This is a genomic window from Actinoplanes sp. NPDC051346 (assembly GCF_040682215.1).
Taxonomy (GTDB): domain Bacteria; phylum Actinomycetota; class Actinomycetes; order Mycobacteriales; family Micromonosporaceae; genus Actinoplanes.
The window spans coordinates 115344-302951 of the sequence record NZ_JBFBAJ010000002.1; the positions used below are offsets into that span (position 1 = coordinate 115344).

At 71.3% G+C, this 187608-nt stretch carries 171 protein-coding genes, 1 tRNA gene and 1 pseudogene; 76 read left to right on the forward strand and 97 right to left on the reverse strand.

Annotated features, from left to right (window positions below; genetic code table 11):
* Positions 1 to 48 precede the first annotated feature (48 nt).
* The 5 genes from pdhA to AB0M36_RS04960 all read left to right on the forward strand — a co-directional run bounded on the left by pdhA (position 49) and on the right by AB0M36_RS04960 (position 7752).
* Complete coding sequence (pdhA, locus tag AB0M36_RS04940) at positions 49 to 1134, forward strand: pyruvate dehydrogenase (acetyl-transferring) E1 component subunit alpha (RefSeq protein ID WP_364152560.1); 1086 nt, start codon at positions 49 to 51, stop codon at positions 1132 to 1134.
* A 1-nt stretch (position 1135) separates the two neighbouring features.
* On the forward strand, positions 1136 to 2155 hold the full coding sequence (locus AB0M36_RS04945; RefSeq protein ID WP_364152563.1) for an alpha-ketoacid dehydrogenase subunit beta: 1020 nt from the start codon (positions 1136 to 1138) through the stop codon (positions 2153 to 2155).
* Complete coding sequence (locus AB0M36_RS04950) at positions 2152 to 3459, forward strand: dihydrolipoamide acetyltransferase family protein (protein ID WP_364152566.1); 1308 nt, start codon at positions 2152 to 2154, stop codon at positions 3457 to 3459. The genes AB0M36_RS04945 and AB0M36_RS04950 overlap by 4 nt, the downstream gene beginning before the upstream one ends.
* Before the next feature lie 16 nt (positions 3460 to 3475).
* On the forward strand, positions 3476 to 5809 hold the full coding sequence (locus AB0M36_RS04955) for a pyruvate dehydrogenase (RefSeq protein WP_364152569.1): 2334 nt from the start codon (positions 3476 to 3478) through the stop codon (positions 5807 to 5809).
* A gap of 386 nt (positions 5810 to 6195) precedes the next feature.
* On the forward strand, positions 6196 to 7752 hold the full coding sequence (locus AB0M36_RS04960; protein WP_364152572.1) for an alpha/beta fold hydrolase: 1557 nt from the start codon (positions 6196 to 6198) through the stop codon (positions 7750 to 7752).
* A 10-nt stretch (positions 7753 to 7762) separates the two neighbouring features.
* Here AB0M36_RS04960 and AB0M36_RS04965 read toward each other — a convergent pair whose 3' ends face one another.
* Positions 7763 to 8557, reverse strand: a complete 795-nt coding sequence (locus AB0M36_RS04965) for an isocitrate lyase/phosphoenolpyruvate mutase family protein (protein WP_364152575.1) — start codon at positions 8555 to 8557, stop codon at positions 7763 to 7765.
* Positions 8558 to 8658: 101 nt separating this feature from the next.
* Between AB0M36_RS04965 and AB0M36_RS04970 the strand changes: the two genes are divergently transcribed.
* Complete coding sequence (locus AB0M36_RS04970; protein WP_364152578.1) at positions 8659 to 8970, forward strand: ribosomal protein L7/L12; 312 nt, start codon at positions 8659 to 8661, stop codon at positions 8968 to 8970.
* Between the two features lie 16 nt (positions 8971 to 8986).
* Here AB0M36_RS04970 and AB0M36_RS04975 read toward each other — a convergent pair whose 3' ends face one another.
* From AB0M36_RS04975 to AB0M36_RS04985, 3 genes are read right to left on the reverse strand one after another with little or no spacing between them, the layout of a single operon-like run.
* Positions 8987 to 9979 carry a DUF1152 domain-containing protein gene (locus tag AB0M36_RS04975; RefSeq protein ID WP_364152581.1) on the reverse strand — a complete coding sequence of 331 codons (993 nt, stop codon included), beginning with the start codon at positions 9977 to 9979 and terminating at the stop codon, positions 8987 to 8989.
* 38 nt (positions 9980 to 10017) lie between these two features.
* Positions 10018 to 10458 carry a hypothetical protein gene (locus AB0M36_RS04980; RefSeq protein WP_364152584.1) on the reverse strand — a complete coding sequence of 147 codons (441 nt, stop codon included), beginning with the start codon at positions 10456 to 10458 and terminating at the stop codon, positions 10018 to 10020.
* A 45-nt stretch (positions 10459 to 10503) separates the two neighbouring features.
* Positions 10504 to 11088 (reverse strand): helix-turn-helix domain-containing protein, encoded by a 585-nt coding sequence (locus AB0M36_RS04985; RefSeq protein WP_364152587.1) that lies wholly within the window; start codon positions 11086 to 11088, stop codon positions 10504 to 10506.
* Between the two features lie 79 nt (positions 11089 to 11167).
* Here AB0M36_RS04985 and AB0M36_RS04990 point away from each other — a divergent pair, with 79 nt between their 5' ends.
* Entirely contained in the window at positions 11168 to 12109 is a 942-nt protein-coding gene (locus AB0M36_RS04990; protein WP_364152590.1) for an LLM class F420-dependent oxidoreductase, read from the forward strand.
* Positions 12110 to 12310: 201 nt separating this feature from the next.
* Here the strand turns inward: AB0M36_RS04990 and AB0M36_RS04995 are convergent, their stop codons facing one another.
* Positions 12311 to 13189: a hypothetical protein gene (locus AB0M36_RS04995; protein WP_364152593.1), complete on the reverse strand. Its 879-nt coding sequence runs from the start codon at positions 13187 to 13189 to the stop codon at positions 12311 to 12313.
* A 90-nt stretch (positions 13190 to 13279) separates the two neighbouring features.
* On the opposite strand from AB0M36_RS04995, the gene AB0M36_RS05000 reads away from it, so the two are divergent.
* The 7 genes from AB0M36_RS05000 to AB0M36_RS05030 all read left to right on the forward strand — a co-directional run bounded on the left by AB0M36_RS05000 (position 13280) and on the right by AB0M36_RS05030 (position 20235).
* On the forward strand, positions 13280 to 15013 hold the full coding sequence (locus AB0M36_RS05000; RefSeq protein ID WP_364152596.1) for an ATP-binding cassette domain-containing protein: 1734 nt from the start codon (positions 13280 to 13282) through the stop codon (positions 15011 to 15013).
* Entirely contained in the window at positions 15010 to 15759 is a 750-nt protein-coding gene (locus AB0M36_RS05005) for an energy-coupling factor transporter transmembrane component T (protein ID WP_364152599.1), read from the forward strand. Before AB0M36_RS05000 ends, AB0M36_RS05005 begins: the two co-directional genes overlap by 4 nt.
* On the forward strand, positions 15756 to 16313 hold the full coding sequence (locus AB0M36_RS05010; protein ID WP_364152602.1) for an ECF transporter S component: 558 nt from the start codon (positions 15756 to 15758) through the stop codon (positions 16311 to 16313). The genes AB0M36_RS05005 and AB0M36_RS05010 overlap by 4 nt, the downstream gene beginning before the upstream one ends.
* Positions 16314 to 16315: 2 nt before the next feature.
* Positions 16316 to 17116 (forward strand): siderophore-interacting protein, encoded by an 801-nt coding sequence (locus AB0M36_RS05015; protein WP_364152605.1) that lies wholly within the window; start codon positions 16316 to 16318, stop codon positions 17114 to 17116.
* Between the two features lie 61 nt (positions 17117 to 17177).
* Entirely contained in the window at positions 17178 to 17528 is a 351-nt protein-coding gene (locus AB0M36_RS05020; protein WP_364152608.1) for a PadR family transcriptional regulator, read from the forward strand.
* Positions 17525 to 18259 (forward strand): signal peptidase I, encoded by a 735-nt coding sequence (gene lepB, locus AB0M36_RS05025; RefSeq protein ID WP_364152611.1) that lies wholly within the window; start codon positions 17525 to 17527, stop codon positions 18257 to 18259. Before AB0M36_RS05020 ends, lepB begins: the two co-directional genes overlap by 4 nt.
* A gap of 299 nt (positions 18260 to 18558) precedes the next feature.
* Positions 18559 to 20235, forward strand: a complete 1677-nt coding sequence (locus AB0M36_RS05030) for a hypothetical protein (RefSeq protein ID WP_364152614.1) — start codon at positions 18559 to 18561, stop codon at positions 20233 to 20235.
* Positions 20236 to 20286: 51 nt separating this feature from the next.
* Here AB0M36_RS05030 and AB0M36_RS05035 read toward each other — a convergent pair whose 3' ends face one another.
* The 5 genes from AB0M36_RS05035 to AB0M36_RS05055 form a co-directional block, all read right to left on the reverse strand.
* On the reverse strand, positions 20287 to 21480 hold the full coding sequence (locus AB0M36_RS05035) for an RNA polymerase sigma factor (protein ID WP_364152617.1): 1194 nt from the start codon (positions 21478 to 21480) through the stop codon (positions 20287 to 20289).
* A 17-nt stretch (positions 21481 to 21497) separates the two neighbouring features.
* Positions 21498 to 21854, reverse strand: a complete 357-nt coding sequence (locus AB0M36_RS05040; protein WP_364152620.1) for a YciI family protein — start codon at positions 21852 to 21854, stop codon at positions 21498 to 21500.
* Positions 21855 to 21919: 65 nt separating this feature from the next.
* Complete coding sequence (locus AB0M36_RS05045; protein WP_364152623.1) at positions 21920 to 22336, reverse strand: DUF6069 family protein; 417 nt, start codon at positions 22334 to 22336, stop codon at positions 21920 to 21922.
* A 193-nt stretch (positions 22337 to 22529) separates the two neighbouring features.
* Complete coding sequence (locus tag AB0M36_RS05050; protein WP_364152626.1) at positions 22530 to 23099, reverse strand: TetR family transcriptional regulator C-terminal domain-containing protein; 570 nt, start codon at positions 23097 to 23099, stop codon at positions 22530 to 22532.
* On the reverse strand, positions 23083 to 23733 hold the full coding sequence (locus AB0M36_RS05055; RefSeq protein WP_364152629.1) for a hypothetical protein: 651 nt from the start codon (positions 23731 to 23733) through the stop codon (positions 23083 to 23085). The genes AB0M36_RS05050 and AB0M36_RS05055 overlap by 17 nt, the downstream gene beginning before the upstream one ends.
* Before the next feature lie 274 nt (positions 23734 to 24007).
* Between AB0M36_RS05055 and AB0M36_RS05060 the strand changes: the two genes are divergently transcribed.
* A complete protein-coding gene (locus tag AB0M36_RS05060) occupies positions 24008 to 25201 on the forward strand; it encodes an EAL domain-containing protein (protein ID WP_364152632.1) in 1194 nt (397 codons plus the stop codon).
* Between the two features lie 24 nt (positions 25202 to 25225).
* On the opposite strand, the gene AB0M36_RS05065 is transcribed toward AB0M36_RS05060, so the two are convergent.
* A complete protein-coding gene (locus AB0M36_RS05065) occupies positions 25226 to 26158 on the reverse strand; it encodes an NADP-dependent oxidoreductase (protein WP_364152635.1) in 933 nt (310 codons plus the stop codon).
* Between the two features lie 79 nt (positions 26159 to 26237).
* Between AB0M36_RS05065 and AB0M36_RS05070 the strand changes: the two genes are divergently transcribed.
* Entirely contained in the window at positions 26238 to 26633 is a 396-nt protein-coding gene (locus AB0M36_RS05070) for a helix-turn-helix domain-containing protein (RefSeq protein WP_364152638.1), read from the forward strand.
* A gap of 286 nt (positions 26634 to 26919) precedes the next feature.
* Here AB0M36_RS05070 and AB0M36_RS05075 read toward each other — a convergent pair.
* Both AB0M36_RS05075 and AB0M36_RS05080 read right to left on the reverse strand, forming a co-directional pair.
* Positions 26920 to 27016: transfer RNA gene (locus AB0M36_RS05075), tRNA-OTHER, on the reverse strand.
* A 25-nt stretch (positions 27017 to 27041) separates the two neighbouring features.
* On the reverse strand, positions 27042 to 27773 hold the full coding sequence (locus AB0M36_RS05080; protein ID WP_364152641.1) for a hypothetical protein: 732 nt from the start codon (positions 27771 to 27773) through the stop codon (positions 27042 to 27044).
* Positions 27774 to 27950: 177 nt separating this feature from the next.
* On the opposite strand from AB0M36_RS05080, the gene AB0M36_RS05085 reads away from it, so the two are divergent.
* From AB0M36_RS05085 to AB0M36_RS05095, 3 genes are read left to right on the forward strand one after another with little or no spacing between them, the layout of a single operon-like run.
* Complete coding sequence (locus AB0M36_RS05085) at positions 27951 to 28289, forward strand: Lsr2 family protein (protein ID WP_364152643.1); 339 nt, start codon at positions 27951 to 27953, stop codon at positions 28287 to 28289.
* Between the two features lie 50 nt (positions 28290 to 28339).
* Complete coding sequence (locus AB0M36_RS05090) at positions 28340 to 28762, forward strand: type II toxin-antitoxin system Phd/YefM family antitoxin (RefSeq protein ID WP_364152646.1); 423 nt, start codon at positions 28340 to 28342, stop codon at positions 28760 to 28762.
* Positions 28763 to 28772: 10 nt separating this feature from the next.
* Complete coding sequence (locus tag AB0M36_RS05095; RefSeq protein WP_364152648.1) at positions 28773 to 29399, forward strand: maleylpyruvate isomerase N-terminal domain-containing protein; 627 nt, start codon at positions 28773 to 28775, stop codon at positions 29397 to 29399.
* Positions 29400 to 29466: 67 nt separating this feature from the next.
* Here AB0M36_RS05095 and katG read toward each other — a convergent pair whose 3' ends face one another.
* The 3 genes from katG to AB0M36_RS05110 form a co-directional block, all read right to left on the reverse strand.
* Positions 29467 to 31743, reverse strand: coding sequence for a catalase/peroxidase HPI (katG, locus tag AB0M36_RS05100; protein ID WP_364152651.1), 2277 nt, complete (start codon positions 31741 to 31743; stop codon positions 29467 to 29469).
* On the reverse strand, positions 31740 to 32195 hold the full coding sequence (locus AB0M36_RS05105) for a Fur family transcriptional regulator (protein WP_364152654.1): 456 nt from the start codon (positions 32193 to 32195) through the stop codon (positions 31740 to 31742). The genes katG and AB0M36_RS05105 overlap by 4 nt, the downstream gene beginning before the upstream one ends.
* 104 nt (positions 32196 to 32299) lie before the next feature.
* Complete coding sequence (locus AB0M36_RS05110; RefSeq protein ID WP_364152657.1) at positions 32300 to 32878, reverse strand: CGNR zinc finger domain-containing protein; 579 nt, start codon at positions 32876 to 32878, stop codon at positions 32300 to 32302.
* A 100-nt stretch (positions 32879 to 32978) separates the two neighbouring features.
* On the opposite strand from AB0M36_RS05110, the gene AB0M36_RS05115 reads away from it, so the two are divergent.
* Positions 32979 to 33809: an SDR family NAD(P)-dependent oxidoreductase gene (locus AB0M36_RS05115; RefSeq protein WP_364152660.1), complete on the forward strand. Its 831-nt coding sequence runs from the start codon at positions 32979 to 32981 to the stop codon at positions 33807 to 33809.
* A gap of 302 nt (positions 33810 to 34111) precedes the next feature.
* A pseudogene (locus AB0M36_RS05120) lies at positions 34112 to 35287 on the forward strand (helix-turn-helix transcriptional regulator); the annotation flags it as partial.
* On the opposite strand, the gene AB0M36_RS05125 reads toward AB0M36_RS05120, so the two are convergent.
* The 6 genes from AB0M36_RS05125 to AB0M36_RS05150 form a co-directional block, all read right to left on the reverse strand.
* A complete protein-coding gene (locus tag AB0M36_RS05125; RefSeq protein WP_364152663.1) occupies positions 35285 to 35926 on the reverse strand; it encodes a LysE family translocator in 642 nt (213 codons plus the stop codon). The pseudogene AB0M36_RS05120 and the gene AB0M36_RS05125 sit on opposite strands and share 3 nt — an antisense overlap.
* A gap of 71 nt (positions 35927 to 35997) precedes the next feature.
* A complete protein-coding gene (locus AB0M36_RS05130) occupies positions 35998 to 37200 on the reverse strand; it encodes a helix-turn-helix transcriptional regulator (RefSeq protein WP_364152666.1) in 1203 nt (400 codons plus the stop codon).
* Between the two features lie 67 nt (positions 37201 to 37267).
* Positions 37268 to 38878, reverse strand: coding sequence for an urease subunit alpha (locus AB0M36_RS05135; protein ID WP_364152669.1), 1611 nt, complete (start codon positions 38876 to 38878; stop codon positions 37268 to 37270).
* On the reverse strand, positions 38875 to 39327 hold the full coding sequence (locus AB0M36_RS05140) for an urease subunit beta (RefSeq protein WP_364152672.1): 453 nt from the start codon (positions 39325 to 39327) through the stop codon (positions 38875 to 38877). Before AB0M36_RS05140 ends, AB0M36_RS05135 begins: the two co-directional genes overlap by 4 nt.
* A complete protein-coding gene (locus tag AB0M36_RS05145) occupies positions 39324 to 39626 on the reverse strand; it encodes an urease subunit gamma (RefSeq protein ID WP_364152675.1) in 303 nt (100 codons plus the stop codon). The genes AB0M36_RS05140 and AB0M36_RS05145 overlap by 4 nt, the downstream gene beginning before the upstream one ends.
* A 109-nt stretch (positions 39627 to 39735) precedes the next feature.
* The gene (locus AB0M36_RS05150; protein WP_364152678.1) at positions 39736 to 40407 is read right to left on the reverse strand and encodes a hypothetical protein; all 672 of its coding nucleotides are present in this window, start codon (positions 40405 to 40407) and stop codon (positions 39736 to 39738) included.
* A 120-nt stretch (positions 40408 to 40527) separates the two neighbouring features.
* Here AB0M36_RS05150 and AB0M36_RS05155 point away from each other — a divergent pair, with 120 nt between their 5' ends.
* Positions 40528 to 41154 carry a hypothetical protein gene (locus tag AB0M36_RS05155; protein WP_364152681.1) on the forward strand — a complete coding sequence of 209 codons (627 nt, stop codon included), beginning with the start codon at positions 40528 to 40530 and terminating at the stop codon, positions 41152 to 41154.
* 18 nt (positions 41155 to 41172) lie between these two features.
* Here AB0M36_RS05155 and AB0M36_RS05160 read toward each other — a convergent pair whose 3' ends face one another.
* Positions 41173 to 41571: a helix-turn-helix domain-containing protein gene (locus AB0M36_RS05160; protein WP_364152684.1), complete on the reverse strand. Its 399-nt coding sequence runs from the start codon at positions 41569 to 41571 to the stop codon at positions 41173 to 41175.
* Positions 41572 to 41654: 83 nt separating this feature from the next.
* Between AB0M36_RS05160 and AB0M36_RS05165 the strand changes: the two genes are divergently transcribed.
* From AB0M36_RS05165 to AB0M36_RS05175, 3 genes are read left to right on the forward strand one after another with little or no spacing between them, the layout of a single operon-like run.
* On the forward strand, positions 41655 to 42464 hold the full coding sequence (locus tag AB0M36_RS05165; protein ID WP_364152687.1) for an NAD(P)H-binding protein: 810 nt from the start codon (positions 41655 to 41657) through the stop codon (positions 42462 to 42464).
* Positions 42465 to 42507: 43 nt separating this feature from the next.
* The gene (locus AB0M36_RS05170; RefSeq protein WP_364152690.1) at positions 42508 to 42870 is read left to right on the forward strand and encodes a GntR family transcriptional regulator; all 363 of its coding nucleotides are present in this window, start codon (positions 42508 to 42510) and stop codon (positions 42868 to 42870) included.
* A 47-nt stretch (positions 42871 to 42917) separates the two neighbouring features.
* Positions 42918 to 43352: a hypothetical protein gene (locus AB0M36_RS05175; RefSeq protein ID WP_364152693.1), complete on the forward strand. Its 435-nt coding sequence runs from the start codon at positions 42918 to 42920 to the stop codon at positions 43350 to 43352.
* Positions 43353 to 43377: 25 nt separating this feature from the next.
* On the opposite strand, the gene AB0M36_RS05180 is transcribed toward AB0M36_RS05175, so the two are convergent.
* The 4 genes from AB0M36_RS05180 to AB0M36_RS05195 are packed head-to-tail and all read right to left on the reverse strand — an operon-like array spanning position 43378 to position 46880.
* The gene (locus tag AB0M36_RS05180) at positions 43378 to 44604 is read right to left on the reverse strand and encodes a GAF domain-containing SpoIIE family protein phosphatase (RefSeq protein ID WP_364152696.1); all 1227 of its coding nucleotides are present in this window, start codon (positions 44602 to 44604) and stop codon (positions 43378 to 43380) included.
* A 9-nt stretch (positions 44605 to 44613) separates the two neighbouring features.
* The gene (locus tag AB0M36_RS05185) at positions 44614 to 45369 is read right to left on the reverse strand and encodes an alpha/beta hydrolase (protein WP_364152699.1); all 756 of its coding nucleotides are present in this window, start codon (positions 45367 to 45369) and stop codon (positions 44614 to 44616) included.
* Positions 45370 to 45381: 12 nt separating this feature from the next.
* Positions 45382 to 45792: a hypothetical protein gene (locus AB0M36_RS05190; protein ID WP_364152702.1), complete on the reverse strand. Its 411-nt coding sequence runs from the start codon at positions 45790 to 45792 to the stop codon at positions 45382 to 45384.
* A 5-nt stretch (positions 45793 to 45797) separates the two neighbouring features.
* Positions 45798 to 46880: a YbdK family carboxylate-amine ligase gene (locus AB0M36_RS05195; RefSeq protein ID WP_364152704.1), complete on the reverse strand. Its 1083-nt coding sequence runs from the start codon at positions 46878 to 46880 to the stop codon at positions 45798 to 45800.
* 233 nt (positions 46881 to 47113) lie between these two features.
* Here AB0M36_RS05195 and AB0M36_RS05200 point away from each other — a divergent pair, with 233 nt between their 5' ends.
* Positions 47114 to 49837 (forward strand): LuxR C-terminal-related transcriptional regulator, encoded by a 2724-nt coding sequence (locus AB0M36_RS05200; protein WP_364152706.1) that lies wholly within the window; start codon positions 47114 to 47116, stop codon positions 49835 to 49837.
* Positions 49838 to 49855: 18 nt separating this feature from the next.
* Here AB0M36_RS05200 and AB0M36_RS05205 read toward each other — a convergent pair whose 3' ends face one another.
* The 4 genes from AB0M36_RS05205 to AB0M36_RS05220 are packed head-to-tail and all read right to left on the reverse strand — an operon-like array spanning position 49856 to position 52670.
* Positions 49856 to 50329 carry a hypothetical protein gene (locus tag AB0M36_RS05205; protein WP_364152709.1) on the reverse strand — a complete coding sequence of 158 codons (474 nt, stop codon included), beginning with the start codon at positions 50327 to 50329 and terminating at the stop codon, positions 49856 to 49858.
* A 12-nt stretch (positions 50330 to 50341) separates the two neighbouring features.
* Positions 50342 to 51724 carry a hypothetical protein gene (locus AB0M36_RS05210; protein ID WP_364152711.1) on the reverse strand — a complete coding sequence of 461 codons (1383 nt, stop codon included), beginning with the start codon at positions 51722 to 51724 and terminating at the stop codon, positions 50342 to 50344.
* Positions 51721 to 52152, reverse strand: a complete 432-nt coding sequence (locus AB0M36_RS05215) for a hypothetical protein (RefSeq protein ID WP_364152713.1) — start codon at positions 52150 to 52152, stop codon at positions 51721 to 51723. The genes AB0M36_RS05210 and AB0M36_RS05215 overlap by 4 nt, the downstream gene beginning before the upstream one ends.
* A 38-nt stretch (positions 52153 to 52190) precedes the next feature.
* Complete coding sequence (locus AB0M36_RS05220) at positions 52191 to 52670, reverse strand: DUF6069 family protein (RefSeq protein ID WP_364152715.1); 480 nt, start codon at positions 52668 to 52670, stop codon at positions 52191 to 52193.
* A 155-nt stretch (positions 52671 to 52825) separates the two neighbouring features.
* On the opposite strand from AB0M36_RS05220, the gene AB0M36_RS05225 reads away from it, so the two are divergent.
* Entirely contained in the window at positions 52826 to 53314 is a 489-nt protein-coding gene (locus AB0M36_RS05225; RefSeq protein WP_364152718.1) for a DUF1269 domain-containing protein, read from the forward strand.
* Between the two features lie 9 nt (positions 53315 to 53323).
* On the opposite strand, the gene ppk2 (AB0M36_RS05230) is transcribed toward AB0M36_RS05225, so the two are convergent.
* From ppk2 (AB0M36_RS05230) to AB0M36_RS05255, 6 genes are all read right to left on the reverse strand, one after another.
* Entirely contained in the window at positions 53324 to 54124 is an 801-nt protein-coding gene (gene ppk2, locus AB0M36_RS05230) for a polyphosphate kinase 2 (protein WP_364152721.1), read from the reverse strand.
* Between the two features lie 35 nt (positions 54125 to 54159).
* Positions 54160 to 56958, reverse strand: coding sequence for a cation-translocating P-type ATPase (locus AB0M36_RS05235; RefSeq protein ID WP_364152724.1), 2799 nt, complete (start codon positions 56956 to 56958; stop codon positions 54160 to 54162).
* A gap of 71 nt (positions 56959 to 57029) precedes the next feature.
* Positions 57030 to 57602: a DUF308 domain-containing protein gene (locus AB0M36_RS05240; protein ID WP_364152727.1), complete on the reverse strand. Its 573-nt coding sequence runs from the start codon at positions 57600 to 57602 to the stop codon at positions 57030 to 57032.
* 64 nt (positions 57603 to 57666) lie between these two features.
* Complete coding sequence (locus tag AB0M36_RS05245; protein WP_364152729.1) at positions 57667 to 58788, reverse strand: AI-2E family transporter; 1122 nt, start codon at positions 58786 to 58788, stop codon at positions 57667 to 57669.
* A 40-nt stretch (positions 58789 to 58828) separates the two neighbouring features.
* Positions 58829 to 59278, reverse strand: coding sequence for a hypothetical protein (locus tag AB0M36_RS05250; RefSeq protein WP_364152731.1), 450 nt, complete (start codon positions 59276 to 59278; stop codon positions 58829 to 58831).
* Positions 59279 to 59332: 54 nt separating this feature from the next.
* Positions 59333 to 59794 (reverse strand): hypothetical protein, encoded by a 462-nt coding sequence (locus tag AB0M36_RS05255; protein ID WP_364152733.1) that lies wholly within the window; start codon positions 59792 to 59794, stop codon positions 59333 to 59335.
* A gap of 151 nt (positions 59795 to 59945) precedes the next feature.
* On the opposite strand from AB0M36_RS05255, the gene AB0M36_RS05260 reads away from it, so the two are divergent.
* Positions 59946 to 61238 (forward strand): cation:proton antiporter, encoded by a 1293-nt coding sequence (locus tag AB0M36_RS05260; protein ID WP_364152736.1) that lies wholly within the window; start codon positions 59946 to 59948, stop codon positions 61236 to 61238.
* Here the strand turns inward: AB0M36_RS05260 and AB0M36_RS05265 are convergent.
* Genes AB0M36_RS05265 through AB0M36_RS05275 form a run of 3 tightly spaced genes read right to left on the reverse strand, consistent with a single transcriptional unit; the run spans position 61233 to position 65072 of the window.
* The gene (locus AB0M36_RS05265; RefSeq protein WP_364152739.1) at positions 61233 to 61466 is read right to left on the reverse strand and encodes a hypothetical protein; all 234 of its coding nucleotides are present in this window, start codon (positions 61464 to 61466) and stop codon (positions 61233 to 61235) included. The two genes, AB0M36_RS05260 and AB0M36_RS05265, sit on opposite strands and share 6 nt — an antisense overlap.
* Positions 61467 to 61501: 35 nt before the next feature.
* Complete coding sequence (ppk2, locus tag AB0M36_RS05270; protein WP_364152742.1) at positions 61502 to 62305, reverse strand: polyphosphate kinase 2; 804 nt, start codon at positions 62303 to 62305, stop codon at positions 61502 to 61504.
* Between the two features lie 58 nt (positions 62306 to 62363).
* Entirely contained in the window at positions 62364 to 65072 is a 2709-nt protein-coding gene (locus AB0M36_RS05275) for a LuxR C-terminal-related transcriptional regulator (RefSeq protein ID WP_364152745.1), read from the reverse strand.
* Positions 65073 to 65255: 183 nt separating this feature from the next.
* Here AB0M36_RS05275 and AB0M36_RS05280 point away from each other — a divergent pair, with 183 nt between their 5' ends.
* Positions 65256 to 66680, forward strand: a complete 1425-nt coding sequence (locus AB0M36_RS05280) for a DUF2252 domain-containing protein (RefSeq protein WP_364152747.1) — start codon at positions 65256 to 65258, stop codon at positions 66678 to 66680.
* 9 nt (positions 66681 to 66689) lie between these two features.
* Here the strand turns inward: AB0M36_RS05280 and AB0M36_RS05285 are convergent, their stop codons facing one another.
* On the reverse strand, positions 66690 to 67526 hold the full coding sequence (locus tag AB0M36_RS05285; RefSeq protein WP_364152750.1) for a M48 family metallopeptidase: 837 nt from the start codon (positions 67524 to 67526) through the stop codon (positions 66690 to 66692).
* A 160-nt stretch (positions 67527 to 67686) separates the two neighbouring features.
* On the opposite strand from AB0M36_RS05285, the gene AB0M36_RS05290 reads away from it, so the two are divergent.
* Entirely contained in the window at positions 67687 to 68994 is a 1308-nt protein-coding gene (locus AB0M36_RS05290) for a diacylglycerol kinase family protein (protein WP_364152752.1), read from the forward strand.
* Positions 68991 to 69776, forward strand: coding sequence for a metallophosphoesterase (locus AB0M36_RS05295; protein WP_364152754.1), 786 nt, complete (start codon positions 68991 to 68993; stop codon positions 69774 to 69776). Before AB0M36_RS05290 ends, AB0M36_RS05295 begins: the two co-directional genes overlap by 4 nt.
* Here the strand turns inward: AB0M36_RS05295 and AB0M36_RS05300 are convergent.
* The 4 genes from AB0M36_RS05300 to AB0M36_RS05315 form a co-directional block, all read right to left on the reverse strand.
* Positions 69679 to 70185, reverse strand: a complete 507-nt coding sequence (locus AB0M36_RS05300; protein WP_364152756.1) for an RDD family protein — start codon at positions 70183 to 70185, stop codon at positions 69679 to 69681. The genes AB0M36_RS05295 and AB0M36_RS05300 overlap by 98 nt on opposite strands.
* A 7-nt stretch (positions 70186 to 70192) precedes the next feature.
* Positions 70193 to 70783 (reverse strand): hypothetical protein, encoded by a 591-nt coding sequence (locus tag AB0M36_RS05305; RefSeq protein WP_364152757.1) that lies wholly within the window; start codon positions 70781 to 70783, stop codon positions 70193 to 70195.
* Positions 70784 to 71003: 220 nt separating this feature from the next.
* Positions 71004 to 71546: a hypothetical protein gene (locus AB0M36_RS05310; RefSeq protein ID WP_364152760.1), complete on the reverse strand. Its 543-nt coding sequence runs from the start codon at positions 71544 to 71546 to the stop codon at positions 71004 to 71006.
* Positions 71547 to 71628: 82 nt separating this feature from the next.
* Positions 71629 to 71865, reverse strand: a complete 237-nt coding sequence (locus AB0M36_RS05315) for a hypothetical protein (RefSeq protein ID WP_364152763.1) — start codon at positions 71863 to 71865, stop codon at positions 71629 to 71631.
* Between the two features lie 153 nt (positions 71866 to 72018).
* Here AB0M36_RS05315 and AB0M36_RS05320 point away from each other — a divergent pair, with 153 nt between their 5' ends.
* The 7 genes from AB0M36_RS05320 (at position 72019) to AB0M36_RS05350 (ending at position 80523) form a co-directional block, all read left to right on the forward strand.
* Positions 72019 to 72546, forward strand: a complete 528-nt coding sequence (locus AB0M36_RS05320) for a DUF1269 domain-containing protein (RefSeq protein WP_364152766.1) — start codon at positions 72019 to 72021, stop codon at positions 72544 to 72546.
* 129 nt (positions 72547 to 72675) lie between these two features.
* Positions 72676 to 73077 (forward strand): hypothetical protein, encoded by a 402-nt coding sequence (locus tag AB0M36_RS05325; protein ID WP_364152769.1) that lies wholly within the window; start codon positions 72676 to 72678, stop codon positions 73075 to 73077.
* On the forward strand, positions 73077 to 73511 hold the full coding sequence (locus AB0M36_RS05330; protein ID WP_364152772.1) for a hypothetical protein: 435 nt from the start codon (positions 73077 to 73079) through the stop codon (positions 73509 to 73511). The genes AB0M36_RS05325 and AB0M36_RS05330 overlap by 1 nt, the downstream gene beginning before the upstream one ends.
* 2 nt (positions 73512 to 73513) lie before the next feature.
* Entirely contained in the window at positions 73514 to 75259 is a 1746-nt protein-coding gene (gene sulP / locus AB0M36_RS05335; RefSeq protein WP_364152775.1) for a sulfate permease, read from the forward strand.
* Between the two features lie 55 nt (positions 75260 to 75314).
* Positions 75315 to 78050: a glucosidase gene (locus tag AB0M36_RS05340; protein WP_364152778.1), complete on the forward strand. Its 2736-nt coding sequence runs from the start codon at positions 75315 to 75317 to the stop codon at positions 78048 to 78050.
* Positions 78047 to 79513 carry an alpha-amylase family glycosyl hydrolase gene (locus tag AB0M36_RS05345; protein WP_364152781.1) on the forward strand — a complete coding sequence of 489 codons (1467 nt, stop codon included), beginning with the start codon at positions 78047 to 78049 and terminating at the stop codon, positions 79511 to 79513. The genes AB0M36_RS05340 and AB0M36_RS05345 overlap by 4 nt, the downstream gene beginning before the upstream one ends.
* Positions 79477 to 80523: a YhjD/YihY/BrkB family envelope integrity protein gene (locus AB0M36_RS05350; protein WP_364152784.1), complete on the forward strand. Its 1047-nt coding sequence runs from the start codon at positions 79477 to 79479 to the stop codon at positions 80521 to 80523. Before AB0M36_RS05345 ends, AB0M36_RS05350 begins: the two co-directional genes overlap by 37 nt.
* On the opposite strand, the gene AB0M36_RS05355 is transcribed toward AB0M36_RS05350, so the two are convergent.
* Complete coding sequence (locus AB0M36_RS05355) at positions 80465 to 81862, reverse strand: MFS transporter (protein WP_364152786.1); 1398 nt, start codon at positions 81860 to 81862, stop codon at positions 80465 to 80467. The two genes, AB0M36_RS05350 and AB0M36_RS05355, sit on opposite strands and share 59 nt — an antisense overlap.
* A gap of 244 nt (positions 81863 to 82106) precedes the next feature.
* Here AB0M36_RS05355 and AB0M36_RS05360 point away from each other — a divergent pair, with 244 nt between their 5' ends.
* Positions 82107 to 82757 (forward strand): cyclodehydratase, encoded by a 651-nt coding sequence (locus tag AB0M36_RS05360; protein ID WP_364152789.1) that lies wholly within the window; start codon positions 82107 to 82109, stop codon positions 82755 to 82757.
* A gap of 442 nt (positions 82758 to 83199) precedes the next feature.
* Here the strand turns inward: AB0M36_RS05360 and AB0M36_RS05365 are convergent, their stop codons facing one another.
* A complete protein-coding gene (locus AB0M36_RS05365) occupies positions 83200 to 83574 on the reverse strand; it encodes a cupin domain-containing protein (protein WP_364152792.1) in 375 nt (124 codons plus the stop codon).
* Between the two features lie 55 nt (positions 83575 to 83629).
* Here AB0M36_RS05365 and AB0M36_RS05370 point away from each other — a divergent pair, with 55 nt between their 5' ends.
* The 3 genes from AB0M36_RS05370 (at position 83630) to AB0M36_RS05380 (ending at position 87640) form a co-directional block, all read left to right on the forward strand.
* Positions 83630 to 84100 carry a MarR family transcriptional regulator gene (locus AB0M36_RS05370; protein WP_364152795.1) on the forward strand — a complete coding sequence of 157 codons (471 nt, stop codon included), beginning with the start codon at positions 83630 to 83632 and terminating at the stop codon, positions 84098 to 84100.
* Between the two features lie 211 nt (positions 84101 to 84311).
* The gene (locus AB0M36_RS05375; RefSeq protein WP_364152798.1) at positions 84312 to 86432 is read left to right on the forward strand and encodes an ATP-binding protein; all 2121 of its coding nucleotides are present in this window, start codon (positions 84312 to 84314) and stop codon (positions 86430 to 86432) included.
* On the forward strand, positions 86429 to 87640 hold the full coding sequence (locus AB0M36_RS05380; protein ID WP_364152801.1) for a response regulator: 1212 nt from the start codon (positions 86429 to 86431) through the stop codon (positions 87638 to 87640). The genes AB0M36_RS05375 and AB0M36_RS05380 overlap by 4 nt, the downstream gene beginning before the upstream one ends.
* Here AB0M36_RS05380 and AB0M36_RS05385 read toward each other — a convergent pair.
* The 11 genes from AB0M36_RS05385 to AB0M36_RS05435 all read right to left on the reverse strand — a co-directional run bounded on the left by AB0M36_RS05385 (position 87637) and on the right by AB0M36_RS05435 (position 102961).
* Entirely contained in the window at positions 87637 to 88806 is a 1170-nt protein-coding gene (locus tag AB0M36_RS05385) for an HD domain-containing phosphohydrolase (protein ID WP_364152804.1), read from the reverse strand. The genes AB0M36_RS05380 and AB0M36_RS05385 overlap by 4 nt on opposite strands.
* A gap of 85 nt (positions 88807 to 88891) precedes the next feature.
* Positions 88892 to 91147, reverse strand: a complete 2256-nt coding sequence (locus AB0M36_RS05390; protein ID WP_364152806.1) for an ATP-binding protein — start codon at positions 91145 to 91147, stop codon at positions 88892 to 88894.
* Complete coding sequence (locus AB0M36_RS05395) at positions 91144 to 92826, reverse strand: S8 family serine peptidase (RefSeq protein WP_364152809.1); 1683 nt, start codon at positions 92824 to 92826, stop codon at positions 91144 to 91146. The genes AB0M36_RS05390 and AB0M36_RS05395 overlap by 4 nt, the downstream gene beginning before the upstream one ends.
* Before the next feature lie 174 nt (positions 92827 to 93000).
* On the reverse strand, positions 93001 to 93384 hold the full coding sequence (locus tag AB0M36_RS05400) for a response regulator (protein WP_364152812.1): 384 nt from the start codon (positions 93382 to 93384) through the stop codon (positions 93001 to 93003).
* Positions 93385 to 93418: 34 nt separating this feature from the next.
* On the reverse strand, positions 93419 to 94612 hold the full coding sequence (locus AB0M36_RS05405; RefSeq protein ID WP_364152815.1) for a response regulator: 1194 nt from the start codon (positions 94610 to 94612) through the stop codon (positions 93419 to 93421).
* Positions 94609 to 96249 carry an ATP-binding protein gene (locus AB0M36_RS05410; RefSeq protein WP_364152818.1) on the reverse strand — a complete coding sequence of 547 codons (1641 nt, stop codon included), beginning with the start codon at positions 96247 to 96249 and terminating at the stop codon, positions 94609 to 94611. The genes AB0M36_RS05405 and AB0M36_RS05410 overlap by 4 nt, the downstream gene beginning before the upstream one ends.
* A 278-nt stretch (positions 96250 to 96527) precedes the next feature.
* Complete coding sequence (locus AB0M36_RS05415; protein ID WP_364152821.1) at positions 96528 to 97964, reverse strand: MFS transporter; 1437 nt, start codon at positions 97962 to 97964, stop codon at positions 96528 to 96530.
* Positions 97961 to 99700, reverse strand: coding sequence for an IucA/IucC family siderophore biosynthesis protein (locus AB0M36_RS05420; RefSeq protein WP_364152824.1), 1740 nt, complete (start codon positions 99698 to 99700; stop codon positions 97961 to 97963). Before AB0M36_RS05420 ends, AB0M36_RS05415 begins: the two co-directional genes overlap by 4 nt.
* Positions 99697 to 100227: a GNAT family N-acetyltransferase gene (locus AB0M36_RS05425; RefSeq protein ID WP_364152827.1), complete on the reverse strand. Its 531-nt coding sequence runs from the start codon at positions 100225 to 100227 to the stop codon at positions 99697 to 99699. The genes AB0M36_RS05420 and AB0M36_RS05425 overlap by 4 nt, the downstream gene beginning before the upstream one ends.
* On the reverse strand, positions 100224 to 101495 hold the full coding sequence (locus tag AB0M36_RS05430) for a SidA/IucD/PvdA family monooxygenase (protein ID WP_364152829.1): 1272 nt from the start codon (positions 101493 to 101495) through the stop codon (positions 100224 to 100226). The genes AB0M36_RS05425 and AB0M36_RS05430 overlap by 4 nt, the downstream gene beginning before the upstream one ends.
* A complete protein-coding gene (locus AB0M36_RS05435) occupies positions 101492 to 102961 on the reverse strand; it encodes an aspartate aminotransferase family protein (protein WP_364154260.1) in 1470 nt (489 codons plus the stop codon). Before AB0M36_RS05435 ends, AB0M36_RS05430 begins: the two co-directional genes overlap by 4 nt.
* A 23-nt stretch (positions 102962 to 102984) precedes the next feature.
* On the opposite strand from AB0M36_RS05435, the gene AB0M36_RS05440 reads away from it, so the two are divergent.
* Entirely contained in the window at positions 102985 to 105354 is a 2370-nt protein-coding gene (locus AB0M36_RS05440; protein WP_364152832.1) for a GNAT family N-acetyltransferase, read from the forward strand.
* A gap of 18 nt (positions 105355 to 105372) precedes the next feature.
* Here AB0M36_RS05440 and AB0M36_RS05445 read toward each other — a convergent pair whose 3' ends face one another.
* Positions 105373 to 106074: a VIT family protein gene (locus tag AB0M36_RS05445; RefSeq protein WP_364154262.1), complete on the reverse strand. Its 702-nt coding sequence runs from the start codon at positions 106072 to 106074 to the stop codon at positions 105373 to 105375.
* A gap of 351 nt (positions 106075 to 106425) precedes the next feature.
* On the opposite strand from AB0M36_RS05445, the gene AB0M36_RS05450 reads away from it, so the two are divergent.
* Positions 106426 to 107445 (forward strand): LuxR C-terminal-related transcriptional regulator, encoded by a 1020-nt coding sequence (locus tag AB0M36_RS05450; protein ID WP_364152835.1) that lies wholly within the window; start codon positions 106426 to 106428, stop codon positions 107443 to 107445.
* Here AB0M36_RS05450 and AB0M36_RS05455 read toward each other — a convergent pair whose 3' ends face one another.
* The 3 genes from AB0M36_RS05455 to AB0M36_RS05465 are packed head-to-tail and all read right to left on the reverse strand — an operon-like array spanning position 107446 to position 111381.
* A complete protein-coding gene (locus AB0M36_RS05455; RefSeq protein WP_364152838.1) occupies positions 107446 to 109587 on the reverse strand; it encodes a (Fe-S)-binding protein in 2142 nt (713 codons plus the stop codon).
* Positions 109584 to 110585: an electron transfer flavoprotein subunit alpha/FixB family protein gene (locus tag AB0M36_RS05460; protein ID WP_364152840.1), complete on the reverse strand. Its 1002-nt coding sequence runs from the start codon at positions 110583 to 110585 to the stop codon at positions 109584 to 109586. Before AB0M36_RS05460 ends, AB0M36_RS05455 begins: the two co-directional genes overlap by 4 nt.
* Positions 110586 to 110613: 28 nt before the next feature.
* A complete protein-coding gene (locus AB0M36_RS05465; protein WP_364152842.1) occupies positions 110614 to 111381 on the reverse strand; it encodes an electron transfer flavoprotein subunit beta/FixA family protein in 768 nt (255 codons plus the stop codon).
* Positions 111382 to 111579: 198 nt separating this feature from the next.
* Here AB0M36_RS05465 and AB0M36_RS05470 point away from each other — a divergent pair, with 198 nt between their 5' ends.
* Positions 111580 to 113103, forward strand: coding sequence for a Re/Si-specific NAD(P)(+) transhydrogenase subunit alpha (locus tag AB0M36_RS05470; RefSeq protein WP_364152845.1), 1524 nt, complete (start codon positions 111580 to 111582; stop codon positions 113101 to 113103).
* 4 nt (positions 113104 to 113107) lie between these two features.
* Entirely contained in the window at positions 113108 to 114556 is a 1449-nt protein-coding gene (gene pntB, locus AB0M36_RS05475) for a Re/Si-specific NAD(P)(+) transhydrogenase subunit beta (RefSeq protein WP_364152848.1), read from the forward strand.
* Positions 114557 to 114686: 130 nt separating this feature from the next.
* On the opposite strand, the gene AB0M36_RS05480 is transcribed toward pntB, so the two are convergent.
* From AB0M36_RS05480 to AB0M36_RS05500, 5 genes are all read right to left on the reverse strand, one after another.
* Entirely contained in the window at positions 114687 to 115103 is a 417-nt protein-coding gene (locus tag AB0M36_RS05480; protein ID WP_364152851.1) for an ATP-binding protein, read from the reverse strand.
* Positions 115096 to 117000 carry a SpoIIE family protein phosphatase gene (locus tag AB0M36_RS05485; protein ID WP_364152853.1) on the reverse strand — a complete coding sequence of 635 codons (1905 nt, stop codon included), beginning with the start codon at positions 116998 to 117000 and terminating at the stop codon, positions 115096 to 115098. Before AB0M36_RS05485 ends, AB0M36_RS05480 begins: the two co-directional genes overlap by 8 nt.
* Positions 116997 to 117326 (reverse strand): STAS domain-containing protein, encoded by a 330-nt coding sequence (locus AB0M36_RS05490; RefSeq protein ID WP_364152855.1) that lies wholly within the window; start codon positions 117324 to 117326, stop codon positions 116997 to 116999. The genes AB0M36_RS05485 and AB0M36_RS05490 overlap by 4 nt, the downstream gene beginning before the upstream one ends.
* A gap of 147 nt (positions 117327 to 117473) precedes the next feature.
* Complete coding sequence (locus AB0M36_RS05495) at positions 117474 to 119699, reverse strand: M4 family metallopeptidase (RefSeq protein ID WP_364152858.1); 2226 nt, start codon at positions 119697 to 119699, stop codon at positions 117474 to 117476.
* 90 nt (positions 119700 to 119789) lie between these two features.
* Entirely contained in the window at positions 119790 to 122567 is a 2778-nt protein-coding gene (locus tag AB0M36_RS05500) for a LuxR family transcriptional regulator (RefSeq protein WP_364152861.1), read from the reverse strand.
* 507 nt (positions 122568 to 123074) lie between these two features.
* Between AB0M36_RS05500 and AB0M36_RS05505 the strand changes: the two genes are divergently transcribed.
* The 6 genes from AB0M36_RS05505 to AB0M36_RS05530 are packed head-to-tail and all read left to right on the forward strand — an operon-like array spanning position 123075 to position 128256.
* Positions 123075 to 124100 carry an ABC transporter substrate-binding protein gene (locus AB0M36_RS05505; protein WP_364152863.1) on the forward strand — a complete coding sequence of 342 codons (1026 nt, stop codon included), beginning with the start codon at positions 123075 to 123077 and terminating at the stop codon, positions 124098 to 124100.
* The gene (locus AB0M36_RS05510) at positions 124097 to 124915 is read left to right on the forward strand and encodes an ABC transporter ATP-binding protein (protein WP_364152866.1); all 819 of its coding nucleotides are present in this window, start codon (positions 124097 to 124099) and stop codon (positions 124913 to 124915) included. Before AB0M36_RS05505 ends, AB0M36_RS05510 begins: the two co-directional genes overlap by 4 nt.
* Entirely contained in the window at positions 124908 to 125768 is an 861-nt protein-coding gene (locus AB0M36_RS05515) for an ABC transporter permease (RefSeq protein ID WP_364152868.1), read from the forward strand. Before AB0M36_RS05510 ends, AB0M36_RS05515 begins: the two co-directional genes overlap by 8 nt.
* A gap of 14 nt (positions 125769 to 125782) precedes the next feature.
* On the forward strand, positions 125783 to 127114 hold the full coding sequence (locus AB0M36_RS05520) for an LLM class flavin-dependent oxidoreductase (protein WP_364152870.1): 1332 nt from the start codon (positions 125783 to 125785) through the stop codon (positions 127112 to 127114).
* Positions 127115 to 127129: 15 nt separating this feature from the next.
* A complete protein-coding gene (locus AB0M36_RS05525) occupies positions 127130 to 127642 on the forward strand; it encodes a flavin reductase family protein (protein WP_364152873.1) in 513 nt (170 codons plus the stop codon).
* On the forward strand, positions 127639 to 128256 hold the full coding sequence (locus AB0M36_RS05530; RefSeq protein ID WP_364152876.1) for a malonic semialdehyde reductase: 618 nt from the start codon (positions 127639 to 127641) through the stop codon (positions 128254 to 128256). The genes AB0M36_RS05525 and AB0M36_RS05530 overlap by 4 nt, the downstream gene beginning before the upstream one ends.
* A gap of 2 nt (positions 128257 to 128258) precedes the next feature.
* Here AB0M36_RS05530 and AB0M36_RS05535 read toward each other — a convergent pair whose 3' ends face one another.
* Complete coding sequence (locus tag AB0M36_RS05535) at positions 128259 to 128819, reverse strand: DUF3455 domain-containing protein (RefSeq protein WP_364152879.1); 561 nt, start codon at positions 128817 to 128819, stop codon at positions 128259 to 128261.
* 295 nt (positions 128820 to 129114) lie between these two features.
* On the opposite strand from AB0M36_RS05535, the gene lanKC reads away from it, so the two are divergent.
* The 4 genes from lanKC to AB0M36_RS05555 all read left to right on the forward strand — a co-directional run bounded on the left by lanKC (position 129115) and on the right by AB0M36_RS05555 (position 135502).
* Positions 129115 to 131820 carry a class III lanthionine synthetase LanKC gene (gene lanKC / locus AB0M36_RS05540; RefSeq protein WP_364152881.1) on the forward strand — a complete coding sequence of 902 codons (2706 nt, stop codon included), beginning with the start codon at positions 129115 to 129117 and terminating at the stop codon, positions 131818 to 131820.
* 5 nt (positions 131821 to 131825) lie between these two features.
* Positions 131826 to 131948, forward strand: a complete 123-nt coding sequence (locus AB0M36_RS05545; protein WP_364152884.1) for a SapB/AmfS family lanthipeptide — start codon at positions 131826 to 131828, stop codon at positions 131946 to 131948.
* Between the two features lie 99 nt (positions 131949 to 132047).
* Positions 132048 to 133748: an ABC transporter ATP-binding protein gene (locus tag AB0M36_RS05550; RefSeq protein WP_364152886.1), complete on the forward strand. Its 1701-nt coding sequence runs from the start codon at positions 132048 to 132050 to the stop codon at positions 133746 to 133748.
* Positions 133745 to 135502, forward strand: a complete 1758-nt coding sequence (locus AB0M36_RS05555; RefSeq protein ID WP_364152889.1) for an ABC transporter ATP-binding protein — start codon at positions 133745 to 133747, stop codon at positions 135500 to 135502. The genes AB0M36_RS05550 and AB0M36_RS05555 overlap by 4 nt, the downstream gene beginning before the upstream one ends.
* Here AB0M36_RS05555 and AB0M36_RS05560 read toward each other — a convergent pair.
* From AB0M36_RS05560 to AB0M36_RS05585, 6 genes are all read right to left on the reverse strand, one after another.
* The gene (locus AB0M36_RS05560) at positions 135422 to 136030 is read right to left on the reverse strand and encodes a response regulator transcription factor (protein ID WP_364152892.1); all 609 of its coding nucleotides are present in this window, start codon (positions 136028 to 136030) and stop codon (positions 135422 to 135424) included. The two genes, AB0M36_RS05555 and AB0M36_RS05560, sit on opposite strands and share 81 nt — an antisense overlap.
* Before the next feature lie 152 nt (positions 136031 to 136182).
* A complete protein-coding gene (locus AB0M36_RS05565; RefSeq protein WP_364152895.1) occupies positions 136183 to 136986 on the reverse strand; it encodes a hypothetical protein in 804 nt (267 codons plus the stop codon).
* Positions 136987 to 137640: 654 nt separating this feature from the next.
* A complete protein-coding gene (locus AB0M36_RS05570) occupies positions 137641 to 138018 on the reverse strand; it encodes a DoxX family protein (RefSeq protein WP_364152898.1) in 378 nt (125 codons plus the stop codon).
* A gap of 53 nt (positions 138019 to 138071) precedes the next feature.
* On the reverse strand, positions 138072 to 139670 hold the full coding sequence (locus AB0M36_RS05575; RefSeq protein ID WP_364152901.1) for a GGDEF domain-containing protein: 1599 nt from the start codon (positions 139668 to 139670) through the stop codon (positions 138072 to 138074).
* A gap of 128 nt (positions 139671 to 139798) precedes the next feature.
* Positions 139799 to 140953, reverse strand: a complete 1155-nt coding sequence (locus tag AB0M36_RS05580; RefSeq protein ID WP_364152904.1) for an epoxide hydrolase family protein — start codon at positions 140951 to 140953, stop codon at positions 139799 to 139801.
* Positions 140954 to 141007: 54 nt separating this feature from the next.
* Positions 141008 to 141559 carry a GNAT family N-acetyltransferase gene (locus AB0M36_RS05585; protein ID WP_364152907.1) on the reverse strand — a complete coding sequence of 184 codons (552 nt, stop codon included), beginning with the start codon at positions 141557 to 141559 and terminating at the stop codon, positions 141008 to 141010.
* 149 nt (positions 141560 to 141708) lie between these two features.
* On the opposite strand from AB0M36_RS05585, the gene AB0M36_RS05590 reads away from it, so the two are divergent.
* Entirely contained in the window at positions 141709 to 143136 is a 1428-nt protein-coding gene (locus tag AB0M36_RS05590; RefSeq protein ID WP_364152910.1) for a hypothetical protein, read from the forward strand.
* A 259-nt stretch (positions 143137 to 143395) separates the two neighbouring features.
* On the forward strand, positions 143396 to 144421 hold the full coding sequence (locus AB0M36_RS05595; RefSeq protein ID WP_364152912.1) for an alpha/beta hydrolase-fold protein: 1026 nt from the start codon (positions 143396 to 143398) through the stop codon (positions 144419 to 144421).
* 41 nt (positions 144422 to 144462) lie between these two features.
* Here the strand turns inward: AB0M36_RS05595 and AB0M36_RS05600 are convergent, their stop codons facing one another.
* From AB0M36_RS05600 to AB0M36_RS05615, 4 genes are all read right to left on the reverse strand, one after another.
* Complete coding sequence (locus AB0M36_RS05600) at positions 144463 to 146331, reverse strand: multicopper oxidase domain-containing protein (protein WP_364152915.1); 1869 nt, start codon at positions 146329 to 146331, stop codon at positions 144463 to 144465.
* Between the two features lie 93 nt (positions 146332 to 146424).
* The gene (locus tag AB0M36_RS05605; RefSeq protein WP_364152917.1) at positions 146425 to 148479 is read right to left on the reverse strand and encodes an AAA family ATPase; all 2055 of its coding nucleotides are present in this window, start codon (positions 148477 to 148479) and stop codon (positions 146425 to 146427) included.
* Positions 148480 to 148671: 192 nt separating this feature from the next.
* Positions 148672 to 149118, reverse strand: coding sequence for an SRPBCC family protein (locus tag AB0M36_RS05610; RefSeq protein WP_364152920.1), 447 nt, complete (start codon positions 149116 to 149118; stop codon positions 148672 to 148674).
* Between the two features lie 125 nt (positions 149119 to 149243).
* Positions 149244 to 149720, reverse strand: a complete 477-nt coding sequence (locus tag AB0M36_RS05615) for a MarR family transcriptional regulator (protein WP_364152923.1) — start codon at positions 149718 to 149720, stop codon at positions 149244 to 149246.
* Between the two features lie 108 nt (positions 149721 to 149828).
* Between AB0M36_RS05615 and AB0M36_RS05620 the strand changes: the two genes are divergently transcribed.
* The 3 genes from AB0M36_RS05620 to AB0M36_RS05630 all read left to right on the forward strand — a co-directional run bounded on the left by AB0M36_RS05620 (position 149829) and on the right by AB0M36_RS05630 (position 153559).
* On the forward strand, positions 149829 to 150590 hold the full coding sequence (locus AB0M36_RS05620; RefSeq protein ID WP_364152926.1) for a pirin family protein: 762 nt from the start codon (positions 149829 to 149831) through the stop codon (positions 150588 to 150590).
* Positions 150591 to 150624: 34 nt separating this feature from the next.
* The gene (locus tag AB0M36_RS05625) at positions 150625 to 151224 is read left to right on the forward strand and encodes a nitroreductase family protein (RefSeq protein WP_364152929.1); all 600 of its coding nucleotides are present in this window, start codon (positions 150625 to 150627) and stop codon (positions 151222 to 151224) included.
* Positions 151225 to 151390: 166 nt separating this feature from the next.
* Positions 151391 to 153559: a hypothetical protein gene (locus AB0M36_RS05630; protein ID WP_364152932.1), complete on the forward strand. Its 2169-nt coding sequence runs from the start codon at positions 151391 to 151393 to the stop codon at positions 153557 to 153559.
* A 66-nt stretch (positions 153560 to 153625) separates the two neighbouring features.
* Here the strand turns inward: AB0M36_RS05630 and AB0M36_RS05635 are convergent, their stop codons facing one another.
* From AB0M36_RS05635 to AB0M36_RS05650, 4 genes are all read right to left on the reverse strand, one after another.
* A complete protein-coding gene (locus AB0M36_RS05635; RefSeq protein ID WP_364152935.1) occupies positions 153626 to 154618 on the reverse strand; it encodes a hypothetical protein in 993 nt (330 codons plus the stop codon).
* The gene (locus tag AB0M36_RS05640) at positions 154615 to 155103 is read right to left on the reverse strand and encodes a SigE family RNA polymerase sigma factor (protein WP_364152938.1); all 489 of its coding nucleotides are present in this window, start codon (positions 155101 to 155103) and stop codon (positions 154615 to 154617) included. Before AB0M36_RS05640 ends, AB0M36_RS05635 begins: the two co-directional genes overlap by 4 nt.
* 110 nt (positions 155104 to 155213) lie before the next feature.
* Complete coding sequence (locus AB0M36_RS05645; protein WP_364152941.1) at positions 155214 to 158132, reverse strand: AAA family ATPase; 2919 nt, start codon at positions 158130 to 158132, stop codon at positions 155214 to 155216.
* Positions 158133 to 158345: 213 nt separating this feature from the next.
* Positions 158346 to 159464 carry a hypothetical protein gene (locus AB0M36_RS05650; protein WP_364152944.1) on the reverse strand — a complete coding sequence of 373 codons (1119 nt, stop codon included), beginning with the start codon at positions 159462 to 159464 and terminating at the stop codon, positions 158346 to 158348.
* A gap of 170 nt (positions 159465 to 159634) precedes the next feature.
* Here AB0M36_RS05650 and AB0M36_RS05655 point away from each other — a divergent pair, with 170 nt between their 5' ends.
* A complete protein-coding gene (locus AB0M36_RS05655; RefSeq protein ID WP_364152947.1) occupies positions 159635 to 161650 on the forward strand; it encodes a M6 family metalloprotease domain-containing protein in 2016 nt (671 codons plus the stop codon).
* Positions 161651 to 161686: 36 nt separating this feature from the next.
* Here the strand turns inward: AB0M36_RS05655 and AB0M36_RS05660 are convergent, their stop codons facing one another.
* Entirely contained in the window at positions 161687 to 162052 is a 366-nt protein-coding gene (locus AB0M36_RS05660; protein WP_364152949.1) for a hypothetical protein, read from the reverse strand.
* Positions 162053 to 162161: 109 nt separating this feature from the next.
* On the opposite strand from AB0M36_RS05660, the gene AB0M36_RS05665 reads away from it, so the two are divergent.
* On the forward strand, positions 162162 to 162341 hold the full coding sequence (locus AB0M36_RS05665) for an antitoxin (protein ID WP_364152952.1): 180 nt from the start codon (positions 162162 to 162164) through the stop codon (positions 162339 to 162341).
* A 167-nt stretch (positions 162342 to 162508) separates the two neighbouring features.
* A complete protein-coding gene (locus tag AB0M36_RS05670; protein WP_364152954.1) occupies positions 162509 to 162712 on the forward strand; it encodes a cold-shock protein in 204 nt (67 codons plus the stop codon).
* A 62-nt stretch (positions 162713 to 162774) separates the two neighbouring features.
* On the opposite strand, the gene AB0M36_RS05675 is transcribed toward AB0M36_RS05670, so the two are convergent.
* On the reverse strand, positions 162775 to 163083 hold the full coding sequence (locus AB0M36_RS05675; RefSeq protein WP_364152957.1) for a hypothetical protein: 309 nt from the start codon (positions 163081 to 163083) through the stop codon (positions 162775 to 162777).
* A 2-nt stretch (positions 163084 to 163085) separates the two neighbouring features.
* Here AB0M36_RS05675 and AB0M36_RS05680 point away from each other — a divergent pair, with 2 nt between their 5' ends.
* Positions 163086 to 163250 carry a hypothetical protein gene (locus AB0M36_RS05680; protein WP_364152959.1) on the forward strand — a complete coding sequence of 55 codons (165 nt, stop codon included), beginning with the start codon at positions 163086 to 163088 and terminating at the stop codon, positions 163248 to 163250.
* 15 nt (positions 163251 to 163265) lie between these two features.
* Here AB0M36_RS05680 and AB0M36_RS05685 read toward each other — a convergent pair whose 3' ends face one another.
* From AB0M36_RS05685 to AB0M36_RS05695, 3 genes are read right to left on the reverse strand one after another with little or no spacing between them, the layout of a single operon-like run.
* Complete coding sequence (locus tag AB0M36_RS05685; RefSeq protein ID WP_364152961.1) at positions 163266 to 164207, reverse strand: phosphotransferase; 942 nt, start codon at positions 164205 to 164207, stop codon at positions 163266 to 163268.
* A 4-nt stretch (positions 164208 to 164211) separates the two neighbouring features.
* Positions 164212 to 164862, reverse strand: coding sequence for a methyltransferase domain-containing protein (locus AB0M36_RS05690; protein ID WP_364152964.1), 651 nt, complete (start codon positions 164860 to 164862; stop codon positions 164212 to 164214).
* Between the two features lie 17 nt (positions 164863 to 164879).
* Positions 164880 to 165836 carry a hypothetical protein gene (locus AB0M36_RS05695; protein WP_364152966.1) on the reverse strand — a complete coding sequence of 319 codons (957 nt, stop codon included), beginning with the start codon at positions 165834 to 165836 and terminating at the stop codon, positions 164880 to 164882.
* Between the two features lie 485 nt (positions 165837 to 166321).
* Between AB0M36_RS05695 and AB0M36_RS05700 the strand changes: the two genes are divergently transcribed.
* Positions 166322 to 168760, forward strand: coding sequence for a bifunctional diguanylate cyclase/phosphodiesterase (locus AB0M36_RS05700; RefSeq protein ID WP_364152969.1), 2439 nt, complete (start codon positions 166322 to 166324; stop codon positions 168758 to 168760).
* Positions 168761 to 168776: 16 nt separating this feature from the next.
* Here AB0M36_RS05700 and AB0M36_RS05705 read toward each other — a convergent pair whose 3' ends face one another.
* Positions 168777 to 169340, reverse strand: a complete 564-nt coding sequence (locus AB0M36_RS05705; RefSeq protein ID WP_364152972.1) for a TetR/AcrR family transcriptional regulator — start codon at positions 169338 to 169340, stop codon at positions 168777 to 168779.
* A gap of 18 nt (positions 169341 to 169358) precedes the next feature.
* Between AB0M36_RS05705 and AB0M36_RS05710 the strand changes: the two genes are divergently transcribed.
* The gene (locus AB0M36_RS05710; RefSeq protein ID WP_364152975.1) at positions 169359 to 170195 is read left to right on the forward strand and encodes an alpha/beta fold hydrolase; all 837 of its coding nucleotides are present in this window, start codon (positions 169359 to 169361) and stop codon (positions 170193 to 170195) included.
* Here AB0M36_RS05710 and AB0M36_RS05715 read toward each other — a convergent pair.
* On the reverse strand, positions 170182 to 170574 hold the full coding sequence (locus tag AB0M36_RS05715; RefSeq protein ID WP_364152977.1) for a YccF domain-containing protein: 393 nt from the start codon (positions 170572 to 170574) through the stop codon (positions 170182 to 170184). The genes AB0M36_RS05710 and AB0M36_RS05715 overlap by 14 nt on opposite strands.
* A 61-nt stretch (positions 170575 to 170635) precedes the next feature.
* Between AB0M36_RS05715 and AB0M36_RS05720 the strand changes: the two genes are divergently transcribed.
* Both AB0M36_RS05720 and AB0M36_RS05725 read left to right on the forward strand, forming a co-directional pair.
* Positions 170636 to 170977, forward strand: a complete 342-nt coding sequence (locus AB0M36_RS05720) for a hypothetical protein (RefSeq protein ID WP_364152980.1) — start codon at positions 170636 to 170638, stop codon at positions 170975 to 170977.
* Between the two features lie 440 nt (positions 170978 to 171417).
* On the forward strand, positions 171418 to 171993 hold the full coding sequence (locus AB0M36_RS05725) for a DUF1062 domain-containing protein (protein ID WP_364152982.1): 576 nt from the start codon (positions 171418 to 171420) through the stop codon (positions 171991 to 171993).
* Positions 171994 to 172035: 42 nt separating this feature from the next.
* Here AB0M36_RS05725 and AB0M36_RS05730 read toward each other — a convergent pair whose 3' ends face one another.
* Together AB0M36_RS05730 and AB0M36_RS05735 are read right to left on the reverse strand one after the other, a co-directional pair.
* Positions 172036 to 172710, reverse strand: coding sequence for a TOPRIM nucleotidyl transferase/hydrolase domain-containing protein (locus AB0M36_RS05730; protein WP_364152985.1), 675 nt, complete (start codon positions 172708 to 172710; stop codon positions 172036 to 172038).
* A gap of 71 nt (positions 172711 to 172781) precedes the next feature.
* The gene (locus AB0M36_RS05735; RefSeq protein ID WP_364152988.1) at positions 172782 to 172967 is read right to left on the reverse strand and encodes a hypothetical protein; all 186 of its coding nucleotides are present in this window, start codon (positions 172965 to 172967) and stop codon (positions 172782 to 172784) included.
* 142 nt (positions 172968 to 173109) lie between these two features.
* On the opposite strand from AB0M36_RS05735, the gene AB0M36_RS05740 reads away from it, so the two are divergent.
* Positions 173110 to 174276: a hypothetical protein gene (locus AB0M36_RS05740; RefSeq protein ID WP_364152990.1), complete on the forward strand. Its 1167-nt coding sequence runs from the start codon at positions 173110 to 173112 to the stop codon at positions 174274 to 174276.
* A 71-nt stretch (positions 174277 to 174347) separates the two neighbouring features.
* On the opposite strand, the gene AB0M36_RS05745 is transcribed toward AB0M36_RS05740, so the two are convergent.
* From AB0M36_RS05745 to AB0M36_RS05755, 3 genes are all read right to left on the reverse strand, one after another.
* Positions 174348 to 175157 carry a hypothetical protein gene (locus AB0M36_RS05745; RefSeq protein WP_364152992.1) on the reverse strand — a complete coding sequence of 270 codons (810 nt, stop codon included), beginning with the start codon at positions 175155 to 175157 and terminating at the stop codon, positions 174348 to 174350.
* 74 nt (positions 175158 to 175231) lie between these two features.
* Positions 175232 to 176536: a choice-of-anchor B family protein gene (locus AB0M36_RS05750; RefSeq protein ID WP_364152995.1), complete on the reverse strand. Its 1305-nt coding sequence runs from the start codon at positions 176534 to 176536 to the stop codon at positions 175232 to 175234.
* Between the two features lie 118 nt (positions 176537 to 176654).
* On the reverse strand, positions 176655 to 178277 hold the full coding sequence (locus AB0M36_RS05755; RefSeq protein ID WP_364152998.1) for a glycoside hydrolase domain-containing protein: 1623 nt from the start codon (positions 178275 to 178277) through the stop codon (positions 176655 to 176657).
* Between the two features lie 190 nt (positions 178278 to 178467).
* Here AB0M36_RS05755 and AB0M36_RS05760 point away from each other — a divergent pair, with 190 nt between their 5' ends.
* The gene (locus AB0M36_RS05760) at positions 178468 to 178746 is read left to right on the forward strand and encodes a GAF domain-containing protein (protein WP_364153001.1); all 279 of its coding nucleotides are present in this window, start codon (positions 178468 to 178470) and stop codon (positions 178744 to 178746) included.
* Here the strand turns inward: AB0M36_RS05760 and AB0M36_RS05765 are convergent.
* Positions 178733 to 179410 carry an alpha/beta fold hydrolase gene (locus AB0M36_RS05765; protein WP_364153004.1) on the reverse strand — a complete coding sequence of 226 codons (678 nt, stop codon included), beginning with the start codon at positions 179408 to 179410 and terminating at the stop codon, positions 178733 to 178735. The two genes, AB0M36_RS05760 and AB0M36_RS05765, sit on opposite strands and share 14 nt — an antisense overlap.
* 153 nt (positions 179411 to 179563) lie before the next feature.
* Between AB0M36_RS05765 and AB0M36_RS05770 the strand changes: the two genes are divergently transcribed.
* Entirely contained in the window at positions 179564 to 181534 is a 1971-nt protein-coding gene (locus AB0M36_RS05770; protein ID WP_364153007.1) for a metallophosphoesterase family protein, read from the forward strand.
* On the opposite strand, the gene AB0M36_RS05775 is transcribed toward AB0M36_RS05770, so the two are convergent.
* Both AB0M36_RS05775 and AB0M36_RS05780 read right to left on the reverse strand, forming a co-directional pair.
* Positions 181527 to 181754 carry a hypothetical protein gene (locus AB0M36_RS05775; RefSeq protein WP_364153009.1) on the reverse strand — a complete coding sequence of 76 codons (228 nt, stop codon included), beginning with the start codon at positions 181752 to 181754 and terminating at the stop codon, positions 181527 to 181529. The two genes, AB0M36_RS05770 and AB0M36_RS05775, sit on opposite strands and share 8 nt — an antisense overlap.
* Positions 181751 to 181912 carry a hypothetical protein gene (locus AB0M36_RS05780; RefSeq protein WP_364153012.1) on the reverse strand — a complete coding sequence of 54 codons (162 nt, stop codon included), beginning with the start codon at positions 181910 to 181912 and terminating at the stop codon, positions 181751 to 181753. Before AB0M36_RS05780 ends, AB0M36_RS05775 begins: the two co-directional genes overlap by 4 nt.
* On the opposite strand from AB0M36_RS05780, the gene AB0M36_RS05785 reads away from it, so the two are divergent.
* The 4 genes from AB0M36_RS05785 to AB0M36_RS05800 form a co-directional block, all read left to right on the forward strand.
* Positions 181911 to 182126 carry a hypothetical protein gene (locus AB0M36_RS05785; RefSeq protein WP_364153014.1) on the forward strand — a complete coding sequence of 72 codons (216 nt, stop codon included), beginning with the start codon at positions 181911 to 181913 and terminating at the stop codon, positions 182124 to 182126. The two genes, AB0M36_RS05780 and AB0M36_RS05785, sit on opposite strands and share 2 nt — an antisense overlap.
* A complete protein-coding gene (locus AB0M36_RS05790; protein WP_364153017.1) occupies positions 182123 to 183544 on the forward strand; it encodes a PrsW family glutamic-type intramembrane protease in 1422 nt (473 codons plus the stop codon). Before AB0M36_RS05785 ends, AB0M36_RS05790 begins: the two co-directional genes overlap by 4 nt.
* Positions 183541 to 184887 carry a hypothetical protein gene (locus tag AB0M36_RS05795; protein WP_364153020.1) on the forward strand — a complete coding sequence of 449 codons (1347 nt, stop codon included), beginning with the start codon at positions 183541 to 183543 and terminating at the stop codon, positions 184885 to 184887. The genes AB0M36_RS05790 and AB0M36_RS05795 overlap by 4 nt, the downstream gene beginning before the upstream one ends.
* A 314-nt stretch (positions 184888 to 185201) precedes the next feature.
* A partial coding sequence (locus AB0M36_RS05800) for a fibronectin type III domain-containing protein (protein WP_364153022.1) occupies positions 185202 to 187608 on the forward strand: 2407 nt, incomplete at its 3' end.

Below are 187608 nucleotides of genomic sequence, written 5' to 3' on the forward strand. Positions count from 1 at the left end.
GAATCCACGCTGATGCGATCAGACGTCCTTTAGAGAGCGAGCGTCGCCATGCGGCTTGAGGATCTGCTGCCTTCGAAGGAACCGGTGCGTTTCGTCGCCGAGGACGGCACCGAGACCGCCGCGCCCGAGGGGTACGCCCGGCCCTCGGACGAGCTGCTCGTCGAGGCGCATCGGCGGATGGTGCTCGGCCGGCGCTTCGACACCCAGGCCACCGCGCTGACCCGACAGGGCAGGCTCGCGGTGTACCCGTCGAGCCGGGGTCAGGAGGCGTGCCAGATCGCCGCCGTCCTCGCGCTGCGCGACGACGACTGGCTGTTCCCCACCTACCGCGACAGCGTCGCCCTCGTCGCCCGCGGCCTCGACCCGGCCGAGGTGCTGACGCTGCTGCGCGGCGACTGGCACTGCGGCTACGACCCGACGGCCGTCCGGGTGGCGCCGCAGTGCACGCCGCTGGCCACCCAGACCATCCACGCGGTCGGCCTGGCCGAGGCGATGCGCCGCAAGGGCGAGGACAACGTGGTGCTGGCGCTGATCGGCGACGGCGGCACCAGCGAGGGCGACTTCCACGAGGCGCTCAACTTCGCCGCCGTGCGGCGCGCGCCTGTCGTCTTCTTCATCCAGAACAACGGGTACGCGATCTCGGTGCCCCTGGCCCAGCAGTCGGCGGCTCCCGCCCTGGCCTACAAGGGCGTCGGGTACGGCGTCGCCTCCGAGCAGGTCGACGGCAACGACCTGCTCGCCGTGCTCTCCGTGCTGTCCACCGCCGTGGAGCACGCCCGCTCCGGCCGCGGCCCCTACCTCGTCGAGGCGCACACCTATCGGATCGAGGCGCACACCAACGCCGACGACGCGACCCGGTACCGCGACGAGGCCGAGGTGACCCGGTGGGCCGCCGCTGACCCGCTCGCCCGGCTCACGACGTACCTGAAGGGTCGGGGCCTGATCGACGACGAGGCCGTGCGGACCGCCGAGGCCGAGGCCGAGACCTTCGCCGCCGAGGTGCGCACCAAGCTGAACGCGGACGTGACGGTCGACCCGCGCACGCTGTTCGACCACGTCTTCGCCGAGCCGACCGCGCAGCTCGAGGAACAGCGCGCGCAGCTCGTCGCCGAGCTCGACGCCGGGGAGGCATGAGATGACCGAGACCACCGAGCTGACCATGGCGCAGGCGTTGAACGCCGCCCTGGGCGACGCGTTGGCCGACGACCCCAGCGTGCTGATCTTCGGCGAGGACGTCGGCGCACTGGGCGGCGTCTTCCGGATCACCGACGGCCTCACCAGCAAGTTCGGCGAGGACCGCTGCTTCGACACGCCACTGGCCGAGTCCGGCATCGTCGGGTTCGCGGTCGGCCTGGCCATGGGCGGCATGCGGCCCGTCGTCGAGATGCAGTTCGACGCGTTCGCCTACCCGGCGTTCGAGCAGATCGCCTCGCACGTCGCGAAGATGCGCAACCGGACCCGGGGCGCCCTGACGATGCCGATGGTGATCCGGGTGCCGTTCGCCGGCGGCATCGGCGGCGTCGAGCACCACTGCGACTCCAGCGAGGCGTACTACGCGCACACGCCGGGCCTCAAGGTCGTCACGCCGGCCACGGTCGAGGACGCGTACTGGCTGCTGCGCGACGCGATCGCCGACCCGGACCCGGTCGTCTTCATGGAACCCAAGCGCCTGTACTGGAGCAAGGCGAAGGTCGACCTCGGCGCCCGGACGGTCGGCCCGATGGGCGAGGCCGCGATCCGCCGCTCCGGCACCGACGCGACCCTCGTGGCCTACGGCCCCACCGTGCCGCTCGCCCTGCAGGCGGCGGAGGCCGCCGCGGCCGACGGCATCAGCCTGGAGGTCGTCGACCTGCGCACGCTCGTGCCCTTCGACGACGAGACCCTGGTCCGATCGGTACGCCGGACCGGCCGCTGCGTCGTCGTCCAGGAGGCGCAGGGCTTCGCGGGCGTCGGCGCGGAGATCGCCGCCCGGGTGCAGGAGCGGTGCTTCCACTCGCTGGCGGCGCCGGTGCTGCGCGTGACCGGGTACGACATTCCCTATCCGCCGCCGAAGGTGGAGCACGCCCACCTGCCCACCGTCGACCGGATCCTCGACGCGGTCGACCGGCTCCAGTTCGACGACGAGCCGGACCTGCGCTTCGGGACCACGGCATGAGCGCCGACCAGGTCTTCCTCCTGCCCGACCTCGGCGAGGGCCTGACCGAGGCGGAAGTCATCCAGTGGCGGGTCGCCGTCGGCGACACGGTGACCGTGGACCAGGTCGTCGTCGAGGTGGAGACGGCCAAGGCGGCGGTCGAGGTGCCGGTCCCGTACGCGGGCACGGTGTCGATCCTGCACGCCGAGGCCGGCACGGTCGTCGACGTCGGCGCACCGCTGATCTCCGTCACCGCGGTTCCGGACTCCGCCGCGGCCGAGCAGTACCGCACCGAGGAGCGGGCGGGATCGGGCAACGTCCTGATCGGGTACGGCACCGGCCACGCCCCGGTCTCGCGGCGCCGCGGCCGCCGGGGTAAAGCGGCGGTTTCGGCGCAGCCGGCCGCGCCCGCCTCCTCGCAGCCGGCCGCGCCGGCGTCCCCTCAGCCGGCCGCGCCGGCCACCCGCGAGCTGGTCGCCGCGCGGGTCATCTCGCCGTTGGTCCGCAAGCTCGCCCGCGAGCACGGGGTCGATCTCGCCACGGTCGCACCCGCGGCCGGGCACGGCGTCATCCGGCGCTGCGATGTCGAACAGGCCATCGCCGCCGCCAGCCGGCCGGCCGCCGCGACCACCCCGGCCGATCCGGGCATCGAACGCATTCCGTTGCGGGGTGTGCGGCGGATGGTCGCCGACAAGCTGTCCCGCAGCCGCAGCGAGATCCCCGACGCGACCACCTGGGTCGACGTCGACGCCACGGGCCTCATCGAGGCGAAGAACGTGCTCGCGGGTCGCGGCGTCGGCCTGCTGGCGTTGCTCGCCCGGATCTGCGTGGCGGGCCTGCGCCGGTTCCCGGCGCTGAACTCCACCGTGGACGTCGAGGCGGGTGAGATCCTGCGTCTTCCGTACGTCAATCTCGGCTTCGCCGCGCAGACCGACCGTGGTCTGGTGGTGCCCGTGGTGCACGGCGCGCACCTGATGAGCACTGCCCAGCTCGGTGCCGAGGTGAGCCGGCTCGCCGGGCTGGCCCGCGCGGGCACCCTGCCGCCCGCCGCGATGACCGGCGGCACGTTCACGCTCAACAACTACGGCGTCTTCGGCGTCGACGGCTCGAACGCGATCATCAACCACCCGGAGGCCGGTATTCTCGGCGTCGGCCGTATCGTCGACAAGCCGTGGGTGGTCGACGGGCAGCTTGCCGTCCGTAAGGTCACCCAATTGTCGCTGAGCTTCGACCACCGGGTGTGCGACGGTGGCGCGGCGGGCGGCTTCCTGCGCTACGTCGCGGACTGCGTGGAGCAGCCCGCGACCATGCTCGCAGATCTCTGAGCCTATGGAGGTTGACGTGACCACGGTCGATCCCGCCGCATTGCGGCGCCCAGCCGACGAGGACCGCTGGGCCGTGCTGCGCGAGGTGGAGCAGCGGGTGCTCTGGCTCGCCACCGCGATGATCGACCACGCCAACCGGGTCCGGCCCAACCCCGACGGGCTGAAGGTCGGGGGGCACCAGGCGTCCAGCGCGTCGATGGCGACGATCATGACGGCGCTGTGGTTCGACCACCTCACCGCCGACGACCGGGTCTCGGTGAAGCCGCACGCCTCACCGGTGCTGCACGCGATCAACTACCTGCTCGGCAGCCTCGACGAGCGCTACCTGACCACCCTGCGCTCCTTCGGCGGCCTGCAGAGTTACCCGAGCCGGTCCAAGGACCCGGACCCGGTCGACTATTCGACCGGGTCGGTCGGCATCGGCGCCACCGCCCCGATCTGGGGCGCGCTGGCCCGCCGCTATGTCAACAGCACCGGCGTCCCCGCCGGCACCGGCCGGCAGTACTCCCTGGTCGGCGACGCCGAGCTGGACGAGGGGGCGTGCTGGGAGGCGATCCTCGACCCGATGGTGGGCGACCTCGGCGAGGTCTGCTGGATCGTCGACCTCAACCGCCAGTCCCTGGACAGGGTCGTGCCGCACGTCGCGGCGACCCGGCTCCAGGCCATGTTCGAGGCCGCCGGCTGGCAGGTGCTGACCGCCAAGTACGGACGGCTGCTCACCGCGATCTTCGACCGGCCCGGCGGTGACGCGCTGCGCCGGCGGGTCGACGACATGTCGAACGCGGAGTTCCAGCGGCTGCTGCGCTGCTCGCCCGAGCAACTGCGGCAGCGGCTGCCCGGCGACGGCGCCGACGCGCAGGCGCTGCGCGAGCTCGTCGACGGCCTCGACGACAGCACCCTCGTGGCGGCGCTGCGCAACCTGGGCGGCCACGACCTGCGGACCCTGGGCGACACCCTGGCCGCGATCGACGACAGCCGGCCGACCGTCATCTTCGCCTACACCGTGAAGGGCTACGGCCTGGCCACCGAGGGCCACCCGCAGAACCACTCCTCGCTGCTGACCGAGGCGCAGCTGCGCGAGCTCGGCGTCCGCGTGGGCATGTCGGTGGAGGCGCCGTGGGCCCGCTTCGCGCCGCACTCGCCGGCCGGCCGGCTCTGCGAGCAGGTCACCGCCCGCCTGCGGCGTACGCCCGTGACCGCGCAGCCGGCCGCGGACGTGCCCGCCGACCTGGGCCGGACCCCGTCCGGAACCTCGTCGACCCAGGCGGGACTCGGCCGGGCCCTGCTCGACCTGACCCGCCAGGCACCCGCCGTCGCCCGCCGTGTGGTGACCGCGGCGCCCGACGTGGCGTCCTCGACCAACCTCGGCGGCTGGATCAACAAGGTCGGCGTCTGGTCGACCGACGACCGCCGCAACTGGTTCGACGACGACCCCGAGACCATCCTGCACTGGCGGGAACGCCCCACCGGCCAGCACATCGAGCTGGGCATCGCCGAGGGCAACCTGGTCGGTCTGCTCGGCGAGCTGGGCGCCACCTGGAGCCGCTGGGGCCAGCCGCTGCTGCCCATCGGCGTGGTCTACGACCCCTTCGTCGAGCGCGCCCTCGAACCCTGGTCGTTCGGCATGTACGCCGGTGGCCAGTCGATCCTCGTCGGCACCCCGGCCGGCGTCACCCTCGCCGCCGAGGGCGGCGCGCACCAGTCCATCAAGACCCCGTCGATCGGGCTCGAGCAGCCCGGATGCGTCAGCTACGAGCCCGCGTTCACCGTCGACCTGGAATGGACCCTGCTCGCCGCGCTCGGCCGCCTCGGCAAGCCCGGCGGCAGCTCCGCCTACCTGCGGCTGTCCTCGCGGCCGGTCGACCAGGCGCTCGCCGACGTCCCCGCCGACCCGGCCGCCCGCGAACGCCGCCGCCGCCAGGTCGTCGCCGGCGCCTACCTGCTGCGCCGTGCCCCGCAGCCGCCGGCCGTGACCATCGCCGCGATGGGCGCCCTGCTCCCGGAGGCCCTCGCGGCCGCCGACCGGCTCACCGCGTTGGGCACGCCCGCCGACGTGGTCTGCGTGACCAGCCCCGGCCTGCTCTTCGCCGCCATGCAGGCCGGCACCGGTCAGGGCAGCGCCGACACCTGGATCCTCGACGCGGCGTTCCCCGCCGAACGGGCCGCGCCACTGCTCACGGTGCTGGACGGCCATCCGCACACGCTGGCCTTCCTGGCCGGAGTGCACCGCCGGCCGTCCCGGCACCTCGGCGTGAGCACCTTCGGCCAGTCCGGAGCGCTCGGCGCGGTGTACCAGCACCACGGCATCGACACCGACAGCATCGTCCGCGCCGGCCTGGATCTCGTCTGACGGTGGGCCGGCCGGGCGGCGGACGCACACACACCCAGCCGCGACGGGACCCGGCGCCAGCCTGAGATCTCTCCGCCGGAGCCGCCCGGCGCGGCGTTTCTGGCCGCGACCGTGCTCCGCGAGGCGATGCTGCTGATCCGTTCGGTGCGCTACGCGAAGATGGTCGGCCGGGTTCCGCTGCCGGAGTTGTGCCACGCCTTCGCGCTTCGTGCTGAACACCACCGCGTTCACCGCGCCCCATGACGTCTCGCGTGTCGTCGGCGGACCGCTGTCGCTCGGCGACGATGCCTTCGCCGTCACTCCGGTCGAGGTCGAGCAGCCGTAGCTTGTCCGAATGGCGAACTTAAGTTACCTTGCGGTAACCGTCTCGGAATCGAGGTTCGTCAATGCGACGCGTCGTCGCCGTCATGGCCGTACTCCTCATGGCGCTCACCGCCGGCCCCGTCACCCGCGCGGAGGCAGCCGCCTCCACCACCGGTTTCCACTGGAACGACATCACCGCCGCCGACGGCGTGACGCTGAAGTCCAACGTCATCGCCCCGACGGCACCCGGCCGCCACCCCGGAGTGGTCTTCGTCGCGAGTTGGGGGCTCAACGACTTCCAGTACCTGGCGCAGGCCAAGAAGCTCGCCAAGAGCGGATACGTCGTCCTGTCCTACACCGCGCGGGGGTTCTGGTTCTCCGGCGGGAAGATCGAGGTCGCCGGACCGCCGGACATCGCGGACGCCTCGACCGCCGTCGACTGGATGATCGCGCACACCGCCGTCGACCCGGAACGGATCGGCATCGCCGGGCTCTCCTACGGCGGCGGCATCAGCTTGCTGGCCGCCGCCCACGACAAGCGCATCCGGGCGGTCGCCTCGATGAGCGGCTGGGCCGACATGGCCGAGTCGATGTCCGGCGAGGAGACGCGCCGGCCGCAGGCGGCCTTCTTTCTGCAATCCGTCGCCAACATCGTCGGGCACCCGTCGGACGAGATGAACCGGATTCTCGACGACTACTGGGCCGACCGCAACGACGACTACCGGGAGCAGTGGGCCAGGGGCCGGTCCGTCCGCTACAGCGTCGACGAACTGAACGCCAACCACCCGGCCGTCCTGATCGCGCACGCCTACGGCGACAGCATCTTTCCGGTCAACCAGATGGTGGACCTCTTCGACAATCTGAAGACACCCCGGCGGCTCGAACTGGCCCCCGGCGACCACGCCACGGTCGAGATCTCCGGCCTGCTCGGCGTGCCCAACCACGTCTGGACCAGCCTGCACCGATGGCTGGACCGCTACCTTCGCGACGTGGACAACGGCGTCGACCGTGAACCGCCGGTGGTGCTGCGTCCCCACGGGTCCGGCGCCGCGGAGTCCTACCCCGGCCCGGTCGCCGGCCAGGTGAAGCGGCAGGAACTCGGCAAGCCCGACGGATGGGACAAGACCGGAACCCTGGGCCGGGCAACCGGCTCCGAGTGGTCCTACCGGATGGAGTCCGGCGTCGGCACCACCGCGAACGGCGGCATCGCCCTGGTCAGCAACGGCCTGGAGCAACTGACCGGGATTCCGCCGCTGGTGTGGCTGCCCAGCGTCAACCGCCGGCACGCCGGCGTGTGGGTGTCCGGGCGGCAGACCACGGCGACCCCGGTGCGTGGCATCGCCCGCGTTCACCTCGGCGTCGTCCCGAAACGACCGGACGGCACCGTCATCGCGTACCTCTACGATCTCGACGCGCTGGGGGTCGGCCGGCTGATCACCCATGCGCCGACCAGCTGGCACGGTGCCACGCGACCGTTCACGGTGGATCTGGCGTTGCCCATGACGGCGTACGACGTGAAGGCCGGACACAAGGTGGCCCTCGTGGTTGACACCAAGGATCCGCTCTACTTCGACGACAACACCCGCGGTGCGCCGCTCACGCTCGCCGGCCCCGCCTGGCTGGACCTGCCCCTGCGGTGACGCCGCCGCCTCAGTCGAGGGCCGCGTCGCGGAGGGGACGGGGCAGCGCCCGGTCGAGATAGGTGCTGGTCCCGCTGTCGCGCAGTTCCGCGGCGGCGTCGACCAGTGCCCCGTAGGCAGCCCAGGCCAGGCTGCCGCCGGTGGACACCCGGCGCACGCCGACGTCCGCGAGCTGGGGCACGGTGGGGCCGTTCCGCAGCGCCAGGACGTTGACCGCGACGCCGACCTCGCCGACCACCCGGGCGATGTCGGCGAGGTCGGTCAGCCCGGGCGCGTACACGCATGAAGCGCCGGCGTCCCGGTACGCGGTCAGGCGCGCGATCGTGTCGCCCAGGTCGCCGATCCCGTAGAGCGGGTTCTCCGCCCGGCCGGTGAGCACGATGCCGTAGCTGTCGCACACGCTGGCCGCGGCGGCGATCCGCTCGGCGGCGACCTCGACGGGTGCGATGCCACCGCTGCCCGGGTCGTAGTCCTCGATCGACACGCCGCTGGCCCCGGCGTCGGCGAGCATCCGTACGGTCTCGGCGACGCCAGCGGGGTCCTCGGCATATCCGCGTTCGGCGTCGACCGACACCGGCACCCGCACGGCCGCGGTCAGGGCGGCGACGTGGGCGACCAACTCGTCACGGGTGACGTGCTGGTCCGCGCGGCCGAGCGTGGCGGCGAACCCGGAACTCGTCGTCGCCAGGGCCGGAAAGCCGAGGTGCTCGAGCAGCCGCGCCGACGGCACGTCCCACGGGTTCGGCAGCACGAACGTGCCGGCCGTGTGCAGCTGACAAAAGGCACCACGAACGTCCTCGATCACGGGGCCCGATCCTACTCAGACAGTGGCGGCCAAGGGCGGATCTCAGCACGGTGATGGTCCCGAGCGAAGCGGGCCGGGGGCGGCGGTGTTGAATGGCGGGCATGGAGTGGATCTTGCCGTTCGCCTTGGTGGTGCCGTTACTGCTGGTGGCCGCGGTCGCCGCGAGCGGCCGCCGTGCCAGCGCCGACCATCAGGCGCGCCGGCTCGCGGCGGTCGAGCGCAAGCTCGACCTGGTCATGGGCCACCTGGGGATCCGCGAGCCCGAGCCGGACGCTCCCGGTGCAGTCCTGCGGGAGCTGCTCGCCGGTCGCAAGATCCAGGCCATCAAGTTGTACCGCGAGGCGACGGGTGTCGGCCTCAAGGAGGCCAAGGACGCCGTCGAACTCCTCGCGAGGCAGCGCGGCCTGGGATGACGGCCGCCGCGGGCGGTCAGTGGGGATACGCGCGGGGGATGCGGGTGGAAGTCTCGTTGCGGAATTCCTCGATGCGCCGTGTCACCGTGGGCCTGCCGATGGTGTTCTCGATGCGGTCGAGGTAGAGGCATCGGGCGGCGAGCTTGTCGAGGTCGACGGTGAAGTAGACCGCCATCAGCGGATTGACGAACAACGCGCTGCCGCTGGTGCGCTGGGTGAACTGGACATCGCCGAAGGCGCCCCTGGTCGCGGCCGCGATCTGGCCGTTGACGATGCTCGGCCGTGCCGGGGTGGCGGCCTGGGCGTCGGCGACGGCGTCGCGGTAGAGCGTGGCCTCCCGGCTGGCGTTCGGTATGGACAGGGCGCCGAGGTAGCCGCCGTCGCGGTCGAGCGCGGCGAGGTTCTCCAGCACCTGGACATGGTTGACGCCGTCGTGGGCGTCGATGCCGAAGCCGAGACAGGTGACCAGCTTCACCGGCAGGTCGATCCCCGCCACGGCGGCAAGGCTGGTGATGTCCTCCACCGGCGTACCGAGGGTGCTTTCGTCGCCGCGCAGCAGGATGTCGGTGCCGCCGTCGACCAGCACCACCGCGTCGATGCTCAGCCGGTCGATCAGGTAGCGGTAGGAGTCCCGCAACGGCTGGACGCCGAGCGGCGGTAAGGCGTAAACCGTCGAGGGCAGGTCATGAGCTTCCAGCCAGGTGGCGAGGGTTCCCTCGGGGAAATACCAGTCGGGGCTGGTCGTTTCCGGCGTGACCGCCACGACGTACTCCGCCACCCACGATTGACGGTCGATCAGTTCGAGTTCGGAGAAGGACAGGTTGGCCAGGTGCACCTGGACGCCGCCGCGCCACAACGCCATGGCCAGCGGCAGCCCGGCGTACACGTCGAAACCGCCGCCCGCGCCGGCGATCAGGACGCTCCGGGCCGGAGCCAGGGCGGCGAACAGCGGCGGGGTGGCCAAGGAGAACGTCGTCGAATCCACCGGCGGGATGGCAGGGCTCAGCACCGCACAATGATCAACCATCGACGCAACAGTGTTGCCGGTCAGCGGCGGCCGGTGGACAGGGCGACGAGGAACTGTCCGCCGCCCGCCTCGACGCTCGCGGTCACCGGCAGTCCGGGCACCAGCCGGGAGAACCGGTCGACCAGCCAGTCCGCCGCCTCCCGGGCGTCCTTCTCGCGGGGGCAGCGGGCGACCAGCTCGCGTCCGCCTTTGCGCTCGAGGCGCTCGGCGACGGTGATCAGCGGTGCGGGCTCGATCACGTGCAGCCGGTCGGGCCAGGCGATCACCACTTTGACCGCGCCCTTGCGGGTGTTGCAGGCGCGGTGGGCGAGCCGCTCGGCGACCTTGGCCTTCTTGTCGGCGGTGCGGCTGTCGACGCTGGGGCCACGCGGGTCGTTCACCGACATGTCGGCGTCGACCGGCTCATCGCACACCCAGCATCGCCAGCCGTCACGTTTCGCCACATCATCAAGGAGACTCATCCGAGCAAACTAGCCTGCGGCGACCGCCGAGCCCGTCGGCCGGGTTCACATCAGGGCCCGGGTCGCCCTGGTGGCCCGGTCGGCGACGGCGTCGACGGAGTGGGCCTTGCGGGCGAAGAAGCCGTCGGCGAGCAGTGACGTGTAGCCGTGTGCCACGGCGATCGTCGCCTCGACGAGCTGGACCGCCTCCTGGTACGAGGCGGTGCCGGTCGCCGTGGCCAGGTCGAGGAGGGCGGTCATCAGGGCCCGGGTCTGTTCGCGGCGGGCGTCGTCCGCGAGGTCGTGCAGCTCGGCGGCGTAGATGATGTGGATGCCGGCGCCGGTGCGGGCGACGTACCGGACGTAGGCGCCCGCGGCCTCCGCCAGGCGGTCGGCCGGTGCGGGGCCAGCCGCGTCGGCGGCGGCGGTGATCTCGGCGCGCAGGTCGCGGGCGGCGATCGCGGAGACCGCGCCGAGCAGGTGGGAGCGGTCCGGGAAGTGCCGGTACGGCGCCGCCGAGCTCACGCCCAGCCGGCGCGCGACGGCGGCGACGGAGAAGCGCTGGAGGCCACCCTCGGCGAGCAGCTCGAAGCTGGCCTGGACCAGCGCCGCGCGGAGATCGCCGTGGTGATAACCGCGTTCCGGCGACACGCTGGCCTCCCCGCTTGCCGGCAAGTGAATGGGCTCTTACATTAGCAGGTGATAGCCCTCTTACATTGGCGGAGGCACTGTGAGCATCCGGCTCGGGTACCAGATTCCGAACTTCACCTATCCCGGCGTCGCCGTCGAGAACCTCTTCGACACCGTTGCCGCCCAGGCCCGCGAGGCCGAGGCGGCGGGTTTCGACACCGTCCTGGTGATGGACCACTTCTATCAACTGCCCGGCATCGGTGCGCCGGAGAACGCGATGCTCGAGGCGTACACGACGCTGGGTGCGCTCGCACCGGTCACCTCGACGATCCAGTTGTCCACGCTGGTCACCGGGAACACGTACCGTAATCCGGCCCTGTTGGCGAAGACCGTGACCACCCTGGACGTGGTCTCGAAGGGTCGGGCCCTGCTCGGCGTCGGCGCCGGCTGGTTCGAGCGGGAGCACCACGACTACGGCTTCGAGTTCGGGTCGTTCGGGCAGCGCTTCGAGCGGCTCGAGGAGGCGCTGACCATCATCGCGCCGATGCTCAAGGGGGAGCGGGCGACCCTCGACGGCAAGTGGTACACGGCGCGCGGCGCCATGAACAATCCACGACTGCGGCCGACGATTCCGATCATGCTGGGCGGCAGCGGCGAGCAGAAGACGTTCCGGCTGGCCGCGCGCTTCGCCGACCACATGAACATCATCTGCGACGTCGCGGAGCTGCCGCACAAGGTCGCCGTCCTGCGCCAGCGGTGCGAGGAGATCGGCCGTGACCCGGCGACGCTCGCGACGAGCTACCTGGTCATGGGCCTGGTGGGCGAGACGGAACAGGAGGTGAGGGAACTCGGCGAGACCGTGCCCGAGGACCGTCGCAACCGGGTCTTTCTCGGTACGACCGAGCAGGTCGCCGAGCAGTTGCACGAGAAGGTGATCGGCGCCGGCATCGACGGCATCACCATCAACCTGATCCGCAACGGTCATCGGCCGGGCTTCGTGACCCAGGTCGGCACCGCGCTCAAGCCGCTCGTCGCGGCCTAACCGGGTGCCCGCGACCGGCCGACACACACCGGCCGGTCGCATCGCCGCGGGCCGGACCTGGGCGGCGACGTCGAGCGGGTCGTTCTCGCCGCGCGGTCCGCCCGGCGGGGGCGGCGGGGGCGCGCCGGTGCCGCTCGCGATCTTCTCGGCGAGGGCGTCGGCGTCCACCCCGGTGGTGGCGTCGGCCGGCATCCCCGCCTCTCAGGAACCCTGGGCCGCCCGTTCGAGGATGGCCTCTGCCAGTCGTGGGGCCGCGCCGCTCGCGGAGCGCAGGAACAGCGACGGCTCGGTGAGTTCGAGCTCGAGCAGCAGGGGAGTGCCATCCGGGCCCGGCACCAGATCGACCCGGGCGTAGAGCAGCCGGTCGGCGCCGCCCGGAACGTGCCGCAGCACCCGGTCGGCGAGTTCCCGCTCCAGATCCGTGGGGGTGCGGGCGTCGATCTCCTCGATGTACTCGCCGGTGCGCTCGCCGCGGCCGTTCAGCAGGGGACCCTTGCGGATCGCGTGGCTGTAGGTCAGGGCGCCGGACGCGTCCGGCAGGCACAGGATCGCCGTCTCGCCCGCGGTGTCGACCGCGGCGAGATAGGGCTGGATCATCGCCGTGCGTCCCGCGGCGCAGAGCCGCTCCACGTGTGCCCGGGCGAGGGGGAGGTCCTCGGGCAGCAGATACCGGCCGGTGTCCCTGCTGCCCGCGCTGATGGTCGGCTTGATCACCCATTCCCCGCGCTCCGGCGGCGTCCAGGCCTCGCCCGGCTCGACGAAGGCCGTCGCCGTGACTGGCAGGCCGGCGGCGGCGAGGTCGTTCAGGTAGTGCTTGTCGGTGTTCCATTCCACGACGTCGGCGGGGTTGACCAGGCGCGGCACCGAACGGGCCCAGGCGACGAACTCGTCCCGCCGGGGCGCGTAGTCCCAGGGGGAGCGCAGTACGACAAGGTCATAGCCGTCCCAGCCGGCGGCCGGGTCGTCCCAGCGGACCGCGTCGACGGTCGCACCGAGCGCCAGCAGCGCGTCGCGCAACGGGTGGTCGTCGTCGTACAGGTCGGGGAACATCTCGGCCGTGACAAGAGCGATCCGGATCATAAGGATCTTGTACGCGATTCCGCGACCTCCTGCCATCGGTTATGCGGAGGCGGTGACACCCATCAACTTAGGTTCGCCTATCCTCACCACGTGCCCGTCGATGAAGGTCCGCCGCCGCTGCTCGCACTGCGCGAGGTCAGCGTCGTGCACCGCGACGAGGACGAGCCCTCGGCCGTGGGCCGGGCGACGCCGTCCGGGGTGACCTTCCCGGTCCGGGCGGGCGAGGCCGTGCTGTTGCTCGGCCCGTCCGGGTGCGGCAAGTCGACCCTCGCCCTGACCACCAACGGCCTGGTCCCGCACGTCGTCGGCGCCGAGCTCACCGGCACCGTCGAGGTCGGCGGCCGGGACACCCGCGCACACCGGGTGCCCGAGCTGGCCCGCGACGTGGCCATGGTGTTCCAGGATCCCGACGCCCAGGTCGTCACCGCCACCGTCCTCGACGAGGTGTGCTTCGGCCCGGAGAACCTGCGCCTGCCGGCGGCCGAGGTGCTGGCCCGCGCCGAGGAGGCGTTGCGCCGGGTCGGTCTGTGGGACCGCCGCGACGACGACCCGGACGGGCTCTCCGGGGGCGGCCGGCAGCGGCTCGCGATCGCCTGCGCGCTGGCGATGCGCGCCCCGCTGCTGGTGCTCGACGAGCCCACGGCGAACCTCGACCCGGCCGGCGTCGAGGAGGTCTACGCCGTGCTGCGCGAGATCGTGGCCGCCGGGGACCGGGGCATCCTGCTCGTCGAGCACAGCCTGGACACGGCGATCGAGCTGGTCGACCGCGTCGTGGTGCTCGACCGGTCCGGCCGTGTGGTCCTCGACGGTCCGGCGCGGGAGACGCTCGGTCGGCACTGCGACCTGCTCCTCGAGCTCGGCGTCTGGCTTCCCGTCAGCGCCCTCGCCGCCCTGCGGCTGCGTGCCGCGGGCGTACCGATGGAACCGCTGCCGTTGACCCCCGCCGAGCTGGCCGTGGCGCTGGACGCCCGGCCCGAGCTTCCCGCGCCCGCGGTCCGCGCGTTGCGGCCCCCGCCCGGCGATCCCGTGCTCGTCGTGGATCGGCTCACCGTCGAGCGCGGCGGCCGGACGGTGCTGCACGACGTCAGCCTGCGCGTCGGACGCGGCGAACTGATCGCCGTGGTGGGCGCGAACGGCGCCGGGAAGACCACCCTCGTTCAGGCCGCGGCCGGAGTGGTGCGGCCGCCGCGCGGCACGGTCACGGTCATGGGGCTCGACCCGGCGCGCGCCGGCGCCCGCGAGCTGGCCAGCCGGATCGGATTCGTCTTCCAGAATCCCGAGCACCAGTTCGTGGCCGGCCGCGTCGACGACGAGTTGGCCCTGGGGCTGCGGCTGCGCGGCGTGCCGGAGGACGAGGTGGCGGCCCGCGTCGAGGAGGTGCTCGCCCGGTTCGGTCTTGGCGAGTCGCGGGGTCTGCACCCGTTCCTGCTGTCGGGCGGGCAGAAGCGGCGGCTGTCGGTCGGCACCGCCGTCATCGTCCGGCCCGAGGTGCTGGTCCTCGACGAGCCGACCTTCGGCCAGGACCGCGAGCGCGCCACCGAACTGCTCGATCTGCTCACCGGCCTGCACGCCGAGGGCACCACGGTCATCGTCGTCAGCCACGACATGCAGCTCGTGGCCGAGCACGCGACCCGGGTCGTGGCGCTCGCCGACGGCCGGATCGCCGCCGACGGCCCACCCGCCGAGGTGTTCGCCGCCGACCTGCCGGGGCTGCGGCCGCCGCCGGTCGCCCGGGCCACCCGCGCGCTCGCCCGGCACCCGGGATGGCGCGCGGTGACCCGCCTCGCCGATCTGCCGGCCGCCGCACCGGTGTGCGCCTCATGAGCCTGCTCGACCTGCGGACGTACAACCCGCTGTCCAAGTTGTTCGGGACGCTCCCGCTGATGGTCCTGGTGATCGGCACCCGTGACCTGCGGACCCCGGCGGTCGTCGGCGGCGCGGCGCTGCTGCTGATCCTCACCGGCGCCCGCCCGACCGGCCGCACGGTGGCCTGGCTGCTGCTCGGCGTGCCGGCGGCCCTCGCCGTCATGACCGTGTCGTTCGGCGTCTGGACCGACCCGGCCCGGGTGTCCGGCACCCGGCTGCTCGTGAGCGTCGGAGGCTTCGAGCTGTGGTCGCGGGCGCTGGAGACCGGGCTGGCGACGGGTCTGCGGCTGGTCGCCGTGATGCTGCTGGCGCTGGTCGGCGGGCTCACCACGACCGGTCCGGATCTCGTGCGGTCGATGATCCGCCAGCTGCGGGTGCCGTACCGCATCGGCTATTCCGCCCTCGCCGCGTTCCGATTCGTTCCGCGTTTCCGCCACGAGCTCGACGTCATCCGCAGCGCCCACCGGGTGCGCGGGCTGGCCGGCGGCGGCGGCCCGATCAGCGGCCTACGCCGGTACGGCGGCTACGCGGTGCCGCTGCTCGCCGGAGGGATCCGGCACGCCGAACGGGTCTCGCTGGCCATGGAGTCCCGGGCGTTCGGCGCTCACCCCACCCGTACAGAGCGTTACGTCGTGCCGTTCCGCGTCCGCGACGCCATTCTCGTGTCCGCCCTCTGGTGCTTCACCCTCGGAGTATTCGCATGAAATCCCTCACCACCCGGTTCCTCATGACCTGCGCGGCGATCGGTGCCGCCAGCGGCGTGCTGCTCGTGCCGGTCAACCACGCCAGCGCGATCCTCGCGCCGACCGTCCCGATCGTGTACGCCGGCCTGGTCGGCTTCTGGATCCTCGGGCCGGTCCTCGGCCTGGCGGTGCTGCGCCGCCCGGGCGCCGCCCTGCTGACCACACTCATCGCCGGCCTGGTCAACGTGCCGCTCACGCCGTTCGGGCCGAGCGCGGTCGTCACCACCCTCATGGTCGGCGTGGCGGTCGAGTCCGGATTCGCCGTCACCCGGTACCGGGTCTGGAAACCCTGGCTGTTCTACGTGACGACGGTGCTCTTCACCGCGGTCTACGCGGTCGTGGCGTACGCCAGCTTCGACATGGGGTCCACGGTGGTCGCCGTGCGGGTTCTGTTCTTCGTCCTCATGCTGGCCAGCGCGACCCTGGCGACGTGGGCCGGCCTGGCACTCGCCAAGCGGGTCGCGAAGACCGGCGTCACCCGCGGCCTCGTCCGCCCGACGTCGACGGGAGCCTGACCATGGCCAGCCAGCGCAAGGCGGTCGATCCGCGCGTCCTGCTCGTCGACGTGATCCGCACCGAGCGGATCTCCCCGAACATCATCCGCGTGACGGTCGGCGCCGAAGGCTTCACGCCGCAGGGCTACGACCAGTGGTTCCGGCTCTTCCTGCCGAAGCGGGGCCAGGATCACCTCAGGCTGCCCACCCGCACGTCGAACCTCTGGTACGCCCAGTACCTCGCCACGCCCAAGGCCCAACGTCCGTGGGTGCGCAACTACACGGTCCGGGCCACCCGCCCCGAGGCGAACGAGCTCGACATCGACTTCGTCGTCCACGTCGAGCCGGACGGCACCTCGGGCCCGGCCGCGACCTTCGCGCAGACCGCCGCTCCCGGCGCCAAGGTGGGCCTGCTCGACCAGGGCCTGAGCTACAACCCGCGGCACCCGCACGACTGGACGCTGCTGGTGACCGACGAGACCGGCATGCCCGCGGTGGCCGGCATCTGCGGCTCGCTGCCGGACGACGCCAAGGGCGTGGCCATCGTCGAGGTTCCGTCGGAGGCCGACCAGCAGAAATTCCGGGTGCCGGCCGGCGTCGACCTGCGCTGGGTGGTGCGAAGCCCGCAGGAGCGCGTGCCCGGCCGCGCGGCGCTGGCCGCGCTCAAGGCGGCCACCCTGCCCTCGACGCCGGTGTACGGCTACCTCGCCGGCGAGTCCTCACTCGCCACCGGCGCCCGCCGGCACCTGGTCGAGGACCGCCAGGTGCCCAAGCAGAACCTGGACTTCATCGGCTACTGGCGCCACGGCCACGCCCAGCACTGACCGCGATCACTCGGCCGAAAGGACCATGGGGCAGGTAAGCCGAGTTATGTAGAGTTTCGGCATGCCGAGGACCCCGCACACCTCTCCCCAGACCCTTCGCCTGTTCGAGGCCCTGCTCGCGGACCCGGCCCGATGGCGCTACGGCTACGACCTGAGCAAGCAGACGTCACTGGCCTCGGGGACCCTGTATCCGATCCTGATGCGGCTGGCCGACCAGCGGCTGCTCGAGACCGGCTGGGAGCCGTCGGACGAGCCCGGCCGCCCACCCCGGCACATCTACCGCCTGAGTAGCGACGGAGTGACGCTGGCGCGGCAACGGCTGGCCGCTCGTGCCAGCGTCGCCGCCGACACGGCCACCGCCCGGCGTCCCCGACCGGCCGTGCGGGCACGCACCGCCGGGGGTGCGGCATGAGCGCCCCCGCCCTGACCGACCGGCAACAGCGGGAGGAAAGCCCCACCCGCCGGCTGGCGTACACCCTGCTGGCCGCGGCGGTGCGAGGGCGTCGCGGCAGGCCGGGCGGCACGTGGGGCGAGGCGATCCTCGCCGAGTTCTCGGAAACCCGCGGCGACTGGGAGGCCGTGCGATGGGCCGCGGGCGGGCTGCGGGCCGTCTGGCAGGAGCGCCGCGCCCGGGCCCGGCACCTTCCCCGCCACATCCGGATCAGCCGCCGGGTCGCCGCCGTGGTGGTGGTCGGCACCCTCGCCGGCCTTCTGGTCAACCAATTCGCCCTGACCGTCGGCTACCACCCGAGCGGAGACATGGAGCCGACCGTGTGGGTCGGTGACCGGTACCTGCTCGACAAGGTCAGCCACCGGTTCACCGGCGTCGCTCATGGCGACGTCGTCGCCGTTGCCCTGCCCGAGGGGACCGTCCTCAAGCGGGTCGTCGGGCTGCCCGGCGACACCATCGAATGCCGCGACGGCGGGGTGTTCCGCAACGGCGCGCGACTGGATGAGCCGTACCTGCCCGCCGACCCCGAGTCCGCGCGGACCGACTGCCGCACCGTCACCGTGCCGCCCGGCGACCTCTACCTGCTCGGCGACTTCCGTCTGGTGTCCCTCGACTCCCGCCACGACGTCACCTACCGCCAGGACGCCGTGCAAGGCCGGATGCTCACCCGGGTGTGGCGGCAGGTTGGCTGATCGGACAATCCGGTCCGATTCCACTTTCTGGGATGGCGGCAGAATGCTCCCGACGGCCGCGGCGCAGTCCATGGGCCATCGTGACCTGCGAATATCCTTCGATCGAGTCCACAGTGATCGATCTGGTGTGAGATGTGACATCTGGGCCCGATCTGTACAGGTGATCTTCCATGCGGTACTTGTCATCGGGCAAGGCCGCATCGATGACGGCCCACCCTCTCCGCCGCACGCGGTGAGGGCGTAGCGCATCCGAAGACATCTGGAGGACGAGGTTGAAGCGAACCTCGAGGCGTTGGCCGTTGACCCTGGCGGTCGCCACCGCGGTGACCGGCGCGGCCAGCATCACGGTGGGCCTGGTGATCGCGCCGGCCGACCAGCCGGCCACGGTGGCCGTGGCCGCCGCCCCGGCGGGCCGCCCGGCCGCGGCCGCCACCGTCGACGACACCTCCGGCACCGTGACGATCGCCCGGCCCGGTGCGAACGGCAAGGTCGAACGGGTGGAAGGTGAGCCGCTGAAGCTCGCCTCCTACGACCCGCGCGCCGGCAAGGCCCGCCTCGTCGGCGCGGCCGAGCAGGGCCGCAAGCCCAGGGCCGGTCAGCCCGCCGTCCGCAAGGGCGACGTGATCGCCAGCGGGCGCTCGTCGGCGCTGCCCCAGGGCGCGCTGGTGAAGGTCACCGACGCCCGCACGGACGCCGCCGGTCGGGTCTCCGTCGCTCCGGCGACGCTGCCCGATCTCCTGGGCGACCAGAAGATCGCCACCAGCACGCCGGTTCCCACCACCGACGTGACCGTCAAGCCGCTGTCCAAGGGCGTCACCACCCGGATCGAGCAGATCGCCGGTGGGGCCCCGCGCCCGGCCGAGCCGGCCCTGTCACCGACGACCCCGTCGTCGCCGGCAACCACGCCGGTCAGCCCGTCGTCGCCGTCCGGGCCGCCGGTCACCCCGTCGTCGCCGTCGGACGAGCCGCCGGTCGGTTCGCCGGCCATTCCCGACGAGAGCCCGTCGTCGGCAACGCCGCCGCCCACCGCCCCGCCGACCCGTCCCTCGAGCTCGGCACCGGCTCCCACCACCTCGTCCGAGACCGCCGCGCTGGACGGCGCCACCCTGCTGCCGCCGGCCGCCATCGCGCCGGCCCCGCTGGCCGCGGCCGGAGGCAAGGAACGGCACAACGTCGGCAGCGAGATCAAGCTCGATCTCGAGGTGCCCGTCGGTGAGCTCGGCTTCACCGGCACCGAGCAGGGCGGTCCCACGCTCTCCGGCTGGGTGCACCTCCAGCCCCAGGTGATCTTCAACTACGAGCGGGCGCACTGGTACAGCATCGCGCCGTCCGCGGCGGCGATCGGCATCGGCGGCGCGTACGACTACGGCTGGAAGGTGCACGCCGGCCTGGCCGGCACGGTCGACACCGGACGTAAGCCGCTGCGGCTGCCGTTCGCCGAGGTGCACGTGCACACCACCCTGCTGGTGGCCGGCTTCCCGGTGGTGGTCGACGCCGACCTGACCTACTTCTACCAGGTCTCGGCATCCGGCAAGATCACGGTCGACGCCGAGCAGAAGACCGCCGGCGAGCTGTCCCTCGGCGTCCGGTACCGCAAGGGTGAGGGCTGGTCGCGGCTTCCGCTGGCCACCTCCACGGTGACCCCCGGCGCCAAGCCGGCGATCAATGGTACGGCCGAGGCCAAGGCCACCATCGGCGCCCAGTTCGACGTCGCCCTGTACGGCTCGGTCGGCGCCGGCCTGGAATGGGCGCCCTACCTGCGGGCCGACGCCGCGGCGGGCACCAGCACCGATCCCCGGTGGGGCCTGTACGCGGGATTCGAGGCCAAGGGACAACTCTTCGCCCAGCTGAAGATCCTCGGCATCAAACTGCTCGACAAGCGGCTCGACCTGCCACCGCTGCGCAAGGAATGGCAGATCGCCGGCAGCAAGTCCACGGCCCCGGAGCCCGCACGCGGCACGGACGTCACGGGCTGACCGCCCAACGAGGAACAAGGGCCGGATCCCCGAGGGATCCGGCCCTTGTCGTCAGCGGGGGCGGGGTTCGAGCTCGGCTCGCCGGGTCCTGAGGAAGGCCTGCTCGGTCTCGGTGCCGGCCAGCGCGATCGCCTGGTCGTAGGCGGCGGCGGCCTCGTGCGCGCGGCCGAGCCGGACCAGCAGATCGGCTCGGGTGGCGGGAAGCAGGTGGTAGCCCGGCAGCTCCACACCCTCCAGCGCGGCGAGCGCCACCGCCGGCCCGTGCACCTCGGCGACCGCGACCGCGCGGTTCAGCCTGACGATCGGGCTCGGCGCCAGGGAGAGGAGCTGGTCGTAGAGCGCCAGAACCTGCGACCAGTCGGTGGCGGCCCCGTCGGTGTGCACGGCGTTGATCGCCGCCTGGATCTGGTACGGCCCCGGCCGGTTGCGCCGCAGGCAGCGGCGGACCAGGTCGTGGCCCTCGGCGATGAGCGTACGGTTCCACAGCGACCGGTCCTGATCGCTCAGCCGCACCAGTTCGCCGGCCGGGCCGAGCCGGGCCGGCCGGCGCGCCTCGGTGAGCAGCAGCAGGGCGAGCAGGCCGAGGGCCTCGGGCTCGTCGGGCATCAGCGCGGCGAGCTCGCGGGCGAGCCGGATCGCCTCGGCGCACAGATCGGTCCTGATCAGCGGTCCGCGGGTGGCCGCGTAGCCCTCGTTGAACATCAGGTAGAGCACGGTCAGGACCGGAGGCAGCCGGTCCGGCAGTTCCTCGGCGGCGGGCACCCGGTAGGGGATGCCCGCGTCGCGGATCTTCTTCTTGGCGCGCACGATGCGCTGGGCGATGGTCGCCTCCGGCACCAGGTACGCCCGGGCGATCTCCGGGACCTCGAGCCCGCCGAGCAGGCGCAGCGTGAGGGCGGTGCGGGAGTCGGGGGCGAGAGCCGGGTGGCAGCAGGTGAAAACGAGACGGAGCTGGTCGTCCTTCACCGGTCCCACCTCCTCTGGCTCGGCCGGCTGGTGCAACAGCAACGCTTGGGCGTGTCGTGCCTCGCGGGTCGACTCGCGACGGAGCCGGTCGACGGCGCGGTTGCGGGCGGTGGTCACGATCCAGGCGCCCGGGTTGGGAGGCAGCTCCTCCCACTTCTCCAGGGCCACCGCGAACGCGTCCTGGACGGCCTCCTCGGCGAGGTTGATGTCGCCGAGGAGGCGTACGAGGGTGGCCACGCAGCGGCCGTACTCCGCCCGGTAGACGCCGTCGATGTCCATGGGGGTCGGTTTTCCGTTCAGCTTTCCGGCTCGTCCTGGAAGGGCCGCACCTCGACCGGGCCCATGCAGGCCTCGGAACACTTGGCCGCCCAGCTCAGCGCCTGGTCGAGATCCTCGCACCGCAGGACCCAGAACCCGCCGATCTGTTCCTTCGACTCGGCGAACGGTCCGTCGGTCATGGTGGTCTGGCCGCTCTCGGTCCGCACGACGGTAGCGCTGTCCGGCGGCAGGAGACCCCCGCCGAACACCCACGCTCCGGCCGCCCGCAACTCGTTGTTGACCCGGTCGACCTGGGCGTAGGCCTTCTGCATTTCCTCGTCCGAGGGGAGCGGCGCGCCCTCGACCATGTGTACGGCGAGCAGGTACTGCTTCATGACGTTCCTCCGATGTGACTAGACGGGTGAATGGTGGCAGAAACTCGGTGACAGCGGCAGACGCGTCAGGCCGACAGGCGACGCGCGACGGCGGGGATCACGATGGCGGCGGCGACCAGGTGGGTGAGCATCAGCAGCGCCTTGGTGGCCGACGTGGCCTCCGCGATCACGTCCGGGACCAGCGAGAGAACGGTCAGCACCACCGTCGTACGGACGAAGGCACGCCGCGGGTGGCGAACGGTGCGCGACAGCACGGCGGCGAGGATCAGGCCGACCAGCGAGCACAACGCCGTCATGACCGCGAATCCCGGGATGGGGATGGGAGCACCGCTCACGTCGAGGCTGACGCCGGCCGCCCGGCCGACAGCGGCCACCGCCATGGTCGCGGCGCCGGCGGCCGCCGTGGCGGCGACTCCGGTCCCGATCAGCGCGAGCATGCCGGAGCCGGTGGCGCGGGTCGTGGTCTTCGCGGTGATGGTCATCATGGCCTCCGGTGGATCCGCGAGCCGGCTCGGTGCCGGTCTCTCACCAGGGCTACGAACGGGACCGGCGCCAATCGACAGGTCCGCCGAAGATTTCGAGTTTCTTTTTTCGTACGCATACTGATCGCATGATCGGCAAGGTGGCTCTGCGCGACAGGGACGTCGAGTATGTCCTGTGGAGATTTTCCTGAGGCTACCCGGGGAACTGGAGGTCGAGGTGGGCGTCCAGGGCGGCCAGGGCCTGGTCGGGGGAGTAGTGGCCACAGAGCAGGTAGACGCCCAGCCCCTCCATCAGCGCCAGCAGGTTCGCCGCGGCGGCGGCCGGGGCCGGGCCGGGAAGCAGGCCCGCGATGAAGCGGAGCATCGCCGTGGTGTCGCGGCGCAGGCTGGACGCGGCCTCCGGGCGCACCGCCGTGTACGCCAGGAAGGCGAGCGCCACCCGGCCGTTCTCGCGGCTCTGCTCGCCCAACGGCAGCAGGGCGACGATCAGCGTACGCAGCAGCAGCCGCGCCGGTGGGTCGTCGCCCAGCCGGCCGATCGCCTCGGTGAGCCGGGTCCGGCTCCGCTCCCGCACGACCGACAGGGCGAACGTCATCATCTCGTCCTTGGTGCGGAAGTAGTGCTGCACCAAGCCGGTCGAGACGCCGGCAGCGGCGGCAACGTGCCGCAGGCTCACCGCTTCCAGGCCCTGATCCGCGGCCACCCGCATCAGCGCGTCGGCGATGAGCCGGCGACGTTCCTGATGATCAACCTTCTTCGGCATGGGTCGCGGCCTTCACGTGACCGAGCGCCTTCCGGACGAGGGCCTCGGGGTCGTCGGCGTACAGTCTCAGCTCCTCGACCGGCTCGGATTCGCCCTGCGGCAGCAGGACGGTGGTGGGGCGGCGCAGCCGGACGTCGACGCTGGTCTGGCTCCCCGCCACGATGTGCAGGACCCGGCGGCCGTGGTCGTCCTCGTACTGCACCGACTTGCTGGACGGCATCGAGCGGTAGCTCTTGCTCACCGACTCGATCTGCTCCCAGGCCACGGTGAAGTCGGGGCCGGCGCCCATCCGCACCCGGATGCCGGCGTCGCCGACCACGTGCGGGTGGATCTTGAGGCTGGCGAGGAGGCCGAGCATCCAGAGCAGGCCCCAGATGCTGAGCACCAGCATGATGAGGCGGGCCGGTTGCCAGGGCACCACGTTCTTGATGATGATGTCGAGGATCGGGATCTCCACGACCGACAGGGCGATGAGAACCCCGAGGATCGGCTTGACCACACCGAGGTACGAGAAGGTTTCGTCGCCCGGGGCGAGCTCCAGCGGCTTGCGGCGTGCCCAGACGTACATGCTGCGCCACATTGCGGCTTCCATCTCGGCGGCCCGGCGCAGGAGCGGGCCCGTCTTGCCGGCCATCCTGGTTCACCCCTTCCCTTTGCGGTGCAGTCGTATTGCAACCGAGGATAGCCGACGTTCCAATACAACTGCAATGCCAACGGGTGGGGCGGCCGGCGGCAGCGGGCTTGCGGTGACCCTGAGGCCGGTGCTGCGGATGGGGTCGGTACGGCGATCAGCCGGACCTCGCCGGCGGCCGCCGGCTCGGTACCGGGCCTCAAGCGAGCCTCAAGATGGCGGCGCGCCCGCCGATTGACCTTTGGTGGCGGCGCGGGTGCCGCGGAGGGGAGGCAACGTGCTCGGCACGCGTACGGAAGCAGCGGAGCAGCTCGCCGACCTGCTGCGGACGGCCCGGCAGTCGCTGGGTCTGGGGTCCGCCTTCCTCACTCGGATGGACGGCACGACCCAGCACCTGGAGGCCGTCGACTCCACAATCCCGGACATGTTCTCCGTCGGGATGGCCCAGCCCCAGGAATCCTCGTTCTGCCAGGCGATCATGGACGGCCGGCTGCCGCCGGTGATGGCGGACGTCACCGACTACCCCGAGGCCATGGCGTTGCCGGGCGGCAAGGTGCCCTGGCTGCGCAGCTTCGTCTCGGTGCCGGTGGTCCTCAGCGACGGCACGGTCTATGGCACCTTCTGCGCGGCCGGCTTCCCCACGGACCCCGCGCTCGCCTCCCGCGACCGGGCACTGATGGACGTGCTGTCGCACGCCGCGTCGGTGATCATCGAGCCCGGCCTGCGGGAGTTGGCCCGGCACGCAGAGATCTCCGACCGCCTCACCCCGGTCCTCAACGCCGGCGGGCCGGTCGTCCTGCTCCAGCCGATCGTCGACCTGGCGAGCCGGCGGCGGGTGGGCGCGGAGGCACTGAGCCGCTTCCCTCGGGAATGGAACCTGCCCCCGGACCGCTGCTTCGCCGAAGCCCACGCCATCGGCGAGGGACACCGGCTCGAGATGCTGGCCTTGCGGCGGGCCGCGGCCCACCTGGACCGCGTGCCGCACTACGTGACGATGAACGTCTCGCCCGCGACCCTGCTGACCAAGGCCTGCACCCGGTTGCTCCAGGGCTTCCCCCTGGACCGGGTGGTGCTGGAGCTCTCCGAGCACGAACCGGTCGAGGACTACGACGCCCTCAAGGCCGTGCTGGCCCCGCTGCGGGCCCGCGGCATGCGGCTGGCCATCGACGACGTCGGGGCGGGATTCTCGTCGCTTCGGCACATCGTGGTCACCGCGCCGGACGTCATCAAGCTGGACCGCAGCATCGTCACGGGCATCGGCGCCGACTCGGTCCTGAGCGTGGTGACGCATTCCCTGGTCGACCTCGCCCGAGCCACGGGCGCCACAGTGGTCGCCGAGGGCGTCGAGACCGAAGCCGACGCCGCGGCACTGGCCGCCGTCGGCGTCGACCTCGGTCAGGGTTGGCACTTCGGCCGGGCTACCAGCCCGGAGGAATTGCGCGAGGACTACGCGGTCGCTCTCTCGGTGTAAGGCCGCGTAAAGCTGGCCCGTGGCTCACGGCACGAGTACGAGTCGGCCGCGCAGTCCACCGGCGGCCATCCGCTCGTGGGCTTCGGCCACGCGCGCCAACGGCAGCGTTTCCGCGACCCGCAAGGTGAGCTGGCCGGCCTCGGCCAGTTCCGCCAGTTCCGCCAGCCGAGCGCCGTCGGCGAACACCTCCTGTACCACGACCCGGGTGCCGCGCAACGGCGGCGGGGCGAACGGTGCGACCAGCGCGACGAAGACGCCACCACCGCGCAGCGCCTCGTGCGCCCCGATCCCGACGACGGCGGCGTCGATGACCGCGTCGACCCCACCGGGAACCAGGTCCCGCACCGCCGCGCCGAGCCGATCCGTACGTGGCACCACGTGATCCGCGCCCAGGCGCCGCAACAGCGGCTCGTCCGCGGCGTCGGCGGCCGCTACCGTCCGGATGCCGCGGAGCGCCGCGAGCTGAAGCGCGATGCCACCCACCATGCCGGCGGCGCCGGTAACCAGAAGGGTCTGCCCCCGTTGCAGCCCGGCCAGTTCCAGCGATCGGTCCGCCGTCAGCCCCGCCAGCGGCAGGGTGGCGGCCTCGGCGTCGTCGATGCCCGCCGGGGCGCGAGCGACGGCACTCTCGTCGAGCACCACCTGTTCGGCCTGGGTGCCGGCGGCGGAGAGCAGGTCACGGAGCCCGATCACCCGGTCTCCGGTGGTGAAGCGGGTGACGCCCGGACCGGTCGCGGCCACCTCACCCGCCACGTCCCAGCCGAGGGCGACGGTCGGGGCCGGGGCGAGGAGGCCGGCCTCGGTGATCCGGCCCGCCCGGGTGGAGAGGTCGATGCGGTTGACCGCGGCGGCGGCGACCCGGATCAGCACCTGTCCCGGGCCGGGCCGGGGCGGCGGGACGTCGGCGATTTCGAGAACTTCGGGGCCGCCGAAGCGGCGGACGATGACTGCTTGCATGCCGTCGACGCTAGAAAGAATAGGGTGCATCGGTAAGAAGGCACCTCGAAGTGCCTGGGGTACCCGGAGGTTTCTGACCATGGCCACCGCTTCCGCCGCCGAGCGCCGCGACCTGGCGCGTCGGGCATACAACGCCAACCTGGCCGAGTGCCCGGGACACGAACTGCTGTCCACGTTGAGCGACAAGTGGCTGACCCTGGTGGTCAGCGCGCTGGCCGACGGGCCGCTGCGGCACGCCGACCTTGCCCGTACCGTTGCGGGGGCCACCCAGAAGATGCTCACCCAGACCTTGCGCAAACTCGAGCGTGACGGTCTGGTCAGCCGGACCGTCACGGCATCGGTGCCGGCCCGCGTGGATTACGCGCTGACCCCGCTGGGCGAGGCGCTGCTGCCGTTGCAACGCGCCGTCAAGGAGTGGGCGGAGACCCACATCCCGCAGGTCCACGCCGCCCGGGCGCGATATGACGCCCAGTGACCCTTCCCGACATGGTGAAGCCCGGGGATATGGCCAATCCCCGGGCCTCTCGGTACCACCGAATTGCACACACCAGCACGTTTAAGAGCGTGGATCATTCGTCACGACAACGGGTTTTGCCTTTAAACTACCGCCGCTCGAAGCGCGGCGGACCGGACTTGAACCGGCATCCGCTGTCCTCGTCCGACGCTCGGTCGACCTGGTGATCGGTGGTGAATGCTGACATTGGAGCGAGAATCTGAGTTTCATACCGGCTGCCTCTGCCAGTTGGGCTACCCCCGCGCGGTGGTGCGGGGGGCGGGACTCGAACCCGCACTGACACCGGTTTCTTCAGTTTCAGCCTCAGCTGTCAGCTTCGCGCCGGGTTTCCGGCGCACCCCCGCGCTCCCACGGGGGAATCGGTGACGACTACCCGAACAGGTAGTCGAAGACGGCCGCGCCGACCCGCTGGTCGGCGGCCTCGGTGTTGTTGGCCTCCTCGCGCGCGAACTTCACCGCGGTCTGCAATGCCAGCACCCGGTCGAGGATCTCGTTGACCCGCTTGGCCGGCAGCGCTCCCGAGAACTTCACGGTCGTCCAGTATCCAACGGTGACGTCCTCGTAGTACACCTCCACCTGTGCGGGGTGCTTGTCGGTCGCCTCGGCCTTGACGTGGTTGCGCGGCACCTTCTTGGTGCGGTTGGTGCGCACCGGCTCCGTACGCCAGCTGTCCGTGGAATCGTCGCGCAGCCAGGACTCGGCGGCGTCGAGCACCGGGAGCTTCTTGACGAACGTGTGGAGGTCGACGAGCTGCTTCTCCAGGAACAGCAGGTAGGTCACCGGAACCTGGGCGGCGATGGTGCGTCCGTCGACCACCACATCCGCGCGTGCCACGCAGTTCGTCCAGTCCTTCGTCGCCGTGACGTCGAACATCCGGGTCAGCGTGCCCGCGACCCCGCGCAGGATGTCCTCCGCCTTGATCTGCACCCGCGTCGACTCGGCGGGCAGCTGCTCGCCCTCCTCGTCCTTCGGCTGGTACGTCCGGGAGATGCCGGCGAGCGGGCCGGTCTTCTGCACGGCGTGGTGGGCCTCGCTCAGCTCGGCGAAGGCCTTGCTCTTGACGCCCTTCTCCACGGCGATGATCTGGTTCAGCTTCGGCACGATGTCCCCTTTCAGCGCAGCGAACGGTACACCGGTCGATCAAGGAATCCGAATTATTTTCCGTCCGCGCTGCCCGCCAATGCGCTGCGGAAAAGGCGGAAATATCGCATAGAGTGACTATGAGCCACCGCGCGGCGGTGGACCGCCACTAGAGGGCTGGCACGAGCGGGAGCGCACATGGCAAAGCAGATTCTGACGCTACTCACCGACGACCTGGATGGAAAGGAGGCCGACTACACCATCGAATTCGGCCTCGACGGCGTCAATTACACGATCGACCTGCACGAAAAGAACGCCGGTAAGCTGCGCAAGGCGCTCGGCCCGTACGTCGCCGCCGCCACCCGAATCGGCCGCCCCACCTCGGGCCTGACCCGCCGCGGCGCCGCGACCGGGACGGGGCGTACGTCGCGGGACGAGAACCAGGCCATCCGGGAATGGGCCACGAACAACGGTTGGGCGGTCAACGAACGGGGCCGCATTCCTACCGCGGTGGTCGAGGCGTACCGCAGCCGCTGACGCGTCGCCGGGCACCGAAAAGTGTCATAGGTGCCCGCCATTATGGCGTCATGGCTCAGCCCTCACCGACGCGTCAGCCGTCGACGGAACTGCCCATCAACGACGTCCGCACCCGGCTCACCGCCCTGGCCCGCATGACCAACCTGACCGGCGCGGTCACCGTCATCACCGAGGGCGGCCACCCCATCGCCGCCCTCGTCCCCGCCGACACCGCCCGAAGTCGAAGCGAGGCTCAGGCGGCCCAGGCCCGCCAGCAGGCGGCCGCCCGGGGGTGGCAGCAGCGCCTCGACACCATGCGCCAGGAGCTTCGCCTGCAACATCAGCAAAGGGCGGACGACCTGCAACGCGCGCTCCAGGAGGCGTGGGCGCTGATCGACCAGCTATGCCCCGCGGACCGTCACCGCCGGCTGGATCAGCTACGCGTCCTGCATCGAGCGTTGTGGGCGGAGGGCGAGCAGTCGGGATCGGCCTAGCATGGCAACGATGATCCGACATGCGTTCCTGGAGTCGGCAGAGGTCGCCGCGGCCCTGCTGCGCGAGCCGGTGCTGGCCGAACGATGGCCCCGGCCCAGCGCTCTGCCCGACTTCTCCACCGGAGGCCTTGCCCGTCACCTGGCCAACCAGGTGATCCACAGCGTGACCCTCCTCGGCGCCGAGCCGGGGGCATCCGCCATCGCGGTCCTGGAGCATTTCACCGGCAACGGGTGGGTGACCTCGGGCGTCGACAGCGCCGACAACGTCGACATCCGGCATCGCAGCGAGCGGGCCGCCGCCGCGACGACTCCCGAAAGGCTCGCCGGGGACGTCGACGCCGCGCTGAGCGAGCTGCGGGTCCTGGTGCCGGCGCAGCCCGCGGATCGCATCGTCGACCTCGGGGAGTGGGGGCTGACCGTCGACGACTTCCTGCTGACCCGCGTCCTGGAGTTGGTCGTCCACGCCGATGATCTGGCGGTCACTCTGGGCCTGCCGACGCCGCCCCTGCCCGACACCGCGACCGAGGCGACGATTCAGCTACTCAGCCGGATAGCGGCGTGGCGACACGGGCCGTTGACCGTGGTCCGGGCTCTCGCCCGGCGGGAACGGGCGCCCGCGTCGATCGCGGCTCTCTGACATTGCGGCAATGCACGACAAGCCCGGTCGACCCGAGGGCCGGCCGGGCTCGTCGGTGCGAGCGGGATCAGGCCAGGTCGAACCGGTCGAGTTCCATGACCTTGGTCCAGGCCGCGACGAAGTCGGCCACGAACTTCCCGCGGGCGTCCTCGCTGGCGTAGACCTCCGCGAGGGCCCGCAGCTGGGAGTTGGAGCCGAAGATCAGATCGACCGCGGTGGCGGTCCACTTCAGCTGATCGGTGGCCGAGTCGCGGATCTCGTAGACGTGCTCCTCGGACTCCGACGCCTTCCACCGGGTCCCCGGGGAGAGCAGATTGGCGAAGAAGTCGTTGGTGAGCACGCCGGGCCGGTCGGTGAGCACGCCGTGCTGGGCGCCGCCGACGTTGGCGCCGAGGGAGCGCAGACCGCCGATGAGGACGGTCATCTCGGGCGCCGTCAGGTCCAGCATGTAGGCGCGGTCGACGAGCAGCACCTCCGGCTGAGTCTTCTCGCCGGCCCGCAGGTAGTTGCGGAAGCCGTCGGCACGCGGCTCGAGGACCCGGAAGGACTCGGCGTCGGTCTGTTCCTGGCTGGCGTCGGTGCGGCCCGCGCGGAACGGCACGGTCACCTCGACGCCGGCGTCGCGCGCCGCCTTCTCGACGGCGGCCGAGCCGGCCAGCACGATCAGGTCGGCGAGCGAGATCTGCGCGCCGCCGGCCCCGTTGAACTCCCGCTGGATGCCCTCGAGGGCGGTCAACACCGTCGCGAGCTGCTCGGGCTGGTTGACCTCCCAGCCGCGCTGCGGCTCGAGGCGGATCCGGGCGCCGTTGGCGCCGCCGCGCTTGTCGGTGGACCGGAAGCTCGCGGCGGAGGCCCAGGCGGTGGAGACCAACTGGGCGGTCGTGAGGCCGGACTCCAGCACCTTCGCCTTGAGGGCGGCGACGTCGGCGTCGTTCACGAGCTGCTGGCCGGCGGCCGGCACCGGGTCCTGCCACAGCTGGGCCTCGGGGACCCACGGTCCGAGGAAGCGGCTGACCGGGCCCATGTCGCGGTGCAGCAGCTTGTACCAGGCCTTGGCGAAGGCCAGCGCGAACTCGTCGGGATTCTCCAGGAAACGGCGGGAGATTTTTTCGTACGTCGGGTCGAAACGCAGCGACAGGTCGGTCGTGAGCATCGTCGGCTTGTGCTTGCGGGACGGATCGTGAGCGTCCGGGATGATCTCCTCGGCGTCCTTGGCGACCCACTGCTTGGCGCCGCCGGGGCTCGTCGTGAGCTCCCATTCGTAGCCGAAGAGGATCTCGAAGAAGCGGTTGCTCCACTGCGTCGGCCGGTCGGTCCACGTCACCTCGAGACCGCTGGTGATGGTGTCACCGCCCTTGCCGCTGCCGTGGCTGCTCAGCCAGCCCAGGCCCTGCGCCTCCAGCGGCGCACCCTCGGGCTCGGGCCCGACGTGGTTGTCGGCGGGGCCGGCGCCGTGGGTCTTGCCGAAGGTGTGACCGCCGGCGATGAGGGCGACGGTCTCCTCGTCGTTCATCGCCATCCGGCCGAAGGTCTCCCGGATGAAGAACGCCGCGGCCTGCGGGTCCGCGTTGCCGTTCGGCCCCTCGGGGTTGACGTAGATGAGACCCATCTCGGTGGCACCGAACTCGTCCGCCAGCTTGGCGTCGCCCAGGTAGCGCGCGTCGCCGAGCCAGGTGTCCTCCGGGCCCCAGAAGATCTCCTCCGGCTCCCACACGTCCGCCCGGCCGAAGGCGAAACCGAAGGTCTTGAAGCCCATCGACTCCAGCGCCACGTTGCCGGCGAGCACCAGCAGGTCGGCCCACGAGATCTTCTGCCCGTACTTCTGCTTGACCGGCCAGAGCAGCCGCCGGGCCTTGTCGAGGTTGGCGTTGTCGGGCCAGCTGTTCAGCGGGGCGAACCGCTGGTTGCCGTCGCCGGCGCCGCCGCGGCCGTCGTGGATGCGGTAGGTGCCCGCGGCGTGCCAGCTCAGCCGGATCATCAGCCCGCCGTAGTGGCCGAAGTCGGCAGGCCACCACTCCTGCGAGGTGGTGAGCACCTCGACGATGTCACGCTTGAGGGCCTCGACGTCGAGCTTGGCGAACTCCTTGGCGTACTCGAAGTCGTCCCCCAGCGGGTTGCCCTTCGACGAGTGGGAGTGCAGCACCGCGAGGTCGAGCTGGTTGGGCCACCAGTCCCGGTTGGTCCGCGGCCGACCGCCGGTCTTCGGCGTCGGCGAGTCGATCGCCGGGTTCTCGCTCTCGCTGCCGTGCGCGGTCACGGAGTCGTGCGCGACCGGACATCCGGCCGCCGCCTTCTGGTCCACCCCCTGCGCGTTGGAGGAGGCGTTGTCCTGAGTGTCGCTCATCTGTTTCCTTCCGAACTGCTCGGATCACTGGGGAGTGTGTCGGTCGCGCAGTCGGGGCAGGTGCCCCAATAGACGACCTCCGCCTCGTCGACCACGAAGCCGTGGTCGTCGTCGGCGGTCAGACAGGGGGCATGGCCGACGGCGCAGTCGACATCGGCGATCGCACCGCAGGAGCGGCACACGACGTGATGGTGGTTGTCCGCCACCCGCGACTCGTAGCGGGCGGTCGCGCCGGCGGGCTGGATGCGCCGCACCAGACCGGTGTCGGTGAGCGCACGCAGCACGTCGTACACGGTCTGGTGAGAGACCGAGGGGTAGTCGGAGCGCACCAGCGCGATCACCGTGTCGGTGTCGACGTGCGGATGGTCGCGCAGCGCGGCGAGCACCGCCAACCGGGGCCGGGTCACGCGCAACGAGACCGCCCGCAGCTGAGCCTCGAAGTCGGACGTCACCGGATGACCTTAGGACTCTTGTCTGGAATAAATCAAGTTTACCGACCGGCGTCGGCGCTCCTCACCCTATGGCGCCGTTGGCTGACGACGCCGGGATTCGACGGTCAGGGGCTCTTGCGCCGCTGGCGCAGGGCGCGCATCGACACCTGCGAGCCGCAGGTGGAACTGCAGTAGGCGCCGGAGGCGTTGCGGGTGCGATCGAAGAACCCGAAGTGGCACGGGGGATTGCGGCAGGCCTTCAGTCGGCCCCATTTGTCGGTGGCCGCGGCATCCGCGACCGCGGCCAGGATCGCCCCGAGGGCGCCCGCCACCCCCGACTGCTCGGACGCGAGCGCGGCGCCCTCGGCCGTAATGATGGGCACCAGCGGGTGCAGCGACGCCGTCCGGCGCAGCTGGCTTTCCGCGGCGGCGAGCGCCTCGTCGTTGCCGTCCTCGGCGCCGGAATGGGCCAGCAGCACCGTGACCAGGGCATCGCGCAGCTCGCGCGCGCTGGCCGCATCCGCCGTCGTGACCACGACGTCGGGCCCGATCAACCCGGCCGTCGACAGCCACTCCGCCAGGGACCCGGCGTCGCCGAGCCGATCGGTGCCGACGCCGCCGTGGACCTTGGTGTTGATGAAGTCGAGCACCAGAACCGTTCCCGCCGGGGGAGCGAGGGGGCTACGCGCCGTGCCGTCGACCATGCGGCAAGCATATCGAACAGCGGTGGTCAACCTGAGTGGCCCACAACACTTCCGCGGATGGGGTCTTTGATGTTGCGAGCTAACCGGTTACGGTCGCAACATGACAACTTCGGCTCCCGCTCAGACCTGGTTCATCACCGGCGCCACCTCCGGCATCGGACGTCAGCTCACCCTCGCCGCGCTCCAGCGAGGGGACAACGTCGCGGCCCTCGCCCGCACCACCAGCGGCCTCGACGACCTCGCCCAGCAGTTCGACACCACCCTGCTCACCCTGACCGCCGACGTCCGCGACGAGGCCGCCGTCCAGAACGCGGTCCAGCGCACCGTCGCCGCCTTCGACCGCATCGACGTCGTGGCCAACAACGCCGGCTACGGCCTCTTCGGAGCAGTCGAGGAGGCCAGCGACGCCCAGGCGCGGGCCGTCTTCGACACCAACGTCTTCGGCGTCCTCAATGTCCTCCGCGCGACCCTGCCGGTGCTGCGGGCCCAACGATCGGGCCACATCCTGCAAGGCTCGTCCGTCTACGGGCAGTCCGCCCACCCCGGAGTGGGTCTGCTGGCCGCCACCAAGTACGCCGTCGAGGGGCTCTCCGACGCCCTGGTCGCCGAACTCGCCCCGCTCGGCATCAAGGTGACGATCGTCCAGCCGCAGTTCACCGCCACCGGATTCCTGTCCAACCTGGCCGTCGCCGACCCCACGCCCGACTACGACCCCACCGTCCGCGCGGTGCGGCAGGGAATTGGCGAACTCCCGTCCTCGGCGTTCGCCGACGCGGCGGGCATCGCGGCGGCCATCCTCGCGACGGTCGACGCCGACACCGCACCCCTGCGACTGGCCCTGGGCGAGGCGAGCGCCGAAGGCATGCGCACCGCACTGCGGGCCCGGCTGCGCGACCTGGACGGATGGACCAAAATCGTCGCCGCCGCCTGACCCGGAGCCCGACCCGGGCAACTCCACGCTGGAGCTGCCCGGGTCGGAACGCGTCACGACTGGCCTCGGCCGCCCAGCACGTCCACACCGGAGGGACAGGTACGTGCATCGACTTTGCGGCGGCATCCCCTCGGCTGGTGGGCTAGGGTAGGGAAGGCCGGTGTGCACCGCAGGCTGCCAAGAACACGGATCGACGACGGGTTCTGTGCCACCGCGACCGGCCTTCCCCGGATCGGCGCCAACCGGTCCGGTACTTGAGTCGCGTTCCGGCTGGGCCTGCGTCCAGCATCGGCGTTCAAGGGATGCGTATGGAAGACAATCACCGTCTGCCACCGTCTCCACCCTGCGGCGACCTCGCCGCCCGGCTCCGCGCCGCCCGCGAAGCGGCCGGGCACAGCCTCGCGACCATGGCGGCCTTGACCCATTTCAGCAAGCCCTACCTCGGCCACGTCGAGACCGGCCACCGCCAACCCACCCCGGACGTCGTCGACCGCTACGAACAGGTCCTCGGCGTCCCTATCGGCATCCCCCACGACCCGGTTCGCGCCGCCCATGAATGGCTCTGTGGCGGTCAGTCGCCCGCCGAGCCACGGCCAAAGGCCGGCCGCCGCCTCGGGGCTGGGCAGATGTCCCGGTGGGAAGCCCGAGTGGTGGCGTTGCGGCACCGCGACGACGTGGTCGGCAGCCGGGAATTGCTGCCCGAGGTCCGTGCCGAACTCGACCGGGTCACCCGGCTGGCCGCCGAGGCGGTCTACACCGACCGGCTTGCCGTCCGTCTGCACACGGTGATCGCCGAGCTTGCGCAACTCGTCGGCTGGATCGCCTCCGATGCCGGGTTCTACCGCTACGCCGAGCAGGCCTACCTCACCGGCGTCGCGGCGGCCGACATCGCCGGCGACCGGGCCCTCGGGGCGCAGCTGCTGTCCAGCCTCGCCTACCAGATCACCACCGTCGGCAAACGCGAAGACGGCCTACTCATCGCCAGAACCGCTGTCGCCGGCGCCGCCGACGCGACCCCGACTGTGCGCGCGCTGCTTCTGGAACGCCTCGCCTGGGCCGCCGCCCGCTGTCACGATCGGAATGCTTGTCAGCGCGCCCTGGACGCGGTCGATGACGCCTTCGACCGACGCACCCCCGAGGTCGGCGAGCCGGAATGGGTGTACTGGCTTGACCGGAACGAGATCGACGTCATGGCCGCCCGCTGCCACATTCAACTCGGCCAACCGGCGGAGGCCGAACCGTTGCTGATCCACGCTCTGGCCGGCTACCACCCGGACCACCTTCGTGAAGTCGGCCTCTACCGGACCTGGCTCGCCGAGGGCTACGCCCGCACCGGCAACCTCGACGCGGCCCGCACCCAGCTCGCCCAGATCGACACCAGCGCCGTCTCCGCCGGGTCTGTACGCCTCCAGCGCCGCATCGACGCTGTCACCCGTCTGATCGGCGCCGAGAGCCACCGGGGGCGGCCGGCCTCGTCACGCGGTTGCCGGTGCGCGATCGGTTGCCAGCTTCACCGCTATGAGACCCAGAGCGGTACCGGTCACCTGCCGCTGCACGCGCAGCCAGCCGGGATGCTGCGCCAGGAAGACCGCGATTCCGCCGGCCATCAGCACCAGCAGGCCGTTGACCAGAAGGCTCACGACAATCTGCATGCCGCCGAGCAGGAATCCTTGAAGGACCAGGTGCCCCGCCCGTACGTCGATGAACTGGGGGATGAGTGAGGCGTACATGATGGCGGCCTTGGGGTTGAGGAGGTTTGTCAGCAGGCCCATGGCGAAGAGCCGGCGGTTGGAGTCCGGGGGCAGGTCGACCGGCGCGAACACGGACGCGCCGCCCGGACGCAGCGTCTTCCATGCCAGCCAGCCGAGGTAGGCGGCGCCGGCGAGTTTGACCGCCGTGTAGAGCTCGGGTACGGCGGTGAAGACGACCGACAGGCCGAATGCCGTGGCGGCGACGTAGCAGAGGAAGCCGGCGCCTACGCCGATGAGGGAGACGAGTCCGGCGCGGCGGCCCTGGGTGATGCTGCGGGACACGACGTACATCATGTTGGGCCCGGGGGTCAGCACCATTCCGAGCGCGACCATGGTGACGCCTAGGGCTGCTCCAGCAGTGATCATGATCCGACGCTGTCATGCCCGGCCGGGCCGGTCCACGGCCAATCGCCGCCGGGTGGCTCCGCGCTCCTCGTTCAGCTGGTCCGCATGCGTTCGTAGAGTCCGCGTAGCGCGGTGCCGCCGGCCTGCCGGCGGGACCGGTCGAGCAGGACCAGGACGGTCTCCGCGAGCTCGGCCGACGTGCGCACGTGCTGCGGCGCGATCCGTTCCGCGGTGAGCAGGAAGCGGATCGCCTCGCGGTCGCGTCCGCCGAGGAGGGCCAACGCCCGGGCGGTGTCGGCGTAGTAGAAGACCTGCCGGACGCCGACCGGGATCGCCGGGTCGGTGTGCCGGGCGATCTGCACCACCTGGGCCGGGTCGCCGTGGTCGACCTCGATGCTCATCCGCCAGATGTTCACGTTGGTGGGGCCGAAGAACATGCTCATCGTGTTGGTCTCGCCGGTCCGACGGGCCAGGCCGGCCGCCTCGGTCAGCCAGTCCCGGCTGTCGTCGAGTCGCCGCCGGCACTGGCTGGCCAGCGCGGCGACCAGGTGCAGGAAACCGAGCACCTCCGGGCCGCCGGGCCGGCCGAGGTGTCGGCCCAGGTCGTCCACGGCCCGCTCGGCGAGCGTCTGTCCCCGTTGGTACGACCCGCAGGCGGTGGCCGCCCTGGCCAGCGCGTACGCCGCGTGTCCCCGCAGCACCGGGTCGCCGGACGCGTCCGCCGCGTCGCGGCATCGCTCCGCGCCCAGCCAGGCGTCCGCGGGATGCCCGAGGTTGCGCAGCACCGAGGAGGCGATGGAGGTCGCGTCGCAGAGCAGTCGCAGTGCCTCGCTGTGGTCGGGGCCGGCCGTCTCGGTGTGCAGGTCGCGCAGCAGGTCCGGGAGTAGGCGGGCGGCGCCGGCGTAGTCGCAGGCCTGGTGCAGGGCATCGGCCAGGGCGACGCTGCGGGCCAGTTCGGCGATCGGCGGCGCGGGCCCGGCCGGTGGCTCGCTCAGGTCGATGTCGATGAGGGCCCGGCGCAGGCCGAGCACGCTGGCCCGGGCCGCGGCGGTCGCCCGGTCGGGTGCCGGCACTTCGGTGCCGGCCAGGTCGGCCGGCGCGCACTGCAACGCGCCGGCGATGGCCGCCAGCGTGAACCGGTTGTCGGCCGCTTGGAGTCCCCGTTCGATCCGGCTCCAGGTGGCGTGCGAGATGCCGGCCCTGCTGGCGGCGTGCCGGATGCTCCACCCGCGCAGGAGGCGGCGCGCGCGGATCCGTTCGCTGACCGCGGGGTCCGCGCTCCGTCGTGGGGTCATACGAGCGACGGTAGCGCCGCCGCTCCCAAGTGGTGGTTCATCCCTGTACCACCGCGGTCGGGGCTCGTCAGAACAGGTGGTAGCGCTGGGTCATGGGCAGCTCGGGGACCGGATCCGGCTCGACGACCTCGCCGTCGACGCGGACCGTGAACGTGTGCGGGTCCACCTCGATGCGCGGCGTCACGTCGTTGAGGGGTAGGTCCGCCTTGCTCACCGAGCGGGTGTCCGCCACCGGCGCGAGGGCCCGCTTGAGCCCGATCCGGTCGCCGAGCAGCGCGTCGATCGCCGCCGGGGCGACGAAGGCCACCGACGTCACCGCCGGCACGATACCGTAGGAGCCGAACATGGGGCGGGGCAGCATCGGCTGGGTCGTCGGGATCGAGGCGTTGGTGTCGCCCGTCTGCGCGTACGCGATCATGCCGCCCTTGATGACGAGCGCCGGCCGTACGCCGAAGAACGCGGGGTCCCACAGCACGAGGTCGGCGAGCTTGCCGGGTTCGACCGAGCCGACCCGCTCCGCCATGCCGTGCGCGACGGCGGGGTTGATCGTGTACTTGGCGACGTAGCGCCGGGCGCGCAGGTTGTCCGCGGCGCCGTCGCCGGGCAGGGCGCCCCTGCGGGCCTTCATCACGTGGGCGGTCTGCCAGGTGTGCGTGACGACCCCGCCGACGCGGCCCGTCGCCTGCGAACCCGAGCCGATCATGGAGATCGCGCCGAGGTCGTGCAGCAGGTCCTCGGCGGCCATCGTGGACGGCCGGGTCGGGTTGGTCGAGGACGGCAGCACGTTCGGGTGGGCGGCGACGGTGATGATGTCCGGCGCGTGCCCGCCTCCCGTCCCCCCGGTGTGGCACGCGTGGATCGACCGCCCGGCGATGGCCCGCATCGTCTCCTCGACGAATCCGGCCTCGTTGAGGGTGTCGGTGTGGATCGCGACCTGGACGCCGGACGCGTCGGCCACCTTCAGTGCCGCGTCGATGACGGCCGGGGTGGTGCCCCAGTCCTCGTGCAGCTGGAAACCGCCCGCGCCGCCGCGCAGCTGCTCCCAGAGCGAATCCTCGCTCATGGTGTTGCCCTTGCCGAGCAGCAGCACGTTGACCGGCCAGGTGTCGAGGGCTTCGAGCATCCGGGCCAGGTGCCAGGGGTTGGGGGTGACCGTGGTCGCCCTGGTGCCCTCGGCCGGCCCGGTGCCGCCGCCGATGATCGTGGTGGTGCCGCTCGCCAGGGCGGTGTCCAGGATGGTGGGACTGACCAGGTGCACCTGGCTGTCGATCGCGCCGGCCGTCAGGATCTTCCCGTTGCCCGCGATGATCTCGGTGCCCGGTCCGATCACCAGATCGGGGTGGACGCCGTCCATGGTGTCGGGGTTGCCGGCCTTGCCGAGAGCGGCGATCCGGCCGTCGCGGATGCCGATGTCGGCCTTGACGACGCCCCAGTGGTCGAGCACGACCGCGCCGGTGATCACCGTGTCCGGGGTGCCTTGCGCGCGGGTGGCCCGAGACTGACCCATCGACTCGCGGATCACCTTGCCGCCGCCGAAGACCACCTCGTCGCCCGGGGCCGGGCCGGCGCTGCGGTCCTGTTCGACCTCGATGAGCAGGTTGGTGTCGGCGAGCCGGATCCGGTCGCCGGCGGTGGGACCGTAGAGGGCGGCGTACCGGCCGCGGTCGAGCGTGCTCACCGGCCGCTGCCGTTCTCGGGCAGGTCCTCGTCGAGCCGGCCGCTGCCGTTCTCGGGCAGGTCCTCGTCGAGCCGGCCGCTGCCGTTCTCGGGCAGGTCCTCGTCGAGAGCCCCGGCGGGCTCGATGTCCTCGCGCGGCGACGGGTCCAGCGGGCCGGCGGCCAGGCCGCGCAGGCCGGGCACGATCCGGTTGCCGGTCAACGGCACCAGCGGGACATCGCGTGGCGTGCCGGGCTCGAAGCGCACCGACGTGCCGGCGGGCACGGCGAGCCGGTGTCCCCAGGCGGCGTCCCGGTCGAAGTCGAGCGCCGCGTTGGACTCGGCGAAGTGGTAGTGGGAGCCGACCCGCACCGGCCGGTCTCCGGTGTTGCGCACGGTGAGGTGCCGCACCGGCCGGCCCGGGTTGATCGTGATGTCGCCGTCGCCGGGGATGATCTCGCCGGGGATCACGGGATCGGTCCGCGCACGGTGACCAGCTTCGCGCCGTCCGGGAAGGTGGCCTCGACCCGCACCTCGGCGAGCATCTCGGGCACGCCCTCCATGACGTCGGCGCGGGTCAGCACCCGCCGCCCGGCGTCCACGAGCTCGGACACGGTGCGCCCGTCGCGCGCCCCCTCCAGCAGGTGAGCGGTGATGATCGCCGTCGCCTCCGGGTGGTTCAGGCGTAGTCCGCGCTCCCGCCGGCGCTGGGCGACCTCGGCCGCCACGTGGATGAGCAGGCGCTCCTGCTCGTGCTGGCTGAGGAACAAGCGAGCCTCCCCCTGAGCGTCAGGTCATCCAGAGATCAAAGCACGGGTACGGGCGGAGCGCCGGACGGCCACGCCGTCGTCCCGATCCGAGGTGGACGGACGGTGCGCGTCAGTCCGGCACGTTCCACGCGGTCATCACGACGGCGATGGTGCCGTCGTCGTCGAAGCCCTTGACTTCCAGGAGGGCGATCCGCTGGGGGAGGCCCAGCCCGATCGCCGTCTCCCGATTGGTCAGGATGCAGAGGGCGTCGCCGACGTGCAGCGAGGGGATGGGTAGTTGCGCACCCTCGCGCATGGGCGCCAGGTCGAGCTTCTCCATGCATTCGGCGGGGCCGATCTTGGGTGTCGCGTCCTGGCTCACCGAGACCTCGCCGAACTCGAACTCGTCGGGGCCCGCGCACCGGACGCGGGTGAAGTCGGCCGATCCGGAGTCGATCGCCGGCCCGTCGATGTCGATGTCGACGGAGCCGCTGCACCACCTCGACGCTGGAATCTTGAGAGAGACCTTCTCGTACGACAGCTCGAAGTCGGGCACGGGCTGCACCGGCGAGGGTTCCTCGGTGGGACCGTCCACCGGAGGCGGTGCCGCCGAGGAAGCGCCGTCGACGCCACCTCCCGTCGCCGCCGGCTGGGGGGCGGCGTTCGACGGCGTCTCGACGCGCGACAGGGCCATAAAGGCGGCCACCACGGCGCCGGCGGCGACGAGCACCGCGACGATGGCGACCGCGACCGCGACGATGGCGACGCGGGTGGTCGGCGATTTGAGGTCGATTGTGGGCATGGAACCTCCCGAGCGAGGCCGCTTCATCCTTCAACGTGCCTTTTGCACTGTCACGGTAGAGTCCCTCCCCAGGAAGGGGATCCCCCCGAAAGGCTTCCTCCGGATAGGTGGTCGCCCGCTGTGAACACCGCGCGCCCGAGGCTGACGAGGGCCGGCGAGCTGGCCGGCGTCGTGAGCGCCGTCGTCGGACTGACCGCGTTGGCGGTCGCGATCTTCGCCTGGCTGGATCCCCGCGCGCCGACCGGCGAAGCCTCGCCGGCCGCCGCATCTCTCGCACCCTCCCCGGTCGCCGTGTCCCTCGCACCCTCGCCGCGACCGTCGCCGTCCCTCGTGGAGGCGCCGCCGTTCGTCCCCGTCGACAGCCGGGGCCTGGCGGATCTCGAGATCTCCTCGGGACGAGCGAACACAGCGCCGGTGCCCAAGAAGTTCACAGGAGCCCGCTACCGCGACGCGGTGGCCATTCCCTGCGGCACCGGCGAGGCGAAGGACCAGTTCAGGGAGATCAGGTACGAGACGGGCGGCGGGTACGACACCTTCCACGCGGTGCTCGCGCCGACCGGAGACGTACGGACGTCCGTACAGGTGGAGGTATTCGTCGGTGGCGTGGTGCGCGGCAACGACGTCATCGGGGTCGGCCGCGAAAAGGCCGTAGACCTTGAGATCTCCGGGGCGGCGACCCTGGGTGTACGGGTCACGTGCAGCACCCGGAACGCCATGCTCCTGATTCTGCGATCGGCCCTGGTCTGACGCGAATCCGGTCCGGCGTCAGAGGTGGTCGGCGTCCCACCCGCGCCGCGACTCCGCGATGGCGTCCCGATGGGCCAGCGACCATTGCGCCAGCTGCCCGACCAGGTCGGTGAGACTCCGGCCCCGCGCGGTCAGCTCGTAGGTCACGGTCACCGGGACGGTCGGGTAGGCGGTGCGCAGCACGAGGCCGTCGCGTTCGAGCCGGCGCAGCGTGAGGGTCAGCATCCGCTGAGAGACGCCGGCGATCCCGCGCCGCAACTCGCCGAAGCGCCGCGTACCGGCGGAGAGCTCGACGATGGCCAGCACCGACCACCGATCGCCGAGGCGGTCCAGCACGTCGCGGATGCCGCAGTCCTGGTGCTCGGGTAGCCCGCAGGGCTGGACCAGGTCGGTTACCGCCGTGTGCCCTGCTGACACGAGAGTGCCTCCTTGTCCATGATCGCGGAGTTCCCGACCATGAGGCTATCCCGATCGGACCGCCGCGAAAGGACCTCGTTCGCATGCTGCTCGTTACTGGTGCCTCCGGACACCTCGGCTCCCTCGTGCACGCCGGGCTGGTCGCCCGGGGACTGTCCCCGTTGGCCGCGAGTCGGACCCCGGGCCGCTTCGGCGAGCTCGGCCGGCGGCTGGACTTCGACGAGTCGAAACAGGACGACCTGGCCGGCGTCCGTACCCTCGTGATGATCTCCGCCGGGTTCGGCGAGGACGACGCGGTGATCTCCCGCCACGACCGGGTGATCACCGCCGCGGAGCGCGCGGGTGTCGCGCACGTGGTCTACACCAGCCTCACCGCGGCCGGCGACCACCTGGCGTTCGCCCTGGCGCATCGCTGGACCGAGCGTCGCCTGCGCGCCGGCCGCGCGCACTGGACGATCTTGCGCAACGGTCTCTACGCCGAGCTCTTCGGACAGCTGGCGGCGCCGGTCGGCGGCGTGGTGACCGCTCCCTTCGGTGACGGGGCGCTGGCCGCGGTTGCCCGCCAGGACCTGGCCGACGTCGCGGTGCGCGTGGCGGCGGAGCCGGCGGCGCACCGGAACCGCGTCTACGAGTTGGTCGGGCCCCGGGCCGTCACCGGGGCCGACCTCGCCGCCGCGCTCGACGTGCCCTACCGACCCGAATCGCTGGCGGCGCGGCGCGCGGCGCTGGCCGGCGCCGACCTGCGGCCGTTCCAGCCCGGGATGCTGATGTCGATCTACTCGGCGACCGCCGCCGGGTTCCTCGGCGGCACCGACAGCGACCTCGCGGCCCTGCTGCCCGGCCCGCCGCGCGATCCCGTCCGCGTCGCCGCCGTGGCGGCGGTTGGCCCTTGACGGCGGCCTGAATGGTGCTAATAATGCTAGCACTATGAGATGGGTGATCGATCATTCGTCGCGGGAGCTGTTGCAGCACCAGGTCGCCGCGTGTGTCCGTCAGGGCGTGCGCTCCGGGGAACTGGAGGTCGGCGAACAGCTCCCTCCGGCGGCCGAGCTCGCGGCGGCCCTGTCGGTGGACCGCAACACCGTGCTGGCCGCCTACCGGCAGCTTCGGGACGAGGGCCTGCTGGAGTTTCGCCGGGGCCGTGGGGCGCGGGTGGCGTCGGGCGTGACACCGCCGGTCCTGGTCGCCGAGGCGGCTCGGGCGCTGGTGGCGGTGGCGCGTGAGCACGGGATCGGCCGCAGTGAACTGATCCACCTCATCGAGCAACTGACGGGATCCACCGAAAGGACAAGCCCGTGACGACATCGACAGCCGGCCGGGGCAGGCACTCGGTCTATACCGGACGCGTGACGAACTGGCCCATCGTGGTGCTGAGCGTCGCGCTGCTGGTGCCTCTGCTAGTCCTGGGGAAACCGCCGGGCGGCAGCTGGCGTGACCTCACGGTTCCCCTGCTGATGGCCGCCGCAGGTGTGCTGCTCATGGTCCTGACCGCCACCAGTGTGCGAACGGCGGCGGGGCCCAACGGGGTCTCGGTCCGGTTCGGGATGCTGGGCTGGCCGCGGTGGACCTACCGGATCGCGCGTATCGAGCACGCCGAAGTCATCGACCTGCCGCTCTGGTCTGTCGCGGGCGGGTTCTGGTGGACCCCTCGCCGCACCTGCTACACGGTCCGCTCGGGGCCGACTCTGCGCCTGATCCTGCACAGCGGTCGGATCGTGACCATCACCGTGCCGGACCCCTACTCGGCCGTTGCCGCCATCCGCGAGGCCGGGTCGGCCTGACGGTGGCGCTGTCCGCGCCGGGTATTCACTCGGCCGTGGTCGCCGCGGTGCGGCGCAGGGCCAGGACGGCGACGTCGTCGGTCGGCCGCTCGAGGCCGAGGAAGCTCATGATCCGGCGGCAGACGGTCTCCGGGTCGTCGGGTTCGACGACGCCGGCGAGGGCCTGGATGCCGACGTCGATCACCTCGTCCCGGCGCTCGACGAGACCGTCGGTGTAGAACAGCAGCAGTGCCCCTTCGGGGAGGTCGACGGCCGTGGTGCGGCGCGGGCCGTCGGGTCGGCCCGCCCCCAGCGGAGCGTCGATCGGCATCTCGATGGAGGCGGTGGCCCGGCCGGGCGCGGCGATCATCGGTGTCAGGTGCCCGGCGCAGGACAGGTGGATCGTGGACCGGGTCGGGGAGACCATCGCGTACAGGGCGGTGGTCAGGTTGCCGGCCTCGAAATGCCGCACCTTGCGGTCGAGCATGGTCAGCACCTGCCCGGGGTCGTCGGCGATGAGGGCGTACGCCCGCAGGGCGCTGCGGATGCGGCCCATGATCACCGCCGAGGCGAGGCCGTGGCCGGAGACGTCGCCGATGACGACGCCGGTCCAGCCGGACGGCAGGGTGAACACGTCGTACCAGTCGCCGCCGATGCCGAACTCGTGGCCCGGCACGTAGCGGGCGGCGGTGGACAGGCCGGGCAGCTCGGGAAGCTGGGCGGGGAGCAAGCTGCGTTGCAGCGCCAGAGCCGCCGACTGCTCGAGTTTGCGGGAGCGGATCTGCCCCGCCACGCCCGCGCGGTCGGCGGCCAGTTGCAGCAGCTGGATGTCGTCGGTGGTGAATTCGCGCGGGGTGAGCGTGCCGACGTGCAGCACGCCGATGACCTCGCCGGCGACGAAGATCGGCACGCCGAGCAGGGAGCGGATGCCCCGCTGCAACAGCAGCGGGTTGATCACCTGGGCCGGGGTCACGTCGGGCAGAACCACCGGCTGGCGGGTCTGTGCGACCCGACCGGCGAATCCCTCGCCGACCGCGATGCGCACGCCGTGCCGCACCTCCTCCTCGAGCCCCTTCGCGGCGGTGGCGACCAGCTGACGGGCGTGCGGGTCGAGCATCAGGATGGCCGCGGTGTCGGTGTCTAGCAGGTCACGCACGCGTTCCAGCAGCTCATCGAGCAGATCGGAGACGTCGAGGCGGGACAGCGTCGCGTCCGTCACGGCCTGGAGCCGGCGTAGCCGATCGTTGTCGTGCACCTGAGCCGAGGAGTCCACGACGGAAGCCTAGTGCGCGCCACCCAGGCGGGAGACGGTCCCGGTCAGGCACTGCTCCGGGCTCTCGACGTGGGCGTTATGTCCCAGGCCGGGCAGGGTGACGGTCGGTACGCCGTACCGCTCGAGCTGCTCAGCGGTGTTCATCGGATCGTGCTCGCCGCGGGCCAGGGTCACGTCCGCCGGGCAACGCGCCACGAGCCCCGCCATGTCGGGGGCGCCGACCCCGAAGGCCCGGCCGTCCAGCGCGAGACGCCAGCGGCCGTCGTCGTGGACCAGGCCCGCGTCGACCGCCGGATCGTCCGGGCCGAGCAGGCCGGTGAGCCCGGCCACGCGCAGGTATCGCGCGGCGGCTTCCTCCCGCGACCCGAACCACGCCACCGGGCGCTGGGCCAGCGCCCGCGCACGCTCCAGCTCCTCGTCGCTCCACGCGACCTTGATGCCGAGCCCGACGACGCCCGCCACCGGTGACTCGGCGGCCAACGCCAGCGCGACCACTCCGCCCAGGGAGTGACCCAGCACGTACGTCCGCTCACCGGACTCCACGAGCGGCCGCACCGCCGTGGCGAGGGCATCGAACGTGTACGCCTCCAGCGGCGCCGAGCCGCCGTGGCCGGGAAGGTCGGGGGCCACCCAGCGGCCGGGCCACCGGCGCGTCAGCACCGGCCACCAGCCCGCCCACACGTCGGCGGTCGCACCCAGTCCGTGCAGCAGGACCAGCAAGGGGCCGCCGCTGCCACCGCTTCTCACCCGGAGATCACCGTCCACCCCGCGATTCTGTCATCCTGGCCGCCGCCTGGCCGGTCTCCCACCGGCGTCGCACCAGGCGCTGGCTCCGGCGATGCCCAGCCCCAGGAGTTCGACGAGCAGAACACCCAGCAGGGCCGTGCGGTCGGGCGTACGCATCCGCAGCAACACGATCACGGTGAAGATGACCAGCACGGCGAGGTCGAGCAGCAACTGCGGCGTCTCGGCCCGGTGAGCCATCGTGTCGATCCACACCGCGGCGGCGGCCAGCGCGCCTCCCAGGAGCCCGGCGACGATGGTGCAGTAAGCGAGCGTGCCCAGCAGCCGCGGAGCGCCCAGAGCGTGGAAGACGTCCAGGATGACCGCCACGACCAGGAGACCGAACGGGAACATCAGCAGCAGGGGCTGTACCGCGTTGCCCCGTACGGTAAGTCGGGTCCGCATCGGTGTCAGACAGACCTGGCGCGGGGAACGGTGGCCTCGGCGAGTGCCGTGACGAACGCGGCGGGACACTCGGCGCGCGCCCACAGACTCCGCTGCCGATCCGCCCCGGTGCCGGCCCGCAGCTGGCGGCGGACCCAGGCGTGGACCTCCTCGTGGTCTCCGGCCAGCGCGGGCGTGACCTTCGCCAGCATCCGGGCGACGACGCCCGTCGGGAAGCCCGCCGGCGGGGTGTGTGTCGACGTCGTCCGGGTGCCGCGTCGTGCGGCGGTGAGTAGGGCGGCGTCGACCGACGCTCCGGGCACACCGGTTTCCGGCCGGCGCCACCGCTCGTCCTCGATCACCGTGGCGACCAGGGCGCGCACCAGGCCCGCGTACATGACCGCGTCCTCGGCGGTCAGGCAGGTGTCGGCGACGCGGACCTCCACTGTCGGGTAACGCGCGGAGGGCCGCGCCAGGAAGTACACGCTGGCCTCGTCCAGCGCCGCGTGGCAGGTCACCAGGGCATGCACGACCTCGTCGTAGCGTCTGGCGTTCGGCCAGAACTCCGGCGGGCGGAAGGTCGGCCAGCGCCGTTGAGCCACATAGCGGTAGCTGGCCCAGCCGGTGTCCGCGTCGGCGGTGTAGGGCGAATTGACGGTGAGGGCGAGCAGCGCCGGCAGCCACGGGCGGAGCCGGACGGTCGCGGCGACGGCGAGATCACGGCTCGACACACCGACGTGGACGTGGCAGGCGCAGGTGCCGCCCGCCGCCGTGGCGGAGGGGAACTGGCGGGCCAGTGCCCGGTATCGGGAGTAATCGCTGAGTGCGTCGAGGGGACCGGCTCTGAATGGCGGTATTCCGCTCGCGAGCAGCCAGGCCCCGGACTGCCGGGCGCCCGTGGCCGCCCGCTGTCTGAGCGCGACCAGATCGTCGCGCAGCTCGTCCAGCCGTTGGCACACCCGGCTTGCCGTCTCCAGTTGATAGCTCATGTATTCGGGCGTGACCCGCCCGTCGACGCCGGCGTGGCGCGCCACCTCCGATGCCGCGGGCACCACGGCACCGTCCCGGTTGACCAGCAGGAACTCTTCTTCCACGCCCACGGTCAACATCGGTTCTGCCTTTCATCGGCGGCGGGCGGCAATAATCGTCGGGTCCATTTCTGGTATTACGGTGATGCGGTGCGCTTTCTTACACCTCCTCCTTCGCGGATGAGATGAGAGGCCGCGGTGGTGTGACAGCGTTTGACTGAAGCCATTGCACAGAGAGGAAAGCCGACCGCCGCGTCCCCGCCGGCTCGGCGACGTCCGACGACTTCCGGTTGCCGACCGAAGGGAAGGGCGGCATGGAAGTCGACAATGTGGCCGGACGCTCGACCGGATCGGTGCAGGGACGGCCGACCCGCCGACCGCGTCGGTGCCACGGACCGCCGGTGCCCAACCCCGGCGACGCGGCGAAGGTGTCGCGGCCTCAACTGCTCAGGGCGCGGATTCCCCGCCAGCGGCTCAGCGACATGCTCGACGCCGCGCTGCGCGTACCCGTGACACTCGTCTGTGCCGGCGCCGGCTGGGGAAAGACGGTGCTGGTCTCGACCTGGCTGGAGGGCCAACCGTTTCCCGTCGCCTGGCTCACCGTCGATCGCGCCGACAACGACGTGCGGTCATTCTGGTCCTGGGTGGTGCTGGCGCTACGGGCGGCGGGGGCGGTGCCGCAGGACGATCCGCTCGAGGAGCTGTCCTGCGTTCCCTCGAACGTCGAGGAACGCATGCGCGTCCTCACCGGCCGTGTCGAGCGGCTGCCATCGCCGACGGTCATGGTGATCGACGACTTCCACGAAATCGATGATCCCGAGGTCCTCGGCGAACTCGGCGCGCTGATCGACCGTCCGCCGCCGAACCTCCACCTTGTGCTGATCAGCCGCGCGGAGCCCGCACTGCCCCTGCACCGGTTGCGGCTCGCGGGCGGCCTCGTCGAGATCCGCGGGGACGACCTCGCCTTCACCGCGGAGGAGGCGTCGCTGCTGCTCGCCAGCCCGGTTCTCCACCTGGACAGTGGTGAGGTTGCCGCGTTGCGTGAGCGCACCGAGGGCTGGCCGGCCGGCCTTCAGCTGGCGGCCGCCTTCCTGGCCGCGCCCGGTGGGCCGGCGGTCAGCGACTTCACCGGCGACGTGCGTGCGGTCGACGAGTATCTGAGTACCGAGGTTCTCGCCGCGCAACCGCCGCGGCTGCTGCGTTTCCTGCTGTTGACCAGCATCTGTGAGCAGATCTGCGGCGGCCTTGCCGACGCGATCATCCGGGACGGCGACGGTCAACGGACCCTCGAGGAGCTGGAGCTGGTCAACGACTTCGTCGTCCGGATCGGTACGAAACCCCGATGGTTCCGCTACCACCCTCTCCTGCGCGACGTGTTGCGGCACCGCCTGTCCCTGGAGTACGCGCTCGCGGTGCCGGAGTTGCACGGACGGGCGGCACGCTGGCATCTCACTCATGGCTCGATCGTCGCGGCGCTCGATCACGCGACCGCGTGCGGCGACTGGCGGTTCGTCGGTCACGTGGTGGTCTCGCGGGCGGCCCCGCTGATGCTGTCGACCGATCAGCCGGCGCTGCTCAACGCACTACGGGAAATACCCGCCGCGGTGCTGACGACGACCGCGGAGCTGATGGTGTGCGGCGCCCTGCGGCTGTTCGAGGCGGGAGATTGGGACGCGATCCCGGAGCGGCTGGCGGGGGCGCGCGAGCTGCTCCAGGACCGGCCCGAGGGGGAACGGCTGCCGGTCGAGACGACGATCCGCGCGCTGGAGCTCGGCATGCACCGGGTGGCCGGCGACATGCCGGCCGTCGTCGCGGAGACGACCCGGCTGCTCGCCACCCTGAGCGGATCCGGTCCGGCCGAGATACCGGCGGCCGCGCAGTATCGAGCGGTCGCCTTGAACAACAAGGGCGTCGGACTTCTCTGGCAGGGCCGGGTCGACCTCGCGCAGCGCTACCTCTGGAACGCGTCGACCGCCGCGCAGGCCGCCGGCACGGAACTGGCCGAGATCAGTGCGGTGGGACACCTGGCACTGCTCGAGATCATGTACGGATCCGCCCAGGAAGCGGCCCGCCTGGCCGAGACGGCACGGGAGCTGGCGGAGCGGCGTGGCTGGACGTACGCGGTGCAGACCGTCGCCGCGCACCTGGCCATGACGCTGGTGCACGTGCGACGTCGGGAGCTGGCGCCGGCGGACCGGGCCCTCCGGCAGGGCCGGCGCGCCCATCGCGGTGAACCGGACGCCGCCCAGCGGCTGGCCGTGCTCGGCTGCCAGGCCGAGCTGGCATTGGTGAAGGGCGACCCGAGCGTGGCACGGGCGGTGCTCGCGCAGGCACACCGGCAGCGGGACCCACGGATCCGAGCGCCCGCCCTCGACAGGTGGCTGCTGCTGATCGAGTCTCAGGTGGATCTGCGGACGGGCGGATACGAGGCGGTCGAGAAGCGATACACCCGGTTCACCCGCGACGTCACACCCACGTTCGCCGAACGGGTGTGCCGGGCCCGGGCGGCATTCGCGATGGGTGACGTGCACGGCGCGGAGGCGCTGCTGACCGGCCCGCCCGTCCCGCTGTCCGAGACGGTGGCCACCGTCGAGGCTCACATTCTGACCGCGCTGATCGCCGACGCGCGACGGCAGGGACTGCGTGCCGTCGAAGCGCTCGCCGACGCCTTCGCCCTGGCCGAATACGAGGGCTTGATCCAACCGTTCATCGCCATGGCCGGCGACCGTCTGGAAAGGCTCGTCCGGCGGCAGAGTCTGCTGACGCACCGGAACGCGGAATTCGTCGCCGACGTGCTGAAGGCGATGACGGTGACCGGTCGCGGCGGCATCGCGCCCGCCCGGCCGGGCGGGCTCAGCGAGCGGGAGCGGGAGGTGCTGAGCTACCTGCCGACCATGTTGACGGCCGGCGACATCGCCGCCGAGCTCGGCGTGTCGATCAACACCGTCAAGGCGCACCTCAGGTCGATCTACCGCAAGCTGAACGTGGTCCGTCGCCGTGAGGCGGTGACCTCCGCCAGGGAGCACGGGCTGATCTGAGCGGCAAGGGCCCCCGGGTCAGTGCAGCATCGTCTTCAGCAGGATCATGGTGACGCCGAACAGGCCCGCCACCGTGGTGGAGACGAGCTGTTCGAGCGGGGAGAGCCGCCCCCGCCGGCCGACGCGCCAGCCCGCCGCGCAGAGCAGCACGGTGCTGCACACCAGCGCCGACACCACGGCCGTGCGCAGGTCATGCCGCACCAACCAGGCCGCGACCAGGACGCCGAGCGGCACGAACGAGGCGGTGATCATCTCCCATCCGCTGGTCAGCTGCGCGTGGACGACGTCCCACCGGGGGCGGTGTCCCTCGTGGATGCGCTCGGCCACGATCCGGGCGTAGCGTTCGGCGGCCCAGTAGACCGACAGCGTGACGATCACCGTCACCACGGTGGCCGCCACCGTCGGGGCATGCGATGCGGCCATGACGGCGGCGCTCACGATGATCCCGTGCAGTCCGGCCGCCGTGGCCTCAACGTCGTTCGTCGACCGCACCGCGGTTCCCGGTCAGCCCGCGGGCAGGGAGGACGAGGCGTGCGACCGGGCCACCACCGTGACGGCCACCTCGTACGCCGCCAGCGCGAGCACGACCACGAGCAGGGCCGTCCAGGACGACATCAGCAACGCGAGCACGACGGCCACGACGACACCGCCGACGCGCAGCTCGTCCAGATGGGTGCCCGCCCAGCCGGGACCACGCGCGGCGAGGACGCGAGCGCCCTCGCGGGTCGCCCGGGCGCTCGCGCGCAGCCCGGCGGCGAGGTGACCGCGGAGCCACGTCGGTCCCCGACCCGGACCGACCAGGTACATCACCGTCGCGAGCACGACGCCCACCAGGATGATCTGCGTGCCCCGCGTGCGCAGCGGCCCGAAGACACTCGTGAAGACCGCCGCGGCCCCATCATGGTAAATGCCGGCCGGGACCCGCTCGAGCAGTTCGGAGCGTACTGCGCGCAGCACCGCGGTCACCGCGACGGCCGCGACGACCAGCCAGAGCCCCAACTGCAGCAGCGTGCGCCGGCGTCGGGGCGAGACGAGAAGGGCGACGACGAGCAGGACGACCGCACCGATCACGCCGAGGAGCAGATCGCGCTTGGCCCTCGCGACGGCCTGCTGGGCGGCCCACAACTGTCCGGAGTCATAAATGGTGAACTGCGCGAAGTTCTGTGGCAGCGTCAGTCCCAGCGATTCCTGCACCCGGGCCCGCAGGTTGTCGGGGATGGCACCGCCGCTGAGATCCGGCAGGGAGATCTGCTTGCCGAACAGCGTCGGCATCTCGGCGCTCAGCTGCCTGAGCACCTGGTTGATCAGCGGCAGCAGATCGATGTCGACCCGGTCCTGTCGACCGATGACGACCGTGCTGCTTCCCTCGATGATGGCGAGAGCACGCTGGTGCGCCCGGCGGTTGAGCTCGGCCCAGATGCCGGCGAAGCGCTCGCTCCGTAGGATGTCGTCGACGGTCGAGCGCACGACGCCGCGAAGCTGGGCCGTCACCGGCACGGCGAGGAACCCCGCCTCCGGGGGCAGCACCGTGCGGATCCTCTGCTCCACGTCGACGGCTTCGAACACCTGGGTCGTGGTGTACTCCGCGACCGCCGCCGCGACCTGTGGATCCCGTGGCAGGGGTGCCACGGTCGCGACCCATCGGTCGGTGTTGAGCACCGTGGTGGCGGCCCATACCCCCACCACGCTCGCGACCAGCGCGAACGCCGTGAGGGCGATGAGCAGGGCGGCGCTGACCCGGCGCAGCGCGTGGACGGCGGCGGCACGTCGGCGCCGGGTGTCGAGCCGGGCCTGCAGGGTGGCGTTCTCGGCGCGCAGCCGCGAGAGCTCGTCGGAGGCGGTGGAGCCGTCGACTCGCGGGGGGCCGGGATGCGCGGTGTTCGTCATCTCCGGCTGATCCTCAGCGCCTTCGCCTCGCCTCCATGGACGGTCAAGGCGTAGATTGCCGACACGTCGAAGGACACCGCGAGGATCGTCCACGCCGGGTAGGCGCTCGCGAACCCGAGGTTCACCAGCGCGTTGATCGAAGCCACCACCACGCCGACGACGCGGGCCCACCGGTAGCCCAACACGACCCCCGCGCCGGTGAGCAGGAGCAGGACGCCGAAGATCAGCAGCGCCCAGCCCCAGGCGGCGTAGTCGAGGTCGACGACCAGGCGGGTGGTCGACGCCTGGTAGAAGTCGTCGTCGAACACGGCGACGAGGCCCTGCACGGCGTTGATCATTCCCGCGGCGCAGAGGAGGATGCCGATGAACACCACCCAGCCGAGCCAGGCGGTCGTCGGTTCGGCCTGGAGCGGTTCACTGTCTGTCATGACGCATCCGTTCTTGTCGGTGGCGCCCGGCGCTTGACTCAGCGATAGGGGCGCGGCGTGGGCGACTGGGTTCGTACGGCCGTGTGCGCGGAGCCCGCCACGAGCGAGCCGATGGCGACACCGAGGACGAAGTTGAGGCTCGCGGTGAACACCCGGGAGCCCAGGTCCTTCTCGGTGACGAAGGGCGCCAGCATCGCCACCACCGTCGCCAGCGTCATGACCCAGCCGAAGAACAGCATGGGACGCGGGGTGAACAGCAGCAGCAGGTGCATCAGGCCGGTCGCCACGAGGCTGAGCAGCGCGGCGCCGAAGGCGTACCAGAAGGTGCTGGCGTCGCCCCACAGGCCCGCACCCTTGGGCGCGAGGACGTCGACGTGGAACAGGCCGCGCCCGACCAGGATGCCGACGATCGCGATGAGTGCCGCCACGACGGAGGTCGCCGCGCCGCCGGCCCACAGCCGGCCGGCGTTGACGACTGCTCGCGGCTGGGGGCTCGCGGACTGGTACATCGCCGTCATGGTGTCCCTCCTCGCCCATGGCGGCACGCGTGGCCGCCCGTGGCTCGACAGTCCCGGGAGACCGCCGGGAGTGCCTCATCCGGCGGGGATGAGGGTGGCTGGTGGGTTCGTTGACACGATTGCCGAGATGTCCCACCGACCCGAGGGAGCCGGCGATGACAACCTTCACCGTGTGGAAGTTCGACGACGTGGACGGCGCGGACCGCGCGGCACGGATCCTGCGGAACGCCGAGGCGGACGGCCTGGTCAAGGTGGAGGACCACGCGATCGTCCGGTGGCCGTCGGGTGCCGACCAGCCCACCACCGCCCACGGGCACCAGGGCGCCTGGCGGGCGGCGGGCTGGGGCGCGGTCTTCGGCCTGCTGATCGGCACCGTGTTCTTCGTGCCGCTCGTCGGCGGCCTGGCCGGGGCCGCGCTCGGTGCCCTCGGCAACGTGACCGAGGACGTGGGCATCACCAGGGCGCAGTTGGAGAAGATCCGGGCCGAGGTGACGCCCGGAACGTCGGCGCTCTTCGCCGTCACGGAGCAGGGCGATCTCGATCGGCTGGGGGAGCGGTTCCATGGCATGCGGAGCACCCTGATCGCCACCAACCTCACCGAGGCCGAGCGGGACGTTCTGCTCGAGGCGTTCGGCGGTGCGTGAGCCGCGCCGTCAGAACGGTGTCGGAATGTGCCGCACAGACAGCTCAGGCTCCCGGTACCCGTCGGCCTTCTGCCCCTTCGGCAGCGTCACGTCGCTCGGCGGCAGCGGCCGGTACGGGACGCAGCTCAGCAGATGGCTGATGATGTTGAGCCGGCCGCGCTTCTTGTCATCGGTGTCCGCCACGTACCAGGGTGCCCAGGCGGTGTCCGTAGCGCGGAACATCGCGTCACGCGCCCGGGAGTAGTCGTACCACCGGCTGTACGACCGAAGGTCGAGGTCGGACAGTTTCCACACCTTGCGGGGGTCGTTGATGCGGCTCTCGAGCCGCCGCGTCTGTTCCGCCCGGCTGACCTCCAGCCAGTATTTGAGCAGGATGACGCCGGAGTCCACGATGGCCCGCTCCACTCCCGGCGTGGCCAGCAGGAAGTCGTGGACCTGCTGCTCGGTGCAGAAGTTCATGACCCGCTCGACGCCCGCGCGGTTGTACCAGCTCCGATCGAAGATCACCACGTCGCCGGCGCCCGGCAGGTGCGGCAGATACCGCTGGAGGTAGAGCTGGGACCGCTCCCGGTCGGTCGGCGCCGGCAGCGCGACGACCCGGAAGACCCGCGGGCTGACCCGCTCCGTGATCGCCTTGATCGTGCCGCCCTTGCCGGCGGTGTCGCGACCCTCGAAGATGACGCAGACCTTCGCGCCGGTGGACTTCACCCACTCCTGCATGGCGACCAGTTCGCCGTGCAGGGGACGCAGCTTGCGCTGATAGACCTTGTTCTTCATCCGGTCGTTCAGGGCGGACGCGTGCTTGGTCATGGCGTTCCTCCGTGCCGTCTCGGCGGATGGTGAGGTCAGGCCGGGCCGGCGCCGGCACGGGCCCGTGCCGGCGTGACCGCGCGTCGGGCGTCGAGGGCGACCCGCGGTGCGCGGCCCCGCCGGATCCACTTCGCGACCTCGACGACCAGCGGCAGCGCCAGGGCCAACAGGAAGCACGCCAGCCACTGCCCGCCCGTGAGTGCCTGGGTGAGCAGGCTGTGTCGCAGGAAGTCGACCCGCGTCGCCAGCACGATCAGGCCGATCGGGATCAGCGCGATCGCCGCCGCCCGGAGCACCGGCGGCAGCAGCCCACTGGCCGGATCGCGGCGGTTGACCAGCGCGTTGGCGACGGTACCCAGTCCCATGACCACGAACGTCATGGTCATGGCGGCGCTCGGTGCGTCGGTGCGCGGCTCGTCCGGGCCGACGACCAGCGGCACGAGCGCCGCGAGGAAGAGCGTGGCCGCGTAGAGGAGCCAGAACAACACGGCGGCGCGATTGGTGATCGGGACCGCGGGGTCCCGCGGCGGCCGGTGCATCACCTCCGGGTCTCCCGGATCGACGGCGATGATGACGACCCCGATCGCGGTGGCGCAGAAGAACAGGTAGAGCACCATCGACGGGGTCAGCGCCACGCCTTGGTTGACGTTGAAGGCGGTTGCCGCCACGAAGAGCATCACCAACGCCAGGAGTTGGGTCATCTGGTAGCGCACGTACGCGACGATCTTCTCGTAGACGCGGCGGCCGATCTCGACGGCGCGTACCAGGGTGCCGAAGTTGTCATCGGTGAGGATCATCCGCGCGGCCTGCTTGGTGACCTCGCTGCCGCTGCCCATCGCCACGCCGATGTCGGCCTGCTTCAGCGCCGCGGCGTCGTTGACCGCGTCGCCGGTCATCGCGACGATCAGGCCCCGCGCCTGCATCGCCCGGACGATGCGGAGCTTGTCCTGGGGCGAGACCCGGCCGAAGACGTGCGACTGCGGCAGGCGCCGCGCCAGCTCGTCCTCGGACAGTTCGCGCAGCTCGCTGCCGCTGATCGCGCCCGGACCGAGCCCCAGCGTGGCGCCGATGGCCTGGGCCGTGACGGCGTGGTCGCCGGTGATCATCCGGACGTCGATGCCGGCCGACAGGGCGGTGCGGACGGCGTCGCCGGCCTCCGCGCGGAGCGGGTCGATCATGCCCACCATGCCGACGAAACCCAGGTCCCGCGTCAGCGACATCGGGTCCGCGGCGAGTGCCGGAACCTCGTCGGCGTCGAGGAACCGGGCCGCGAACGCCAGCACCCGCAGCCCCTGCTCGCCCATGCGCCGGTTCGTGGCCGCGATGTCGGCGCGGGCCCGCTCGATCGGCACCTGGGCACCGCTCAACGGGCCGCCCGCCGTGCCGCAGCGGGCCAGCACCACGTCGGGCGCGCCCTTGACCAGGGCGACGACCCGTTCGGAGCCCGTCACCGGATACCGGTGGAAGGTCGCCATGAACTTGTAGTCCGAGTCGAACGGCACCTCGGCCACGCGTGGGTAGGCGCGCCGCGTCTCCCCGGCGTCCACACCGAGTTTGGCGGCCAACACCACCAGCGCGGCCTCGGTCGGATCGCCGACCACGCTCCCGTCGTCGCCCACGGTCGCGTCGCTGTCCAGGGCGAGTCCCAGGGCCAGCCTGGTGAAGTCGGGCACCGGGGAGCCCGCCGCGGAGGTGATCGCCCCGGACTTGCGGTAGCCCTCGCCCTCGACGGTGAACCAGGCGCCGTTCGCATAGAGGACCGAGACCATCATCTGGTTCATCGTCAGCGTGCCGGTCTTGTCGGTGTTGATGGCGCTGGTGGCGCCGAGAGTCTCGACGTCGGTGAGGTTCTTGACGATGGCCTTCGCCTCCGCGAGGCTCTTGGCGCCGTAGGAGAGCAGGCCGGCCACGAACGCCGGCAGGCCGGTAGGGATCGCCGAGATGGCCATGGCGGTGCCCAGCAGCAGAAGCTGGTCGAACGGCATGCCGCGGAGCCAGCCCACGACCACGATGAAGGCGACCGCGGTCCAGGCGACGATGCCGAGGATCTTCGTCAACGAGTCGAGCTCCCGTTGCAGCGGTGACCGGGCCCGGTGCACGGTGCTCAGCATGGTCGCGATCCGGCCCATCTCGGTCCGCATCCCGGTCGCCGTGACGACCATGGTCGCCGTACCCCGGGTCACCGAGGTGCCCTGGAACAGCATGTTGGACCGGTCGCCGAGCGCGACGTCGTCGCCGGGCAGCGTGCGGGCGTCCTTGGCGACGGGTGCGCTCTCCCCGGTGAGTGCCGCCTCCTGCGTCTCCAGCGTCGCCGAAACCAGGACGCGCCCGTCGGCGGGAACCAGGTCACCGGCCTGGAGGCGGACGATGTCGCCGGGAACGACCTCGACGGCGGGCACAAGCGCGAGCTCGCCGTCGCGGATCACTCCAGCCTCCGGCACCTGCATGCGGGAGAGCGCGTCCACGCTGGCCCGCGCCTTGAGTTCCTGCCGGGCGCCGAGGACCACGTTGAGCAGGATCAGCAGCCCCACGATGATCGAGGTGGAGATCTCGCCGATGAGAACGCTGACGGCGACCACGGCCACCAGCATGATGTTCATCGGATCCCGTAGTTGTCGCAGGGCGACGACCCACGCGGACGGAGGTTTCTCGGCGGCGATGCGGTTCGGCCCGTACCGACTCAGCCGGTTCGCTGCCTCGCCGCGGCTGAGCCCGCGGTCGGCGTCGCTCCCGCACGCCGCGACCGTGGCGTTCGCCGCCCGGGCGAACCACGGCTCGTGCCCGTCCGGGGTGTCGGCGCGCGGCTGCGCGATGGTGCTTGCTCCGTCGCTCATGGCGTGACCCCTCATGCCGACCTGGACCGCTCGGACCGGCTCCACCGTCGCGGCCGCCGGCGGACGTGCCCTCACCCGGCGGGGATGGTTTCGCCGTGCGGCCGGTCGGTGGTCCGGAGCCCGGCGAGCGCACCGAGCACCTGGACGATGCCGACGAACACCAGGACCGTCGCCCCGATGGCGATGAACGCGGCGAGTCCGAGTTTCGGCCAGACCAGGACGGCGATCGCGCCGAGGACCATCAGCAGGCCACCCCCGATCCGCCAGCCCGAGCCGCGCTCCGCCGGGGTGCCGACGGCCGTGAAGATCTCCACCAGCCCGTCCAGCAGCCAGCCGATGGCCACCACGACCAGCAGCAGCACCACCGATCCCGCGATGTTGCGCAGGCACAGGATCCCGACGATCCCGGTGAGGACACCGAAGACGATGCCGACGACGCGGTAGAGCAGCGGGTATTCTCCGGCGAACAACAACAGGCCCGCCCGGATGAAGCCCGTCACGACCAGATTGAATCCGAAGAGGAAGCCGATGACCTGGACGGTGGCGGAGGGCCAGGCGAAGACGGCGACACCGACGGCGATGGTGAGCAGGCCGACGATCAGCCGCAGCACCTCGCGGTGCTCGGAAACGGCGGGAAGGCGCATGGTCTTCTCCCTCGAGGGTGGTGACCGATGGCGAGATGCTGCCGGGAGACCCCTCGGCCGCGTATCACCCCGGGCGGTTGAGCGTGGCGGCCGGCGCGTCAGCGCTGTCGTCCTCCGACCCGCCGGCGGAGATCAACGGGTCGATCCAGCGCGTCGCCGGGTCGATGTCCACCAGCAGGCCCTTGGCGAGCAGGCTCAGCGGGATCGCCAGCAGGGCGCCGAGGGGACCCAGCACCCAGGTCCAGAACACCAGGGACAGGAACGACATGGTGGCGGACAGCCCGACCGCGGCTCCGACGACCTTCGGCTGAATCACCGACTGGATGACGAAATTGACCACGCAGTACAGCACGATGACCGTGGTCATCCGCTGCGGACCACCCTCCAGGAGCGCGAGGAGCGCCGGCGGCACCAGGCCCACCACGAACCCGACGTTGGGAATGTAGTTCGTGATGAAGGAGAGCAGTCCCCACAGCAGCGGCAGCGGGATGTCCAGCGCCCAGAGGACCACCGTGTCGATCACCGCGACGATCAGTCCGAAGACCGTCGACACCAGCAGGTAGCGACGGGTCCCCTGGGCGAACGAGCGCAACACCCCGACCACCTCGGGGCGCTCGGCCGCGGCCGCCCCGAGTCGGGCCGGGAACCGGACGGCGTCGAGACACAGGAACAGCAGGACCGCGATCAGAAAGACGCCGTTGGACAGCACGCCGAGCACGCCGCCGAGCGTGGCCCGCACCAGGTCGGCGACGCCACTCGGATCGATCATCGCCGCCACGTCGCGCAGGTGTGGTGCGTCGACTCCCAGAGCCCCGAGCGAGTTGGTCACCTCGGCCCGCAACTGCGCGAACTGGCTCTGGTACTCCGGCATGAGGTCCATCAGGCGGGCGACCGAGAACACCACCGCGCCGCCCAGCCCGAACAACACCAGGTACACCGTCGTCATGAGTGCCGCGCCGGCCACCCACGCCGGCGCGCCGAGCCTGCGCAACCCGGTGGCCAGCGGGCTCGCGGTGACCGTGAGCATCAGGGCGAGGGCGACCGGAGCCAGGATGTCGGAGACCGACCGCAGCCCGGCGACCGTGACCACGGCGCCCGCCAGGCCGAGCAGCACGACGACTCCGCGAGGAATGACCGGCACGTCACTGTCCCACTCGGCGCTGCCCGACCCGGCACTGCGTTTCACCGTGTCCCCTCCCGCTCGGCGAGCGTCTGGTCCGCGGGTCTCAGCGCGACTTGATCTCGCGACCGTGCACCGCCAGGGCATAGATGATCAGGATGTCCGTCGCGATGATGATGGTGCACCAGACCGGGTACGCCGGCAGGAACGCGACGTTGGCCAGGGCGCTCAGGACGGCGATCATGATGCCGAGTACCCGGGCCCACATCTGGCCGAAGAGGATGCCGATCCCGACGCCGACGGCGATGAGGCCGATGAGCAGCTGGGTCCAGCCCCACGCCGTGTAGTCCATGGTGAGCACCAGGCCGTTGTTGGTCACCGGGTAGTAGTCCTCCCTGAAGAGCGCGACGAACCCCTGGATGGCCTGGAAGCCGCCCATCATCAGCAGCATGATGGCGCCGAACAGGACGAAGCCCACCCACGCGGTGGGTTCGCGGCCAGGGGTCTCGTACGGTTCGTCAGGGGTGTAGCTGGGCCTCTGCTGGGTGTCGGACATGGTGATGCCACCTTTCGTCGTTTGGTCCAAGTCGTCCGGCCGCTCGGCCGGACGTCACATCTGACGCCGGCGGATCGGCGCTCGTGGAAGGTCGTTGACCGCCGCCGCTATGTACGGCCCGACAAGCGCCAGCCGCTCCGCGCTGTCCGTGGCGATCTCCAGCTGGCCGCCGTCGCCCATCAGCAGACGAACGGCGATCGGATGGGTCCCGCACCGTCTCGGAGCGCCGGGCGCGAGGGTGTATACGCCGTCCGACACCCGCGCCCGGAGCTCGACCATGCGGGCGAACACCGGTCCACGACGGACCATCAGCGCGTCGTCGACCCAGGTCGCCCACATCGGCCGGGACCACCACCGGCGCAGCCGGGGCCAGATCGCGGACCTGCACCCGCCGGCGCGGATGCGGCATCGGAAGGCCTCGTTGGCGGCGACGAAGCGTCGCCGGCCGCGGCACGCCGCGATGTCCACGCCGATCGCGGCGACGAGGAGGGCCACGATCACCAGTGAGATCAGCACGGGACCTCCTCTGCTCGGCTGTCGCCCGTATGCTCGCCCGGCGTCCGATCCCCTCGCGCCATCCGCCGCGAGTGAGATGGGGCGGTGGCGGCGGACACCACCATTCGCGGCGGACGATCCTCGCGGGCTGTCTCCCGCGCTGAGATGGGGCGTGACCTCGAGCGCTCTCGCACTCATCGCCGCTGCCGTGTTCGCCTGGGGTGCCTTCTCCGCGAGACTGGAGCGCGCCGATCTGACCGCGCCGATCGCGTTCGTGGGCGTCGGCGTCCTGCTGGCGGCGGTGTCGGGCGTCGGTGTCGACGGTGCCGCCGGCGTCGCGGTCCTCACCGAGGTGACGCTCGCCTGGGTGCTCTTCTCCGACGCGGCCCGCGTCGGGGTCCGGGAACTGCGCGCGGACTCCGGTGTGTACGCCCGGCTCCTCGGCGTGGCCCTTCCGCTGACGGTCTCGGCGGGTGCCCTCGCCGCCTGGGGGCTGCTCGGTGTCGAGACGCCCTGGCTCGCGTTGCTGATCGGCGCCGCGCTCGCCCCGACGGACGCCGCGCTCGGCGCTGTCGTGATCACCCATCCGGCGGTCCCGGTCCGGATCCGGCGGATCATGAACGTGGAGAGCGGCCTCAACGACGGCATCGTCACGCCGATCGTGATGGTCGCCCTCGCCGGAGCGGCGTCAGCTCCCGAACACGCCGGCGGAAACGCACTCGCGGCCGTGCTTCAGTTGGCCGGGGGAGCTCTGATCGGCGCGGTCGTCGGGGTCGCCGGAGGATCGTTGCTGCGGGTGGCGGGTCGGCGCGGCTGGACGGCGGACGGCTTCGCCGGTCCCGCGGTTCTCGCCCTGGCCCTGGTGGCGTACACCGCCGCCCTGGCCGGCCACGGCAACGGGTTCGTCGCGGCTTTCGCCGGGGGCATCGCGTTCGGACGCGTCGCCGGTTCTGGCGGGCCGCGTGAGGTGTCCTATGTCGAGCAAACGGCGGGCCTGGCGTCGCTGGTGGTCTGGCTGCTGTTCGGCGCGGTCGCGGTCCCGCTGCTGTACGGGCGGATCGACGGCACCCTGATCCTCTACGCCGTGCTGAGCCTGACCGCGGTGCGGATGGTTCCGGTGGCTCTGAGCCTCGTCGGCGCCCGGTTCGGGGCGCGTGCGGTCCTCTTCGTGGGCTGGTTCGGCCCCCGCGGGCTGGCCTCCGTCGTCTTCGCGCTGCTCGCCGTGGAGCACCTGGGTGAGCGCGCCGATCCCGCGGTCGCGATCATCGTCTTGACCGTGCTCCTGAGCGTCGTGGCCCACGGCCTCACCGCCGGTCCGTGTGCCACCCGGTTCGGCGCGCGGGTCACGCCGAGCGGCGGGCGGGTCTCGCCGAGCGACGAGCCCGCCGCCGGGGAACCGGCCGCTGCCGAGCGGCTGCGGTCCTCGTCGAAGGACGCCATTCGCCGCCGTGGTGCCCGGTCATGACCCCTGGTGGGCCGGATCCTCGTCCGTGGGAAGCCGGCGTACCTCGACAAGGCGCAACCCGAGACCGTGGAGGCGGGAGATCAAGCCGACGACCGCGGACTGGTCCGGCAGGCAGCCGTGCAGAACGGTTTCCGGCGGTTCGACGCTGACGGTCAGGTCGTGCAGCTCCGACAGCAATTCCGCGGGGATCACCCCGGAGACCCTGACCTGGTATGACGCCTCGGGCATGAGCCTTTCCCTCCGTCGTCGGGTTCGCCGATCCGTCATCCGGTGAATCGGCCGCTGCGTCTGCGCTGGGCGCGCATCAGGGCGACTTCGTCCGCGCCCGAGACGACGATCCGCGGGTCCGGGACGAAGTCGAGGTCCGCGTTCCGCTCCTTGTAGTCGACCGCGTCGAGGATGACCTTGATGGTGTTCAGCCGGGCCTGTCGCTTGTCGTTGGAGCGCACGATCAGCCAGGGCGCCGCCTTGGTGTCGGTACGCACCAGCATGTCGTACTTGTGGTTGGTGAAGTCGTCCCACCGGTTCTGGGCTTGCAGGTCGATCTCGCTGAGCTTCCATTGGCGCAGGGGATCGGTCAGGCGTCGCTCGAAGCGGCGGGCCTGCTCCTCCTTGGTGACGCTGAAGTACAGCTTGACGAGGATGGTGCCCTGGCGGACCAGGTCCTTCTCGAACCCGGTGACGCCACGCAGGAAGTTCTGGTATTCCTTGTGGCTGCAGAATCCGAAGACCCGTTCCACCATCGCGCGGTTGTACCAGCTCCGGTCGAACAACACGATCTCTCCGCCGGTGGGGAACTGCGCCACGTAGCGCTGGAAGTACCACTGTGAGCGCTGCTCCTCGGTGGGCCGGCCGAGGGCGACGACGCGGTAGTGCTTCTCGTTCATGAACCGGGTGACCCGACGGATCGCGCCGCCCTTGCCCGCCGCGTCCCGGCCCTCGAACAGCACGACCATCCGGAGGTCCTCGGCCTCGAGATGGCGCTGCAACTTGAGGAGCTCTATCTGCCAGGGTCGCAGGCATTTGTCCTTCTTCGACCCGCGGGCCGACGGGGGTGACGCGGTCATGGTGGTCCTCCTTCGACCGGCCGGCTATCAGCCTGGACTCCCGCATCGTCGCGACAGGTCATCCCGGGCGGGTGACGTCTCCGATCAGGCCCAGCGAGCGGGCCCGGCGCACCGCCTCGTTGCGTCGCGACGCGGAGAGTTTCCGCAGGATGCTGCGTACGTGGGTCTTCACCGTGTTGACCGAGACGTACAGCGTGGCGGCGATCTCCTCGGTCGGCAGCATGGCCGCCATGCCCTGCAGAACCTCCATCTCCCGCCGGCTCAGCGCCTCGACGATCACCAGGCTGTCGGGGTTCGCCGCCCGGGCGCCCGGGCGCTGGCCCGCGGGTGCGTCGCCCTGCAGGGCCCGGTACTGACTCGCGAGCTCGTCGTCGTCGCGCAGCACCCGGCGCAACCGTGCCCAGACCTGTTGGACGGCGCGGCGCTGCAGCTCCGGGGCGGCTCCGCGCAGCGCGTGCCGCAGGGAGCTGCGCGCGTGCTCGACGTCGCCGAGCTGCTCGGCGATCGTGGCCATGACGAGCCAGGCCTCCACGCCGGTCGGCGGGGTCAACGCGCCCGAGGCGAGCACCGGCAGGAGAATCTCGGCCGCCGGTTGCGGTTCACCGCGGGCCGCGAGGGCTGCGGCATGGAGCACGACGACTTCCGGCACGTGCGGCTGGGCGAATCGGCCGACGGTCTCGAACGCCTCCTGGGGCCGGCCGGTGACGATCAGCAGATGACCGTGGGACACGGCCAGCTCCCGCGCGAGCCACTGGGGAGGTGGCGGGCCGGGCGAGGTCAGAGCCTCCTCGAGCAGAGCCATGGCACCTCGCAGTTCGCCGCGTGCCTGCAACCGGCGCGACTTCACGAGGCCGTAGGCGGCCGCGGCGACTCCGTCTGCCCGGGGGTGATGTCTGGGATCCGAGGCGCGCAGGTGACGGCCGGCCGCGTCGACGTGATAGCGCTCCATCGCCACCCAGGCCAGGGCCAGGTGCGCCAGGACGGGTCGGTGTGCCGGCTCCAGCCCGCACCGGTCGGCGGCCTCGAGCGCCTCGGTGGCCAGCTTGCCGGCGTGATCGAGTCGTCCCCGGTACGCCTCGAGGAGCGCCAGGTGCTCCAGGCAGTTTATCGCCAGATACCGGCAGCCGGGCACCGTCGAGGCGGCCACCTGCGCCAGGCATGGTACGGCCGCGTCGAGGGCGCCGAGGTGGCTGTGCGCGAAGCCCCGGGCGGCCGTCGTCAGCAGGCGCAGCTCGGGACGCTTCGTCAGGACCCCGGCCGGTGTCCCGGCGAGGGCCTGCTCGGTGGCCGGGCTGAGCTGTAACACCTGGTGGTGCTCGCCGCGCGCCGCCGCGAGCAGGAGGCCCAGGATCGAGTCGGCCAGCGCGAGGGCCTCGCTGTATTCCCAGCCGCGGCGGATGACCAGATCCTCGGCTCTGGCCAGCTGCCGTGCGCAGCGGTCGAGGGAGGCGTCGGCCAGGGCCAGCGCGGCGGCCACGACGGCGGCCTCGGCGTCGTCGCAGTCGTCGGGAAGCTGTCCCAGGAGCGTGCCCAGCCGACCGGTGTCGCCCTCGAGGACGAGCCGGCCGATCATGTAGTGGTCGACGGCGATCGTGGCGGCCGTGTGCCAGTCCCGTGCCTTGACGGCGTGACTGACCGCCTCGACGGTCTGGCCGTGTGCCGCCAACCAGACCGCGGCGTGGCCGTGGAGATCCGCGGTGCGTTCCGGGGCCTCGCACATGAGCTGGGCACGCAGCAGTTCGGCGAACAGACGGTGGAACCGGTACGTCGCGGAGTACTCGGCGGCCGGCTGGACGAAGGCGTTCCGTCGCTCGAGCTCCGCGAGCAGCCGACGGGCGTCGGCGCGTCCGGTGACGGCCGCGGCCAGCTCGGGCGTGAACGTGTCCAGAATGCTGGCCTCCAGGAGGAATGCCCGAACATGCGGCGGCTGGACCCGCAACACCTCGTCGACGAAATACTCCGCGATGGTGGCCTCGTTGCCGGTGATGGTGTCGACCAGGTGCTCGGCGTCGCGGTGATCCTGGAGGGCCATGGCGAACAACCGCAGGCCGGCCGCCCATCCCTCGGTGTGTTCCAGCAGCGATGCCAGCCCCGGCGGACTCAGGTGGACGCTGTGCAGTTCGAGGAGTTCGGCCGCCTCCTCGGTGGTGAAGGCGAGATTCTCACTGCGGATCTCGGTCAACCGCCCGGCGAGCCGGTAGCGGTGCAGCGGCAGGGGCGGATCCCAGCGACCGATCAGCGCCAGCCGCAGCGCCGGACTCGTGTGCCGCAGGACGAACTCCAGGTCCGCGGCCCACTGGTCGCCGGCGATGCTCGACGCGCCGTCGAGGACGAGCAGCGTCGGCAGTTCCTGCTCCGACAGCTCTGCTGCCAGCCGTACCAGGAAAGACCTGTCGACGCCCGCCCGCGAGGGCGGGGCCGTCAACGACGCGGAGACGGAGACGCCGGCGCGGCGCAGTGCCGCCACCACGTACGTCCAGAACCCCGACACCTGGTCGTCCTCGTCTTCGAGGGTGATCCAAGCGACGGCGGTGTGCGCGGCCTCACCGCGGACCCACGAGGCCGCCAGTTGCGTCTTGCCGCTGCCGGCGGGCCCCACCACCAACGTGACCGGGGTGTCCCGGCGGGCGATGAGCGTGTCGAGCAGGCGGGGTCGTGCCACCATGAAGTGTGGTCGTTCGGGGATCTCGAACTTGGACTCGAGCAGGGGATCGCCATCCGTGTCCGGACCGATCACTGGCGTGGTGACAGCGAGATCAGCACGCACGAGTCCTCCCTCCTGTACGGCATTCACGGAGCTGCGCCTCCAGCCTTGTCGCCGATCCGACCCTCCACATCGTCCGGATCGGATAGTTTCGCGGAGATCCTCCCCGGCGGATGGTGCATTGCGCGGTGCGTGGATGTTTGCTCGCTTGACGCGAGCGGAGCCTCGCCGTTACGGAGGTGCGCCATGGCAGATCAGAGTGCGGAAGCGGTGACGAGGCACCTGACACCGGAGGCGAGGCTGGCGGCGGGACGGTCGGCCCGCCTTCGGACGTCCGTCGACGCGCACGCGATCGTGCCGCACGACGATGACCGCCCCGATCCGGTCGACCTGCTGGCCCGCCAGGAGGCGGCCCGGGTGCCCGAGCTCGTCCCGATCCGGTACGGCCGGATGCTCGCCTCCCCGTTCGCGTTCTTCCGTGGTGCCGCCGTTGTCATGGCGGCGGACCTGGCGCGGACCCCGGTCTCGGGACTGATGTGCCAGCTCTGCGGGGACGCGCATCTGAGCAACTTCGGAATGTTCGCGTCGGCGGAGCGGCGGCTGGTGTTCGACGTCAACGATTTCGACGAGACGTACCCGGGCTTCTGGGAGTGGGACGTCAAGCGCCTGGCGGCGAGCCTGGTCGTCGCGGCCCGGCACAACGGCTTCCGCCGCGGCGTCCGCGCGGCCGTCGTGCTCGAGTCCGTGGGCCGGTACCGGCGGGCCATGCACCGCTTCGCCGCGCAGCGCGAGGTCGACGTCTGGTACGCGCGCGCCGATCTCGAGGAGCTGAACGGACTGCTGCGGAGCCAGATCAGCAAGGCCGGGCGCAAGCGCCTGGCCACCGCCACGGCGAAGGCGCGCACCCGCGACAGCATGCACGCGTTCCGCAAGATGACGGCGCTGGTGGACGGACGTCGCCGCCTCGTGGCCGACCCGCCGCTGATCGTGCCGCTGTCGGATCTGCTGCCGACCACCGGACAAGCGGAGCTGGAGACCCAGCTGCGGGGCCTGTTGGCCGGTTACGCCGACACCCTGGCGGCCGAACGGCGCCATCTGTTCCACCAGTTCCGGCTGGTGGACGTCGCCCGCAAGGTCGTCGGGGTCGGCAGCGTCGGCACCCGCTGCTGGGTCGTGCTGCTGAGCGGGCGCGACGAGAACGATCCGCTGCTGTTGCAGGTGAAGGAGGCGATGCCCTCGGTCCTGGCCCCCTATGTGGAGCCCGGTGCGGTCGGATGGCGCAGCGAGGGGGAGCGGGTCGTGTCCGGGCAGCGGTTGATGCAGGCCACCGGCGACATCTTTCTCGGCTGGCAGACCTTCGCGGGCATCGACGGCCGCACGCGCGACTTCTGCGTGCGGCAGTTGCGCGACTGGAAGGGTTCGGCGCTCATCGACACAATGGACCCGGAAGCGATGCGGGTGTATGGCGCGATCTGTGGCTGGACCCTCGCCCGAGCGCACGCCCGCACCGGCGACCGGATCGCGCTGGCCGGCTATCTCGGCGACGACGCCGCCTTCGACCGCGCATTGGTGGAGTTCGCCGAGAGCTACGCCGACCGCAACGAACGCGACTACGAGGGCCTGGTGGCGGCGGCGCGCTCGGGCCGGATCCAGGTACGCGAGGGCGTCTGACGGATGCGCTCAGCCGGCGTGGAAAAGCCCGAGTCGGTAGAGACGCTCCAGCCGGCGGACGGTGAACGGGTGCGAGCGTGGCAGCTGGGAGAGCCCGACCCAGAACCCCCGCAGCGCCTTGCCCTGGCGGACCAGCTCGTCCACGTCGACGACGGTCTCGGTGTGCCGGCCCGAGGCGAGCACCACCAGGCCGGTCGCCCCCAGGGGCGACAGCCGGGCGCCGTGACGGTCGCAGGAATACTCCCGCAGCCGGGACAGCGCCGGTCCCAGCAGCGGAATCCGTTCCGAGTACGCCACGGCGAGCTGGTACCACAGTGAGACGTGGTGCAACCGGATGTGGCCGAGCTCGTGGCCCAGGATGAACCGCAGGCCGTCCCGGTTGTGGTGTTGCAGGTTCACGAACAGCTCGTTGGACAACACCACGTAGTCGTGGCCGGTGGCCTGCGCCGCGAAGGCGTTCAGGGCGCCGTTGCCGTTGCCGAGGTAGATCTGCGGACGGCGGCGCAGCCCCAGCTGATGCGCGAAGTCGTCCGCCGTGCGATACAGGTCGCCGTACTGGCGCGGCGACAGCTCCACCGCGGTGCCGCGCACCGAGGCCCGCTGCGTCTCACGGATCACGACGAGCGCCGGGATGAGGAGCAACAGGCCGATCAGCGCGGTGCGGATGGTCGTCGCCCAGGCGGTCCCCTCGAGGCTCTCCGGCAGATACGGCAGCATCACGGCGGCTTGCACGATCGCCACGATGATGAGCACGTTGAGCACCGCCATGAAGATGAAGAACGGCAGCTCGGCGGGGTGTCGCAACGAGGTGCGGGCTTTGGCGTGCTGGCGCGTCGACGTCGACACAGTGATCCTCCTTGAGGCACAGACGCTGGTGCACGAGCCTTGCTCGCGCTGAGCGTCCGACACGCGAGGTGCGGCCGCCTCACCCCGCTGAGATGAGGTCGCGGTGCCGGTCGGGCGCGAGGATCCTCCGAGAGGTTCACGAGCCGGATCGGAGGACGTCATGGTCGACCCCACCGGCGCCGGGTCGGCGCGGCGCTGGCTGGCCCGACTCGCCTTCGCCGCCGCGGCCGCCGCCACGATCCTCGTGCTCGCCGTGGCCGGTCTGCGCGCGAGTGTCGCCCTGGTGGTCGTCGCCCTGGCGGGCATGGCGACCGCCCTCGCCGCGGCGTGGTGGTTCCTGACCCACCGGGGGCTGCTGCGCGCCCTGGCCGCCGCCGTCGTGGTCCTCGCGCCGTTGACCGTCGCCGTCCTCTACGCCCGCGCCCATCTCGTCGGGGTCGTCGTCGTGTTCGCTCTGCTCTGGTCGGCGGCGCTGGCCGCGGGACGGCGGGCCCTCTCGGTGTCGGCTTCCCGGCCCCGGGAGTACGACACGCCACCGCCGCTCCGGCCGTACCTGATCATGAATCCGCGCTCCGGCGGCGGCAAGGTCGTGCGATTCGCCCTGGCGGAGCGGGCCCGGGCGCTCGGCGCCGAGGTCGTGCTGATCGGCGCCGACACGGATGTTGCCGAGCTGGCCCGGCGGGCCGTGCGCGACGGGGCCGACCTGCTGGGCGTCGCCGGTGGCGACGGCACCCAGGCTCTCGTCGCCGGCATCGCCGTGGAGAGCGGGCTGCCGTTCCTGGTCGTCTCCGCGGGCACCCGCAACCACTTCGCCCTCGACCTCGGCCTCGACCGGGAGGACCCGGCGAGGTGCCTCGAGGCTCTCACCGACGGCGTGGAGCTGCGGGTGGACCTCGGCATGGTGGGCTCGCGGGCATTCGTCAACAACGCTTCGTTCGGTGCGTACGCGGCCGTGGTGCAGAGCCCGGCCTACCGCGATCACAAGACCCGGACCACCCTCGACCTGCTGCCCGGTCTGCTGACCGGCCACCGGGGACCCGGACTGCGGCTGTCGGCGGGCGACACGGTCGTGTCCGGCCCTCAGGCCGTACTGGTCAGCAACAATCCGTACGCCACCGACGACATCGCCGGCCTCGGACACCGCCCCCGGCTCGACGCCGGCGTGCTCGGCGTCCTGGCCGTCACGGTGCGCGGCGCGCTCGACGCGGCCGGGCTGGTTCGCGGACGACGACGGTCGCGGTCGCTGACCGTGGTCACCACGGGCGAGGCGGTGATCGACGCCGACGCGCCGTCGGTCTCCGTGGGCATCGACGGTGAGGCTGTGACCATGCCCACGCCGGTGCGGTGCACGATCCGGCCGGGCGCCCTGCGGGTCAGGGTGCCGCGCCACCGGAGGGTCGCCTCGCCGAGGCCCGAGCTGGACTGGGCCCGGCTGCGCCGGCTGGCCCTGTCCACCGGCCGCCCATGACGCCGGGCCGCCCGGGCGGACTCGTCATCGCGCACCTGTCGGACCTGCATCTGGGCGCCCACGATCCGGACGCCGTGGAGTCGGTGATCGCCGATGTCGCGGCCGTACGCCCGACGCTCACCGTGGTCACCGGCGACTGCACCATGCGCGCCCGGGTCCACCAGTTCCGCCAGGCGCGGGACCTGCTCGACCGCCTTCCCGCCCCCCTGCTCGTGGTCCTCGGCAATCACGACGTGCCGCTGGTCAGCGGCGCGCGGTTCGTGGCGCCGTACCGGCGTTATCGGCGGCTGGTCCACCGCGACCTCGACCCGGTGCTGAGGTTGCCCGGGCTGACCGCGCTCGGGCTGCACTCCGCGCCACGCTGGCGCTGGAAGAGCGGCCGGGTGACGCGGCGTCAGGGCGACGCCGTCGTGACGGTCCTCGGCGCCGCGCCCGCCGGGAGCGTTCGTCTGCTGGCGCTGCACCATCCGCCCCGGGCGCCCGGCCTGGCCCGGGTCGCCGGCCGCGACCGCCTGTTGCGGGCCCTCGCGGCCGGGCGGGTGGACCTGCTCCTGGCCGGGCACACCCATGTGCCGGCATCGGGGCTCGTGCGGGTGGCGGGGACCGCGCACCGGCTGGTCGAGGTCGTGGCGGGCACCGCGACGAGCGGGCGCACCCGCGGGGTCGGCCGCTCGTGGACCGTGATCAGAGTGGACGAGAGGGCGATCGTCGTCGAGGAACGCCATCAGGCGGGGTCCGGCTGGGCTCCGGGCCGAACGCGGTGCTTCCCGCGGCGGCTCTGAGGCGGATCACGGCGGTCCGAGCAACCTTGTCATGGATCGCCTGACGCCGGCGGTCCACCAGCGCCCACACCGCGCCTATCGGGAAATATGCCAGGACCACCGCGCGGACGGCGGCCGACAGCCAGGACAGGCGGTGGGCGCGGACGGCGACGACCCGCAGGCCGAGCAGGGCCATGGCGGGAGTCCGGCCGGCCAGGGCCCAGAAGAGCGCGTTGTAGCTCGCCAGCAGGGCGGGCAGCACCAGCAGGTAGGCCGAGGCGACGGCGCGGGGGATCCCTGGGTGCAGGCCCATCACCGACGTGATCATGCCGGCCAGCGCGGTGGCGCTGGTGAAGAGGACGGCGACGATGACGGTGTCCAGCACGTATGCGATCGACCGGCTGACCGGCCCGGCATACTTCCGCGACACCGCGGGCTCACAGGTCGCCCGATGGTGCCGGCTTCGGCCGGAGAGCGTGGAACATGCGCAGGGTCAGTCTGTCCACCGCGGTGTCGCCGGCCTCCGCGCCGGCCCGCAGACGGCCGACCAACTCGTCGACCATGCTCTCGCGTTGTCCTTGAATGAGCGCCCGGATCCGTTCAGGTTCCTCCTCCAGCAGCAGAAGGACGTCGTCGAGCACCGCACGCACGACGGGACGCAGCACACGCTGGAGCTGGTTGTCCACGATGTGGTCGATCAGCGAGGAGGTCGCGACGGCCGCGACGGCCGACTCGGCCGCTTCCGCCGTCCGCTGCCGGTAGCGGGCCCGCTCGACCGCACCTCGGGCGGCCAACTCGGCCATGCGCTGCCGTCGGTCCTCCGCGACCCGGCGGAGGTCGCGGATCAGGCGGACCGCGGCCGCCTCCACCTCGAACGCCGCGCCCACCGCCGCGTCGCTCCACCGGGTGGATCCTCGCTGCGGAGCCGGAGCCGGAGCCGGAGCCGGAGCCGGAGCCGCAGCCGCAGCCGCAGCGGCCAGAACCGGGCTGATGGGTACGGAATGGGGCGTCGAGTCCGTGGCGGTCATGCCACCACGGTGTCGCGCCGCGCCCTCGATCGGGCCACCCGTGGCGGATGAACCGCGTCCACGAACGCGGATGCAGCCGGACCCCTGTCCGGCTGCATCCGTGCTGGTGTGCGGTCAGCGGCGGCGACGGGCCACCCGTCGCGCTGTGCGGCGACCCGTGCGCCGGGCCACCCGACGAGATCCGAACATGTCCGTACCTCCTGTTCTCGGGCGGCGGCCGTCAGCGGGCCGCCGCGGTCTCGAGGTCGTGCAGTACCTTGGCCTCCTGCGCGGTCGCCAGGCCGATCTCGACGAGGTCGAGGGGACTGATGAAGGCGTCGCCGATCCGGTAGCCGCCGGCCCGGAACACGGCGTCGCGCAACGGCACGGCCCAGTGGTGCTCGATCAGCAGCAGTGCCGCGGCGCTGTCGTCGGGAATCTCGGCGAGGATGTCCCAGGCGTCCGCGTCGCTGAAGGCATGCAGGCCCTGCGTCACGGCGGTCTCGGCGCCTTCGGCGGCGCCGGCCTCCATGCCGGCCTCGCCGTCGATGCCGAGCCCGACCAGCGCGCCGATCTTGCTTCCCAGCTCGACCGCTTCCTCGGTGGACAGGTTGCTCAAATGCTCGACTTCAATCTCGCCGTTGGCGTCCTTGTAGACGGCGAGCGCGTCGATGACGCGAACGGTGTCGCTCTTGCGGAGCCTCTCCAACTCCGCGATGACTTCACCCTGGAAGTTCGGATGGGAAAAACCCAGCACGATCATCTGGACCGGACCGATGGACATCCGCTGTCACTCCCTTCCCGACCGGACAGCAGGGTGAGGATCACCCCGCTTCGATCGTCGTGGGCTCCGGCTAGCTGGCGCCTCATCCATCGAGGGTGACCGTGTGCCCGTCGCCGGGTTCGCCGTCCTGGCAGCGGACGCGGATCAACTCGACGCCGGAGCGGTCCAACTCGGCCAGCAGCCGGCGCAGCCCCTCGGCCGACAGGCGCGCGTGGATCGTCGACTGTCGGACGACGGCCCGGCAATGGACGTCGGAGAAGGCGGAACGGAGTACCGGGCCGAGAAAACCTTCTACACAGATCTCGTAGTGCACGGCCATGGCGGATTGAGCCTCCGTCGGGTGGTGAAGCGTCGGATCTCCTACCGTGCCCGCACCCGGCCGCCCGTGCTTCATTCGTACGGAATGAGGCTCGCGACCGCCGCACCTGGCTGACTGGGTGGGACCAAGTCAGCGAAGGGATGTGGACGAATCATGGCAACACTCGTCGCCATCGGTTACCCCGACGAGACCACCGCGACCGCCGCGTCGCTGGAGGCGCAGCGGCTCGCCAAGGACCTCATCATCCAGCCCGACGCCATCGCGGCGATCATTCGCGACCGCGAGGGCAAGTTCCACGTCACCACCAATCATCACGCGGTGAAGGGCGGTACCACCTGGGGAATGTTCTGGGGTCTGCTGTTCGGCATGCTGTTCTTCATCCCGTTCCTCGGCATGGCCGTCGGCGCGGGGTTGGGGGCCCTGATGGGCAAGATGACCAAGGGCGCGATCAACAAGGAATTCCAGTCCCAGGTACGCGACATGCTCCAGCCCGGCACGTCGGCGTTGTTCCTCGTGGTCGAGCAGGCCACGCCCGACAAGGCCGTCGAGGGGCTGGCTCGCTTCGGCGGCACGGTGCTCAAGTCGTCGCTGCCCAAGGAGACCGAGGCCGAGTTGCAGGAAGCGCTGCACGGCGGGGACGAGGGCCGGCAGGCCGACAGTTCCTCCACCACATCCGGCTGACCATCGCCGCGGTCACTCACCCGAGGAGAAGATGCCGACCCGTGGACGCGGGTCGGCATCGCTGTTTCCGGTTCCGTTCACCCCGACGAGATGACGTGCGGACGCCTGCGCGGACGCGATGCTCGGGCCATGAGACGAATGCCGGTTTCGATCACTGTCGCGACGACGTTCGTGCTGCTGGGCATCGGTGGATGTAGCTCGGAAGAGCCGCCGGTGTGTGACAGCATCGACGCCGCGCAGGCCACGATGGGCCAGATCCGCAACGCGAACGTGTCGGAGAACGGTCTGAACGAGCTCAAGGCGGATCTGCGGCAGTTCAGCGTTGACCTTCAGCAGGTGGCCACCGACGCCGCCGCGCGGTTCGGATCGGAGATCGACGCGGTGAAGCTGGCCGCGAGCCAGTTCTCGACCAGTGTCGCCGCGGCTCAGGCCGCGCCGGACGCGACCAGCCTGGCCAGCGTCCGCGCGTCGCGGGTGCTCCTGGAGGACAGCGTGCAACGGCTCGACGACGCCGTATCGGAGACCTGCTGATGCCACCGCGGGATCCTCCGGCGGATGCCCCGTACGCCGGGGTGGAGCACAGCGAGGCGACGGGGTGGGTCGGGTTCGTCCTGCTCGGCGCGCTCATGCTCGTTCTGCTCGGTGCTTTGCACGTCGGCATAGGGCTCGTCGCCCTGCTGCACCCCGAGGTGCTGGCCGGCGGCCGCGCGGACCGGTTGGTGTCCGTGGGACTGACGGCACTGGCCTGGTTCCACCTGGTGATCGGCTCTGTCGCCGTGGCGGTGGGGGTGGGGCTGGTCCGCGGGCATCGTTGGGCGCGCATCACCGCGGTCGTGCTGGCGGGCGCCGCCGCGCTGGTGAACTTCGCCTTCGTGGACGTCCATCCGGTGTGGTCCGTCACGGCCCTCGCCATGATCGCCATCGTCATCTACGCCGTCGCCGCGCACGGTGCCGAGGTGACCTGAACGTGCCCGCCGATTCACTGGGTCGCTGGGTTCCCGGGGTGCGGACCGTGGCGACCTACCGCCGTGGCTGGCTGACCAAGGATCTCGTCGCCGGCCTGGTCCTGTCGACCCTGCTGGTGCCCCAGGGCATGGCGTACGCGGAGCTCGCCGGCCTGCCGCCGATCACCGGTCTCTACACGACGGTGTTCGGCCTGCTCGGCTACGCCCTGTTCGGCGCCTCCCGGATCCTCGTGGTCGGACCCGACTCGTCGCTCGGGCCGATGATCGCCGCCGTGCTCATCCCGATCGTCGGCTCGGGGGGCGATCCGGTCGTGGCCATGGGCCTCGCGTCGATGCTCGCGCTACTGGTCGGCCTGACCATGACCGTGGCCGGCATCGCGAAATTGGGCTTCGTCGCGGACCTGCTGTCGAAGCCGACACAGATCGGATATATGAACGGTCTCGCGCTGACCATCCTCGTGGGACAGCTGCCCAAGCTGTGCGGGTTCTCCGTCGACGGGTCCGGCCTGCTCAGCGAGGTGGCCGGCTTCTTTCGCGGTGTCGCGGCGGGCGAGGTCGTGCCGGCCGCCCTCGGGGTGGGCCTGTTCACGCTGACGGTCATCGTGGCCGTGCAGCGCTGGCTTCCCAAGGTGCCGGCGGTCCTGATCGCCGTCGTCGGTGCGATCGCCGCGACGTGGCTGCTGGACCTCGGCGAGCGGGGAGTGCAGCTTGTTGGGCCGCTGCCGGAAGGCTTTCCGCCGCTGACCCTGCCCCACGCGTCGTGGTCGCAACTCGCGCTGCTCATGGTCGGTGCGATCGGCATCACGATCGTGTCCCTGACCGACACCATCTCGACGGCGTCGTCCTTCGCGGCCCGGACCGGCCAGGAGATCCGGGCCGACCAGGAGATGAAGGGTGTCGGCGCCGCCAACATCGCGGCCTGCTTCTTCCAGGGCTTCCCGGTCAGCACCAGCGGTTCCCGCACCGCCGTCGCCGAGCAGGCCGGGGCCCGTACCCAGGTGACCGGGGCCGTGGGTGCGGCCGTCATCCTCGTCATGCTCGTCCTGACCCCGGGGTTGTTGCGGGATCTGCCACAGCCCGCGCTCGGCGCCGTGGTGATCGCCGCGTCCCTGTCGCTGGCCGACATCCCCGGCACCCTCGGGCTGTGGCGCCGGCGCCGCACCGAGTTCCTCGTGGCGATCACGGCGTTCCTCGGCGTGGCACTGCTCGGCGTCCTGCCCGGCATCGGCGTCGCCGTCGCCCTGTCGGTGCTCAACGTCTTCCGCCGGGTGTGGTGGCCCTACCAGACGGAGCTGGGGCGGGCCAGGGGAGTGCAGGGCTACCACGACGTGCGCTCGTACCCGGATGCCGAGCTCCTGCCGGGGCTGGTGATGTTCCGCTTCGACGCGCCGCTCATCTTCGCCAACGCCCGGGTGTTCCGCGATCAGGTCCGGCGGCTGGCCCGCCACCAACCGGCGCCTCGCTGGATCGTGCTGGCCGCGGAGCCGGTGACGGACGTCGACACCACCGCCGCCGACATGCTCGAGGCGCTCGACACCGAACTCGACGCCCGTGGGGTGTCGCTCGTCCTGGCGGAGTTGAAGGACCCGGTCCGGCGCAAGATCGATCGGTACGGTCTGACCGGCGCCCTCGACCCGGCGCACTTCTTCCCCACACTGGACGACGCGGTGGCGGCGTACCGGGCCCGGACCGGCGCCGAATGGGCGGCGCCCGTGCCGACGCCGCCGCGGGACGACGGCCCAGGGTGAGTGCTCACCCCTGTGGGGTGACGTGCTCCTCGCTGTGAGTGACGACCATGACGGCATGACGACCGCAGGTTACTCCGGGCACGAGCAGCGACGGCTGCACGAGGCCGGCACGACGGGCGCCGGCTGGCGCCGGTGGGGTCCCTACCTGAGCGAACGGCAATGGGGCACGGTCCGCGAGGACTACAGCGCCGGCGGGGACGCGTGGGGATATCTCACTCACGACCAGGCGCGCAGTCGCGCGTACCGATGGGGCGAAGACGGCATCGCCGGCTTCAGCGACGACGAGCAGCGGCTGTGCCTGTCCGTCGCGATGTGGAACGGGCGCGATCCCATCCTCAAGGAGCGGTTCTTCGGGGTGACCAACGCCGAGGGCAACCACGGCGAGGACGTCAAGGAGTACTACTTCTACCTCGACGCCACACCCACGCACTCCTACCAGCGGATGCTCTACAAGTACCCGCAACGCGAGTATCCGTACGGCGACCTGGTCGCGACCAGCCGGTCGCGCGGCCGCGCCGAGTTCGAATACGAGCTGCTCGACACCGGCGTGTTCGCCGACAGCCGCTACTTCGACGTCGTCGTGGAGTATGCCAAGGCCGCGCCCGAGGACGTGCTGCTGCGGGTGACCGTACACAATCGGGGTCCGGAGCCGGCTGAGCTGCGCGTGCTGCCGACCCTGTGGTTCCGCAACACCTGGTCCTGGGGCGGCTCGGACGGCACCCGGCCGACGCTGCGCGAGGTGCCGGGCGTGCCCGAGGCGTCGGTCGTCGCGGCCCGGCACGCCGAGCTGGGCGACCGGTGGCTGATCTGCCAGGGCCCGCATCGCCTGCTGTTCACCAACAACGACACCAACACCGAGCGGTTGTTCGGTACGCCCAACCCCTCGCCGTACGTGAAGGACGGCATCGACCGGTGCGTCGTCGGCGGCGACACCACCGCGGTGAACCCCACGGCGACCGGGACCAAGGTCGCGGTCGACGTCCCACTGACCCTGGCGCCCGGCGGCTCGGCGACGATCCGGTTGCGGCTCACCGACGAGGCCGTCCACCCGGGAGCCGAGGACTCCCGCACCGCGGCGCTGAGCTTCGACGAGATCGTGCGGCGGCGCCGGGCCGAGGCCGACGACTTCTACGCCGAGGTGCTCGCGCCTCGGCTCGGCGACGCCGAACGGCAGGTGGCCCGGCAGGCGCTCGCCGGCATGCTGTGGAGCAAGCAGTACTTCGGCTACGACGTGGAGCAGTGGCTCAGCGAGCACGGCCTGGATCCGCTGGACGCCCGGGGAACCCGCAACGGCGACTGGTTCCACCTGCTCGCCCACGACATCATCTCGATGCCGGACAAGTGGGAGTACCCCTGGTTCGCCGCGTGGGATCTGGCCTTCCAGGCGGTCACCCTCGGCCTGGTCGACGTCGCCTTCGCCAAGGGGCAGCTGGACCTTCTGCTGAGCCGGCGCTATCTGCACCCCAACGGCCAGGTTCCCGCGTACGAGTGGAACTTCGGTGACGTGAACCCGCCGGTGCAGGCGTGGGCCACGTACCTGCTGTACGAGCTCGAGAAGTCGCGGACCGGCCACGGCGACCGTGCCTGGTTGGAGAACGCCTTCCACAAGCTGGCCAAGAACTTCACCTGGTGGCTGAACCGCAAGGACGTCGACGGGCGCAACGTCTTCCAGGGTGGTTTCCTCGGCCTGGACAACATCGGGGTCTTCGACCGCAGCGCCCCGCTGCCGGCCGACGGGCGCCTGGACCAGGCGGACGGCACCGCGTGGATGGCCCTGTACTGCCAGAACATGCTGCAGATCGCCGTCGAGCTGGCCGAGGAGGACCCGGTCTATCTCGAGCAGGCGCAGACCTTCTTCGAGCATTTCGCCTGGATCGCGGTCGCGGTCAACCGCACGGCCGGCAAGGCGGAGGCCATGTGGGACGAGGAGGACGGATTCTTCTACGACCTGCTGCGCCTTCCCGACGGCAGTGCCACGCGCCTGCGGGTGCGCTCGATGGTGGGACTGCTCCCGCTGGCCGCGGTGACCGTGCTCGGCCCGGAGCTGGCGGAGAAGTATCCGGAGCTGCTCGACGACGCGAGGGACTTCGTCGACCGGCATCCGAGCGTGACATCCGTGCTGTCGCAGGGCCGGCTCCGTGGCGAGCGCGGCAATCACGTGCTGGCGCTCTTCGACGAGTCGCGCCTGCGCCGCATCCTGGAGCGGCTGCTCGCCGAGGACGAGTTCCTCAGCCCGTACGGAATCCGCTCCCTGTCGCGTCACCACGCGGAGCAGCCCTACCAGCTCGAGATGGACGGCCTGCGGTTCGAGGTGGCGTACCTGCCGGCGGAGTCCGACAGCGGCATGTTCGGCGGCAATTCCAACTGGCGTGGCCCGGTCTGGTTCCCCATGAACGCGCTGATCGTCCGCGCCCTGCTCAATCTCTATGTCGCCTACGGCGACGAGTTCACCGTCGAGTGCCCCACCGGCTCGGGGGAGCGGATGACGCTCTTCGAGGTGGCCCGGGAGATCTCCGACCGGCTGATGCGGATCTTCCTGCCGGACGCCGACGGGCGCCGCCCCTGCTACGGCGGCCAGACGATCTTCGCCGAGGACGAGCACTGGCGTGAGCTGGTGACGTTCTCCGAGTACTTCCACGGCGACAACGGGGCCGGCCTGGGCGCCACCCATCAGACCGGCTGGACCGGGCTCGTCGCGGTGCTGCCCCAGTTGTTCGCCGGGCTGACGGGCGAGGACCTGCTCGCACGCGGCCTGATCGGCGCCCGGCGTGAGCGAAGGGACACACGATGATGTGGCCGTCGCATCCCGTGGTGTTCGAGGTGGACACGATGCCGTGGCTGACCGAGCTTCGGCGGTGCCTGGGCCCCTCGGCGACGCTGGCCAACCTGCCGGCGCGGGTCTGGGACGAACTCGCGCCGGCGGGAACCAACGCCGTGTGGCTGATGGGCGTCTGGGAACGCAGCCCGGCCGGGCTGGAGGTGGCGGGCCACGACGCGGGCCTGCAACGCTCCTTCCGCACGGCGCTGCGGGATCTGACGCCCGCGGACGTCGTCGGATCGCCGTACTGCGTCCGGCGCTACGTGGTCGACGCGCACCTGGGTGGCCCGGCCGCCCTCGTGGCGGCCCGGGCGCAGCTCGCCCGGCGCGGACTGCGGCTGATCCTGGACTACGTGCCCAACCATGTCGCCCCCGATCACCCGGCCGTGACGGCACATCCGGACTGGTTCGTGCAGGGCACCGCGGCCGAGCGGGCTGCGGCCCCCGACGCGTGGTTCGACCTCGGCGGACGGGTGCTGGCGCACGGCCGCGACCCGTACTTCCCGCCCTGGCCCGACGTCGTGCAGCTCAACGCCTACCGGGGCGAGGTGCGCCAGCGCACCGCGGAGGTCCTGGGTGCCATCCTCGACCAGTGCGACGGCGTCCGCTGCGACATGGCGATGCTGCTGACCAACGACGTCTTCGGCAAGACCTGGGGCGAGCACGCGGGGCCGGCGCCGTTCGAGGAATTCTGGCCCGTGGTCATCGGGCGGCTCCGCCGACGGCACCCGGGCGCGGTGCTGATCGCCGAGGCGTACTGGGACATGGAGTGGACGCTGCAACAGCACGGCTTCGACTTCTGTTACGACAAGCGCCTGTACGACCGCCTCGCCCATGAGGACGCTGATGCCGTACGGATGCACCTCGGTGCCCGCCTGGACTATCAGCACCGGCTCCTCCGCTTCACCGAGAACCACGACGAGCCCCGTGCCGCCACCGCCCTGCCGGGCGGTCGTAACCGTGCCGCCGCGGTGGCCGTGGCCACGCTCCCGGGCGCCACGCTGTGGCACGAGGGCCAGCTCGAGGGGCGACGGGTACGGCTGCCGGTGTTCCTGGGCCGGCGCCCGGACGAGCCGGTCGACGGTGACCTCGCCAGGTTCTACCGGCGGCTGATCACCGCCGCGGCGGCGCTGCGGCGAGGAAGCTGGACCCTGCTCGGCGTCACCGGCTGGCCGGATAACCCCACGCATCGCGACCTGCTGGCCTGGGCCTGGCACGGCGGCCTGCCGCACCATCTGGTCGTCGTCAACCTGGCCGACCACCCGTCGCAGGGCCGCGTCGTGCTGCCGTGGGAAGCCCTGCGCGGCCGCTACTGGCGGCTCACCGACATCGACGGCCGGGTCTATCAGCGTGACGGCGCCGAGCTCGCGGGCGCGGGACTCTATGTGGACCTGCCGCCGTGGGGCGCCCACGTGTTGGCCCTGGAACGGGGCTGACCGTTCCCGGCCGCGTCCTGGAGCGGCTGGACCGCCTGCAACAGCGGAGGGCGGCTCTGGGATTCGCGTACGCGGTGGTCCGCAAGTACGCCGACGACGGCGGCGGCCGCGAGGCGGCGCTCATCACCTACTACGGCTTCCTCAGCATCTTCCCCGCGTTGCTGCTCGCCGAGGCGGTCGTCGGCCGGGCCCTGTCCCGGCATCCGGAGCTGCGGCAGCGGCTGTTCGTCGCCATGGTGCCGCCGTCGCTGCAGTCCACGGTCGCCAGCGCGGCGACCGCCGCACCGGCCTCACGGGTGGCCGTCGCCGCCGGCGTCATCGCGCTGCTCCTGTCCAGCACCGGCGTGGTGCTCACGGCGGCGCGGACGGTGAACCATCTGGCGGCGGTTCCGCACCGGCTGCGTACCGGGACGATCTCCCGCCCGGTCCGGGCGGTCGCCGCCCTGATCCTCATCCTGGGCGGTGCGGTGACCGTCGGCTGCCTCGTGGTGGCCGTCACGGCCTGTCCGGGCGTGCCCTGGATCTCGCACGTCCTGGCGGTCATCGGGGAGGGCGCGATCGTCTTCACGGTCCTGTTGCTCGTCGCCCGCCTGCTGCTCCTGCGCCCGGCGCCGACGCGGGCGTTGTGGCCCGCCGCCGCACCCGCGGCGGTGGCCGCGACGATCACTCTGGAACTGGGCGCGGTGGTGCTGCCGCGTCTGGTGCGCCAGGCCGGACCCGTCTACGGCGGCTTCGCCACCGTCGCCGGCATGTTCACGCTGCTGTACGTGCTGAGCATCGCCCTGGTGTTCGCCGCGGAGATCGCCACGGTGCGCGAGGCCCGGCTGTGGCCGCGTGCCGTCGACCGGAGTCGGCCCACCGTGGCGGACGCCCACGCCCTCGCGCTGCTGGCCCGGGAACAGGAACGCATCCCCGGCCAGCGGGTCGAGTCCCGGTTGCCGACCGGACCGCCTACGCCGCCGGCCGGCCGAGGTGGCGGGGGAGCAGAGCCGCGGCGATCAGGCCGATGACGCCGGCCGCCGCCACGGCGACCATCGCCAGGGCGTACGACCGCTGCGGTGTCGACGTGAGGCCCGCGACGAGGATCGTGCCGGCCAGCGCCGCCCCGAGCGAGGAGCCGAGGTTGGAGACGCTGCGGGACAGGCCGGAGATCTCGCCCTGCATCTCCTCGCCGAAGCTGGACTGCACGATGTTCACCGACGGCGTCAGCATCGCCCCGAGCCCCAGCCCGATCAGGCAGAGCCCCGGCAGGAAGGTCCACACGCTACTCGTGCCGCTCACCATCAGCAGCAGGGTGACGACGCCAGCGATGGTGACGATGAAGCCGGCCACGATGATGGTCCGCTGGGCGCGCCGTCGCGCGAGCCGTTCGGCGGCCAGCGAGGACGCCAGCAGGCCGGCCGTCGTCGCGGTGAAGATCATGCCCGTCTCGACGGCGTTGTAGCCGCGCACCACCTGCAGGTAGGCCGACACGGTGAAGGACGTGCCCATCAGCATGAGCCACTGCACGTTCTGCGTGATCAGGCCCAGGTTCGACGTGCGGTTGTCGAACAGCGTCATCGACAGCAACGCCTCCCGGCCCGCGCGTTCCTTGGCCCGCATCGACACGAAGAACCACGTCAGCACGAGGGCGCCGGCGAGGAGCAGACCGCTCATCAGCCACAGGCTGTTGTCCGCCGCCAGGATGCCCGTGACGATGAGCAGCAACCCGACCGCCGACAGCACCGCGCCGCCGACGTCGAACGGCCGCGTGGGATCCGGCGGCAGCGGGTCGCGGACCCAGCGCCGGCTCAGCACGACGATCAGCGCGACGATCACCGCTTGCAGCACGAAGGCGGCGCGCCAGCTGAACGCCGAGGTGATGAACCCGCCGATCAGCGGTCCGGCCGCCGCGCCGATGCCGCCCAGGGCGCTGATCGCGCCGAACGCCCGGGCCCGCGAGGCGAGGTCGGTGAAGAGCAGGGTCGTGAGGATGTAGACGGGCGGAATCAGCAGCGCCGTGCCGACGCCCTCGAGAATCGAGTTGCCGAGGATGAGCACGCCCAGGCCCGGCGCCACCGCGCTCAGCAGGGCGCCGACTCCGTAGATCACGAGCCCGACGGTGAAACACCGTTTGCGGCCGAAGCGGTCGGTCAGCTTCCCACCCGGGATCATCAGCGCCGCCATCACGAGCAGGAAAATCGTGATCGCGATCTGTACGCCCTGCACCGTCGTACCCAGGTCGGTGCTGATGTCGTTGATCATCACGTTCATGTTCGAGCCGGCGAAACTGCAGATGAACTGCGCCAGCGCGAACGGGATGAGCGCCCGGCGCAGCTCACCCTTTCCCGCCTTGACCCGCTCAGCCATCGCGCATCCACCCCTGTCCGGCCCGTGACGTCCGGCCGGCCCGGACCTCCACAGGGGCAGGATCCGCGCCCTGTCACGCGCCGGCATCCTCCGCCGCGCATGAGCGCCGCCCGTCGGCGGCATGACATCGGCTGTTCTCACACATTACGAGAAGATTTCATATCCGGCCGTACGGGATTATTGATTGATGGTTGTCTATGCATTGCCATCGCATACCCGAACGTTTCCCATGAGGGGAGTCCGGATGAGACGCCTTGTCCGCACCGCAGGTCTGCTCTGCGCCGCCGGAGGTCTGGTGCTGGCCAGCCTCCTGACCTCGATTCCCGCCGCCCACGCGGCGACCACCGTTCCGGTCACGCTCGACTGTCAGGGCCGGCCGCCGGTGGGCTCACCGCAGCAACTGCCGCTGTCGACGTCGATCCAGGCCGACGGCCCGGCCACGGTCGAGGCCGGCGCCGACTTCGACCTGACGCTCGCGCCCGACTCGATGACCGCGCCATCGACCGCGGGCGGGTTCACGGTCAACAACCTTCGTACGCTCGTGCTCAGGGTGGCCGTGTCGCCCGGTGCCAGCGTGCAGTCAGCCACCCTCAGCGGCGGCGTGAACATCGGGTCCGGCACGCCGACCGTCGCACACACCACCGACCTGGTAACGGCCACCGTGCCCGGTCCGATCGGCGGCGGCACCACGTTCCAGTTGCCCACACTGCACCTGCGGCTGACCGCGACCGGCGCGGCCGGAACGGCCATCGTCACCACCCTGGCCGGTACCAGCTACGCCGACCCGAGCCTGACCTTCACCGCCAACGTGCGGCTGGGCCCGCTCTCGGTGAATGTGCCGACCTCGTGCTATCCCACGCCGTCGCCGATCTTTACGAGTACGACCATCGCGTGACTCACGCGGTAGCGAAGGACCTTCTACCTAGATCATAGTTGGGGCACCCGGGCGCCCGCGAACCCGTCGCGCCTGATTCGCGTCCTGTTTCAATCGTGCGGCGCCGCACTGGTGTGCGGCGCGTCCCCGTCGCACATTGGTCGCCGCGAGCCGGCAAAAGCCAACTCGAACACTCGACGGGGGAGCGTTCAGTTTGTCGATGATCATGGTGACCGTCTGGCATGACACCAGTGCCGTCCTGGGCGCCCATTGTGGCCCGGTGCGGCCGAGAACAGCGCCGAGGGTCGGCGGGTGTCACGCGGACGCCGCGCCGAGTGCGGCGCGGCAGATCGCCGTGCGGGTGCGGCGCAGGGAGGAACGCCGGTTGGTCCGGTAGGCCGGGGACCGCGCGGGTGTCCGATCGCCGATCGGCCGCCCGCGCGGTGTGCCCCCGTCCCAGGTGCTACTGCGCCCAGGGCGGCGTGCCGATCGGGGTGCCGTCGGCGGTGCGGGGGACGAACCCGGCGCGGATCGCCACGTACGCCTCGGCCGGCTGGTCGCCGGGGTTGCCCAGTTGGATCGGCTCTCCGGCCGGCACCACGGCGACGTCTCCGGGGCCGAGCGGCTCGCCGTCGGGGCTGAGGTGGATGGTGCCGGCGACGACCATGAAGATCTCGTCCTGGTCGAGGGTGTGTGCCTCCGGCGACCGCAGCCCCGGCTCTACCGTGATCCGCCACGTGCAGATCTCGGTCGAGCCGCGGCTGGGGGCGGCCAGTGCGGTGAATTCGACGCCGGGCACCTCGAAGCGAGGGGCCCGCGCGGCGCGAATGACGTGCATTGCTCCTCCAATAGTCAATCCAGCTTGTCCAAGCTGGCTTGACTATCATGAGGACATGGCGGCATCGGCGCAACCCCTCGACTTCGGCATCCTGCTCGCGCTCGGATACCAGAACTTCGTCCGCGACCTCCGCGCCTTCCTGGCCGAGCAGGGCTTCGACGACCTGGGCCGCTCCGACGGGTTCGTGTTCCGGGAGCTGGGGACCCGTCCGATGACGGTGAGCGACCTGGCCGCCCGGCTCGAGGTGACCAAGCAGGCCGCGGCCCAGATCATCGACGACATGCGGCGGCGCGGCTATGTCACGCGTACCCCGGACCCGGACGACCGCCGCGCACAGCGGCTGGAGTTGACCGCCCGCGGTAAGTCGGCTCTCGCGGCCGCGCGCCGTTTCCACCAGCGCTACGAACGGCGCCTCGCCCGCGAGCACGGGGCATCGGCGGTCGGTGCGCTGCGGGGCGTTCTCAGCGCGATGGCGACCGAGGCCGACGAGACGCCGGATCCCCGGCTGCGCGCGCTCTACCTGTAGGGCGGGAGCCGCCGCCGAAAACGTCAGAGCGTTCGCCCGGGCGGCCGCTCATCGCGGTTCGGACCCGACACACCCCCGTGAACTGGCAAAATGGGCCAATAGACACCATGGGTCCGGTAGCCCTGTGCTGATGCTCGGAGGGGCGGCGATGGGAACTGGGACGTTGTGGGCGCGACGCTGGCTCCGCGGAACCGAAACCATGCTGGGGCAGGTGCGCACCCTCTTCCTGGGGATCCTCCTGGCCTGGCCCGTCTTCGGCCTGTGGGGGCTGCACGGTGCCGACCCGCGGATCGCGATAGCGGTTGTGGTGCTCGCCCTCTCGGTGAATACGTGGCTCTACCTGGGATACCGGCGGCAGCGCTTCCCGTTCTGGAGCTGGATTCCCGAGGGCGTCTGCATGGGCCTGATCGCGGCGGCGTCCGACTACGGCACCACCATCGGCCTGTATTTCGTATGGGTCAATTTCCGTGCCCTGTACGGTGGCCTGCGCGAGAAGATCCTCGCGGCCGCCGTGATCTGCGGGATCATGGCGGCCGGCTTCGTCGTCCTCGACCGACGGCCTGGTTCCGCCGTCCCGTTGCTCTTCACCGCCCTGCTGTCGCTCGCGGTCAACCATGTGCTGGCCCAGGCCAGCAGCGCCAGGGACCGCTCGGCCGACCGGCAGGGCACCCTGGCGTCGGCCGGCGGTGGCCTGGTCGCCTCGACCACCCGGGCCGAGGCCATGGATGTGACCCTGGGCGCGGCGCTGAGCATGGATCGGTCCGCCGGCGCGGCGCTCATGATCACCGTCGCGGGACCCGCCATCCACGTCATCGCGGCCGCCGGGAACGTCGGCGGCGAGGCGGCGGGCTGGGTCACCGAGCTGTCCAGGCTGCCCGAGGAGATCAGGACCGCGCTGCGCCCCGGCGGGTACACGATCGTCGACGGCGGCGTCGCCGCCGCGGTGACAGAGATCCTGCGGCTCCCGCGGCACCCCGTGGTCGCGGTTGCCCCGATGGCGGCGCACGGGTCGGTCTTCGGCATGCTGGTGCTGGCTCTCGAGCGGCGCCCGGTGGACGACCTGTCGGCCTCGGTCACGACGCTGGCCGACGAGGCCGCCCTCACCCTCGACCAGTTGCTGAGCCGCTCCCGGCTCAGCGTCGTGGTGGAGCACTCCGCCGACGCGCTGATCCTGGCCGGCGAGGCGGGTTTCATCCGCTTCGTCAATCCGGCGGCCGCGTCGATGCTCGGCTGCTCGAGCGACGAACTCCTGGGCCGGGGTCTCTGGTCGCTGGTGCACGAGGACGACCTCGGGACGCTGCGCGGCGGGGCGACGCCGAACCTGTCGCCGTCGGCGGCGCCATGTCGCATCCGGGGCCGTGAGGATGCCGCGTGGACCGACGTGGAAGCGCTGGTCGAGTACGTCAGCGAACACGACGGATCCCGGAGCATCGTGTTCACCGCCCGCGACGTGTCCGAGCGGCACCGGCTGGAACTGGAGTTGCGGCACGCGCAGAAGCTGGAGTCGGTCGGGCGGCTCGCCGCCGGCATCGCCCATGAGATCAACACGCCGATCCAGTTCGTCGGGGACAACGTCCGTTTCCTGGACACCGCGTTCGTCGACCTCGAGCGGCTGAGCGGGGCCTACCGGGAGCTCGCCGCCGCGGTGCAGGACGACGGTGACGTCGAAGCCGCGCTGCGCAACGTCGAGCAGGTCGCTTCCGACATCGACGTCGAGTTCGTGATGGAGGAGGTGCCGATCGCGGTCTCCCAGACCCTCGAGGGGGTCAACCGGGTGGCGCACATCGTGCGGGCGATGAAGGCCTTCGGTCACCCGGGCACGGAGGAGAAGAGCCGGGCGGATCTCAACGAGGCCATCCAGAACACCATCGCGGTCGCCAACAACGAGATCAAGTACGTCGCCGACCTGGAGACCGACCTCGGCGATCTTCCCCTCGTCCACTGCCACCTCGGCGACATCAACCAGGTGGTGCTGAACCTGATCATCAATGCCGCCCACGCGATCGGTGCCGCTGACCGTGGCCGGGGCACCATCCGGGTGAACACCCGACTGGACGGCGACTACGCGGTCATCGAGGTGGCCGATACCGGCACCGGCGTGCCCCCGGAGATCGCCGACAAGCTGTTCGACCCGTTCTTCACCACCAAGGAGGTGGGCACCGGAACCGGTCAGGGACTCGCGCTGGTGCGGACCCTGGTGAGCGACCGGCACGGCGGCACCATCGACTTCACCACCACCGTCGGGGTCGGCACGGTGTTCACCGTGCGGTTGCCCGTCGCCGGGGTCGAAGGCGCGGCCGACGGCGACCGGCTGGTGGAGGCGACGCAGTGAGTCGGCGACCGCACGTGCTGTTCGTCGACGATGAGCCCCGCATCCTCGGCGGTTTGCGCCGCATGCTCAGGACCCACCGCGACCGCTGGGACATGTCCTTCGCCGAAGGCGCGGAAGCGGCTCTGGCCGCCCTGCGCGACCAGCCGTGCGATGTGATCGTCTCCGACTACCGGATGCCCGGGATGAACGGCGCGCAGCTGCTGGAGCGGGTCCGCACCGAATACCCCGGGATCGCCCGCGTCATCCTGTCCGGACAGACCAGCGAGGACAACCTGCTGAGCATCATGGTCCTCGCACACGAGTTTCTCACCAAGCCCAGTTCGCCGGAGCAGTTGGTCGCCACCGTGGAGCGGCTCATCGAGTGCCGCGCGGGCACCCCCGGAATCGGGGCGGAGGCGGACCGCACGGACGTACAGACGCTGCCGAGTCCGCCGGACACCCTGCTGAAGCTGATCGCGGCCCTCGACAGCGACGAGGCGTCGGCGCAGTCGGTGGGTTCCGTCATCGAGGAGGACCCCGCCGCGACGGCCAAGGTGCTGCAACTGGTGAACTCGTCGGCGTACACGGTCGGGCGCAAGATCAGCAACGTCGGCCAGGCCGTGGCGCTGCTCGGTCTCCAGACCGTCCGGAGCCTGGTCTGCATGCACGACCTGATCCGCACGTTCGACGTGACCGGCGACCTTCCCGCCGAATGGATGGAAGCGTTGACGTTGCACGCCATCGAGACGTCCCGGCTGGCCCGGATGTTCGCCGAGGACACCGAATGGGAGAGCAACGCCTTCACCGCGGGCCTGCTGCACGAGGTCGGGCAACTCGTCCTCGCCTCGGTGCGACCGCGGGAGTTCGTGCGGGCCCTCGAGGCATGGCGTGACCCCGCGCGGGAAACGGAGGAGGAGACCTTCCTCTGCGCGGTGGAGTCGACGGTGCTGGGCTCCACCCACGTCGACGCGGGCACGGGACTGCTGCGCTTCTGGGGGCTGCCGGACGCGGTGATCGAGGCGGTCTCCGGCCACGCGACCACCGCGCAACCGCACGCGGCGGTCGACGCGTCCAGCGCCGTGGTGCTGGCCCACCTGGTGGTGGAGGCGGATCTCGGGCCGGTGTGCGGACTGCCCGGTGCCACCGCCCTCGACCTGAACCTGCTCGACGAACCGTCCCGCGCGGCCATCACGCGGTGGCGACGCCAACAGTCTCGCAGAGCTGACTAGCTGACGTACGCCTCGTCATCGTCGACGACCATCAGTGGCTCCGTGACGCCCTCTTCGAGAGCGGCGAAGTTCTTGAGCCGGGTGATCAGGCTGATCGTGATCTCCTGGCCGGCGTTGACCAGCAACATGCCCGACTTGTTGCGCACGGGGGCGGCGAGCGACATGCCCACCGCGAGGTCGCTCAGCCCGATGGCGCGGACCTTCTCGGTCTCGGATATCGAGCTCGCCTCGAATGCCTCCAGCACCTCGGGGTCGTACTCGTCCTCGCTGGCGCGCAGGGTCGCGAGCGTCACCGAGGGCGACAGCCCGTGCATGATCAGGCTGTCGTGGTCCTGGACGAACCGGAGCAGCCGGCCGGCGAACGGGATCTGGTGGCCGGAGATGCCGTCCTTCGGTGTGCCCGAGCCGTCGTAACCCTTCCGGCAGTAGCGGATGGCGTCGGCCACCGGGGCCATGCGCGGGATTCCGGAGATCAGTTGCTCGGCGACGTGCGGCAGTTGGTCCACCATGACCTGCTCGGCGGGGGTGAGATCGGCGGGGTTGTCGAGCTTTTCCGCCACGCTGGGGGGCAGCGCCACCACGCCGAGCTGGGACATGTCGACGGCCAGTTCCACCGCCCACCGGTCCTGGACCTCCATCTGGTCCAGGATGGCGGTGGCCACGCGGCGCATCCGGGCCGCCCGCCCGAACGCGAGCGGGCTGGACAGCGACAGCACGTCGGTCAACGCCTTGACGCTGCCGCGCAGCGTCTGTTCCAACAGCTCCCGTTCGGCCACGACCAGCCGGTGCTGGGCCACGCAGTCGCGCAGGGCCTCGGTCATGGTCTCGGTGTCGACCGGCTTGAGCACCATCCGGAAGACGTGGCCGGTGTTGACGGTCGCGGCGGCGTCGGCGAGGCTCGTGTGGCCGGTGAGCAGCATGCGAGTGCTGGTGGGCGAGACCTTCGCGGCCGCGGCCAGGAACTCGGCACCGTTGATGCCGGGCATCAGAAAGTCGGAGACGATCACCTCGAAGGGATCGACCGCCTTCATCGCGAAGAGGCCCTTCGCGGCGCCCACGGCGGTCTCCACCGTGAAATCCTTGCGCAGCTGCCGCCGGAGCCCGTCGAGGAGGTTCGGCTCGTCGTCGACGAGCAGGATCCGGGGACGATCGACGGGGGTCGTCATGCCAGCTCCTCGTGCTCGACCGGATCAGTGCTCGACCGGATCACCCGAATATACCTTCAAGCCGGATATTCCGGACGAAGTTTCCTCACGCCGTGGGCTGGCCGTACGCCAGCGAAAGGGTGAAGACCGACCCGCTGTTCAGCGTGGAGACGACGCTGATGTCGCCGTCCATGGCCCGGGCCAGCCGACGGGCGATGAACAGGCCGAGCCCCGTGCCGCTGGTGGCCATCGTCATGGGGTCCTCGACCCGGTGGAACTTGTCGAAGATCTTCTCCAGCTGATCCGCCGGAATGCCACGCCCGTGGTCACGGACGTCGACGTGCACGCGCGAGTCCTCGAGCCGCATGCTCACCTCGACCCGGGTGTCCTCGCCGGAGTACTTGAGGCCGTTGCCGATGAGGTTCGCGAGCACCTGCAGCGTCCGGCCGTCGTCGCAATGGACCAGCACCGGCTCCGCGGGGATCTCCACGTCGATCCGGGTGGAGCCGAGATCGCGGGCCGCCTGGTTGACCAGAGCGCAGAGGTCGTGCGTCGCCGCGGACACGTGCAGCGAGACGTCGTCGGGGTTGTCGCCGAACCGCGAGGCGAGCAGCAGGTCCTCCACGAGCCGGGACAGGTGGCCGGCGCGGTCGCCGATCAGGTTGAGCGCGTCCAGCCGCTTCTGCGGGGTCATGCGTTCGCCGCGGCTGCGCAGGAGATCGACATAGCCGATGATCGGGGTCAGCGGCGTCCGCAGCTCGTGCGAGACCATGGCGATGAAGTCGGACTTCAGCCGTTCGGTGCGGTACTCCCGGGTCAGGTCGCTGACGACCACCACGTCGCGTCCCACGGTCCCGGCGGTGAAGATGGCCGAGTGGGCGAACCGGAGGCGTCGCTGTTCGCCGTCGCGCCGGCTGACGGTCAGTTCGACCACCGCCCTGGGCTGCTCCTCCGACGCGGGCATCAACAACGGCCGTTCCTCCTCGGCGGGCACGTCCAGCACCTCGGCGAGCGGCCGGCCGGCCGCCTCGGCGGCGTCGACGCCGGTGATGTCCGCCAGGGCCCGGCTCCACATCCGGATCAGGCCGTCCCCTTCGATCACCATGATGCCCTCGGTGGACTGCTCCACGACGGCCTGCAGTTTGCTGGTCTCGTCGACCAGCCGGGCGAAGTGCTCGGCGCCGACCATGGCCACGGCGAGCGCGCTGGCGAGCGACGCGAGCAGGGTGACGTCCCCGGTGGTCATCCACCCCCGGTCGCGGCCGCTGATCGCGAAGGCCGCGGTGCCGAGCCGGCGCCCGCCTCCCTGCACCGGAACGACGATCATCCGGCGCAGTCCGGGCGGCAGCTCCTCGACGAGCTGCACCGGCGCGTCGACCTGGCCGAGAGCGGCGAGATATCGCGGCACCGGCCCGTGCCGCACCGTCGCCGGCTCCTTGGCTTCCACGGACAGCGCCACGTCGTTCTCGAGCCACACCACGCCCAGGTCGGCGCCGAAGGCCTCACGGACCAGGAGGAGGAACTGGCGTACGACGTCCTCGCGCTCGGCCAGCGCGTGGGAGAGCTGGAGCAGGGAGGTGGACCGGGCTCGCTCTTCGGCTTCGCGCGCCGCCGCACGGTAAGCGTAGGTCACGGCGAGAGCGGGCATCGCCATGAACGGCAGGAGCAGCGGGGCGTGCAGGGCGATCTCCGCGGTCAGCAACCCGGTCGCCATCGTCCCGACGGCCATGTAACCCGAGAGCCGGGCCTCCGAGCGTACGATCCGCCACGGTGACAGCCCGTTGATGACGCCGAGGATCTGGGCCAGGCAGCAGAGGTTCACCCCGGTGAAAGCGAGCGTCCCGGTGATCACGCCGAGGAGCACCCCCGGGGTCATCAGGCCCGGTGAGCCGCCGACCAGGTGCACGATGAAGATCAGCACCGCCGCGGCGGCGGTGTAGGTGCCGACGTTGAAGACGGCCTTCGTCACGGGACGACGCTGCAACGCGCTGGCCAGCACGAGCCCCGCGGCGGCCGCGACGAGCGCGTCCCGGGGCGGCAGCAGCAGCACGTCGATGACGAGCGCCGCCTCGTAGAGGGTCAGTTCCTCGACGGCCTCGCCGTGCCGCAACCGGACCACGGTCAGTTCGGCGAGGCAGCTCAGGACCGTCAGGCCGGGCAGCAGCCAGGCCGTCGGCACGCCCAGTCCCCGCAACACGCTGCCGTCCCCGGGAGGCGCGACCACGACGGCGGCGGCGAGCCCCATCCCCAGCAGCGTGACCGCCACGACCCGGCGCAGGATCGGGTCGTCCAGCTGATCCCGCACAGCGCCGGCCACCCGGGAGAATCCCGGGCGGCCGGCGCGTGGCGGGGCTGAGGTCACGACTGAGGCATCCACGCCCAGGACTGGGCGCTCCATCGTTGCGCGGCCCAGGCTCGGGCGGCCCAGTCGTCGGCGGCCCAGGCTCGAGCCGCCCACTCCTCGCCGGCCCAGGCCCGCGCGGCCCAGTCGTCGGAGGCCCAGGCCCGCGCGGCCCACGCTCGGGCGGCCCAGGCTCGAGCCGCCCACTCCTCACCGGCCCAGGCGCGCGCCGCCCAGGCCCGTGCCGCCCAGGCGCGTGCGGCCGGGTCGAGCTGCGCCCAGGCGCGCGCCGCCCAGTCCCGCGAGGCCGGGCTCAGCTTGTTCCACGCCTGGTCGGCGGCCTTCTTGTCGCCGTCAGCCACCGCCTTGCCAAAGGCCGCCCAACGCTTGGCGTCGCGACCCACCGTGGCGGTGTCCTCGTCGTACTGCCGCTGAGCCTTGCTCGCGTGCCAGTTGGCGGCGGCGGCCAGCACCGCGGGGGCGTCCAGTCCGCCCGCGCCGCCGCCGCTCTGCCGGCTCAGCCCGGTGCTGTCGTACGCCGTGTTGACAAGCAGGTTCTTGATCGTGTCCGGGCGCAGCTTCGGCTGCACGGCCAGCGCGTCGGCGATGACGCCGGAGGTCACCGCGGCGGCCATCGAGGTGCCCGATCCGCGGAAGTAGCCGTTGCCGACGCGGGCCTGCGGGTTGCCCTCGTCGACGATGCTGCCCGGCGAGCGCAGGCTCACCACGTGGCCACCGGCGGCGACCAGGTCCGGCTTGGCGTCGCCCTGCCAGGTGGGTCCGCGGCCGGACCAGATGCCGACCACGTCGTCGCCGCGGTCGCTCGTGCCGGAGGCGTCCAGGCCGCCCGTGGTGAGCAGCAGCGGGTCGTTACCCGGCGACGTCACGGACCCCTGGCCGGGGCCGTCGTTGCCGGACGGCACGACCACCATGACGCCCTGGTGCCACAGCGACTCCAGCGCCTGGGTCAGCGGGTCGATCTGGTACGGCAGCGGGCTCTGCGAGGACAGCGACAGGTTGACCACCTGCACGTCCTTACGGTGGTCGCTGATCCACTGCAGGCCGCGCAGCACCGTGGTGAGGTCGGTACGCCCGTCGGCGTCCGCCACCTTGACGTCGATCAGCTTCGCGCCGGGGGCGACACCCCGGTGGGCGCCGTCCGAGGCGGCGCCCGTGGCGGCGATCAGGCCGGCCATGAACGTGCCGTGGCCGTAGCCGTCGCCGTCGCCCGTACCCGTGAGGTCGACGCGGTCGGCGAGCTGGCCGGCGAGGTCGGGCACGTCGGCGATGCCGGTGTCCACCACGGCGACCGTCACGCCGCGTCCCTCGTTGCCGGTCGCGGGCAGCCCGACCATCTCGCGGATGGTCTCCGCCTTGCCCGTGTCGGTCGGTGTCGACGCGCCGGCGACGGTGATCTCGCGCTGGGGGGCCACCAGCCAGGCCGGGTCGAGGTGGCTGCCCTCGGGCAGCTGGGCCGCGACGCCGCGGACCACGGGCAGCAGGGTGACCACCCGGCCGCCGGCCGCGCGGACCGCGCGGGCGGCGCCGTCGGCGTCCGTTCCGGTGACGATGACGTCACGCCACGCTGCCGCAGAGGAGTGCGCGCTGGCGGGGGCCGGGAGGCCGGTGACCGCGAGGGCGGTGGCAACCGCGGCGGCAAGACGCCGGCGGTAGGCAGGGGTGGCTTTCGCAGACCCCACGGGGGGAGTGTTTTTCACTGGCTGCGACCTTTCATGCACTCAGAGTAGTCGAGCGACTTGTCAGGAAGCCGCCGGCGGAGGAAGTCCGGCTTGCCTCGTGCCCCGCAATATCGGTTGCTCCTCGGCGATCCTTAGCGAGATGCCGCCTTGCCTTTACTTACCGTGCGCTCGACCTCACCCGCCGTAAGAGTCGCTGTTGCTGGAGAGCACGCCCTCGATCAGGTCCAGCACGGCGTCCGCGGTGAACGGTTTCGCCAGGTAGTAGTCCACACCTCCGGCCCACGCCCGGGCGTTGGTGCCCGGTTCAGCGGCCGCGGTCAGCATGAGCACCGGCACCGGATCGCCCGGCTGCTCCCTGATGGCGCTGAGCACCTCGAAGCCGTCCATGCCCGGCATCATGACGTCCAGCACCACGAAGTCCGGGGGAGCCTCCTGCACCGCACGGACCCCGTCGGGGCCGTTCACGGCCGTGGCGACCTCGTGCCCGTCCATCTCCAGCACATCGGTCAGCAGCTGGCGGATCGACGGGTCGTCGTCGACTACGAGGATGCGTGCCACGAGCTCCTCCTTCTCGCCACCGGGCAGGCTTGGGTCACGGCTGGACCCGGCTGTTCCACGAGTCGGCCCTGCGCGATGCTTCGTCGGCCGCCTCGAACCAGTCCACCGCCTGCACCTGCAGCTGCGGATGCGCCAGCAGCTGCTTCAGCTCCTGCTCGTGCGTGCCGTCGTCCGGTCCGGCCGCCCGCGTCCCCTGGATGAGCAGATGAGCGGCCCGTACGGCGGCCGCCACCCCGAGCCCCGACGGCTCCGGTGTCTGGGGCGTGTCCCGCCGGGCGACCGCGGTGATGATCGGCGTCGGCAGGCCCCACAGGTGCAGCAGCTCCACCCCGACATCGCGGAAGGGGACGCCGTCGCGGGTCTGGGCATGGAGATCGACATGAGATCCGGCCTCGTCGGCCACCCCGGCCAGGCAGACCAGCCGCCCGACGTCCTGCAACAGGGCGGCGGCCTGGGCCTGTGGGCGGTTGGCCGGCGACGCCACCAGGTCCATCAGGCAGGCCGTCGCGACCGCGTGGCGCCACGCCGCCCGCAGGTGCTCCTCGATCGTCGGACTCCAGGTCGACTCCGGCCGCAGCGCGTGCCCGGCGCCGGCCACGGCCTGGACCATGGGTACGCCCATCGCGTTGACGATCGACTCGACGGAGGCGTTGCGCGGCTGCGCGCCGAAGAACCTCGAGTTGGACAGCTGGAGAAGCTTCGCGGTCAGCCCGACGTCGTGCATCGCGGTCCGCACCGCGTCCGCGAGGTTGGCCTCGGGCGCGAGCAGAGCCACGATCCGGTCGGTGTGCTCGGGCAGCGTCGGAATGGCGCGGACGCCGCCGGCGATCTGCCGAGCCTCGTGCGGGTGGTCACGCGACGTAAGGACGAGCAGTTGTTCGATGACGGCTGTCAGGGTCTCGGCGTCGGAGGGCTTGGTGAGGAACCGGTGGCCGGCGACGGCGACCTGGACCGTCGCCTCCGGCTCGATGTGGCCGGACAGCACGACCCGCGCGACCTCCGGGTGGCGCCGGCTGACATTGGTGAGCAGCTCGGCACCGTCCATTCCCGGCATCCGCATGTCGGACACGATCACGTCGTAGCGGGACTGCCCGAGCAGTTCGAGGGCCTCGGCCCCCTCCGACACGAAATCCATGTCCCAGTCGCCGCGTTTGCCGCGCAGCGAGCGGCGCAGGCCGTCGAGGATGCGCGGTTCGTCGTCGACGAACAGGGCATGCGGTTTGCTCATGCGGAAGCGTCCTGTTCGCCGGCCACGGGAAGGCGCAGGATGAACTCGGTGCCCTCGCCCACCGTCGACCGGACCTCGATCGATCCGCTGTGCTGCTCGAGCACCGCCCGGGCCAGGGCGAGGCCCTGGCCGGTGCCCTTGCCGACCTCCTTGGTGGTGAAGAACGGCTCGAAGATCGACTGCTGGATGTCCTCGGGAATGCCCGGCCCGTCGTCCGCGAAGCTGATCACCACGGTGTCGCCGTCGACCTGGGAACCGATCCGGATCGTGCCCCGGTCGTCCTTGTCCTTCAGTGCGTCGGCGGCGTTCACGAGCAGGTTGAGGAAGACCTGGTTGAGGTCGCCGCGGTGGCACAGGACGTCGGGGATGTCGCCGAGGTTCAGCACGACGTCGGCGACGTACTTCACCTCGTTGCGGGCGACGGTCAGGGTGGTCTCGATCGCCTCGTTGAGGTCGGCGTACGACTTCTCGGTGGAGTCCTTGTAGCTGAACGACTTCATCGCCCGCACCAGGGACGCCACCCGCTCGACGCCCTCCAGGCTCTGGCTGACGGCCGCGGGGATCTCGGCGGCGAGATACTCGATGTCCGCCTTGTCCTCGGCCTCCTGCGCCCGCCGGGTGCGCTCGCTCCACTCCACCTCGCCGAGCGCGGGTTCCATGCAGGCCCGGTAGACGAGCAGCAGGTCCAGCATGTCGCGGTAGGCGTCGGCGAGAAACCGGGTGTTGTCCCCGACGAACTGGATGGGAGTGTTGATCTCGTGCGCCAGGCCGGCGGAGAGCCGCCCCAGCGACTCCAGTTTCTGGTCATGACGGGTCTCGACCTCGGCGAGGCGCACCTCCGTCATGTCCCGGAAGGTGAACACCGCCCCGGCCCTCCCGGCGCCCTTCGGCGCGACCGAGCAGGCGACCTCGAACGTCGTGCCGTCGCGGCGGGTGAAGGTCTCGTCGACCGTCTGCGCCGACAGGCCGGCGCTGCCCATCCGCAGAAACGCGCACTCGGTCCCCGGATCCGCCGAGTCGAGGCGGGGAGACGCGTGCACCACGGCATGGGCGGGGAGGCCGAGGAGCTCCTGCTCCTTCCAGCCGAGCATCTCCCGCGCGGCCCGGTTCATCGACGTGATCCTCCCTTCACCGTCGACGGTGAAGAGGCCCTCGGCCATGTCCTCCATGATCACCGAGCGGAAGGCGAGGGCCTGCTCACGCTCGTTGACGAGGGTTTCCAGCATCGTGCGTATCGCGTCGCCGTCGCTGATGTCCGTCGCCGTCGCGATCCACAGCCCGGCGGGGCCGTCGCCGCCTACGGGCGTGAACCGCACGGAGTGCCGCCGAAAGGTGCCATCGGCGCCGCGGAGCCCGCACGTGATCTCGTAGGGTTCCGCGCGGTCAGCGTCGGCCGCCTCCCGTCGCACCGCCTCGACGTCGTCGGCGTGCAGGAACGAGAACCACGAGGAACCCTCGCCGCGCGCCCGCGCGTGCGGGTTGGCGTCCCGGATCTCTCCCGACGGGGACAGCACCCAGATGCTGTGCGGGACGGCGGCGGCGAGCGCGCGCGCATCGATGCCGGGCGTCGGGGGATCGCCCCACCCCGGAGCGTCGTCGCGGCCCGGGGCCGCCTGAGGCGCTCGATGTCCAGACACGGTATGCCTTCCTCAGCGACCAGCGCGGGATGAGCCTCCCTTGCTGACCCATCGGCCGTTCGGGGCCGTAACTGAGCTTCTGGGCAGTTCTGGGCCGTGACCAGGGCAGACATCAGGCGGCGGCGACGGTGAACGTGGGTAGGCCGGTGGGTGGTTCGAGGCCGGTGACGTGTCCGGCGCGGTCGCGGACGCTGACGTCGTAGAAGGTCCAGGTGCACGGGCGGCGGTTTCCGCCCTTTCGCGCCCCACGGCAACCACAGCGCACCGCAACCGCAGCTCTACCGGCTCCCGACCCCGACCGCCGGGGCCGACCGCCGGCCACGCAGCAGATAGCCGGTGAGCAGTCCTCCGCTCAGCACGGCGACCGCCCCCACCAGTTCGCCCGTCTCCAGGGCCGACCGCATGGCCTCGACGGTCCGGGCGCGCTGGGCCTCGTCGCCGGCCGCCGCCATCGCCGCCGGGAAGGATGCCGCGACCCCGGGCAGCAACGCGCCGAAGCGCGCGTCCAGCACGGCACCCAGCGCGGCGATGCCGAGACTGGTTCCCACTTCGGACATGGTGCCGTCGATGCCGGCCCCCGCGCCGGCCGCCTCGCCGGGGATGGCGCTCATCACCGCGTCGATGATGGCCGGGTTGGCCACGGCGCAGCCGCAGCCCATGAGCAGCAGGCCGGCGAGGATCGCCGGGTAGCCGTCCGTGGCGAGGTGCGCGACGACCGCGAGGCCCACGGCGAGCGACGTCATCCCGGCGGCGATCGCGGTGGCCGCGCCGAGCCGCCTGATCAGCGCGGCCGAGAGGCCGGTGAAGTTCAGCGCGACGATGCTCAGCGCGAACGGCGCCATCCGCAGCCCGGTTTCCAGCGGTGTGTAACCGACGACGAACTGGAGCTGCTGGGTCAGCAGGAACAGCGCCCCGCCGCACCCGAAGGTGATCAGGACGACCCCGGCGACGGCGCTGCTGAACCGGCGGTTGCGAAACAGCCGCAGGTCGAGCATCGGATGCGCGGTGCGCGTCTCCCACCACAGGAATCCGCCCAGGAGGAGCAGCCCGGCCAGCGCGGCGGCGGACGACCCGGCGATGATCGCGTACACGACGGAGGTCATGCCGGCGGTGGCGAGAGCCGCGCCGGGCAGGTCCGGGCGGCCGGCGGCAGGGTTGCGCGATTCCGGGACGAGGGCGACCGTGAGGGCCGCCGCCAGGGCCACGACCGGGAGGTTGAGCAGGAAGATGGCGCCCCACGTGAAGTGCGCGAGGATGAGGCCGCCGACCGGCGGGCCGGCGGCGTAGCCGAGCGCGCTCACCGCCGCCCAGATGCCGATCGCCGTCGGACGCATCTCCTCGTCGAAGATCTGCAACGCCACCGCGAGGGTGCCGGTGACCAGCATCGCGCCGCCGATACCCAGGCCGGCGCGGGCGGCGATGAGCTGGCCGGTGGACTGCGCCAGCCCGGCCGCCAGCGAGGCGGCGCCGAAGAGCACCAGCCCGAGCAGCAGCATCCGCTTGCGTCCGAAGCGGTCCGCCGCCGCGCCGACGGTGAGCAGCAGGCCGCACTGCACCAGCGCGTACGCGTTGATGATCCACTGAATGTCCGCGGTGTCCGCGCCGAGCGAGGTGCTCAGCGCGGGGACCGCCACCGTGAGGACGGTGTTGTCGAGGACGACGACGAGCTGGGCGAGGCAGAGCACCGCCAGAACCGTCCAGCGTCGGCTCGTCATCGGGCGATCGGATTGGGCAGCGTTCCCACGAGTTGCAGGGCCGCGGCCGGGTCGGCGAGGTCGACCATCTGTACGTTGTTGCGCAGCTGGAGCCGGTTGAGGCAGGACAGCGCGAACTCGGGCGCGAACATGTCGTAGCGCGCGAACTTCTCCGCGAACTGCGGCATCGAGCGTTGGTAGTCGTCCACGGTCTCCGCGACCGTCCGCCAGAAGGCCGACTCGTCGATCGCGCCGGCCCGGTCGAGGATCGCGCTGAGAAAGCGGAAGAAGCAATCGAAGACGTCGGTGAAAATGCTGAGCAGTTTCATGTCCTCCGGGATCTCCGCCCTGATCCGTGCCACCTCGCTGGGCAGGTCCGCGTCCGGGTCCATGATCACGATCTCCTCGGCGATGTCCTTGAAGATCACCCGCTGCACGGCTCCGCCGTCGAGGACCAGGATGACGTTCTCGCCGTGCGGCATGAAGGCCAGGTCGTAGGCGTAGAAGCTGTGCAGCAGCGGCACGAGATAGGCGTCCAGATAGCGGCGCAGCCACACCCGGGGCTCGAGGCAGCTCTGGTCGATCAGGGCGGCCGCCAGCGACCGACCGTCGCGGTCGACGTGCAGGAGCGAGGCCATGGTGGCGAGTCGGTGGCCGGGCTCCAGCGCCGGGACCGGGCTCTCGCGCCACAGCGCGGCAAGCATTTTCCGGTACGGCGAATAGCGATCGGTAGCGGCCTCGTACTGTCGATTGTGGTAGCCGACGGCGGCCCGCTCGCGCAGAATCGTCAGCCGGCTCGCCTTCAGGACGACATCGCCGTCGACGAGCTCGGCGAGCCACTGGTTGATGGCCGGAGTGGCTTTCATGTACGCCGCCGACAGCCCGCGCATGAATCCCATGTTGAGCACCGAGATCGCGGTCTTGACGTAGTGCCGGTGCGGCGCGCTGACGTTGAAGAACGTGCGGATGGACTGCTGGGCCAGGTACTCGTCCGGGCCTTCGCCGAGGTGGACGAGCCGACGCGTGGCGATCTCGGCGGCGAAGGTGATCGACAGCTTGTTCTCCCACTGCCACGGGTGCACCGGGATCAGGTGGTAGTCGTCGAGCGACGGCAACATCGCCCGGAACGCGGCGAGGGCCGTCTCGCCCAGTTCCTCGCGGATGTGCCGGTCGTAGTCGGTGTCCGTGGTGCAGGTGAAAGTGGAGCAGCTGCGGTGCGCGGCGAGCCAGACGAGCCGGACCGGGTGGGCGGCCTCGGGGGCGTACCGATGGAAGTCGCTGATGCCGAATCCGAGCCGGCCGCTGTTGGCGACGAAGCAGGGATGGCCCTCGGTCATCTGAGTCTCGATCTCCTGGAAGCCGGCGGTCGCCAGCTCCCGCGCGTCGCGGGAGGCCGTGGTGAGCTTGTAGCAGACGCTGGCGAGCGAGCTGCTGAGTTCCTCCAGATAGACCGGCAGGACCTCGTCGGACAGGCCGAGTGTGCGGCGCAGTTCCGTGCAGAAGTCGAGGACGTCGAGGGGCAGTTCGGAGCCGTCGCGCAGCCGACGGATGCTGTCGGCGTCGACGTCCCAGTGGTCGAGGGTCATCAGCCGGGCGGTGAACCGGTATTCGGTCGCGCCGTCGTCGCCGCGTACCGTATATCCGGTCCCGGTGTCTTCCGGGGTGAGCAGGCGTTCGTGGCTGAATTCGGCCAGGGCCTTGCGGATCAGCAGGCGGTTGGCCCGCGCCCAGGTCGTCGGGGTGAGGTGCTCGATCATGCCGGGGCTCCGATGGCGGTGGTGAACTGACGGCGGGTGCACACGCTGAGCAGCGCGGTCTTCTCGGGTTTGTCGATCGGCCCGAGGACTTGGAAGCCGACCGCCCGGTTGAGCCGGTGCACGGCGGTGTTGCCGATGTCGGGCTCGACGACGACGCGCGTGGTGGCGGGGTCCTCGAACAGCCACGCCATGACGGCGGTGATCACCCCGAGGGTGAAGCCGTGCACGGGGCGGTCGGTCGGCGCGCAGAGGAAGTGCATGCCCACATCGCCGTCCTCGGCGTCGAAGAGCCCCGCGAGTTCGACGTGGCGCGGGTCGTAACGCTCCACGAGGAATGCCGGCTCGCCGTCGTGCAGGCCGAGGAACGCGTCGTGGTGCGGGTGGGCGGCGATCCGCCGGTACTCGTCGCGGACCTGCTCGACACCGGCGTCGAGCATCATCCAGTACCGGGCCTTCGGATGGGTGAGCCAGCGGTGCAGCAGCGCGGCGTCCGCGTCGGGGTCGAGGTCGCGGATGGTGAGGTTCACGCCACGCCGCCGAACGTCTGGAACGCGATCGACTTCTCGATGGGGTAGTGCTCGCGGCCGAGCAATTCGCGGATGATCCACGAGTTGCGGTACGGGCCCATACCCAGATCCGGCGACGTGACGCTGTGCGCGTGCGTGGCGGCGTTCTGCAGGAAGATCTCGCGTCCGGCGTGGTCGATCGTGTAGTTGCGGGCCACGTCGAAGCGGCCGTGGCCGTCCCAGCGGATGCGGTCGCGGATCGGCTCGAGGAACTCCGGCACCTGGTAGTGGTAGCCGGTGGCCAGGATCAGCCCCTCGGTGGTCAGCGAGAAATCGCGGTCCTGCTCGTCGTGGTGCAGGCCCAGCGTGTAGGTGCCGCTGGCCTCGTCGTACTCCGCCGTGGTGAGTGCGGTGTTCGTCAGGAGCCGGGAGTCGACCGCGCCCTTGAGGCCCTTGGCGTAGAGCAGGTCGTAGATGTCGTTGATGAGGTCCGCGTTGATGCCCTTGAACAGGCCCTTCTGCGCGGACTCCAGGCGGTAACGGGTCGGCTCGTCCAGGGCGTGGAAGTAGTCCACATAGTCCGGCGAGGTCATCTCCAGCGTGAGCTTGGTGTACTCGAGCGGGAAGAACCGCGGCGAGCGGGTGATCCAGTTCAGCTGGTACCCGTACTCGTCGATGTCACCGAGCAGGTCGTGGTAGATCTCGGCGGCGCTCTGCCCGCTGCCGACGACAGTGATGCTGCGCTTGGCGCGCAGCGCGTCCCGGTGCTGCAGGTAGGCGGAGTTGTGGATCAGGTCACCGCCGAGTCCGGCGCAGGGCGGCGGCACGTGCGGGGGAGTGCCGGTGCCCAGAACGAGGTGGCGCGCCGCGTACCGGTTGTCGCCGGTGTGCACGGTGTAGACGCCGTCGGCGTACGTCACGGAGGTGACTTGCTGTCCGAACCGTACGCTGTGGAGCTTGCCCGCGGCCCACCGGCAGTAGTCGTCGTATTCGGTGCGCAGCGGGAAGAAGCTCTCCCGGATGTAGAACGGGTACATCCGGCCGTTCTCCTTGAGGTAGCTCAGGAACGAGAACGGCGACGTCGGATCGGCCAGGGTCACCAGGTCGGCGAGGAACGGCGTCTGCAGCCGGGCCGAGCCGAGCAGCATGCCCGGGTGCCACGCGAGGTCGGTGCGGGCCTCGAGGAACAGGCCGTCGAGGTCGTCGATCGGCTCGGTGAGACAGGCCAGGCCCAGGTTGTACGGCCCGAGCCCGATCGCGATGAAGTCATGGGTCGTGGGGGTGGTCATGCGAACTCCAGGGTCCTCTCCCGCAGGTAGCCACAGGCGTGGCCGGCGACGAGTTCGACCACCTGCGCGATGTCGTCGAGGGTCGTCTCGGGGTTGAGCAGGGTGAACTTGAGATAGTGCGCACCGTCGACGGTGGTGCTCGCGACGACGGCGTCGCCCGAGGCGGCGAGGGCCTCGCGGGCGTACAGGTTGGCGGCGTCGGCGTGGATCCGGGCGTCGCCGGTCGGCAGATAGCGGAAGACGACCGTGCTGAGCGCGGACTTGGTCACGACCTCGAAGCGGGGGTCCTCGGCGAGCATCTCCCAGGCGTCGGCCGCGCGGTCGACCACCTCGTCGAAGAGCTCGCCGAGCGCGTCGGCGCCCATGATCCGCAGCGTCATCCACAGCTTGAGGGCGTCGAAGCGGCGCGTCGTCTGGATGCTCTTGTCGACCTGGTTCGGGATGCGTTGTTCGACCATCCGCAGCGGGTTGAGGTAATCGGCGTAGTAGGTCACGTGCCGCAGCACCGACGAGTCGCGGACGAGCAGCGCGCTCGAACTGACCGGTTGGAAGAACGACTTGTGGAAGTCGACGGTCACCGAGTCGGCACGCTCGATGCCGGCGAGCAGGTGCCGCCGGGTCCGGGAGGTGAGCAGGCCGCACCCGTACGCGGCGTCGACGTGCAGCCAGACTCCCGAGCGCTCGCACAGCTCGGCGATCTCGGTCAGCGGGTCGATGGAGCCGAAGTCGGTCGTGCCGGCGGTCGCGACGACGGCCATCACCGTCTCACCGCGCGCGCGGCACCCGGCGAGCTCCCGGGCCAGCGCGGAGGGCATCATCCGCCGGCTGCGGTCGGTGTCGACCGTGATGACCGCGTCGGCGTCCAGCCCCAGTTGCCGGGCCGCCTTCTGCACGCTGAAGTGCCCGGCCCGGCTCGCCAGGACGCGCAGCCTGCCCGGCCCCGCCTGGTCGCGGGCCATCAGCAGCGCCTGGTAGTTCGACTGGGTGCCGCCGCTGGTGAAGACACCGTCGGCGGTCGGACCGAGCCCGACGCGGTCCGCGGTCCACTCCACGAGGCGCCGTTCGATCAGGGTGGCGCCCGCGCTCTGGTCCCAGGTGTCCAGGGAGGAGTTGACCGCGCTCAGCACGGCTTCGCCGACGAGCGCCGGAATCACCACCGGGCAGTTGAGGTGCGCCAGGTAGCGCGGGTGATGGAAGTAGACGGCGTCGCGCAGATAGACGTCGTGCAGTTCGTCCAGTGCCGCCTCGGTGTCGCCGAGGGGACGGTCCAGGTCCACGGCGTCGACCTCGAGGCTCAGCTCCGCGGGGGTGATGCCGGTGAAGGGCCGGTGCACCGCGGCGATCCGCCGGGCCACCCGGTCGGTTCCGGCGGCCACCGCCTGCCGGTAGCGCTCCGCGGTGGCCGCGTGGAACAGGTGTTGACGGCTGGCGGTCACGACAGCGCCTCCCCATGATCGACTTCTAATTAGGCGAGGGTAACCTAACCTCTATGCCGAGCGATATCTACCGCGACCCATGGGGAATCCCACATCTGCGGGCGGACTCGGTGGACGACCTCGCCCGCTTACAGGGCAGGGCCGCGGCGCTGGACCGCGGCGCCCAGATCACCACGGAACGCTTGCGCGCCGAGGGACGCCTCGCGTCGGTCGCCGGCCCCGACGAGGTGCCCTGGGACCGTTTCGCCAGGCGGGCGCGCCTCGACGACACCGCCCGCCGCTGCTACGCGCGCCTCGACGAACCCACCCGACGCTGGGTCGGCGCCTACGTCGACGGCGTCAACGAGGTCCTCGGCACCACGGACCCGTGGCGGCCGTGGTCACCGCTCGGCGTCTTCGGAGTCCAACACATCCTGTTCGGCACGTTCCCGCACCGGATGTGGCAGGCCCACGTCGAGGCGACCCTGGGAGCGGACAAGGTCGAACTCTTCGCCAGCGAGGGCCCCGGCGGCTCGGGCAGCAACGCGTGGGCGGTCGCGGGCCCGTCGCCGATCATCGCGGGCGATCCGCACCGCGTCCTCGAACTGCCCGGCATCTATCACCAGGTCCGGCTCGCGTGCCCGGAATTCGACGTGTTCGGCTTCGCCTTCCCCGGCGTGCCGGGGCTGCCGCACTTCGGTCACACCGGGTCGGTCGCGTGGGCGATCACCAACGCGATGGCCGACTACCAGAGGCTCTACCCCCTCGACGACACCACGCCGGTCGCCTCGCACGAGGAGACCATCGACGTGCGCGGCGCCGACCCGGTCACCGTCGAGGTGATCGATACCCCGCTCGGACCGGTGATCGACGAGGGCGTGATCCTGCACACCCCGGCCCGCGCGACGCACCGGCTCGGCTTCGAGGCGCTGCTGCCGCTGCTGCGGTCGCGGACGGCGCGGGACGTCGCCGAGGCGCTGCGATGCTGGGTCGAGCCCGTCAACAGCGTGATCGTCGCGGACTCCAGCGGCACGGTCCTGAGCCTGGTGGCCGGCCTCATGCCGCACAGTGACGGCAGCCCCCCGCCGGCCGCGACCGTCACCGAGGCGGTCGTGCACGCCAACGACCGCAGGGCCGGCGACACCGACGGACTCGGGAACCACTTCGCGCCGCCGCACCGGGCCGCCCGGATCAGAACCCTGCTCGGCGAACCCCCCGAGACCATCCACACCGACGATCGGCTCGGCGGCTCGGTCCTGCTCGACCTGCTCGCACGCCTGGACGTGGAGCACCCGCTGCGCGACCGGCTCCTCGCCTGGGATCGGCGCATGTCCGCCGGCAGCACCGACGCGGGAGCGTACGCGGCCTGGCGCGGCGCCGTCGCCCGCCGGCTCTGCGACCACCCCGACCTGCGTCCGCTGTTCACCCCACACCGCCACGACCCGATCTTCAACCCCTGGCTCGACCCGAGGACGCGCGTCGGCCTCGCCGTCGACGCGCTGGTTCTCGCCCTGCCCGACGCCGAAGCGCTGGCGATCGCCGCGCTCGACGATGTCGCCGACGACGGCGGCACCTGGGGATCACGTCACCTGCTGCACCCCATCGGTTCCGGCGCCGTGCCGCGCACCGAGCTCTCCGGCGACACCGACTGCGTGCTCGCGACCTCCACCGTGCCGGGAGTCTCGGACGTCTGCTGGCGCGGCCCGGTCGCCCGCTACGTCTGGGATCTGGGCGACCGCGCCAGAAGCCGGTGGATCGTCCCCTTCGGTGCCGCCGGCGACCCGGCCAGCCCCCACTTCCACGACCAACTCGAGCGATGGGCGGCCGGCGAGCTGATTCCCCTCGTCACCGACTGGAACACCCTGAGAAAAGAGAGCGAGACCATGTATCAGTACGCCGTTCCCGGCCTGGGCGACCTGCGCCTCATCCCCGTCGAACCCGCGACGCACGCCGAGCTGATCCACTCCTGGGTCACCCAGCGCCGCGCGACCTACTGGGGCATGGGCGACTACACCGTCGACCAGGTCCGCGAGGTGTACGCGTTCCTCGACAGCCTCACCACGCACCACGCCTATTTGATCCTGGTCGACGGGACCCCGACCGGCATCTTCCAGACGTACGAGCCCGACGCCGACCCGGTCGGCGAACGCTACACCGTGGAGCCCGGCGACATCGGCATGCACCTGCTTCTCGCGCCCGGCGAGAAGCGGGCCCGCAACTTCACCGGCCGGGTCGGCGCCGCTCTCTGCGGGTACCTCTTCCAGAACCCGGCGCACCGCCGGGTGGTGGTCGAGCCCGACAGCCGCAACCACCTGGCCCTGCGGCGCATGCGCATGTCCGGCTTCACCTTCGACACCGAGATCGACATGCCGGGCAAGAAGGCGCAGCTGGCCTTCCTCACCCGCGACGCCTACGAGCGGGTCGCCCCGCTGCAGCACGCGTGACGTCCCGCCGCGGTCTCATCAACTGAGCGTCGTGCCGACCAGCGCGCCGATTCCGTACGTGACCGCCATCGCCGCCGCGCCACCGGTCACCAACCGCAGCACCGCGCGGCCCGGTCGGGCACCGCCGAGGCGGGCGCTCAGGTAGCCGGTCGCGGCGAGCGCGACGACGACCACGACGAACGTGACCGCGACCCGGACGCCGGGCGGCGGCAGCAGGATGGCCGCCAGCGGCAGCAACGAACCGGCCGTGAAGGCGATCGCCGAGGCGCCGGCCGCCTGCCACGGGTTGGTCAGCTCGTCGGGGTCGAGGCGCAGTTCGATGTCGGCGTGCGCCGCGAACGCGTCCTTCTCGGTCAACTCCCGCGCCACCTTCCGGGCGGTCGCCGCGCTGAGTCCCTTCGCCTCGTAGAGCGCGACCAGCTCTTCGAACTCCTCCTCGGGGAACGCCGCGAGCTCATCGCGTTCCTTCTGCAGCAGCGCCCGCTCGGTGTCGCGCTGGCTGCTGACCGACACGTATTCACCCAGCGCCATCGAGACCGCCCCCGCGACCAGGCCCGCGACGCCGGCGGCCAGAATCGGCCCGGTCGACGTGGTCGCCCCGGCCATGCCGACGACCAGACCCGCGGTCGACACGATGCCGTCGTTGGCGCCCAGCACGCCGGCGCGCAGCCAGTTCAGGCGTCCCGACAGGGCGGCGTCGTGCGGCTCGCCAGCGTGCATGACCACAGCAGCTCCTTGCCCCGCCCGTTGTCGCCGGAAGCGTTCCGGACCGGGCCACCGTCATTCTCCGTTGCCGCCGCCGGCCGCCGAGCACGGGTGTCGCACAAGGCGTCGGTGTCCCTCGGACGGCATGTGCGAATAGTGGGGGGTTGCCGTTGGCGTGGCGAGGGTTATTTCGGTGCAATGGGGATTCGCGGAATAGGGGGGCTCCAGATTTCTTGCCCAGAGGAGGCCTGGGCGACGCCGGGCTGGTCGGCCCCACCCACGGATTCTGAGAAAGCCCGGCGCCGCCGTACGCGCCCACGCCTGATCCCTCGATCAAGCTGATCACCGGAACAGCCGGAGTTCCCCATGTCTGAGCGACCGTCACCCGCCGCAGTGCTCGCCGCCGAGATCGCGGCCGTCGCCAGCCTCGGCACGAGTCTCGTCGGACGCGCCGAGGCCCTCCTGGAACCGCTGCGCGCCGTGCTGGAATTCGACGCGGCGTGTATCACCATGCTGGACGCCGAAGGGCGCCGGCAACCTCCACTGCTCTGGCGCGGCTACCCGTCCGCGGTGGTGGAGCACCTGCACAGCACCGACTTCTTCGTCAGCGTGCAGAGGTTGGGGTTCAGCCGCAACCGGAGCCCGCTGCGCCTCGCCGACATGCCGGTACCACCCGGCGAGCTGCGCGGGTGGGCCGAGTTCATGGCCCCGGCCGGATTCGGGGAAGGCATCGGCATTCCCCTGCACACCGCCGACGGCCGCTATCTCGGCGTGCTGTCCACCCACACCGAGGACCGCAAACCGGTCCGGGGCGAGATCCGCGACCTGCTCGGCGACCTTGCCCCGTTGATCGCGTACGCGGTGGATCCGCTGCGGACGATCACCGCCCTGGCCGCTCTGGTCACGGACGCGGTCGCCGGCGTCATGCTGACCCGCACCGGTGCCACAGCACCGCTGCCCGGACTGCCGCGAAACCGCTTGCTGGACCGCGGCTCACCGGTGGTGACCGAGGCCGCCGCGTGCTATGCCGACGGAGACAGCCGCGCCACCTTCCTCACACCCACCGTGGCGCCCGATCCGCCCGGCTACCTCCGGGCGACCATGCTGGCCTGCCCCGACCAGTCGCCGTACGACCTGGAGGCGGTCGTCATGCTGCGCCCGCCGGGAGACCTTCACCACCTCAGCCACCGCGAGATGACTGTTCTTGGCCTGTTCATCGCCGGCCGGACCGAATGTCAGGCCGCCGCCCGCCTGCGGACGTCTGTCCGCGCCGTGCGCGCCGCGCTGGAACACGCCCGCGTCAAACTCGGCGCACCCACCAACGCCGCCGCCATCATGCGCGCCGCCGACCTCGGCCTCTACCTGCCACCCACCCAGCGCTGCTGATCACTGTCGCAGGGTCCCGGGCGCTTCGTTCTCGGCGCGTACCGATCGCAGCAGCAGCTCGGACACGTCGGTGACCCGTACGTCGTCCGCCGCCTTGCCCTGCTCCTTGCGGGTGGCGACGCCGTCGGTGAGCATGCTGATGCAGAACGGGCACGCCGCGGCGACCACGCTCGCCCCGGTGTCCAGCGCCTGGTCGGTGCGGGTTTCGTTGATGCGGGTGCCGAGCGGCTCCTCCATCCACATCCGGGCCCCGCCCGCCCCGCAGCAGAACGACGTCTCGCGGCTCCGGGGCATCTCGGTGAGCCGGAGTCCGGGCACGCTGCCCAGCAGTTCCCGGGGCGGTTCGAAGACGCGGTTGTGTCGCCCGAGATAGCAGGGGTCGTGGTAGGTGACGGTGGTGTCGACGGGATGCGCCGGGCGCAGCCGGCCGTCGGCCACGAGCCGGGAGAGCAGTTGCGTATGGTGGACCACCTCGAAGTCGCCGCCGAGCTGGCGGTACTCGTTGCCGATCGTGTTGAAGCAGTGCGCGCAGGTCACCACGATCTTCCGCGCCCCGGCGCCGGTGAGGGTCTCCACGTTCTGGGTCGCCAGCTCCTGGAACAGCATTTCCTGGCCGAGACGGCGGGCGGCGTCGCCCGTGCACGTCTCGCCGCTGCCGAGCACCATGAACTCGACGCCGGCCTCGTGCAGCAGCTGCGCGACCGCGCGGGTGGTGCGCTTGGCGTTGTCGTCCAGCGCGCCCGCGCAGCCCACCCAGAAGAGGTATTCGACGTCGTCGGGCAGGCGTTCCTCGCCGCCGGCGCCGAAGACGCGCACCTCGAACGGCAGCCCGGCCGTCCACTCCAGCCGGGCCTTGGCGCCGCGACCCCAGGGGTCTCCGGCCCGCTCGAGATTGCGCAGCATGACGTTGGCTTCCTTCGGGAACTGGGCCTCGATGAGCACCTGGTACCGCCGCATGTCGACGATGTGGTCGACGTGTTCGATGTCGACGGGGCACTGCTCGACGCAGGCGCCGCAGGTGACGCAGGACCAGAGCACGTCGGGGTCGATGACGCCGCCGCTCGCCTCCGGCGCGACGAGGGGCCGGGCCGCCTCCGCGAGGACGTCTCTGGGCAGCTTGGCCCGCTCGTCGTCCGACGAGGCCAGCAGGTAGGGCGCCTTGGCCAGCGCGTGGTCACGCAGGCTCATGATGACCAGCTTGGGGTTCAGCGGCTTGTCGGTGTGCCAGGCCGGGCACTGCGACTGGCAGCGGCCGCACTCGGTGCAGGAGCCGAAGTCCAGCATGCCCTTCCAAGTGAAGTCCTCGATCGCGCCCCGGCCGATCTTGTCGTCCTCGTCCGGGTCCTCGAAGTTCACGGGTACGCCGCCTGAGTGCACCGGCAGCAGCGGGCCGAGCCCCCGCGGTCGGCGGGAGAACAGCACGTTGAGTGGTGCGAGCCCGATGTGCAGGTGCTTGGAGTGCACGACGAGGACCAGGAAGCCGAGCACGACGCCGAGCGTGGCGAGCAGGCTGACCGTCTCCAGGACCTCATTGGCGGCGTGCCCGGCCGGCTCCAGCATCCGCGCGACGGCCTCGGAGGCGAAAGCGGCGCCCTCGGGGAAGGGGAAGTTGCCGGTGTTGATCTGCGCGCCGCGGCAGAGCAGCAGCGTCCACATCACGTTGAAGATCATGAAGAGGACGAGCCAGGCCGCGCCCAGGTGGGAGCCGAAGAACCGGGAGCGGCGTCCCTCGTGCTCGGGGCGGTGGCGCAGGCGGATCGCGGCGAAGGCGACGAGGGAGACGAGGACCGCCACGATGCTGAGGTCCTCGAGGAAGCCCAACCAGGCCTGGGTGCCGATGAGCGGGATGTGGAAGTCCGGGTCGAACAGCGCGCCGTAACCCTCCACGATCGTCGCGCCGAGGATCAGGAATCCCCAGAACACCGCGAAGTGCGCCAGGCCGGGCCCACTCCACTTCAGCAGCTTGCGCTGGCCGAGCACCTCGGTCACGATCGCCCACAGGCGCGGGCCCAGGTGTGTGGTGCGCTCGGGCTCCGCGCGCTGCCCGGCGCGGGCCAGCCGGAGCAGGGTGAGGATCCGCCGCCCGGCCAGCCCGAACGCGACCGCGGTCAGGGCGAGCCCGAGCACCAGTCGTACCGTCACGTCGTCTCCTCGTTGTGGCTGATCATCGGGTAGGCCTTGCGTCGGCTGATCTCGGCGAGCAGTTCGGGCACGACCCGGTGCACGTCGCCGACCACGCCGAGATCAGCCACGTCGAAGATGGGCGCCCGCGGATTCCGGTCGATCGCCACGATCGTCTCCGCGTGCCGCATGGCGGCCCGGTGACGGACCGAACCGGAGATGCCGAGCGCCAGGTAGAGCCGGGGATGGACGATCGTGCCCACCTGGTCGATCTGTTCGCGCCGCGGGCACCAGCCGAGCTCGGTGGCGGTGTGCGACCCGCCCGGAGTGCCGTGCAGCGCCTTGGCGAGCGCGTCGACCAGGCCGAACGACTGCCGCGAGCCCAGTCCGCGACCGCCGGCGACGACGACGGCCGCCGTGGCCAGCTCCGGTGGGAGCTCGGAGCCCGCCGGCCGGCGGGTGATCCGGCGTACGGCGCGGACGGCGGACGGGAAGTTGAGGTGGACCCGCTGGACGTCCGGCTCCATCGGTGCGGCCGTCGGGGCGACGGCGTCGGCCCGCACGGTGAACACCGGTATGCCGCGGGTCACGCTGGACTCCACGCGGTAGGCGCCGAGCAGCGCCGACTGGACGGCGACCGGCCCGTCGGCGCCCATGCGCAGGTCGACGGCGTCGCTGACGAGGCCGGAGCCCAGCCGCGCGGCCAGCCGGGCGGCGATCTCCTGCCCGAGCCGGTGGGAGGCCACGAGGACGGCGGCGGGTGTGGTCCGCCGCGCGAGGTGGGACAGCAGCTCGACCCGGGCCGCGGCGGGATGCTGGTCGAGCTCGCCGCGGGCGATGGTCGCGATCGTGGCGGCGCCGAACCGGCCCAGCAGCGCGACGCTGGCCGCGTCGCTCGGCCCGCACAGGACGGCCATGGGCGGGCCGAGCCGGCGGGCGAGGGTCAGCAGCGCGCAGGTGGAGCGGCACACCCCCGGTGGGGTCGCGGTCCGATCCACGAGCACCAGCACAGGTCTCATGAGGCCTCTTCAGGGATGACGCGGGCGGTTACAGGAACTGGTGGAGCGCGAGAAAGTCCGCCACGCGGATGGCCGCGACCGTGGGGTCGTCGGCGAGGACCACGTGGGTTCGGTCGACCGGCTGCGCCGTGACGGCGCGGACGACGGTGGCGCCGCCGTGACCGGCGATGCCGAGGTCGGCCAGCGACCAGGTGTGGATCAGCTTGTAGTGAGCGTCGAGGGTCGCCGTCAGCGTCGGTAGCCGGGGCTCGCCGCAGCGTTCGGTCACCGCGACCACGGCGGGCAGCTCGGCGGCGTACGTCCGCAGCCCCGCGCCGTCGTCTCGCCCTATTTCCACCTTGTGTTCGCGGACGCGCAGAATGTCGGCGAAGCAGAGCACCGGGACGCCGAGCAGCTCCGCCACCATGGCCGGCACCGCGGACATGCCGGAGTCCGACGACGCCGAGCCGGACAGCACGAGGTCGAATCCGAGCCGGTCCACGGCGGCGGCGAGCACCTGCGCGGTGGCGAGTGCGTCGCTGCCGTGCAGTCGGTCGTCGAGGACGTGAACCGCGTCGTCGGCGCCGAGGACCAGTGCCTTGCGCAGCGCCCCGACGGCCGCGGGCGGCCCCATCGTCACGGCGGTGATCTGCACGTCGCGCCGCCGTCGCGCGATCCGGAATGCCTGGTCGACCGCGTACTCGTCGGCCTCGTTGAGCTGGCCGGGCCGCTCGGCGCGGTCCAGGGTGTGGTCGGCGCCGAACGTCAGGTTGCGCAGCGTAAATGGGACGTGCTTGACCAGGACGACGATCTTCACCAGTGTCAGCCTCCGGCGCTCAAGAGCAGACGCTGCCGCGAGTGTACGACATGATATTGATCACTATGGATCTTTTTCGGGTCGCCCCTGGGGTGAGATGTGCCCAGCGGCACACCGGACCGGGTCGGGTTTGCCATTGCGTTGAACCGGCCGACCGTGATCCACGTTTCCATGGTCAAGTTCAATAGGGGGTCGAGGATGATCATCGGTGTACCGCGTGACCCGCATCCGGGTGAGCGGCGCGTCGCGGCGACACCTGCCACCGTGACGCAGCTGGTCAAGCTCGGATACGACGTGGTGGTGGAGGCCGGGGCCGGCGCTGGTTCCTCGTTCTCGGACGAGGCCTATGCCAACGCCGGGGCGATCATCGGCGATCCGCTGACGGCGGATGTCCTCTTCACGATCAACCCGCCGCCCGGGGAGCAGCTCGACAAGCTCGGCGAGGGCACCACGCTGATCGGGATGCTGAACCCGCGACTGGACCCGGACCTGGTCGCGGATCTCGCCCGGCGCCCGATCACGGCGCTGTCGATGGACGCGGTCCCGCGGATCTCCCGGGCCCAGTCCCTCGATGTGCTGTCGTCGATGGCCAACATCGCCGGCTACCGCGCGGTCGTCGAGGCCGCGCACGTCTTCGGCCGGTTCTTCACCGGCCAGGTGACCGCCGCCGGCAAGGTGCCGCCGGCCAAGGTGCTGGTCGCCGGCGCCGGTGTCGCCGGCCTGGCCGCCATCGGCGCCGCGGGCAGCATGGGCGCGATCGTCCGCGCGACCGACCCCCGGCCCGAGGTGGCCGACCAGGTCAGGTCCCTCGGCGGGGAATATCTGTCGGTCGAGGCCGCCGACGTCGAGGTCTCGTCGACCGGCTACGCCAAGGAGATGTCCGACGACTACACCGAGCGCGCGGCCCGGCTCTACGCGGCGCAGGCGAGCGAGGTCGACATCGTCATCACCACCGCGTTGATCCCCGGTCGGCCGGCGCCGCGATTGATCACCGCGGCGATGGTGGCGAGCATGAAGCCGGGCAGCGTGATCGTCGACATGGCCGCGGCCAACGGCGGCAACGTCGAGGGCACGGTCGCGGGCGAGGTGGTGGTCACCGCGAACGGCGTGACCATCATCGGCTACACCGATCTGGCCGGCCGGCTGCCCGCACAGGCCTCCCAGCTCTACGGCACCAACCTGGTGAACCTCATGAAGCTGATGACCCCGGAGAAGGACGGGCACCTCGTGCTCGACTTCGACGACGTCGTCCAGCGCTCGATGACCGTCGTCCGCCACGGCGAGCTGACCTGGCCGCCGCCCCCGGTCTCGGTCTCCGCCGCGCCCACCGCGGCTCCGGCCGTGGCCGCACCCGCGGCGCCGGCGGCCGCGCCCAAGCGGCCAGGACGGCAGTTGGCGACGGTCGGCGCCGGCGCGGCCGCGCTGTTCCTGCTCACCGCGCTGGCGCCGGACGCCCTGCGCGTCCATCTCACCGTCTTCGCCCTGGCGATCGTCATCGGCTACTACGTCATCGGGCACGTGCACCACGCCTTGCACACGCCGCTGATGTCGGTGACCAACGCGATCTCCGGGATCATCGTCGTCGGCGCCCTGCTGCAGCTCGGGCACGGCGGCAACCTGGTGACCGGGCTGGCGTTCGTCGCGATCCTGCTGGCCAGCATCAACGTCGTCGGGGGCTTCGCGGTGACGCGCCGCATGCTCGCCATGTTCTCCAGGAGCTGATCTGATGACCGTCGAAACCGCGGCGCAGGCGGCGTACATCGTCGCCGCCCTGCTCTTCATCCTCGCGCTGGCCGGTCTGTCGAAGCACGAGACCGCCAAGGCCGGCAACACCTTCGGCGTCGCCGGCATGGCCGTCGCCCTGGCCGCCACGATCGCCCTCGCGGTCGAGCGCGACATCAGCACTACCGGCCTAATCCTGCTCGTCGTGGCCGTGCTGATCGGTGCCGCGATCGGCTTGTACCGGGCCGGCAAGGTCGAGATGACCGGCATGCCGGAGCTGATCGCCGTGCTGCACAGCTTCGTCGGCCTCGCCGCGGTGCTGGTCGGCTGGAACGGGTACCTGCACGTCGAGGCCCACCCGGACGGCGCCGAGGCCGCGTGGCTGGACAGCCAGGGCATGCTCGGCATCCACAGCGCCGAGGTGGTCATCGGCGTCTTCATCGGCGCGGTCACCTTCACCGGCTCGATCGTGGCGTTCCTCAAGCTGTCCGCCCGGATCAAGTCCAGCCCGCTCATGCTGCCCGGCAAGAACCTGCTCAACGTCGGCGCGCTGGTTGCCTTCGCCGCCCTCACCGCCGGCTTCGTGGTGTCGTCCCAGCTGTGGATGTTGATCGCCGCCACCGTGGTGGCCCTGCTGCTCGGCTGGCACCTGGTCGCCTCGATCGGCGGCGGCGACATGCCGGTGGTGGTATCGATGCTCAACAGCTACTCCGGCTGGGCCGCCGCGGCCGCCGGCTTCCTGCTGGAGAACGACCTGCTCATCGTCACCGGCGCCCTCGTCGGCTCCTCCGGCGCCTACCTGTCATACGTGATGTGCAAGGCGATGAACCGGTCCTTCCTGTCGGTGATCGCCGGCGGCTTCGGCATCGAGGCCGGCCCCGCCGGCGACAAGGACTACGGCGACCATCGCGAGACCAACGCCGAGAGCGTCGCCGACCTGCTCACCAACGCCGACTCGGTGATCATCACCCCTGGCTACGGCATGGCCGTCGCCCAGGCGCAGCACGGCATCGCCGAGCTAACCCGGGTGCTGCGCGAGCGCGGCGTGACCGTCCGCTTCGGCATCCATCCGGTGGCGGGCCGCCTGCCCGGCCACATGAACGTGCTCCTGGCCGAGGCGCGGGTGCCGTACGACATCGTGTGCGAGATGGACGAGATCAACGACGACTTCGCCGGCACCTCCGTGGTGCTCGTGATCGGCGCCAACGACACGGTGAACCCGGCGGCCACCGAGGACCCGAGCAGCCCGATCGCCGGCATGCCGGTGCTCACCGTGTGGGACGCGGACGACGTCGTCGTCTTCAAGCGGTCGATGGCCTCCGGGTACGCCGGCGTGCAGAACCCACTGTTCTTCCGCGACAACTGCGCGATGCTGTTCGGCGACGCGAAGGAGCGCGTGGACGACATCCTGCGCGCGGTCACCGCCGCGACCCCCGCAGGGGCACGCCACTGACCAGCACGCCACTGAGTAGCGGCGGCCGTCGGGACCGGCGGGCAGCCGGAGCGCCGGGCTGTTCCTGACGTCCCGGGCACCTGCGTCGGCCACAGGATCGACCCTCGGTGCACGAAGGCCGAGCCGGCGGCTAAGAGGCGAGGCAGGACAGGGTTATCTTCGTGCCGTGCCCGCCGGTGTCGATGGTGAGGTCGTCGATGCCGGCGCTGGCCAGCCACAGGCCCCGACCGCCGACGGCTTGCGGGCCGGGGCGGTCGGCCCGGTGCCGGTCGGCGGGCAGGCCGGGGCCTTGATCGGTGACCCGGCAGTGCAGGCGGTCGCCGACGCGCCACAGCTCGATGCAGCCCCGCCCGCCGCCGTGGCGGACCGCGTTGGTGGTGATCTCGTTGACGGCCACGACGAACCGGTAGAGGGCCAGGTCGGTCAGGCCGTGGCGTTGTGCCCACCGCTGCACATCGTGGCGCAGAGCGACCAGCGTGGCCAGGTCGAAGTCCCTGGTCAGCGGATTCGCCCGCCTCGGGGTGCGAGCCTCGCCCGGGTCAGCCATGGCGGGCTCCCGGCGCCGCTGGCGGGGCCTCGATGTGCCGGCGGGCGGCGAGGATGCAGGTGTCGTCGTCGGGGTTGGCCCGGCGCAGGGCGCCGAGCAGCGTCTCCAGCGGCGGTGGGCCGGGTTCGGCGGTGACCCGTCCGAGGACGGCCAGCACGGGGGCCAGGCCCTCGTCGAGGGTTCGCGAGCGGTGCTCGATGAGACCGTCGGTGTAGAGCAGCAGGACGTCTCCGGGATCCAGGCGGGTCGTGGACGTGTCGTAGGTGGCGCGCCGGATGGCGCCGAGCAGCGGGCCGGGCCGGTCCGACAGCTCGGTGACGGTTCCCGCCCGGGCGAGCAGTGGCGCGGGGTGCCCGGCGCGTGCCCAGGCGAGGTCGTGGGTGGCCGGGTCGAAGCGCGCGACCGCGGCGGTGCCGGTCTCGGCGTCCGCGGCGTAGAGCAGTCTGTTGAGGTGGGTCAGCAGGTCGGCCGGGTCGGACGTGGTCGTGACGGCCAGGGCGGCGAGGGCGTGGCGCAGCTGGGCCATGGTGGCGGCGGCCTGCAGGCCGTGCCCGGCGACGTCGCCCACGGCCAGGACGATGGTGCCGTCCCCGGCCGCCGCCGCGTGGTACCAGTCACCGCCGACCCGGCTGGCCTGCTCGGCCGGCAGGTAGCGAACCGCGGCCCGGAGCCCGTCGAGCTCGATCGGGCCGTCCGGGATCGGCAGGACGATGTGCTGCAGGTGGGCGGCCAGGCGGTGCTCGGCGAGCAGGCTCTGCTGCTGGGCGCGCAGTTCTTCCTGCACCTCGGCGAGCTTGAGGCGGCTCATCTCCCGTGCCGTGACGTCCTGAATGATCCCGTAGATCTTGACCGGCCGGCCGTCGACGTCGCGGACCGCGTCGATCACCGCCCGCAGATGTTTGACCTTTCCCTTGATCATGGCGCGGGCGGTGAGATCGATCGTCTCCCCGCGGCCGAAGGCCTCCGCGGCCTGCCGGCGCAGCGGCTCGTCCTCGGGCAGGCCGAGGGCGTCCGACTCCTCCCGGGGCAGGGGTCCGTCGGCGGGGTCCCGTTCGTAGATCCGGTACATCTCGTCGGACCACACGGTCGCGTCGGTGACCAGGTCCCACTCGCCCCAGCCGAGGTTGCCCAGCCGTTCGGTCTGTGCGATGCGCTCGGCGAGGCGGGTCTGCTCGTCGAAGCGGACCCAGGAGTTCAGCAGGCCCGGTCCGACCGGCTGCACCCGCACGGACAGCAGGTGTTCGGAAGCCTGCTCGTCGTCGCGGTGAACGTAGGGGAAGGGACCGACCTGACGCTGCTGACCGTCGGCGAGGGCGTCGGCCCACGCCTGCCACACGGGCCCACCGACGATCGTCGGATAGGTCTCGCTCACCCGCCGGCCGATCAGCCGCGAGCCGGCGGTGCCGGACAGGTCCACCAGGGTGCGGCTCACCGCGACGAGCCGGTAGTCGACGAGCTCACCGGCATCGTCGCGGATTCCGACGAGCACGATGTGGTTGCCGGGCATGGCGTCCAGGACCTGTTGAACGACGGCGGCCCAACCGGGCGCCGCGTCGTCGACGGACACCGCCGGGCGGTGGCGCTGACGTGGCTTCGGCGCCTGATGCGCCACCCGCAGCACCTCCTCGGCGCTGCGGCGAAGCCGCACGGACGGTGTCACCTGCCGGGTCTCCAGGGCGGAGATCATCGCCGCCGCTACGGTCTCGACGTCCTTGTCCTGCTGGGCGGCGACGGTCCGGATGTGGGCCAGAGCCTCGTCGATGCGGCAGCCGATCCGTCCGGCGAGCAGACCCGCGGCCCGCTCGCACACCACGTCGGCACTCAGCCGGGCACTGCCGATCTGAGCCTCCAGCTCGGCCAGGCGCCGCAGGTATCCCTGATGTCCGTCCGTCGTCATGTGTCCGCCGGAGGCTGGGCCAAGCCGAAAGCCTCCAGCAGGCCGGACATCCGCAGCTGGTCGAGGACCTTGTCGGTGGGATCCTCGACGCGGAAGTCGGCGCCGACCTCGTCCGCGGCCTTCATGGCACGCACCAGCAGGCCGATGCCGGAGGAGTCCAGGAAGGTCACCTCCGCGAGCCGCACCCGTACCGAAGACGGCCGGCCGCTGATGATCGCCTCTTTCACCACCTTGGCGACCTGCGAGGCGTTGGTGAAGTCCAGCTCTCCCCTCAGCACCACATCCAGGCGGCCGTCGACGCTTGTGTCCACCGAGACTGTCCGCACGCGCGCGCCCCTCTCCACATGTCCGGTTACTCACGCTACGCCCCGAGCCTCGCCGGGGGGAGCCACCGATCGGCCGAACAACACCGGTACCGACATGGGTGACCCGGGTCGCCGGAATCCGGCGACCCGGGCTGTCGAGCGAAAGGATCAGAGGGTCAGCGTCCAGGTGTTGATGTAGCCGGTGTCGATGCGGTACACGTCGCGGACCTGCAACTTCCAGGCACCGTTGCCGGCCTCGCTCGACAGGTTGGTCGTATAGGTGGTGTTGACGTTGTCGGCGCTGTCGATGCCGCTGCTGTTCTTCAGCCGGTACGCCGTACCGTCCGGAGCCACCAGATCGATCACCAGGTCACCGCGGTAGGTGTGGACGATGTTCACCGCGACCGTGGAGGTCGCCGAGCCGTTGCGTCCGCAGCCGCTGATCGTGATCGCGCTGGTCACCGCCGCGCCGGCGTCCGGGATGGACACGTCGGTGCCGTTGGTCCCGGTGCAGCTGCCACCGGGACCACCGGTCACGGTCAGCGTGTACGTGGCGGAGCGGGTCACCGAGCCGGTGCCGGTCACCGTGATCGAGTAGGTGCCCGACGGGGTCGACGCGCTGGTCGAGATCGTCAGCGTGGACGAGGATCCCGAGGTCACCGACGCCGGGTTGAACGTCGCGGTGGCGCCGCTGGGCAGGCCGGAGGCGCTCAGCGCGACGGTCTGCGCGGTGCCGGACGTGGTGGCCGTGGCGACCGTGGTGGTGGCCGACGAACCCGCGGCGACGCTACCCGAGGCGGGCGAGACGGAGATCGAGAAATCGTTGGTCGGGGTGCCTGTGCAGGTCGGTTCGCCCGTCTGAGCCGGGACGCTGATCGCGTTCCAGGCCGCCTTGACCGTGTTGAACTCGGTGCAGCTGTTCGGGTAGAGGTTCTTCGCCGCGGTCAGCGACGCCGTACGGACGTTGGCGTACTTCCAGGTGGAGGTCTTGGCCAGCATCGCGTTGTAGTAGATCTCGGCGGCCTTGCGGATCGAGATGCCGGTGACCGTGGACGAGTTGCAGGTCGGGCTGGCGGGCTGGCCGTTGGTCGGCGCCGAGCCCTCGGCGACCAGGTAGAACCAGTGGTTCAGCGGACCCGCCGCGGCGTGCACCTCGGTCGACGGGATCGCGGTGGACCAGCAGTTGGGGTCGCCGGCCAGCGACGGGTTGTACATGTAGCGGATCGGGCCGTCGCCGACCAGGTCCACTTCCTCGCCCACCTGGTAGTCCGGCGGGTCGAGCGGGCTGTTCGCGTACGCCTCGGTGATCGCGCCGAAGATGTCGCCCGTGGACTCGTTGATGCCGCCGTTCTCGTTGCCGCTGCCGGCACCGCCCGGCGTGTACTGGAAGATCGCGTGACCCATCTCGTGCGCCACCACGTCGATCGGCGTGGCCTGGCGGGTGTTGGCCTGGTTGTGGCCGAAGTTGGTGTACGACCCGTTCCAGTACGCGTTGACCGCGTTCAGCCCGACCCGGATCGGCGGGTTGTTGCCGTTGCCGTTGATGCCGTTGCGGTTGAGCCAGGAGCTGAGCATGTCGACCTGGCGCTGGGCGCCCCACAGCGCGTCGACGCAGGCGGTCTCGAGGTCCGTCCCCGAGCCGTTGCCCCAGTTGTCGTCGGTGCCGGTGTACGCGTTGCCGTTCTGCCCGCCGCACTTGAGGCCGGGACGGGTGGGGTCGGTCATCGAGTACGACGAGCCGGAGCCGGAGGTGTTGATCGTGACGTTGCCGTAGTAGTAGCCGTTGCCGGTGCCCTCGCGCACGTAGTCGACCTGGTCGACCACCTTGCCGGTGTGCGCGTCGACGAAGACGTGCAGGTTGCTGGCGTCGTGTTGCGCCGAACGACCCTCGACGACGGCCTCGTACACCAGCTTCGGCGTGCCCCAGGCGAGCACCTTGAGCTGCGGGGCGGCGGCCTTGTCCACGGTGGCCAGCCGGCCCCTGGCGGCCGCGGCGGCCCGCTCGGCGCTGACGGTCGCGGTGGTACCGACCGCGATCTGCGCGGTCTGCGCGACGGCGGTGTCCTTGACGGTGCCCGCCGCGTCCGTGGTCACCACGACATCGCCGCCGACCACCTGCAGGCCCTTGAACGTCCGGGCGTACGTCACGTACTGCAGCCCACGGGTGCCCTGCACGACACCGGTCCGCGTGAGCGTGTCACCGTCGGAGCGGCGCAGCAGCGACGCGGAGCCGGGGCTGCTCACGAGCCGGTCGGCGGCCGACGCGGCGAGGGCCGGGCCGGACGGCGGGCTGGGCGCCCGCTGCGGTTGGGCCGAGGCGGGCGCCGCGGCCAGCGTCAGCGCGGCCCCGGCGGCGAGCGCCGCCGAGGCTGAGATGAGTCTTCTAGATCCCACGCTCGTCACTCCTTCTCTCGACCCGATCAGGGCGAGGCCTGGGTGCCATGTCCCGGGGGTTGGGGAGGCGCCAGGCTGGTTGAGCTGACGCTATGCATCGACGACCGTCACCGAATCGGGGAAAACCCTTGTCGCCGGCAGCCGCTGGGAGAGCTGGGTCCGCGACCGGACGCCGAGCTTGCGATACACCCTGGTCAGGGTGGCTTCCACGGTCTTGACGCTGAGGAACAGCCGGCCGGCGATCTCGCGGTTGCTGGCCCCGTCGCGCACGAGCCCGGCGATGCGGGCCTCGGTCGAGGTCAGGCCCAGCTCGGTGGGGGGCGCGGCGGGCCCTTCGGTACGCGCGAACGCCCGCTCGGCCTGCTCGGTCCACGGCTTCGCCTCGGCGGCGAGGAACAGGGCCAGCGCCGCGCCCAGGGCCGCGCGGGCGGCCGCGTACCGGCGGCGCCGCCGCTCCGCCCCGCCCTGCACCAGCAGCGCGTGAGCCTGCTCGAGCGGCTGGCGCAGGTCCGCGAAGTAGCGCGCGGCGGCGGCGGACAGCAGCACCGCGGAGCCGGCCTGGCCCTGCTCGGAGAGCACCACCGCGGTCGCCCGGTCGAGGAAGCCGTTGAGGCCCGGGGTGGCGCCCAGCCGGGCGGCGGCGGCCCGCGCCTGCGCGAGGTTCGCGGCGGCCTCCTCGTGCTCGCCGAGCGCGGCCAGGCCGCCGGCGAGATCACCCTGCCAGCGCACGATCATCGGGTCCGCCGCGCCGCCCTCGAGATCGCTCAGCCGGCGCAGGGTGGCGACGCCGCCGCGGGTTTCACCGGCGCGCAGCTGCGCCTGCCCCAGGGCGTGCAGGCTCCGGCGCAGATACAGGCTGTCGCCCTCCTGCTCGGAGGCTCGGACGCCGCGGCTGGCGTACCCCGACGCGGCGGCGAGGCTGCCCCCGGCCAGTTCGGCCACGGCCGCCGTGTACCAGGTGGGGCCGGGGCTCAGGTCGGCGTGCTGGCCGGCGGTGATGGCGCGGTGGGCGTACCGCAGCGCCTCGCGGCACCTGCCCGCCCGGACGGCCACCTCGGACAGGCTGCGCAGCACCTCCACCAGGGCCTCGCCGGTGTGGTCGTGCTCGGCGACGGCGAGCAGGGTGAGCAGCTCGGCGCGGGCCTCGTCCAGCCGGTCGTCCATCATGGCGAACCGTGCCGCCAGAAAGCGCGGACTCAGGTGCAACATGCCCGGCACCTGCGGCGCGGGCAACGACAACGCCCGGCGTAACGTGGCGGTCCACTGCGGTTCCGAGCGGAGCCGCTGCACCTGGGCCAGCGAGCTGAGCGCCATCGCCTCGGTCGTCGGATCGCCGGCCGCGCGGGCCGCTCCGGCCGACTCGGCCGCGCACACCGCCGCCGTGCGCGCCTCGCCGCCGAGCATCGCGGCCCAGGCGAGCCGCAACTTCACCGGAGCGAGCAGGGTCACGTCGGTGCCGGCCTCGTTGAGCGCGCCGGCGAACGTCTCCTCCATGGTCGCGAGGGCCTGACCGGCCAGGTCCAGCAGCACGATCCGGGCCTGGACCCGGTGGGCGGCCGGGGCGTCGGCGGCGGCCAGGACCGCCTCGGCGGCTCGCCCGGCGACCACGGGAGCGCCGGCGGCGGCCGCGGTGGTCGCCGCTGCGACGAGCCAGTCGAAGCGCTGCGCGGCGAGGCTGCGCGGGCAGCGGTCGGCGGCGAGAAGGTACAGCTCGGCGGCCGTACGCCCGGCGTTGCGACGCAGCGCCCGCCCGGCCGCCTCGATCAGGTCGCGGGCCACGTCCGCGTCCGGGCGACCGCTGCGCAGGGCCCGGTGTCGCACGGCCATCGTCTCGTCCAGCGCCGTGTTGGCCAGCGCGTCGTGGACACCGGCCCGGCGGGCGGCGCCGGCGTCCTCGACGAGCACGTCGGCGAGTGCCGGCGGCGTGAACCGGATCGTCTCCCCGTCGGTCCGCACCACCCCGGCCGCCGCGGCGACCCGCAGGTCACGGTCCGCGTCCTCGTAGCCCGCCCGGACCAGCACGGTGAGGGTCGGTTCGGTGGCCAGCGCGGCCACCAGCAGGGTCCTGGCGACCTGCGGCGGCAGGGCGGCGACGCGGCGGCGCAGCAGGGCTCGGGCCGCCTCGGGTAGCGGTGCCGGACGCCACTGCGGCCCGGGTGCCACGGCGCCCAGGGTCAGGGCCAGGAACGGGTTCCCGCCGCTGGCCTCGTGCAGGCGGGTCGCCGTCCGGCAGGGCAGACCCCGCGCCTCGAGCAGCGCGGTGAGATCGTCGGCGCCCAGCGGCGGCACCAGCAGGTCCGCCACCGGCGCCGGGCACAGCCGGGCGGCGCGGTGTCGCCCGACGTCGTCCGGGAGGCGCTGCGCGGCGACGACCCGGACCCTCGGCCCGGGACGCCGGCGCATCGCGAAGCCCACCAGTTCGGCCGACTCGGCGTCGAGCCACTGCACGTCGTCGAGCACGAGCAGCACCGGCCGGGTGCGGGCGCAGTGCGCGAGCAGGCTCGGCAGCACCAGGCGGCGGGCCAGCGCCGGGGCGCCCGTGCGGGGGACAGCGCCCTGACGCAGCATCGTCAGGGCCGCGCGGTGTGCCGGTGGCAGGGCGGCGATCGCGGTGTCCGGCAGTTGGGCCACGAGGTCGGCGATCCCCGCGTACGGAAGGAGTCGCTCGGCCGACGCCGGCCGCAACCGTACGACCAGTTCGTCGCGTGCGGTGGCCGCGGCGGCCACGGCGTCGAGCACGGCGGTCTTGCCGATGCCCTCCGGCCCGTGCAGCGCGACACCCCCGCCCGAGGCCAGGCGTGTCTCGACGGCGGTCAGCAGGGGCTCCCTGCCGAACAGGGTGGTCGTGGGCGGTGCGTCGGTGTCCACGGCCGTCTCCCCCCGGGTGCAGACGAAATCGAGGAGCTTCAGCCTAGAGAATTTCACCAGAAAGCATCAATGCCTGTGAATGTGACAATCTTCAGGCATAGATGTAAAGACCCTCGGTGCGGCGCGGTCCGCCGGCCCTTGCCCGCGATCACGCGAAACGTGATCATGAGGAACCCGCCCCTGGCCTGGTAAATCCTTTAAACACATAGGATTAATAGGTGATGTGGGCCACAATGCGCTGACCGGCGTCGGGCGGGGAGGTTACGGTCCTCGCATGAACCGGAGCGCACGTCTCATTCGACGCCGCTTCGTCGACTTTCTTCGGGTGTGCAGCAGCGCCTGTTGAGGGACGGCGACATCGTCGCCCACCCCTGAGCCCTCCAGCCACCGGCAGCGCCCGCTGTTCCCCTCCGGGCCCGGCTGCCGGGCGGACTCCTCTCCACCGCATACCGCCTGCTCAGGCGGTTCATCGGCATACCCGCGTATCGAAAATCCAGGAGTATCTCCATGAGACGTGTCAGAGCATCGTGGGCGGTCATCGCCGTCGTGGCGGCCGTGACGGCGACCTCGGGCTGCGGTGCCGCCGGTCGCGCGGCCGGCGGATCCGAGGTGACGGAGCTGCGGTACCAGGGTTCGGTAGGCCAGGTGACACCCCCGGAGCTTGCCCAGGATCTCGGTTACCTCGGCAATGTCAGGCTCTCGTGGATCGGCAACACGATCAGCGGCCCGCAGGACATCCAGGCCGCCACGACCGGCGACACCGACTTCGGCGGGGCGTTCAACGGCGCCATCGTCAAGCTGGCCGCCGCCAAGGCCCCCGTCAAGGCCGTCGTCGGCTACTACGGTTCCGACAAGCTCACCAACATGGGCTTCTATGTGCTGGACGGCAGTCCCGTCACGAGCGCCCGGGCTCTGATCGGCAAGAAGATCGGTGTCAACACGCTGGGCGCCCACGCCGAGGCGGTCATCAAGACCTACCTGGCCCGCAACGGCCTCAACGACGCGGAGATCAAGCAGGTCGAGCTCGTCGTCGTACCCCCGGTGAACGCCGAACAGTCGCTGCGCCAGGGGCAGATCGACGTCGCCGCGCTGAGCCAGACCCTGCGCGACAAGGCGCTGGCCCGCGGCGGTATCCACACCCTGTTCACCGACGTCGACCTGCTCGGAGAGTTCACCGCCGGCAGCTACGTGGTGCGCACCGACTTCCTCAAGAAGAACCCCACGACCGTGCGGACCTTCGTCACCGGCGTGGGCAAGGCGATCGAGTGGGCCCGTACGCAGCCCCGCGAGGTGGTCCAGGCCCGGTTCGCCGACATCATCCGCAAGCGCGGCCGCAACGAGGACACCAACCTGGTGACGTACTGGAAGAGCTGGGGTGTCGCCGGCACGGGCGGTGCCATCGCGGAGCGCGACTTCACCACCTGGATCGAGTGGCTGAACGCGGCGGGCGAGCTGAAGGGCAAGCAGATCACCGCGAAGGACGTCTTCACCAACGAGTTCAACGACGCCGCGCGCGACGGTGCGGCCCGATGACCGCCAAGGTGAGTTTCGACAACGTCGGCAAACGCTTCCACGCCCGCGGCCGGACCGTCACCGCCATCGACGACGTCACCCTCGACGTACGGACCGGGGAGTTCCTCGTCATCGTCGGCCCCAGCGGCTGCGGCAAGTCGACCCTGCTCGACCTCCTCGGCGGCCTCACCACGCCGACCTCGGGCCGCATCCTCGTCGACGGCCAGCCGGTGCGCGGGCCCGGCCTCGACCGGGGCGTCGTGTTCCAGCAGTACGCGCTGCTGCCGTGGCGGACCGCGCAGGGCAACGTCGAGTTCGGACTCGAGGCCAAGGGCGTGCCGCGGCGCGACCGCGTCGAGCGCGCCCGCGACCAACTGGAGCTCGTCGGGCTCGGCGGCTTCGCCGACCGGTACCCGCACGAACTCTCGGGCGGCATGAAACAGCGGGTGGCCATCGCCCGCAGCCTCGCCTTCGACCCGGAGGTCCTGCTGATGGACGAACCCTTCGCCGCCCTGGACGCGCAGACCCGCGACGGGCTGCAGGACGAGCTGCTGCGCATCTGGGAGCGGACCGGCAAGACGATCGTCTTCATCACCCACGGCATCGAGGAAGCCGTCTACCTCGGCCAGCGGGTCGCCGTGATGACCTCGCGGCCGGGACGGATCAAGGAGGTCATCGAGGTGCCGCTGACCGCCCGGTCGGCCACCGAGGATCTGCGCTCCGACCCGGCGTTCACCCGGTACCGGCACGAGATCTGGAGCCTGCTGCGCGACGAGGTCAGCCGCGCGCAACGGCAGGAACTGACCCGCGACCGTCAGGAGGCCTCCGTTGCCTAGCGTCACCAGCACCCCGACCACCGTGGCCGCGCCGCGGGCCGCCGTACCGGTGCCGGCGGCCCCGCCCACCCCGCGAGCCGGCGCGTGGGGGAGTGCGCTACGCCTGGCCGGCGCGATCGGCGGCCGCGTGGCGGCGATCGCCGTCCTCGCCCTCGTCTGGGAGACGCTCCCCCGCCTCGGCGTCGTCGACGCCACGTTCCTGCCGCCGCTGTCCGAGGTTCTCGTGGCCTGGTGGCAGCTGCTGCTGTCCGGCGAACTCGGTGCCCACATCCAGGCGAGCCTGAGCCGGTCGCTGAGCGGGTTCGCCCTGGCCGTCGCCGCCGCCATCCCGCTCGGCCTGGTGATCGGCTGGTACCGGCCGGTCGCGAACCTGCTGAATCCGCTGCTGGAGCTGTTCCGCAACACCGCGGCGCTGGCCCTGCTCCCCGTCTTCGTGCTCATCCTGGGACTCGGCGAGACCTCGAAGATCGCCATCATCTTCTACGCCTGCGCCTGGCCGATCCTGCTCAACACCGTCACCGCGGTCCGCACCGTCGACCCGCTGCTGATCAAGTCGGCCCGGTCGCTCGGGCTCGGGCCGCTGCGGCTCTTCCAGAAGATCGTCCTGCCGGCGGCCGTCCCGGCGATCTTCACCGGCATCCGGCTCGCCGGGGCGTTCTCGATCCTCATCCTCATCGCCGCCGAGATGGTCGGCGCCAAGGCCGGCCTCGGCTACCTCATCAACTACGCCCAGTACAACTTCGCCATCCCCGACATGTACGCCGGAATCATCACCATCTCCGCCATCGGCCTCGTCGTCAACCAGCTGCTGCTCGCGGTCGAGCACCGGTTCTCGACCTGGCGAACATCGTGAAAGGACACCCGGCCATGAGCCGACACCTGCACCTCAACGCCTTCCTCATGGGCGTCGGACACCACGAAGCGGCCTGGCGGCATCCGCGCACCGACGCCGCGCGGGTCGCCGACGTCCGGCACTACATCGAACTGGCGCGGATCGCCGAGCGGGGCCTGCTCGACTCGGTGTTCTTCGCCGACACCCTCTCCGCCGGACCGAACGCCCGGCACCGGCTCCAGGCCGTGTTCGAGCCGATCACCCTGCTCGCCGCGATCGCCGCCGCCACCACCCACGTCGGCCTGATCGCCACCGCCTCGACCAGCTACTACGAGCCGTTCCACCTCGCTCGGCTCTTCGCCTCGCTGGACCACGTCAGCGGCGGCCGGGCCGGCTGGAACATCGTCACGTCGGCCAGTGACGCCGAGGCCCGCAACTTCAACCGCGACGCCGCCGCCGCGCACGCCGCCCGGTACGACCGCGCCGCGGAGTTCGTCGACGTCGCGGTCAAGCTGTGGGACAGCTGGGAGGCCGACGCGCTCGTCCTCGACCCGGCCTCCGGCGTCTTCGCCGACACCGGCAAGGTCCACGAGGTGGCGCACGCCGGCGCACACTTCCAGGTCCAGGGACCGCTCAACAGTCCCCGGTCGCCGCAGGGCCGCCCCCTGCTCGTGCAGGCGGGATCGTCACCCGACGGCCGGGCCTTCGCCGCCCGTTACGCCGAGGCCGTCTTCACCGCCCAGCAGACCCTCACCGAGGCCCAGGACTTCTACGCTCTGCTCAAGCGGGACGTCGCCGCGGCCGGACGCGACCCCGGCCAGATCACCATCCTGCCCGGCGTCGTTCCCGTCCTCGGCGGCACCGAAGCCGAGGCCGTGCGGCTGGCACGCGAGTTCGACGACCTCATCGTCACCGACTACGCGCTGGCGCAGCTCTCCCAGTTCCTCGACCGGGACCTGTCGGCGTACCCGCTCGACGGGCCGCTGCCCGCCCTGCCCGAGCCCGACACCATCGAAGCGCACCAGTCCCGGTTCAAGCTCATCGTCGACCTCGCCCGGCGCGAGGACCTGACCATCCGGGATATCCTGCGCCGGCTCGGCGGCGGCCGCGGCCACCGGGTCGTCGCCGGAACCCCCGAGCAGATCGCCGACGAGCTGGAGTCCTGGTTCCGGCAGGGCGCCGCCGACGGGTTCAACGTCATGCCGCCGTACCTGCCCGGCGGACTGGAGGACTTCGTCGACCACGTCGTGCCCGAGCTGCAGCGGCGGGGACTGTTCCGCACCGCGTACGCCGCCGACACCCTGCGCGGGCACTACGGCCTGCCGCAACCCGCCAACTCGTACGCCCGCGTACCCGCAGCCGCATGATCGCCAGGAGGAAGCGTGACCCTGACCGCCGAGCCGGAACGAGCCGGCCTGGACGCCGTACGGCTGCGAGGACTGCTGCGGCGCCAAGCCAGCACTGTCACCGTGGTGACCGCCGCCGGGGAACCTCCCGCCGGCTTCACCGCCACCTCGTTCACGTCGGTCTCGCTGGAACCGCCGCTGGTGTCGTTCTGCCTCAGCCGCGACTCGTCGAGCTGGCCCACCCTGGCCCGCGCCTCCCACGTCGCGGTGCATCTGCTCGGCGCCGACCAGGCCGACCTCGCCCGACGCTTCGCCACCAGCGGCATCGACCGGTTCGCGACGCCGACCGCCTGGCGGCGGGGGCCGCACGGCGTCCCTGTCCTGGACGCCGCCCTGGCCTGGCTGCTGTGCCGGGTGACCGACCGGATACCCGCCGGCGACCACGCCGTCGTCCTGGCCGAGCCGCTGCTCGGCGAGCACGGTGACGGCGCCCCGCTGCTCTACCACGACGGGCGCTACGCCCACCTGCAGCCGGGCGTCCGGTCATGACCGCACCCGCCGGGCAGGACCTCCACCCGCTCGACCGGGCCGCACAGGATCTGCTGTTCCGCGCCGCCCGCACGGCGGACGCATTCGCCGCCGACCCGGTCACCGACGAGCAGGTGCACGCCATCCACGACCTTGTGCGACACGGCCCCACCGCCTTCAACAGCCAGCCGCTGCGCATCGTGCTGCTGCGCTCGACCGACGCCCGCCGCCGGTTGCTGCCTCACCTGAGCCGCGGCAACCGCGACAAGACCGCGGCGGCCCCGCTCACCGCGATCCTCGCCGCCGACACCTCGTTCCACGACCACCTGCCCCGGGTGTTTCCCCACCGTCCGGAGATCCGCGAGTGGTTCGCGGGTCCCGGGCACGCCGGCGAGCGAGAGGCGCACGCCCGGTTCAACGCCGCCCTGCAGATCGGCTATCTCATCGTCGGGATCCGCGCGGCGGGCCTGGCCGCCGGGCCGATGGCCGGCTTCGACCCGGCCGGCCTCGACACCGAGTTCTTCCCGGACGGACGACTCCGCTCCCTGGTGGTGGTCAACATCGGCCGGCCCGCGGGTACGGCACGGGCCCGGCTACCACGACTGTCCACCACAGACGTCATCCACACACTCTGAACTCAGCCCTTGCGCGGGCCCCAGAAAACGTAGCGGGCGCCGTACGGCACGGCGACGGTCTCGCCGTCCGCGCAGGCACGGGTCGGGGCAGTGCCGCCCGATGTGGCGAGCCGCTGAATGAACGCCGCGTCCGCGAGGACACCGTCGGCCGGGCCGCTGTGGCTGTTGACCTCCAGGAGCAGCTCGGGGATCGTGCCCGTGCGCGGTAGCTCGCCCACCTTCACGGCCGTGACCAGCGATCCGTCCCGTTCGGACTGCCAGCTCGGCCCCTTGAAATGGTGGACACGCCCGCCGGCGCCGACGAGCCTGGCCTCCGGCACCGAGGGGCCGACGAAGGATCCCTTGGCGCAGGTGTACGTCTGGGTGCCGCTGACCACCCGGTAGCTGCCGATCCTGCGCATCCCGGGCGGCGGCTCGATCGGCGACGGCGTGCTGGTGGCGCTGGGGCGCGGCACGGGCCGCCCCTGCTCGGCGGCGGAAGCCTGAACGGTCACCGCGGCGATGGCGCCGACGACGGCGACGGCGGTGCCGCCGAGGATCGCGGTACGAAGTGGGGTCCGCATGGGGTGTGGCTCCTCCGACTCGGATTTCAACATGTCGATGGTGGACACGGGCGGAAGCTCGACGCGGTTCATCGATCCATCCGAGTGGATGGAAGGACTGCCTGTTCGGGCACCCCACAATGGATGAACATCGGCAGCGCCCGGACCTGCCGCCGCGCGATTGAAACATGACCCCGGTCAGCAATCCGCCCCCACTCAACTCACCGACACCAGGTGACAGCGCTCACTGGGGTCGATGCGTGCCGACCCGAAGACTGGTGACAGGTAACCGGGAACGGCGAGAGGGGAGCGGGCCGTGGACAAGCAGTACGAACGGTTCTGTGTGGTGGATCCGCTGTTCTACGACTCGCTGAACACCCGGAATTCGACCGCGGCGTTCTTCACCGCGGCGCGCCGACCGGTGCCGTCCGGCTGGGAGCGCGAGGCCCTCGACGACTGGCTCGTGTACGCACCGACCGGCGGCAGCCTCCCGGACCAGGGCTGGAAGATCCACGTGTCGGCCTGCCTGACGAACGCCGAACGGGTGCTGGACGTGGTCTTCGACTACTGCCTGAGCCGCGCCGTCGCGTTCAAGTTCATCCACGGCCCGGCCGCCCTGTTGATGCGCAACGCCAAGTACGCCCGGCGCGGCACCAGCGGCAAGTTCGTCACGATCTACCCGCGTGACGAGGCCGAGCTGGAGCTGGTGTGCAAGGAGCTCGGCGATCTGCTGCACGGCGAGCCCGGGCCCTACATTCTCAGCGACCTGCGCCTCGGCTTCGGCCCGCTGCACGTCCGGTACGGCGGTTTCGCCGCCCGTTACTGCGTCGTCGACGGCGTGACCGAACCCGCCATCGCCGACCCGGCCGGCAGGCTCGTGCCGGACCGGCGTGACCCGGTCTTCCGGATGCCCGCGTGGATCACGCTGCCGGAGTTCCTCGCCCCGGATCTCGCGGCGCGCGCTGCCACGACCACCACCGATCTGCCCTACCGCATCGATTCCGTCATCCACTTCTCCAACGGCGGTGGCCTCTACACCGCTACGGACACCCGCTCCGGCGACCGGGTGGTGCTCAAGGAGGCCCGGCCGCACGCCGGACTCGACGCCACCGGCGCGGACGCGGTGACGCGCCTCGACCACGAGCAGGACGCGCTCGAACGTCTGGCCGGCCTCCCCGTGCCGCGGGTGCGCGACCGGTTCCGGCTGGGCGAGCACGAGTTTCTGGCGCTGGAATTCATCGACGGCACGCCCCTGAACAAGCTGCTGGTCGAACGCTATCCGCTCATCGACGCGACCGCGGACCCGCGGCGCTACCGCGACTACGCCGCGTGGGCGATGGACGTCTACGGGCAGGTGGAGCGGATCATCGACGCGATCCACGAGCGTGGCCTCGTCTACGGCGACCTGCACCTGTTCAACGTGCTGGTCCGCACCGGTGCGCCGGAGGGGGACACGGTCGCGCTGGTCGACTTCGAGGTCGCCGGGCCGGTCGACGGCTATCGCCGGCCGGGGCTGCGCAACCAGGGCTTCGCGGCGCCGCGCGACGTCAGCGGGCGCGACGTCGACCGGTTCGCGCTGGCCTGCCTGAAACTGGCGCTGTTCCTTCCGCTCACCAACATGCTGCGACTGGCGCCGAGCAAGGCGTCGCACTTCGCGGATGTGATCAGCGAGCGGTTCGGCGTACCCGAAGGCTGGTTGGCCGACGCCGTGGCCACGATCACGGCACCGGCCGCGACCCGCCCGCGCGCCTCCCGCTCCGACACCGCCGTCGCCGGCTCTGGTGACGCCGACGCCGACGCCGACGCCGACGCCGACGCTGACGCCGGCTCTGGGGCGGGGACGCCGTGGCGACTGTTCGACGCCGGCGCCGCTGGCTGGCCGGAGCTGCGCCGGCAACTCGCTGACGCGATCGTGGACAGCGCCACGCCGCAGCGTGACGACCGGCTCTTCCCCGGCGATATCGAGCAGTTCCACTCGGGCGGGCTCAACCTCGCCTACGGCGCGGCCGGTGTGCTGCACTCCCTGCACGTCACGGGCGCCGGCCGTTATCCCGGCTTCGAGGAGTGGCTCGTACAGCGGGCACTGTGCCCGCCCTCCGGATCGCGGCTCGGCTTCTACGACGGGTTACACGGCGTCGCGTACGCGCTGCACGGGTTGGGTCGTCGGCAGGAGGCGCTCGACATCGTCGACCGCTGCCTGGGCGAGAAGTGGGACGAGCTGGGCCCCGACCTGATGAGCGGGCTCGCCGGCATCGGGCTGAACCTGCTCCACCTGGCGGACGCCACCGGCGAGGCGACGCTGCGCGCCGCGGCCTGGCGAGCGACCGAGCTGCTGTCCGAACGCCTCCGGGCCGCCGGTGACCCTCCCGCGCTCAGCGGCGGACGGCACGGCCACGCCGGGCTCACCCACGGCTGGACCGGTCCCGCGCTGCTGTTCCTTCGAATGTACGAGCGCAGCCGCGACGTCTCGCTGCTGGACCGCGCCACGACGGCGCTACGCCGGGACCTCGACCGCTGCGTGATACGCGACGACGGTGCGATGGAGGTCAACGAGGGCTGGCGGACCATGCCGTACCTCGCCCAGGGCAGCGTCGGCATCGCCATGGTCGTCGACCAGGTGCTCGCCCACCGCGACGATCAACGCCTCGCCGAGGCGAGCGACGCGATCAGCCTTGCCGCGCGATCGCCGTTCTATGCCCAGTCGGGGCTCTTCACGGGCCGGGCCGGCATCATCGGCTACCTGGCTCGGCGCGAACCGGACGGTGAGCGACTGCGGGCACAGATCCGCGGCCTGGCCTGGCACGCCGTGCCCTTCCGGGGCTGGCTCGCCTTCCCCGGTGAGCAGCTGCTGCGGCTGTCGATGGATCTCGCGACCGGATCCGCCGGCGTGCTGCTCGCCCTCGGCGCCGCACTGCACGACGAGCCCGTGGACCTGCCGTTCCTGACCCCGGCAGCGGGCACCCCCACAGCTTCCCTCCGCCCGGAGGGGAAGGAAATCCACACCGAGCACGGAAAGAGGTAAACGTAATGGCACTTCTCGACCTGCAGGGAATGGAACTGTCCTCCGAGGCCGCGTACGGCGGCGGTGGCAGCCGGGCCAGCCTGCTGCTCTGTGGTGACAGCTCGCTCAGCGTCACGACCTGTAACTGACCGGCGTCAACCAGCGACACCCGGAACCGGCCCCGAACCGGACTGCCCCCCAGCCCGGTTCGGGGCCACACCGTGCGAGTGGCGGCCAGGGGAGGTGCCATGTCCGTCATGGACGGTGATCGGCTGCTCATCCGGGCGGTGCGGCACGGTGGCCCGTGGGCGACCGGGCTGGCCGCGGCGGCCCTGACGGCCTCGGCCGCGGATCTGCTGCTGCCGGCCGCGCTCGGCGCCGCCGTCGACGCGGTGCTCGCACCGGACGGGCACCCGGCGCGCTGGTTGGCGGTCGCCGTTGGACTGCTCGTCCTGATCGCCGCCGCCGAGATCCTGACCGATCTCGCCGCCGGGATGAGCGCCGCGCGGGCCACGGCCCGGCTGCGGCACGCGCTCGTCGGTCACATCGTCGCGTTAGACCTCCGGGTGTCCCGCCGATACCCGCCCGGAGATCTCGTCAGCCGACTCGTGAGCCAGGTCCCCGAGGCGGGAGGCGCCGCGGCTTCCGTGGTCCTGGCCGGCGCCGCCCTCGTCCCGCCGCTGGGCAGCCTGGTCGCCCTCACCCTGATCGACCCGTGGCTCGGCGGCACCTTCGTCGGCGGGCTGATGGTCCTCGCCCTGCTGATGCGCACCTACGTCACGGACGCGGCCGAGGCGACCACCAGCTATCAGCGCACTCAGAGCGACATCGCGGCGCGGCTGACAGAGGCACTCGCCGGTGCCCGCACGATCGGCGCCGCCGGCACGGTCGAGCAGGAGATCGCCCGGGTCCTGCGGCCGTTGCCGAGCCTGGGCCGCCACGGTGGCCGCACCTGGGACACGATCGGGACGGCCGCCGCGCGGGGAGCGGTGGTAGCACCGCTGCTCCAGCTCGCCGTCGTCGCCGTCGCGGGTCTGGCCCTGACCGCCGGGCGACTCACTCCGGGCGCGCTGCTGGCCGCGTTGCAATATGCCGCCATCGGCGCCGGCCTCGGCAGCGTGGTCGGCGTGCTGGGACGAATCGCCCGTGCCAGGGCGGGCAGCGGGCGGATCGCCGAGGTCCTCGCCGCGCCCACGCACCGCTACGGCGACGCCGACCTGCCCGCCGGGGCGGGCCGGCTGGAACTGCGCGCGGTGACCGTACGCACTCCCGAAGGCGCCGACCGGCCACTCCTCGACCGGGTCGATCTCGTGGTGCCGGGTGGCGCCACCCTGGCGGTGGTCGGTCTCTCCGGCTCCGGAAAGTCGACCCTGGCCGCGGTTTCCGGCCGGCTGCTCGACCCCGACGAGGGCGACGTGCTGCTGGACGGTGTGCCACTGAGACACCTGCGCGCGGGCGTGCTGCGGCGGGCGATCGGATACGCCTTCGCCCGGCCGGTGCTCATCGGCGACACCGTCGGCGCGGCCATCGGGCTCGGCCCGGACAGCCGCGCCCCGGACCTGCTGCGCGCCGACGCCCGGGCCGCGCGGGTCGACGCGGTGGTCGACCGGCTGCCCGCCGGTTACGACACCCCGCTGCGTGACGCGCCCTTGTCCGGCGGCGAGGCGCAACGGCTCGGCGTGGCCCGGGCGCTGCGCGCCGAGCGGTTGCTCGTGCTCGACGACGCGACCTCCAGTCTGGACACGGTCACGGAGTACGAGGTGTACCGGGCGCTGGTGGGCACGGCTGATCGCCGTACCCGATTGGTGGTCACCCACCGGGCCGGCACCGCCGCGCGGGCCGACCTGGTCGTCTGGCTGGACCACGGGCGGGTCCGGGGATGCGCGCCCCACGACGCGCTCTGGCCCGACCCGCGCTACCGGGCGCTCTTTCAGGCGGGTAAAGGATGATCTTCGCGCTGGCCTTCCTGCGTCGTCATCCCCGGGTGCTGGCCCGGCTGGCCGGCTGGTCGGTGCTCGAGGCGCTGCCCGCCGTCCTGTCCGGACAGGCCGTCGCCCGCGCGCTCGACCACGGCTTCCTGGCCGGCCGTCCGGCCGCCGGCCTCGGCTGGTTGGGCCTGCTCGCCGCGGCGATCCTGGTGGGCGCGGTCGGCACCCACCGCACGTTCCGCTGCCTCGCCGACCTGGCGGAGCCGCTGCGCGACGAACTGGTGGAGCACGTGGTCGCCGGCACGCTGCGCCGGGCCGCGATCGACGGCGGGGGAGCCGACCGGTCGGCGGTGGCCCGGCTCACCCATCAGGTGGAGATCGTCCGGGACACGTTCGCCGGTCTGATCATGACCCTGCGCGGCTTCCTGTTCGCCATCACCGGAGCCCTGGTCGGCCTGGCCTCCCTGGCGCCCGTGGTGGCGTTGCTCGTCGCGGCGCCGCTGCTGGCGGGGCTGACCGTGTTCGTCGCGGCGCTGCCGAGGATGGCCGCCCGGCAGCGCGCCTACGTGCTCGCCGACGAGGACCTGGCCGACCACGCGGGCCGGGCGTTCGCCGGGCTGCGCGACATCGTCGCCTGTGGAGCCGAACGCCGGATGGCGGCGGAGATTTCCGTTCCGGTCGACGCCCAGGCCGCCGCCGAGCGGGCGGTCGTCCGGATGACCGCGACGCGCGGCATCAGCCTCGCCGTCGGCGGTTGGCTGCCGCTGGTGGTCGTGCTGGTGGCGACGCCGTGGTTGGTGGACCGGGGGCTGACCGCCGGGGCGGTCCTCGGCTCCCTCATCTATCTGCTGCATGGGGTGCACCCAGCCCTGAACCTGCTCGTCGGCGGCCTGGGAGGCGGTGGCGTGCGCCTGGTGGTGACGCTCGACCGCATCCTGCGAGCGAGCTCGGCCGAGCCGGTCGTGCCCGGCGACCCGGCGGCTCGGCCCGACAGCGCGGACGTGACGCTGCGCGGCGTCACGTTCTCGTACGGCCGTCGCGCCGAGCCCGTGGTCCGCGGCCTCGACCTCGACGTCCGCGACGGCGACCATCTCGCGATCATCGGGCCCAGCGGAATCGGCAAGTCCACCCTCGTGGGCCTGCTCGCCGGCACCCTGCAACCGCAACAGGGCGAGGTGCGCGTCGGTGGCGAGCGCACGGGACGGCTGGACGTCCGCACGCTCGCCCGCCACCGGGTGCTCATCCCGCAGGAGGCGTACCTGTTCACCGGCACCCTGCTCGACAACCTCCGCTACCTACGCCCGGACGCCGACGTTCAGGACATCGACCGCGCCGTCGAGGCGGTCGGCCTCCGCGCGGTCGTGCGGCGACTGGGCGGATACGACGCCCACGTCACCCCGGACGCGTTGTCGGCGGGCGAGCGCCAGCTCGTGGCGCTGACCCGCGCGTACCTGTCGCCGGCGCGGCTGGTCCTGCTCGACGAGGCGACCTGCCACCTGGACGCGGCCGGCGAGGCACGCGCCGAGCAGGCGTTCGCCGCCCGCCCCGGCGCGCTGGTCGTCGTGGCTCACCGGGTCAGCTCGGCGTTGCGAGCGTCCCGGATCCTGCTGCTGGACGGCGAGGCCGCGACGCTCGGCACCGACAACTCGCTGCGCGGCACCTCACCGCTCTATCGCGACCTGGTCGGGCACTGGTCAGTCGAGCCAGCCGGACTCCTTGGCGATGCGGACCGCCTCCAACCGGTTGCGGGCGCCCGTCTTGCGCAGGATCGCTGAGATGTAGTTGCGGACCGTGCCGGCGGTCAGGTGCAGCGTGGCGGCGACCTCCTGCGACGGTGCGCCCGACGCGGCCGCCACGAGCACGTCACGCTCGCGGGTCGACAACGGGTTCCGCCGCGCGGCCAGCACAGCGACCGCGACGCGCGCGTCCATGACGCGCTCGCCGCGCGCCGCCTGCCGGATGCCGCACGCCAATTCGTACGGCGCCGCCTGCTTGCCGACGCAGCCACGGACCCCCGCGTCCAGCGTGCGGCCGAGCCGGGCGGGCGCGTCCTCACCGGCCAGCAGAAGAATCCCGCAGTGCGGTAGCTCCAGATTCATCCGATCGACGACAGGCAGATCCGATTCAGCGAGCAGGTCGGTGTTGATGACGGCGACGTCGGGCGACACGGCTCGCGCCATCGGAAGTACCTCGTCGATGCGCCCGAGTTCGGCGACCACGACCAGGTCGGGTTCGAGCGACAGCGTCACGGCGAGGGCGCCGCGGAGAAGATTCATGGGTTCGACGAGCAGTATGCGGATCACGGTGGCCTCCCAGGCCGGATCAGAGCTTGGCGGTGGGACGCCGGCGCCCGGACACCTGTCGGTGAGATGTCACGCGCGGCGCTGGCGGACGGCCATCAGCGGGGGAACGCGCCGGTGATGGCCTGCTGGCTGTCCCCTGAAGGGAGGCCTGCTCAGCTGGGAGGTCCTGCGTAGTTGACGGTACGTCCACGGGCGGCGGTGGTCCGGTCGCGCGGCACGTGGGCCGATGCCGCTCCGGGATGCCACGACGCCAGGAGCGCACCCATCATCGGTGCGCCGCTGGCGGCTCCGCCGGCCGCGCGCTCACTCGTGCCGTGCGGCGTGGGCTGCGACGGAAGGCTCGGCGGTTGCGTCGGGCCCGCGGGTTGCTTGGAGTTGACGCGGGCGGCGAGACCCGCGGTCGTCGTTGTGGCGGTCCGCCAGAGCTTGGACGCCTCGCGGCACGGCACGACGCCGGCCGCCCGGATCGACGCCGCCGGTGCGGCAACTGGCGCCGGGGCGACCGGCGGGACGAGGACGGGGAGTGCCGGGAAATCCCATGCGGGCCGAGGCGCCGGCAGCCGGGGCGGTGCCCCGGCACCGGGTCGCGCCGGCAGCTGCAGTGCGACGCTCAGATCGGGCAGCACCGGCACCTGCAGGGCCACGGTCAGATCGGGCAGCACCGGCAGGTGCAGTGCGGCCGTGAGGTCGAGCAGTGCTGGCACGTGCAGGGCGGCGGTGAGGTCGAGCAGTGCTGGCACGTGCAGTGCGGCGGTGAGGTCGAGCAGTGCTGGCACGTGCAGTGCGGCGGTGAGGTCGAGCAGCGTCGGCACGTGCAAGGCGACGCTCAGGTCGAGCAGTGCCGGCGGAGTCTCCTGATCGGGCGACGTGGGGCGTAGCGGGGCGCCGGGCAGCGTCGAAACCGAGAGCTCGAGCGGGCGAAGGGCCGTGCGTGCCTGGTCCCGAGCCTTGGCCACCGCCCGGCGCGGCGGCTCGGTGGGCCGGGCCGGCCGTGCGGTTTCGCGCTGCTTCGCAGCATCCCGACGCAGCGGTTTAGCGAAGGGCCGCGTGGGCCTCGCCGCGGGCTCGTGCCGTCTTGCGGCGGGCCGGGCTGGTTTGGCCGCGGGCTCGTGCCGTCTTGCGGCGGGCCTGGTCGGTGTTGCCGCCGGGCGGTGGATGGTCAACCCGGGGATCGCCGTGATCGTGCCTCGTGCCGGCGACTCGTCGCCCCGAAGCCCGCCGACGTCCGGAACTATCTCCCCGGCGAGGGCGCGGGAAGCCGCATCCCTGACACCTGTGTCGGCATAGGCCGGGTGCCCCAGCAAACCGACCACAATGTACGCCGCGAGGCCCGCACCGGCCACGAACAGCAGACGGAGGAGGGCGCTAACCGCCGGTGCGGCAACATCTCGGCGCACAACCCCCACCTCCTCGCCCGAGGCTACCGTCGGTCGAAGTCCGTCGCGAGTCGACCAAGAGACCGCACCGACAACCGCGATGACGGCCACCGGGCTGACCGAACCACGCTGGCGGCGGCATCCGCTCACTGACGACCAGGCGAGAGGCGTCTCGGGCGTCGTGAGGGAATGGGCGAGCCTACCGACGCGGCGTCACTCGATCGGGTGACCACCTCACCAGAGGCCGTGGTATGCCACGTTGACCACGAGAGTCGCCACCGTCGTGACGAAGAAGACGGCCCATCCGACGAGGTTGCGCGATCCCACCCGCATGTGGGCGATGAACGCGCCGACGAAGTAGAGCACGAGGCAGAGCGAGGTGAGCGTGCCGAGCGCCGGCACCGCGAAGCCGGCCAGCAGTCCCAGTGAGCCCGCCGCCAGAGCCGCGCCCAGCCGGGGCATCCAGGAAAGAGGCAGGCGCTTCATTTCCATTTGGGACCGCGGGAAGGGGTGGTTGATCAAGTATGTGACGGCGGTGATGGCGGTGAAGACCGAGGCGAGAATATTGATCGTTACATAGCTGGCGAACACGGAGGTCCTTCCGGTGATCAAGGGGTCACCGGATGATAGCCACCGAACCGATCGATGATCCTAAAGGACTGCGTTCAGACCGGAGCGAGGGCGCTGCGTCCCTTGCCGTTGGTCTTGGCCGCGTACATGGCGGCGTCGGCGCGGCGTAGCAGCGCCTCCACGTCCCCCTCGCCGGGCGCGCGGGTAGCGATGCCCACGCTGGCGCCCACCCGCGCGATGCCGGTGCCGACCGCGAACGGTTCCGCGATGGCCCGCACCACGCGATCGGCGACGAGGGTCACGTCGGCGGCATCGCGGATCGGCTCGGTGATGACGGCGAACTCGTCGCCGCCGAGGCGGGCCACCGTGTCGGCGGCGCGTACGCACTCGCGGAGCCGCTCGGCGACCTGGAGCAGCAGGGCGTCGCCGGTGGCGTGCCCGAGCTGGTCGTTCACCGCCTTGAAGCCGTCCAGGTCGATGTAGAGGATGGCCAGCGGGGTGCCGAGGCGGTCCTGGCGGGCGAGCGCGTGCCTCGCCCGGTCGTGGAACAGCGCCCGGTTCGCCAGCCCGGTCAGCGAGTCGTGGAAGGCCAGGAACTCCAGCTGGCGCTCGCGTTCCCGCAACTGCTCGACGGCGCTGCCGAGGCGACGGTTCAGTTTGACGTTGTCCCGGATCGCGGTGAGCTGGCGCCCGACCACGAGCATCACCACACCCATGGCCATGAGATACAGCACCGGGTCCAGGGTCCAGTCGCGCAGCAGCAACCCGAGCGTGATCACCATGCCGACAGCGAGCGGGCTGTATGGCAGCGCCAGGCCCACCAGCGTGAGGAGTTCCCGCCGCTCGGCGGTGTTGCGTCGCGGGGCGCTGGCCGATCCCTCGGTGGCCGCCGGGCCCATCCACCAGACCCCGAAGCCCACCAGCAGGAAGCCGACGACCCATCCGAAGTCGGCCATCCCTCCGGCCTCGTACCGGTCGGTGTTGGCCAGGTACGCGAAGACGCTGTCGGCGATCGCCAGCCCGAAGGCGCCGAACACCACGGTGACCAGTGGGCCGCGTTGCGCGGTGCGGGCCCGGGCCAGCACCAGTAGGGCGATGCTGGCGGTGGCGATGTCGGCCATCGGGTAGAGCAGCAGGAGGCTCCACTCGAGCGGACTGCCGGCGCCGCCGCGGACGATCGGTCCCAGAACCAGGGCCCAGCTGACGTAGAGCAGCGAACCGGCGATGAGCGCGCCGTCCAGGCCGGCCAGGACGCGGTGCAGTCGCCGTGGCACGAGCACCGCGATGCCGACGACCAGAAATACCACCGACGCGACATATCCGACGTCGGCCAGCGAGGGGAACGGGGGTTCGCCGGCATAGAGCTCGTAGTAGCACCACACGGCCTGACCACTGCTGTACGACAGCAGGGCCAGGGCCAGCAACAGGCTGCCCGACCGCGGCGTGCCGGCGGCCCGGCGCCATCCGAGCAGGGCCAGCGTCGCACCGAGCATGGGCACCACGACGAGGAAGATATCGCCGAAGACGATCATGCCGTGGTCGCTCAGCGGGCGGGCCAGCACGACAAACAGGTACAGCGCGATGAACGTCGCGCACAAGGCGCCGACCGCTCGCAGGCGGCGCACCGGTATGCCGTTGGAGAGCCGGGGCGACACCGCCGCCGTACCCTGCTCAACCGTCCGTTGCGAAACCATGACCCTATCCTCGGGTCGCGCGGGAAGCGGACGGCCGTGTTTTCCGGTGCAGTCGGGGAGTAGCCGCGACAATATGCTTGGTCGCCGCCCCGCCTCCGTGAGCTGGCTCACGGACGTGGGACCAGGGTCTACCGCTGGTGTTCGTGGTGCCTGAGTGGCCGGAAGAAGTCGCGGATGTCCTCCGCCACGAGGCCGGGCTCCTCCCTGGCGACGAAGTGACCGCCCGCCGGCAGGTCGTGCCAGAAACGGATATCGGTGTACGTGCGATCGGCGAGCGCCCGGGGCATTCCGAGATCGCCCACGCCCACCGTGATCCCGGCGGGCACCGTGAGGACGGGAAGGGGCAGTCGGTGCGACCGGTCGAAGTACGGGCGGAACGACGACCCGATCGTGCCGGTCGCCCAGTAGATCATGATGGTGGTCAGCAGGTCGTCCTTGCTGAACCGGCGCTCGACCTCGCCACCGCAGTCGCTCCACGCCTGGAACTTCTCCACCAGCCACGCGGCCAGACCCGATGGCGAATCCATCAGCGCCGCGGCCAGTGTGTCCGGGCGGGTGGCCTGAATCTCGGCGTACCCTTCGCCGCCCTCCCACTTGTCCCTCGACCACCGCAGGAAAGCCTGCTCGGCGGCGGTCAGATCGGCGCTGCGCTCCGGGGGCGGGAACGCCGCCTGCGCCACATGGATCCCGATCACCCGGTCGGGATGGGAGGCGGCGATCCAATGGCTGACGCTGCTGCCGATGTCCTCGCCGTAGGTGCCGAAGCGGGGGTAGCCGAGCACCTCGGTCATCAACCGGACCCAGGTGTCCGCGGTCCGTTCCGGGGTCACCGGTCCGCTGTCCGGCGGGGCCGAGTAACCAAAGCCCGGCAGCGAGGGCACCACGACGTCGAAGGCGTCGCCCGGGTCACCGCCATACGCCGCCGGATCGACGAGCCGCGCCACCAGCGGCAGCATCTCCACGAACGAGTACGGCCACCCGTGCGTCACCACCAGGGGCGTCGGCGCGGGCCGACCGGCCTGGCGGACCCCGCGGGCATGGACGAAGTGCACGGTCTGCCCGCCCACCTCCGCCTGGTATTGGGGGAACGAGTTCAGCCACCGCTCCCGGCCGCGCCAGTCGAAACCGGTGGCCCAGTAGTCGAGCAGCTCACGCAGGTAGTCCGGGTCCGTGCCGGCGGCCCACCGCTCACCCGGCGTACGCGCGGGAAGCCTGGTCCGGGCCAGCCGTGTCGCGAGATCGTCGAGCACGGACTCGGGGACCGCGATCGTGAAGGGCGTCATGATCGATGATGATGGCAGACGGCCCCACGGGCGCCACAACGCCGTTCTGAGGGCTCAGGGACGCGCCGCGGACCACCGGAACTGACGTGTCGTCGTCGCGAACCACCGGTCGGTGAGTCCCTCGTCGAGCATGCCGAGCCGTCCGGCGACCGCCTGCGAGGCGGTGTTGTCGGGATCGGTCAACGCGAGAACCCGGGTCAGCCCCGCCTGCTCGGCGGCGCCCAGCAGCGCCCTCGCCGCCTCGGTGACCAGGCCCCGACCCTGATGGTCCGGGTGCAGGTTCCACCCGATCTCCACCTCGGTGGTCATGCCCGAGGCGTCCTGCAAGGGCAGCAGCAACACCGTACCTACCGGATCCGCACCCCAGTGACCGGCGGGATCCGTCACCAGGAGCGCCCACAACCCGTAGGGCGACGGCAGGCCGGCCTCCCGCTCGCGCCGGCGGGCGAGTCGCTCCCGGGCCTCGTCCAGGTCGGCCACCACGCGCCGAGGCTGTGCCCCGAGCCATCGCATGACCTCCCACCGGGAGTAGATCTCGAAGTACGCGTGAAGGTCGTCCTCCCGCCAGCGGCGAAGCAGGGTCCGAGAGGTGCGCAGCAGTTCCACGCTGCGAACCTACCGTCGCGCGGGCGCACTTCTCAAAGCCGGGCAACAGCTACGAAACGTCCGCGGGGACCGCCGGTTCGTCGGGTGCGCGGGCGGCGGCCGGCCTGGCAGGATGAGCCCGCAAAAATGTTCATGTTGAAGGAGCGGCTGTGCCCGACGGCGACGACGTCACCACCCCGGCGGCGGGGTCTGTCGCCCCGGCGTTCGTGCCGCTGCAGCGTTCGCCGCATCCGGCGGAAACGCCCTTCGACATGCCGTTCGTCCCCCCTTCCGGCCTGCCGGATCTGCTCCCGGAACGGAGTCGCTTCAACTGGCGCCGATGGGCCGGCGGCCTGTTCGCCCTGGCCACCGTGGTCGCCGTCCTCGGCAGTGCCGTCTACGTGACCGTGCACGGGCCGTTCGACGCTCCCGAAGAGCCCACCGCGTCCCGCCCGCTCACCCCGACCGAGTCGGTGCGGGCGGCCCTGGACCTGCAGGCGCAGGCCCTGCTCAGCGGCGACGAGAAGGCCTGGCTGGCGGTGGTCGACCCCAAACTCCCCAAGCTGCAAGCCCGCTATCGGACCATGTTCCGGTCGCTGCGCACGCTCGGCGTCAGCCACTTCGACTACCTCGTCGACTCCGGGTACGCGGCCGACGACAACGCGGTCAAGGTCGACGCGGAGATCACGTACTGCTTCGTCGGAGACAAGTGCGGCGCGGCCGGCGCCCCCGACACCGACGGCATGCCGGTGGCGTTCCACGAACTCGTCCTTACCCCGCGCGACGGCAAGATGCTGATCACCTCGCTCGTCTCGAAGAAGAGCGGCGACTGGACCCTGCTGCCCGCGCCCTGGGAGGACAGCGAACTGGTCGCCGTCCAGGGCAAACGGGTCACGCTGCTCGCCACGCCCGGCGAGCGCAAGCACCTCAAGCGGCTGCTGCCCATCGCGGAACGCGCCGCGGCGGTCGCCGACCGGTTCGCCGGGCTGGTCGCCAACCCGCAGCAGCGCTACCGGATCTACCTGGCCGGCCCCCGGCAGTGGAAGACCTGGTACGGCGGTCAGCGCGGCTCCTGGACCGTCGCATACACACAGACGCTCGTCAGGTCCACGACCGACGTCGTGCTGAACATGGCCGAGCTGAAGAACGAACCCGACCTCCTCGCCACCACGATCCAGCACGAACTCGCCCACGTGGTGACGGTCGGCGGCCTGAACCAGAGCGGCTCCGGCTCCAGCGGCATGTGGCTCGAGGAGGGCATCGCCGAATACATCGGCTGGCACCCGAACCTGGCCACCGCCAGCTGGCGCCGCCCGTCGGTCCGCGACGCGGTGCACGGCACCGACCGCCCGGAGTCCATCGCGCTCCACGCGCTCGCCGACGACGCCGACGACGACGAGAGCGACGCCTTCTACGGCCTCGGCCACTTCGCCGCGAGCTGCCTCGCCGAGAAGTACGGCGAGAAGGCCCTCTTCACCTTCGTCCGGCTCTACCTGCGCGAGGACAGCGACCTCGACCGGGCCTCCGAGGAAGCCTTCAGCAAGCCCTTCAAGTCCGTCGACAACGCCTGCCTCACCTGGATCCGCGACCGGGCCTGACCCGCCGCTAAGACCTCCTGTCCCCTTAGGACGAAGTCGTCAAGGTCGGCAGCGCGGGGCAGGGATGGCTATGTGATCGGCTCCGTACCGTCAGTGGCTTTCTGGTTGGTTACGCGGATTTCACACCCCTGTTCGGCATGCTGTCCGCCGAACGAATCGACCGAGGGGGCGTGACGATGGTGAGCGCAGACGGAACCGGGCGGACGCCGGCCGGAGGTCTCACGGGGGCCTGCGGCGAAGTCGACACGTTGGCGGGGTCATGAGCCTCACCGGAACGCCGCTGCTGGTCGGCACGCTGGGGGCCGTGTTCCTGACGGCCGTACTGGTCGCCATGTCGTGGGAGCGCGGCGGCCGGCTGCGTGTGCTGGTGCGCGGTGTTGCGCTGCTCGCGTCCCTGGTGAGTATCACCGCCGCGGCGCTGGTGCAGGTGAATCGGATGACCGAGGCGTTCACTCTGGAGGCCGCGTCGCAGTCCACGGCTTCGGCCAGCGCGGATCCGGCGCCGGACGCCCCGGGGTCGGCGACGGGCAGTGTGATCCGCAAGGTCACCGTGCCCGGGAAGGCCAGCAAGCTCAACCTGACGATGTTCGTCTACCTGCCCGCCGCCTACCGCACCGGCAAGCAGCGGTTCCCGGTGATCCAGGCTCAGCATGGCTTCTCCGGGAATCCGCGTACCTGGCTGACCAAGCTTCGGGTCCAGTCGGTCCTGGACACGGAGATCGCCGCCGGTCGGATGGCGCCCACGGTGGTGTTGTTCCCGTTCCAGTCGCCGAGGCCCGCGACCCTCGACACGGAATGCACCAACCTCGTCGGCGCGGAACAGACCGAGACGTTCCTGACCGTCGACGTGCCGGCGTACGTCAAGGCGAAGTTCCGTGTCCGCAACGATCGCGCGGGGTGGGGCCTGATCGGTTACTCGGCCGGTGCCTACTGCGCGACCAGCCTGGCCCTTCGGCATCCCACCCTGTACGCGGCCGCCGCCAGCCTGTCCGGCCTGGCCGGGCCGGGCATCACCGTCGGTGACGGCCTGGAGGCCACCGAACACAATGTGCTGTGGCGGCTTCAGCACCTGCCCCAGCCGCCTCTGGCTCTCTGGATCGGGTGGGCGAAGGACGAGAAGAACATCCCTCGCGACTCGGAGCTGATCGTCCGCGCCGCCCGGCCTCCGCTCTCGGTCACCACGGCCGTGCTGGAACGCGGGGGCCACAGCCACACGGTCTGGCGTCAGATGGTGGGCCCGGCGTTCGACTGGCTCTCCGCCCGCCTGGCCCGACCGTTGCCCTGACCTCCGCCCCGGCGCGGCCGCACGGCCGCGGATCCGCCCGCCTACTCCGAGGAGTGTGTCGCGTGGGTAGGGCCGGAGACTCCGGTATAGGCGAGGTGCCACAGCATGCCCTCGGCGGCGTGCTCGAAGTTGTGGCAGTGGTCCATCCACACGCCGGGATTGTCGGCGGTGAACGTGATCTCGTAGGACTCGCCCGGCGCGACGTTGAGGGTGTCGGTCCACCACGGACTGCCGCTGACCCGCGCGTCGTTGCGGGACAGGACGCGGATGCGGTGGCCGTGCAGGTGCATGGGGTGGTCGATGATGCCGCGGTTGGTGAACCGCATCCGTACGGTGTCACCGCGGTCGACCATCAGGGTCGGGATGGCCGGGCTGGACGCCCCGTTCACGGTGTTGGCCCAGGCGAAGTCGCCGTTGGCGAACCCGAAGCCGTTGTCCATGACGAGGTCGAAGGTGCGGTTGGCCGGGCGCTGCGCTCCGGTGCCGTCCGGCGTGCCGTAGTGGGTCGGATCGAACACGGGTCCGTCGCCGGTGGCCCGCGGGGCGGCCGTGTCGTCGGCGCCGGGGGTCAGGACGCGGGTGGCGGTGTCGGTCTGCTCGGCGGTGTGCATGCTGACGACGACCGGGGTGGCGGGCATCGGGAAGCTCACGTCGTAGCGGCCACCGGCGGACAGCAGCAGGATCCCCCCACTGGGCAGCGGGCCGGGTTCGTGGACGGCGTTGCCGTCGATCGCGGTCACCCGGTGCTCGGTGCCGGTCACCTGGACGCGCTGGGGGTTCCGGGAGCTGTTGATCAGGCGCAGGCGGACCGGCTTGCCGGCGTCGACGTGCTGGGTGGTGCGGTTGTCGGCGGTGTCGAGCGCGCCGATGAGGTCCTTCCCGACCGGCCACTGGTGGGTGAAGAGCGTCGATTCGTGGGACCGGGCGTTGTCGGGCCCCGCGGGTGGGTCGATCAGGAGGGCGCCGAACAGTCCACGGGCGACGGCCTCCTGCGAGTCGCGATGGGTGTGGTACCAGAAGGTGCCGGCCCGGTTGGGGACGAACCGGTAGACGTGCCGGCCGCCGGGCGTGACGGCGTCCTGGGTGACGCCGGGAACGCCGTCCTCGGCGTTGGGCACGTCGACGCCGTGCCAGTGCACGGTGACGCCCTCGGCGACATCGGTGTTGACCAGGGTGACCTCGACGAGCTGGCCCTGCCGCACCCGCAGGGTGGGCCCCGGTGACGCGCCGTTGAACGTCAACGCCTCGATGTCCGTACCCGAGGAGAGCCGGACCTTGCCCTGCGCCGCGACCAGGGTGAACCGCACATCGGGTGTTCCCTGGCGGGGGCCGGTGAGGGTGGCGATGGCGGTGCCGTGATGCCCGTGGCCGGCGGCCGAGGCGGGGGCCTGGTTCTGCACATACAGTCCGACGATCGCGAGGATCAGCGCGACGGTGCTCAGGGTGGCGAGCCACGGCAGGCGGGCCGCACGAGATGCGGTGGCCCAGGGGCGGAGCCGGGCGGCCGCTACCGCCCCGATCGTCGCCAGGATGACGAGGCTGATCGCGGCGATCACGGTCCGGTCGGCCGGATCCTGGGGAACCCAGGCCAGGTAGGCGGAGATCAGCACGCCGGTGGCGGCGACCTGCCCGGCGATCCGGGTACGGGCGCCGCGCACCGCCGAGGCGATCGTCACGGCGAGCGGGAGGACGGCCACCGGCAGGCCGACGGTGACCCGGTCGCTGACCAGGTGCCAGCTTTCGGTCCACAGCAGCGCCGCGACGACGATCCGGGCGGCGAGCAGGACGCCGGTGACGATCAGCGGCCATCGCAGGCGGCGTCCGCCGGCGGCGCGCAGGGCCAGAGGTATCGCGCTGATCGCGGCGAAGACCGCGAGGAGCAGGTCGATGATGAACAGCGGCTCAGCCACGGGGCACTCCGGGGGCTCGGGGCGCACCGGTGATCACCGGTGCGCCACCGATACTGGCGGGAACCCCTGTTCAATCGGGTCGTCAGCGACCGCTCAGCGCTGCTCAGTTCTGTTCACCCGTGGGCCCGTGCCGTGCAGCTCGATGTCCCAGAGCGAGGCGCACACCTGGTCGAGGCCCTGACGCAGGTGCCGGCGATAGGTGCTGAAGGCCATCCCCGCGCGGCGGGCGGCCGCCTCCTGGGTGGGCGCACCCGAGAAGAAGGTGGCGACCAGGGCCTCGTGCGCCTTGACGGTCTTGGTGTGGTGGCCCACCTCGCCGACCGCTTGCTCGATCAGCGCGCGCAGGTCCGCGACGGCGTCGGTGGAGTCCGCCACGAGCCGGGTCTTCAGCAGGTCGACGACGGCGAAGGCGCGCGGCGACCGCCAATGCTGCAGGGCGTCCCGCACCGCCTGGTCGAACGCGGTGCGGGTGGTGCCGGACGGAGCGGCCGGCGCCGGGACGTCCGTCTCGTTGATGATGTGGTCGATCCAGGTCTCGAACGGCACCTGGCGCCAGTCGTTGACGAACAGCGCGTAGGTCCGGTCGCCGACCGTGGGCCGCACCCCGGCGTCGGTCATGACGCCCCTGAGCCGTTCGGCCCACGCCTCGTGATCGTGAAAGACCAGCATTCCGTACGCGCGGCCGCTGCCCACGCGGGCGACCTCGGCGTGCGCCCGCGACTGGTTCAGGTTGGTCACGGGTGAGGGCACCTCGTGCGCCTCGGGGTAGACGCAGAACCGGGTCATGCCGATGTGCTCGCCGGGCCGCGCCGGGGCGGTGCTCATGCAGAATTCCCAGGCAGCCGCGACGACCGGGTCGGTGGCGATGTCCTGGGCGTCGGGCGGGAACGGCAGGGCCAGCCGGGTGGAGAAGGCCACGGTCCGGCCGGTGCTGATCAGCCGGAAGACGCTGAACGCCTCCGGCTGCCTGCCGATCCAGTATCGGACCAGCTCGGCGGACTCGGGACCCTCCACATCGGCGGCCATCGCGACGATGGTCTCGACGTCCTCCGGCCGGAGCGGGTCGTCGTGCACCTCGCCGTCGCGGTCCCACACCTGGTTCTTCGCGATCGCTTTCACCTCGCGGAAGAGGTAGAAGATCTTTCTGGTGAGGTCGGCCATCTGGTCCGTCGGCGCCTCGCGCAGCACGCGCAGGTATTCCGCGGTCAGCTTCCGCTTCATCGCCAGGAACGCCTGAGGCGCGCGCCAGCGCAGGTCGGCGACGACGGCTTCGCGGGCCGCGTCGTGCGGGTAGATGCCGCGCGGTGTGGTCTCCATGAACGGCAGCCCGCGCAACCAGGCGAACAGGGTCTGGGCGTCCTCGTCCGGCAGGGCGGCGTGCAGCAGTTCCTCGGTGGTCGTGTGTGCCTGCGCCGCGACCTCGAGCGCCCGCCGATGCGTCGACGACGGCACCTCGCCGATCAGGCCGGCGATGAGCGTCCGCAGCGTCTCGGCCGACGACGACCAGTTCAGCGCGGCGCCGGGATGTGCCGAGTCGACCGCGGCGGCCAGGGAGAGCGCGAGGGGGTTGCCGCCGGCCAGCCGTACCAATGCTTCCTGGTTGTCGGCGTTGACGCCGTTGACCGTCAGCAGGCGTCGGGCCTGCTCCTCGCTGAGCGGTCCCAGCTCGAAGACCCGCAGGACGTCCGCCCAGCCCGGGTCGGACGTCCAGGCGGTCATGGGGGTCTGCCGGCCCGCCAGCACGACCAGGGCGCCGTCGGCGATCCGCGGCAGGAATTGCTGCCACAGCCACGCCTCCAACCACTGGCAGTGCTCGAACGAGTCCACGACGAGGACGGCGTCTCGACGGTCCAGCACCGGCTGGGCGGTGTGCTCGAACTCGGCGGGCGACCGGCCGACGAACCGGCCGTCGATCTCGATCAGGGGACGGCCGGCATGCCGCACCTGGTCGCAGAGCTGCCTGACCAGAGTCGACTTTCCGATTCCTCCGGGGCCGTGCACATAGAGAACCGGCGCCGCCGTCGGGTCCCCGCGCAACGCCGCCTCGAACGCCGCCAATTCGTCGTTTCGGCCGACGAACGCGCGCGCCCTGGCCAGCCGCAACCGTTCCGCCAACGATCGGGCGACCGGCATCTCGCTGTTGTCCACGTGTCCTCCCCGGGCACGTATCCTGGCACGTCGCCCCAAATCGATGATCATTCAGATAGGTGCTGTCAAGTAACAAGGACGTTGGTGGCGGGGCTGCCGGGCGGGGGGATGACCGGCAGCCCCGCCGGTCGGGGGGCTCGCCGGATCAGTCCCAGAGGCTGAGGCCGATGACGAGCATGGTCACGTTCTCCTTCAGCGGGTGAGGTTCTCGGCGGTCTTGCGGAGATGGTCGAGCCATGAGGAGAGTGAGGCGTCGAGGGCCTCGCGCAGGTTGTCCGGATCGGCCCGGACCGCGTTGCCGTCCCACGACTCGGCGGTGCGCACGACCGTCGCCGCACCGTCGGCGGTAAAGGTCCAGTCGTGGACGCCGGTGATGCCGTGCGCCGGACCGCCCCAGAGAATGCGGTACGGGGCGTCGATCGCGTAGACGGTCGAGGCGATCTGCAGGCCCGCGGTGCTCCAGTGGAACGTGACGCCCTGCCGCAGCGGCCCGTCGACATACGCGGTGTCGATGTCGGCCTGCCAGTCCCTCCACCGGTTGACGTCGGTGTGCAGGTGCCACACCCGGTTGATCGGGGCGGCGATGCGGATCTCGCGGCGGACGACGACCGCGGCGTGCTCCTCGATGCTCGTGATCATGTTCTGGTCCCCAGAGTCGGAGTCGGGCTTTCCGTGACTCCGACTCTGGCGGACGGTGCTGTCCAACCGCGCGGCCAAAGACTGCTCATCAATGGTCAACGCTGCTCATGCGCGAGGTCGACCCGCTACCCGGAGGCGGCTGGCCTTTCGGCCGTGTCGAGGGCGGCGAGCACGCCGTTGGCCAACTGCTCGACGACGCGGACCTGTTCGGCGTCGAGGTGGTCGAAGAACAGTCGCCGGACGGTGTTCACGTGCCCGGGGGCGGCGGAGGCGATCGCGTCCCGACCGGCGTCGGTGACGACGATGTAGGAGCCGCGGCCGTCATCGTCGCAGTCTTGGCGGGCGACGAGCCCACGGCGCTGCATGCGGCCCAGGTGGTGCGACAGCCGGCTCTGCTCCCATTCCAAGGCCCTCTGCAATTCGTACGGACGCAGCCGCCCGCCCGCCGCGTCGGTGAGCTTCACCAGCACGTCGTAGTCGGACAGCGACAGGCCGGACTCGGCCTGGAGCTGCCGGTTGAGCTCGGCGGTCAGCCGGGCCTGCATGCCCAGATAGGCGCGCCACGCGCGTTGCTGTTCATCGGTGAGCCAGATGGTGCCCATGACACCGGAGGATACCCGATTTCCATGACACATCATCTTGCTGGTAGATGACGTGTCATGTAACTTGGTGAAGGAAGCTCCGCTCCGCCACCGCTGGGAGGCACCACGATGAACACCCCGCTCACCCCGAAGATCGACGTCCGCCCGGCGGGCAAGCGCTACGCGACCAAGATCGACTGGCTGGACTCGAAGCACTCCTTCTCGTTCGGGAGCCACCAGTACCGCAGCAACACCCACCACGGCCTGCTGCTGGTCAACAACGACGACGTCGTGCACCCGGGCACCGGCTTCGACACCCACCCGCACCGCGACATGGAGATCGTCACCTGGGTGCTGCAGGGCTCCCTGGTGCACCAGGACTCCACCGGCCACTCCGGCGTCATCTACCCCGGCCTGGCGCAGCGGATGAGCGCCGGCACCGGCATCCTGCACTCGGAGAAGAACGACTCCTGGCGGCTGTCCGGCGATCAGCACAGCGACCCGGTGCACTTCGTGCAGATGTGGGTGGTGCCCGACGAGTCCGGCATCACGCCCGGCTACGAGCAGCTGGAGATCGACAACGAGCTGCTGGCCGGTGGCCTGGTCACCGTCGCCTCCGGGATGAGCAAGCACCACGACGACGCCGCCATCCGCATCAAGAACAAGCACGCCGCGCTCTACGCCGCCCGGCTTCAGCCCGGCCAGAGCGTACGGCTGCCCGAGGCGCCGTTCCTGCACCTGTTCGTGGCCCGCGGCGCCGTGACCCTGGAGGGCTCCGGCGCGCTGGGCACCGGCGACGCCGTCCGGTTCACCGCCACCGGCGGCCAGCGGCTCACCGCCACCGAATCCGCCGAGATCCTCGTGTGGGAAATGCACGCCACCCTTGCCTGACCCGGCGTCTCTCGCACCGACAAGGAGTCCTGCCATGCACACTTCCAAGACCGTCGAGACGGCGCTGCCGCTGCACCCGCTGCTCGCCGGCCGCTGGAGCCCCCGTGGCTTCGACGCCGGTCACCGCCTCGACGACACCGCCCTCGCCGCGCTGCTGGAGGCCGCCCGCTGGGCCCCGTCGGCCAACAACAGCCAGCCGTGGCGCTTCCTGCCCACCCGCCGCGGCGAGCGCGCCTTCGACCTGCTGACCGCGGCTCTGGCCGAGGGCAACCGCGCGTGGGCGCCGCGGGCGAGCATGTTGCTGCTGGTCGCGGCGCAGACCGAGGACGAGGCCGGCCGCGGCAGGCCGTGGGCCCAGTACGACACCGGTCAGGCCGCCGCCGCGCTCGTCGTCCAGGCCGAACACCTCGGCCTGGCCGTGCACCAGATGGGCGGCTTCGACACCGCCGCCGTCACCGCCTCGCTCGCCCTGCCGTCCACGGTGCGCCCGGTGACCGTGCTCGCGATCGGCCGCCACGACCCGACGGCCACGCTGCCGGAGGCCCTGGCCGAGCGCGAACGCGCGCCCCGCACCCGTCTGCCCCTCGACACCCTGCTCCTGCCCGGTGCCGAACCGCTCGGCGCGGCGGCCTGACCGCCGCGATATTGGGGTGCCCAGCAGGGAGCAGTTCCCGTACTCTCCTGCGCAGAGGCCTAGCCCGGGCATACTTCGACAACTTCTTTGGGTGAAACCGCCCGGGCACTCTCCTCACATCGGCGTCGCCTCGCGACGCCGATTTTCTTTCGAGCAGGGGGTGCACATGGACGCGCTGGAGCGGATCGGATTCGACCGCCTGGGACTGGTCGTGACGCCGGGGGGCACCGCCACCCCCGCCGTGTCCGCGCCGCTGCTCGCCGAGTTCGCGCACGTCGGCGTCCGGTTCGCCAACCCGGAGGCGATCACCGACGGCCTGGCCGGGCCGCACCGCGAACTGATCGCACACGTACGGGCCAAGCGCGGCGAAACCGGCACGTACGCGCCGTTGTTCCGTGGATTCCCGGACCGGTTGCCGGAGTTCGACGACGTGGTACTCCGGTGCCTCGTCGCACACGTCCGGATGATCGGCTGCGACGACACCCCGGACGCCTGGCGCGAGGCGCTCGACTTCAGCCGCATGGGCTGGTGGCCGGCGTCCTCGATCCCGCAGGACAAGGTGCGGGCCGAGGTCGACCGGCGCGCGCAGGCGCTGCTGCCCCCGGACAGCCGGATCGAGTGGATCACCGTGCGGCTGGTCGACGCCGCCGAGTTGGAGACGCGGCTGCGCGGCTGGATGCGGGACTGCTTCGCGAGCGCCGCGTCGCTGCGCGAGGACGTGCAGCGCGACCTCGGGATGCTGGTCAACCGGCTCGGGGTGGAAGGCCTCGAGCCGAGCGACGTCCGCTTCCGGGAGAATCGCACGTTGCTGTTCGAGCTGCTCTGGGCATTCGACCGCGAGCGCCTGCGGTCGACCGGAGCCACGCCCGACGATCTGCTGCGACTGTTCGCCAAGCTGACCGGCGGCGACCCCAGCCTCGCCACGCCGGTCACCTATCCGCGTCTGTCCCGCGCCGACCGCCGCGTCGTGGTCGAGACGCTGGAGGCAAGCGACCGGTTGGGCGACGTCTTCCGCCGTCGCGGGCTGTGGCTGGCGATCGACCGTGGCCTGCACGTCGGCGAGTTCCGCGCGCCCCGGGTGCGGGAGACCTTCGCCCGGCTGCGCGACAGCCGCCACGATCGGAGCTCGTTCCCGTCCCGGTTCGAGCGGCTGCTCGCCGAGGACTATGTCGCGGCGGTGGCCCTGGCCGCCGCCGAGGCACCCGGGTTGCTCGGTCGGGGCCTGCGCCGCCTCGCCGCCATGGCCGCCGGACGGCCGCGCCAGCGGGCCGCGCTGGTCGAGGCGCTCGCCGGCGCGGCGGAACGGATTCCGCTGCGGGTGCTGCTCGCCGCCCGCGCGCAGCTCGCCGACAACGGTCACACGTACCCGCGCGTGGTCTTCGGCACGGACGGCTCGGCGCTGCCGATCGTGCGGCGGCCCGGCCACCTCGCCGTGCCGGCGGACTTCCGCGAGGAACTGCTCTGCGCGGTCGACGCGGCGGTGGACGCGCAGATCGCGGCCAAGGGTGACTGGCTCGGCGAGACCGTGCACGTCGAGGCCGGCCTGGACCGGCTGCTGCTTCCGGATCAGCTGCGCGCCACCGCGCAGGGGCTCGTGCAGGTGGAGCGCGGCAGCCGGCTACCGGTCGGCGACGCCAAGGTGGTGCGGCTGTTCATCCACTGGCGCGAGGCCGAGGAGACCAGCGACCTCGACCTGTCCTGCGTCGCCCTGGACGCGTCGTTCGGCGTCGTCGGCCAGGTGTCCTGGACCAACCTCACCAACCGGGTGATGGTCCACTCCGGGGACCTCACGTCCGCGGAGGAGGGCGCCGAGGAGTTCCTCGACATCGACCTGGCGAAGGCGGCCCGCATGGGGCGCAAGCGGGGTTGGCGCTATCTGGTGCCGGTCGTGTTCCGCTATGACGGACCGAGGTTCGAGGAGCTGCCCGAGGCGTACACGGGATGGATGCTGCGCGACAACGCGAGCAGCAAGGACCGCGCGTTCGATCCCGCGACGGTGGCGAACGCGTTCGCCCTGACCGGCCGCAAGCGTTACGCCGTGCCGATGCTGCTCGACCTGGACACCAACGAGATCCTCTACGTGGATGTCTACCTGAACTCCAGCCCGCGGGCACAGGTCGAGTCGGACGGGCACGACATCGCCACCCTGGTGTCCGCGGTGGTCGGCCGACGCGACACCAAGCTGAGCGTCGCGGCCCTGGCCGCGCGCCACGCCCGAGCGCGCGGCGCGACGATGGTCAACAGCCCCGAGCAGGCCACGATCACCTTCGGAACCAGCGCGGACTGCACCTACGACGCACTCCGCCCGGAGAAGCTCCTCGCCGACCTGCTCTGAACAGACGGAGGTGGAAGCGAGCTGATCGGGGAGCGTGCCCGCTCCCCGATCAGCCGGAGGAGAACCTCAGTCTTCCGAGTCGATGATGTAGTTCTCGATGATCACGGCCCACTCGCCGCTTGTGCCGTCCGGGACGGCGGTGAGGGTGACTGTGTCCCCCCTACGAATCGTCTTTCCCCGGGAGTCTTTCCGGCTGTCGCCGTCCCCTAGGCCGCATCCGGCCAAGCCGTAGCTCCAGAACCGGCAGGTGGCTCCCTTGGAGCCGTTGATGGTGACCGTGACACCACCCGGCGTGTTCGCGTGGACGACCACGTCCGTGCCCGGCCAGGTGAAAGTCTTCGACACCGGGAGCAGCGGGTTGGTCGGGTCCGACCGCAGGACGATGACGCGGTCGGCCGGGTCCTTGGCGTCCGGGTTGCCGGTGGGCAGCTCCAGCGGAGTCAGCGTCGCCGGCCGCGGCGGGTACGGGTACGTCGCCGGATCCACGGGCACCCCCACGGCCACCGCGAAGTCGGTCGTCGGTGCGCCCTCGGTGAAGGTGAGCTCGACAGTGGCCGGCTTGCCGACCGCGAGGCGGAGCTCCTTGCCGGGCTCCGGAATGGTGACGAACCCGGAACATTGGTCGCCCTCGCTGACCGGCTGGCCGTTGAGGCTCAGCTTGTGCGGAAAGGCGCCTTCGCATCGGGTCAGGAAGGACAGGTTGGTGATGGTTGTCGGCGTGAACGTCAGCGAGACCGACTTCGCCGGCGGCAGCGCCGTCTTCGCCGCGATGACCCGGTGGCCGCCGTCGTACTCGGGGAAGCCCTCGATGGTGTGCGTCGGTGGGGGAGTCGAGGGCGTGGCGGTGGGCGTACCCCGCTGGTGGTCCGGAGCGACCAGCGTGCCCACCCCCACGGCGGCGACCGCGACGAACGCCGCGGCCGCGGCGGCGACCTGCTGGCGCCGGCGCCGGATCCGCAACCGGTGGTGTACGCCGTCGAGCATCCGGTGCCCGGGGAAATCGCTGTGGTCGGTGGCGGACCGCTCGTCGAGCACGTCCCGCAGTTGGGTGAGGTTCATCGGAGGACTCCTTCGCGGGTCAGGTTCTCGTCGAGGCGCAACTTCGCCAGGGCCTTGCTGGCCTGGCTCTTGACGGTGCCGACCGTGCAGCCCATCGCGTCGGCGATCTCGGCCTCGGACAACTCCTCGAAGTAACGCAGCACGATCACGGCGCGCTGCCGGGCCGGCAGTCGGCGCAGCGCCTGCCAGAGTTGTTCGCGTTCGTCATGTCCGGCGTACGGGTCGGTCGCCGACTCCGGAAGCTGCTCGGTCGGCACCTCGGCCCGCCACCGTCGCCGCCACCAGCTCGTGTTGGTGTTGACCATGACGCGGCGGACGTACGGCTCGGGGTCGCCCTCGATGCGCCGCCACGCCGACCACGCCTTGACCATGGATGCCTGCAGCAGATCCTCGGCGAGTGCCCAGTCCTGGGTGAGCAGGAACGCGGTCCGCAGCAGCCGCGCCGAGCGGCTCACCACGAACTCGTCGAATCCTTCAGATGTCACAGCGGCGCCTTTCAATGTGGTGTCGCTGATCAATACGCCCTGTCAGCCGCCGACGTTGCCTGGGGAATCGGAGATTTTTCAGCCCGGTCGACGCGGGTGCGCTCCCGACCTCACTCTTCCGCCGCCTCCGCCGCCCACCGGCTGGCCAACGCGGTGCGTCCGGAGACGGCGAGCTTCGCGTACACCCGGCTCAGGTGCACTTCGACGGTCTTGGGGCTCAGGTGCAGGTGACGGCCCACCGCGCGATTGGTCATCCCGGCCGAGACCAGGGTGGCCACCTCGACCTCCCGTTCGGTGAGCCCGCAGCGCTCGGCCAGGGATCCGGCCGCGGGCGCGGCGCCGGCTCGTGGACGGCGCGCGTTCATGCGCCGTTCCTCCCGCGCCACCTGCGGGAGGAACAGCTGAGCGTCGCATCTGACGAAGAGGGTCCGGGCGGCTTCGAGATGCTCGCGGGCCGGCACCGACTCCCCGTCGGCCGCGAACGCGACCGCCGCGAACAGGTGGGCCCGGCCGGCCTCCACCGCCACTCCGACCCCGGTGAACGCCGCCGCCGCCGCGACGGCGAGCGGGGCGGCCGCGGCCGGATCCACCGGCAGCGTGGCGATCACCCGGGCGAGCCGCGCGATCCCGTTGCGCACCGGCAACCCCAGCGCGGCCGCCGCGGCCTCGGCGTGGCCGGCCCAGAGGGCCGCCGCGGCGAACTGGCCGCGCTGCACCTCGGCCTCGGTGAGCAGTTGGTACACAATGGGCCGGTTCAGTGCCTCGACGTCGGGTAGGTCGACGCCGCCGCCGGTGGTGAGCAGCAGCTCGACGCAGGCGTGCGGGTCGCCGGAATGCAACATCGCCTGGCCGAGCATCGCGGCGGCCTGCCCGCTTCTCCAGGTCATTCCCACCGTACGGTCGTCAGCGGCCAGTGCCAGCTTGCCCAACCGGACGGCCTCCTCGAGGTCGCCCCGCCAGGTCGTGACCCAGCAGCCGAAGGTCAGCGCCACGGCCCGCAACTCGTCGCTGTCGGTCAGCTCCGCCGATTCCAGTCCGTCCTCGAAGCAGGCCGTCGCGTCGGCCAGGTCGCCGAGATGGGCGTGGACCATGCCGTGGACGGCGTTCAGGGTGGCGATCACATGGGTCTGTCCACCGGCCCGGGCCAGCCGCAGGCCGCGGTCGAGGTGCCGGCCCGCCGCGGTCAGGCGGTCGGCGGCGGCCTCGGCCCAACCCAGCCACAGCATGGCCTCGAGGTTGCGGGCCAGCTCGCCGTCGGGCAGGGCGTCCAGCAGAGCGGCCGCCTCGTCGAGACCCGCCGCCGGGTCCGGCACGTCTGCGGCGCACACCGGCGGGGTGAGCGAGGCGACCGACAGTGCCATGGCCAGCAGCGTGTGATCACCGGTGCGGCGTGCGGCCTCGATCGCCTCGGCGGTCCGGGCGAGCCGCGGGTCCGTACCGCGTTCGAGGGCGGCACCGGCGGCCAGGGCGACGAGGAGGGCGGCCGCGGCATGGGGATCCGACTCGGCGGTCTGCCGCCACTCGCTGTGCAGCATCGCGTTGGCCTCGATGTAGCGGCCGAGGAGGCGCTCCACCGTCGCGCAGAACCGGACCGTCTCGGTCCGCAGCTCGGTGAGTTCGACCGGCAGCAGCCGCAGCACCTCGTGCAGCGTCTCCCGGGCCCCTCTGAGGTCTCCGGTCGCACCCATGGCCTGGGCAAGCCGGCCCAGCAGGTACAACCGTTGGGGAGTCGTGGGCTCGGCGTCGGGAAGCAGCCGCAGGGCGGCCCGCAGGAAATGCCCGGCGGTGGACGGTGAGGCGTGCAGCGTCGTCTCCGCGGCCTCGGCGAGCGCCGCGACGGCGTCCAGGTCGCCGACGACGGCCGAACGCTCGACATGGTGCGCGAGGGAGATCGCGGACGCGTCGCGGGAGCGCAGGGCGGCCGCGGCGCGACCGTGTGCCTGCAGCCGCCATCCGGGGCCGGCGTCGCGATAGGCGACGGCGCGCACCAGGGGGTGCCGGAACCGGAACAGCCCCGCCGCCCGACCCGGCCGCACCAGATCACGCTGACAGAGCTGGTCGAGGGCGTCGAGCGCCGGCCCGGGCGCCATCGCGGCGGCCTCGGCCAGCAACCCGGCGTCGAAGTCGTCGGCGACCACGGCCGCGGCGTGCGCGACGGTGCGCTGCGGTGGGGTCAGCGCGGCCAACTCGGCGGCCAGCGCGGCGTGGACGGCCGCCGGCAGTTCCCCGTCGGCGCCGGGCGGCAGCTCGCCCGGGGTGCCGCCGGTGAAGTCCGCTCGCACCAGCGCGTCGAGATAGAACGGGTTTCCGCCGCCGGCCCGGTAGAGCTCGTCCCGACCGGCGGCGCCCAGCTCCGCCGGCAGCAGCGGATCCGCTTCGGCGCGGGTCAGTGGGAGGAGTTCCAGCAGCTCGGCCGCTCCATCGGCCACCGCCCGCGACAGCGCCTGCCACAGCCTGGCGGGGACCTGCCGGGGCCGGCAGGCCAGTGCCAGGACGACGCGGGCACGGGGTGGATGGCGGAGCAGGTGGTCGAGCAGCTCGACCGTGCCCTCGTCCGCCCAGTGCAGGTCGTCGAGGGCGAGGACCAGTCCGGTCGGCCCGGCCACCAGCTCGAGCAGGGAACGGATGGCCCGATGGAGCCGGTAACGCTCCATGTCGACCAGGTCGACCGGAGCGGCGGCGGGGATGGCCGGGAACACCGCGGCCAGGAGCGCCAGTTGTGGCTCGCCGAGGACCGCGAGGCGCGCCGGACCGAGCGCGGCGAGATGGTCGTCAAGGGCGGCGACGAAGACCCCGAACGGCAGGTGGAGCTCGAATTCGGACGCGCGGGCCGCGCACAGGGCGAATCCGGCTGTCTCGGCCAGCTCGCCGAACTCGGCCAGCAGCCGGCTCTTGCCGATCCCCGGATCGCCGGCGAGCGCGACGCACCCCGGCGCGTCGGACCCGCCGAGCGTACGGCGCAGGGCGCGGAGCTCGCGGTCGCGACCGACCAGCCGGCCGACAGGCCCGCCGCCTCCGTGCTCACTCACCGGTGTCGCCCGCTCTCCTGATCCCCGGGCCGGCGAGCGCGCCGACCCCGCGACGCGGCCGCCGCGCGCGCCGCGCGATCATGCCTCGTCGCCGTCACGGACGGCAACCCCGTGTCCCCGCGAAGCGGATCCCCACAGGAGCCGGCTGCCGAGCGGGCGGTGCCTGGCGAATGTCGTGGTGCGGCCAGGCACCGCCCGGTGGGCTCGCGGCTCTCACGGCAGTTTGTCGACCTTGATGTCGATGCCGGGGGTCGGGCGGGCGCCGGTGAGGACGGGCATGCCACCCTTGTCGCCCTTGAGGGCCAGCCGGTAGTACGCCGTCACATACGTGACCGCGAAATTCCGCTGCCGCTCGGCGGTCGGCCGGTTCGGTTTCTCCGGGCACGACGTGTCGTCACCGTTGACCGAGCCCTGGGCCGTGGTCCACACGCTGTTGAAGAAATTGTGGTTGGCGCGCGCGACCCGTACGAAAAATGTCGGTTGCCTGGTCTTACCCCGGGCGTTGTCGAAGAATTCCCGGTCACCCTCTCGCCAGCATTCGGAGGAGACGACCGCGAACGAGGTCTTCGTGACGCGGGATTCGTCGTCGGGGCTCCGGCCGCCGGCGGAAGCGAGGGTCACCACGCCGCGGAGCTGGACACCGGCGGGAATCGCGCCTCGGTTGTCGTCTCCGGCCGCGTACATGACGGCCTGGGCGCCGACCGAATGCCCGAGCAGGCCGACCCGGGTCATGTCGACGTGACCGCGGAAGTCGACATCGGCCTTCTTGCCGGTGGTCGCGTCGGTGAACTTCCCGGCCAGGGGACCGGCGCCGGTGGCGGCCAGTTTCTGCCACATGCCGAGGTGCTTGTTGATGAGCTTCGCGCGTTGTTCGGCGACACCCATGAAATGGTTGATGCCGTTCGCGCTGAGCGAGACGACCACAAAGCCGTCCCGGGCCAGCGCGTCACCGAGATAGTCGTATCCGCGATAGCTGGCCAGTGGCTTCGTTCCCGGGGGGCACGGCCAGTCCGAGGGGCCGTCGTCGGGCGTGTCACAGGGCGAGTTCTGCCCGTGCAGCATCATGATCAGGGGAAGCTTGCCCGCCGGGAGCTGCCGGGGATAGTGGACGACCGCCCTCATCTCCGAATAGCCCGGCCAGGTCGGCTTGTCGGTGAACGCCTTGTCACCCAGGTTGTACTCGGCGACCGCCACGGCGGCCGGCTTACCGACGGGCGGTTTGGCGGTTGTCGCGTCCGCTGTCAGGAACCTGTTCATCAGCAGGCTGCTTGCCGCGACGGCGGTCAACGAGAGGGCGGCGACGGCGATACGTACGCGTCGGCTACGAGCCATGGGCGGTCCTTCGGAGATCGACAACGGGACGACGGTCGAGCCTAGGGAAACAATGTGAGGTTCCTGTCAGGTGCCGGACGGCCGCTCGGGCAAGAGATTGATGAACTTCATTGCAACTGTCAGGATGAGTCGGTGACTGGTGGCGTGAGATGACCCTGAGATGGCGTGTGATGCCGGCCGTTTCGGCCGTGCTGCTGGTGCTGACCGGTGTGGCGGCGGCCCCGGCCCAGGCCGAGCCTCCGGCCGGTGCGAGCTCCGAGACTCCCTGGCGGATGCGGCACTGGCCGCGGACCCAACCGTGGCAGCTGGCGCAACCGGCGGCGACGGTCCGCGCGGCGGGTGCGCCGCGCCCGATCGATCCGCAGAACTATGAGCTGCCGGACACGATGACGTGGGAGGACTACACGCCGGTGCCGGGGACGACGTGGTCGGATCCCGCCGTGCCGGGCTCGGTGCGCAACTTCCGGGGCGCGCTCGTGCTCGTCGACTTCGCCAATCAGCCCTTCGTCGTGACGCGGCCGGCGAACTCGAGCATCTACGGCAACCCCTTCACCGTGCATGACCTGGCGCGCGCCGACGTGCCGGCGTTCTACCGCGACTTTCTCAACCGTCCGGGCCCGCTCAACCGGGGACACACCATCCATGAGTACTGGATGGAGGATTCCGGCGGGCGCTACGGCATCGAGCTCGGCGGCTTCGGCGTCTATCAAATGCCACAGAGCAGCCATGAGTACGGCATCGAGAACTCCATGCAGCGGGGCCTCGGCTGCCCGGCGGGCGACACCTGTGGCCGCGACCTCCGCGCCGATGCCCGGGCCGCCTGGATCGCCGACGTCGGCGAGGAGACCGCCGCCCAATACGACTTCGTCTTCTTCCTCGCCGCCGGCCAGGACGAGTCGTCCACCTGGCAGGAGTTCGGCCCGATGAAGTTCGCCGGCAAGGAGCAGGTCACCGAGGCGTTCGGCCCGCCCGACGACGGCCTTCCCAACTGGAACGCGACCCGGTATGTCGAATGGACCTCCTGGCAGGCCTCGGCCAACATCTGGCCCAACGCCACCAGCGGCAGTTCGGTGCAGGCCGAGAGCTCCGGCATGTCCACCTACGCACACGAGTTCAGCCACATCCTCGGAGTCGCCGACAACTACAACAACCCGTATTCGGTGCCCGCCCGCCGCGACTACAGCGGCCCCTGGGAGATGCTCAGCCGCGGCACGTTCAACGGGCCCGGCGGGCCGCACAGCCGGTGGCTCATTCCCGGCACGGCCGGGTCGTCCATGGGTGCCCAGCACATGCTGCGCAACAAGCTGAAGCTCGGCATCGTCGACAACGCCGCGGTGCTGCGACTCTCCCGGGCCGGGCTCGCCACCTCCGGGGTCGTGGTGCCCCGCGTGACGGCGCGCGCGGTCGATCCCGACGCCGGCGGACTCGCCGGGATCACCGTCACGCTCGACGGCGGAGACCACGCCCCCGCCTGCGACACCGCCACCGATCCGTACTGCGACGGCGGCCGGTACGACAACTACACCCTCGAGGTCGTCGACCGGATGGGCTTCGACTCCTTCACTCCGGACGCGGGAGTGCTGCTCGCCAAGACCAAGAACGCGGACGCGGCGCCGTACATCTGGACGATCGACGCCAATCCGCAGGACATCGACAAGGTCGACTTCGTGGCGCCCGACGGTACGCCGCAGAAGATGACCATCGGTGACTATCGGCAGCTCTCCGATGCCCTGTTCCACGCCGGCACCGACTCGGGCAGCCGCTATGAGTACGTCGACACGGCCAACCGGCTGCACTTCTACGTCCTCGAGCGGCAACGGGATTCCGCCGGCGTGCTCTCCTACACGGTCGCGGTGCGATCCCTCGACGGCTCCGGCCCGCACGCCCGCGGTGTGGCGCTCTCCCCGGGAGCCGGCGTCGTGGCGGCCTCCGGCTGGGCGCGCTGTCGGCTTCCGATGCGCAACACCGGCAGCATCGATGTCTACCGAATCTCCGCGCGGGCGGACGAGGGATGGACGGTCTGGCTGCCGCGTACGGTCACCGACGTGGCGGCGGGAAGCACCAAGCCGGTGGAGGTCTATGTCAAGCGCGGCGCGGACACCCGAGGAGGGGCCAAGGTGGCGGTCACCGTCACCTCGGAGAGCGATCCGGCCGCGACCGCCTCGAACACCTGCCGGGTGCGGTGACCACCCCGGTGATCTCCCGCGTCGGCCCTGGAGCGGTCACTCGGCGAAGATCCTCACCTTGGCGTCCTTCTCCTCCACGTCGATGGTGAGGTCGCCCAGCTGGCCCACCAGGTCGTCGAGGTCCTCGGGCTTGAGCTGGGTGACGTCGATGGGCACGCCGTTCTTGCGCAGCGCCTCGTTGATCTTCTCCTTGACGCCGGCGCGCAGCAGTTGGAACGGCACGCGGATGTTGACCTTCGTCGCCGCCTCGCCGTCGGTCTCGTGGTCCTCCACGAAGATGCGCAGATAGCGCGGGCTGTGGGTGGCCTCGGCGGCACGCGGAGCCGGTGCGGCGGGCTGCTTGTCCAGCGCGGCGATCAGACCGTCGGCCTCTTCGGGGCTGACCTGACCGGCGGCGAGCATCTGCAGTAAGGCGCAAGCTCCTGGAGCGAAGTGTGGTGGCAGGCTCCCGCTGTTTGGCGGACGATGCAGCGGGTATCGCGATGGCTGCATCCGAGCTAAGGAGTACGTGATGGGTTTCCTGGACAAGGCCAAGGAATTCGCCGACAAGCACGACGAGCAGGTCGACCAGGGTATTGAGAAGGCCGGAGAGCAGATCGACCAACGCACCGGCGACAAGTACTCGTCACACATCGACAAGGGCGTCGACGAGGCACAGCGCCGCACGGGCGCCGGCGACACTCAGCAGTAGCGCCCGCTCATCGATCAGGTCATAGCCTGTGAAATGCCGAGGAACGTGCTACGCTGAACACATTACAGTTTTGATTTCCGTAGACGTTGCCAGCGCCTGATGGGTTTCCAAACCCATCAGGCGCTTTTGGTTTTTTCCGTCCCGACACAGCCCCACAGGAGAAAAAAATGACATCTGGCACAGTGAAGTGGTTCAACGGTGACAAGGGTTTCGGTTTCATCGCCCAGGACGGGGGCGGACCGGACGTGTTCGCCCACTTCTCGGCCATCGAGGCGAGCGGGTTCCGCAGCCTGGACGAGAACCAGCGGGTCGAGTTCGACATCACCCAGGGTCCGAAGGGACCTCAGGCGGCGAACATCCGTCCCCTCTAGGTCATCCGCCGCGGCATGCCGGTTCGGTGTGCCGCGGGGGTTCGTCTTCGTCGACCCAGCCACTAACTCGGCTGCGTCGAAGCCACTACTTCCTGCCACGAGCTGTCCGAGCCACGCCACGCGTTCGCGACGATGAGCGCGGAGCTGCCACTGGGGCATTCGTGCACCCGGGACCGCCCGGCCGGCCCGCCGATCTGCGCCAGCACATCCCAGCGCTGGCCGTCGCTGCGGATGTACACATCGCGGCGAAAACGCGTCGACCTGCCGCCGTTCCACCAGTGCCGTTGAATCATCACGCGGTGAACGGTACAGCCAGACAGCGGAAAACCTGCATCCGGCGAACGGACTCCATCCACCACCATGAGGATCATTAATGACACTGAACTATGACCACGCCACGTTGTTCATCGCGCCGCCCGGCGTCGAGGCCGTCTACGCGCGACGCCCGGTTGCCGACGGTGGAGCCGACGCGTTGCGACGTCTCCGCCAGCCGTTCGCCGTCCCGTCGGTCCCCGCCGCGGCGAAACGCGGACAGTGAGCAGCCGACCGACGATCAGTCGCTGTCGGGCACGCCCTGCCTGATCCACCGACGAACCTGTTCGGCCGCCTGCTCGGCAGGAGCATGCCCGACGGGACGAGTCACCAGGTCGCTCAGCGCGAACATGTCCAGAATCCGTCCCACATAGGACCAGTTCTCGACCAAGGGCAGATCGGCGGGGCTCCGCTCAGCGAATCCGGCACGGAAGCCGTCCAGAAAGCCGGCGGGATAGTCAGCGCCGAATCGAGCCATGTTCGCCGCGTCGCCGTACGGGCAACCGGAGTAGCTGAACTCCCAGTCGAGCACCGCGGCCACCCGCCACCCGCCGCCCGTACGGGAAACCAGGATGTTCTTCGGGTTGATGTCGGCATGCACCAGTCGGGTGTGACCATCGACGCCTTCCAGAACCCGGGCGTGATCCGAGCACAACTTCACCCAAGCCCGACGGGTTTCGGCCCCGAGCCGCCCCGGGGGAACCGCGGCCATGCAACTCTCGGCGACCTCGACCAGTTGCCGCGACCATGGTTGCTCCTCCTTGACGGTCAGGTTCCCGTCGGTGAAGAAGCCTCGGCGGTCGAACGCGACGGCGGCGATCCCCGCGACGGATCGCCCCACCTCCGCTCCCAGCTCACCGGCTTGCGCCCGCTCGAGCCGACCGGTGACAAGCGCGTCGCTCAGAACAGTGCCGTCTACATGCTCGATGACCATGGCGGGCCGCAACCGATCGTCCCCGCCGGGGATGATCGCCACCACGTCCGGAACGGGCACGTGCCGGCGTGCGGCGGCCATGACCCCGGCCTCAATGGCCGGATCTCCTCCTCCGAACCGGACGACGACCTGACCGTCGACAAGCGTGAGTAGGCACGTCTCGTGGGAGAAGCCACCCGCCAGCACGGATGTCGTCACCACCCTGCTGCCCAGCGCCGCCGCGATGGCGTGGAACTCCTCGGTCCGCATCCGCTCAGTCAAACGTTCTTCGCGCCAGCAGGTATCCCTGCGGGGTCGCCCCCTGCTCCTCGGCGGGCCGGCCGCCCCAGAACACCGTCTCGAATCCGGCCTCGGTGGCCCGGCGTTCCATCTCCCCCGGGGACAGCCAGTAGGCGTCGAATTCGACACCGAGGCCGACGCGGCGGCCCCGGCGCTGGAGGTTGCCGTCTCCGGCCTTGAACGCGGTCACCAGATAGCCCCCGGGCTTGACGACGCGGGCCAGTTCCCCGAAAGCGGTCGCCCTGTCGGGAGGCGCGAGGAAAAGCAGCGAGTACCAGCAGACCGCGCCGGCCAGGGAGGCGTCCCCGAAGGGCAGGTCCCGCAGGTCGGCGACGTCGAACGCGAAGTTCGGGTAGTTACGCCGCGCCACGCGGACCATTTCGGGTGAGAGGTCGATCCCGTGCGGGTCCAGCCCCCGCGCTGCCAGGTAGGGAGCGAGCCTCCCCGTGCCGCAACCGACGTCTCCGACGGTGCCGCCCAGGCCGGCGGCGGCGGTGAGCTCGCAGAACAGGGTGAGCACCGCTCGCTCGATGGGCGTGTTCTCCAGATCGTCGGCCAGGAGGTCGACGTAGAAATCCGCGAGCCCATCGTGCGCGGCCCTGAGCTCTTCGGTCTTGGCGTCCATCGGCGAACCCTAGCGGCTCAGCCCTTGACGACGACCTTACGGCCGGAGGCCTTGACCGTGTACGAGACGGTCTTGTGGGTCCACGGGTTCGTGGCGTATACCCGTGCGCCGCGACTGATGTCCTTGACCTTGACGATCTTCAGGCCGTCCCGCTGGTTGAGCAGGGTCGCCCAGGTGCGGACGGTCTTACGCAGGGCCGCCACCTTCACCGTGCGCCCCTGTGCCACCACGCGCGTCTGCGCCGCGGCCTCCGAAGCGACCGTCTTCACGGTGGAGGCCATGGCCAGGTAGGCCACACCGTGGGACAACGTCGTGTCACTGATCGTCGCCGCTGCCGCCGGCAGCGCCACCTGCTGCTCGCCGTAGCCGTACCTCAGCGTCGCCTCGAGACCGTCGTCGTTGACCTGGACGTCGGTCAGTGTCCCCGCCGGATCGACCTGCATGACGAAACGAACGCCGTCATCGTTGGTGTACGCGAAGTCGGCGGATCCGTTGTCGTGCAGGGTCTTGGTGCCCGTGCGGATGTCCTCGTCGGTCAGCACCTTGGCGGGTGCCGGGCCGGTCGCGTCGACGAAGTCGTCCATCTTCAGTCCCGGCTCGGACCGGAACCTGTACTTGACCGCGGGCCGCCCCATCATCCTCACCGCGGCCCGGAAGTTCTTGGAGGAGGCGATGGAGGTGTACCTGCCCTTGCCGTCGACGGCGTATTCGGTGAAGGCGAGCGTGCCGAAATCCGCGTGGTCGACGGCGACTCCCCGGTGGGGATCGACGACGTACGAGAGAGTGACCGTCTCCGAGCCTCGGTAGTAGGACATGGTGGCCTTCCAGCCGTCCTCGGCCGCCGCGGTGGTCGTGGTGGCCACGGTCTTGAGCGCCGCTGCCATCTCGGTCGCTGACAGCGTGGTGGTCGTGTCGGCGGCGTGCGCGGCTCCGGGAGTCGCGACGAGGCCGGCGGCCAGCGCCACGGTGGTCATCAGGAGAGCGGACCGAGACGGACGAAACATGCATCACTCCGGGGGAGATAGCGAGGGGAATCCCAACATATCCGGACTTAACGCACGGTAGATCAGCCTGGCAGGCACGGGTTGACCGCCGCTGCCGGCGAGCGGTGACCGATCCGCCCGGTCCGGCACGGCCGATCGTCGTGGTCCCCACATCCGACCGGAGGACCGACCGAGGACCGGGCGGAGGACCGACCGGAGGACCGACCGGCGGGCCGGGCAGGGGCCCAGGCGGCGGGCCGGGCAGGGGCCGGGCGGCAGGCCGGGCAGGGGCCGGGCGGCAGGTCGGGCAGGAGACCGAGCGGCGGGCCGGGCAGGGGCCCGGGCGGCGGGCCGGGCAGCGGGCCGGGCCTTGCGGTTCGCGTGACGCCGGCGCGGGTGCGCTTCGGGTGCGGATCGCTACCTTCCGGGCGCCGGCTCGCACCGAATCGCTAACCGTCGCCGCGTACCCATGAGGGGTGGACCTGACTGAGGGGGCTGACGGCATGGTGTCGACCAGTGCGGCCGGGCCGTCGCCGATAGCGCGGCAGGCGAGCGCCGTGTCGTCACGGCTGCGGCGGCTGCGCCGGTACGCCTGGCGATACGTCAGCGGCCTAGGCGCCGTCGCGATCCTGGTCGGCCCGTTCCTGCCGTGGGCGGCCACGCAGGCGATGTACGGCATCGTCGGGCTCGCCGCCGTCGCCGCGGCCGCCGTCGGCATCAGGCTGCACCGCCCGGCGCTGGCCCACCCCTGGTGGCTCCTGGTCGCCGCCGTCTCCGTAGCCACGCTCGGCAACGTGTACTGGACCGTGGAGTTCTCCGTCACCGGCCAGCGGATCCCGTTCGGTTCGTTCGGCGACGTGATCTATCTCAGCGCCTACCCGCTGCTGGTCGCCTCGCTCTGGACGATGGGCGGGCGTCGTACCCGCCGTACCGGATGGGTCGACGCCGCCATCGTGACCAGCGGGCTCGCCGTGCTGATGTGGACCCTGGTGATCGACAGCTTCCTGGACGGTTACCCGCTGAGCGGCGCCCGCCTGGTCACAGCGATGGCGTTCCCCCTCTTCGACCTCGCGGTGGTGGCGGTCAGCGCGCGGCTGCTGTTCACCGCGAGCACACCCCCGATGGCGCACATGCTGGCAGCCGTCATGGTGGCCGCGCTGATCATCGCCGACATGGTGCACTTCGCCCACACGACCGGAGTGGTCGTCGGCGAGGTCGCGCACAACCCGGTGTCCACCGCCGGCTGGCTGCTCGGGCTGGTTTTCGCCGGCGCGGCGACCACGCATCCGTCGATCGGCCGTCCGACCGAGGCGGGCCCACTGCGGCTGCGGCTCGGCTTCGGGCTGCAGCCGGGCGTGCAGATCCTGCTCGCCCTGCTGGGACCGGCGGTCACGGCGGTCTCCCTGCTCGACGAGCTCGTCGCCGGCAACGCGGAGCCGGCCGACGTCCTGGTCCCGTTGACCGCTACCGCCGTGATGTCGGTGCTGCTCGTGGTCCGGCAACAGCAGTTCGCCCGGACCGCCACGGCGCGCGCCGCGGATCTGGCGGCCCAGGCGTGCACCCTCACCAAATCTCTGGAGGAGCAGCGCGCGTTGCAGGAGCGGCTGAGCCACCAGACCCTGCACGACCCGCTCACCGATCTGGCCAACCGACTGCTGTTGCAGGAACGGCTGGGGCACGCCCTGACCCGACGGGCCGGCGCGCACGGCTTGCTGCTGCTGGACCTGGACGGCTTCAAGGACGTCAACGACACGCTCGGCCACCCGGTCGGCGACGAGCTGCTGATCGCGATCGCGGTGCGGCTGGGCGCCCTGGTGCCGGAGGGCGACACGTTGGCCCGGCTGGGCGGCGACGAGTTCGCCATCCTGCTGGAGGAGACGGATCCGGAGCGTACGGTCACGGTCGCGACCGCCGTGTTGGAGGCGATCCGCCAGCCGTTCACGGTCGGCGGGGTGGAGCTGTCGCTGACCACCAGCATCGGCCTGCACACGGTGCGGTCACCGGCCACCGTCGCGGACGCGTTCCGCGACGTCGACCTGGCGCTGTACGCCGCGAAGTCCGCCGGCAAGAACCAGGTCGCGGTCTTCACCGACCGGCTGCGCAGCGAGCGGGAAGACTATGCCCAGACCGTGGCGGGGCTCCGTCGCGCCCTCAAGGACGACGAGTTCGAGCTGCACTACCAGCCGCTGGTGGACCTGGCGACCGGGGCCATCCGTGGGGTGGAGGCGCTGCTGCGCTGGAACCCGCCGGGTCAGCGGCCGGTGCCGCCGAACGCGTTCATCCCGGTCGCCGAGCAGAGCGGCCTCATCGGCGCCATCGGGGACTGGGTGCTGCGCCGGGCCTGCACCGAGGCGCGGGCGTGGCACGAGCGGCACGGCACCACGGTGTCGGTCAACGTGGCCGGCCCGCAGCTGCGCGACCCCGGATTCCCCGACACCGTGTGGCGGGTGCTGCGCGACACCGGCCTGCCGCCGCGGGCGCTCACCCTCGAGATCACCGAGACCGACCTGGTCGCCACCACGATGGCCGAGGCGGACGAGGTGATCGCCCGGCTGGTCCGGATCCGCGAGTGGGGGGTCCGGGTCGCCATCGACGACTTCGGCACCGGCTACTCGTCCCTGTCCTACCTGCGCCAGCTGCCGGTCGACATCCTGAAGATCGACCGGGCGTTCATCCCGCAGGACCGTGGCGACGCGGGCTTCCGCTCCGACGACCTGACGCTGACCCGGGCCATCGTGGACCTCGGCGCGAGCCTGCGGCTGACCACGGTGGCCGAGGGCGTGGAGACCGCCGCCCAGGCGGATATGCTGCGCGAGCTGAACTGCCCGGTGGTGCAGGGGTACCACTTCTATCGCCCCATGCCCGCCCGCGACCTGGAGGGGATCCTGGCCGCGCCGGTCGTCGTGGCCGCCTGAGCCTGGCCCGGGTCGGTCAGGCGAACCACTGTCTGACCGTGGTCGCGAGCTGCGTGCGGAGGTCGTCCGGGTTCACGCCGAGCGCGGCCGCTTCTCCGTCGGCGATGGCGTCGGCCACCCGCTCGAACGTCAGGAGAAGCGCGAGGTCGCGGGGTTCGTGGTGACGTCCAGACACGGGGACGCGGCGACCGCGCAGCCGCGCCAGCCAGTCGAGTTGCCTGCGGCGTTGCCGCCGGGCGAATTCCCGGACCTGTTCGTCCACCGGCACCAGGACCCGCAGGCTGGCCCGGAGTCCGGCCCAGCGGACGTGGTGGTCCACCACCACGTCCACGATCGCGCGCGGATCGCCGACCGCCTCCTTCAGCGTGTCCTCCAGTGCGTTCCACTCGGCGTCGACCCACTCCCGGTAGACGGCGAGGAACGCGGCGCGCTTGTCCGGGAAGTGCTTGTAGAAGGTCGCGGGTGCGAACCCGGCCGCGCGGGCCAGCCGGTTCGTGTCCGTGCCGTGGTAGGTGTCGCGATTGAAGGTCTCGGCGGCGGCGGCGATGAGGCGGTCGCGGGTTGTGGGTGAGCCTGCCATGGTGATATTTCTATCACCATGGCATTCGCACTGGGAGCCACGGATCGCGAGGCCCACGTCCGTGGCATCACGCTGGCGTACGACGACAGCGCTCCCGAGGCCACCGGCCGCGACGACCGCCCGGTCCTGCTGTGCCTGCACGCGATCGGGCACGGGGCACGCGATTTCGCGGGGCTGCGCGCGGCTCTCGCCGGGCAGTGGCGGATCGTCGCGCCGGACTGGCCCGGCCAGGGCAACTCCGGCCCGGACCGGGAACCGCCGACGGCCACCCGGTATGCCGACCTGGCCCTCGGCCTGCTCGACACGCTCGGCGTCGCGCGGGCCGCCGTGCTGGGCAACTCGATCGGAGGCGCTGCCGCACTGCGGTTGGCGGCCCTGCACCCGGACCGTGTCACGGGCCTGGTCCTGATCGACGGCGCGGGCCTGGCGCCGATCGGCCCGCGCGAACGGCTCGCCATCCACGCGTTCGTCGCCCTGTTCCGCGCGGGACAGCGCCGTCGCCGGTGGTACCGGTGGGCGTTCGCGGCGTACTACCGGCAGCTGCTGCGCAACCCGGCGGCGGCGACGCACCGGTCCGCGATCGTCGCCGCGGGCTACGACTCCGCCCCCGTCCTCGCCGCGGCCTGGCGGGGCTTCGCGGACCTCGACATACGGGACCTGGCCGGACAGGTGCGCTGCCCGGTGCTGGCCGCCTGGGCACGCCACGATCGGGTCGTACCGTTGGCGGCGAGCCGCCCGGCGCTGGAGCGCGTCGCCGACCTGACGCTGTCCGTCTTCGATGCCGGCCACAGCCCGCATGTCGAGAATCCGGCGGAGTTCGAGGCTGTGCTGCGAACGTTTCTCAAGCGACTCTGACCGGCTCCAGGTCGACGACCTCGCGCCCGAGAGGCCAGAACGCGGCCGGGACGAGCTTGAAGTTGGCGATGCCGAAGGGGATTCCGATGATCGTCACGCACTGGGCGATCCCGGCGACGATGTGCGCCAGGGCGAGCCACCAGCCCGCGACGACGACCCACAGCACGTTGGCGACGCCGGATGCCACGCCCGCGTCGGGGCGGCTGACGATCGTGCGGCCGAACGGCCACAGCGAGTAGACCGCCAGGCGTAGCGACGCGATGCCGAACGGGATCGTGACGATCAACGCGAAGCAGATCAGGGCGGCCAGGCCGTAGCCGAGGGCGAGCACGAAGCCGCTGCCGAAGATGAACCACAGGACGTTCAGGAGGAAGCGCACCCGTTCAGCATGACCGGGGCACGCCAGCCTCTCGCGGCGTCCGCGGTGGCACACTGGTCGGATGGCCCGGATCTATCTGGCGGATCACACCGCGCACATCAGGGGCCAGTTCAAGAGGTCCGCGCTGCACTGCGTCGGGGGCCTGGGGATGGCCGGGCTGCTCGGCGTCGTCCACCTCATCGTGTTCTCGACGATCGTGCAGAGCAGGCACGCGTTCCTGGAAGCCGCGGCCTGGGGAGCCATCATCATTCTGGGGCTCCTGTCCGTGCTCGGCCTGGCGTTCATCGGGGTGCTTTATCTGGTGTACCGCCGGCGCCGTCCGGACCTCGACGCCGCCGGCGCGGAAGCCTCGGGGGAGCGGCTGGCCCGCCTGCACCGACCGCGGCCCGACAACCGGCCATAGACGGTCCCACCAACCAATCCAGCCTCCTAGGATGCTGTAGGGATGGTGCCACCGATAACCGGTGGAGCATCTGGCGGGGCGCTGTTAGCGTCGCCGGATCGCAGCGGTCTCCTGCCACGACGCATCCTTCGCGTGGGGCGGCGCGACCGAGACGCACGCGCTCCGGGCGCCGAACGAGGACAGGCCGTTGTACATCAGCTGAGACATCCACCGCGCCGAGTAAGCACGCCATGAGTTCCGACGGTGGCCTCATCGGAGGCTGCCTGCGTCGTGCTGCCGGTGCTGGGCCCTGCTCTCTCGAGCACTGATGTCCCGCATGACCAAGCGAGTGCGGCGCGCCGTCGTGACACACGGCCCGCCACTCGCTCCCGCGTCATGCGCGGACTCCCTCCGCGGAGCGTCGTCTCCGCACGGAATGTCGCAGCAGATCGGTATCGACCGTGACCAACAACGCAACAGCACGACGACTCGCGACCCAGTGGGTGGTGTGCCCCACGGGCCTGCCGCTCATCCGTCGCCGCTGCCTGAACTGTCCGTCGGCGCGGTATCGCGCACACGGAAAGTTCCGGGTCAACGCAAACCACCAACTCCTCGACGTCTGGCTCCTGGCGCTGTGCGTCGGATGCGGGAAGACCGTCAAGCTGACGGTCCTCGAACGAGCCCACGTCCGCTCCATCAATCCGTCGACCCTGACCCGGTTCCACGACAACGACCCCGAACTCGCGGCGACCCTGCTGGCGGATCCGGGATTGTTGCGTCGAAACGGCGTCTCGCTCGACTGGGACGGCGCGTGGACTCTTCAGAGGATGACCATCGACGTCTCGGCAGCCGAGGAGATCCACACCTCGGTCCGCTTCGCGCAGCGGATCCCGATCGGGCTGACGAGACTGCTGTCGGTGGGGATGGACGTGTCCCGAGCCAAGGTGCGAAGGCTCGTCGCCGACGGCGCCCTTTCCTCGACGCGCCGTCTCACCGGGAAGTCGTCCAGCGACTTCAGCTTCACCTTGCGCCGATAGGGATGCCCGCGGGGCTGGCGGCCGAGGCCGCCAGCCCCGCGGCTAGCTCGGGCGGATCGCGGTGAGCAGCATCTCGAGCGGCCGGGGCAGGACGTCCTGCTCGGCCGCCGCTTCGACCAGCAGCCGGGCATAGCGCAGTTTGCGGCGCGAACCGCTGCCCAGGAACCGCCGCAGCTGCGCGGCCGGTTCCCGGCCTCGCCAGGCGGGCTGGCTCTGCAAGGAACGGAACGACCCGAGGTCACCCTGGGAGTCGAACAGCGTCTCGACGCGTACGGTGCCGACGGCGCGGATCAGCTCGTCCTCCAGGTCGTCGACGCAGACGGAGAAGCCGAGCTGTTCCAGATCGGCGTCCGTACGCGGTGAGCCGACGCCGGCGGTGGTCAGTCCGCGCCGGAACACCTGCGCCTCTCGGAGGTCGCACAGGCCGGCGAGGCGTACCCGGCTGTGCGGGGGATCCATGGTGGACAGGAACCGGCCGATCGCGTGCGCACCGCCGATCGGCACGATCACGGCGTGTTCCGCCGCGAGGTCGCGGCCTCGGCTCGCCGCGGCCGTCTCGACCGCGATCTGGTCGCTGATGCCCTCGACGAGCACCACGGTCTCGGCGGTGTCGGCCTTCGCGAGGGCCCGGGCGGTCGCCTCCAGCGGAGCGTCCGGGCCACTCGCGTAACCGGCCAGTGCCTCGCGGGCGAGCTCGCGGCGGCGGCTGCCGTCCATGACCACCCTCCCGTCGTGTCCCTCGGCCGTGGTCGCCATCATCGATGGGGGAGTTGGCGGACGACAAGTGGTTAACCGCGGACCGGCCGCGGGGCGTCGTCGAGCCAGTCGTAGATGCGGCCCATCGCCAGGCGCTGGGCGCCGGAGTGGCGGTGCGCGCCGGCGCCCTCGGCCGTGGCGGACCGCATCAGGGTCTTGGGGTCCGGTGAGGTGGTCGTAGAGCCCGGGCGCTGACCCTCCATTAGCGACGCCGTCATCCATATCCCCGCGAGCTGGTCGCACTTTAGGGCGTACATTTCCTGTTTCTCGAAATTCGTGATTCTTCGGCATTTTATTCTCGGGCTTATGCGTTTAGCTTCGATTGCGCGCCCCGCCCCGCGGCGGCGTCACCTTGGACTGTTGCTCGCCGGCGTGATTGTCGCGTCGGGAACGCCCACCGCCGCCGTCGCGGCCGCTCCGCTGGTGTCCGCCAAGCCGACCAGCACGGTCGGTTTCGACGGCCTGGTGTACGCCACCGCGTACGCCGGGTCCACGGTGTTCGTGGGCGGCAGTTTCCGTAACGCCATCGTCGACGGGCGGTCGGTGCCACGGAAGCGGCTGGCTGCCCTGGACGCCCGTACCGGCAAGCTGTTGCCCTGGGCGCCGACGACGAACGGCACCGTCTGGGGGCTGACGGCGTTCGGGCAGTCGCTCTACATCACCGGCAAGTTCACGACGGTGGGTGACCAGGCGCGCGGCGGCCTGGCGGACATCAATCTGCGGACCGGCGCGGTCGGCACCCTGAAGCACACGATCAAGGGCGAGGGGCACGCGCTCGCCGCGGGCGGCGGACGGCTGTTCCTGGGTGGAGCGATCAGCGCCGTGGACGGGCGCGCGCAACGCAACCTGGCGGCGTTCGACCTCACCAGCGGCGCGCTGGACACCACGTTCGGCAGCGGCGCCGACAAGGAGGTCAAGGCGCTGACGGTGGCCGGTTCCCGGCTGTATGTCGGGGGCGCGTTCAAGCACGTCAACGGGGCCGGCGGCACCGTGCACCTCGCCGCCCTCCGGCTCGCCGACGGACAGGTCGACACGACGTTCCGTCCCGTCACGCCGTATGCCGCCGGGGCGATCACCGTCGCGCCGGACAAGGTGTACGCGGCGCTTGCCGGACCCGGTGGCCGGGTGGCCGCGTACCGGCCGGACGGCACCCTGATCTGGAGCACGGTCACGGATGGTGACGTGCAGGCGATCACGCAGCTGGGCGGATCGGTGTATGCCGGCGGCCACTTCACCGTCGCGTGCCCCGGACCGTCGCGCACCGCGACCTCCTGGTGTCCGAGCACTCTGCGCAGCCAGCCGAAGCTGGCGGCGTTGAACGGCGAGAACGGCAAGCTGCTCGACTGGAACCCCAAGAGCAACGGCAAGTGGGGAGTGCTCAGCATGGACGTGCATCCCACGCTCGGCAGGATCGCGGTGGGCGGGGAGTTCACCGCCCTCGGCGGCCTCAGCCGTCCGCACTTCGCGCAGTTCGGCACGCCTTGTTCCTACGGATGTGGCGGCCGGTCCGGGCCCGTCGGGCGATAGCACCCGATCGACGATCGCGGGGCGGTGCCGGAACTCCGGCGCCGCCCCTTCGACGTTCGCCGTGCCGGGGGTCAGGTCGTGAAGACGGTGAAGGCCACCTCATGGACGGCGCCGCCGGCGCGGAACTGCAGGAACATCCGCTTGTCGCCGCGTTCGGCGAAGGCGGCGTGGAAGGCGAGGACGCCGTCGGCCGGCGCGTCGCCGGCGGCGTTGGCCGGCAACGGGTGCAGGTGTTTGAGGCCCTGGGTGCGGACCTCGAAGGTGGACAGGTGGGCGTACGCGCCGAGGTACGGTTCGAGCACCGCGGGCCGGCCGTCGCGGACCACCTGGAAGCGCAGCGCCGTCTGGGTCCCGGAGGTCAGGTCGGCGGTGCCGTCGAGGCGGCGCACGGTGTACGGGCCGGAGCGCGCCCGCGGCTGCGGAGCGGGGACCGGGACCATGGTGGTGTCGCCGGCGATGACGAACGGCACGCCGAGGACGGTGGGTTCGGCGCCCGCGGGACGGTCGTACGGGACGAACTCGGTGTACACCCGGTAGGCGCCGCCGTCGGTGAGGGTCACCGGTGCGGTCCACACGCCGTCGGCGACCTCCGGATGCAGGTGCTGGTAGCCGGAGAGATCGTCGCGGAGCACGTACATGTGCATCGGTTTGGTGTGGACGGTGCGGAGGTCGGTGACCGGGCCGGCGGGTCCGGTGATGCGCAGGGAAACGGTGCCCGGTCCGCGGCCGGTGGGCAGGGTCAGCGCCTCGGCGCGGAAACCGTCGTAGGCGTCGGAGAGTCCGTCGCTGTGGTAGGTGACCGGTGAGAGGGCCGGCGCCCGGGTCGGGCCGCGGCTGTCGGCGACCAGGTAGGCGAGGGCGACGAACGCGGCGAGCGTCACCGCCGCGGACAGCCATCGGCGACGTCGGTCGGTGCTGGCGCGGACCGGGCGGTCCGCGCCAGCGGGCTGACTGGTCAGCGGACGGCCGCCGCGCCGGTGGGCCGCACGAGGTACAGGCCGACGCCGATGCTCTGGACCGCGACCACCCCGTTCTTCAGGTACGGCAGGACCATCCAGGTGGCGCTGTAACCCTTGGCGTTGGACGCCGGGTCGGTGTCGAAGTAGCCGACCTCGGGCAGCCGGGCGGAGGCGGCGGAGGTCGTGTCGAGGATGCGCAGGCCGCCGCGGTAGGACGCCTGGAAGTGGCGGTTGCCGACCGTGTAGCCGTTGTGGTTGACGAAGGTGCCTCGCGTCGACACGTCCTTGCCCACGTACCGGGCGGCGTCGAGCCGTTCGATGTTGTAGACGAAGTCGGGGCTGCCGCCGCGGGTGCTGATCGTCTCGTCGTTGACGATCATGTGCTTGTAGTCGCTGGTGGCGAAGCCCTGGTGGATGAAGCTGGCGCCCGGGTGGCTGACGCTGGACAGGACCTTGATGTTCGACTTGTCGGTCACGTCGAGGATCTGGAACCGCTTGCCCTGGCCGGTGTAGTTGAACGCGATCTCGCGTCCGGTGAACCGGGTGTCCGGACCCGCGTAGTTCACCACGATGGACTCGTGCGAGTAGACCTCGCGGTCGTAGCACGCCGCCAGCTTGAGGGTGAGGGGCGTCCTGATGTCATAGATGGTCAGGCCCTTGCCGCAGGTGTTCGCGCCGGAGACGTACAGGAAACCGGTGCTCTGGTTGATCCACAGGGTGTGACTGTTCGTCAGGCCGGTGAAGTGAGCGTCCGGGGTGAACGTCTGAGTGGTGGTCACGCCGCGCAACCTGGTGAGGTTGAAGACCTGGATCCCGTGCGTGACCGAATCCTTGCCGATGTAGGCGTGGTTCTGGTACGTGCGGATGTCACACCAGGAGGAGTTGGTGCCGTTGGCGGCCGGCAGGTTGCCGACGTACTTCGGGTTGAGCGGGTCGGTGACGTTGACGAAGGACACCCCGTTGGAGCGGCAGTACAGGACGTACTCGTTGCTGTCGCTGGTGTCCAGCCAGTACCACATGCTCGACGAGCCGCCGCCGCCCAGTTCCGACTGCGGCAGGAAGCTGAGCAGGTCGACGTTCTTGCACGGGTACTTGTCGACCTTGCCGTCGACGCAGGTCATCGGCGCGCCGGCGAGCCGTTCGCCGCTGCGCCAGGTGGGCTCGTAGATGCGGAGCAGCTCCGCCTGTTCGGCCCGGCCCTCCGGGGTGCCGGGGTCGTGCGCCGTGGCGGGCACGCCCGCGACGGCGAGTAGGAGGAGCGCGGTGATGGCGAGCGTCGTGCGGCGTACTCCTCGGAGCATGGTCAGCGCCCTTTCGCGCGGAGGGCCGGCGCGAGCGGGTGTGAAACGCGCCGGTCACGTTCCTCAACGCTAGGAAACATTGTGACGGCCGTCAATGTGTTGGTGGTGCGATCGCGGGTCAGAACAGCGGCGAGCGCCCCTTGTATCCGGTCGAGACGCGCACGGCGGTGCGGAAGCCCTTGCCGGTGCCCGGGTAGAGGAGCAGGTGCCCGGTGCTGCTCTGCACCGCGATCAGATCGGTGTAGCCGTCCCGGTCGAAGTCGCCGACGCCGAGCAGATCGCGCAGACCCTTGCCGGAGCCGACCTTCAGCTTGGCCCGGAAGCCGCCGGACTTGCCGCGGTACAGGTACAGGTTCTCGGTCTTGGTCTCCTTGACCAGCAGGTCGGGACGGCCGTCCCGGTCGAAGTCGCCCATGCCGGCGAACTCGCGGCGGTCGTTCCAGTCCCCGTACGCGAGCGCCTTGCGGGCGCCGAACTTGGCGCCCTTCGCGCCGGGATAGAGGTAGAGGTTGCCGTTGCTGATCTGCTGGGCCAGCAGGTCGGGGTAGCCGTCCTTGTTGACGTCGCCGATCGCGGTGAACTCGCGCAGTTTGCGCTGGTCTTTGAAAACCTTCTTGGCGGTGCCGAGCTTCCCGTTGGCCTGACCGGGGTGGAAGTAGACCGCGCCGGACTTCTTTCGGGCGATGACGTCGGGGTAGCCGTCGCGGTTCAGGTCCATCCGGACGACCTGGTCCACGTCGGCGAAGCCCTTGGCGATGTGCGTCCGGGACGTTTCGTAGACGACGGTGCCGTTGCCCGGGTAGGCGAAGAGGTTGCCGGTGCTCTTGGTGCGGGCCAGGACGTCGGACCAGCCGTTGCGGTTCCAGTCGGCCTGCTTCGCGCCCGGCAGCACCCGGAAGTCCAGGTAGTCGTTGTCGATGTTGATGGAGACGCCGCCCCAGGTCTCGACGTGGCCGCCCTGGTACTGCTTCATCCGCCGGCCCGGTGACCAGTACCCGGCCGGGATCACCTTGTCGGTCACCGTGACCTTGTTGTCCCAGCGGGCGAAGTCGATGTAGTCCGGCCGTACGTATCCGGCCTTGCCGTAGACGGCGACCTGGTCGGCGATGCCGGATCCGGCGCTGCTGTAGTAGCCGGAGAGGTAGCCGAGATCGTGCAGGCGGGCGGTCCACGCGCTCATGAACGACAGCACCCCGGCCTTGCAGGCGGCGTTCGTGCTGTCGTACGCCTCCATGTCATAGATCAACACGCTGTCCGGCGACAGCCCGAGCGCCCGGGCCTGGACGGCGGCGTCGGTCGCGGCGTCCCGGCCCTGCGCGGCCGCGGTGGCGTTCACGATCAGGTGTCGCCGGGTCACCTTGGTGCAGCTGGCCTGCGGACCCACGTAGATCGGGATCAGTCGCCAGCCGCGGGTGACCTGCTCGCGCACCCAGGCCGGGGTCAGGTTGGGCTGGGCGCAGCCACGGGCGACGCCGCCGAAGTAGATGCCGACCGCCCGATACGGCGACGCCTTCAGCCACGCCGCCATGGTGGCGCTGGACGGGGCGGTACAGGCATCGAAGCCGTACCCGGTGAAGTTGCCCGGCTGCGGTGGCAGTGCGGCGGCCGCGCCCGCGGTGTGGAAGAACGCCAGCGGGGTGATCGAGAGCAGCACCACGAAGACGCCGAGGAGGCGCTTGCGGTATCGCAGAAGCCGGTGGGGGTGCATCCGGTGACGCCCGGGCGTGGGCGCGTCGCTCATGGGGGGCCTAACGTCGGCAAGATGTGAACCTGGAGATACAACCAGGTCGATCTTTCGCCGCCAAGACTCGTTCGGCCGATTGACGCCTGGCCGAACGGTCTGCCGGCCCCCGTTCGGCCGCGCGGTTCACGACGTGGTCCACGTGCTGGCCTCGACGGGGCTGTCGGGGTGGATCGCTCAGGCGGGGGCCATGCCGACCGGGTGGGCCGCGTGCAGCCAGGTCGTGCGCGACGACGCGGCCGTCATCGTCGACGACACCCATGCCGACCCGTATCACTTCGACAGCCTGGCCGTCGCCGAGAGCGGCATCCGGTCGTACGCCGGGGTGCCGCTGCGGGACGTCGAGGGCCGCGTGGTGGGCACGCTGTGCGTGATGGACCCGCGTCCCGGCCGATTCACCCGCAACGACGTGCGCACCTTGACCGTGCTGGCGCGCCAGGGCAATCAGCTGCTGTTCAGAAGCTCCTGATGGCTTTCGCGACGATGTCGGCGCCGACGCTCCACGGCCAGTGATGCTCGACGGGTAGCCGATACTGCGGGATCGAGTGCTCGAGCAGGTAATTCCGCGTCTCCGGCGGGGTCGTGCTCGACGCCCACAGATAGAGGTTCCGCACCGGCAGGTGGCGGTAGCGATCGCCGAACTCGCCCGAGGCTCCCCGGGCCCGGGCGTCGCGGCCGAGCACCCACATGCTCTCGGCGTCCGAGGCGTCGACAGCCTCGGCGTAGCTGGAGGGTGCGTGTCCGTCGGCGACGAGGCCGCGAACCCGCGCGGAGAAGACGTTCTTGAACTCGACGGCGTCCTGGTGGTCGGCCGCCCGCCCGGAGAAGTAGGCGTCCTCGGGCGTCAGGTTCCCCTCGATCGACACCACGCCGGAGCACCGCCGGCCGAGCCGGTAGGCCGCCTCGACCGCGATGACGGAGCCGAGCGAGTGCCCGATGAGCGTGACCGGCTCGGCGGACTCCCGAAGGACGAGGTCCGCGACCAGGTCACCGCAGCCCTCTATCGACAGGGGTGGGTGTGCCGGCGAGGCGCCGAACCCGGGAAGGTCCGCGACCGTCACCGCGACCGTCTCGTCCGCGAGCTCCTCGATCAGGGGCTGCCAGGAACGCGCGTTGTCGGCGAAGCCCGGCACACAGACGGCGCGGATCTCTCATGAAGCGCAGTCTCGCACGGCCAAGATCCACCGTCGAACCCCTGGGCACTGCTGTCCGATGCCCGATCCTCGGCAAGATTTCCCGGTGAACCCGGGCATGTCCGACACGTAACGGTCCCGAGCGTTGCGAGGATGGCCCTCGTGGTGTTCACGAAGGGTAGCCGTCCCATCACGGTGGATGAAGTCAGCGCGTGGAACGTTCAGGAGCTGAACCGGGAGCGGATCAGCCGCCGCTCCGCGCTGAAGGCCGTCATGGCGGGCGCCGGAGGCTACGCGTTCGCGCAGTTCCAGCTCGCCGAGGCCGCCTTCGCCGCCGGCGGCGGCGACGCGGGCCAGGCCGGAGTCGTGGTGTCCGGCCGCCACCTGTCGTTCGTGCCCGGCGCCGACGGCGTGCTGCGGCCCGCGATGGCCGTGACGGCGCAACTGGTCAGCAAGACCGGCACCCTGCCACCCAAGCTGCGGGCGTTCGTCGACGTCGGCGCGGCTCCGGGGGAGTACGGCACCCGGGTCGAGGCGGGCATCACCCACCTGGTCGGCCAGTACGCGATTCCCGGCGGGCCGATCGGAAGCCAGTTCTACCTCAAGGCGACCGTCGACGGGCTGCAACCGGGCACGATGTACCACTACCGGATCCGGCTTTCCGACGGCACGGTCAGCGGTGACGCGCACTTCACCACCGCGCCGCGGCGTGGCTCCGCGGTGCCGGCCCCGTTCACCTTCACCGCCTTCGCCGACGTCGGCACCAACACCGCTCCGACCGATCCCCGGTACGCCTGGGGCCAGAACCCCTCGTCCGTCACCGCCGCCGACGGCACCTGGCCGGCGGGCGTCTTCGACGACAACTCCTACCTGCCGGACGATCCGGTCGCCGGGCCGCAGGGCACCGACAAGCGTCCGGCCCTGACCCAGACCCTGCTCATGGCCACGCAACGGCCCGTCTTCACGTTGCTGGCCGGCGACATCTGTTACGCCAACCCGTCCGGCTCGGGTCTGCCCGCGGACGACACCACGGCGCTCACGCGGATCGCGCCGAAGGGCAAGAACCTCTACAACCCGTACGTCTGGGATGTCTTCCTCAACCAGATCGAGCCGCTGGCCGCCCACACGCCGTGGATGTTCTCCACCGGCAACCACGACATGGAACCGCTCTACGGGGACACCAAGTTCCTCGGTGACAGCCCCACCCACGGGTACGGGGGCCTCGTCGAGCGCCTCGACTTCCCGACCAACGGCCCGAAGGGCTGCCCGTCGGTGTACCGGTTCGTCTACGCCAACGTCGGCATGATCTCCATCGACGCCAACGAGCTGTCCGCGGAACTGCAGACCAACACCGGCTACTCCCGCGGCGCCCAGGTGAGCTGGCTCAAGCGCACGTTGCGGGAATGGCGTACTCAGGGGGAGCGGGCGAAGGACATCGACTTCGTCGTCGCGTTCCTGCACCACTGCGCGTACTCGACGACGAACAACCACGCCTCCGACGGCGGAGTGCGCGACGCGCTCGACCCGCTGTTCAGCAAGTACCAGGTCGACCTGGTCGTCCAGGGCCACAACCACCTGCTGGAACGCACCGACCCGATCCGGTACGGCAAACGGACGCGGTCCGCTCCCGACCGCTCCACGGTGTACCCGGCCAAGGACGGCGTCACGTACATCTGCGTCGGGTCCGGCGGCCGTCCACGGTATCCGTTCCGTCAGGCGCCGGGACCCGCCGCGCCGCCTCCCCCCGGTGTCACGCCGACCGGGCCGCAGAAGCTCGCCGCGGGGCAGCGCTACCGCGGCTACCAGCCGCCCGGTGGTCCCAACTCTCGCGAGAACAACACCGAGAACATCGTCAACAGCTACTTCTGGTCGAAGGAGAAGAGCTCGGTCAAGCCGGCCGGGCACCCGGCGGGCAGCCGGGTCCCCGAGGTGGTCGACTGGTCGCAGGTCCGCTACGACGACTACGCGTTCATCGCCGTCGACGTCGTGCCCGCCGCCCCGGGGGCACGCACCACGCTGACGGTGCGCAGCCTCGCCGACGCGCTGCCGGGCAGCAACAAGCCTTACAAAGAGATCGACCGGATCACCCTGGCCCGCACCGCCGGCCGCGGCGCGATCACGTAGCCGGCCCCAGCCGTTGGAGTGCGGACAGGTACGGGGTGACGTCGTGGCTTTCGGCGCAGGACGCCATGATCGCCCTCAGGTGCCCGGTCACGCGGTCCACCGTCGCGGCGACCGGGACGCCGGGGTGTCCCTCGCGTAGCTGTGCCAGGGCGGTCAGGTAGTCGGCGAGGATATGGCTGTCCTCGATCGCGGGCCGGCGGTCGGCCATCCGCCGGGTCACGACGGCGTGGCGACGCCGAGCATGACCCGGATCCACGGTGGCCGGTGCGCCGCGCGGTATTCGTCGCGGCTGAACTGGAGAGCTCGGACCGTCGTGGCGATCGTGACAACGAGGACGATCAGCTGGACGGCGAGCTGGGCGAATCTGATCAGGACCATGACGCTCCCCCCGCCGGCCGAGTCCGCTGTATTATCACCCATCAATGAGGACGCCACGGGGGTGCGCGTGCGCGACGATCGGGCCGGGGCGCCGCGAGGTTACGAGCGGCAGCCGCACGTCGAGGCGATGGCGGCCTGCGGCGCGCTCGGTTCCGTATTCATCCTGATCACGCTGCTGGTGGCCTTCGGCCTGTTGACCGGGTCGTCGCCGTGACCGCCGGTGGCGGGCCCCGAGCGTGGTTCTCCGACTCCGGCCTCAGTGGAGCGCTGACCATCGCGGTCGCGATGTTGAGCTCGTACGCCTTCGCCTTCGCCGTCTATCTGGCCATCCTGGGCGACGAGATCGGCTTCGTGGCGGCGGTGGTCAAGCTGCCGACCTCGTTCCTGGTGCTGCATCTCGCGATGGCGGTCGCCCTGGCCGGGATCGTCGCGGTGAATTTCACCGTACGGGTACGGCGCACCGCCGCGCGGCCGATCATCGTCGCGCTGCTGTGGTGTCCCTTCGTGGCGGTGGGACTCGGCGTCTTCGAGTTCCCGCTGACGATGCTCATCTGCGTGCCGAGCACGGCCTTCGGGCTGTGGGCGGTGCACCGGATGCAACGCTTCCGCCGGATCCCGGTGCGGCTGCTGCTGGCGGTGTTCGGCTGGGGAGCGCTCGTGGCCACCGGGTTCGCCGCCCCGGTGGTCCACCTGTTCCGGGTCACCGTCCAGGCCATCCTGGTCCAGATCGAGGGCCTGGGCATCACCGCCGAGCGGACCGTCGAGATCCGCCACGAGGTCGCCGTCGCCACCATGATCTTCGCCGGGGTGTGGGAGGAACTGGCGAAGGCGGCCGGCGTCGCGGTGGTTCTCCTGCTGCTCCGCCGGCAGGTCGACGGCCTGGTCACCGGGCTCGTCCTCGGGGCGGCGTGCGGGCTCGGCGTCAACTTCGTGGAGACGGTCGCCTACATGACGGCGGACAGCGGCGGCGCCGCGCACCAGTACTTCATGCGCCAGTCGATCGGGCTGCTGGCGGCGCACACCGCCTTCGCCGCCCTCGCCGGCGCCGGCATCGGTGCCGCCCGCCAGCTCACCGCCGGCCGGGCCCGCGTCATCACCGGCGGACTCGTGGCGGCGGCGGGCGGTCACATGGCGAGCAACGTCCTGTTCTCCTGGTACGGGCAGAACAAGCAGGAGTGGTTCGACCCGAGCCCGCTGGTCGACGCGCTGGTGTTGCAGCCGGTCACATTGATCCTGCTCCAGGGGCCGTTCGTCGTCGCGTACCTCGTGCTGCTCCACAAGGGTCTGGGCGGCCAGGCCGGCGGTCTCGGTCGGCAACTCGCCGCGGAGGCGCGTGCCGGCACCGGCACGGTCGCGCCCGTCGAGGTGCCGATGCTGCTCAGCCCGGCCCGACGGTTGTGGCTCAAGGTCGTCCTGCTGCGCCGCCACGGTCTCGCCGCGTGGCGCAACACCTCCCGGCTGCACGCCGCGCAGTTGGCACTCGCCACGGCGCGCTGGCACCTGGCCCGGCTGGAGGCCGATCCGCTCGCCGAAGGGCTCGACGGCCTCCGCGAGCGGGTGCGGTCCCTCAAGCGGCGCCAGGCCGCCATCGTCGGTGCGGCACGCCCCCGGCCGGTGCGGGTGGCGTCATGACTTTCCGGAGAGCGTCGGCGGTCGCCCTGGGCACGGTGGTGACGGTGCTGCTCTGGCCCGCTGCCGCCCTCGCCGGGGACTGCGGCGAGGTGTCCTACCAGGTGGAGGGCGGCACGGCGCTCGACTGCGGCGGCGCGTCGGCGTTCGTGGCGGCGGCCGCGATCGGCGGGACCGTGCTCGCGCTCGCGGTGGCCGCGGCGGCCGCCAGCTATGCCGCCGGCGGCATGCCGAAGCCGGAACTGGACGCCCTGATCGACGCGCAGACCACGACCGGCGACCCGACAACCGCCGCGACCTCCGCGGCCTCCGCCGCCGCCGATCCCGCCGCGGCGCGGGCGGTGGCTTCGGCGGTCGAGGACTTCGGCCTCGCCGGCGACGCGCAAGCCACCCAGGCGGTGGCCGACGCGTACGCGGTCACGCGCCACTACGTCGCGCCCTTCGTGCTGCGCGTCGCCCGCACCATGCTGCCGTCCTTCCACGCCGCCGCGGCCGCCGACCCCGCCCACAAAGTCGTGTTCGTCGGGCGCGACGGCGAGGCGCTCGCGTTGGCGACGAAGGAGCTCGACCCGGAGTTCTTCCGCGAGCACGGCGTCTCGGTGGTCATCTCCCGTGCGGTCGGCGAGGCGGCCCTGCGCGACCTGGAGAAGTTCTTCCAGCAGACCGCACCCGAGCACCGCCGCCTCCAGGCGGACTTCCGGCGGGACATACCGGATACGGATCTCCGGCGGCAGGCACAGCACCTCGCCACGTACCTGCGGGGCAAAGGAATTCCGATCGGAGAGCCCGGCAGCGTCGTCACGCTCGTGGACTCCAGCTTCAAGGGATCGGTGCCGGCGATGCTGTCGGAAATGTTCCGGCAGACCACCTTCGATGCCCACCTCATCTGGCACGGCCAGGTCCGGCTGGAGAAACCGCTGCGGGTCACGATGACCGGCCACGTGCAGGAAGCCCCGATCGGCGACCGGGGCGCGGTCTGGGAAACCCTGGTGTATGAGCACTTGCTGCGCGGCCCGCTCTCCAGCCCCAAACGCGTCGGCGCGGACGGGGTGCCGTCGCAAACCTGGGAACATCGGACGGAGAACCCGAAGGAGGGCCTCGTCCGCTCGGTGATCTCACCCCGTTATTTGCCCGACGTGGTCCGCGACGCCGTGCGGGCGGCCGCCCAGCAGGCGATCGTCGACTATGCCCGCACCATCGCCGCGGCCGCGAACCCCGACGCGGAGCTGGAGGAGGGCTTCGACGACTTCCGCCGCCACGTAAGAAACTGGTGGGACGACACCGGCGAGGTGCCCGAACCGTTCCGCGAGCTCCTCGATTCGTTCGTCTACAAGCCAGCGAAGTAAACCTGGTCGCTTACCAGCCGGGCCAGGGTTGATGTAGCGGTTTGTCGAAAATCGGGTCCATATCGTTTCGTCGTCGACGCATGGGAACCAGCCGTGCGTCCCCAGGTCGCGACAGCGGCGATCTGCCGTTCGGATGGCGTGGGCCGACCTACCCGTTTCAACGCTTTTTATACGCAATCTGACTACCTTCAGGTGTGTCAGCTTGCCTTGGCGACGAGACGCCCGGGCGCGAACACGGGGGTAGATAGGTGTCGGAAACAGACAAAGCGCGGAAACGGCGCGGTGATCCCCGCTGGGGGAGGGTCGCGGCGGCAGTGCTGGGAGCGCTGCTGGCGATAGCGGCGCTCCCGGCCCCGGCCTGGGCAGTGGCGCCGGCCGATCCGACAAGTGTCACGGCGACCGCGGGTAAGAGGACGGTCGCGGTCAACTGGTCCCATACGGGCACCAACGTCCACCACTTCGTCGCGACCGCCCAACCCGGCGGCAAGATCTGCACGGCGTCCAGCACCGCGAGGACGTGCACCATCAGTGCGCTCACGGCGCTGCAGGAGTACACCGTCACGGTCAAGGCATGCTCGACGACCCTCAACTCCGGCGCCGACTGCTCCACGGGGGCTGCCGCTTTGACGACGGCGATTCCGGGACCCCCGAACAGTCCCACCAAGCCCGCCGTCTCCTACACGGGCAACGGCGGTGAGGTGAGGGTGGCGTGGAACCCCGGCATCGGGGGCACCACCGGCATCGACTCCTTCATCGTGACGCCGTCGCCGGCCACAGAGGGCGTGACGGGCAGCTGTACGTTCCCGGCGGCCCCGAGCACCACCGACTGCTTCTTCGGCGGGCTCACGGCGGGAGTCTCGTACACCTTCCGGGTTGTCGCGGTCGGCGTGGGCCTGACCGGCAGCTCGGTGGCCAGCACGGCGTCGAACGCCATCATCGCCGGACCCCCGGAGAAGCCCGACCCGCCGACGGTGTCCGTCGGTGAGAACGACGACGAGGTGCTCCTCAGCTGGACCGCACCGACCGGCGGGACCCCCGCCACCAGCTACAACCTGTATTCGGACACCGATGGTGTCGTCGGGTTGGGCGACTGTGGCGCTGACGCGTCCGACCGGTCGTGTGTCGTGGTCGTCAACGACCCGAGCCTGGAGTACACCTTCCAGGTAGCGGCCAACGGCGGCGGCGAGTCCGAGCGCAGCGACCCGTCGGAGCCGATCACGCCGGGTAAGCCGGGCGTGCCCGGCACGCCGGCGGTGGACCTGACCGGCCAGGGCACGGCGACGGTCACCTGGGAGGCGCCCACCGACGGCCGAGCGGTCGACCACTACGAGGTGACCTCGGACCCGGTGACGGACAGCCCGCCGGTCTGCGGGGCAGACCTCTTTAATCTCACGTGCGACTTCACCGACCTGGACCCGGAGACGACGTACACCTTCACCGTCACCGCGGTCTCCGCCTCGGGCGTGCAAACCGCGTCCGCCGAGAGCGTCGAGGTGGTGGCCTCCGCGCCCGGCGAGCCGGGCAAGCCGGACGTCACCGTCACCTCGTCGGGTGAGGTGACGGTGACCTGGGACGGGCCGGAAGGCGGTGGACCCATCAACGGGTACACGCTGATCGCGGACCCGTGGGCGGTCATTCCCGACAACTGTGGTGAGGACGTCGGCGATCCTTCCTGCCACATCACGGATCTGGATCCGACTCTGGCCTACACGTTCGTGGTCGGGGCGGAGGGGCCGGCCGGCTACACCGAGTCCGAAGCCAGCGACCCGGTGACGCCGGGCGCCCCGGGTACGCCGGGTACGCCGTCGGTGGTGTTGGGTAACGCGCCGGGTAAGGCGACGGTGTCGTGGACGACGCCGGACGATGGTGGTCCGGTGACGAGTTACACGTTGTCGTCGAACCGGTCGATCACCGTCCCGGAGGGTTGCACCGCGGTCGGGGTGCGCTCGTGTGTGTTTGAGAATCTGGATCCGGCGTTGTCGTACACGTTCACGGTGACGGCGACCGGGCCGGTGGGTCCGCCCGCGGTGTCGGGGACGTCGTCGGGTGTGTTCCCGGACAGGCCGGCTATGCCGGGTACGCCGTCGGTCGAGGTGGGTGACGCGCCGGGTAAGGCGACGGTGACGTGGTCCGCGCCGAGTGGTGCTAGTGGTGGTGCGGTGACGGGTTACACGTTGGAGTCCGATCAGGACATCAACGTGCCGGAGGGTTGTGAGGCGTCGCGGTCGTGTGAGTTCTTGGATCTGGATCCGGAGCTGGCGTACACGTTCCGCGTCGCCGCGGAGGGTGTTTCGGGGCCGACGTGGTCGGCGTGGAGTTCTCCCGCGGTGAGGCCGGACAGGCCGGCGGCGCCGGCGGCGCCGACGGTGACGTTGGGTGCGACGCCGGGTACGGCGACGGTGACGTGGGCGGTGCCGACGTCGGCTGGTCCGGCGACGGGTTACCACCTGACGTCGGATCAGACGATCGTGGTGCCGGAGGGTTGTGAGGCGTTGCGGTCGTGCACGTTCACGGATCTGGATCCTGAGTTGGCGTACGCGTTCCGGGTGGAAGCGGTCGGTAACGCGGGTAACCGGATGGGGGCGTGGTCGTCTCCGGGCGTGAAGCCGGACAAGCCCGGTGTGCCGGGTACGCCGTCGGTGGTGTTGGGTAACGCGCCGGGTAAGGCGACGGTGTCGTGGACGACGCCGGACGATGGTGGTCCGGTGACGAGTTACACCG

Coding starts and splice junctions, on each gene's coding strand:
- pdhA (WP_364152560.1), top strand. CDS start 49: ATGCGGCTTGAGGATCTGCTGCCTTCGAAGGAACCGGTGCGTTTCGTC.
- AB0M36_RS04945 (WP_364152563.1), top strand. CDS start 1,136: ATGACCGAGACCACCGAGCTGACCATGGCGCAGGCGTTGAACGCCGCC.
- AB0M36_RS04950 (WP_364152566.1), top strand. CDS start 2,152: ATGAGCGCCGACCAGGTCTTCCTCCTGCCCGACCTCGGCGAGGGCCTG.
- AB0M36_RS04960 (WP_364152572.1), top strand. CDS start 6,196: ATGCGACGCGTCGTCGCCGTCATGGCCGTACTCCTCATGGCGCTCACC.
- AB0M36_RS04970 (WP_364152578.1), top strand. CDS start 8,659: ATGGAGTGGATCTTGCCGTTCGCCTTGGTGGTGCCGTTACTGCTGGTG.
- AB0M36_RS04980 (WP_364152584.1), bottom strand. CDS start 10,458: ATGAGTCTCCTTGATGATGTGGCGAAACGTGACGGCTGGCGATGCTGG.
- AB0M36_RS04995 (WP_364152593.1), bottom strand. CDS start 13,189: ATGATCCGGATCGCTCTTGTCACGGCCGAGATGTTCCCCGACCTGTAC.
- AB0M36_RS05005 (WP_364152599.1), top strand. CDS start 15,010: ATGAGCCTGCTCGACCTGCGGACGTACAACCCGCTGTCCAAGTTGTTC.
- AB0M36_RS05010 (WP_364152602.1), top strand. CDS start 15,756: ATGAAATCCCTCACCACCCGGTTCCTCATGACCTGCGCGGCGATCGGT.
- AB0M36_RS05015 (WP_364152605.1), top strand. CDS start 16,316: ATGGCCAGCCAGCGCAAGGCGGTCGATCCGCGCGTCCTGCTCGTCGAC.
- AB0M36_RS05020 (WP_364152608.1), top strand. CDS start 17,178: ATGCCGAGGACCCCGCACACCTCTCCCCAGACCCTTCGCCTGTTCGAG.
- lepB (WP_364152611.1), top strand. CDS start 17,525: ATGAGCGCCCCCGCCCTGACCGACCGGCAACAGCGGGAGGAAAGCCCC.
- AB0M36_RS05035 (WP_364152617.1), bottom strand. CDS start 21,480: ATGGACATCGACGGCGTCTACCGGGCGGAGTACGGCCGCTGCGTGGCC.
- AB0M36_RS05040 (WP_364152620.1), bottom strand. CDS start 21,854: ATGAAGCAGTACCTGCTCGCCGTACACATGGTCGAGGGCGCGCCGCTC.
- AB0M36_RS05045 (WP_364152623.1), bottom strand. CDS start 22,336: ATGACCATCACCGCGAAGACCACGACCCGCGCCACCGGCTCCGGCATG.
- AB0M36_RS05050 (WP_364152626.1), bottom strand. CDS start 23,099: ATGCCGAAGAAGGTTGATCATCAGGAACGTCGCCGGCTCATCGCCGAC.
- AB0M36_RS05055 (WP_364152629.1), bottom strand. CDS start 23,733: ATGGCCGGCAAGACGGGCCCGCTCCTGCGCCGGGCCGCCGAGATGGAA.
- AB0M36_RS05065 (WP_364152635.1), bottom strand. CDS start 26,158: ATGCAAGCAGTCATCGTCCGCCGCTTCGGCGGCCCCGAAGTTCTCGAA.
- AB0M36_RS05070 (WP_364152638.1), top strand. CDS start 26,238: ATGGCCACCGCTTCCGCCGCCGAGCGCCGCGACCTGGCGCGTCGGGCA.
- AB0M36_RS05085 (WP_364152643.1), top strand. CDS start 27,951: ATGGCAAAGCAGATTCTGACGCTACTCACCGACGACCTGGATGGAAAG.
- AB0M36_RS05090 (WP_364152646.1), top strand. CDS start 28,340: ATGGCTCAGCCCTCACCGACGCGTCAGCCGTCGACGGAACTGCCCATC.
- AB0M36_RS05095 (WP_364152648.1), top strand. CDS start 28,773: ATGATCCGACATGCGTTCCTGGAGTCGGCAGAGGTCGCCGCGGCCCTG.
- katG (WP_364152651.1), bottom strand. CDS start 31,743: ATGAGCGACACTCAGGACAACGCCTCCTCCAACGCGCAGGGGGTGGAC.
- AB0M36_RS05110 (WP_364152657.1), bottom strand. CDS start 32,878: ATGGTCGACGGCACGGCGCGTAGCCCCCTCGCTCCCCCGGCGGGAACG.
- AB0M36_RS05115 (WP_364152660.1), top strand. CDS start 32,979: ATGACAACTTCGGCTCCCGCTCAGACCTGGTTCATCACCGGCGCCACC.
- AB0M36_RS05125 (WP_364152663.1), bottom strand. CDS start 35,926: ATGATCACTGCTGGAGCAGCCCTAGGCGTCACCATGGTCGCGCTCGGA.
- AB0M36_RS05130 (WP_364152666.1), bottom strand. CDS start 37,200: ATGACCCCACGACGGAGCGCGGACCCCGCGGTCAGCGAACGGATCCGC.
- AB0M36_RS05150 (WP_364152678.1), bottom strand. CDS start 40,407: ATGCCCACAATCGACCTCAAATCGCCGACCACCCGCGTCGCCATCGTC.
- AB0M36_RS05165 (WP_364152687.1), top strand. CDS start 41,655: ATGCTGCTCGTTACTGGTGCCTCCGGACACCTCGGCTCCCTCGTGCAC.
- AB0M36_RS05190 (WP_364152702.1), bottom strand. CDS start 45,792: ATGCGGACCCGACTTACCGTACGGGGCAACGCGGTACAGCCCCTGCTG.
- AB0M36_RS05195 (WP_364152704.1), bottom strand. CDS start 46,880: ATGTTGACCGTGGGCGTGGAAGAAGAGTTCCTGCTGGTCAACCGGGAC.
- AB0M36_RS05200 (WP_364152706.1), top strand. CDS start 47,114: ATGGAAGTCGACAATGTGGCCGGACGCTCGACCGGATCGGTGCAGGGA.
- AB0M36_RS05210 (WP_364152711.1), bottom strand. CDS start 51,724: ATGACGAACACCGCGCATCCCGGCCCCCCGCGAGTCGACGGCTCCACC.
- AB0M36_RS05215 (WP_364152713.1), bottom strand. CDS start 52,152: ATGACAGACAGTGAACCGCTCCAGGCCGAACCGACGACCGCCTGGCTC.
- AB0M36_RS05220 (WP_364152715.1), bottom strand. CDS start 52,670: ATGACGGCGATGTACCAGTCCGCGAGCCCCCAGCCGCGAGCAGTCGTC.
- AB0M36_RS05225 (WP_364152718.1), top strand. CDS start 52,826: ATGACAACCTTCACCGTGTGGAAGTTCGACGACGTGGACGGCGCGGAC.
- ppk2 (WP_364152721.1), bottom strand. CDS start 54,124: ATGACCAAGCACGCGTCCGCCCTGAACGACCGGATGAAGAACAAGGTC.
- AB0M36_RS05235 (WP_364152724.1), bottom strand. CDS start 56,958: ATGAGCGACGGAGCAAGCACCATCGCGCAGCCGCGCGCCGACACCCCG.
- AB0M36_RS05240 (WP_364152727.1), bottom strand. CDS start 57,602: ATGCGCCTTCCCGCCGTTTCCGAGCACCGCGAGGTGCTGCGGCTGATC.
- AB0M36_RS05250 (WP_364152731.1), bottom strand. CDS start 59,278: ATGTCCGACACCCAGCAGAGGCCCAGCTACACCCCTGACGAACCGTAC.
- AB0M36_RS05265 (WP_364152739.1), bottom strand. CDS start 61,466: ATGCCCGAGGCGTCATACCAGGTCAGGGTCTCCGGGGTGATCCCCGCG.
- ppk2 (WP_364152742.1), bottom strand. CDS start 62,305: ATGACCGCGTCACCCCCGTCGGCCCGCGGGTCGAAGAAGGACAAATGC.
- AB0M36_RS05280 (WP_364152747.1), top strand. CDS start 65,256: ATGGCAGATCAGAGTGCGGAAGCGGTGACGAGGCACCTGACACCGGAG.
- AB0M36_RS05290 (WP_364152752.1), top strand. CDS start 67,687: ATGGTCGACCCCACCGGCGCCGGGTCGGCGCGGCGCTGGCTGGCCCGA.
- AB0M36_RS05295 (WP_364152754.1), top strand. CDS start 68,991: ATGACGCCGGGCCGCCCGGGCGGACTCGTCATCGCGCACCTGTCGGAC.
- AB0M36_RS05305 (WP_364152757.1), bottom strand. CDS start 70,783: ATGACCGCCACGGACTCGACGCCCCATTCCGTACCCATCAGCCCGGTT.
- AB0M36_RS05310 (WP_364152760.1), bottom strand. CDS start 71,546: ATGTCCATCGGTCCGGTCCAGATGATCGTGCTGGGTTTTTCCCATCCG.
- AB0M36_RS05315 (WP_364152763.1), bottom strand. CDS start 71,865: ATGGCCGTGCACTACGAGATCTGTGTAGAAGGTTTTCTCGGCCCGGTA.
- AB0M36_RS05320 (WP_364152766.1), top strand. CDS start 72,019: ATGGCAACACTCGTCGCCATCGGTTACCCCGACGAGACCACCGCGACC.
- AB0M36_RS05325 (WP_364152769.1), top strand. CDS start 72,676: ATGAGACGAATGCCGGTTTCGATCACTGTCGCGACGACGTTCGTGCTG.
- AB0M36_RS05330 (WP_364152772.1), top strand. CDS start 73,077: ATGCCACCGCGGGATCCTCCGGCGGATGCCCCGTACGCCGGGGTGGAG.
- AB0M36_RS05340 (WP_364152778.1), top strand. CDS start 75,315: ATGACGACCGCAGGTTACTCCGGGCACGAGCAGCGACGGCTGCACGAG.
- AB0M36_RS05345 (WP_364152781.1), top strand. CDS start 78,047: ATGATGTGGCCGTCGCATCCCGTGGTGTTCGAGGTGGACACGATGCCG.
- AB0M36_RS05355 (WP_364152786.1), bottom strand. CDS start 81,862: ATGGCTGAGCGGGTCAAGGCGGGAAAGGGTGAGCTGCGCCGGGCGCTC.
- AB0M36_RS05360 (WP_364152789.1), top strand. CDS start 82,107: ATGAGACGCCTTGTCCGCACCGCAGGTCTGCTCTGCGCCGCCGGAGGT.
- AB0M36_RS05365 (WP_364152792.1), bottom strand. CDS start 83,574: ATGCACGTCATTCGCGCCGCGCGGGCCCCTCGCTTCGAGGTGCCCGGC.
- AB0M36_RS05370 (WP_364152795.1), top strand. CDS start 83,630: ATGGCGGCATCGGCGCAACCCCTCGACTTCGGCATCCTGCTCGCGCTC.
- AB0M36_RS05385 (WP_364152804.1), bottom strand. CDS start 88,806: ATGACGACCCCCGTCGATCGTCCCCGGATCCTGCTCGTCGACGACGAG.
- AB0M36_RS05405 (WP_364152815.1), bottom strand. CDS start 94,612: ATGAGCAAACCGCATGCCCTGTTCGTCGACGACGAACCGCGCATCCTC.
- AB0M36_RS05415 (WP_364152821.1), bottom strand. CDS start 97,964: ATGACGAGCCGACGCTGGACGGTTCTGGCGGTGCTCTGCCTCGCCCAG.
- AB0M36_RS05420 (WP_364152824.1), bottom strand. CDS start 99,700: ATGATCGAGCACCTCACCCCGACGACCTGGGCGCGGGCCAACCGCCTG.
- AB0M36_RS05430 (WP_364152829.1), bottom strand. CDS start 101,495: ATGACCACCCCCACGACCCATGACTTCATCGCGATCGGGCTCGGGCCG.
- AB0M36_RS05440 (WP_364152832.1), top strand. CDS start 102,985: ATGCCGAGCGATATCTACCGCGACCCATGGGGAATCCCACATCTGCGG.
- AB0M36_RS05445 (WP_364154262.1), bottom strand. CDS start 106,074: ATGCACGCTGGCGAGCCGCACGACGCCGCCCTGTCGGGACGCCTGAAC.
- AB0M36_RS05450 (WP_364152835.1), top strand. CDS start 106,426: ATGTCTGAGCGACCGTCACCCGCCGCAGTGCTCGCCGCCGAGATCGCG.
- AB0M36_RS05460 (WP_364152840.1), bottom strand. CDS start 110,585: ATGAGACCTGTGCTGGTGCTCGTGGATCGGACCGCGACCCCACCGGGG.
- AB0M36_RS05470 (WP_364152845.1), top strand. CDS start 111,580: ATGATCATCGGTGTACCGCGTGACCCGCATCCGGGTGAGCGGCGCGTC.
- pntB (WP_364152848.1), top strand. CDS start 113,108: ATGACCGTCGAAACCGCGGCGCAGGCGGCGTACATCGTCGCCGCCCTG.
- AB0M36_RS05480 (WP_364152851.1), bottom strand. CDS start 115,103: ATGGCTGACCCGGGCGAGGCTCGCACCCCGAGGCGGGCGAATCCGCTG.
- AB0M36_RS05485 (WP_364152853.1), bottom strand. CDS start 117,000: ATGACGACGGACGGACATCAGGGATACCTGCGGCGCCTGGCCGAGCTG.
- AB0M36_RS05505 (WP_364152863.1), top strand. CDS start 123,075: ATGAGACGTGTCAGAGCATCGTGGGCGGTCATCGCCGTCGTGGCGGCC.
- AB0M36_RS05510 (WP_364152866.1), top strand. CDS start 124,097: ATGACCGCCAAGGTGAGTTTCGACAACGTCGGCAAACGCTTCCACGCC.
- AB0M36_RS05520 (WP_364152870.1), top strand. CDS start 125,783: ATGAGCCGACACCTGCACCTCAACGCCTTCCTCATGGGCGTCGGACAC.
- AB0M36_RS05530 (WP_364152876.1), top strand. CDS start 127,639: ATGACCGCACCCGCCGGGCAGGACCTCCACCCGCTCGACCGGGCCGCA.
- AB0M36_RS05535 (WP_364152879.1), bottom strand. CDS start 128,819: ATGCGGACCCCACTTCGTACCGCGATCCTCGGCGGCACCGCCGTCGCC.
- AB0M36_RS05545 (WP_364152884.1), top strand. CDS start 131,826: ATGGCACTTCTCGACCTGCAGGGAATGGAACTGTCCTCCGAGGCCGCG.
- AB0M36_RS05550 (WP_364152886.1), top strand. CDS start 132,048: ATGTCCGTCATGGACGGTGATCGGCTGCTCATCCGGGCGGTGCGGCAC.
- AB0M36_RS05555 (WP_364152889.1), top strand. CDS start 133,745: ATGATCTTCGCGCTGGCCTTCCTGCGTCGTCATCCCCGGGTGCTGGCC.
- AB0M36_RS05575 (WP_364152901.1), bottom strand. CDS start 139,670: ATGGTTTCGCAACGGACGGTTGAGCAGGGTACGGCGGCGGTGTCGCCC.
- AB0M36_RS05580 (WP_364152904.1), bottom strand. CDS start 140,953: ATGACGCCCTTCACGATCGCGGTCCCCGAGTCCGTGCTCGACGATCTC.
- AB0M36_RS05595 (WP_364152912.1), top strand. CDS start 143,396: ATGAGCCTCACCGGAACGCCGCTGCTGGTCGGCACGCTGGGGGCCGTG.
- AB0M36_RS05610 (WP_364152920.1), bottom strand. CDS start 149,118: ATGATCACGAGCATCGAGGAGCACGCCGCGGTCGTCGTCCGCCGCGAG.
- AB0M36_RS05615 (WP_364152923.1), bottom strand. CDS start 149,720: ATGGGCACCATCTGGCTCACCGATGAACAGCAACGCGCGTGGCGCGCC.
- AB0M36_RS05620 (WP_364152926.1), top strand. CDS start 149,829: ATGAACACCCCGCTCACCCCGAAGATCGACGTCCGCCCGGCGGGCAAG.
- AB0M36_RS05625 (WP_364152929.1), top strand. CDS start 150,625: ATGCACACTTCCAAGACCGTCGAGACGGCGCTGCCGCTGCACCCGCTG.
- AB0M36_RS05630 (WP_364152932.1), top strand. CDS start 151,391: ATGGACGCGCTGGAGCGGATCGGATTCGACCGCCTGGGACTGGTCGTG.
- AB0M36_RS05635 (WP_364152935.1), bottom strand. CDS start 154,618: ATGAACCTCACCCAACTGCGGGACGTGCTCGACGAGCGGTCCGCCACC.
- AB0M36_RS05650 (WP_364152944.1), bottom strand. CDS start 159,464: ATGGCTCGTAGCCGACGCGTACGTATCGCCGTCGCCGCCCTCTCGTTG.
- AB0M36_RS05655 (WP_364152947.1), top strand. CDS start 159,635: ATGCCGGCCGTTTCGGCCGTGCTGCTGGTGCTGACCGGTGTGGCGGCG.
- AB0M36_RS05660 (WP_364152949.1), bottom strand. CDS start 162,052: ATGCTCGCCGCCGGTCAGGTCAGCCCCGAAGAGGCCGACGGTCTGATC.
- AB0M36_RS05665 (WP_364152952.1), top strand. CDS start 162,162: ATGGGTTTCCTGGACAAGGCCAAGGAATTCGCCGACAAGCACGACGAG.
- AB0M36_RS05670 (WP_364152954.1), top strand. CDS start 162,509: ATGACATCTGGCACAGTGAAGTGGTTCAACGGTGACAAGGGTTTCGGT.
- AB0M36_RS05675 (WP_364152957.1), bottom strand. CDS start 163,083: ATGATCCTCATGGTGGTGGATGGAGTCCGTTCGCCGGATGCAGGTTTT.
- AB0M36_RS05680 (WP_364152959.1), top strand. CDS start 163,086: ATGACACTGAACTATGACCACGCCACGTTGTTCATCGCGCCGCCCGGC.
- AB0M36_RS05685 (WP_364152961.1), bottom strand. CDS start 164,207: ATGCGGACCGAGGAGTTCCACGCCATCGCGGCGGCGCTGGGCAGCAGG.
- AB0M36_RS05690 (WP_364152964.1), bottom strand. CDS start 164,862: ATGGACGCCAAGACCGAAGAGCTCAGGGCCGCGCACGATGGGCTCGCG.
- AB0M36_RS05695 (WP_364152966.1), bottom strand. CDS start 165,836: ATGACCACCGTGGCGCTGGCCGCCGGCCTCGTCGCGACTCCCGGAGCC.
- AB0M36_RS05705 (WP_364152972.1), bottom strand. CDS start 169,340: ATGGCAGGCTCACCCACAACCCGCGACCGCCTCATCGCCGCCGCCGCC.
- AB0M36_RS05710 (WP_364152975.1), top strand. CDS start 169,359: ATGGCATTCGCACTGGGAGCCACGGATCGCGAGGCCCACGTCCGTGGC.
- AB0M36_RS05720 (WP_364152980.1), top strand. CDS start 170,636: ATGGCCCGGATCTATCTGGCGGATCACACCGCGCACATCAGGGGCCAG.
- AB0M36_RS05730 (WP_364152985.1), bottom strand. CDS start 172,710: ATGGACGGCAGCCGCCGCCGCGAGCTCGCCCGCGAGGCACTGGCCGGT.
- AB0M36_RS05735 (WP_364152988.1), bottom strand. CDS start 172,967: ATGACGGCGTCGCTAATGGAGGGTCAGCGCCCGGGCTCTACGACCACC.
- AB0M36_RS05750 (WP_364152995.1), bottom strand. CDS start 176,536: ATGCTCCGAGGAGTACGCCGCACGACGCTCGCCATCACCGCGCTCCTC.
- AB0M36_RS05755 (WP_364152998.1), bottom strand. CDS start 178,277: ATGAGCGACGCGCCCACGCCCGGGCGTCACCGGATGCACCCCCACCGG.
- AB0M36_RS05760 (WP_364153001.1), top strand. CDS start 178,468: ATGCCGACCGGGTGGGCCGCGTGCAGCCAGGTCGTGCGCGACGACGCG.
- AB0M36_RS05770 (WP_364153007.1), top strand. CDS start 179,564: ATGGCCCTCGTGGTGTTCACGAAGGGTAGCCGTCCCATCACGGTGGAT.
- AB0M36_RS05785 (WP_364153014.1), top strand. CDS start 181,911: ATGACGCTCCCCCCGCCGGCCGAGTCCGCTGTATTATCACCCATCAAT.
- AB0M36_RS05780 (WP_364153012.1), bottom strand. CDS start 181,912: ATGGTCCTGATCAGATTCGCCCAGCTCGCCGTCCAGCTGATCGTCCTC.
- AB0M36_RS05795 (WP_364153020.1), top strand. CDS start 183,541: ATGACTTTCCGGAGAGCGTCGGCGGTCGCCCTGGGCACGGTGGTGACG.